The organism is Streptomyces sp. cf386, assembly GCF_900103585.1.
Taxonomy (GTDB): domain Bacteria; phylum Actinomycetota; class Actinomycetes; order Streptomycetales; family Streptomycetaceae; genus Streptomyces.
In genome coordinates this window covers 188,850-419,535 of sequence record NZ_FNHV01000008.1, presented here as the reverse complement: position 1 = coordinate 419,535, position 230,686 = coordinate 188,850, and the positions used below count along the sequence as shown (strand labels likewise).

Below are 230,686 nucleotides of genomic sequence, written 5' to 3'. Positions count from 1 at the left end.
TCCAAGCTGATCCCGGGGTCCATGCGGCGGCCCGATCACATGGACCCGCAGGGGCGGACCAAGCCGACCCGGATGATGGCCCGGCGGACGGACGGCACCGAGTTCCCGGTCGAGGTCACGTCCGCGAATCTCGAGAACGGACAACAGGCCTACGACGGCTACGGCTACACCGGTGACGAGCTGCTCATGCTCGTCGTGCGGGACCTCTCCGGGACCGTCGACACCGAGGCCGAGCTGGCGCGTTCGCAGCGGCAGACCGAGATGATCCTGCGGGCCGCGTCCGAGGGCGTGGTCGGGACCGACACCGACGGGCGGATCGTCCTCGTCAATCCGGCCGCCGCTCAGATACTGGGTTATCGGGCCAGTGATCTCGGCGGACGGGAGCTGCACACGCTCGTCCTGCACTCGCGTCCCGACGGGTCACCCTTCCCCTACGAGGAGTCCCCGCTCGCCGACACCCTGCGCTCCGGGCGCAAGCACCGGGTGCGGGGGCAGGTGCTGTGGTCCAAGGGCGGCGACAAGGTGTCCGTCGACCTGACGACCGCCCCCGTACGCGACGGCGAGCAGCTCGTCGGCGCCGTGATGACCTTCACCGACCGTCGGCCCTACGACACCCTCGCCGAGGAGAAGGACGCCGCCGAGCAGCAGCACGCGCAGGAGCTGGAGCGGCTCGCCGAGGAGCACGCCTCAGAACTGACCGCGCTGCGGCAGAAGCACGTGGCCGAGGTCGAGGAGCTGCAGGAAGGGCACCAGGAGGAGCTCGCCGCGGGTGAGGAGCGGTACGCCGCGCTCGGGGAGCGGGAGAAGGACCGGTACGAGGCGCTGGCGGGCCGGCACGAGCAGCTCCTGACACTGCTCGGGGGTTCGCTGCGCGGGCCGCTCGACGAGCTGCGCCGGGAGCTGGCCGCGCTCGCCGCGGACGACGCGGGGCAGCTGTGGCCCGAGGCCAACCAGGTGCTCCATCACCTGTCCGCCGGGTACTCGCGGATCACGACCCTGATCGACAACGTGCTCCAGTACCAGCGGCTCGACTCCGGTGGTGACGGGGTCTCCCGTACGAAGGTGATGCTCGACGCCGTCGTCGCCGCGGGTGTCGACGGGGCCGTCGAGCTCATCGGGCCCGGGCGCGTGCAGTTCGCCGTGCACGCGCCGCCCATCGAGGCCGAGGTCGACCCGCAGCGCCTGGCCACCGCGCTCGCGCATCTCGTCGCGGATGTCGCGGGGGTCGACGCGACCGGGAACTCGCCGGTGTCGGCGGGCGGTTACATGGACAACACCGTGGTCGTCGCGGCGGCGCAGCGCGGTGAGGTCGTACGGATCGAGGTGCGCGGGCCGTATGCCGGGGGAGACCCGGTGCACGAGCCGATCGTGCGCGGGATCGTGCGGGCTCACGGCGGGGTGCTGCAGACGCACGAGGTGCCGGGGATGAGCGGCAGTGCGTTCGTCCTGGAGGTGCCGATCGGGGGTGGGGCCGGGGCTGTTTCCGCCTCCCCCGTCGACTCCGTCGCGGCCGAGGCCGGTGACGGGGCCGAGGGTGCCCCCGTGGAGGGCGAGCAAGGTGGCGGGAGCGGGCGGCGGCGGGCCCGGCGGTCCTCCGTCGACGCCTTCCTGGAGAGCGACACGCCCGGTGCCGACGCCGAGAGCTCCGATGCCGAGGGCGCGGCGCCCACCGGACGGCGGCGCAGGCGTTCGGCCGCACCGGCGCTCCCCCAGGGTGCGGGAGACGGTGGCGACGAGGGCTCCGGCGGTACCGGACGGCGCCGCGGGCGACCGGCCGACGACGTCGGCGACGGTGTCTCCGAGGGTGCCGTGATGACGGCCGCCGAGCATGCGGCGGGCACCGCGGCCACCGGGAACGGCCTGGGCGGGACCGTACCGCCGCAGGGCGTACCCGCGCCCAGCGGGCGGCGTGCCCGGCGGGACGGCGGCGAGCAGCACGCTCTGCCGCCCGCGCTGCCTGCGGGCGGTGACGGCGGGCAGTCGCCCTCCGAGCCCGGTACGGCCGACTCGGGTGAGGGGACTCAGCCGACCGGGCGGCGTCGGCGTGCGCTGGCCGCGGCGTCGGAGCGGGCGGCCGGGCAGGCGCAGGAGGCGGGGCCGCGGAAGGTGTTCGCGCTGCCGCCCGCCGAGGCGGACCGGGGGCCCGCCGCCGGGGCAGAGGGGCAGGGCGGCGCTGAGCCGACTTCGGCTCCGGCTGCCGCGGCTGCGACGCCCGCAGGTGCGGCTGTGGCCGCGACGCCTGCGGATACGGCTGCGGGGCCTGCCGGTACGGCTGTGGCTCCGGCGTCGGTTCCGGGGCAGGGTCCGGCTCCCGTGCAGGCTCAGCAGGGGCAGGGCCGGGGCCAGGTTCCCGGGCCGGGCGTCCCCGGTGACGTACTTGTCGACGAGGGTCGGCACGACGCCGTGCCGCACGACCAGGCCGAGGACCACACCCCGCCGCAGCCGCATCCGACCAGCGCGCCGACCGGGCGTCGCCGACGGGCCGTGGGCCAGCCGGCGGAAGCGGCCGGGACGGCTGCGCCGGGTGCTCCGGCGCAGGCTGCCGTTGCTCAGGGTGCGCCCGGGCAGGCGGCTCCGGGGCAGCCGGTCCCCGTACAGCAGGGGCAGCCTCTCCCCACCGAGACACCCGGTCAGGGCATCCCCGCGCAGGGCACGCCGACTCCGCAGCCGTGGCCCGCTGCCGACGGCACCTCCGACGCCGGGACGGCCGTACCGACGCCGAACCCGAACACCCCCCAGCAGGCCCAGCCGCAGCCCGCCCCCGGTACCCCGGCCGCGGGCACGCCGCTGCCCCCCGAGGCCGCAGCGACGCCGGCCCAGCAGCGTGCGGCGCAGCCTCTTCCGGCCGAAGCCGCCGTTCCTGCCGCGCCGGGCGCTCCCGTGGACCCGAACTCCACGCAGGGTCGGGCGATCAGTGTGCGGACGTTGGGGCAGGGAGTGCCGTTCACCCGGCAGGCGGCGCAGGTGCAACAGCCCACGCAGGCCCCACAGTCGGCACAACCGGCTCAGCCGGCTCAGCCGTCCTCACCGGCACAACCGTCCCTGTCGTCCCAGTCGTCGGCCACGCCTCCCCCGCATCAGACCAACGGTGGCGGACGGCGCCGCAAGCTCGGTACACCGCCCGACCCCGCCGCGCGGGCGTCCGCCTCGACTGAGCAGACGGCGCGGCCGCATCCGCCGGCCGAGAAGCCGGTGCCCGCACAACCCGTGCCCGCGCAGCCGGTCCCCGGGCAGCCCTCGCTCGGCGGGCAGGCCCAGCCGTCGCAGGCGGGACAGACGCGGCTGGCGCCGATCACCGAGGGCGCCGGGCGGTCGTACGCCATAGGCGCGCCGGACGAGAACGCCGCCGAGGGTCCCGAGCCGCTGGACGGGCCGGGCGGCGCCATCGAGGTCGCCGACACCCCGCGCCCGCAGCCGATGGACGACGAGCTGCCGCCGGAGCCGCTCGACAACCCCCGGCGGCTGCTGGTGTGGCCTGCGCCGGACGTGACGACCCAGCAGGCGCTGAGCGATCGTGGCTACCGGCCGGTCATCGTGCACTCGCGCGAGGAGGTCGACGCGCAGATCGCGGCGTTCCCGGCCGCGCTGTTCGTCGACCCTCTGACCGGGCCGATCACACGGACCGCGCTGCAGTCGCTGCGGCAGGCCGCGGTCGCGGCCGAGGTGCCGGTGATGGTGACGGCGGGGCTCGGACAGGCCTCGCGGGAGGCGGCGTACGGTGCCGATCCCGCCGTACTGCTGAAGGCGCTCGCGCCTCGGGACACCGAGCAGCACCCGCCGCGCGTCCTGCTCATCGAGGAGCACGCGGAGATCGCGCTGGCGCTGACCGCGACGCTGGAGCGGCGCGGGATGCAGGTGGCGCGGGCCGCGAGTGACGCCGACGCGGTGGCGCTGGCGGGCGACTTCCGGCCGAACCTGGTCGTGATGGACCTGATGCAGGTGCACCGGCGCCGGGCCGGCATCGTGGACTGGCTGCGGGCGAACGGTCAGCTCAACCGCACCCCGCTCGTCGTCTACACCGCCGCCGTCGACCAGGCCGACCTGCCGCGGCTGGCCTCCGGCGAGACGGTCCTGTTCCTCGCGGAGCGGTCCACCAGCGCCGAGGTGCAGTCGCGGATCGTGGACCTGCTCTCGCGGATCGGGACCAACTGACGTACGTCCCTCATGACGTGCGCGGCGGCCGGGACGAGCTTGCCTCGTCCCGGCCGCCGCATATGCGTCGGAGCCGGCGCGTCAGAGCTGGGTGACGTCCAGGCCGCCCTCGGCGTACTGCCTGCGCAGCACCTTCTTGTCGAACTTGCCGACGCTCGTCTTCGGCACCGCCGCGATGACCGTCCAGCGCTCCGGGAGCTGCCACCTGGCGATCTTGCCCTCCTCGGCGAGGAAGGCGCGCAGGATCTCGAAGTCGGCGGTGGCGCCCTCCTTGAGGACGACCGTGGCCAGCGGGCGCTCGCCCCACTTGTCGTCGGGCACGGCGACCACGGCGGCCTCGGCGACGTCCGGGTGGGACATCAGCGCGTTCTCCAGATCGACCGAGGAGATCCACTCGCCGCCGGACTTGATGACGTCCTTGGCGCGGTCGGTGAGGGTGAGGAAGCCGTCGGGGGAGATGGTGCCGACGTCGCCGGTCTTCAGCCAGCCGTCCTCGCTGAACTTGTCGGCGGGGCGCAGGGGTTCGCTGTCGGGGCCGTTGTAGTAGGCGCCCGCGATCCAGGGGCCGCGGACCTCCAGCTCGCCGGCCGACTCGCCGTCCCAGGGGAGGCGTTCGCCGCCGGGGCCGGTGAGGCGGGCCTCGACGCTCGCCGGGAAGCGGCCCTGGGTCAGGCGGTACCCGAACTCCTCCTCCGTACCGACCGCGTGGGCCGGCGGGCGGGCGACCGTGCCGAGCGGCGATGTCTCCGTCATGCCCCAGGCGTGGCAGACCCGCATACCCAGCTTGTCGAAGGCCCGCATGAGGGAGGGCGGGCAGGCCGAGCCGCCGATGGTGACCTGGCCGAGGGTGGAGACGTCCCGCGGCTTGGCGGTGAGCTCGGCGAGCAGACCCTGCCAGATGGTGGGCACGGCGGCCGCGTGGGTCGGCTTCTCGCTCTCGATCATCTCGGCGAGGGGCGCGGGCTGGAGGAAGCGGTCCGGCATCAGCATGTTGACGCCGGTCATGAAGGTGGCGTGCGGCAGGCCCCAGGCGTTGACGTGGAACTGCGGGACCACGATCAGCGACGTGTCCTGGTCGGTCAGACCCATCGACTGCGTCATGTTGACCTGCATGGAGTGCAGATAGACGGAGCGGTGGGAGTAGACGACGCCCTTCGGGTCCCCGGTGGTGCCGGAGGTGTAGCACATGGCGGCGGCCTGGCGCTCGTCCAGCTCCGGCCAGTCGTACGTGATCGGCTTGCCGGCGATCAGGTCCTCGTACTCGTGCACCTGGGCGGAGGCGTCCGCGAGGAGGGAACGGTCACCCGGTCCGGACACGACCACGTGCTCGACCGTCTTGAGGTGCGGCAGCAGCGGGGCGAGCAGGGGGAGGAGCGAACCGTTGGCGATGACGACCCGGTCGGCCGCGTGGTTGACGATCCAGACCAACTGCTCGGCCGGAAGGCGCAGGTTGAGGGTGTGCAGCACCGCGCCCATGGAGGGGATCGCGAAGTAGGCCTCGACATGCTCGGCGTTGTTCCACATCAGGGTCGCGACCCGCTCGTCGTCGGCCACGCCCAGGTCCTCGCGCAGGGCGTGCGCCAGCTGCGCCGTACGCGCACCGACCTCGGCGAAGGAACGGCGGTGCGGCTCGGCTTCGCCGGTCCAGCTGGTGACCTGCGATGTTCCGTGGATCGTGGACCCGTGGGTCAGGATCCTGGAGATCAACAGCGGTACGTCCTGCATGGTGCTCAGCACGGCGTCCTCCCGGGGGCGACATTGCCTACGCGGTAGTAAGGGTTGCGGAGATTCTGCGCGCATACCGCGCGGTATGTCACTAGGGCCGGGCGATCGATCATGTCACGTTGCGTTCACAGAGCTCTGCCGCTAGGGCCTAGGTGTATTGATCACGAGCGTTGTTGACGCCGGCCGGGCTTGATCATGGCGAAGGCCTCCGTGTGTGGTGGAGGTGTCGAATCTTCACCGCACGGAGGCCTTCGTGTCCCACCGTAATGCCCGGCTGACCGTTCACGGCAGGCGACTGCTCATCGACCGTGTCCGCTCCGGCCGTCCCCTCGCGCACGTCGCCGCGGAAATGGGCATCTCCCGCCCCACCGCCCACAAGTGGATCCGACACTGGCGGTCCGAGGGCGAAAGCGGGCTCTTCGACCGCTCCAGCCGTCCACGCACGACACCCCACCGAACCACTGCGGCAACCGAAGCCCGCGTCTGCCGGCTGCCCCAGAGCCGCAAGCTCGGACCCGCACGCCTCGGCCCGATCCCCGGCCTGCCCACCTCGACCGTCCACCGCATCCTGGTCCGCCACGGCCTCAACCGCCTGGCCTTCCTGGACCGGCCCACCGGACAGCTCATCCGCCGCGACGAACGCGACCGGCCCGGCGAACTCATCCACGTCGACGTCAAGAAACCCGGCCGCATCCCCGACGGCGGCGGACACAAGGTCCTGGGCCGCCAAGCCGGCCGCGCCCGGCGCAGCAGCGTCGGCTTCGACTACGTCCACTCCGCCGTCGACGACCACAGCCGCCTGGCCTACAGCGAGATCCATGACGACGAGAAGACCGCCACCTGCGCAGCCTTCCTGCGCCGGGTCGCAGCCTTCTTCGCCGCCTGCGGCATCGACCGCCTCGAGCGAGTACTGACCGACAACGCCTGGCCCTATCGCAAGAGCTTCGCCTGGCAGCAGGCCATGGCCGACCTCAGCGCGACCGGCAAACCCACCCGCGCCCACCGGCCCCAGACCAACGGCAAGGTCGAACGCTTCAACCGCACCCTGCTCGACGAATGGACCTACCCACGGCCCTACACCACCAACGACGAGCGCACCGCAGCCCTGGCAGACTTCCTCCACACCTACAACCACCACCGCTGCCACACCGCACTCGACGGCCAGCCACCCATCAGCCGCACGAACAACCCTGCGGGTCAATACACCTAGGGCCTGTCCGGGGTAGGAGGACGGGGAGGGGAGGACGGAAGGGAGGGGTGGGAGGGGGACGGGAGAGAGGGACAGGAGGGAGCTGCGGGAGGGAGGGACGGGAGGGGAGACCTCACCGCCAACCGTGTGCCACCCCACCCATGTGCCACCCCTATCGCACCAACCCCAGCTCAGGATCCTCGCGCAGCTTCCCGAGCGCCCGTGACACCGCGGACTTCACCGTGCCCACGGAGACGTCGAGCACCTCGGCCGTCTGCACCTCGCTGAGGTCCTCGTAGTAGCGCAGGACGACCATCGCCCGCTGCCGCGCCGGCAGCCGCATGATCGCGCGCCACATGGCGTCGTGCAGCGCCTGCTGCTCCGCGGGGTCGTCGCCGCCCGGCATGGGCTCCGGCTCGGGCAGCTCGTCGCAGGCGAACTCGTCGACCTTGCGCTTGCGCCACTGCGACGTCCGCGTGTTCAGCAGCGCCCTGCGCACATAGCCGTCGAGCGCGCGATGGTCCTCGATGCGCTCCCAGGCCACGTATGTCTTGGTGAGCGCGGTCTGCAGCAGGTCCTCCGCGTCGCTCGGGTTCGCGGTCAGCGACCGGGCGGTACGCAGGAGCACCGGCTGACGAGCCCGCACGTACGACGTGAAGGAGGGGTACGTCGTCGCGTTCGGAAAGGTCTGCCTCGCTGATGTAGCGGCGTCGGAGGCGCTGGTGCAGACGGGTGTGGTCATGGCTCCACGCTATGAGCGACCCCCGCTTCAGCGGATCGGCCGCAGGTGCCGAAGCAGCGTCCGCCTCAGGTTGTAGGGGTGGGGCTGACTCCACCTACTGAAGGTGGACGAGTGGGGGACACATACTGCGGGATTACCCCTGGGGGTCATCCGTCGGCGGCCAGGACCAGCCCCGACGTCGGCACGCCCGTACCGGCCGTCACCAGGACCCGCCCCGCCCCGGGTATCTGGTTCACGGATGTCCCCCGCACCTGTCTCACCCCCTCCGCTATGCCGTTCATCCCATGCAGATACGCCTCCCCGAGCTGCCCCCCGTGGGTGTTGAGCGGCAGCCGCTCCTCGGCCACGAAGTCCCCGGCCTCCCCCTTTCCGCAGAACCCGAACTCCTCCAACTGCATCAGCACGAACGGCGTGAAGTGGTCGTACAGGATCCCCACGTCGATCTCCCCCGGCCCCAGCCCCGCCGTCCGCCACAGTTGCCGCGCCACCACGGCCATCTCCGGCAGGCCGGTGAGGTCGTCCCGGTAGAAGCTCGTCATCTGCTCCTGTCCCCGGCCGGCGCCCTGTGCCGCCGCCGCTATGACGGCCGACGGGTGGGGCAGATCTCGGGCCCGGTCGACGGACGTGACGACGAGCGCCTGGCCGCCGTCCGTCTCCTGACAGCAGTCCAGCAGCCGCAGCGGCTCGACGATCCAGCGCGAGGCCGCATGGTCGGCGAGGGTGATGGGTCTGCCGTGGAAGTACGCGGCCGGGTTGGTCGACGCGTACGTGCGGTCCATGACCGCCACATGCCCGAACACCTCCGGTGTCAGCCCGTAGGTGTGCAGATACCGCTGGGCCGCCATCGCCACCCAGGAGGCCGGCGTGAGCAATCCGAACGGCAGTGACCAGCCGAGCGCCACGCCCTCCGCCGACGGTTCCCGATGCTGCACGCCCGAGCCGAAGCGCCGCCCCGACCGCTCGTTGAACGCCCGGTAGCAGACCACCACCTCCGCGACCCCCGTCGCCACGGCGAGCGCCGCCTGCTGGACGGTCGCGCAGGCCGCGCCGCCGCCGTAGTGGACGCGGGAGAAGAAGGACAGCTCACCCATCCCACAGGCCTGGGCCACGGTGATCTCCGGGCTGGTGTCCATCGTGAACGTCACCATCCCGTCCACGTCCCCGGGCGTCAGCCCCGCGTCGTCCAGCGCCGCCCGCACCGCCTCCACGGCCAGCCGAAGCTCGCTGCGCCCCGAGTCCTTGGAGAACTCGGTGGCCCCGACACCGACGATCGCCGCCCGGCCGGAAAGGGCGTCCCTCGTGCGCGCACTCATGCGGCACCTCCCGAGGGGGCGGTGGCCGTCGGCACGGCCACCGTCACCGTGCCGGTCACATGTCTGCCGATGGCGTTCGCCCCGACGACCCGCACCGTCGTCGTGTCGCCGTCGAGTTCCTCGACCGTGCCCGTCAACACCATCGTGTCTCCCGGGTAGTTGGGTGCCCCGAGTCGTATGGCCACTCTGCGCAGGACGGCCGTCGGTCCGAAGTGGTCGGTGATGTAGCGGCCGACCAGGCCGTTCGTCGTCAGGATGTTCATGAAGATGTCGGGGGAGCCCTTCTCGCGAGCCAGCTCCGCGTCGTGGTGCACGTCCTGGTAGTCGCGTGAGGCGACGGCCCCGGCGACGATCAGTGTGCGGGTGATCGGGATCTCCAGGGGCGGCAGTTCGTCTCCGGCCTTCATACGCCTCTCCGTCGCTTCCGCACCGCCCGTCATGCTCCAGCCCTCTGGATCTCCTGAACCTGCTGGTTTTCCGGCGTCTCCTCAATGTCCCGGTACTTCTGCGTCTCCTGAATTTCCCGGTCCTCCTGAGCTAGCCAGACCGGCAGCACCAACTCCTCGCCGCAGTCCTGGAATTCGAGCCTCACCGGCAGCCCGATCCGCACCTTGTCGTACGGCACGCCCACCACGTTGCCGATCATCCGCACGCCCTCGGCCAGTTCGATCAGACCGACCGCGTAGGGCGGGTCGAAGGCCGGGAACGGCGGGTGGTGCATCACGACGTACGAATAGACCGTCCCCTCGCCGCCCGCCTCGACCGTGTCCCAGTCCAGCCCGCCGCAGGCGTTGCAGCCGGGCAGCCAGGGGTGGCGCAGGGTGCCGCAGCCGGTGCAGCGCTGGATGAGCAGGGTGCGGCTGCGGACGCCCTCCCAGAAGCCGACGTTGTCACGGTTGACGACGGGGCGGGGGCGTGGAGGTTTGTCACTCCGGCCTGGGCCCGGCTGACGTCTGGGCGCGTACTTGAGGATGCGGAAGCGGTGGGTGCCCGCGAGATCGGTGCCGACGCGGACGTCCATGCGGGTCGTGACGAAGTACCCCGTGCCGAGCTTCGTCGTCTTCCTCTCCGACACCGACTCGATCACCGAGTCGTAGGTGATTTCGTCCCCGGGCCGCAGGGGCCGTAGATACTCCTGCTCGCAGTCGGTGGCGACCACCGCGGAGTAGCCCGCCTCGTCGAGCAGGCCGAGCAGTTCGTCGTATGCGTGCGTACCTCTCGTATGGCCGGAGAGGCCGCTCATGGTCCATGCCTGGAGCATGGTGGGTGGTGCGATGGCGTCCGGTCCCGAATACGCCGGGTTGGTGTCGCCCATCGCCTCGCACCAGTGCCTGATCATGGGTGCGTTGACGGGGTCCTTGCCCATGCGGGCCACAGCGGCGCGCTGACCCTCGTAGACCTTCAACCGCGTCTCGAACTCGTCGCCCGCTTCCGCCTCTTGGCTCACCACCGGCTCGTAGCCCACCGTCGCCCCCTCGTCCTCATCGCCCCACGGCGCATCGCACTGACACTTCTGGTACACCGCGACCGCCGATCCGGTTCCCACCAGATTCCGGGAACTTCCACGAGGCCGAGGCCCCACGAAGATTTCTGACTGTCCGTCAGATACGAGGCACTGTCAAGACCACGCGAAAACGTCTGCGCGGCGGCACCGAAGTACCGCCGCGCAGACGCGTTACACCCCACAGAGCACACCCCACACAATCCGAGGGGGCCGATGCCTGAGCACAGGGGCACCGACCCCCTCAGCTCACCACCAGAGCGGCGTGAAGTTGACGGCCGCGTTGTCGTTGCCCTGGTTGATGGCCGTGAACGCGGAGCCGTTGACCTGGGCGGTGTTGCTCTGGTTCGAGGCGCCGGCGCCGGTCGCCTGCTGCTGGGTGGTGGACGAGGTGCCGTAGTTGTCGCCGCCGACCCCGCTGCCGAGGAGGCCCTGGACGGCGTTCGTGACGGCCGCACTGGATCCGTTGTCCGCGATGGCACCGTTGTCCGCCGCCGCGACGCCGGTGAACAGGGCGGCGGCGAGCGGGAGGGCGGAAACGGCTGCGATGACGCGGGCGGTACGGATGCTTGCCATGTTTGTTCCTCCAGAACAGGTGCGCCCAGGCTCCCCGCCGGACGCATTGGTGGTGCATGAAGTACTGCTCGTTCCAAGGCAGTTGGCCGACCGCCTCGGAGCCCTGCACGACGTCGCGAGATCAGAGTTGCCCACCGAATCCCCGGCGAACCACCCCGGAAGCCCCGATTCGCCCTCAAGCGTGATGACAAGTCGATAAACCCCTTTCGCCACTTCTGCCTCGCAGATCAGGGCAGTGGGGACAGCTCCACCCCAAACACCGCAAGAGGTGAAGCGTTCCTGCGCACATCCCGCCAATCTCCGCCGACCGGCGAGTCGTCCGGCAGGTCACCCCTAATCCCTCTTTCTTTTTTCGAACATTCGTACGAACATGGAGGCATGGCCACCACCGACCGGCAGGCCACGACGCTGGCCCTCGCACACGCCCTGTCAGCCGCCGAACGCGGACTGGCCGTCATCCCCCTGTCCCGGACGAAGCTCCCGGCCCTGCGCTCCCCGCACCGTGACGACCCCGACCCCGCCCGATGCCACGGCGAGTGCGGCCGCTTCGGGCACGGGGTCTACGACGCGTCCACCGACCCCACCCGTATCCGCGAACTCTTCGCGGCCGCCCCCTGGGCGACGGGCTACGGCATCGCCTGCGGTCTTCCGCCGCACCACCTGATCGGCATCGACCTCGACACCAAATCCGGTACGGACTCCTCGGCCGCCCTGCGCGAACTGGCGCTGCGCCACCTGTTCACGATTCCGCCCACCGTGGTCGTCCTGACCCCCAGCGGCGGACGCCACCTCTGGCTGACCGGCCCGGCCGACATCGTCGTCCCCAACTCGGCGAGCCGCCTCGCACCCGGCATCGACATCCGGGGCGCCGGTGGCTACCTCGTGGGCCCCGGCTCCCGTACCGGCCACGGCGTCTACAGCACCGCACCCGGCACCTCCCACATCGCCCCCGCGCGCTGCCCGCGCGCCCTGCTGCGCCTTCTGCTCCCGCCGCCCCGCACGCACCACTCCGCGCCCCCGTCGGCCGGTGGCCACGGCCAAGGGCTCGTCCAGTTCGTGCTCGGCGCGCACGAGGGCCAGCGCAACACCCGCCTGTTCTGGGCGGCCTGCCGCGCCTACGAGGACGGCATCGGCCCCGCCCTGGTCGACCCCCTCGTCGAGGCGGCCCTCAACACCGGCCTGACCGAACGGGAGGCCCGCGCGACGATCGCGTCGGCGGCACGCATGACGGGGCACCGACCCTGACGGGCGCCGGCGCCTGACCGGCGCTGAACAGGCCTTGAAATTCACGGGAGCCCGATGCACCACCGCCCTAGAGTGCCGACCATGTCGCTGACCCGCGTCGTCCTCACGTCCGGCCGCTCGCTCGACCTCTCCGAGCTGCGGTTCTCCTCGACGTACGGCGGAATGCTGGAGGGCTACCCGTGCAGGCCGGTCAACGACGTCAAGATCAAGGGCCTCGTCCGCGCGGCCGAGCAGGCGCGTCCTGCCACGCCGGTGCACCTCGTGCCGCCGCCGCGTGAGTATCCCGACCAGTACGCGGGCGGCTTCGGTCCGGTCGAGGTGCTGCCGCCGGTGGCCTGCGTCGGCGCCTTTCACTCCACGGCTCTGGACCGCGACCACGACCCGGTCCTCTATCGCTCCGCCCTCACGATCATCTGGTTCCAGCCCACCCCCTACGTGCCGTCCGGCTGTGACGCGGAGGAGGCGTTGCGGGAGGTTCCGTGGGAGGAGCTGGCGCGGGACTGCGAGGTGTAGCGGGGCGGGGGCGCCAGGGCCGACGCCGTAGCGCGGAAAATCGGCTTGTCCCGGAGGGGAGTCCCTGTGCCAGGGTCGGCCGATGAGTGTTTCCCGACGTGACCTGATGCGCTGGCAGTCCGATCTCACCTGGGCGTTGTTCGAGTACCACCTCGACCGGCTCCGGCCCGAGGACTTCCTGTGGGAGCCGGGGCCGCACTGCTGGACGGTGCACCAGGCCGCCGATGGCACCTGGGTTCCGGACTGGGCGGAGACCGAGCCGGACCCCGTCCCCGTGCCGACGATCGCCTGGGTGAGCTGGCACATCGGCTGGTGGTGGAGCGTGGCCACCGACCATCTGCGGGGCCGTCCGCCCCGGGAGCGGACCGACGTCACCTGGCCCGGCGACGGGACCGCGACCGTCGCCTGGCTGCGCGACCTGCGCACAGACTGGCTGGCGGCACTGGAGTACCTGGACGACAAGGACCTGGACGCCACGGCACCGTTCCCCTGGCCGAACGACCCCCAGTACACCGTCGCCCACATGATCGGCTGGGTGAACGCCGAGCTGATGAAGAACGCCGCGGAAATCGGGCAGTTGCGGCTGCTGCGGGCCCAGCGAACGGAAGCCTGATCAGGCACCGGGGCGCGCTGCGGCTCTCTGCGAGATGTCCCAGCCGACAGGAGGCGTCAAAATGGGCGTTATCTTCCGTTTGCATCGTCCGTTGCGCCGGATCGGAGAGTGCCATGAAGGACCTCAAGCTTGAGCAGAAGCGCTCCCTGTCACGCCTTGAGGCAGCGGATCAGCTCGAGGCGCTCGCGGCCGCACTGAGGAAGGGCGGGGAAGCCGAAGTAGAACTCGACCCCTGGAAGCTGAGCCTGCGGATTCCCTCCGACCTCCGCGGCGAGATCGAGGTCGAGGTCAGTGACGGAGAGATCGAGCTGGAGATCGAGTTCAAGTGGCCGACCTCATCCGCCGGCCGGACAGCGTCATCGCAGGCTACGACAGGCGCGAAGAAGGCGGCCGTGGGCGGGCGGAAGAGCGCGGCCGCCGGTCCCGGGCGAAGCGGCACCGGCGGAGGCAGGACCTCGAAGCGGGCCGGCGCGAAGAAGTCGTGAGCAGCGGGGTCCGACCGCGAGAAAGTCCGACCACGAGAAGGTCTGACCACGGGAAAGTCCGACCACGAGAAAAGGGTGCCCGGACATCCGGACACCCCTTCTCACCTTGCCTTATGTCACCTGACAAGCGGTGGGTGTGGGATTTGAACCCACGGTGACTCGCGCCACGACGGTTTTCAAGACCGTTCCCTTAGGCCGCTCGGGCAACCCACCTCGGCCCCGGCCCACCAGGGGCGGAGCGGGTACAGCGTACCGGCCTCGCGCGGTGGGCGGGGTTCATGGTCCAGATGGGGTCCGTCGACCCCGGTGGCTGTCAGGTGCCGTCGCCCACGCGGACGCCGTTGACGGCGGTGTCGAAGACCGGGCGGTACTCGTGCCATCGGGCGTCCGGCGCGGAGAGGTAGATCACGTACTGGGTGCCGTCGGCGCTCGCGAAGGCCAGCTCCGCGGCGCGGTACTTCCGTTGCCTGCCCTCGAAGGTGAACTCCCAGTACCCGGCGGGCCGTCCGCGGAAGGTCGTCTCGGCCATCCTCACCCGCTCGTAGCCGGCATTGTCGCGGGCGGTCTGTTCCTCTTCCGTCTCACGCCAGTGCTGGAGTGGATCGGTGCCGGCGAACTCGATGACGTTGACCCTCAGACCCACCAGTTCCGACGGGTCTATGTAGCCGACTTCGCCGCCGGGGAGCGCCTTGCGGGTCCAGCCGTCCGGCACGGGCACGGAGATGCCGCTGTCCGGCTTTTCGAGGTGGTATCCGGCGGGGACCGGCGGCACGGAGGAGCTGGAGCCTGGGCTGGTGCCCGTAGTGGGCGTGGTGCCCGTAGTGGGCGTTGTGGGTGAGGTCGGCGTGGACGCCTCGGAACCCGACGTCTGCTTGCCCGGGCCGTCGGCCCTGCCGTTGAGCCACCACACCGCGCCGGCCGCCAGACAGGCGGCGAGCGTCACGGCCAGGGCCGACAGCGCCACCGTACGGCGACGGCCGCGGTTGGCTCCGCCCTTGCTCACGGCGGGCGCGAGCTCGTCGGCGCGGTTCGGTCGCGTGGGCGGATCGAGGCTCTCGGTCCGTGTGCCGGTCACTTCGCCCAGGCGGCGTTCGACCTCGTGCACGTCCATGCGCTGATCGGGGTCCTTGACGAGCAGTCCGTCGATCACCGGGGTCAGCTCCCCCGCGCTGCGCGGGGGCTCGTACGGGTCCGCGGCGATGGCGTACGCGGTCTCGATCGCGGTGGTGCGGCGGAACGGGTCCTGCCCCTCGACCAGCTGGTACAGCGTCGCCCCGAGGGCCCACAGGTCGCTGGCGGGACCGGTCTCGGGACGCGCGCCCCGGAGCCGTTCGGGCGCGAGGTAGCCGATGGAGCCGATCAACTCGCCGGGCTTGGTCAGCGAGGACGTTCCCGACTCCATGGCGATCCCGAAGTCGGTGAGGATGATCCGCCCGTCGTTGCCGAGCAGCACGTTGGCGGGTTTGACGTCCCGGTGCTGTACTCCGGCGTCATGGGCGGCGCGCAGTGCGGCGGCCATGGCGAGGCCGATCCGGGCGGCCTCCTCGGGTGGCAGCGCGCCGCGCCGCTTCAGTACGTCGCTCAGGGTGACCGAGGGGACGTACTCCATGACGATGCACGGCAGGCCCTCGTCGTCGACCACGTCGTGCACGACGATCACGTTGGGGTGGGTGATCCGGGCGGCGCTGCGGGCTTCGCGGCGGGTGCGCTCGTAGAGGGTGCGGACCTCGTCGTCCTGCAGATGCGGTGGGATGTGCAGCTTCTTCACGGCGACATGGCGGCCGAGCATCTTGTCCTCGGCACGCCAGACGGTGCCCATGCCGCCGCTGCCCACCCGGTCCACCAGCAGGTACCGGCCGGCGACGAGCCGTCCAAGATCGGACACCGCGAGACCGTCCCCTTGTCTGCTTCCCATTCGCGGCTCTGCTTCCCGTTCGCGAAGAGTCGAGGTCGAGAGGGCACGATAGCCCATTCGAACGCGTGAACGCTGTCGCCGGTCGATCGGCAACTCCGGGCGTGCATCGCGCAGTCCACACCCCAGCGAAAGGGTGCCATCCGGTGGGGTGGACGCGGGTTCGTCGCGTCCCGGTTCCCCTCATTTCCAGAAAACAGGCACGTCGCTTACAGAGAACGGGCACGTCGCTTCCCGGAGAACAGGCACGCGCGCGTAGTCGGCTCGTGTCGGAGCCGGACCTACGCGCGCGTGGCCGTCGCGTCAGTGGGCGTCGCGTCAGCTGTCGCCCGTGCGGGAGCCCAAGGTGACTTCGACCGTACGGGACTTGCCGTCCCGCTCGTAGGTGATCGTGACCTTGTCGCCGGGCTCGTGCGTCCAGATCTCGCCGATCAGGGTCGGACCGGAGTCGATCACCGTGTCGTCGAGCTTGGTGATGACGTCGCCGGGCTTGAGGCCGGCCTTGTCGGCGGGGCCGCCCGCCTCGACCGCGTCCGCGCCGCTGGCGCCCTGTTCGGTGATCTTGGCGCCGTCGCCGGTGTCCTCCAGGGAGACGGAGGCGCCGATCTTGGCGTAGACCGGCTTGCCGGTCTTGATCAGCTGCTGGGCGACGTACTTGGCCTGGTTGATCGGGATGGCGAAGCCGAGGCCGATCGAGCCGGACTGGCTGGTCCCGCCCAGGCCGTTGGCGGCGGACTGGATCGCGGAGTTGATGCCGATGACGTTGCCCTGCGCGTCCAGCAGCGGGCCGCCGGAGTTGCCGGGGTTGATCGAGGCGTCCGTCTGCAGGGCGCTCATGTACGAGGCGTTGCTGCCGGTGCCGTCGCTGGAGGCCACCGGGCGGTTCTTGGCGCTGATGATGCCCGTGGTGACCGTGTTGGAGAGGCCGAAGGGAGCGCCGATCGCGATCGTGGAGTCGCCGACGGCCACCTTGTCGGAGTCGCCCAGCGTCAGCGGATTGAGGTCCGACGGGGCGTTCTTGAGCTTGATGACCGCCACGTCGTAGCCCTGCGCGTGGCCGACGACCTCCGCGTCGTACTTCTTGCCGTCCGGGAACGTCGCCGTCAGCTTGCCGCCGTCGACCGCGTCGGCCACCACATGGTTGTTGGTGAGGATGTGGCCCTCGGTGTCGAAGACGAAGCCGGTACCGGTTCCGCCCTCGCCCGCGCTGCTCTCGGCCTGGATGGTGACGGTGCTCGGCAGCGCCTTGGCCGCCACGCCCGCGACGGTGCCCGGGTCGCGCTTGACGGAGCCGCCGCTGTCGGGGGCGGAGACGGTCGTCGAGGAGGTGTTGTCGTCGTTCTTGGCCAGGGTGTAGCCGAGGCCGCCGCCCAGGCCGCCGGCGACCAGCGCGGCGATGAGGACCGCGGCGAGCAGACCGCCGCGCCCGCGGCCGGGCTTCGGCGCGGGCTGCTGGTACGTCGCACCCCAGCCGGCGCCGGCACCGCCCGCACCGGCACCACCTGCCGCGGCGCCGCTGTCGGCGTGCGACTGCTGTGTCGCGTACGGCTGAGCGGCGGGCTGCGGGGGCGGCCAGGAGGCGTCGGGAGCCGAGCCCTGGGCGACGGGCGGCTGGGCGCCGTTCGAGGTGACCGGGGCGGCGGGCGGCTGCGACCCGTTGGCGGCCTCCGGGGCGGCGGCGTACGGCTGCGTGCCGTCGGCGCTCGCCGGGGCACCGCTCGGCACCGGTGGCAGCGGGGCGGTCCGGGCGGTGTCGCCCTCGGGGGCCGGGTGCTCCTGGGAAGCCGGAGCAGCGGGAGCATCCACCGGCACGGGGGGTGCGGACGGGGCCGGGGGTACCGCGGCGCCCTCGTTCTCGGTGCTCACAGCTTCTCTCCTCGATCCACGGCTATTGTCTGGGGTCGCACTCGGTCACGCCCGTTCACGCTCGCCAGTGCTTTGTCGGCGGTCGGTGCGCTTCAGCTGTGCATGCCTTTATGTATGCCGTCAGCTTTTCCCACGGGCCGTCAGAGCACCATAAGCGGTCGCTGTGGGTCCACGGCCAACCCTTATATTGCCCATGTAGGACTAATAGGGCGCAATCCCTGCACCCTCACTCCTCCTCCGGTCGCACGCCCGCCCCGGCACGGTGGCACCATGACGCGGTGACCCACGCACGGCAGCACCAGACCCAAGTCGTCGCCCATCGCGGAGCCTCCGAAGACGCTCCCGAGCACACCCTGGCCGCGTACAAGAAGGCGATCGAGGACGGTGCGGACGCCCTCGAGTGCGATGTACGCCTCACCGCGGACGGTCATCTCGTCTGCGTGCACGACCGCCGCGTCAACCGGACGTCCAACGGCCGCGGCGCGGTCTCGGCCCTGGAGCTCGCCGAGCTCGCCGCCCTGGACTTCGGCTCCCGGAAGAACCGTGACTCGTGGAAGAACCGGGCCGAGGAGCCCGACTGGGAGTTCCGGCCGGAGGACCCCGAGGACACCTCCGTGCTCACCCTGGAGCGGCTGCTGGAGCTCGTCGCCGACGCCGGGCGGCGGGTGGAGATGGCGATCGAGACCAAGCATCCGACGCGGTGGGCGGGACAGGTCGAGGAGCGGCTGCTGCACCTGCTGAAGCGCTTCGGGCTGGACGCGCCCGTCACGCACGAGGAGTCCCCGGTGCGCGTCATGAGCTTCTCGGCGCGCTCGTTGCATCGCGTGCGCGCCGCCTCGCCGACCCTGCCGACGGTCTATCTGATGCAGTTCGTCTCACCCAGGCTGCGGGACGGCCGACTGCCGGCGGGCGTCCATATCGCCGGCCCCTCGATCCGCATCGTGCGCAATCACCCGGCGTATGTGGAGCGCCTGAAGCGGGCCGGCCACCAGGTGCACGTCTGGACCGTGAACGAACCCCAGGACGTCGACCTCTGCGTCGAGTTGGGCGTCGACGCCATCATCACCAACCGCCCGCGCGCGGTGCTGCACCAACTCGGCCGCTGACGCGCGTGTGACACACACACGCGCGCGTGCACAGAGCAAACCGCGCGCCCGGAAACCACTAAAACCTCATCAATCCCTGCACAACCTCTTGACCCCGGAGTCCCACCAGCCTCATCCTCCACTCTCGGCCACACCGACGAATTCCAGCCATGTCGACTACAGGGAGTGCTCCGGCGCGTTCGGTCCGTATTCGATCGTTGTGAATGCGTCACCGGACATTGATTGGCCGGTTTCCGGTACAGGCCAATGGGGCATCCACACCGTGGCGTGGGGCAAAGGAGGTCTCGGGGGTGGCGTTGGTGGTGGCACAGGAGGTGCCCACGTCGTCGAGCATGGCCGTACCCCATGGCCCTGCGGGCGTGGGTAAGGCAAGACACCGTATGCGCTCGCAGTTGCGTACGGGCGGGGTTGCGGAAACGGTCATCGACGACGCCGTACTGATTCTTTCCGAACTCTTGAGCAACGCGTGCAAACACGGCCGACCACTGGGCGACGCGCTGTCCGGGGACGGCGACGTCCGGGCCGCATGGCGCGTGGACACGAGCGGCAGACTCACGGTCGAGGTGACGGACGGCGGCGGGCCCACCCGCCCGGCTCCAGCCACGCCCTCGGTCACCGCACACGGCGGCCGCGGGCTGAACATCATCACCGCCCTGGCCGACGACTGGGGTGTACGGGACGACGCCCGCGGCGAGGTCACGGTCTGGGTCGTGGTCCACGACGACGTGCATGATCCGGATGCCGGGCACCGCCGCGACGACTTCGCTACGCGCGTCGCAGCCCCGTCCGTGGGCGCGATATCCGGCCTCGACTTCGCGGACGCCTTCGACGACCTGGACTGAGCGCACCGGTTGCGCGAAACGGCTCCCCGTCCGGCACACGACCCGGCGGGTTGTCCACAGGCTCCCGTCGGCCATGGCGTGAACGGCTAGGCTCGCGCCGTACCAGACGAGCCGTAACCGGGAGACACCCACGATGGCCAAGAAGCGACCTCAGACCAAGGCCAAGCGCCCGCAGATCGTCGACGGGGCCCGCGCCGTAGGCGCTGATGGACAGGTTCCGGTTGTCGGCGCACGCGAGCCCTGCCCCTGCGGCAGTGGCCGCCGCTACAAGGCCTGTCACGGCCGGGCCGCCGCCCACGCGGTGACCGAGCTGGTGCACCGCCCGTTCGAGGGGCTGCCGTCCGAGTGCGACTGGGTGGCCCTACGTGAACTGGTTCCGGCCGCCACCGTCGAGCTGCCCCTGAAGGGCGGCCTCCCCGAGGGCGTCCCGTCGGTCACCCTCGCCACCGTCCTGCCGATGGCCTGGCCGGCCCTGCGCCGTGACGACGGCTCGGTGCTGCTCGGCCTGCAGAACGACACGGCGTCGGGCGACATCAGCCGCGATCTCGCCGACACCCTCCAGCAGGCCCTCATCGCCCAGCCCGGCACGCCGATCCAGGGCCGCCGCGCCCCGGCCGACGGTCCGCGACTGCAGGATCTGCTCGACCCCGAAGGCGCGTTCGAGCCAGTTGTGCACTCGGGCTTCGAGTTCTGGGTCCCGGACGCGGAGAACGCCACTCCGGAGGTGTCCGCCTCCCTGGAGCGGGCCAACGCCGCGGCCATCCCGACCGTGAAGCTGACCGGCGTGGACGCCGCCTACTGGTGCGAGACGCCGGAGAAGAACCACCTGCGCTGGGTCATGCCGCACCCCGAGGAGCAGCTTCTGGACGCTCTCGCGCGGCTGCACGCGGCCGGGAGGTCGAGCCTCGGCGAGGGCACCCGGCTTGTCGGTTCCTTCCGCGCTCACGGCCTCACCGTGCCGGTCTGGGACCTGCCGAGCGAGATCGGCGCGGAGGACGTGGAGAAGCCGGCGGCCGAGTTCGCCGAGCGCCTCGCCGCGGCCCTGGCGACGGACGCTCCGCTCACCGCGGACGAGCGCCGCGCGCGTGGCGGCCTGACCAACCGGCAGGTCACGCTCAGCTGACACACAGGTTGGAGATCCGGTTCGGCTGAACGGCCGTTCAGCCGAACCGGCCCTCGCGGGAGGGGTGAATCCGATCACAACTCCCAAGCGGAGCAAGGGAATCCGTGACTTGAAAGCCCGGATCGAATTTGCGAACCGCCGATCTCTTGTTACCGTTCCATTAGCCCGGTTGCTGGTGCATCCCCCGTCGCCAGCAACCGGGTCTTTCCATGCGCGCGGTCATTGACAGAATGACGTCGCGTGTCAACGGCCCGTGGACGCCGTGGAATTGTCCGGTACGGAGTTGCTCGCGGCGCGCAGCAGCAGCGGCCCGTTCCCGGCCCGCCCAGCGAATTCCGCGACCGCCGTGTAGGCGTCCAGACTCCCCAGAGTGGGCCGCCGGGGCGTCTCGCACGTGCCCGGCTCGTCCTCGGCGCCCCCGGCGCAGCGCATCTGCACGGTGCGTCCACCGGGCCCCATGAGGCTCAGCACGGAGTCCAGCGCGCCGCCGGTCGCGTTGCGGAAGTACGTGCGCGCCCAGGTCTCCTCACCCTGCGTGAGGACACAGGTCTGCGCCTCGATGCCCTCCGGAGAGGTGAGCTCGGGGCCGCAGCGGGTGGCGGTGGCCAGGCCCAGGCCGAGCAGCAGCGGGGAGTCGTCGGGCTCGGCGGAGCGCCCTTTGGCGTCGGTGGCGGGCGAGGGACGTACCGAAGGGCGCTCGGACTTGCGTGACGTATGGCCGAGGGCGCGCTCCTCCTCGCCCACGGGTCCCGCGGAGGCGACGGCCAGCGGCAGCGCGACCGCGCCCACCACGACGCCGGTGAGGGCGAACAGACGGATCTTTCCTGAGCCGGGGCGGCGTGTCTCAGCGTGACGGGGCATACAGCGGAATGTAACGACCACGCGCGCGTGTCCCGTTCCGCGCGCGCCGGACACCCCTACAACTCGGGTGCGCTCACACCCGTACGAGTGAGGGCCTCGACCACGGCGTCCACCACGGCCTCCACATCGGGCACCCAAGGGGAGGCCGAGCCGGGCAGCGGGGCGCGCTGCCAGCTGATGGGGCCCTGGCCCGTCTCGGACGGGGGCAGGGCGAGATAGCCGCCCTCGCCGTGGAAGCGCAGGGAGCCCGGGACGAAGTCCTTGGCGTACAGCAGTTCGCCCAGCTGCTCCATGGAGTACGGCTTCACCAGGATCGCCCAGCGGGCGGGCGAGGCGACGACCGGGCCGAGGCGCATGCCCATGCGGTCGAGTGCGGTGAGGGCGTGCGCCGCCGGCAGGGCGGGGAGGCTGACCGCGCAGGGCGCCGTGCCGCCGGTGGCGAGGATGATCGGGGCCGCGGGCCGGTTGCCCCACCACCAGCGCACCATGCGCTCGTCGGTGGTCGCCGCGAGGAGGCCGGGGTCGAAGGGGTGGGCACCGGGCACCGTGCACTCGGGGTCCGGACAACCGCAGCGATCCCGCTTCTGCGGATCCGCCGCCACGCCCGGAAGTACGGGCCACTGCCATTGAGTCGCGAAGGTCAGGGCCGCGCTGATCACCTCAGGCCTCCCGTCGCCGCGCAGGAGCCTGCGTCGCTTTCCGAGGATCTCGCGCATGAGCGCTCGTTCCTTTCCGTTGCACCGCTGGCAACACCGTGGGCCACATCACACCATGTGTCGATCACTTCACTGTGCGTACCTAATGGCGCATCACACCCCTGCCCTGGGCAAGGGAAACCCCTATGGGTCGAGCGTTGGCTGCGTCCGCGGCAGCCCCGTCCATACTGCGTCTGGCAAAAGCATGGGCGTGGCGTGGGGTGGCGAAGTCTGGCGTTTTGCTGTCCCGCGTATTTCTCTTCGCCTCCGCCACGGGAGGATGGGGCACGGCCGTCGGTGGCTAAGACGCCCGGGTCCGTCACCAGGTTCCGGGTGGTTGTCAACCACCCCTGGCCTTCACCGAGTACGTACCCATCACGACCGCTGTGACGCTCTGTGGAGCGAAACCAGTCGACCGCAATACCCCCTTCCCTGCCACAGTTTTAAGCCAACTTTGCCTTTGTGCAAGAGATCTACGACGACTGCTCTGGTTGCCCACGGACACCAGGAATCCCAGCAGGACAATGCTGGACATCCCCTTACGAGTGCGTGTACATGTGGAGACACTGCTAGCGGCGCAGAATGACATGGGGGTTTGCGATGCTTTTGAGCAATACGCACCGGTCGGAAAGCCGGACGCCATGAACGCTCCCCACCCTCCGAAAGTGGCCGGAATCGATTCGACGGTTCCCTCGCCCGCACACACTGTCGCGCCCGCGCACGCGGCCTCGGGTGCCTCAGCGGTCCCGCCACCCAACCCACCAGGGTTGGTCCTCCAGGACCGTCTCGCCGGCTGGGTCTCGGACCTCACGACACTCCACGAACTCACCGAGCGCCTGGCCCGCACGGACACGCTCGCCGAGGCCATAGAGGAAATCCTGCGCGCCGGGTCCGCCCTCGTGGGCGCCCGGCGCGGTCTCGTCGTACTGGAACCGGCGGACGGGCTGGGCCCCGACACGACGATCGGGCTGGGCCTCGCCCGGGCCGACCTCGGACACATCGAGACCGTGCCGCGCAGCGTGATGTCGTACGGCAGGATCCTCGACGGCCTCCCGGGCGGCGACGGGGAGATCGCCGAGCCCGACCTGTTGGCCGAGGACCAGCTCGACCCCCGCCACCGCGAGGTGGCCGCACGCCTCGGCTACGCCGCCAGCTACGCCCTCCCCCTGTCCACCGACGCCGCCGGGCGCCTCGGCGCCGCCGTGTGGCTGTACGACGAGCCCGCCGAACCGGCCGAGCGCCAGCGTCACCTCGTCGGCCTGTACACCCGCTACGCCACCGAGCACCTGGCCCGGCTCCTCGAAGTCGAGCGCACGCGCGCGTGCATGCGGACGATGGCCGAGGAACTGCTCCCGTCCCGGCTGCCGCGCATGGCCGGCGTCCAGTTGGCAGCCCGGCACCGCACCGGCCCGCGCGGGGGCGGCGACTGGTACGACGCGCTGCCGCTGCCGGACGCCGCGCTCGGCCTTGCGGTCGGCTCGGTGACCGGGTCCGGGCCCAGCGCGGTCGCCGCGATGGGCCGGCTCAGGGCGAGCCTGCGGGCGTACGCCGTCATGGAGGGCGAGGACCCGGTCGCGGTCCTGTCCGACCTGGAACTGCTGCTCAGACTCACCGAGCCGGCCCGCTCCGCCACCGCCCTGTTCGCCTACTGCGAGCCCGCCCTGCGCAAGATCACGCTCGCCGGTGCCGGGCACACCCCGCCACTGCTGATCGGCGATCGGCGCACGGAGTTCGTGGAGACGTCCGTGTCCGCGCCGCTGGGCATGCTGGCCTGCTGGGAGGCGCCGAGCGTGGAGATGACGGCGGAAGCCGGAGAGACGGTTCTGCTGTACACCGACGGGCTGCTGCACCGCACCGGCGACCCCACCGACCGCGCCTTCGCCCGGCTGCACTCGGCTGCGGCCGGCGTGCCCAGGGCGATCCGGCACGACCCGGACGCCGTCGTCGACCACGTCCTGCGGACCGTGCTGCCGGACGGGCTCGACCTGGCGGACGACGAGGAGGACGTCGTCCTGCTGGCGGCCCGCTTCGAGTAGGTCGCTTCGCCGTTCGCTTCGACTGGTTCGCTTCGTGTAGCCGGCCGCCACGCGCGCGTAGTCGCCCATAACAGGCGAACAGTGAGGCACATAACAGCGGCCGTCGATTGCCGTGTAACAGGCCATTCGCCCCTGGGCCCCCTTCCGTACGACCGTACGATGGAGGGGGTCCAGTGCCGTATCGAGGAGGATGACCGTGGCCGACGAGCTCACCCCGGAGACCCCGGAGACTGAGTCTGAGGAGCCCATCAAGCAGCGCAAGAACGGCCTGTACCCGGGCGTGTCCGACGAGCTTGCCGAGAACATGCAGTCCGGCTGGGCCGACACGGAGCTGCGCGACCTCGCGCCGATTCCCCAGGCCGCCGAGACCGCCGCGCGGCGTGCCGCGCTGTCGGCGCGGTTCCCGGGTGAGCGGCTGGTGATCCCGGCGGGCAACCTGAAGACGCGGTCGAACGACACCGAGTACCCCTTCCGCGCCTCGGTCGAGTACGCGTACCTCACCGGCAACCAGACCGAGGACGGCGTGCTCGTCCTGGAGCCCGTCGACGGCGGTCACAAGGCGACGATCTACCTGCTGCCGCGCTCCGACCGCGAGAACGGCGAGTTCTGGCTCTCCGGCCAGGGCGAGCTGTGGGTCGGCCGCCGGCACTCGCTCACCGAGGCGGGGAAGCTGTACGGCATCCCCGCGTCCGACGTGCGCGAGCTGGCGGACAAGCTCCGGGAGGCGACGGGTCCGGTGCGGGTCGTACGGAGCTACGACGCCGGCATAGAGGCCGCACTGACCGACAAGGTCACCGCCGAGCGGGACGAGGAACTGCGGGTCTTCCTGTCGGAGGCGCGGCTGGTCAAGGACGCGTTCGAGATCGGCGAACTGCAGAAGGCCGTCGACTCGACCGTGCGCGGCTTCGAGGACGTGGTGAAGGTCCTCGACAAGGCCGAGGCGACTTCCGAGCGCTACATCGAGGGCACGTTCTTCCTCCGCGCGCGCGTGGAGGGCAACGACGTCGGCTACGGCTCCATCTGCGCGGCCGGTCCGCACGCCTGCACGCTGCACTGGGTGCGCAACGACGGGCCCGTGCGCTCCGGTGATCTGCTGCTCCTCGACGCGGGCGTCGAGACGCACACGTACTACACCGCCGACGTCACGCGCACGCTGCCGATCGACGGCCGGTACAGCGAGATCCAGAAGAAGATCTACGACGCCGTGTACGACGCCCAGGAGGCCGGTATCGCGGCCGTGAAGCCGGGTGCGAAGTACCGGGACTTCCATGACGCGGCGCAGCGTGTGCTGACCGAGCGGCTCGTCGAGTGGGGGCTTGTCGAGGGGCCGGTGGAGCGGGTCCTGGAGCTGGGCCTGCAGCGGCGGTGGACGCTGCACGGGACCGGGCACATGCTCGGCATGGACGTGCACGACTGTGCCGCCGCGCGGACCGAGACGTATGTCGAGGGTGTGCTGGAGCCCGGCATGGTGCTCACCGTCGAGCCGGGGCTGTACTTCCAGGCCGATGACCTGACCGTGCCGGAGGAGTACCGGGGCATCGGGGTGCGGATCGAGGACGACATCCTGGTGACCGAGGACGGCAACCGGAATCTCAGCGACGGGCTGCCTCGGCGGTCGGACGAGGTGGAGATCTGGATGGCCGGCCTGAAGGGCTGACGTCGGATCGAGGGATGGATGGCCGGGGCCCGGAGGGTGCCCGGCCATCGCCGTTCGTGAAGGCCCGACGGGCCGGCGGGTGTGGCGGGGCGGGTCAGGCGGCCCTCGCTCGTGTGCCGGCGGACTGGCTGACCGGCAGTGAGTCCAGGAAGAGCGCCCCCGCGAACAGCCCCGCGCTCCCCCGCGGGCTCCACGCGCGCGCGTGGAGGTCGGTGTCGAGGGCGGTCAGGGCCTGTGCGCCGGCCTCGGTGGCCGTGCCGCCCGCTTCCAGGACTCCGCGGGCACCCGCCTGGACGTGCCGCAGTCCGAGGGGGCCCGCGGCGTAGAGCAGTTCGGTGTCCTGGAGGGTGGCCATCACGGTGAGCAGGGCGTCCAGACGGGCCTGTTCCTCCGTGGCGCCGGCCGAGCGGGCTTCGGTGAGCGCGTCCAACGCCCGCCGTACGTGCGGGAATCCGGCCCGTGCCTCGCCCCGCGCCCCGGCGGCGCCGTACTTCGCGGACACCGAGGAGCCCCGGGAGGGCTTGCGCGGGGCACGCTTGTCGGTGTGCGCGGCGATGCGCTTGGCGGTCGCGGCGACGTCCCGCGCACCGGCCCGGGGGTCGAGCGCGGCCGCGGCTACCAGCAGGCCGAGCGCCCACAGCGCGCCCCGGTGACCGCCACCGGCGAGGTGCACGGAGTGTTCGGTGCACCTGCCGATCGCGCCGAGTTCCGTACGGAGCCCCGGCGTCGGCTCGCCCGTGCGCCGGGCGGCGGCGGCCATCGCCGCGAGGCCCGGCGCGAGCGACTTGGCCGACCAGCGCAGCATGCGGTGGTCCCGGCGGGTGACGCGGGCGCCGAGGTCACGCGGATCGGGCAGGCCCGGCTTGGGAGCCAGGGCCAACTGCCCGGTCAGCGCGGTCACGGCGGCCTGCGCGAGCGCCTCGTCCTCACGGCTGCTCATGGTCGTACCCCCTACGAGGAGGCCGCGGCCGACGGGGTGCCGCTGGGCGCGTCGCCGGGGGCGCCGCTCGGGGGCGTACCGCCCTCGCCGCCACCGCCGCCGCTACCCGCGCCGGTGTTCTCGGCGTCGGGGTCGACACCGATGGTGAGGAAGCCCTTGTAGCCCTTGGCGGGTTCCGTCTTGTGCACGGCCTTCAGGGTCAGCAGGCCGCTGGAGGCGCCACCGCCGTCGTACACCATGTCGTTGTCGAGGGTGGTGTAGCTGCCGGAGTGCTTCGAGTAGGGCTCCAGCGTGAAGATCTCCTCGGCGATGTCGTCGGCGAAGAACAGCTGGCCGGTGTAGTTGACCTTGCCGCCCTCGTAGGTGCCGTCCTCCTTCTGGCCGCCCGTGTGCACCTTGAGGTGGATGTGGCAGGTGCGCGGGGTGTACCAGCCCGGGAAGATCGTCTCGAACTTGACGACCCCATTGGCGTTGGCGATCTGGTAGCCGCGCAGGTAGGTGTTGTCGTTGGCGGTCGAGCCGTCCTCGCTCTCGGCGGGCGCGGAGCCGCCGGGGTTGGCCGTGGTGTAGCCGGAGTAGTAGCCCCAGGCGTCGCAGTGCCAGATTTCCACGGCGGCGCCCTTGACCGGGGTGCAGCCGTCGGTGGCGTCGACGACGGTGAGGCGCAGGGTGAGCGGGACACCGCTCTTGCCCTCGGTGATGTCCTTTCTCACCAGGGCGTTGTCGAGGTAGTAGGGGCCTTCGGTGACGCTCGACATCAGCGTCATGCAACCGGAGCTCTCCGAGGCGGTCGTGCTTGCCGTCGCCGCGGCCTCGGTCGTCGTCGTGCTGGTGTCGGCGAAGGCCGCCTGGTAGCCGGCGACGGCGAGCCCGCCCGCCGCGACCGTACCGCCGGTCACCACGATCGCGCGGCGCCGAGTGATCGACTTGTCCTTGTGATTTCCCGTCATGGCCAGGAAGTTAGGGACGCCACCCGTCAGAAGCTTGGGGTGGCGCTGTGCGGAGGCTGTGAGTGCTGAGGAAGCTGAAGTGGGTGGCTTCCGGGCCCCGATGCCTGGTCGGTGGCCTCTCTTCAGCGACGCGGCCGGCGCTACACCGCCATCAGCGGTGCGTCCTCCCGCCACTTCAGGATCTTGTCGAAGCTCACCACCGCCCCGCCCCACCCCGGCTTGTTGCCGATCTGGACGTGGTCGGCGAGTTCCTCGATGAGGCACAGGCCGCGGCCGTTCTCGGCGTCCGTGGAGGCCGGGCGGGGGGCGAGGGGTGCCATGAAGCCGGGGCCCGAGTCGGCCACTTCGATGTGGCACTTCTCGCCGTCCAGATAGGCCGTGACGCGGTACGCCTGGGGGGAACCGTCGGGCGCGCTGTCACCGCCGTGCTCCACGGCGTTCGCGCAGGCCTCGCTGAGGGCGACGGAGAGGTCGTACGAGACGTCCGGGTCGACGCCCGCGGTCTCCATGGTGCCGATCAGCAACCGCCGGGCGAGCGGCACGCTCGCAGCTTCCCGCCGCAGATGGAGTGACCACCAGATGCTCATGCTCCAGCCTCCTGGCCGCGGCTCGACATACCGTTACGTATTGCCGCGAGTGCGGGGGTGTAAGCACATCCTTGACGTGATGCCGCCCATATGGTCGATGCGCCCACGTTGGAATCGGTGTATGTAGGGTCGGCCCACACCAGAGGGTGATCTTCCGGTCGTACGATCCCTATCGCCCCGTACGTCCCGAACCGCTCGTACCTCATCTTGCGGACCTGCCGTATGGCGGTCATAAGGCCAGTGCGATGATGAGCCCGCCATGACTGCCCCCCACCCGCGCACAGTGCGCTCCGGAGGAGATCTCCGGATACTGCGGGCCGCGGTGTTCGCCGCGGTCTGCGTCGTGCTGGCCGGTGTCGGGCACGCGCTGGGTTCCTGCGCCACGATCCCGCTGTGGACGCTGGGCGCCGGGTTCCTCGGGGTACTCCTGGTCACGGTGCCGTTCGCGGGGCGACAGCGCTCGCTGCCCGGGATCGCGGCACTGCTCGCGGCCGGCCAGACCGCCCTGCACACCCTGTTCGGGCTCGGCCAACACGGCGCGGCCACCGGGGTCTCCAGCACTGCGGCCACCTCCGACGCCGCGCTCGTCGAGCAGGCCGCGCGACTCGTCTGCGGTACCGCCGCCGCAGCCATCAGCCCCGCCCAGGCCGAGAAACTCCTCACCGAGGCACGGCTCCACCCGGCCACGGGAACCCACACCTCGCACCCCGCGGCGGACGGCATCTCCGCTGCCACGGACGCCTCCGCATCACTCCTGCCGTCCCTGCCCATGGTGCTGGCCCACCTCCTCGCGGCACTCGTCGCGGGGTGGCTGCTGCGCCGCGGGGACCTGGCCCTGCTGCGCATCGCCGAGATGTCCGCCCTGTCGGCGCACTCGGTCACCGAAGGGGCGTTCGTACGATCCCTGCGCGGGGCGCTCGCGCTGGTGCGCGCCCTGCGTGCCGGGCTGCCCGGCGCTCCCGAGGCCGGCCCGCGCGTCCCGTGCGCCGAACACTCCGGCCCGCCCGAGCCCCGCACCCTCGCACTCCAGCACTCCGTGATCAGGCGCGGCCCGCCGACCGGCGACGCACTCGTCCTCGCCGCCTGACACGACGCGACCGCCACTCCACTGCAGACACGAACCGAAGTGGGCTGAGGGGCCGCCGTCGTGCGGCACGCGCGCGTACCCGGTTTCCGATCGGCCAACCTTCCCTCGCGGTGGGCCTGATCGGGCACCCCTGCGCCCGCGTACTCCTCTTCACCACCGGAATCCGAACCTCATTCACAGTGGAGTGCTCAGCATGAAGGCCTCTCGTATCGTCGCCACGGGCGCGCTCACCGGCACGGCCGTGCTCGCCCTGTCCGTCCCCGCCTTCGCCCACGTCAGCGTGCAGCCCGAGGGCACCGCGGCCAAGGGCGGCTATGCGGTCGTCGACTTCAAGGTGCCCAACGAGCGCGACGACGCCTCGACCACCAAGCTCGAAGTGAACTTCCCGACCGACCACCCGCTGGCCTCCGTGATGCCGGAAGCCGTTCCCGGCTGGACGGCCAAGGTCACCAAGTCCACGCTCGACAAGCCGCTGGAGATGCACGGCAAGAAGATCACGGAGGCCGTCACCAAGGTCACCTGGACCGCCGACGGCAAGGGCATCCAGCCCGGCTTCTTCCAGAAGTTCCCCGTCTCCGTCGGCACCCTGCCCGAGGACACCGACGAACTCGTCTTCAAGGCGATCCAGACCTACTCCAACAAGGAGGTCGTGCGCTGGATCGAGGTCCCACAGGAGGGCCAGGACGAGCCCGAGAACCCGGCGCCGGTCCTCGCACTGTCCGCCGCCGAGGACGGCCACCACGGCGCGTCCTCCTCCGACCAGGCCTCCGACTCCGACGACGCAGAGGCCGCCGCCGCGAAGACCGAGGCCGCCGAGCCCGCCGACAGCAGTGACACCACCGCCCGCGTCCTGGGCGTGGTCGGCATCGTCGTCGGCGCGCTCGGCGTGGCCTACGGCGTACTCGCCGGCCGTCGGCGCACCAACGCCTGACCAACCCGTACACCCACACCTAGGGACGCCCCCGTGTCCCGGCCCACTGGCTCCCGGCCGGGGCCGGGGGTCGTCCCCCGGGAGATTGCAGCAGCATGCGTAAGACACCACTCGCCGCGGCAGCCCTGCTCGCCGCCGCCACCCTGACCCTCTCCGCCTGCGGCAGCGGTGACGACAGCGCCGCACCCGTCACCGTGGTCTCCGAGGAGGCCGGCTCTGACAAGGCCGCCATCGTCCTCGACAAGCCGTTCGAGAAGCCGGACCTGGTCCTCACCGACACGAACGGCAAGAAGTACGACCTCCGCAAGGAGACCCAGGGCAAGCCGACGCTGATCTACTTCGGCTACACCAACTGCCCCGACGTCTGCCCGCTGACGATGAACAACCTCGCCGTCGCCAAGAAGCAGCTGCCCAAGGCCGAACAGGACGAGCTGCGCATCGTGTTCGTCACCACCGACCCGGAGCGCGACACCGCGTCCGCGCTCGGCAAGTGGCTCAAGGGCATCGACCCGCAGGTCGTCGGCCTGACCGGCAGCTTCGACACGATCCAGGCCGGCGCGCGCACCCTCGGCATCTCCATCGAGCCGCCGCACAAGGACAAGAACGGCAAGATGGTCTCCACCCACGGCACCCAGGTCGTCGCCTTCTCACCGAAGACCGACGCCGGATACGTCCTCTACACCGAGGACGCCACCGTCGACGAGTACACCAAGGACCTCCCCAAGCTCATCAAGGGAGCCAAGCCGTGAGGCGTCTCGTCGCGCCCGCCGCGGTACTGACCGGAGCGCTGGTCCTCGCAGGCTGCGGTTCCGAGGACTCCAAGGCCGAACTGTCCGTCAGCGGCGCCTACATCCCGCAGCCGGTCTCCGACTCCATGGCGGCCGGCTTCCTGACCGTCACCAACAAGGGCGGAACGAAGGACAAGTTGACCTCCGTCACCAGCGACGTCGGCGAGGTGACCGCCCACGAGACCGTCGGATCGTCGATGCAGGAGGTCAAGGACGTCGACGTCCCCGCACACGGTCAACTCGTGTTCAAGAGCGGCGGCAGCCATCTGATGTTCGAGAAGCTGAAGCGCAAGCCCGAGCAGGGCGAGAAGGTGACCGTGAAGCTCCACTTCGCCGAGTCCGGCACGGTCACCGTCGAGATGCCGGTGAAGTCCCCGACGTACAACCCGAAGACCGGACACTGAGGGAGAGATCGCCTTGACCCAGACCATCGCCCCCCGCGTCCGGCCCCGGATGCCGTCGCGAGTCCGGACCCTGGTGCTGCTGCTCCTGGCCGCCACCGGCCTGCTCCTCGCCGGTGCCGGGCCGGTCTCCGCACACGCAGCGGTGACCGGCAGCGCCCCCCAGCAGGGGGCGGTGGTGGACAAGGCGCCGACGCAGGTCTCCCTGACCTTCTCCGAGAAGGTCGCCCTGTCCGACGACTCCCTGCGTGTGCTCGACCCCAAGGGCAAACGCATCGACCAGGGCGACCCGGCCAACCTCAACGGCACGACATACGCCGTGAAACTCCACAGCGGCCTGCCCGACGGCACCTACACCGTCACCTACCAGGTGGTGTCCGAGGACAGCCATCCCGTCGCCGGCGCCTACACCTTCTCCATCGGCGCCCCCTCGCAGACCAGCGTCTCGGTCTCCGGGCCGGAGGCGGGCGGCGGAGTCGTCGGCTGGCTCTACGGGTTCGGGCGGTACGTCTCGTACGCCGGCTTCATCGTCATGGTCGGCGGCGCGGCCTTCGTGCTCGCCTGCTGGCAGCGCGGAACAGGCGTACGGGCGCTGCAGCGGCTCGTCGTCTCCGGCTGGCTGGCCCTGACCGCCGCCACCCTCGGCCTGCTGCTCCTGCGCGGCTCGTACACCAGCACCGGCAAGGTCGGCGACATCTTCGACCTGGACCTGCTCGGGCAGGTGCTCCAGACCAAGACCGGCGCGGCCCTGGTGTCCCGGCTGCTGCTGCTCGCCGCGGCCGCACTGTTCATCGCGGTGCTGTTCGGCGCGTACGAGAAGCGGGAGGACGAGGAGAAGCGGGACCTCACCTTCGGGCTCGCCGTCGGCGGAACCGTCGTGGCGGCAGGGCTCGCGGCGAGCTGGGCGATGTCCGAACACGCCTCGACCGGGCTCCAGGCCGGGATCGCCATGCCCGTCGACATCGTCCACCTGATGGCCGTCGCAGGCTGGCTCGGCGGGCTCACCGCACTGCTCGTGGCGCTGTACTGGGCGCCCACGGACACACCCGTCGAGGCGTCCGCCGTACGACGGTTCTCACGCGTGGCCTTCGGCAGCGTGCTGGCGCTGGTCGCGACCGGGATCTACCAGTCATGGCGACAGCTCGGGTCGTGGTCGGCGTTCACCGGCACGCGGTACGGGCAGTTGCTGCTGGTCAAGATCGGGCTCGTCGTGCTGCTCGTCGGGATCGCGTGGATCTCGCGGCGGTGGACGGGGCGGCTGGCGGACACGGTCGCGGGGAAGGCCCGGAAGGCGACGGAAGCCGTCGAGGGGGAGTCGGCCGACAGCAAGGCGGTCGAGGGCGAGGCCGTCGAGGGTGAGGTCGTTGAGGAAGAGGCCGTCGAGGGCGAAGCGGTCGACGGCGAGAAGGAGCACGCCACTGCCAAGGCCGGTACTTCCGCATCCACCTCCGCATCCGCCTCCACCTCGACCTCCGGCAAGAAGAGCGTCTCCGCCGCCGCATCCGAGAAGGGTGACTCCAAGCGCGCCGCCCAGCTCGCCCGGCAACGGGACGCGATCGACACGGCACGGCAGAAGCGGCAGCGGGACGCCGACCCGAACCGGTTCGGGCTGCGCCGCTCCGTGCTCGCCGAGGCAGGCGTCGCCGTCGTCCTGCTCGCCGTCACCACCATGCTGACGTCGACCGAACCGGGGCGTACGGAGGAAGAGGCCAAGGCGGCCACGTCGTCCGCCTCCACCGACACGTCGTCGTCCGGGGCGCTGACCCTGGACATGTCCTTCGACACCGGCGGCGAGGACGGCAAGGGCGTCGTACGGGTCGACCTCGATCCCGCGCGCGTGGGCGGCAACGAAATGCACGTCTACGTGCAGCGGCCCAACGGGCGTGCCTTCGACATCCCCGAGGTGAAGATCGCCTTCACCCTTGAGTCCCAGGACATCGGGCCGCTGCCCGTCGTCCCCGACCACATCTCCACCGGACACTGGTCGGCGAGCGGAGTGCAGATCCCCATGGCAGGCGAGTGGAAGATCTCCGTGACCGTGCGGACCTCCGACATCGACCAGGCCACCGTCTCCAAGAACGCGCAGATCGGCTGAACCTCACCATGGCTGACCAGTCCATCCCGGAGGCCCGCACTCCTGAGACGCCGCTCACCGGCGAGACGGCACTTAGTGGCGACGTTTCCGAAAGCGCCTCCCTGAAGGAGGGCATCTCGCGGCGACGGCTGCTCGGCACCGCCGGCGCCACCGGGCTGGTGCTCGGGGCGGCCGGCGGGGCCGTGGGATACGCCGCCCGGCCCGCCGAGGCCACGCCGCTCACCTCACTGGGCGCCGATCAGGTGATGTTTCACGGGAAACATCAGCCCGGCATCCTCCAGGGACTCCAGGCGCGCGGCCACGTCGTCGCCTTCGACCTGGCGGCAGGCGCGGGCCGCAAGGAGGCGGCAGCGTTGCTGCGCCGCTGGTCGGAGACGGCCCGGCGGCTGATGGCGGGCGAGGCGGCACAGCAGGACGACACGGATGTCGCCCGGGACGCGGGGCCGTCGTCGCTGACGATCACCTTCGGCTTCGGGTTCAGTTTCTTCACCCGGACCGGCCTGGAGAAGCAGCGCCCGATCGCCCTGGACCCGCTGCCCGACTTCTCCTCCGACCAGCTCGACAAGGCGCGCAGCAACGGCGACCTGTGGGTCCAGATCGGCGCCGACGACGCCCTGGTCGCCTTCCACGCCCTGCGCGCGATCCAGAAGGACGCGGGCCAGGCGGCCAAGGTCCGCTGGCAGATGAACGGCTTCAACCGGTCGCCGGGTGCCACCGCGCACCCGATGACCGCGCGCAACCTGATGGGCCAGATGGACGGCACGCGCAATCCGAAGCCGACGGAAGCCGACTTCGACCAGCGCATCTTCGTGCCCGAGTCCGGCTCGAAGGACCCGGCCTGGATGGCGAACGGCTCCTACGCCGTCGTACGCCGCATCCGCATGCTCCTCGACGACTGGGAGCAGCTCTCGGTCAAGGAGCAGGAGGACGTCATCGGACGCCGCAAGTCCGACGGGGCACCGCTGTCCGGGGGCGCCGAGACGGCCGAGATGGACCTGGAGAAGGTCGACAGGGCGGGGAACCTGATCGTCCCCCTCAACGCCCACTCACGCATCACCCGACCCGACCAGAACGGCGGCGCGGCGATGCTGCGGCGCCCCTTCTCTTACCACGACGGCATCGACGCCGACGGGGTGCCCGACGCGGGCCTGCTCTTCATCTGCTGGCAGGCCGACCCACTGCGCGGCTTCGTCACCGTCCAGCGCAAGCTCGACCGGGGCGACGCCCTGTCGAAGTACATCCGCCACGAGGCGAGCGGCCTGTTCGCGGTGCCGGGCGGGGCGACGGAGGGGGAGTACGTGGGGCAGGGGTTGCTGGAGGGGTGACGCCGGGGCCTGGGCCTGGGTACCCCTTGAGGGGCCGCCCGGTGAGATGTGTCCACCGCATTTCACAAGGCCCATTAGGGTGAGGTCATGCCAGCGAGCTATGCCTATCTCGGCCCCGAGGGCACCTTCACCGAGGCCGCCCTGCGCACGCTTCCCGAGGCCGCGACCCGGGAGCTGATCCCCTACGTGTCCGTGCAGTCCGCGCTCGACGCGGTCCGCGTCGGCGAGGCCGAGGCCGCGTTCGTACCGATCGAGAACTCCGTCGAGGGCGGTATCACGACCACGCTCGACGAGCTGGTCGCGGGCGCGCCGTTGATGATCTACCGCGAGGTGCTGCTGTCGATCACCTTCGCGCTGCTGGTCAGGCCGGGCACGAAGCTGTCGGACATCAAGACGGTCTCCGCCCACCCGGCCGCCCAGCCGCAGGTGCGCAACTGGCTCAGGGCCAACCTCCCCGACGCCCACTGGGAGTCGGCCGCCTCGAACGCGGACGCCGCCCGCCTGGTCCAGGAGGGCCAGTACGACGCGGCCTTCGCCGGCGAGTTCGCCGCCGCGCTGTACGGGCTTGAGGCCCTGGAGACCGGGATCCACGACGCGGAGAACGCCCAGACACGCTTCGTACTGGTGGGCCGGCCCGCGCGGCCCGCGGCACCGTCCGGCGCGGACAAGACGTCCATCGTGCTGTGGCAGCGCGACGACCATCCCGGCGGCCTGCGCGACCTCCTGGGCGAGTTCGCCACCCGCGGCATCAACCTGATGCTGCTGCAGTCCCGTCCGACCGGCGCCGGCATCGGCAACTACTGCTTCTGCATCGACGCCGAGGGGCACATCTCCGACCGCCGGGTGGCCGAGGCGATGATGGGGCTGAAGCGGATCTGCCTGGAGGTGCGGTTCCTGGGCTCGTATCCGCGCGCGGACATGAAGCCGGGGGATGTGCAGCCGCCGCGCCTCGGGACGTCGGACGAGGCGTTCGTGTCGGCGGCGGACTGGGTGGCCCGGTGCCAGGACGGGCGGTTCTGAACGGTTTTTGTGTCTGCCGGTTCGGACCGGCTTCGGACCGGCTTCGCCATGGGTTTCATGCCGGTACTACCAGCCGATTATCGTTATCCACAGGAGTTATCCACAGGACTCCAACTCGACCTGGGGACAAGTCGACACACAAGCATGACCCTGTCGACAAATCGCTCCTCAGGGCCCGTCGACGTCCACCATCGCGCAAGTCACCCTTCGTCCACTCTTTTCCTTTGGGCAATCCTTTGGGGCGACCGCTTTCCACTCGAAAGTGGGGATACGTAGGGTTTGCCCTGGGAATCCTCGGCTCGCCCGCCGCGTTACGGAGTGATCAATTCCGAAGTCCACAACCCATCCACACAGCCTGTGGATAACTCTTCCGAGGCTGGGGATTCCTGTGGACAACCGAGCCCCAAGTCCCGTTCTCCACAAGGGAATCGAGTCAACCGGCCGCCACGCCCCTGCCCCGTTCCAGGGAGTGAGACACTTTTTATTGACACGTCTCGCAATTGCCGCATAACGGAACGTAAGCCGCAGTTCGGAATAGTGAGTCGTGGCCTGTCACCCCACCCCGGTAGCCTTGGGCACGTGATTGACCTTCGCCTGCTCCGTGAGGACCCCGACCGAGTGCGCGCCTCGCAGCGCGCCCGTGGAGAGGACGTCGCGCTCGTCGACTCCCTCCTGTCTGCCGACGAGCGGCGCAGGTCGTCCGGCGTCCGCTTCGACGAGCTGCGTTCCGAGCAGAAGAGCCTCGGCAAGCTCATCCCCAAGGCCTCCGGCGACGAGAAGGCCGAGCTGCTGAAGAAGGCGAGCCAGCTGGCCGCCGACGTCAAGGCGGCCGACGCCGAGCAGAACGAGGCCGACGAGGAGACCAAGCGCCTCGCACTCCAGCTCGGCAACCTCGTGCACCCCGACGTCCCGGTCGGCGGCGAGGAGGACTTCGTCGTGCTGGAGACGCACGGCACCATCCGCGACTTCGGCGCCGAGGGCTTCGAGCCCAAGGACCACCTGGAGCTCGGCGAGGCGCTGGGCGCCATCGACGTCGAGCGCGGCGCCAAGGTGTCCGGCTCCCGCTTCTACTACCTCACCGGTGTGGGCGCCCTGCTGGAACTGGCGCTGGTCAACGCGGCGATCGCCCAGGCCTCCGAGGCCGGGTTCATCCCGATGCTCACCCCGGCGCTGGTCCGCCCGCGCGCCATGGAGGGCACGGGCTTCCTCGGCCAGGCTGCGGAGAACGTCTACCACCTGGAGAAGGACGACTACTACCTGGTCGGCACCTCTGAGGTCCCGCTCGCCGCGTACCACATGGACGAGATCCTCGACGCCGACAAGCTGCCGCTGCGCTACGCGGGCTTCTCGCCGTGCTTCCGTCGCGAGGCCGGCACGTACGGCAAGGACACGCGGGGCATCTTCCGCGTGCACCAGTTCGACAAGGTCGAGATGTTCTCGTACGTCGCCCCGGAGGACGCGGAGAACGAGCACAAGCGGCTCCTGGAGTGGGAGAAGCAGTGGCTGACCGGCCTTGAGCTGCCCTTCCAGGTCATCGACGTGGCCTCGGGCGACCTGGGCTCGTCCGCGTCCCGCAAGTTCGACTGCGAGGCGTGGATCCCGACCCAGGGCAAGTACCGCGAGCTGACCTCGGCCTCCAACTGCGACGGCTTCCAGGCGCGCCGACTGTCCGTCCGCATGCGCGACGGCAAGAAGGTGCAGCCGCTGGCGACGCTGAACGGCACGCTGTGCGCCGTACCGCGCACGATCGTGGCGATCCTGGAGAACCACCAGCAGGCCGACGGCTCCGTCCGGGTCCCTGAGGTGCTGCGCCCGTACCTGGGCGGCCGGGAGGTCCTGGAGCCGGTCGCCAAGTGAGTGCCGGTTTCCCGTACCAGCTGATCGCGACCGACCTCGACGGAACGCTTCTGCGCTCCGACGAGTCGGTCTCGCGCCGCACCCGTGACGCCCTCGCCGCGGCCACCGAGGCGGGTGCCGCGCACATCGTCGTCACGGGCCGCGGCGTCCCATGGACCCGGCCCATCCTCGACGACCTCGGCTACCAGGGCCTCGCCGTCTGCGGCCAGGGCGCACAGGTCTACGACGCCGGCGAGGACCGCCTGCTGACCTCGGTCACCCTGGACCGCCAACTGGCGGGCGTGGCCCTGGCCAAGATCGAGGCGGAGGTCGGCCCGCTGTTCCTGGCGGCGAGCCGCGACGGTCTGGACGGCGACGTCCTGGTGGGTCCCGGCTACGCGGTCACGGGCACCCTCCCGTCGATCCCGTTCACGGAGGTGTCCGATCTGTGGGCCGCCCCGCTGAACAAGATCTACATACAGCACCCGGAGCTGTCGGACGACGAGCTTGCCCAGGCCGCCCGCCAGGCCGCGGGCGGCTTCGTCACGGTGGCGATGGCGGGCGAGGGCATCGTGGAACTGCTGCCCCTGGGCCTTTCGAAGGCAACGGGACTGTCGCTGGCTGCCCGCCGCCTGGGCCTCAAGGCCGCCGACACGATCGCCTTCGGCGACATGCCGAACGACATCCCGATGTTCGCCTGGGCGGCACACGGGGTGGCCATGGCCAACGCCCACGAGGAACTCAAGGCGGTGGCGAACGAGGTGACGGCCTCCCATGAGGAGGACGGGATCGCGGTGGTGTTGGAGCGGATGCTCGGCTGACGTCGGTCATCCCGGCCCCGGGCGGGGCCGCCGTCGATCCGGCTCGGCCCCGGCTGACGGCTGACGGCTGACGGCTGACGGCTGACGGCTGACGGCTGACGGCTGACGGCTGACGGCTGACGGGCATGTGTAGCTGTCGGCCATCGTGTCCGCCATAGCCACGGGCAATCGTGCCCCGCAACCGCCGTGGGCAGTCGTTCCGCAAGGCGGAACGGGTGGGCACGGCCTGCAGCGCCGGTACCTTCTCAACGCACCCCAAGCCCTGCAATTCGGCCAAGCCCCAGTGGCAACGTCTCGCGGAGGATGCACGAATCGAACGTGCGCGGGCTTTTCAGGCCCGACCTTGGCTTAGCAAGCCAGTGCCTTACCACTCGGCCAATCCTCCGGGTGGGCGGCCCACGCGAGAGCGACATCGCGTGCTCGAAGCGGCCGCCCCGGGCAGCTCCGTGTGCGGAGCGGGGTCGACGGTGGGGTAACTACACCGGAACCCGCCGCGGACTGCCCTGTCGGGAGCTGAACGTACTGTCGTGCATGGACATCGCCCAACTCCTCTCCCAGAACGCGGCGCCGGCCTCAACCAGCGACTTCGACACAACCATGCTGCCTGTACGCCGAGTTGGGCGCCACCGATTAAAACGGCCGTACGGGGATCAACGCCGCCGCCACTTGCGCCGCCGCGCCTTGCTGAAGAACCAGCCGGCAGGCGGTTCGTCCGAGCGCCACGGCTGCGGCTCGGGCTCCTCCCGGCGCCAGCGCTCGGCGAGCATCCGGGCCCGGGCGGACGGCTCGGACGTCTCGGCGGACCGTACGAAGTCCTCGTCCAGGACGAGGTCGTCCCAATCGTCTGCCATCTCCGTTCCTCTCAGCCGAAGATCCGCTTTTGCCCAGTGTGCCCGGACAGAAGTGAAGTCCCCGTCAAGAGCCGGGCCCCGGCAGGGGCCCGGCTCTTCACTCCTCGCCCGTCTGCTCCCCGCCCGTCTACTCCTCGCCCGCCAGCGTCAGCGACCGCAGCTTCTGCCCTGCGTACCAGGTCGCGAGCACGGTGACCGCGGCCAGCAGCACCGTCGCCGTGGTCAGCCCGACGTCCGACGTCACCATGTCTCCGCCGGCGACCTTCTGTGCCACCGCCAGCGACCACTGCTGGACGCTCAGCGTGCGCGCACCCGGCACCAGGGAGCCGAACAGGGCCTCCCAGACGAGCGCGTAGACGAGCCCGAAGACCACCGCGTGCCGGGACACCGTGCCGAGGAGCAGGAAGAGCGCGGCGTAAGCGATGGAGGCGACGAGCGCGGCGACCGTGTAGGCGACGGCGATCTGTTGGCCGTTGCCGTTGAGGATGAATCCGGCGATGAAGGTGGGCAGTGCCGAGAACACCATCGTGACGGCGATCGCCACGATCAGCTTGGTGAAGATGATCGTGGGCCGTTTCACCGGCTTGGACAGCAGGTACACCACGGAGCCGTCGTCGATCTCCGGTCCGATCGCGCCCGTGCCGGCGATGACGCCGATGATCGGCACCATGGTGGCGAGTGCGAGCCCGCCGAGCAGGTCCGACGCGGTCTGGTCGTCGGCTCCGGCGAGGAGGCGGACCAGCACGGAGATGACGATGAGCAGGAGCGGCAACGCGCCCAGGATGAGGGCCCGGCGGCGGCCGAGCAGGGCTCGGTAGGTGAGCCGGGCGACTGTGGGGTCGTACATCTTGGGCCTCCTACGCCGCGACGAGATACGAGAAGACGGACTCGAGGGACTCGTCCGACGGCGAGACCGTGAGCAGGCGGATGCCGTGGTCGCGCGCCACCCTGGGCAGCAGGGCGGTGAAGCGGCCGAAGTCGACGGCCTGGATGTGCAACGCACCCTCGGCCAGGTCGACCTCGATGCCGGAGGTCGACGGATCGGCGATCAGCGCGGACGCGAGGGCGCGGTCGTCGCTGGAGCGCACCAGGTAGCGGTGTGGGCGGTCGGTCATCAGGCGGCGGATCTTGCGGAAGTCGCCGCTGGCCGCGTGCCGTCCGGCGACGACCACTTCGATGTGCCAGGCGAGTTGCTCGACCTCTTCGAGGATGTGGGACGAGAACAGCACTGTGCGTCCCTCGTCGCCCATGCGTCGCAGCAGGTCCATGAGCTGCATGCGCTGGCGCGGGTCCATGCCGTTGAAGGGCTCGTCCAGGAGGAGCAGCGAGGGGTTGTGGACCAGGGCGGATGCCATCTTCACGCGCTGGCGCATGCCCTTGGAGTACGTCGCGATCTTGCGGTCCTGCGCGTACTCCATCTCGACGGTGGCCAGGGCCTTTTGGGCGGCCTTGGCGCCCAGGCCGTGCAACTCGGCGTTGGCGACGACGAATTCGCGGCCGGTGAGGAAGTCGTACATCGCTTCGCGCTCGGGGACGATGCCGATGTGCTTGTAGATGGCCTCGTTGCGCCACACCTGCTGGCCGTCGAGGGTGACGGTGCCGGTGGAGGGGGCCAGGAAGCCGCCCATCATGTTGATGAGGGTGGACTTTCCGGCGCCGTTCGGGCCGAGGAGGCCGGTGACGCCGGGGCCGATGGTCATGGTGACGTCGTTGACGGCGACCACGTTGCCGAACCAGCGGGAGACGTGGTCGATGGTGAGCGTGGTCACAGTCCGACCTTTCGGTAGCGGCGCATGAGGAGGCCGTAGCTGGCGGCGATCAGGCCCAGGGTGACGAGGAGGTAGACGACGCCTTCGCCGTTGCTCGGGCCCACCCCGCCGGGGAACGCGGAGCTCGCGCCCAGGAAGGCGGACTGCACTCCGTCGATGAGCGTGATCGGCGAGAACAGGCCGATCCAGGCGATGGCGCCGCTGCTGCCGCCGCCGTCGAGGGACTGCGCGTCGGCAATGGCCTGGAGCGTGGACACGGCGCCGTAGGAGATGGTCAGGACGGCGATCACGGCGGCGATGCCGAAGCCGCGGCGCGGGGTGACCGACGCGATGACCAGGCCGATGCCTGCGAACAGCAGTGAGAGCAGTGCCACGGAGACGAGTCCCTGTGCGAATCCCTTGGTCTGGTCGGCGAAGTCGAGCTTGGCCAGCAGCGCGCCCACGTAGAGCACCAGGAGGGGAGTCGCCGTGAGGAGGAACAGCGCGGAGGCCAGCGCCGCGAACTTCGCCCGTACGTAGTCGGCGGTCTCGATGGGCCGCGAGAAGTACAGCGGGACGGTCTTGAAGCGCAGGTCGCGGGAGACGGACTGGGGCGCCTGGGAGGCGACGTAGAGGCTGATGACGGCCTGCATGACGATCGCGTAGCGCGTGTAGTCGACGGGCAGGTCGTTGGCCTTGGTGGCGACCGCGACGGCGACCATGATGGCCGCGGGCACGCACATCACCACGAACAGCAGCATCGGCAGCACCTTGGACTTCACCGAGCGGCCGAGGCCGTAGGCGCCGCGCAGGGACTGCGAGTAGAGCGAGCGGGTGGCGTAGGAGCGGCCGAGGCGGGGGCCGTCGTACGCGCGGTAGCCGATGTTGTGGATACGGGTCTGGTCACCCGAAGTCGTCGCTACGGGGTGCTCAACCGCCATGGCCGACCGCCTCCTTCCGCTGTGCGTCGGTGCTCTGTTCGCTGCCCTGCTCGGTGTCCGTGAAGACCTCGGAGATGTGGTGCCGGCGCTGTTCCATGCGCACCAGGCCGAGGCCGAGGTCGGCGACCACGTCCCGCACCAGGTCGTAGGTCTCGTCGCTCTGTGCGGTGAGCAACAGGATGTGTCCGGCGCCCGGGAGGCCGCCGCTGCCGTCGAGAACGTCCACCCCGCGCGCGTGGAGCGCCTCGCGCACCGCGCGGGTGCCGTCCGGGTGTGCGTCGGTGTCGGTGACCTCGATGGCGAGGGTCGTCGTGGTCTGGGTGAAATCGGTGGTGGAGCTGGAGCGCAGGAGCTTGCCGCCGTCGACCACGACGACGTGGTCGCAGGTGCGCTCCAGTTCGCCCAGGAGGTGCGAGGTGACCAGGACCGAGATGCCGAAGTCCGTGTAGATACGGCGGATGAGGCCGAGCATGTCGTCGCGGCCGACCGGGTCGAGGCCGTTGGTCGGCTCGTCGAGGAAGACCAGCTGCGGGTCGTGGACCAGGGCCTGCGCCAGCTTCACGCGCTGCTTCATGCCGGTCGAGTAGCCGCCGATGGGGCGGTAGCGCTCCTCGTACAGACCGACATGGCGCAGCGTGTCCGCTGTGCGCTCGCGCGCGGCGGTGGGCGGCAGGCCGGACATGCGGGCCATGTGCACGACGAACTCGGTGGCCGAGACGTCGGGCGGCAGGCAGTCGTGCTCCGGCATGTACCCCACCCGCTCGCGGATGGTGGCGCCCTTGGTGGCGACATCGAGTCCGAGCACTTCGGCTCGGCCCTCGGTGGCGGGGGACAGACCCAGCAGGATCTTGATCAGTGTGGACTTGCCGGCTCCATTGGCTCCGACGAGTCCGGTCACACCGGGCCCGACGTCCACGGAGAGCCGGTCAAGCGCGGTCACCCTGGGGAACCGCTTGCTCAGGCTTTCGGTCGCGATCACAGTCACGCTTCGAAGGTAGTGACGCGGACCACGCCGGTCGTCACCCCGTAGAGCTGTCTTGAGGTCAGACTCCAGATGTACGGGCACCTAGGGGTCACCCTGAGGTCGAACAACGCGGCCCTGGTTCTCCCCATCGGCGGGCCTGGCAGCGGGGTTTTCCACAGCCCTCGGCAGCCCTATTGACGCAGCCTCTAACAACTGTCACATTCGCCAGTGTCAAGTTACGGGCACGTACCGCAGTCAGCGTGGACAAAGTGGGGCGGTGGCATGACTACGGCGGTGACAGGCGAACTCCGTACGGAATCCGATGAATTGCACGGATTCAGACGGGTCCAGCGGCTGGCGTACGAGTGCGCGGAGGCCGTGGCGGCACAGCTGGAGCCGGGCATCACCGAGCGCGAGGCGGCGCGCATGCAGCGCGAGTGGCTGCGTGAGCGGGGGGTGCGGGACTGGTTCCATCTGCCCTTCGCCTGGTTCGGGGACCGCACGGCGTTCGTGAACTTCCGCATCCCCTTGCAGTTCTTCCCGACCAACCGCCGTCTGGAGCCCGGGATGCCGTTCATCCTGGACATGGCTCCCGTGTACGACGGCTACACGGCCGACATCGGCTACTCGGGCTCGCTCGGCATCAACCCGGTGCAGGACAAGCTGATGGCCGACCTGGAGGCGCACCGGGAGCTGATCCTGCGCGAGGTGCGCGAGCGACGGCCGCTGCGGGAGATCTACGAGGACGTGGACCGGCTCATGGTCCGCCAGGGCTACGCCAACCGGCACCGTGCCTATCCCTTCGGTGTGATCGCGCACAAGGTCGACCGGGTACGGCAACGCCGCTGGTCAGCGCATATCTTCGGGTTCGGCACCCAGTCCCTGAAGGGCCTGGCGGGCGACGCGTTGCACGGTCACCGCGAGGGCTGGTCCCCGCTGTGGTCGCCGTACCGCTTCTCGGACCATCCCCCGCAGCCGGGCCTGTGGGCGGTCGAACCGCATCTCGGGTTCCGGGGTACGGGCGCGAAGTTCGAGGAGATCCTCGTCGTGACCGACTCCGGGGATCCCGAGGAGAGCGCCTTCTGGCTGGACGACGATCTGCCGCATGTGCGGCGCTGGGCGGAGGAGAAGTGACGGTGCCGGTGACTCTTCAGGGCGCGCGTGAGCGCCGGGTGCGGACCGGCGGGGTCGAGCTGTGCGTCGCCGAGCTGGGCGACCCCGGGCAGCCGACGGTGATCCTCGTGCACGGCTACCCGGACAGCAAAGAGGTGTGGTCCCAGATCGCGCCACGGCTGGCCGACCGCTTCCATGTCGTGCTGTACGACGTCCGGGGGCACGGCCGGTCCAGCGCGCCGCAGCCGCTGCGGGGCGGGTTCACGCTGGAGAAGCTGACGGACGACTTCCTGGCCGTCGTGGACGCGGTCAGCCCGGGCAAGCCCGTCCATCTGGTGGGGCACGACTGGGGCTCGGTGCAGTCCTGGGAGTTCACCACCGTCGAGCGCACCGAGGGCCGGATCGCCTCGTTCACCTCGATGTCCGGTCCGTCCCTCGACCACTTCGGCCACTGGATCAACAGGCGCCTGAAGCGCCCCACCCCACGCCGGGTCGGTCAACTCCTCGGCCAGGGCGCCAAGTCCTGGTACGTCTACGCGCTGCACACGCCCGTGCTGCCCGAACTGGCCTGGCGCGGCCCCCTCGGCAAGACCTGGCCGCGCATCCTGGAACGCATGGAGAAGGTCCCCGGCGGCGGCTACCCGACGTCGTCGCTGCCGAGGGACGCGGCGCACGGGGCCTGGCTGTACCGCGACAACATCCGGGCCCGACTGCGCCGTCCGCGCGCGGACGCGTACGCACACGCGCCCGTGCAGCTCATCACGCCCCTCGGGGACGCGTTCTTGTCCGAGCGGCTCTACGACGAACTGGAGCAGTGGGTTCCGCAGCTGACCCGGCGCACGCTTCCCGCGAAGCACTGGATCCCCCGCAGTCGCCCCGACCAACTGGCGGCGTGGATCACGGAGTTCGTGACATCCGTGGAAGGCGGCCGTCCTGAAGGGGTGACGGCGACCGGCAAGTACGCCGATCGCTTCGGCGGTCAGCTCGTCCTCGTCACGGGCGCCGGCAGCGGCATCGGGCGGGCGACGGCGTACGCGTTCGCCGAGGCCGGCGCGCGCGTGGTCGCCGTCGACCGGGACGCCGAGACCGCGGCCCGCACCGCCGAGATGTCGCGTCTGATCGGCGCGCCCGAGGCCTGGGCGGAGACCGTCGACGTCTCCGACGAACAGGCCATGGAGAAGCTCGCCGAGAAGGTCGCCAGGGACTACGGCGTGGTGGACGTCCTGGTGAACAACGCCGGGATCGGCCTGTCCGGCTCCTTCTTCGACACCACACCGGAGGACTGGAAGAAGGTCCTCGACGTCAACCTCTGGGGCGTCATCCACGGCTGCCGCCTCTTCGGCCGGCAGATGGCCGAGCGCGGTCAGGGCGGCCACATCGTCAACACCGCGTCGGCTGCGGCGTACCAGCCCTCCAAGGCGCTGCCCGCCTATAGCACCTCCAAGGCCGCCGTGCTGATGCTCAGCGAATGCCTGCGGGCGGAGCTGGCCGGCCAGGGCATCGGCGTGACCGCGATATGCCCCGGCCTCGTCAACACCAACATCACCTCGACCGCGCACTTCGCCGGGGTCGACGCCGAAGAGGAGAAGCGGCGCCAGAAGAAGTCCGCGCGGCTGTACGGACTGCGGAACTACCCGCCGGAGAAGGTCGCCGACGCGATTCTGCGGGCGGTGGTGCGCGGTGAGGCCGTCGTTCCGGTGACGCCGGAGGCGCGCGGGTCGTATCTCATGTCCAGGTTCACGCCGAGGGCGTTGCGGGCGATCGCACGGCTGGAGCCACCGCTGTGATCGAAGGCGGCGGAGGGCACGAGGAGCGTGCGGCAGACACACAGCCACCGCCGTGGACGGCTTGCAACTGACGGCACTACAGCGGACGGAGGCGTCGAGCGTGGACCATGCCCACCGAATCGAGGACCTCGCGCACCTCAGCGGCGCCACCGTCCGCACCATCCGCGCCTACCAGGACCGCGGCCTGCTCCCCCGCCCCGAGCGCCGTGGGCGCGCCAACGTCTACTCGGACGCCCATCTCGTCCGCCTGCGCCAGATCGCCGACCTCCTCGACCGCGGCTACACCCTGGCCTCCATCAAGGAGTTGCTGGAGGCCTGGGACGCCGGTCGTGGCCTGGGCGGGGTGCTCGGTCTGGCCGCCGAGGTGGAGGGGCCGTGGACCGACGAGGAGGCGGTGCGGATCTCCCGCGCCGAGCTGGACGAGCGCTTCGGCGGCACCCCGGACGACGCGGCGGTGGCCGACGCCGTGGAGCTCGGCGTACTGGAACCGGTGCCGGGCGACCCGGATTCCTTCCTCGTGCCGAGCCCTCAAGAACTCGCCGTGGCCGTCGAGTTGCACGAAGCCGGGGTTCCGCTGTCCGCGATCTCCGATCACCTAAGGGAGTTGAGAGTCCAGGTCGAGCACATCGCCGCCCGTTTCCTGGAGTTCACCACCGAACACGTCTTCGCCCGCTATCTCGACGGACCACACCTCCCGACCGACGCGGAAGCGGCCGAAGCGGCCTCTCTCGTACGGCGGCTGCGTCCGCTCGCCCAGCACACGGTGGACGCGGAACTCGCGCGTGCGATGCGCCTGTTGGCGGTACGGCACCTACGTCAGCACCTCGGAGCGGACGAGGAGCCCGATCCTCGCAAAAGCACTCGAAACGTACCGATCTCCGTGGAGACAATGCAGGCCGTGGAGGGACTGGTTGGCCCGAAGCAGGCCGCGGAGTTCATCACACTGGCCACCGAACGGGAAGTGCGCGCACGCTCCTTGGACCTGCTTGCCGCAAATCACAGCTCATCAGCTGATCTTGACGAAACCCCTTGAAACGACGGCTCGTTGTCCACAGAATCGCCAATTCCCCTGTGGATAACAGCACTTGGTTGTGGATCAAACATCGAGGGCGAAATCATTCGCGTGATTCGTGTCGCCCCCGGCAGGCTGGTGGCATGGACGAAAGACGCACCGTGAAGGTGTCGAAGTACCTCTCCAAGCACCTGCGCCACCAGCCGGAGCGGATCGGGCTGATCCTCGACGAGGGCGGCTGGGTCGAGATCGACACGCTGATCGCCGCCGCGACCGCGCACGGATTCCGCTTCACCCGGGAAGAGCTGGACCACGTGGTCGCCGCCAACGACAAGAAGCGCTTCGCGATCGAGGGCACCCGCATCCGCGCCAGCCAGGGCCACAGCATCGACGTCGACCTCGGACTGCCCCCGGCGACACCGCCGCCGTACCTCTACCACGGCACCGTGGCCCGCAACCTGGACGCGATCCGCGAGGCGGGCCTCAGGCCCATGAACAGGCACGACGTGCACCTCTCGGCCGACCGCGAGACCGCGACCCGGGTCGGCGCCCGGCGGGGCCGCCCCGTGGTGCTCTCCGTGGACGCCGGCGCCATGCACCGAGACGGCCATGTCTTCCACGTCAGCGCGAACGGGGTGTGGCTGACGAAGGCCGTGCCGCCGGAGTACCTGCGCTTCCCCGAATCGCACTGATCACCGGCGAGGGCGTCGAGCGCCCCGATGGTCAGCCTCACTCCGTGGCCGAGCAGCCGCGTGCGGTGACCGTTTCACGTGAAACCCGTTCGGCCGCTTACGCTCAAAACATGAGTCTGCGCCTGAGCACCGTGATCCTCCCGTACCGCCACTGGTCCGAGGGAGGCCGTGAGCAATGGCAGCGCGCGGAGCAGCTCGGCTTCCACAGCGCGTACACCTACGACCACCTCTCCTGGCGCAGCTTCCGGGACGGCCCGTGGTTCGGTGCCGTGCCGACCCTGACCGCCGCCGCTGCGGTCACCGACAATCTGCGGCTGGGCACCCTGGTGACCTCGCCGAACTTCCGGCATCCCGTGCCCTACGCGAAGGAGCTGATCTCCCTCGACGACATCTCGGGCGGACGGATCACACTCGGCGTCGGCGCGGGCGGCACCGGCTTCGACGCCACCGCGCTCGGCCAGGAGCCCTGGACGCCGCGCGAGCGTGCCGACCGGTTCGCCGAGTTCGTCGCCCTGCTGGACCGGCTGCTGACCGAGGACACGGTGTCGTACGAGGGCGACTTCTACTCGGCGCACGAGGCGCGCAACATCCCGGGCTGTGTGCAGCGCCCCCGGCTGCCCTTCGCGGTCGCGGCGACCGGTCCGCGCGGGCTGCGGCTTGCAGCGCGGTACGGGCAGGCCTGGGTAACCACCGGCGACCCCAAGCTGTACGAGAACGGCACTCCTGAACAGTCGGTTCAAGCCATTCGTGGACAGGTCGAGAAGCTGGCCGACGCCTGCGCGGAAATCGGCCGGGACGCGGGCGAGCTCGACAAGATCCTGCTCACCGGATTCACCCCGGACCGCGGCCGTCCGCTGGAGTCCCTGAACGCGTTCGTGGACTTCGCGGGGCGCCATCAGGAACTGGGATTCACCGAGATCGTGATCCACTGGCCGATCCCCGACTCGGACTTCGCGGCCGACGAGAAGGTCTTCGAGCAGATCGCCATGGACGCGGCCGCGCAGCTGCGGTGAGGCGGCCAGGTGCAACGATGCAGGTGAGGCGAGTGTCGGCGGCGTTCTCAGGGGCGGTTTCTCCTCAGGTGCCGCCTCAGATGTGCGGACTGCCGCACGGCCGTGCAGGCATATGCGGGAGAATGCCCCGGTGACCTCAGCGACTCGACGGCCCCAGACCCCGGCCTCCCCCGAGCTCTCGACCGCCCTCGGGCAGGGCGGTACCCCCACCGTCCGCCCGCGGCTCATCGCCACCGACCTGGACGGCACCCTGCTGCGGGACGACAAGTCGGTCTCCCCCCGCACGGTCGCCGCGCTGGCCGCGGCCGAGGAGGCGGGCATCGAGGTGTTCTTCGTCACCGGCCGCCCGGCCCGCTGGATGGACGTCGTCAGTGACCATGTCCACGGTCACGGCCTGGCGATCTGCGGAAACGGCGCCGCGGTGGTCGACCTGCACGGCGGCCCCGGCACCCACCGGTTCGTGAAGGTGCGGGAGCTGGCGCGGGAGAACGCGCTGGACGCCGTACGGCTGCTGCGTGACGCGGCGCCCGGCACGGTGTACGCGGTGGAGCAGACGTACGGCTTCTACCAGGAGCCGGACTACCCCAAGCTGCACATGGAGATACCGGACGAGCTCGCGCCGGCCGAGGACCTCCTGGCACCGGACGCCCCCGGGGCCGGCGAGCCGGTGCTGAAGATCCTCGCCTACCACCCCACCCTCAACCCCGACGCCTTCCTCACCCTCGCCCGCCTCGCCATCGGCGACCGTGCCAACGTCACCCGCTCCAGCCCCAGCGCCCTGCTGGAGATCAGCGGCCCCGGCGTCTCCAAGGCCAGCACACTCGCGCTGTGCTGCGCCGAGCGCGGTATCTCGCACGAGGAGGTCGTCGCCTTCGGCGACATGCCGAACGACGTGGAGATGCTGACGTGGGCGGGCCAGTCGTACGCGATGGGCAACGCGCACCCGGACGTCATCGCCGCCGCGTCGGGGCGGACGGTCGCCAACAACGAGGACGGCGTGGCGGTCGTGATCGAACAGCTGCTGGCGGAGCGGCACTAGAGCCGGTCCAGCGGAGCAGGCCCCAGGCCTATCCGAGCCCCACTCCCCGCGCCGACAGCCACGGCACCGGATTCACCGCCGAGCCCATCTCCGCGGTGATCCGTACCTCGAAGTGCAGGTGCGGGCCGGTGGAGTTCCCGGTCGTGCCCGACTGGCCGATCCACTGCCCGGTGTCGACCCGCTCGCCCTGGTCGACGGTGACGGCGGCGAGATGGGCGTACTGCGTGTAGTAGCCGTCCGCGTGCCGCAGCACGATCGCCATGCCGAAGGCGCCTCCGCACGACACCCTGACCACGCGCCCGTCCCCGACCGCCCGCACCGGAGTGCCGATCGGCACCGCGAAGTCCTGCCCGGTGTGCAGGTGCGCCCACCGCACTCCGCCGTTGCCGAACGCCGCGGACAGCTCGTACGTCTCCACCGGCGCGACCCACTTGCTCGTGAAGTCCGTCTTCGGCTGGTCGAGCCGTACGGCACCACTGCAGGAGCCGGCGGCGACCGAAGCGTCGGCCTTCCCCTGCAACTGCCACCGCGCCTCTTCGAGCTTCTGCTCGATGCCCTTCTTCAGGTCGGCGAGTTCGGCGTTGCGCTTCTCCAGCTTCTGCCAGGCCGCGGCGGCCCTGGATTCGTCCTTGGCGAGCCGGGTCTCGGCGCGCCGGTTCTTCTCGATGGCATTGCTGACGACCATGTTCGTCTGGGAGAAGACGTGCTGACCGCGCATCAAGTCGTCCGGGTTCTTCGCGAGGATGATCTGCGCCGTGAGCGGCATCCCGCCGCCGCTGCGGTACTGGGCGCTTGCGATCCGGCCCAGGTCCTCGTGCAGAGCGCTGATCTCCCGCCGTTCGCGGTCGAGCAGCGACTCGATCCGCTGTGCCTTGGCCCGCTGCACCTCGGCCTTCTGCCGGCCCACCTCGTACCGCTGGGTCGCCTTGGCCGCGTCCGCGTACAGCCGCACCACCTGCGCGCTGAGCACCGAGTCGCCATCGGTCCCGGTGCCGTGGCCGCCCGCGGCGCCCTTCCCGTCGCCGGCGACGGCAGGCAGGGCGGCAAGTACGGCGAGCGCGCACAGCAGCGCCGGGACGAGCACGAGACGTCGGCGATATGAGCGCATGTCAGCGATCGTGGCCCGCGGACCGGGTCACGGTCCTGTTGAGGTCGTACGCCTGGGGGAATGTGTTGCTGCGGACGGGTCAGTACTGGTGTTGACGCGAGTAACGCCAGGGCTACGGCGTCCCCACCAGAAGATCCGCCTGTTCCTCCCGCGCCAGCATCCTCCGCAACGGCCCGTCCGCCGCGGCCAGCTCCGCGAACGTCCCCCGCTGCACCACATGCCCCTCGTCCAGGACGACCACCTCGTCCACGGCCTCCAGCCCGGCCAGTCGGTGGGTGATGAGCAGGGTCGTACGGCCCTCGGTGGCGGCCAGCAGGTCGGCGGTGAGGGCGTCCGCGGTGGGCAGGTCGAGGTGCTCGGCGGGCTCGTCGAGGACGAGGACGGGGAAGTCGGCGAGCAGCGCACGGGCCAGCGCGAGCCGCTGCCGCTGCCCGCCCGACAGCCGCGCCCCGTGCTCGCCCACGAGCGTGTCCAGGGCGTCGGGCAGACCGCCGGCCCAGTCGAGCAGCCGGGCACGCTTCAGGGCGTCGCGCAGCTCGTCCTCGGTGGCGTCCTTCCTGGCGAGGAGCAGGTTCTCGCGTACGGAGCTGTCGAAGAGGTGCGCGTCCTGTGCGCACAGCCCGACGAGCCGCCGTACGTCGTCGCCGTCCAGCGCGTTCGCGTCCACACCGCCCAGCGTGTACGAGCCCGCCTCCGCGTCGAGGAAGCGCAACAGCACCTGAGCCAGCGTGGTCTTGCCGGACCCGGACGGCCCGACGACGGCGATCCGGCGCCCCTCCTCCAGGGTCAGGTCGAGGCCGGCGAGGGCATCCCGGTCCTGCCCTGCGTGGCGGGCGGTCAGGCCCCTGAGGGCGACCGGGAAGGGCGACGTGGGCGCCTGCCAGGGCCGCTCCGGCTCCCGTACGGGCTCGGGCGCGTCCAGCACCTCGTGGACGCGCTCGGCGCTCTTGCGCACCCGCTGTCGGTACTGCACGGCGAGCGGCATCCCCAGGACGGCCTCGAAGGCCGCCAGCGGGGTGAGGACGACGACGGCCATCGTCACGCCGCCAAGCCGCCCGTCGGCGACCGCCTGAGCGCCCACGAGGGCGGTGGCGGCGACGGTGAGCCCGGAGATCAGCGCGGTGAGTCCGTCGCCGAGCGCGGTCGCGGTGGCGGCCCGCGAGGCGATCCGGGTGAGCGTCCCGTCGGCCCGCCGCACTTCGGCCGTACGGGCGGGCAGGGCGCCGGCGACGGTCAGCTCGGCGGTACCGGTGAGCAGGTCCGTCACGCGCGTCGCGAGGACTCCGCGGGCGGGCGCCAGCCTGCGCTCGGCACGGCGGGCCACGGCACCTGTGACCAGCGGGACTCCGGCCCCGGCCGCCAGCAGCCCGACGGCGAGCACGGCACCGGCCTCGGGCAGCAGCCAGGCCGTGAAGCCGACGGCACCCGCGGACACGACGGTCGCGGCAGCGGCGGGCAACAGCCACCGCAGCCAGTAGTCCTGCAGCGCGTCCACATCCGCGACGAGCCTCGACAGCAGATCGCCTCGCCGCGTGCGGCGCAGCCCGGCGGGTGCAAGCCGCTCCAGCCGCCGGTACACGGCGACACGGGTGTCGGCCAGCATCCGCAGCACGGCGTCGTGCGACACCAGCCGCTCGGCGTACCGGAACACGGCCCGCCCGATACCGAAGGCCCGGGTCGCCGTCACGGCCACCATCAGATACAGCACGGGCGGCTGCTGCGAGGCCCGCGAGATGAGCCACCCCGAGGTGGCCATGAGCCCGACGGCACTGCCGAGCGCGAGGCTCCCGAGCAGCAGCGCGAGGGCGAGACGGCCACGCCGGGGACCGGACATGGCGCGGACGCGGGCGAGGACACCCTGTGCGTCCGTCGTGAGCGACACGGCCTCGGCGTCGTCCGAGGCGGAACCACCGTGCGCGTCCTGCTCGATGGGACGGACAACGGACGCCCTGGGCGAGCCTTCCGCCGGCACGGTTCCCACGGCTTCCGCGAGCCGCACCACCCGGTCCGCCACCCCCAGCAACGCCGGCCGATGCACCACCAGCAGCACCGTCCGCCCCACCGCCAGCCTCCGCACGGCCTCCACGACCTCGGCCTCGGTGGCCCCGTCGAGTGCGGCCGTGGGCTCGTCGAGCAGCAGGACGGGCCGGTCCGCGAGGAACGCCCGGGCCAGCGCGAGCCGCTGCCGCTGCCCCGCCGACAGCCCGGCCCCGTCCTCGCCCAGCGCGGTGTCGATGCCCAGGGGCAGCGTGTCCACGAACTCCAGCGCCCCGGCGTCCCCCAGGGCCCGTCGCACGGCAGCGTCGTCGGCGTCGGGACGCGCCAGCCGTACGTTCTCGGCGATCGTCCCGGCGTACAGGTGCGGTCGCTGCGGCACCCAGGCGATCCGCGAGCGCCACTCCTCGAGATCGAGCTCGGCGAGATCGGCTCCCCCGGCCAGCACGCGCCCCTCGGTCGGCCGCACGAACCCCAACAGCACGTTCAGCAGCGTCGACTTGCCCGCTCCGCTCGGCCCGACGAGCGCAACCGTCTCCCCGGGTTCGACGGTGAAGGACGTGCCCGACACTGCGTCGGCGGACCGTCCGGGGTAGCGGACCGAGACTCCCTCGAACTCGAACGCCACCGATCCCGTCGGCACCGCTGCGGTACCCGCCGCCGGCACGGGAGTCTCCAGCACCTCGAAGATCTCCTCGGCCGCGGACAGCCCCTCGGCCGCCGCGTGGTACTGCGCGCCCACCTGACGCAGCGGCAGATAGGCCTCGGGCGCCAGCACGAGGATGACCAGGCCGTCGTACAGATGCATCTCGCCGTGGACGAGTCGCATGCCGATGGTCACGGCGACGAGGGCCACCGAGAGCGTCGAGAGCAGCTCCAGAGCGAAGGAGGAGATGAAGGCGATCCGCAGCGTCCGCATGGTCGCCCTGCGGTATTCGCCGGTGATCCGCCGGATCGACTCGGCCTGCGCCTTGGCCCGCCCGAACACCTTCAGGGTCGGCAGCCCCGCGACCACGTCCAGGAAGTGTCCGGACAGCCGGGACAGCAGCCGCCACTGACGGTCCATCCGGGACTGCGTGGCCCAGCCGATCAGCATCATGAAGATCGGGATGAGCGGCAGGGTGCCGACGATGATGGCCGCCGAGACCCAGTCCTCGGTCACGATCCGCGCCAGCACCGCCACCGGCACGACCACCGCGAGCCCCAACTGCGGCAGATAGCGCGAGAAGTAGTCGTCGAGAGCGTCAACTCCCCGCGTGGCCAGGGCGACCAGCGATCCGGTCCGCTGTCCGCTCAGCCAGCCGGGCCCCAGCTCGGCCGCACGCTCCAACAGCCGGCCCCGCAGCTCCGACTTCACGGCCGCACTGGCGCGGTGCGCGGCGAGTTCGGTGAGCCACGCGACCACTGCGCGACCGGCCGCGACAGCCACCAACAACAGCAGGGGAGTGCGCAGTTCAGCGGCGGACATCCCGTGCTGGAAGGCCCCCACCACCATCTCGGCGATGAGCATCGCCTGCGCGATGACCAGCCCGGCACCGACGGCACCCAGGCCGACGACCGCCATCAGGAAGAGGCGAGTGGCACGGGCGTATCGGAGAAGACGCGGATCGATCGGTTTCACGTGAAACAGGCCCTTCGGTCCAGGGCGGGGGGTTTCACGTGAAACATCGTGAACCACCCCGCCACAGCGGACTCAGTGCGCGGATCCCGCGGTGGCATCCGCAGCGATGTGCTGCGTGCCGATCCGCTTGCGGAACACCCAGTAGGTCCAGCCCTGGTAGAGCATGACGATCGGCGTGGCGATCACCGCGCACCACGTCATGATCTTCAGGGTGTAGGGGCTCGACGAGGCGTTGGTGACCGTGAGGCTCCACGCGTCATTGAGCGAGGACGGCATGACGTTCGGGAAGAGCGCCAGGAAGAGCATCGCCACGGCGGCCACGATGGTGACGCCGGAGAAGGCGAACGACCATCCCTCGCGCCCGGCCTGGTTCGCCACCAACGCCGCCACCAGCGCGACGACGGCCACCACGAGTGCGACCAGGCTCTGCCCGTCGCCGTTCTCGACCTGCGTCCAGAGCAGGAAGACCAGCGCCAGCACAGCAGTGGCGAGGCCGACCCACAGGGCCAGCTTCCGCGCCCGCTCCCGGATGTCCCCGACGGTCTTGAGAGCGGTGAACACCGCACCGTGGAAGGTGAACAGCGTCAGCGTCACCAGACCGCCGAGGAGCGCGTACGGGTTGAGCAGGTCCCACAAGTTGCCGACGTACTCGAAGTTCCGGTCGATCTTCACGCCCCGCACGATGTTGGCGAAGGCCACGCCCCACAGGAACGCCGGGAGCAGCGAGCACCAGAAGATCGCGTGCTCCCAGTTGCGCTGCCAGTTCTCCTCGGGCCGCTTCGCCCGGTACTCGAAGGCGACACCCCGGACGATCAGACAGACCAGGATGAGCAGCAGGGGCAGGTAGAAGCCGGAGAAGAGCGTGGCGTACCACTCGGGGAAGGCGGCGAAGGTCGCACCGCCGGCCGAGAGCAGCCACACCTCGTTGCCGTCCCAGACGGGGCCGATGGTGTTGATCAGCACCCGCTTCTCGGGCCGGTTACGGGCCAGCAGCTTGGTGAGCACGCCGACCCCGAAGTCGAAGCCCTCCAGGAAGAAGTAGCCGATCCACAGGACGGCGATCAGGACGAACCAGACGTCGTGAAGTTCCATGACTGTGCAGCTCCCTCGGCCTAGTACGAGAAGGCCATCGGCTTGTCGGCGTCACGGGAGTCGCCGCCGATCTTCGTGGGCGGGTTCAGGTCGGCTTCCGTCAGCTCGGGCGGGCCGGCCTTGACGTACTTCGCGAGGAGCTTGACCTCGACGACGGCGAGGATGGCGTAGAGCGTGGTGAAGACGATCATCGAGGTGAGGACCTCGCCCTGGGAGACACCGGGGGAGACCGCGTCCCGGGTCTGCAGGACGCCGTAGACGACCCACGGCTGACGGCCCATCTCGGTGAAGATCCAGCCCCAGGAATTGGCGATCAGCGGGAAGGCCAGGGTCCAGATGGCGATCCGCCAGTACCACTTGGTCAGCTTCGGGCCGAGCGCCTTCTTCGGGAGCAGCACCAGATGCGGCACCTCGTCGTCACCGACCCTCAGGTGCTGCGGGAGCATGAACTTCTTGCGGGTCAGCCAGAGTCCGATCAGGCCGATGGTGAACGACGCCATGCCGAAGCCGATCATCCAGCGGAAGCCCCAATAGGCGACGGGGATGTTGGGCCGGTAGTCGCCGGGACCGAACCTCTCCTGCTCGGCCTTGTTGACGTCGTTGATGCCGGGGACGTACGAGGTGAAGTCGTCCTTGGCCAGGAAGGACAGCAGGCCTGGGATCTCGATGGCGACCTTGTTGTGGCCCTTGTCGACGTCGCCGTAGGCGAAGACCGAGAAGGGCGCGGGCGCCTCGCCGTCCCACAGGGCCTCGGCGGCGGCCATCTTCATCGGCTGCTGCTCGTACATGATCTTGCCGAGGACATCACCGCTGATCGCGGTGAGCAGGCCGCCGATGGCGACGGTGACCAGGCCGAGCCGCAGCGAGGTCTTCATGTCGCGGATGTGCTTCTTGCGCAGCAGGTGGAAGGCGGAGATGCCGACCATGAACGCGCCACCGGTGAGGAAGGCCGCCGAGAGGGTGTGGAAGGCCTGGGCGAGAGCGGTGTTCTGGGTCAGCACGAGCCAGAAGTCGGTGAGTTCGGCCCGTCCCTTCGCCTCGTTGATCCGGTAGCCGACCGGGTGCTGCATCCACGAGTTGGCCGCCAGGATGAAGTACGCCGACAGGATCGTGCCGATGGAGACCATCCACATACAGGCCAGGTGGATCTTCTTCGGCAGCTTGTCCCAGCCGAAGATCCACAGCCCGATGAAGGTGGACTCGAAGAAGAAGGCGATCAGGGCCTCGAAGGCGAGCGGAGCGCCGAAGACGTCACCGACGAAGCGGGAGTAGTCGGACCAGTTCATGCCGAACTGGAACTCCTGCACGATGCCGGTGACCACACCCATCGCGATGTTGATCAGGAAGAGCTTGCCCCAGAACTTCGTCGCTCTGAGGTACTTCTCCTTCTCCGTGCGCACCCAGGCGGTCTGCAACCCGGCCGTCAGGGCGGCCAGCGAGATCGTCAGGGGGACGAACAGAAAGTGGTAGACGGTGGTGATACCGAACTGCCAGCGCGCCAGAGTCTCCGGCGCCAAAGCCAGGTCCACGTCGCCGCTCCTTACCTACGCTTGTGAAAGCGTTCACATTCACAAGCAATTATGCAGCACGCGGCATCCGGGTATCTACGGGGGGTCCCTTGTTCAGGTCAACCCCTTGGCGCGAACTTCAACATATTGTTGAATCTGCTGCATGCAGACACAGTCACCCGTACGGATACGGATCTCCTGGCCCGCGGGGAACCTCACCGCGGACCTCGACGACACCCCGACCACGCAGGCCCTCACCAAGGCACTGCCGCTCGTCTCCACCGCCCGTACATGGGGCGAGGAGGTCTACTTCGACACAGGCATCGCCGTTCCACGTGAAACCAACGCCCGGCAGGTCGTAGAGCCGGGCACGGTCGCCTTCTGGACGGACGGCGACGCCCTCGCCCTCCCCTACGGGCCCACGCCGATCTCGCGGGGCGACGAGTGCCGCCTCGCGAGCCCGTGCAACATCCTTGGGGCCATCGACGGCGACCCGCGCCTGCTGGCGACGGTCCGCGACGGCGACCCCGTGCGCGTGGAACTGGCCTGACGGGCGGAGCCCTACAGCTCCTTCTGGAACCCTTCCGCCACCTTCAGGAAGATGTCGTTCGCCTCGGCCTCCCCGACCGTCACCCGCACACCCTCGCCCGGGAACGGCCGGACCACCACGCCGTGCTGCTCACACGCCGCCGCGAAGTCGACCGTGCGCTCCCCCAGTCGCAGCCACACGAAGTTGGCCTGGGTCTCGGGCACCGTCCAGCCCTGGGCACGCAGCCCGTCGACCACGCGGCTGCGCTCACCCACCAACGAGCCGACCCGGCCAAGCAGTTCGTCCTCGGCACGCAGCGAGGTGACGGCCGCGTCCTGCGCGAGCTGGCTCACCCCGAAGGGCACGGCCGTCTTGCGCAGCGCCGCCGCGACCGGCTCGTGGGCGATCGCGAAGCCGACCCGGAGACCGGCGAGGCCGTACGCCTTGGAGAACGTCCGCAGCACGCAGACGTTCGGCCGCTCACGGTAGATCTCCACACCGTCCGGCACCTCGGGGTCGCGGATGAACTCGCGGTAGGCCTCGTCGAGCACCACCAGCACATCGCTGGGCACCCGGTCGAGGAACCGCTCCAGCTCGGCCCGCTTCACGACGGTGCCCGTCGGGTTGTTGGGGTTGCAGACGAAGATCAGCCTGGTCCGGTCGGTGATCGCCGCGGCCATCGCGTCCAGGTCGTGCACATCACCCGGCGTCAGCGGCACCTGCACCCCGGTGGCGCCGCTGATCTGCGTGATGATCGGGTACGCCTCGAAGGACCGCCAGGCGTAGATGACCTCGTCGCCGGGCCCGGAGGTGGACTGCAGCAGCTGCTGGGCGACGCCGACCGAGCCGGTGCCGGTGGCCACGTGGGAGGCCGGGACGCCGAAGCGGTCCGACAGCTCGTTCATCAGCGCCGTGCACATCATGTCCGGGTAGCGGTTGAAGGACGAGGCGGCGGCCGCCACGGACTCCATCACGCCGGGCAGCGGCGGATAGGGGTTCTCGTTGGAGGACAGCTTGTAGGCCACCGGGCCACCGGCGGCGGCAGGCTTGCCCGGCTTGTAGGTGGGGATACCCTCCAGCTCGGCGCGCAGCTTGGGGCTCGTCTCACTCACCGCAGTCCTCCTCGCGACCACCGGCGGCCCGTCATCACCGCCGGCTCCAATACTCCACACCTTATGAGGATTCGGCGCCGATGCGTACAGGTGAGACGTCCTCGACTGCGGACCCCTTCTGTCACACCTGCATCAGGGGCATCACCATACGAAGCTGTACGAATTGGGGGGCGCATCACACATATATCTATGCGCCGGTAGCTCACGCCGTGGCGCGCATCCCTCGTGAAGGTGAGTTGAGACCTCTTCGAAACATCGGGCACTTGGCAGGCCCATGCGTGCCGACAAGTCACGTCCTACTATTGGATCGTTCAACTCCCTTGGTTTCCAAGGGCTTTGGCGCCTATTGACCTTGCAGAAACGTACCTGTCAACGGGTGCATATGCGTCCGCACTACCCCACCGCATGAGCCCTACTATCGGCTCGCCATGACAGCAGCAGGGAAGCACCAGGTGAGCCGCGCGGAAACCTCACGCCGAGGCAGTCGGCCCGGGCGGGCGGGAATCAGAGACGTGGCCGCCGCTGCCGGGGTCTCCATCACAACCGTCTCCGACGCTCTCAACGGCAAGGGCAGGCTCCCGGACGCCACCCGACGCCATGTCCGCGAGGTCGCCGACCGACTGGGCTACCGGCCCTCGGCCGCCGCTCGCACGCTCCGTACCGGCAAGTCGGGCCTCATCGGCCTGACCGTGACGACATACGGGGATGAACCTTTCACCTTCACCGAGTTCGCGTACTTCGCCGAGATGGCCCGCGCGGCCACCTCGGCCGCGCTCGCCCGCGGCTACGCCCTCGTGATCCTCCCCGCGACCTCGCGCCACGACGTGTGGTCGAACGTCGCCCTGGACGGCACGGTCGTCATCGACCCGTCCGACCAGGACCCGGTCGTCAGCGAACTGGTCAGACAGGGGCTGCCGGTGGTCTCCGATGGCCGTCCGGCCGGCTCGCTCCCGGTCACCGCCTGGGTCGACAACGACCACGAGGCCGCCGTACTCGGCATCCTCGACCACCTGGCCGACGCCGGCGCCCGCCGGATCGGCCTGCTGACGGGCACCACGACGGACACGTACACCCATCTGTCGACCACCGCGTACCTGCGCTGGTGCGAGCGGGTCGGCCAGGACCCGGTGTACGAGGCCTACCCGGCACACGACCCGTGCGCCGGCGCCGTCGCCGCCGACCGACTGCTCGCCCGCCCCGACCGCCCCGACGCCGTCTACGGCCTGTTCGACCCGAACGGCACCGATCTGCTCGCCGCCGCCCGCCGCTACGGCCTGCGCGTACCGGACGACCTGCTTCTGGTGTGCTGCAGCGAGTCCACCGTGTACGCCAACACCGAGCCGCCCATCACCACGCTCTCCCTGAAGCCGCGCCGCATCGGCACGGCCGTGGTCCAGCTCCTCATCGACGCCATCGAGAGCGTGGACTCGAACCAGCCGGTCGAGCAGGTGATACCGACCGAGCTGATCGTGCGTACTTCGTCCCAGCGACGGCCCCCGCGCACGACGGTCAGCCCGCCTCGGTCGCCCGAGGAGCGGTAGCAGCAGGTCGCGAGGAGCAGTGGCAGCGGGTCGGGGGAAGTGGCAGACGCAGGTCGGGGGAGGGCCGGCCGCCGGTCCGAGTCCACTGGAAACGGGTCGAGGAGCGACGGGGAGCGAGGTCTTCGGACCGCCGAAGCCCTGCCCAATCGGGGCGAAAGCCGCAGGGAACAGGAGTCCTGCTCCGATTCACCACCCCTGGGTCATCACATGGCGCGATCGGCATTCCTATGATGGGCCCACGACACCCGCGGGCCGCTGCGACCAGGCAGTCCGATGCGGTGCAGCTGCGGCGCGATGGTGGAGGGGTCTGATGACTCAGGGGGCCGGTCAGGGACCCGAGGTGGAGCGGACGGCGACGTTGCGCGACTTCCGGGTGCCCGCTTACGTCCACGAGACCGGTCCGTACGACCACAGCACACACATGGGCGACGTCGTCCCCCTCGTCGACGAGGCCTATCCGGAGGGATACACGCCGACGCAGCGCGACCTGCCCGTGATCAACCGCGGTGACACGGTTCAGGTGCAGGTCGACCCCGCCGCCATGCCCGACCCCCAGTCGACGGCGAGCCCCGGTCCGCTGTTCGTCGTCGGTGACGTGCACGGCTATCTCGACGAGCTGGTGGCCGCGCTCCAGGAGCAGGGCCTCATCGACTCGGCGGGGAACTGGAGCGCGGGCACCGCCCGGCTGTGGTTCCTCGGCGACTTCACCGACCGCGGCCCGGACGGCATCGGCGTCATCGACCTCGTGATGCGGCTGTCCGCGGAGGCAGCCGCGGCCGGCGGCTACTGCAAGGCCCTGATGGGCAACCACGAGCTGCTGCTGATCGGCGCCAAGCGGTTCGGCGACACCCCCGTCAACTCCGGCGCGGGCACCGCCACCTTCCAAGCGGCCTGGCTGCTCAACGGCGGCCAGAAGACCGACATGGACCGTCTCCAGGACCACCATCTGCAGTGGATGGCGCGGCTGGACGCCATGGAGGAGGTCGACGGCCATCTGCTCGTGCACTCGGACACCACCGCCTATCTCGATTACGGCGACTCGATCGAGGCGGTCAACGACACCGTCCGCGAGACACTCACACGCAACGACGCCGACGAAGTCTGGGATCTCTTCCGCAAGTTCACCAAGCGCTTCTCCTTCCGCGACGAGGGCGGCGCCGACCATGTGCGCTCCCTGCTCGATACGTATGGCGGCACCCGCATCGTTCACGGCCACAGCCCGATTCCGTACCTGGTGGGCGAGGTCGGCTCCGAGGAGGGCGAGGACGACAGCGGGCCCCTGATCGAGGGACCGCACGTCTACGCCGAAGGCCTCGCGGTCGCGATGGACGGCGGCGTGACCATGGCCGGAAAGCTGCTGGTCCAGCAACTTCCCCTGGATATCTGACCGTTCACGGGGCAGACGTCGCCCCAGGGCGTAGTGACGGAAGACGGCGCAGGCCAGGGCCCAATTTTTGGAAACCCCCTGTCACCGTGTGCCGTCACCGCTCTACCATCGGCTTATCCGTAGCAGGCTCCCCTCCGTTTCTGCCCGACGGCTCGTTGCCATGCGAGCCCCAAGCCCTACGGAGCATCGGGGGATGCACATGAACAGCGTTCCGCAGCACCTGTACAGCGAGGACCGCCAGGATTACGAGCGGTTCCTCGACGAGGCGCTGCGCTCCGCACCACACCACCCGGACCTGACCGCTGTCGGACAGCGGCTCAACCCCGAACAGCTGCGCACCATGGCGCTCAACGCCACCGCACTCATCACGGCGGCCGCGGCGACCGAGTACCAGCACTACGTGAAGGTCCGCGAGGAACTGCGCCAGCCGGCGCCGTCCACCCCGTCGTCCGCCCGCGAGTCCGGCTCCACCGAGTCGGGCACGGGTGCGATGGGGCTCGCCACCACCATGGGAGAAGTCGCCGAGACCGCCGGTCCCGGTGTCATCGCCGTCCTCGCCGTCCTGGCACCCGTCCTCGCCGGCACCGCCGCGGCGATCTTCCTGCTCGTGGGCTACATCCTGAAGATGTTCGACCCCGAGCCGGCGTTCGCCACGACGATGCTCACCACCGGATGGGTGTTCGGCGCCGTGGCGGCGGCCGCGATCCTGGTCGCCGCCGTCGGCCTCCTGCTCACCGCCCTGCGCAACCGGCCCGCGTTCGCCAGCGGACCGTACGGCGAACTGAGCGAGGAGGTCACCCGGGCCAGGGAAGCCTGGCGCGAGGCCCTGCTGGAGCGCGGCATCCTGCCTTTCCTGCGAGAGGCACTCGCCGACCCCGGCACGGCATCGGCCCTGCACCGCATGCCGCCGTCGACACCCGCCGGCCGTATCCCCAACCTCGGCTACGGCCGCCCGGGTTTCAGCAGTCCCGGCGACGGCTCCTCCACGGGCCCGCGCCCGAGTTTCTCCAGCCCGGACTACACCAGCCCGGACTTCGGAGGGCCGGAACACCAGCCGGAGTAGTCCCTCGGCTTGCGCCCCCGCCGTAGGAGAGCCCCCGCCAGGGGACCCTCCTCCTCGACGGAGCCCCGAGGTGTCCTCCTCGGGGAGGCGCAAGCCGAACAGCCGGGCAGCACACCGGACACCCGGCCACGCGCCGGACACCGGGGCATGGCGCCCTGGGTCAGGACGTCGGCGTCAGTCCGCGATCGGCAGGTACACCCGGTTGCCCGCCGCCGCGAACTCCTTCGACTTCTGAGCCATGCCCTCCTCGATCTCCCCCTGGGAACCGCCGTGTTGGCGACGGATGTCCTGGGAGATCTTCATCGAGCAGAACTTCGGCCCGCACATGGAGCAGAAGTGGGCCGTCTTGGCGGGCTCGGCCGGAAGGGTCTCGTCGTGGAACTCCCGTGCCGTGTCCGGGTCCAGGGCGAGGTTGAACTGGTCCTCCCACCGGAACTCGAAGCGGGCGTCGGACAGCGCGTCGTCCCAGTCCTGCGCACCGGGGTGCCCCTTGGCGAGATCGGCTGCGTGGGCGGCGATCTTGTAGGTGATGACGCCGGTCTTGACGTCGTCACGGTTGGGCAGGCCCAGGTGCTCCTTGGGCGTGACGTAGCAGAGCATGGCCGTGCCCCACCAGGCGATCATCGCGGCACCGATGCCGGACGTGATGTGGTCGTACGCCGGAGCGACGTCCGTGGTCAACGGGCCGAGCGTATAGAACGGAGCTTCATCGCAGATCTCCTGCTGAAGGTCGATGTTCTCCTTGATCTTGTGCATCGGGACGTGTCCCGGGCCCTCGATCATGGTCTGTACGTTGAAACGCTTGGCGATCGTGTTGAGTTCCCCGAGCGTCCTCAACTCCGCGAACTGCGCGTCGTCGTTGGCGTCTGCGATCGAGCCGGGCCTGAGGCCGTCGCCCAGCGAGTACGTGACGTCGTACGCCGCGAGGATCTCGCAGAGTTCCTCGAAGTTCTCGTAGAGGAAGCTCTCCTTGTGGTGCGCCAGGCACCACGCGGCCATGATCGAGCCGCCGCGCGAGACGATGCCGGTCTTGCGGTTGGCGGTGAGCGGGACGTACGGCAGGCGCACGCCCGCGTGGACGGTCATGTAGTCCACGCCCTGCTCGGCCTGCTCGATGACCGTGTCCTTGTAGATCTCCCAGGTCAGCTCCTCGGCGCGGCCGTCGACCTTCTCCAGCGCCTGGTAGAGCGGCACCGTGCCGATCGGCACGGGGGAGTTGCGCAGCACCCATTCACGGGTGGTGTGGATGTTGCGGCCGGTCGACAGGTCCATGACCGTGTCGGCACCCCAACGGGTCGCCCAGGTCATCTTCTCGACCTCCTCCTCGATGGAGGAGGTGACCGCGGAGTTGCCGATGTTGGCGTTGACCTTCACCAGGAACCGCTTGCCGATGATCATCGGCTCGATCTCCGGGTGGTTGACGTTGACGGGCAGAACCGCCCGGCCCGCGGCGATCTCCTCGCGGACCACCTCGGGGGAAACGTTCTCCCGGATGGCCACGAACTCCATCTCGGGCGTGATCTCACCGCGGCGCGCGTAGGCGAGCTGCGTGACCGCCTTGCCGTCCCGGCCGCGACGGGGCTGGCGCGGCCGGCCGGGGAAGACCGCGTCGAGGTTGCGCAGACCACCACGCGGCGAGGTGTGCTTGATGCCGTCGTCCTCGGGACGGACGGGACGGCCCGCGTACTCCTCGGTGTCGCCGCGGGCGATGATCCAGTTCTCCCGTAGCGGGGGCAGCCCCCTGCGGACGTCGGTGTCGGCGAGTGGATCGGTGTACGGGCCCGAGGTGTCGTACAACGTGACCGCCTGCCCGTTGGTGAGGTGCACCTGGCGGACCGGCACCCGCAGATCGGGGCGTGAGCCCTCGACGTACGCCTTGTGCCAGCCGATGGACTTCCCGGCCTCCTCGGACTTCTCGTCCTGAACGGAGGCAGGCGTGCGCGCGTCCTTGATGGTCATGAGACCTACTCCCTACGCCGGCATTACCCGGTAACAGGTTCGGCGGTCGACGCAGCGGTTTCCGTCTGCCGACGTTTCGTGTGAAACATCACTCGCGATGGGTGATGTTTCATGTGAAACATCGCTGGGACGGAGGTCAGCGCCCTCTCAGCCCGGTGCTCCGAGCTCCCGCGTGTACAAAGGTGGCACCACGCTAGCGTCAATTCGGGCGCGGTGAACAGAGGGCCCCGGTCGTTCTTGCGATGATCGGGCGGTGACCACGACGCATGAACCGCCGTACCCACCGCCCGAGCGGCCCCATGGATCCGGTGCCGGAAACGGCTCCGCGCGGGGCAACGGCCGTAGCGACGGCCGGGGTTCGGGGGTTCCCGGGGCGAGATACGACGGCGGGTATGGCCGTGGGTCTGGAGGCGGGTCCAGAGGCGAGTCCGGAAACAGTGGTTACGACGATCACGCGGCTCAATCCGACGGCTGGCACGAACACGGTCCCCGGACCGGTGGGATGCAGGCGCTCGGGGACGAGTTCGGCGGCGGCGGTCGCGAGCGCGGATCAGGACCCAGTGGATCGCACGGGCATCGTCCCGGGTCCGGTGGCCCGCACGAGCACGGTTCCGGAGCAAGCGGCTCGCCGCGACAGGGGCTCGGCCCGGGTGACGGGCATGGATACGACTCCGGTGGCGGTGATGGGCACGGGCACGATTCCGGCGGCGGTCATGGGCACGGAACCGGATCCGGTGGCTGGCGTGGCGGCGATGACGGTGGTGGGTACGGGCACTCGCACAGTCACGCCCACGGTCCTGCGGCGCCGGTCTCCCGACACCTGCGCAAGGTCATCGCGGCGATCCTGATCCCGTTCGCCGCGGCAGTGGTGGTGGGGCTCGCGGTGCTGTGGCCGGGCGGTGCCCCGTCGCACGAGCGCACGGGCGTCGGCTTCGACCGGCAGACCCAGCAGGCCACGGTCACCAAGGTGATCGAAGTGAGCTGCAAGGACGTGGGCGCCTCAGGGGTGCCCCCGACCGGCGACACCTCCACCGCCGAGGGTTCCTCCGCCGTGCAGCAGGAGAACGGCACGTGCAAGAAGGCGACGATCCGCGTCGACACGGGCCAGGACAAGGGCCGTACGTTCACGGAGATCGTGCAGCCCGACCAGTCACGGCAGTTGCGCGAGGGCCAGGAGGTCGTGGTCGCCTATGAGCCCTCGGCGCCCAAGGACCTGCAGTACTCGGTCACCGATGTGAACCGCAAGCTGCCGATGACGGTGCTCGCCGGCATCTTCGCGCTCGCCGTCGTGGTGGTGGGCCGGATGCGCGGTGTCATGGCTCTGATCGCGCTGGCCGTCAGCTTCCTGGTACTGACCTCCTTCATCCTGCCCGCGATCCTGCAGGGCTCGAACCCGCTGGTCGTGGCGGTGGTCGGGGCGAGCGCCATCATGCTGATCGCCCTCTATACGTGCCACGGCCTGTCGGCACGTACGTCTGTGGCGGTACTCGGCACGCTGCTCTCGCTTCTGCTGATCGGCTTCCTGGGCTCGGGGTTCATCGACTGGGCCGCGCTCACCGGCAACACGGACGACAACACCGGCCTGATCCACGGGCTGTACCCGTCCATCGACATGAGCGGTCTGCTGCTCGCCGGCGTCATCATCGGTTCGCTCGGTGTCCTGGACGACGTGACGGTCACGCAGACGTCCGCCGTCTGGGAACTGCACGAGGCCAACCCGACGATGGGCTGGCGCGGGCTGTACCGCGCGGGCATCCGCATCGGCCGCGACCACATCGCGTCCGTCGTCAACACACTCGTCCTCGCCTACGCGGGTGCCGCGCTGCCACTGCTGCTGCTCTTCTCGATCGCGCAGAGCGGCGTCGGCACGGTCGCCAACAGTGAGCTGGTGGCGGAGGAGATCGTGCGCACGCTGGTGGGCTCCATCGGCCTGGTCGCCTCGGTGCCGGTCACCACGGCTCTCGCGGCCCTGGTGGTCTCGGCCGACCGGCCGGAGAAGGGGTCGGCGTCGACGGGTACCCAGCCGGTCCCGGCGGGCGCCGCACAGCCGACTGCTGGGCGCGGCGGGCGGGGGCGGCGGCGTAAGCGGTGAGGCGGCGGTGGAGGCAGTGAGAGGGCGGCGCAGGCGGGGAGGCGGGCGGTGGAAGCGGCGAGAGGGCGGCTCAAGCGCTGAGGCGGTTGCGTAAAGCACTGAAGCGGCCTGTGAAAACGCCGAGACGGCGGCGCAGGCGGTGAGACTCCGGCGGAAACGGTGAGGGATACGCCCGCCGATCCGACGCGCCCGACCTCGCCCATCCGGCGCAATACGGAGCCCGCCCGCCGAGGAAGCGCTCCCATGCACGCCGTTTGCACCCGGTGAAGCGTTACGCCACCCCCACCCTGGCTGCCGTAGCGCCTCAACCCGCGCTCTGCTCCTCGGCCAGGATGCGGTCCAGGGCCTCGTCGAGGTGGGCGTCGAAGTCGGCGAGCGCACCCTCCTGCCCGAGCGGCACCAGTTTGTCGGTGCGGTCGAGGAAGGCCACGAGCGGCGCCACCGAGGAGCGGAACAGCGCCTGGTCGGCGCCGACTTGAAGCCGGATCAGCACGTCGCCCAGCGTCTCGGAGCCGGCCGGCGAGACCCGTACGTCGCCCTCCCCGCACGGCCGGCCCACCCCGTCGACCAGCAGCTCGCGGCCGAATGCCCAGGTCACCGGGGCATCGCCGGGCAAGTGGAAGGTCAGCCGCACGGCATAGGGATCGCAGGTCTCGTAGCGCAGCTCCACCGGGATGCGGAAGGAGAGCTCCTCGGAGACGAGAAAGCTCATCATGACCTCTGCCTGCACGGACTCACGCATCGCCTACCCCGTCGTTTGCCGTCGACTGGCCGGGGAACGGACCCCGACACTGGTGGAATCTTGCTGAACGTACACGAGAGATCACAAGGAGTGAGTTTTCACATACTGATAGAGATCGAGAGTGACCCCAGGAGCCGCCCGACTTCGTCCTGCAACTGACGTGCCGCCGACAGCAGCCGGTCGGCCTGATGGACGGGCAGCGAAATGGCGATCGTCGCGGCTGTGCTGCCCACGGTGATCGGGATCGCCGCGCACACCGTGCCCAGCGCGTACTCCTGGCGCTCGGTCACCGGCTCCATCCGCCGGATCCGTTCGAGGCGGCGCAACAGGGTGCGGCTGTCACGCACCGTGTACGGGGTGATGGCCTGCACGGCATGGCGGTCGAGGTGGTCCCGGCGGGCGTCCTCGCCCAGCTGGGACAGCAGACACTGACCGATGGCGTGCGCATGGCCGGTCTCACGGAAGTCGGCCCATTCCTCGACCGCCGGATTGCCCGGGGTGTCGGAGACACCCATGACCTCGATCTCGCCGTCGCGGTACAGGGCGTAGTACACGGGAAGGCCGAGGGCGTCACGGCAGTGGGCGAGCGCGTCGGCCACCGTGCTGCGACGTTTCTGCTCGGCTCCGCTGCTGCTCAGCCGCACGGCGGCCTCGCCCAGGAAGAACAGTCCTCTGTCGCGGCGCAGATAGCCCTCGTGCACCAGGGTGCGCAGCAGGTGGTAGGCGGTGGGCAGTGCCAGGCCCGTCTCGCGGGCGAGTTGCTTGGCGGGAGCGCCGTACTCATGCCCGGCGACGCATTCCAGCAGGCGCATCGCACGTTGGACGGATCCGATGAGCGTCGCGGAGTGCGGCTGCTCCGGGGGTGTCGGGGACGCCTGCCGCGGCACCTGGGGTGCGGAGGAGTGGGGGCGTCCGACGGGTGCGTGGGGTTCTGAGGGTGCGGTGTCAACCGTGGCCAAGGGTCACTCCCTGAGCGCCGAGGGGGGAGCCCGTGCGGGGGAACACGGGAGGGGTGCACGCCGCTCGCGGGGGTGTCCCCGCGTCGATTTCCGGACTCTATTGGCCCGTCACCGCTCGCTGACGCCCTGCCCGGAAAACTTCCCTCGGCCGAGGGAACCGGTGATTCCTGTTACCGCCCACCGGTCCCCACAGTCCCCACGGCCCTCACCAGTCGCTGCGCGACGAGGAGCTCGATGTGAACTTCCGTACGACGTAGATCAGTCCACCGACCAGTGCCACGAAGACCAGCACCTTGAAGAGCAGTCCGATGACGAACCCGACGACGCTGGCTATCAGCCCGCCGAACACGACCAGAGCGATGACCGGCACCGCGATCCACTTCACCCACCACGGCAGTCCTGCGAAGATCTCACGCATCGCCCTCGTCCTTACCTCTCCGGCCCGTCACTGTGCCGGGTCCCGATCCTTCGAATCTGCTGATTCCCTGCACTCGATGCTAGGACGAGCAGGTGCCCCGGCGGGGGCCTCGCAGCCCTTGTCCTCCCCTGATCGATCCCCTAGGGAACCCCGAGACCGAAGGTCAGCTCTCGGGTGGAGAGAACACCACGAGCACCCTCAGGTCCTCGCTGATGTGGTGGAACTTGTGGGCGACCCCGGCCGGCACGTACACCACGCTGCCGCGCGCCACCTGCGTCGTCTCCATGCCGACGGTGATCTGGGCGCGGCCACTCACAACGAAGTAGACCTCGTCCTGATTGTGCGGTTTCTGTGGATCATGCTCACCGGCGTTGAGCGCGTACAGACCGACCGACATGTTGCGCTCCCGCAGAAACTGCAGGTAAGCGCCCTCGTTGGCGGCGCGCTCCGCCTCCAGTTCGTCCAGCCGGAATGCCTTCATCGCTGTCTTCCGCCCTTGTCCCAGTGCTCATGGCCGATCTCGTCTGCCACGATCAGACACATGAAGAATTTCGTAGTCAAGACGATCGCCAACGCGGGCGCCCTGGCGGTCGCCGTCTGGCTGCTCGACAAGATCACCCTCACCGGTGACAGCACGGGCAAGAAGGTCGGCACCCTGCTCCTCGTCGCGCTGCTCTTCGGCCTGGTGAACTTCCTGGTCAAGCCAATAGTCAAGCTTCTGAGTCTGCCGCTGCTCATCCTGACGCTCGGCCTGTTCACGCTGGTCGTCAACGCCCTGATGCTGCTGCTGACCTCGTGGCTCGCCGACACGTTCGATCTGAGCTTCCATGTCGAGGGCTTCTGGACCGCCATACTCGGTGGCCTGATCATCTCGATCGTCTCCTGGGCGCTCAACGTCGTCCTGCCCGACGGGGACTGAGCATCTGATGACCTACCGCGTCTGCTTCGTCTGCACCGGCAACATCTGTCGCTCGCCGATGGCCGAGTCCGTCTTCCGCGCCCGGGTGGCGGAGGCCGGGCTCGACGGCCAGGTCGAGATCGACAGCGCCGGCACCGGCGGCTGGCACGAGGGCGACCCCGCCGACCCGCGCACCGTCTCCGTCCTCGAGGAGCACGGCTACGACGGTGGCCACACGGCTAGGCAGTTCCAGTCGTCCTGGTTCGACCGACTCGACCTCGTCATCGCGCTCGACGTCGGGCACCTCAAGGCCCTGCGCCGCCTCGCGCCCTCGCCGGAGGACGCGGCGAAGGTGCGGCTGCTGCGTTCCTACGACGCCGCCGCGGGCGACGACCTGGACGTTCCGGACCCGTACTACGGCGGCCGGGACGGCTTCGAGGAGTGCCTCCAGATGGTGGAGGCGGCAAGTGCGGGCCTGCTCACGGCGGTCCGCGAGCAAGTGGAGGGACAGGCAGCATGAGTGACAGGCGGGCGCAGGGGCTGCCCTCCGGCGGCGGGGACGGTACGCGCGCGGTGCGGGCCGGGCTGCCCGAGCCGGTCAAGTACGAGCCCACTCTGCCGGGCCCGGTGTTCGCCGCCCACTACCACCTGCCGGGCGAGCCCACGGGGCCGTACACCTACGGGCGCGACGAGAACCCGACCTGGACCCACCTGGAGCGGGCCATCGGCGAGTTGGAGGCGCCGGCGGAGGACGGCGTCGAGACGCTGGTCTTCGCGTCGGGCATGGCCGCGACCTCGTCGGTGCTCTTCTCGCAGCTGCGCGCCGGGGACGCGGTCGTCCTGCCCAGCGACGGCTACCAGGCGCTGCCTCTGGTACGCGCGCAGTTGGAGGCGTACGGCATCGAGGTGCGCACGGCGCCGACCGGCGGGGACACCCAACTCGGCGTCCTGGACGGCGCGAAGCTGCTGTGGATCGAGACCCCGTCGAACCCCGGCCTCGACGTGTGCGACATCCGGCGGCTCGTCTCGGAGGCACACGCGCGTGGGGCGCTCGTCGCCGTCGATAACACGCTCGCCACGCCGCTCGGGCAGCGGCCACTGGAGCTCGGCGCCGACTTCTCCGTGGCCAGCGGCACCAAGCAGCTGACGGGACATGGCGACGTACTGCTGGGATACGTCGCCGGCCGCGACGCCGAGGCCATGGCCGCCGTACGGCGCTGGCGCAAGATCGCCGGGGCGATTCCGGGTCCCATGGAGGCCTGGCTGGCACACCGTTCCCTCGCCACGCTCCACCTGCGCGTAGAGCGGCAGAACGCCACTGCCCTGGCGGTCGCCGAGGCGCTGCGGGACTGGCCGGAGGAGCTCGGGGTGCGCTACCCGGGCCTGCCCGACGATCCCTCGCACCTGGTCGCCTCACGGCAGATGCGGCGCTATGGGTGCGTGGTGTCCTTCACGCTGCCCACGCGCGCGCGTGCCGAGCGTTTCCTGGACGCCCTGCGGCTCGTCGACGACGCGACCAGCTTCGGCGGCGTGCGGTCCACGGCCGAGCGACGCGGACGCTGGGGCGGCGACGCCGTACCGGAGGGCTTCATTCGTATGTCGGTCGGCGCAGAGGATCCCGAGGATCTGGTGGCGGATGTGCTGAGCGCACTGGACCAGTCAGCGCAGTGACCGGGGACTTACCCGCGTCCATAGGTGTCCGCATACGTAGAACGGGCGGTCCGAGCCTCCCCCCTCGTGGCTCGGACCGCCCTCGGTTCCGCGCGCGAAGAACCGCGCAAGCAAGGCTAGTTGACTCTCTGTCAGTGTCCAATCACAGTAGCGACAGCGACCTATCGACTTATTTATAGTTGGACTCTGCCTGCCCTGGGGGTGAGGAGAAGGGCGGGAAAGGGGAGGGTGTCGCATGGATCTGGCCTTGTTGCGCACCTTTGTGACCGTGCACCGGGCCGGTTCCTTCACCCGCGCTGCCGCGCTGCTCGGACTGTCGCAGCCGGCTGTGACCTCACAGATCCGCACCCTGGAACGGCAGTTGGGCCGCCCCCTCTTCCTGCGGCAGGCCCGCGGAGTGACGCCGACGACCATAGGCGACGAACTCGCCCACAAGGCCGCTCCGCATCTCGACGCCCTGGTGGAGATCGCCGAGACCGGTCTCGACGACGAGTCCTCGTTACGAACCCTGCATCTCGCCGGCCCTCCCGAGTTCACCGCCGAGCGGGCGCTGCCCGCGCTCACCGAGCTGACCGGCGAGGACAGTCAGGGATTCGCGCTGCGGGCGTCCTTCGGCAACGCCGAGGAGAGCCTGGAAGGGCTGGCCGCCGGACATCACGATCTGGCCATCAGTACGGCCCGTCCGCGCGGCGGTCTGCTCACCGCGACTCCGCTCTGCGACGAGGAGCACGTGCTCGTCGCCGCTCTCCGCTGGGTCGACCGAATCGGCGCGGGGCAGCTGCGCCACAAGGGAGCGCACGCGCTGGAGGACGTTCCGGTGGTGGAGGTGCACGAGTCCCTCCCGTTCGTCTCCCGTTACTGGGCTTCGGTCTTTGACTCCCGTCCCGCTGCCCCGGGCACCGTGATCGTCCCCGACCTGCGCGCGGTGCTCGCCTGCGCGGTCGCGGGGGCCGGGCTCGCGGTATTGCCCCGCTATCTGTGCGCGGCCGCACTGGAGCGCGGCGACGTCGTCGCCCTGCACGATCCGCCGGTGCCCCCGCTGCGGACGTACTTCCTGGTCGTCCGCACCGGCACGCTGGCGATGCCGCATATCGCGCGGGCTCACGAGTGGCTGCTGAGAGCGGCTTCCGACTGGGCCTGAGCTGCGGCTTCAGAGCGGTCTGAGCGACGGTTTCCGAGCTGGTGTGAGCGACGGCAGCCAAGAGGGCCTGAGCAGGCATACGGGGTCATCACCGGGTGAGCTCGACCCGTGACGTCTCGCGATGTTTCACGTGGAACCAGCCGGGCCACATTTCTCCCATGACCGTCCGACCCGTGGTCAAGCGCACCGCCCGCGCCGTTCTGCTGGACGGCGACGACCTGATCCTGATCAAGCGCACCAAGCCCGGTGTGGATCCCTACTGGCTCACTCCCGGTGGCGGGGTCGAGCCGACAGACACGACTGTCGTCGACGCCCTGCACCGCGAGGTGTACGAGGAGCTCGGCGCCAAGATCATCGATGTCGTGCCCTGCTTCGTCGACACCGTCGAGCACATCGGCGAGGACGGCGGCGCGACCGGTGTGAAGGTGCAGCACTTCTTCGTCTGCCGCCTGGAGTCGATGGACACGTCCTTGCGGCACGGGCCTGAGGTGGACGAGCCCATCGGCGAGTACGAGATCGTACGGGTGCCGTTCACCCGGGTCGGCATCGCCTCTGTCCATCTCGTACCGCTGTCGCTACGGCACTACCTGGACGGGAACATCGAGGGCGTCCGCGCGATGCACGCCCCCGACCTGGGCTGATGCGACCGAAGGTCAGTCCCCGATGACGACGAGCTCCTCCACCGAGTCATGCCGTATGCGCTCGGACGGGATGCCGACGTCTCTCAGCGCGTCCACACCGCTGCGGATCATGCCGGGCGGTCCGGAGACGTAGGCGTCGTACTCGGTCCAGGGCCCGTACTCCCGTATGGCGTCGGGAAGCTGGAGGAGCCCGTGCCGGTCCACCACCGGGCGGACCTCCAACCACGGGTGGGACTGCTTGAGCCGGAGCATCGTGTCGATGTCGTACAGGTCCTGATCGCTGCGGGCTCCGTAGAAGACCTCGACCGGTCGCCGTTCACCATGCTCGGCGACATCCTCGATCAGCGCCTTGATGGGCGCTATGCCGGTGCCTCCGCCCAGACAGAGCAGACCACTGGCCGTGGTGTGATCCACGGTCATCGAACCGGCCGGCGGGCCCAGCCGGATGATGTCCCCCGGCCGGGCACGGTGCACCAGCGCGTTGGAGACCCAGCCCGCGGGCACGGCCTTCACATGGAACGTCAGCAGCCCGTCGGAACGGGGCGCCGAGGCGAAGGAGTAGTGCCGCCAGATCCTCGGCCACCAGGGCGTCTCCAGGCTCGTGTACTGCCCGGCGAGGAAGGGATAGGGCTGGTCGGGACGGACGGTGACGACCGCGACGTCCGGGGTCCTGAGGTCGTGCGACACGACCTCCGCGTACCACCAGGCGGGGGCGCGTAGTTCGTCCGCCGCCGCGGCATCGATCATGACCTGCGAGATGGTCGTGTAGGCCCGCACCCAGGCGGCCTCCATCTCCCCGTCCCAGACGCCGCCGGCGTACTTGCTCAGCGCGCCGATGAGGCATTCGCCGACGGCCGGGTAGTGCTCGGCCCGGGTTCCGTACTTGCGGTGGCCGCGGCCGAGGTTCTGCAGGTACTCGACGAGAACGGGCTTGTTGTCGATGTGCTCGGCCGCCGTGAGGAGGGCCTTGAGCAGCCGGTCCCGCTGGGTGTCCATCGCGGCGGGGAACAGGGAGCGCAGATCGGGGTGGCGCACGAAGAGCAGCGCGTAGAAGTACGAGGTGACCTTGTCAGCGACCGGGCCGACCTCGGCCATCGTCCGGCGGATCAGGATGGCGTCCGGAGAGGCGGCTTGGGGCGGGGCGGGGCGCTGGGTCGGAACGTGCAGTTGGGGGGAGGGTGGGGAGGTGGGGGCGGGGCTCGATATCGCCGGGTGACCTGTGGGCGCTTGGGGGTGAGCAGGGGGCGCCTGGCCTCGGGTTTGGGCTCGGGTTTGGGCTTGGGGCGAGACGAACGCGGAGGCGGGCGGCTCTTGGGCCGGGGCCGGGGCAAAGGCAGGGGACTGACCTGGGGCCGGGGCGAAAGCTGAGGCCACTTGGCCTGTGGCCGAGGCCGGTGTGTACATCGGGCGCGATATGTGACTCGGGGTGGGCGTGGCTGGAGTCGGTGTCGCGGCCGGTGCGCCTTGTTCGGGGGCGAGGTGGGTGGCGGGGTCCTGTGTGCCGGGACCGAAGCCGACGTCGTCCGCGGGGGCCGGCTCCGCCGAGCCGTCCGTCGAGTCGGGCTGTGTGCCTTCCTGGGACGACGGGGCCGTGCCCGCGGCCGTCGCCGTCCTGCCGACCGGGCGCATCGCTGCCAGGCGGCGGCCGTCGGCCGTCTCCTGTTCGGTGCCCGGTGTAGCCGCCGGCTGCTTGCGCGGCGTGAACCAGCCGCCCCCGCCGCCGGAAGTGCCGTTGTCGGCCGACGTGGTGGTCGGAGCGTCCATGGTGTGCCTCGCCTCGAACATCTTTCGGTCGGTCTGCGCACTTCCTCAGTCGGAAGATGCCTGCTTCCCCCGTGACGGCTTGCTTTCCCCGTTCGTTGCCGTGACCAATGCGGCCACATTCAACCCGTATTCACACTCGGTACGGACAAGTAAGGCGAGAGTGTGACATTGGCCGCAGTACTCTCACCGCAGCATCCCACCGCGCGTGAGCAACCTGGCCGCATACCCGAGAATGCGGGTCTTCGATCTCTCCGTCCCGTTAAGCTGCGTTGCCTTGCGATCGGTCCGCGCCGGGGGTCTGCATCACAGCTCGGACACGAACCGGAGTCGACCCTACCGGCCGACGGCCCGATCACAAGTCCCCCCTTCGTCTCTCACGAATTGGGCGCGGCAGCGAACGAGCAATTCCTTCAATTACCGGCTGCCGCGTACCAATTCATAGGCTTCCCACAGATCCATCCCCATGTAAGAGTGGGTCGCGAGTCCGGCCAGATGGTGATCCGCGTTGACGGCGACGGAAACCGAGACCGCACCGAACAGGTCCTTGTCCGACAGTGAATCGCCATAGGCAACGCAGTCGGCCCGCGTCACCCCGAACTCCTCGCAGAGCCGGTCGGCGATACGCACCTTGGCCGCGGCACTGAGCACTCCCGCCGGGTCGACGGGCTCGGTGAACGGCACGGCGGGAAAGCGGGAACCGTACGCCGCATGCGCTCCCCAGGCCGTCAGCCGCTCCACGAAGAAGGAGGGCGAGAGGGACACAACGGCGCAGTAGTCGCCCTGTCCCCTGATCTCCGCCCAGACGTCACGGATCCGGGCCAGCCAAGGAGCACCCTCGAAGGCGACCCTCACATGGGTCTCGGTGAGATCCGCCCAGAGCGCATACACCCGCGTCGCGTACTCCGGCGGTCCGATCAGCCCCGCCGAGATCTCCCGGTCGAGCGCCACGGTCTCCGCTTCCAGCCCGAGTTGCCGTGAGATCTCCACCGGGGCGGTGGTTCCGTGCAGGAGCGTGCCATCGAGGTCGAAGAGGTGAAGTCTGGCCATGGGGCTTGAGGCTAATGGGACGGGCTGTCGCTCCCACGTCCCGGCGGACGCTCACCGAACGCCCTCTGATGGTCGCCCTTTGATGGACGCTCGCCGTTCGTCCATGTTTCACGTGAAACACCCGGCGTCAGCCGGCTCATTGTGCGGTGGTCCATGACATGGCCAAAAGCTCGTACGTCTCCCCGGAAACGGCTGGACGACCAGGGCAGTCGTCAGACAGCCTGACCTGCGTGCCGACTCCTTCCCTCGCCGCTCTGCCCATCCGCCGTCTGACGCCTCGCGACCTCACCGCCTGCGCCGACTTGTCCGAGGATCGGGGCTGGCCCCGTGAGGAACACAAGTGGGGGTTCCTCCTCACGGCCGGCAAGGGATATGGCATCGACGACCCCGACGGCGGTCTCGTCAGCGCCTGCGTGGTCACGGAGTACGGACCTCAGGGCCGACCCGATCTGGGAGCCATCGGCATGGTCCTGGTCGCCGAGCGGCATGCCCGACAGGGCATCGGACGCCGACTGATGCGTCACGTCATCTCCGCGATGGGCCCGACCCCACTGACACTGCACGCGACGCCGAACGGCCGACCCCTCTACGAGGAACTCGGCTTCAAGGCCACGGGTCGGGCGGAGATGCTGCGCGGCCACTTCCGCCCCGCCTCGTCGGCACCCGAGGTCGCCACGCGCGCGGCCACCGCCGAGGACCTGACCGCGATCGTGCGGCTCGACGAAGAGGTGTTCGGCCCCGACCGCACGCACATCATCACGCGGCTCCCCGCTTTCACCGACCAGCTGCGCGTCGCCGAGGCGAACGGCCGGATCGTCGGATACGCGGGCGCCTGGCCCAACATGGACACGCAGGTCGTGGGCCCGCTGATCGCCCACGACACGGAGACCGCGAAGGCACTCATCGCCTCCCTCGCCGCCCACACGGACCGCCCGTTGCGCACCGACATCGACGTCCGCCACGAGGAGCTGCTGACCTGGGCGAAGGAGCACGGTCTGGCATCCGTCGCCTTCAACTCGGTCATGACGCACGGCATCGCGGAACTGCCCGGCGACTGGACCAGGCGATTCGCTCCCCTGACGGTGGCGGCGGGCTGAAGCGAGCGGCTACGAGCCGAAGCAACCGAAGGAAGCGCCGGTCCTCATCAGGGACCGGCGCTTCGTCGTCGACACGGCGGTGCTGTCAGACGAGTGCCTCGATCGCGGCCGTCGCGAACTGGTGGTCCTGCTCGGGCGCGCCGCCGCCGACCCCGATCGCTCCGATCAGTCGGCCGTCTCGATGGATCGGCACACCGCCCGCGATGAAGAGCAGCGGCCGATCGAGAGCGGTGGGCAGGGTGTGGAAGAGGCCACCAGGCTGCACGGCGTCGACGAGATCGACGGTGGGGGCATCGAGCTGGAGTGCCGTGTAGGCCTTACGCGTGCTGGTCTCCCCGGAGATCAGCACGGCTCGGTCGTCCCGCCGGAAGGCGAGCAGCTGACCTCCGGCGTCCAGGATCGTGACGCTGACGGTCACCCCGGCGGCCTCGGCGGCCTGGTGTGCGGCGGCGACAAGGACGTCGGCGTCCTGGGTGGTCAAGGGGGCGATGGCGGTGGCGGTGCTCATGAGGGTTCTCCTTGCGGTGTGGTGCCGAGGTGGACAGTCACGGGGCCGTATGTGCGGCGGCGGCCCTGACGCCGCACACGGGTCGGATCAGTGGTGGGCGGTGGCTCGCTGGTCAGCGGGCGCGGTGCCCGTGACGACGGGGCTGGGGGCCGCTCCGTCGCGGCGCTCCAGTGCGGCCGAGAGGAAGGCGAGCAGCAGCGCGGCGGCGGCGAGGGCGGCGCCGACCCAGTTGGGGGACGTGTAGCCGAACCCGGCCCCGATGACGAGGCCGCCGAGCCAGGCGGACAGGGCGTTGCCGAGGTTGAAGGCGCCGATGTTCACGGCCGACGCCAGCGTCGGGGCGCCGTGCGCCTGGTCGAGGACGCGCTTCTGCAGCGGCGGCACGGTGGCGAAGCCCAGGGCACCGATCAGCGCGATCGTGATCGCCGCGAGGATCTTGTTCTGCGCGGTCAGCGTGAAGAGCGCGAGCACGAGGGCGAGGGCCCCCAGGGAGACGTACAGCATGGGCATCAGCGCGCGGTCGGCGTACTTGCCGCCGACCAGGTTGCCGCCGACCATGCCGAGCCCGAACAGGACCAGCAGCCAGGTGACCGAGCCGTCGGAGAAGCCGGCGACATGGGTCATCATCGGCGCGATGTAGGTGATGGCCGCGAAGACGCCGCCGAAGCCGAGCACCGTCATCGCCATGGCGAGCAGGACCTGGGCGTTCTTGAAGGCGGCCAGTTCGTGGCGCAAGCGTACGCCCTGCTGCTTGGGCATGTCCGGGACGAGCTTGGCCACGCCTGCCAGGCCGACGAAGCCGAGGGCGGCGACGATGCCGAAGGTGACGCGCCAGCCGACGGACTGCCCGACGAACGTGCCCAGCGGGACGCCGACGACATTGGCCACGGTCAGGCCGGTGAACATCATCGCGATGGCGCCGGCCTTCTTGTCCGGGGCGACCAGGTCGGCCGCCACGACCGAGCCGATGCCGAAGAAGGCACCATGGGCGAGCGAGGCGACGACACGGCCGATCAGCATGACGGCGAAGGCGGGAGCGACCGCTGACAGCAGGTTGCCGATGATGAACAGTCCCATCAGCAGCATCAGCATGCGCTTGCGGGAGACCTTGGTGCCGAGCACGGTCATCAGGGGAGCGCCGAGGACGACGCCGAGCGCGTAGCCGGTCACCAGGAACCCGGCGGTGGGGATGGAGACCCCGAAGTCGCCCGCGACCTCGGGCAGCAGCCCCATGATCACAAACTCGGTCGTTCCGATTCCGAAGGCCCCGATCGCGAGGGCCAGAAGCGCGAGAGGCATGAAGGGGTACACCTTCCCATACGATTGCAGGAGCGCTTTACACGTGATGACAATACTTGCACACGCGGCATACTTGCAAGCGCAGACTATTGCGACTCTGCTCTATCCTGGCTTCAGCCGCTCCGGGACGGAGGAAACGCCATGACAGCGACGGACCCCGCGCTCACCGCCCTCGCCCAGGGCTGGTGCGCCCTCTCCCTGCTGCACGGGAGGATCGAGGCGCACATCGAGCGCGCCCTGCAGGCCGGGCACGACCTCAGCGTGCGCGAGTACTCCCTGCTCGACGTCCTCAGCCGCCAGCACGACGGCGAAGGCGGCCACCTGCAGATGAAGCAGGTCGCCGACGCGGTCCTCCTCAGCCAGAGCGCCACCACCCGCCTCGTCACCCGCCTGGAAGACCGCGGCCTGCTCTCCCGCTACCTCTGCCCCACCGACCGCCGTGGCATCTACACCAACGTCACCGAAACAGGACTCAAGCTCCTCGAAGAGGCCCGCCCCACCAACGACACGGCTCTGCGTGAGGCCCTCGACCAAGCCGCGCAGAACCCTGAACTCGTTCCCCTGGTCCGGGTCGTGGAGACCCTCCGGGCACCCGCATAGGGTGCGAGCATGGGAGATCTTGAGATACGCCCGGCTGTCACCGATGACATCCCCGCGATCGTCGGCATGCTCGCGGACGATCCGCTGGGCGCCCAACGTGAGTCACTGGACGACCTGACCCCATACCGGGCCGCGTTCGAGCGACTCAGCAGCGACCCGAACCAGCACCTGGTCGTCGCCGTCCGCGAGGGCCGTGTCGTCGGCACGCTCCAGCTCACGGTCATCCCCGGGCTGTCGCGGCGCGGCTCGACCAGGTCGATCATCGAAGCCGTACGCATCCACGCCGACGAGCGCGGTAGCGGCCTGGGCACGCAGCTCATCGAGTGGGCGATCGATGAATCCCGGCGGCAGAACTGCCAGTTGGTGCAGCTGACCTCCGACAAGAGCCGTACGGACGCCCACCGCTTCTACGAGCGGCTCGGCTTCACGTCCTCGCACATGGGCTTCAAGATCCAGTTGTGAAACGGTGATGGGCCTGTTTCACGTGAAACAGGCCCATCACCAGACCGTCAGAACGATCCGCTGCCCCGCCACCCGTCGGGATCCACTCCTCCCGGCACAGCAGCCCCCTCGTCGTACGGCTGACGCGTGAAGACGAACGACCCGAGGTCCAGATGGTCCACGGCCCCGTCCGGGCGTCGTACGGCCTTCAGGAGCTCGCTGGCGTAGTAGCCCTCCAGCCCGGTCCATGTGCCGTCACCGTTGGCCCGGAAACGCGAGCGCCGCCCCTTGCCGGACAACGGCTCCAGCGAGACGAGCCCATCAGCCGTCAGCCGCAGAGCGAAGGGATGCGTTCCCCAGTACCACTGGCCCGCCAGCTCCAGGACCGCCGAGTCGACTTCGGGCATCGGACGCCAAGGATCGGGGATACGCGGCTCGGCCTCGGCGACGATACGGACGAGGTCGGCGGCGACGGTGAACAGCAGTGGGCCGGATGTGCAGTTGGCCAGGACGACGGCTGCGAGATCGTCCTCCACACTCACAGTGAGGCAGGCAAGGAAGCCCGGCAGGGATCCCGTATGTCCGACGAGGGTCCTGCCGTCCTGATGCCGGATCTCCAGTCCCAGGCAGTAGGCATAGCCGCTCGCCACATCCGCCGCCTCCGACGGAGCCGCCGGCGTCCTCATCTCCCGCAGCGACTCAACGCTCAGCACACGCTCGTCGCCCTTGGCCAGGAAGGCCGCGAACCGCGCCAAGTCACCAGTCGTCGACCACAGTTGACCGGCCGGCGCCATCCGTCCCAGGTCTTCGACAGGCTCGGCAAGCATCACATCGGCCCAGGGATGCACCGCCCAGCCTCCCGCGTGTGGCGCCTGCGGTCGCGTACTCGTGCGCTTCAGCCCCAGAGGTTCGAGCACTTCACGCCGGAGTACGTCCTCCCACGGGGCCCCGCGCAGCTTCTCGACCAGCGCGCCCAGCAGGGTGTAGCCGGGGTTCGAGTAGTGGAACCGGCGGCCCGACGGATGCAGGAAGGGCTGCTCGCCCAGCACGTCGGAGAGCTCGGGCCGCAGCGCTCCGGAGGTCCTCTCCCACCATGGTCCGGGCGACTCGGCCGCCAACCCACTGGCGTGCGCGAGCAGTTCGGCGATGGTCGCCTCCCCCGCGCCTGTGCCCGGCAGATGCTTCTCCAGCGGGTCACCGAGGTCGAGCAGGCCCTCGTCGCGCAGCCGCAGGACGAGAACGGCGGTGAAGGTCTTGGTGATGGAGCCGATCCGGTACTGAACGTTCTCGTCCGGCGCGTGCCCCTCCACCGACGTCCGCGAACCGTGCCACACGGTTCTGCCGTCCCGTACGACCGCGGCGACCAGCGAGGGCGCGCGGCCTTCGGCCTGGGCCATGGCGATGCGGTGCAGCAGTGCCCGGCGTGTGGCGGGGAGCAGCTCTTCCTGGGGTGTCGTCATGCCCCCAGTCCACCCCGGCGGCCTCTCGGGAGTCGAGCGCATATCCCCGGGGTGAGTCGGATCAGGTCTGCGCCATGTCCACGAACCGTGAGTAGTGGCCCTGGAAGGCGACCGTGATCGTCGCCGTCGGGCCGTTACGGTGCTTGCCCACGATGATGTCGGCCTCGCCCGCGCGGGGCGACTCCTTCTCGTAGGCGTCCTCGCGGTGCAGCAGGATCACCATGTCGGCGTCCTGCTCGATGGAGCCGGACTCACGGAGGTCGGACACCATCGGCTTCTTGTCCGTGCGCTGCTCAGGTCCACGGTTGAGCTGTGAGAGCGCGATCACCGGGACCTCCAGCTCCTTGGCCAGGAGCTTGAGGTTTCGGGACATGTCCGAGACCTCCTGCTGACGGCTCTCGGAACGCTTCGAACCACCGGCCTGCATCAGCTGCAGATAGTCGATGATCACGAGCTTGATGTCGTTGCGCTGCTTCAGCCGACGGCACTTCGCGCGGATCTCCATCATCGACAGGTTCGGCGAGTCGTCGATGTACAGCGGCGCGGCCGAGACCTCGGGCATTCGGCGGGCGAGGCGTGTCCAGTCCTCGTCCGTCATGGTGCCGGAGCGCATGTGGTGCAGGGCCACCCGCGCCTCGGCCGACAGCAGACGCATCGCGATCTCGTTGCGCCCCATTTCGAGGGAGAAGATGACGCTCGGCAAGTTGTGCTTGATCGACGCCGCCCTCGCGAAGTCCAGCGCGAGCGTGGACTTACCCATGGCGGGACGTGCCGCGATGACGATCATCTGCCCGGGGTGCAGACCGTTGGTGAGCGAGTCGAAGTCGGTGAACCCCGTGGGCACACCGGTCATCTCGCCGGTGCGCGAGCCGATCGCCTCGATCTCGTCGAGCGCACCCTCCATGATGTCGCCGAGCGGCAGATAGTCCTCACTGGTGCGCTGCTCGGTGACCGCGTAGATCTCGGCCTGGGCGCGGTTGACGATCTCGTCGACGTCGTCGTCGGCCGCGTATCCCATCTGCGTGATGCGGGTGCCGGCCTCGACCAGGCGGCGCAGCACAGCACGCTCATGGACGATCTCCGCGTAGTACTCGGCGTTCGCCGCCGTCGGCACCGTCTGGACGAGGGTGTGGAGATACGAGGCACCGCCGACCTTGTTGATCTCACCGCGCTTGGTGAGCTCGGCGGCGATGGTGATCGGGTCGGCCGGCTCCCCCTTGGCGTAGACATCGAGGATGGCCTGGAAGATCGTCTCGTGCGCCGGCTTGTAGAAGTCGTGGCCCTTGATGACCTCGACCACGTCGGCGATGGCGTCCTTGGACAGAAGCATGCCGCCGAGGACGGACTGCTCGGCGTCGAGATCCTGCGGTGGTACCCGCTCGAAGGCCGAGCCCCCGCCGTCCCACTCACCGTTCTCCCGGCCGCGGTCGTGCTGCTCATCACGTCCTCGGCCACCGTCACCGCGTCGGCGGGAAGCGGGCAGACGATCGCTGGGACCGCTGTCGGCCCACGGATCGTCCAAGGGCTCGGAAATGCTCACCCGAGCGACCTCCTCCCGTCCGCCGAGCGGACCTCGCCGTGCCTCTCTGTTCTACGGCACGCCACTGACAAATGAGAGGCCCAACTCCGGTTCTGGCACGTCGGTTTTCTGACGGTTCCAAGCCCGACGGACGGAGTGGGCGCCGGTCCACGTTAGGCCTGTGGGCACCGTCAGCCAATCTGGTTATCCACAGGCCATGTGGACGACGGCCCGGATGCTGTGGAGAACTCCACAAAACCTGTGCACGACACGGTGGACAGCCCTGTGAACAAGCGCGGTGCGATTCACAAGCACGTCCATTGACCTGCACCTTTACCGTCCACCGGCTGTGCAGAAGAAAAACTTCCCCAGTCGGACCAAGATCGCTTCGAACGGTGCGCGGAAGCACACACCATGAGACGCTCAGTAAGGGTCACTACATCATTGCATCTCTTACCTGTGGACGATTAGATTGGTGGTCATGACACAGGCTCCCGCGACCCCCAAGGCCGCCCGGCGACAGCACGACCGAGAGATCGTCGCCCTGGCCGTTCCGGCCTTCGGCGCACTTGTCGTCGAGCCCCTCTTCGTCATGGCCGACAGCGCGATCGTCGGCCATCTCGGCACCGCACAACTCGCCGGACTGGGGGTCGCCTCGGCCCTTCTCATGACGGCCGTGAGCGTCTTCGTCTTCCTCGCCTACGCCACCACAGCGGCTGTTGCCCGACGCGTCGGCGCCGGCGACCTCCCGTCCGCCATCCGCCAGGGTATGGACGGCATCTGGCTGGCGCTCCTCCTCGGCGCCGCGGTCATCGCGGTCGTTCTCCCCTCCGCACCGTTCCTGGTCGAACTCTTCGGCGCCTCGGACACCGCGGCCCCGTACGCGACCACCTATCTACGGATCTCGGCGCTCGGCATCCCTGCGATGCTCGTCGTGCTCGCCGCCACCGGCGTTCTGCGCGGCCTGCAGGACACCAAGACGCCTCTCTACGTCGCCGTCGCAGGCTTTGTGGCCAACGCCGCCCTCAACGTAGGTCTCGTCTACGGCGCCGACCTCGGCATCGCCGGTTCCGCCTGGGGCACCGTCATAGCCCAGTGCGGTATGGCTGGGGCCTACCTCGTGGTCGTCGTCCGAGGCGCCCGTGAACACGGCGCCTCCCTGCGCCCCGACGCGGCGGGGATAAGGGCCTCGGCACAAGCCGGAGTTCCCCTGCTGGTCCGCACCCTCTCGCTGCGGGCGATCCTGATGATTGCCACGGCTGTCGCGGCCCGCCTCGGGGACGCCGACATCGCGGCACACCAGATCATCCTGTCGCTCTGGAGCCTGCTCGCCTTCGCTCTGGACGCCATCGCCATCGCCGGGCAGGCCATCATCGGTCGGTATCTCGGTGCGAACGACACTGAGGGCGCCCGGGCCGCCTGCCGCCGCATGGTGGAGTGGGGCATCGCGGCCGGTGTCGTCCTCGGACTGCTTGTGGTGATCTCCCGCCCGGCCCTCCTGCCGCTGTTCACGAGCGACGCCTCGGTCAAGGACGCCGCATTGCCGGCCCTGGTGATCGTGGCGCTGTCCCAACCGATCTGCGGCGTCGTCTTCGTCCTGGACGGCGTCCTGATGGGAGCGGGCGACGGGCCGTATCTCGCCTGGGCCATGGTGCTCACCCTCGCGGTCTTCACTCCGGTCGCACTGCTCGTCCCCGTGCTCGGTGGTGGTCTCACGGCGATCTGGGGAGCGATGACGCTGATGATGGCGGTGCGCATGCTGACGCTCTGGCTACGCGCCCGTTCGGGCCGCTGGATCGTCACGGGAGCGACCCGCTGACCGTTTCACGTGAAGCAGCGTGTTTCACGTGAAACGAGGCTCGATCCGCTCCCACACTCAGAACCCACAGCACAAAACCCACGGCGAAAGGGCCGTACCCCAGCGGGTACGGCCCCTTCATTCAGCTGTTCAAGCCGAGCGCAGCGATCAGGCCGCGACGACCTCGATGTTGACCTTGGCGGCAACCTCGGGGTGCAGACGCACGGACGTCTCGTGGGCGCCCAGGGTCTTGATCGGCGAGCCGAGCTCGATGCGGCGCTTGTCGACCTCGGGACCACCGGCGGCCTTGATCGCGGAAGCGATGTCGGCCGGGGTGACGGAACCGAAGAGACGACCGGCGTCGCCGGAGCGAACGGCCAGACGGACCTTGACGGCCTCGAGCTGGCCCTTGACCTGGTTGGCCTGCTCGATGGTCTGGATCTCGTGGATCTTGCGAGCGCGACGGATCTGCTCGACGTCCTTCTCGCCACCCTTGGTCCAGCGGATAGCGAACTTCCGCGGGATCAGGTAGTTGCGAGCGTAGCCGTCCTTGACGTCAACGACTTCGCCCGCGGCGCCGAGGCCGGAGACCTCGTGGGTGAGGATGATCTTCATGTGTCGGTCACCCTTCCCTTATCGCGCGGTGGAGGTGTAGGGCAGCAGCGCCATCTCACGGCTGTTCTTGACGGCCGTGGCGACGTCACGCTGGTGCTGCGTGCAGTTGCCGGTCACGCGGCGGGCACGGATCTTGCCGCGGTCGGAAATGAACTTCCGCAGCATGTTCGTGTCCTTGTAGTCCACGTACGTGACCTTGTCCTTGCAGAAAGCGCAGACCTTCTTCTTAGGCTTGCGCACAGGCGGCTTCGCCATGGTGTTTCTCCTGTGTGATCAAGAAGTTTGGGTACGAACCCGCCCCTAGAAGGGGGGCTCGTCCGAGTAGCCGCCACCGCCACCGCCGCCGCCGGAGTTTCCACCCCAGCCGCCGCCACCGCCGCCGCCGCCCTGGTTGCCACCGGCGGGAGCGCCGGTCGCCCACGGGTCGTCGGCGGGAGCGCCGCCGCCCTGCTGACCGCCGCCGGAGTTTCCACCCCAGCCGCCGCCACCCTGGCCGCCACCGCCACCGCCGCTGTAACCGCCCTGGCCACCGCGGCCGGCGGTCTTGGTGACCTTGGCCGTGGCGTTGCGCAGGCTGGCGCCGACTTCCTCGACGTCCAGCTCGTAGACCGTGCGCTTGACACCCTCACGGTCCTCGTAGGACCGCTGCTTCAGCCGGCCCTGCACGATGACGCGCATGCCTCGCTGGAGCGACTCGGCGACGTTCTCCGCCGCCTGACGCCAGACCGAGCAGGTGAGGAAGAGGCTCTCGCCGTCCTTCCACTCGTTCGTCTGGCGGTCGAAGGTGCGGGGAGTGGACGCGACACGGAACTTCGCGACCGCCGCACCGGAGGGGGTGAAGCGCAGCTCGGGGTCGTCGACAAGATTGCCGACGACCGTGATGACGGTCTCGCCTGCCATGGGGAACCTCTCGGCGGGTTTGCTGCTCTGGCTGCTTGGTTGCTGCTACTCGAATCCCGAGATCAGCTGAGCGGGAGAGCTCAGTGGGTCTCGGGGCGGAGGACCTTGGTCCGGAGGACCGACTCGTTCAGGTTCATCTGGCGGTCGAGCTCCTTGACGACCGCAGGCTCGGCCTGCAGGTCGATGACCGAGTAGATGCCCTCGGGCTTCTTCTTGATCTCGTACGAGAGACGACGACGGCCCCAGGTGTCGACCTTCTCGACCTTGCCGTTGCCCTCACGGACGACGGAGAGGAAGTTCTCGATCAGGGGGGCGACAGCGCGCTCCTCCAGATCGGGGTCGAGGATGACCATCACCTCGTAGTGACGCATGTGGAACCCACCTCCTTTGGACTCAGCGGCCACGGTCGTTCCGTGGCAGGAGGGTCGTGATGCGTACGCAACGGTATCGGCCGCCACTGACAATCGGGGACCGGCCAGCGGTTTCCCCTGCGTGGACTGGGCGGACTCCCTGGCATGGCCTGGGCAGACACCGGTGCAGACGGTACAGAGTACCCGCACACGTGCTTCCGGTTGAAATCAGGCCGGGCAGCCCGTCAATCTGTACACATCGGGTGTGTATGGCGCTACGATGCGCCGCCTTCCGCAGGAGGTGCCCTATGGCACAGGCATTGCGACCCAACACCGTCGGAGGCCTTTTCGCCACGGACGGAAAGCCCCATCCCCTCCAGGGCACCTTGCTCGTGGTAACCCTGGTGCTCGGGATCACGTCGTTCGTCACAGCCCAGTTCTACAGCCTGCATCTGCTCAGCTCCTGGACGGGACTGGTGGGCATCCTCACCGGTGGCTACGGCCAGTGGATCTCGGAGACGACTCGTGAGCGCTTCGGCCTGATCGTGGGTCTCGGCGCCTCCGGAGTCGGCTTCTTCCTCGGCATGGCGCACGGCGGGCTCTTCGGCGGCTTCTGACGCGCCTGGGGCAACGCCCTCCTCGTACCGACCACGGAGACCGTCCTCCGAACACCGATAGAACACCCTCGAACGCCTCGGTGGCCCTCGAAGCCGGGGCGAAGCTTCGTACGCCCAGTCGAGGCGCTCCCCAGGCGCAGTAGGCTTCCGCGAGAGCCGGAGCCCCTGTACCCATGGGGACACACCAGCCCGAGGAGCGCCCCGAATGAGCCTGACCCTGAGGACGATCAGTCGCGAGCAGCATCTGGCATACATCCAGAGCCTGCCGGCGGCGAGCCACATGCAGGTTCCGGCCTGGGCCGATGTCAAGGCGGAGTGGCGGTCGGAGAGCCTCGGCTGGTTCGACAAGTCCGGTGAGCTGGTCGGCGCAGGTCTCGTCCTCTACCGGCAGCTGCCCAAGATCAAGCGCTATCTCGCCTACTTGCCCGAGGGCCCGGTCATCAACTGGTTCTCGCCAAATCTGAACGACTGGCTGGAACCGATGCTCGCGCATCTCAAGCACCAGGGCGCCTTCTCCGTGAAGATGGGTCCGCCGGTGATCATCCGCCGCTGGGAGGCCACGTCCATCAAGGCGGGTATCCAGAACCCGGACGTGAAGCGGCTGCGCGACATCGAGGCCGACTTCATCGAGCCGCGCGCCTTCGAGGTCGCCGACAAGCTCCGTCGTATGGGCTGGCAGCAGGGTGAGGACGGCGGGGCCGGCTTCGGCGACGTCCAGCCTCGATACGTCTACCAGGTGCCGCTGGCGAACCGCTCCCTGGAAGAGGTCCACAAGAACTTCAACCAGCTGTGGCGCCGCAACATCAAGAAGGCCGAGAAGGCCGGTGTCGAGGTCGTCCAGGGCGGCTACCAGGACCTCGAGGAATGGCAGCGGCTGTACGAGATCACCGCCGTACGCGACCACTTCCGGCCGCGCCCGCTGTCGTACTTCCAGCGCATGTGGACGGCCCTCAACACCGAGGACCCCAACCGCATGCGGCTGTACTTCGCCCGCCATGACGGTGTGAACCTGTCGGCGGCGACGATGCTGATCGTCGGCGGCCACGTCTGGTACTCCTACGGCGCCTCCGACAACATCGGCCGTGAGGTCCGGCCCTCGAACGCGATGCAGTGGCGCATGCTGCGCGACGCCTACGCGCTCGGCGCGACCGTCTACGACCTGCGCGGCATCTCCGACTCGCTGGACGAGACGGACCACCTCTTCGGCCTGATCCAGTTCAAGGTGGGCACAGGCGGCCAGGCCGCCGAGTACCTCGGCGAGTGGGACTTCCCGCTGAACAAGCTGCTCCACAAGGCGCTCGACATCTACATGTCGCGTCGCTGACCTCGCGTACCCAGCTTCGATACCGTCAATTGCTGCACCGTCGATAGCTTCCATATCTCTGATACACCGCAGCCACGAGAAAGGTTCCAGGTCCGGCCATGGCGCTCACGCTCTACGTCGACACCGCGCGCTGGCGGGCGCACCACAAGCACGTGCAGGAGCAGTTCCCGGGACTCGTCCCGGTCTGCAAGGGCAACGGCTACGGGTTCGGGCACGAGCGGCTGGCGGAGGAGGCCACACGGCTGGGCTCGGAGGTCCTCGCCGTCGGCACGACGTACGAAGCCGCGCGGATCAAGGACTGGTTCGGCGGTGACCTGCTGGTGCTGACGCCGTACCGGCGCGGCGAGGAGCCGGTGCCGCTGCCCGACCGCGTCATCCGCTCCGTGTCATCCGTGGACGGCGTGTACGGCCTCGTCGGCGCCCGCGTCGTCATCGAGGTGATGTCCTCGATGAAGCGGCACGGCGTGAGTGAGCGCGACCTGCCGCAGCTGCACGCCGCCATAGAGAACGTCCGGCTGGAGGGCTTCGCCATCCACCTGCCGCTGGACCGCACCGACGGTTCGGACGCCGTCGAGGAGGTCATCGGCTGGATGGACCGGCTGCGTGCGGCCCGGCTACCGCTGCACACGATGTTCGTCAGCCACCTCAAGGCCGAGGAACTCGCCCGCCTGCAACAGCAGTTCCCGCAGACCCGCTTCCGCGCCCGGATCGGCACGCGGCTGTGGCTGGGAGACCACGACGCCACCGAGTACCGCGGCGCGGTCCTGGACGTCACCCGCGTCTCCAAGGGCGACCGCTTCGGCTACCGGCAGCAGAAGGCGGCCTCCGACGGCTTCCTGGTGGTCGTGGCGGGCGGTACGTCGCACGGAGTGGGTCTGGAGGCTCCCAAGGCCCTGCACGGCGTCATGCCGCGCGCCAAGGGCGTCGCCCGGGCCGGCCTGGCCACGGTCAACCGGAACCTTTCTCCGTTCGTCTGGGGCGGCAAGCAGCGGTGGTTCGCCGAGCCGCCGCACATGCAGGTCTCCATCCTGTTCGTCCCCTCGGACGCTCCCGAGCCGAAGGTCGGCGACGAGCTGGTCGCCCATCTGCGGCACACCACCACGCAGTTCGACCGGATCGTCGACCGCTGAACGACGCCGCCCGCCCGGCAGCTGAACCACCGCTGCCGGCAACGCCGTAACAGGCAAAAGGCCGTACATGGACTCCTCCGTGTACGGCCTTTTACGTACTCTTCCTACGCCCTGTTCGCTCAGAGCGAACCGTCGGTCGCCTCCCGGCTGCCCCACTCCACAGGTTGCGCGTCGAAGTGGGCCGCGTGGCGCGGTGGATGGGCCGCGGGACCGAGCACGAAGACGTCCTCCGCCCGGTCGAGCACTCCGCCCGACGGATCGTCGTCGCCTGCCCTGCGTACCGGGTCCCGCTCCGGCATGAGGATGTCCCGTACGACGACGGCGCACAGGTAGAGCGTCCCGAGCAGGTGCAGACCGATCGCCCAGTGGTAGCCGTCGGGCGGCAGTCCCTTGTGGGCATCCCCGCTGGTCGTGTACGCGAGGTACAGCCAGATCCCCAGGAAGTACGCCACCTCGCATGCCTGCCAGATGAGGAAGTCCCGCCACCTCGGCCGGGCCAGCACGGCCAGGGGCACCAGCCACAGGACGTACTGCGGCGAGTAGACCTTGTTGGTGAGGATGAACGCCGCGACGATCAGGAAGGCCAGCTGGGCGAAGCGCGGACGTCGCGGCGCGGTGAGCGTGAGCGCGGCGATGCCGGCACAGCACAGCAGCATCAGCAGCGTGGCGAGCGTGTTGACGGTCTCGGTGCTCAGCGGGTCGGTGGAATTCTGAGCCATGATCAGCCAGAAGGAGCCGAAGTCGACGCCCCGTTCCTGGCTGAACCGGTAGAACTGCGACCACCCGTCCCACGCGAGGAGCATCACCGGAAGGTTTACGACCAGCCAGGCGAACACTGTGCCGACCAGCGCCTTCCCGAAGTCCCGCCACTTGCCCGCGCGCCAGCACAACACGAACAGCGGACCGAGCAGGAAGACGGGATAAAGCTTCGCCGCCGTGGCGAGCCCCAGCAGGATGCCGAAGGCGAGCGAACGGCCCCGAGACCACATCAGCATCGCCGCAGCCGTCAGGGCGACGGCCAGCAGGTCCCAGTTGATGGTCGCGGTCAGCGCGAAGGCAGGGGCCAGCGCGACCAACAGGCCGTCCCAGGGGCGCCGGGTCTGGGTGCGGGTCACGCAGACGGCGATGACGGCCGCGCACACCATCAGCATCCCGGCATTGACCATCCAGTACCACTGCTCCTGGTCCTGGATGCTGCCGCTGCCTGGAGTGAGCCAGGAGGCGACCTCCATGAACACACCGGTCAGCACCGGGTACTCGAGGTACTCCATGTCACCGGCGAGCTTGTCGAAGTACGGCACGAGCCCGTCGGCGAAGCCGCGTCCCTGGTAGAGATGCGGGATGTCCGAGTAGCAGGCATGCGTGTACTGCGAGCTGGCGCCGAAGAACCAGGCACCGTTGTAGCAGGGCGCCTTCTGGACCAGGCCGAGGGCGAACATGCCGATCGCCACGAGCGCGATGATCCGCACAGGAGTCCACCAGGACGTCCCGAGCAGGGCGCGCCGTCCGATGGGGCCACCGATCAGCTCACTCCCACTCGCGGCAACCTCATCTTCCTTGGTCGGCCGCACCGGGTCCTGCTCGCGCACGCTCGTGGGCGTCGTCTCTGCACTGGGCATGGGGCACATCCTGCCGTACGTCCCTGAGAGGTCCCCAAGTCTCCGGCAAACGAGGAAGGTCTGGCGGCCGCCTGTTTCACGTGAAACCGACGTTTCACGTGAAACAGGCCGGCGGCCGAGGCGTCCCCGGTGGACGAGAAAGGCCGGTGGCCGGCACCCACCAAGCGGGGTGCCGGCCACCGGCCTTCGTGCGACGGTGAGCCGTCGGTCAGCCTGACGGCCCGCCGAAGATGCCTCCGTTCCCGTTGCCATTGCCATTGCTGCTGCCGTCGGTCTCCGTCTCCGTCGGAGTCGGCGTCGACGTCACGCCCCCGTCAGTTCCGCCATTGTCCGAGCCGCCATTGCTGGTGCACTGGAAACCGAAGCAGGTCTCGGTCGGCGTGGGCGTCGGCGAGATCAGCGACTCACTGGGCGTCGGACTCGGAGTCGGGCTCGCGTCCTCGGTCTCAGTGGGCGTGGGAGTGGGCGTCGGAGTCGGGATCTCGTTGACGATCTCACCGATGGGCTCCGGCGTCGGGAACTCCTTCACCGGCTTGCCCTTCAGCGCCTGCTCCATGTAGTCATGCCAGATCTCGGCCGGGAACGAAGCACCGTGGATCTTCTCCTGGCCACCCGTTCCGAACATCTTCAGGAACTCACGGTTCTGGTTCTTCTCGTTGTCGTCCATCCGGAACATCGAGATCGCCGTCGACAGCTGCGGGGTGTAGCCAACGAACCAGGCGGACCGGTTGCCGTCGGTGGTACCGGTCTTACCGGCCACATCGCGGCCGGTCAGCTGGGCATTGGTACCCGTGCCCTTCTCGACCACGGTCTTCAGGACGTCCGTGACGTTGTCGGCGACCGGCGCGGTGAAGGCGTCCTTGGTCACGGTCTCGTGGGTGAAGACCTCGCCGTCCTTGCTCGTCACCTTCGTGACGGAGAAGGGAGCACGCTGCTTCCCGCTGGCCGCGAAGGTGGCGTATGCGCCCGCCATGCGGATGGCACTGGGTTGGGAGGTACCGATGGAGAAGGACGGGTAGTCGGCACCGGCCAGGCTGCTCTCCAGGACGCCGGAATCCACGGCCGCCTCCTTCACCTTGTCCAGCCCGACGTCCATGCCGAGCTGCACGAAGGCGGAGTTCACCGACTCCCGCATCGCCTCACGAAGGTCGATCTGGTAGTTCGGGGGAGTGCCGTACGACTGGTCACCGTCGTTGACCTGGTTCCACTCCTCCCCCTTCTCGTTCTGCCAGATGTCGCCCTTGTAGTCCTTGATCTTGAGCTTGTTCTTGCCGCTGAAGAAGCTCTTCGGAGAGACCTTGGTGCGCTCGTCCTGTGCCTGTTCCGCAGGGCCGTCTTCGTCCCGGACACCCCACTTCATCGCGGCAGCGAGCACGAACGGCTTGAACGTCGAACCGACCTGGGCACCGGTCACATCGCAGTTGTTGGTGAAGTGCTTGGTCGCGTCCGTGCCTCCGTAGCAGGCTCTGATCGCACCCGTAGAGGGGTCCACGGAGGCCCCGCCGAACTGGACGTGGGTGTCGGTCTTCGGTCGATCCTCGGGCTTGATGTTGGCCTTGTACACCTTCGTCACCGCGGACTGGAGCTGCTTGACCTGCTTCTTGTCGAAGGTCGTGTAGATCGAGAGACCACCCTCCCGCAGCTTCTGCTCGGTGATCCCGGTCGTGTCGCTGTTGTTGACCAGGTAGCTGTTCGCAAGATCGACGAGGTAACCGACCTGGCCGCTCAGCGCGGTGTTGAAGCGCGGGTTCTGCCACTCGGGCAGCTTGGTGTACTTGGCTCGCACATCCGCGCTCAGATGCCCGTACTCGACCATCTTGTCGAGGGTGTCCTGCATCTGGATCAGGGCCCGCTTCTGGTTCGCCTCAGGCGTGGCGGCCGAATCGACGGATACCGAACCTGCCGGGTCGTAGTACGTCGCGCCCTTCAGCATGGCCGCCAGGAAGGCACACTGCCCCTCGTTCAGGTCGATGGCGTCCTTGTTGAAGTACGCACGGGCGGCGGCCTGGATCCCATAGGCGTTGCGGCCGTAGTAGGCGGAGTTCAGGTAGCCCTCCATGATCTCGTCCTTCGACACCGTGGTGCCTACCTTGACCGAGATGAAGATCTCCTTGAACTTACGCGAGAGCGTCTGCGACTGGTCTCCGAGCCGCGCGTTCTTCACGTACTGCTGGGTGATGGTGGAGCCACCCTGCGTCTCGCCACCGGTGGCCATGTTGAACACGGCGCGGGCGATGCCCTTCGGGTCGATGCCGCTGTCCTCGTAGAAGGTCTTGTTCTCCTGCGAGATCACGGCGTACTGCATGGGCTTGGGGATCTGCGACAGGTTGATGATCTGCCGGTTCGTCTCACCGCCGGTGGAGACCATCTCGCTGTCGTCGGCCCAGTAGTAGACGTTGTTCTGCGCCTTGGCGGCCAGGTCGACCTTGGGGACGCCCACCATGGCGTACCCGATGCCGGCCACGGCCACCAGGCTGCCGAAGAAGGCCAGGAAGAGGCCCGACACGAGCTTCCACGACGGCAGCCAGCGCCCGACGCCGTACTTGCCCGCCCGCGGATAGTCGATGAACCGCTTCTTTCCAGGGGGAGCGGCCCGCCCGCGGCCCCGCCCGGGACCGTTCGCGCCACCCGGAGCGGCACGGCGGCCACCCCGGCCCGGTTCGGCCGCTCTGCGGCGGCTCCCACTTCTCTGGGCCGCGCGTCGTGCTTCGGCGCGGCTGCCGTATGGACGTTCCTCGCCTCCCGAACCGCTGGGTTCCGACCCGTACGAATCGGAAGGAGATCCGGTGGCGCCTCGCGGTGCCGCTCGGCGGCCGGATGACGAGCCGGACTGGCCGCGTCGGGCCGCGGCACGTCCGCCTCCCTGCGGCTGCGGCGGTTTGCGACGGTGCTCGCTCATCGAACGACTACTCCTCGGGCAGGCGCACGCCTGGGCGCCTGGCAACGGCGGCTGTTTTCCGGTCCCCCCGAAGTACGGATGCGGTCGGTTCCGCATTCACCCGTACTGCACCAAGGACGACGACGCCCTCAGGTGTCACTCGGTTCCCGGTGCTGTGCATGGCGCACAGACTACGCACCGTCAAAGCCCACCTAGCCCCGAACTTCACCCCAAATCAGGCAACTCGCTCCACATGAATCGTTGATGTGATCCCGTTCACCGTTCCCCCACTTGTCGTGCCCGGGAGGCCGTTCTATCGTCGTGATGTATCGAGTCGATACATCAGCGCGAGATATGACGAGGAGGCGAGGGGATGAGCCGACGGTCCGGGATCCTCGAGTTCGCCGTCCTCGGACTGCTCCGCGAGTCCCCGATGCACGGCTACGAGCTGCGCAAACGACTCAATACGTCGCTGGGCGTGTTCCGCGCGTTCAGCTACGGCACGCTCTACCCCTGCCTCAAGACGCTGGTCGCCAACGGCTGGTTGATCGAGGAACCGGGGAACACCCCCGAGGACGCGCTCGCCGCGCCACTCACCGGACGCCGCGCAAAGATCGTCTACCGATTGACCGCGGAAGGTAAGGAGCACTTCGAGGAACTGCTCTCGCAGACGGGGCCCGACGCGTACGAGGACGAGCACTTCGCTGCCCGATTTGCTTTCTTCGGTCGCACACCGCAGGACGTACGCATGCGCGTCCTGGAGGGCCGCCGCAGCCGGCTGGAGGAGCGTCTGGAGAAGATGCGCGCCTCCCTGGCCCGTACCCGAGAGCGCCTCGACGACTACACGCTTGAGCTCCAGCGCCACGGGATGGAGTCCGTGGAGCGCGAAGTGCGCTGGCTGAACGAGCTCATCGAGAGCGAGCGGGCCGGGCGGGACCTGAAGGGTTCCGCTTCCGGGGGGTCCGCTCAACAGGACACCACAAATGGAGCGCCGGGCGATCTGCCCCGTCCCGGGGACACCCCCAGGACGGATTCGCCCGGCGACACCGCCACGTGAGCGCCCAGTCAGGGCCTCACTCGTACACACAGGGAGCAACCGGAATGGGTTCGGTTCGCGTAGCCGTCGTCGGCGTGGGCAACTGCGCCGCGTCGCTGGTTCAGGGAGTCGAGTACTACAAGGACGCCGACCCGGCGTCGAAGGTCCCCGGCCTGATGCACGTGCAGTTCGGCGACTACCACGTCCGGGACGTCGAGTTCGTCGCCGCCTTCGACGTCGACGCGAAGAAGGTCGGCCTCGACCTGGCGGACGCCATCGGCGCCTCCGAGAACAACACCATCAAGATCTGCGACGTGCCCCGCAGCGGTGTGACCGTCCAGCGCGGCCACACCCTCGACGGCCTCGGCAAGTACTACCGCGAGACCATCGAGGAGTCCGCCGAGGCCCCGGTCGACGTCGTCCAGGTCCTCAAGGACAAGCAGGTCGACGTCCTCGTCTGCTACCTGCCCGTGGGCTCCGAGGACGCTGCGAAGTTCTACGCCCAGTGCGCCATCGACGCCAAGGTCGCCTTCGTCAACGCCCTGCCGGTCTTCATCGCCGGCACGAAGGAGTGGGCGGACAAGTTCACCGAGGCGGGCGTCCCGATCGTCGGCGACGACATCAAGTCCCAGGTCGGCGCCACCATCACGCACCGCGTCATGGCGAAGCTGTTCGAGGACCGCGGCGTCGTCCTGGACCGCACGATGCAGCTGAACGTCGGCGGCAACATGGACTTCAAGAACATGCTCGAGCGTGACCGTCTCGAGTCCAAGAAGATCTCCAAGACGCAGGCCGTCACCTCGCAGATCCCCGACCGTGAGCTCGGCGAGAAGAACGTCCACATCGGCCCGTCCGACTACGTCGCCTGGCTCGACGACCGCAAGTGGGCCTACGTCCGCCTCGAGGGCCGCGCGTTCGGTGACGTCCCACTGAACCTGGAGTACAAGCTCGAGGTCTGGGACTCCCCGAACTCCGCCGGCGTCATCATCGACGCCCTGCGCGCCGCGAAGATCGCCAAGGACCGCGGCATCGGCGGCCCGATCCTGTCGGCGTCGAGCTACTTCATGAAGTCCCCGCCGGTCCAGTACTTCGACGACGAGGCACGCACGAACGTCGAGAAGTTCATCAAGGGCGAAGTAGAGCGCTAGCGAGACCGGGCGCTGCGCGCTGAAGCACCGCAGCGCCGCACCAGAACGCTCCTGCCAGAGCTGCAGAGGGTCCCCGGGTTGTACCGCCCGGGGACCCTTCCCGTATGTGAGGCTGTGCCCCATGTCCGTCGTACGCGACCTTCGGGTCCTGCTGCGCTTCCGGGACTTCCGGCGCCTGCTCTCCGTACGCCTGCTCTCACAGGGCGCCGACGGCGTCTACCAGACCGCGCTCGCCACGTACGTCGTCTTCTCCCCGGAGAAACAGACCTCGGCCGCCGCGATCGCCTCCGCGATGGCGGTCCTGCTCCTGCCCTACTCCCTGGTGGGCCCGTTCTCCGGCGTCCTGCTGGACCGCTGGCGCCGCCGCCAGGTTCTTCTGTACGGCAGCCTGCTGCGCACGATTCTGGCCTCGGCCACGGCCGTCCTGATCATCACCGAGGTCCCGGACTGGCTCTTCTACGTCTCCGCGCTGTGCGTCACCGCCGTCAACCGCTTCGTCCTGTCCGGCCTGTCCGCCGCACTTCCGCGTGTGGTCGACGAAGAACGCCTCGTGATCGCCAACTCCCTGTCCCCGACCGCGGGAACACTCGCCGCGACCGTGGGCGCCGGTCTGGCCTTCGTCGTACGGCTAGTCGTCTGGGACTCCGATGCCGCCGTGGTGCTGCTCGGAGCCGCCCTGTACCTGTGCGCGGGACTGGCGTCACTGCGCATGTCACGGGAACTGCTGGGCCCTGACCGCGCGTGGACGCAACCACGCTTCAAGGCGGCCCTCTCCGGCACCCTGCACGACCTGGCGGCAGGCGTACGCCATCTCGCGACCCCGCCTCGCCGGGAGGCAGCCTGGGCACTACTCACGATGACCCTGATGCGCTTCTGCTACGGCGCCCTGCTCGTCATGCTGCTGATGCTGTGCCGATACGCCTTCGCGTCCAGCACCGATGACGGACTCGCCCTGCTGGGGCTTGCGTTGGTCATCTCGGGCGCGGGATTCTTCGCCGCCGCCGTGGCAACCCCCTGGTCGGCAGGACGACTTGGCCCGGGCCGCTGGATCGTGGTGTGCGCGGCGGCAGCGGCGGTCCTGGTCCCCGCGCTCGGCCTTCCGTTCGCCACAACTCCCATGCTGGTGGCGGCATTCGTCCTGGGACTGGCAACTCAGGGAGCGAAGATCGCCACGGACACGATCGTGCAGACCTCGGTCGAAGACGACTTCCGTGGCCGGATCTTCTCCGTCTACGACGTGCTGTTCAACGTCGCCTTCGTCGGCGCCGCCGGCGTGGCCGCCCTGATACTGCCGCCCGACGGTCGCTCCGCGCCCCTCCTGGTCACAGTCGCCGTTATCTACGCGGCAGTTGCTGTGGCTATGGCCCGCTTTGAACGCCGCTCCGTGTCACATCAATGACACAGAGTCCCCCTCGGTTGCAGGGGTGTCAGTGGTGGCCGATAACTTACGTGCGTCTTATGGCGCGCATTGTTCGCGTCAGGCACCCATGTTCTGCCACACACCCATGTTCTAGGGGGACCCCCAAGTGACAACTCCGCCGCCCCAAGGCAACCCGTACGCCCAGGGCCAGAACCCGTACGGCCAGGCTCAGCCGCCCTACGGCCAGCCTCAGGGCCAGGCCCCGTACCCGCCGCAGGGCGGCTACCCGCAGCAGCCGGGCCAGCCGGGCTTCCCCCCGCAGGGGGCGGCGCCGTATGCACCGGTTCCGCCGCAGCAGCCGCGCCGCAGGTTCAGCTTCAAGACGATCAAGAACGTCGCTGCCGTCGTGATCGTCAGCATCATGATCGTCGTCGGCTACATAATGAGCCAGGACGACGCCAAGAACGCCGCAGTGGGCGACTGCCTGAAGGCCCCGTCATCGTCGGCCTCGGACGACACCCTGGAGGTCGTGGACTGCTCCTCCTCCGAGGCCGAGATGAAGGTGCTCAAGAAGATCAAGGGTCACTACACGGAGATCACCGCCGAGGCCGAGTGCAGCAAGGTCGAGGGGTCCACGAGCTACTACACCGAGACCATGAAGACAGGCACCAGCGACGACGAGTTCCTGCTGTGCCTCAAGGACGCCTGATCCGACTCGGGTCGGGTCGTTGTTTCACGTGAAACATCGAAGAGCGGCGCCATGTTTCACGTGAAACATGGCGCCGCTCTTTCGTCTACCGACTGGGCTCAGCCCTCTGACTCCTGCGCCCACCACTCCTTGAGCGCGGACACCGCCTCACCGTGCTCCATCGGCCCGTTCTCCAGCCGCAGCTCCAGCATGTGCTTGTAAGCGCGCCCGATGACCGGCCCAGGGCCGACGCCGAGGATCTCCATGATCTGGTTGCCGTCGAGGTCGGGGCGGATGGCGTCCAGCTCCTCCCGCTCCTGAAGCTCGGTGATCCGCTCCTCCAGACCGTCGTAGGCACGGGACAGAGCCGCCGCCTTGCGCTTGTTCCGCGTCGTGCAGTCCGAGCGGGTCAGCTTGTGGAGGCGGTCCAGGAGCGGGCCCGCGTCACGGACATAGCGGCGGACTGCGGAGTCCGTCCACTCGCCGGTGCCGTAGCCATGGAAGCGCAGGTGGAGTTCGACCAGACGTGAGACGTCCTTCACCACCTCGTTGGGGTACTTGAGCGCCGTCATGCGCTTCTTCGTCATCTTCGCGCCGACCACCTCATGGTGATGGAACGAGACCCTGCCGTCCTTCTCGAAGCGACGCGTGCGCGGCTTGCCGATGTCGTGCAGCAGAGCGGCCAACCGGAGCGTCAGATCGGGTCCGCACTCCTCCAGAGCCATCGCCTGCTCCAGGACGATCAGCGTGTGCTCGTAGACATCCTTGTGCCGGTGGTGCTCGTCACTCTCCAGCCGCAGAGCCGGCAGCTCCGGCAGGACATGCCCGGCGAGCCCGGTGTCGACCAGCAGTGACAGGCCCTTTCGCGGGTGAGCGGAGAGAATCAGCTTGTTCAGCTCGTCCCGCACCCGCTCCGCCGAGACGATCTCGATACGCCCGGCCATGTCCTTCATCGCCGTCACGACCTCGGGAGCCACCTCGAAATCGAGCTGTGCCGCGAACCGCGCCGCCCGCATCATGCGCAGCGGGTCGTCCGAGAAGGACTCCTCGGGGGTGCCCGGAGTGCGCAGCACACACTCCGCGAGGTCCTCCAGGCCGCCGTGCGGATCGATGAACTCCTTCTCCGGCAGAGCGACGGCCATCGCGTTGACCGTGAAGTCACGCCGGACGAGGTCCTCCTCGATGGAGTCGCCGTACGACACTTCGGGCTTGCGAGAGGTGCGGTCGTAGGCCTCCGAACGGTAGGTCGTCACCTCGATCTGGTAGCCGTCCTTCTGCACCCCGACCGTGCCGAAGGCGATCCCGACCTCCCACACGGCGTTGGCCCACGGGCGCACGATCTTCAGTACGTCCTCGGGGCGGGCGTCGGTCGTGAAGTCCAGGTCGTTGCCGAGCCGGCCAAGCAGCGCATCCCGGACCGATCCACCGACCAGGGCGAGTGAGAACCCGGCATCCTGGAATCGGCGGGCGAGGTCGTCGGCGACAGGCGCTACCCGCAGCAGTTCGCTCACCGCGCGGTGCTGCACCTGACTCAGGACACTGGGCTTGTCTTCGTTGGCGTTCGGCACAACAGAAGAGGGTACGTGGCCCTGACGGCCCCGAGCTCCTCCATTAAACGTGCACACCGCGTGCACGGACACGTCTATCCATAGGGGCACAAGGACTGCTCTTGAGGCGCAGGCAAACGCTCCTCTTTATACCTGCACATAGGGGACAGTCTGACGGCACGGACCGATCTCGCGGAGCACTCCGCGGCACTTCCCCTCAGCGCGCATCGTTACCATGCGTGGACGCACATTCCGACGACCACTGACGACGACGAGGGACGGGCGAGCGCGTGGCCGAGGCGGCAGACTTCCAGGGGACGAGTCCCTCACCTGCCCGTCGGTGGCTACGGCGGACAGGAGCACTGTTCGCCGGAGCACCTCTGCTGGCCGGCCTGCTCCAGCTGCCCGTCGCCGCGCCCGCGGACGCCGCCGGGCAGGACTCCCTGAAGGCCGCCTCCGGCTCGGAGACAGTCGCTGTCGCCGTGGACTCGCTCACACCGACCGTGCCCGGTGAGGGCGACACCCTCACCGTGTCCGGCACGGTGACCAACAAGGGCAAGCAGGCGGTCACCGATGCGCAGGTGGACCTGCTCCTGGGGTCCGCCCTGAACACACGCTCCGCCATCGACACGGTCGCCGACCGCACCGATTACCAGCCGGGACTGGACGGGGCCCCGGTGGGCGGGAAGTACGTCAAGGAGTTCTCCAAGCTCACCCCGGGCGTAGCCCAGAGCTTCAGCATCTCCGTGCCGGTCGACAAGCTGGATCTCGGCGGGGACGGGGTCTACCAGTTCTCTGTCTCCCTGTCCGGTGAGACGTCCGCGCAGCCCTGGGAGCAGGTGCTCGGCATCGAGCGGACGTTCCTGCCGTGGCAGCCCGACGGGGCCGACAAGAAGACCCGGACGACGGTTCTGTGGCCGCTCGTCTCCACCGGACACATGACGGCGCAGACGGGGTCGAACGAGTCGCAGACGCCGGTCTTCCGCAACGACGACCTCGCCAAGGAGCTCTCCGCGGGCGGCCGACTGCAGCAGCTCGTGTCGCTGGGCAAGGAGCTCGACGTCACCTGGGTGATCGACCCCGACCTGCTGGCCTCCGTGGACGCGATGACGGAGAGCTATCGCGTCCAGGGCGAGGGCGACACGACCACGGCGGGCACCCATCAGGACGTCGCCAGTCAGTGGCTGGCGGAGTTGCAGGAAGCGGTCCTGGACAAGGAGGTCGTCGCCCTGCCCTTCGCCGACCCCGACCTCGCCTCCCTGGCGCACAACGGCACGAGCGTCACCGGCTCGCTGAGCCACCTCAAGGAGGCCACCGACGTCGCAGCCGACACCGTCGACTCGATCCTCCACGTGGAGCCGACCACCGACTTCGCCTGGCCCGTGAACGGCGCCGTCGACCCGTCCATCGTCAAGGTCGCCACCTCCGCCGGCGCGGACAAGGTGATCGCCCGCAGTGACAGCCTGGTGGAGACCGGCGGCCTGCCCTACACGCCCTCCGCGGCCCGCCCCATCGGCGGCGGTACGACGGCGGTGGTCGCGGACGCACGGATGTCGACGGCGTTCGAGGGGAACCTGACAAGGGCGTCGAGCTCGACGCTCGCCGTGCAGAGATTCCTCGCCCAGAGCCTGACCCTCAACCTCCAGACGGGCAAGCAGCGCAGCATCGTCGTCGCCCCGCAGCGGATGCCGACGGCGAGCCAGGCCCAGGCGATGGCCGAGGCGGTGACGGCGCTCCAGGGCGGCACATGGTCCCAGTCGCAGGAACTCGGGGCCGCTGCCGCGGCCAAGCCCGACGCGGCCGCCACCACCAGGGTGCCCGCAGCGTCCGCCTACCCCTCCTCCCTGCGCAAGCAGGAACTGCCGCGCGCGGCCTTCGAGCAGATCGAGACCACGCAGGACAAGCTCGACAACTTCAAGGTGATCCTCAGCAGGCAGTCCCGCGTGGTGACCCCCTTCGGGCGGGCCATGAACCGCGAGATGTCCACGTCATGGCGCGGCCGGTCCGCCGAGGCAGCCGACTACCGCAACGGCATCGAGGCGTACATCGACTCCCTGGCCGGCCAGGTCACGCTGATCAGAAAGTCCGAGACCAAGCTCTCCGGACGCAGCGCCATGATCCCCGTGACCGTGCAGAACAACCTGGTCCAGGGCGTCGATCACCTGGTGCTGCGGCTCACCTCGAAGAGCCCGCGGCGCCTGGAGATCAACGGCGACAGCTTCTCCGAACAGCGCGTCACGGTCTCCGGCGGGCACAGCCAGACGGTGAAGTTCACCACGTCGGCTCAGGCCAACGGCCAGGCCACGATGGTCGCCCAACTGTTCACGGAGGACGGCCAGCCGTACGGCGCACCGGTCACCTTCGATGTGAAGGTCACCGAGTTCACGGCCACCGTGATGCTGGTCATCGGCGGCGGCTTCCTCCTCCTCGTCCTCGCCGGATTCCGGATGTACACGCAGCGCAAGCGCGCGGCGGCCCGTGAGGCCGAGCAGGACGGCTCCCAGGAGGCGGACGAGACCGACGGCGACCCGGAGAACCCGGAAGGCCCCGAGGAACGTCTCACGCCCGAGGACCTCCTCAAGGAGGAGTCCGTCACGGGAACCCGGGCAGACGCGCCGGAGCAGCCGAGTGACCCGACACCGGACACCCCAGCGGAAAGCGCCGACCCGTCCGGCACGGGTGAGAGAGTGGACCGTTGAGCGATGTCGTGGCCGGTGGGCCCGGGACGATGAGGTGGGGTAACCATGAACGCGCCGTACGACGGTGACCGCGGCCAGGCCGCGGGCCCCCCGGGGCACCCCGAGGGCCCGCCGCCCGAGCCGGGCCAGGTACCGCCGCAGCACCCGGCGGACATGTACCTCCAGGACGCCTACGCCCAGGACCCCTACCAGGCCCAGGACCTCTCCGCCCAGGACCCTGTCGCCGAAGCGCTCTACGACCGTGCCGCCCACCCGCCGCCCCCGCCGGGCACCTACCAGTCGCCGCAGTCGCTCTACGCCCAGCCGCCCCAGTCCCCGTACGCCCCCGACCCGCATGTCTGGGCCCAGACGCCGGCCCCCGAGCCGGAGGGCCCGGCCCCGTACATGCCGTACGGCGACGACCACCGCACGACCCAGTACGTGGGCGTCGACGACCTCGTCACGCACTCCACCGAGGGGCCCCAGGAGCACGACGCCTTCGCTCATCTCTTCCGGGACCAGCAGCAGGGCGGCCACCCGCAGTACCAGCAACCCGCGGTTCCGGGACCTTCGCCGGAGCCCGCCGCCGTCGGCGCGTACCAGGGATCTGCCACACCGCCTGCCGCAGCCGAGCCCGCCGCGCCTGCTCCGGCGCCCGCGCCGGCTTCTGACGCGAAGAAGAGCGGGCGGGTCGGCGGTCTGCTGAAGTCGAGCGCGGTGATGGCGGCGGGCACGCTGGTCTCCCGGCTCACCGGCTTCGTCCGCTCCATGATGATCGTCTCGGCCCTGGGCCTCGGCCTGCTCGGCGACTCCTTCCAGGTCGCCTACACGCTGCCGACGATGATCTACATCCTGACCGTCGGCGGCGGCCTCAACTCCGTCTTCGTACCCCAGCTCGTGCGCGCCATGAAGGACGACGAGGACGGCGGCGAGGCATACGCGAACCGTCTGCTGACCCTGGTGATGGTGGCACTCGCCGCCCTCACCGCGCTCGCGATGGTCGGCGCGCCGTACCTGGTCCGCGCACTGTCCAACCCGGTGGCCGGCAACCCCGCGGCCAACGACGTGGCCGTCACCTTCACCCGCTACTTCCTGCCCTCGATCTTCTTCATGGGCGTCCATGTGGTGATGGGGCAGATCCTCAACGCCCGCGGCCGCTTCGGCGCGATGATGTGGACGCCCGTCCTGAACAACATCGTCATCATCGTGACGCTCGGGGCGTTCCTGTGGGTGTACGGCACCGCCGAGCACTCCGGCATGCAGGTCACGAACATCCCGCCGGAGGGCCAGCGGCTCCTCGGCGTCGGTGTTCTCCTCGGCCTGGTCGTCCAGGCCCTGGCGATGATCCCCTACCTGCGCGAGACCGGTTTCCGGCTGCGGCTGCGCTTCGACTGGAAGGGCCACGGCCTCGGTAAGGCCGCCATGCTGGCCAAGTGGACGATCCTGTTCGTCCTGGCCAACCAGGCGGGTGCGCTCGTGGTCACCCAGTTGTCCACGTCCGCCGGCATCGGCTCAGGCGTCGACGGCACCGGCTACGCCGCCTACGCCAACGCCCAGCTCATCTGGGGCCTCCCCCAGGCCATCATCACCGTCTCTCTGATGGCAGCCCTGCTGCCCCGCATCTCCCGCTCGGCCGCCGAGGACGACGCGGGCGCCGTACGCGACGACATCTCCCAGGGCCTGCGCACGACTGCGGTGGCGATCGTGCCGCTCGCCTTCGGTTTCGTAGCGCTGGGCATCCCCATGTGCACGCTGATGTTCGGCACCTCGGGCACGAGCGAGGCCACGAACATGGGCTTCATGCTGATGGCCTTCGGCCTCGGCCTGATCCCCTACTCGGTGCAGTACGTCGTGCTGCGCGCCTTCTACGCGTACGAGGACACCCGCACCCCCTTCTACAACACGGTCATCGTGGCCGCGGGCAATGCGGGCGCTTCGGTGCTCTGCTACCTGCTGCTCCCGGCCCGCTGGGCAGTGGTCGGCATGGCAGCCGCGTACGGTCTGGCCTACACGCTCGGCGTCGGCGTCGCCTGGAACCGGCTGCGCAAGAAGCTCGGCGGCGACCTGGACGGCACCCGGGTGATGCGGACCTACGCCAGACTCTGCATCGCGTCGGTGCCCGCGGTACTGCTGAGCGGTGCGGCCTGCTACGGGATCGCCCAGACCCTCGGTCAGGGCGTGTTCGGCTCCTTCGCCGCCCTGGTGGCCGGCGGAGCCGTGCTGTTCGGGGTCTTCTTCGTGGCCGCCCGCAGGATGCGCATCGAGGAACTGACCTCACTGGTCGGCATGGTCCGCGGGCGCCTGGGTCGCTGAGACCTGGGTACGCGCACAACCATCGTCCGCCACTGTGTGTCGTGCATAGCGGCAGACTGTGGGCACAATTGGTTTCGGCGTCGGACGGCGCGCACGGAGTCGGACGGCGCGCAATGGATGGGGAGGCAGGAACGACGGTGGCGGAACGGAGCACGGCTGCCGTCGACGTGGCAGACAACAGCGGCGACGAGCCGCTGACCGCACAAGCGGACCAGTCCACGGCCGACGGGGTGGCCAAGAATCGGGAGCGGGACACGGACACCGACGAGGCACAGGGGAGTGGCGGGACCGAGGGTCCCGGAAAGGCCTCACCACCCGAACTGCACAGCGGTCACAAACTCGCCAGACGCTACCGCCTCGAGGAGTGCGTCACCCGTCTGGACGGTTTCAGCAGCTGGCGTGCGGTCGACGAGAAACTCCGTCGCGCCGTCGGCGTCCACATCCTGCCCGCAGACCATGCACGGGCTCGTTCCGTCCTGGCCGCGGCCCGCTCCTCCGCACTGCTCGGCGACCCTCGCTTCGTCCAGGTCCTCGACGCCGTCGAGGAGAACGACCTGGTCTACGTCGTCCATGAGTGGCTGCCCGACGCCACCGAGCTGACCACGCTCCTCGCCTCCGGCCCGCTGGAGGTGTACGAGGCCTACCAGATGGTCACCCAGGTGTCCGCCGCCATGGCCGCGGCCCACCGCGAGGGCCTGGCCCATCTCCGTCTCAACCCGAACGCCGTGCTGCGCACCTCGTCGGGTCAGTGGCGCATCCGCGGCCTCGCGGTGAACGCAGCCCTGCGCGGCGTCAGCTCCGAGACCCCTCAGCGCACCGACACGGAGGCCATCGGCGCTCTGCTGTACTCAGCGCTCACCCAGCGGTGGCCGTACGAGAGCGACGCCTACGGCCTGTCCGGGCTGCCCAAGGACGTCGGTCTGATCGCCCCCGACCAGGTGCGCGCCGGCGTTCACCGCGGTCTGTCGGAACTCACCATGCGCGCGCTGGCCAACAACGGCGCGACCGCCTCCCGGCACGAGTCCGCTTGCACATCGCCGGAGGAGCTGGTGAAGGCGATCGGCGAGATGCCCCGCATCCGCCCGCCGGAGCCTTCGTTCACGGCGCCGCCGGACTATCAGCGCACGACGTACCAGCAGGGCACGTACGGCCGCCAGACGCAGCATCCTGGCGCCACGCAGCCGGTGCCGACCCCGCCGCCCCCGCTGCAGAGCCGCACCGGCAAGGCCCTGAAGTGGGCCGTGTCGGCTCTCCTGATCGCCGCCCTGGGCCTTGGCAGCTGGCAGTTGGCGGATGCGCTCATGGATCAGGGCAACAAGTCCGACGACACCAACCAGACGCAGACGACGGACGACGACAACGACAAGAACCCGACGAAGCCTGCCAGCCAGCCCATCGCCATCAGCGGCGCCCGAGACTTCGACCCGCTCGGCGACGGTACCGAGAAGTCCGACGACATAAGCAAGATCTATGACGGCTCGACGAGCACGTACTGGCAGACGGACTTCTACCTGAGCTCTGACTTCGGACGGTTGAAGTCCGGCGTCGGAGTCATCCTCGATCTCGGCAAGGTCCAGGAGGTCGGAAAGGTGACCGTCACCTTCGTGGGCGACACCTCCGTCGAACTGCGCACCGCCTCCGGTGACACGGGTACCGCACCGACATCCCTCGACAGCTACGCCATGGTGGCCAAGGGCTCCGGCACGAGCGTGACGCTCAAGCCCGGCGAGTCCCTCAAGGCCCGCTATCTTCTGGTCTGGCTGACCAATCTGCCGAAGCAGGTGGACGACGGGAAGTTCCGCGGCAGGATCGCGGACGTCAAGGTGAGCAGCTGAGACCGAGAGGGAGGGGGTCCGATGGCAGACGGCGGCGCATACCGTGACACAAGCGATCAGGACCTTCTCGCCCGTCATGTAGATGGTGACCCGGACGCCTTCGGTGAGCTCGTGCGGCGTCACCGCGACCGGCTCTGGGCGGTAGCGCTGCGGACGCTCGGCGACCGCGAGGAAGCCGCTGACGCGGTCCAGGACGCCCTCGTCTCCGCCTACCGGGCCGCCCACACCTTCCGGGGCCATTCGGCCGTCACGACGTGGCTGCACCGGATCACCGTGAACGCCTGTCTGGACCGCGCCCGCAAGGCGGCCTCCCGGAAGACCTCACCGGTCGACGACACCGAACGCCTCGAGCAGCTGCTGGAGCCGCACGAGTCCGCGTCGGCGCCTGCAGAGCGCAACGATCTGCACCGCCAGCTCCTGGAAGCGCTCGGCACGCTGCCGCCCGATCAGAAGGCGGCGCTCGTCCTGGTGGACATGCAGGGTTACCCCGTCGCCGAAGCGGCCCGCATCCTCGACGTGCCGACCGGCACCGTCAAGAGCCGATGCGCGCGCGGCAGAGCCAGACTCCAGCCCCTCCTCACCCATCTACGGCCGGAAAGTACCGGAGATGGCAAGGATTCAGGCGAGAGGCGGAACCGGACGCAGGGGACATCCGTCCCACCGGCAGCGGGCCCACGTGCCACGGGGCCACAAGCAAGGGATCCGCGGGATACCGGGCCGAGTGATTCAGCTGCAGTGAAGGGCGGAGGTGGGCGAGCGTGACATCCACGACGGACACGGCCGGGCACCCGGACGTCGCCGAGATCTCCGACCTCACCGAGGGCCTTCTCCCCCCGTCCAGGACCGCCGATCTACGACGGCATCTGGATGAGTGCGCGCTGTGCGCAGACGTCCACGCGTCGCTGGAGGAGATCCGAGGGCTGCTCGGGACACTGCCCGGCCCGACCCGCATGCCCACCGATGTCGCCGAACGCATCGACGCCGCCCTCGCAGCAGAGGCTCTACTGAGCGCCACAGCGCCCGGGGACGTCAGCCATCCCCAGATCGCCCTCGCTGCCCACTCGGCCTCCGATGCGGACGACGGCGCGCATGTTTCACGTGAAACATCGGCGGCAGGACGTCCGGCGGGCCATGCCCGCTCCTCGACCACCGGCCCCGGCCGCAAGGATCGCAAGAAGGCCGGGCGACGGAAGGTCGCCGTCCTGAGCGCCGCGTTCACAGCCGCCGCTCTGGGACTGGGTTCCGTGCTGCTGACCTCACTGATGGGCGGGTCCGGTCCGTCGGCCGACGGAGGAGGGACCACCGACACGTTCTCCGCGGCAAAGCTGGAGAACCAGGTCTCCGATCTCCTCGCCAAGAACGAAGGCTCTGTAGGTAGCTCCCGCAAGCCGGAACGCAGCTTGGGCGTGGCGGGCGAGCCCGAGACCGAAGGCCCCCGGGTCTTCCGCGAGGTCACGGTGCCCGACTGCATCCGCGAGGGCATCGGTCGCAACGACGTGGCCCTTGCCACCGAGGAAGGCGTCTACAAGGGCAAGGACGCTCTCCTTGTCGTGCTGCCCGACTCCTCTGATGTCAGTCGAGTCACCGCCTACGTCATGGACGCGACCTGTGTGAAGCATCCGTCATCCGCGACGGCCGAGGTCCTCCTGACGGACTCGTACGCTCGCCGCTGAGAGACCGAAGGCTCGTCCCCGTCCAAGGCGTCAACCCCCGCCGCGAGGCGCAACCGTGTGCCCGGACACAGTGGGAATGCGCGCCCCTTAGGATCCGTTGGGTGGGGTGAGAGTTCTGAAAGGGGCTCTCACCGGTCCGACGAGGTATTCCAGAGACGAGGAATCAAGCCGTGAGCGACGTCCGTAACGTGATCATCATCGGCTCCGGGCCCGCCGGCTATACGGCGGCGCTCTACACCGCGCGCGCGTCGCTGAAGCCGCTGGTCTTCGAGGGCGCCGTCACCGCCGGTGGTGCGCTCATGAACACCACCGAGGTGGAGAACTTCCCGGGCTTCCAGGACGGCATCATGGGCCCCGAGCTCATGGACAGCATGCGCGCCCAGGCCGAGCGTTTCGGAGCCGAGCTCGTCCCGGACGACATCGTGAACGTCGACCTCAGCGGTGAGATCAAGACCGTCACCGACACCGCGGGCACGGTTCACCGTGCGAAGGCTGTCATCGTCGCCACGGGCTCGCAGCACCGCAAGCTCGGCCTGCCGAACGAGGACGCCCTGTCCGGTCGTGGTGTCTCCTGGTGCGCCACCTGCGACGGCTTCTTCTTCAAGGACCAGGACATCGCCGTCATCGGCGGCGGTGACACCGCGATGGAAGAGGCAACCTTCCTCTCCCGCTTCGCCAAGTCCGTGACGATCGTCCACCGCCGTGACACCCTGCGCGCCTCGAAGGCGATGCAGGACCGCGCCTTCGCCGACCCGAAGATCAAGTTCGTCTGGGACAGCGAGGTCGCCGAGGTCCAGGGCGACCAGAAGCTCTCCGGCCTGAAGCTGCGCAACGTCAAGACCGGCGAGCTCTCGGACCTGGCGGTCACCGGCCTGTTCATCGCGATCGGCCACGACCCGCGCACCGAGCTGTTCAAGGGCCAGCTGGAGCTGGACGAGGAGGGCTACCTCAAGGTCGACGCCCCCTCCACGCGCACCAACCTGACCGGTGTCTTCGGCGCCGGCGATGTAGTGGACCACACCTACCGCCAGGCGATCACCGCAGCCGGCACCGGCTGCTCCTCCGCCCTCGACGCCGAGCGCTTCCTCGCCGCCCTCGCGGACGAGGAGAACGCCGAGCCCGAGAAGACCTCTGTCTGACCCCCTCACCCACTCCACGCACCAAAGTTAAGGAGCCAGCAGTGGCCGGCACCCTGAAGAACGTGACCGACGACTCCTTCGAACAGGACGTCCTCAAGAGCGACAAGCCCGTACTGGTGGACTTCTGGGCCGCCTGGTGCGGTCCGTGCCGCCAGATCGCGCCGTCCCTCGAGGCGATCGCCGCCGAACACGGCGACAAGATCGAGATCGTCAAGCTCAACATCGACGAGAACCCGGGTACGGCCGCCAAGTACGGCGTCATGTCCATCCCGACGCTGAACGTCTACCAGAACGGCGAAGTCGCCAAGACCATCGTCGGCGCCAAGCCGAAGGCCGCGATCCTCCGCGACCTCGAGGACTTCATCGCCGAGTGACGTTTCACGTGAAACACGAATGGGCCAACCCCAGCGGGTTGGCCCATTCGTTTTTGAGCGAGGCAGCCGGCCTTAGAGAGGCCGGAGGGCGGGCTCCTTCTGTACGGCCCCCAGCAGCCGGTCGATCGCCATCTCCACGTCTTCCTTCCAGGACAGCGTCGTCCGCAGCTCCAGCCGCATCCGCGGAGAGGTGGGGTGCGGGCGAACTGTCTTGAAGCCCACGGCCAGAAGATGGTCCGCAGGCAGAACGCACGCCGGCTCTTTCCAACGAGCGTCCCCGAAGGCCTCGATCGCCTTGAAGCCCCGCCGCAGCAGATCCTTGGCCACCGTCTGGACCATCACCCGGCCCAGTCCCTGTCCCTGGTAGCCGGGCATGATGAACGCGGTCATCAGCTGCACCGCGTCCGGTGAGACAGGGCTCGTGGGGAACGCCGTCGAGCGGGGCACATACGCCGGAGGCGCGTACAGCACAAAGCCCACCGGTACGTCGTCGACGTAGACCACCCGCCCGCACGAGCCCCAGTCCAGCAGGACGGCGGAGATCCAGCCTTCCTTCTCCAGGGAGGGTGTCCCCGCCTTTACCGCGGCTTCACCGCTGACCGGGTCCAACTCCCAGAAGACACACGTGCGGCAACGCTTGGGAAGGTCCTGAAGGTTGTCCAGCGTGAGCGGTACGAGCCGACGCCCCATGAAGGCTGTTCCTCGCTTCCTTCGCCCGCGGCGTCGCGAGCGGCTGTCAGGGCGTTGCGTTCCCTGAGCAGGCTGCCGACGAATCCGCCGACCGCGCCCAGCCCAAGACCCGCGCTCACCAGTCCGGTGCGGCTCACCGTTCGCATGGACCCCGCCTCCCCTAAGAGGTCTGCCAGGTGGATGCGCCATACCCGAACGCATCGTATCCACGATGCGATTCCATCGATACCAGCAGGAAAGCAAAGAGCGGGCCGTGTTCCGGTACACACCGGACACGGCCCACGCGGGTAGGTCGGGAAAGCAGGACCCGGCCTACGAGGTGTCAGTCCTCGGACTCCTCGTCATCTTCCAGAAGGCTCCTCTGGAGAGCCAGCTTCTCGCCCGGAGCGAAGGTGCTGAGGATCCGCTCAAGGTCCTCCGGGGAGGCGAACTCGACAGTGATCTTGCCCTTCTTCTGGCCCAGTTCGACCTTCACCCGCGTCTCGAAGCGATCCGAGAGCCGGGTCGCGAGATCGGACAGCGCCGGTGAGGGCACAGAGCCGGCCCGCGGCCCCCTGGAACGCTGAGCCTTCTGCGGGCGGGAGCCCATCAGCGTCACGATCTCCTCGACGGAGCGGACCGACAGTCCCTCGGCCACCACGCGGTAGGCCAGCCGCTCCTGCTCCTCCGGATCCTCGACGGAGAGGAGAGCCCGCGCATGCCCGGCGGAGAGGACTCCGGCGGCCACCCGGTTCTGGACCTTGGGCGAGAGCTTCAGCAGACGCAGGGTGTTGGAGACCTGCGGCCGGGACCGGCCGATACGGTCCGCCAACTGGTCGTGCGTGCAGTTGAAGTCCTTCAGCAACTGATCGTAGGCAGCCGCCTCTTCGATCGGGTTCAGCTGGGCGCGGTGCAGGTTCTCCAGGAGCGCGTCCAGGAGAAGCTTCTCGTCGTCCGTGGCCCGCACGATCGCCGGGATCGCGTCGAGGCCGGCCTCACGGCAGGCCCGCCAGCGCCGCTCGCCCATGATGAGTTCGTAGCGGGCGGGGCCGATCTGCCGTACGACGATCGGCTGGAGGAGTCCGACCTCCTGGATGGAGGTGACCAGTTCCTGCAGGGCGTCCTCGTCGAAGACCTCACGGGGCTGCCGCGGGTTCGGCGTGATGGCATCGAGGGGGATCTCCGCGAAGTGCGCGCCCATGGGAGCTGGAGCCGTCTCCGCGGTGCCGCCCAGCGACGGCTCCTCGGTTTCATGTGAAACATGAGGCAGCGTGGCCACCTTGGCCGCGGCCACCCCTCGCTCGGACAGCACCGGGACAACGGCCGGAGACGAGGAAGCGGCGCCTCCCACCGGGGCCGGGGCCACCGTCTTCTCCGTCGGTGCTGCAGGGATCAGTGCGCCGAGACCACGACCCAAACCCCTCCGTCGCTCGCTCACTGGATCCCCTCCACCATGCTCGGGTTGCTCTGAGCGCCGATATGGGCGTGCGTCGGGTCGTAACTGACACCGACACCCTTCAGCGCGATCTCTCGTGCCGCCTCAAGATAGGACAGCGCACCGCTCGAACCTGGATCGTATGTCAGCACCGTCTGTCCATAGCTCGGCGCCTCGGAGATACGCACCGAGCGGGGAATGCTCGTCCGCAGCACCTCGTCCCCGAAGTGGCTGCGCACCTCGTCCGCGACCTGGGACGCCAGCCGCGTTCGGCCGTCGTACATGGTGAGCAGGATCGTCGAGACATGCAGAGTGGGGTTGAGATGCCCCCGCACCAAGTCGACGTTGCGCAGCAGCTGCCCCAGGCCCTCCAGCGCGTAGTACTCGCACTGGATCGGGATCAGGACCTCCTGCCCGGCCACCAGCGCGTTGACCGTCAGCAGGCCGAGCGAAGGCGGGCAGTCGATGAGGATGTAGTCCAACGGCTGCTCATAAGCCTGGATCGCACGCTGAAGCCGGCTCTCGCGTGCCACCAGAGACACCAGCTCGATCTCCGCACCGGCGAGATCGATCGTGGCAGGGGCGCAGAAGAGGCCCTCGACATCAGGGACCGGCTGGACGACTTCCGCGAGCGGCTTGCTCTCGACCAACACGTCATAGATGGAAGGGACTTCCGCGTGATGGTCGATCCCCAGAGCCGTGGACGCGTTGCCCTGCGGGTCGAGATCGATGACCAGCACGCGGCCGCCATGGAGAGCGAGCGACGCGGCAAGATTGACGGTCGTCGTCGTCTTGCCCACGCCCCCCTTCTGGTTGGCGACCACCATGACACGGGTCTGCTCGGGCCGTGGCAGGCCCTCGCCGGCGCGGCCTAGAGCCTCCACCGCCAGTTGGGCAGCACGACCGATGGGAGTGTCGTCCATCGGGGGCGGTGTTTCACGTGAAACATCGTCCCCCATCGACTCGGTGCGGGGACCGGGGACCGGATCGGTCATCGGTCCCGCGATGTTGGCGTTGGACCGCAAGGATTCACTCTCCTCGACTACAGGCTCGCAATGAACAGAGCCTCCCATGTCTTCGGGGTGGTGAACCAGTGAGGCCTGTTGTTCTGTGGAGAAATCCACCTCTGTGGACAACTCCGTGCCCCTCAAGGGGGACGGAGTGTCATCAGGAGGATCCTCTCCGAGAGAACCAAGGGGTTGTCGGTCGCGAGGTTCGGCCGCAGCGCGGCCGCGGCTGATGATCCCGTGCAGCAGTGAGCGACGTTTCACGTGAAACACGATGCCAGCGTCATCCTGAAATACTTCACGACACTCCATCCTGGGTAGTTTTACGCCCTTTTACGGAGTACACCCTGAGCGCCAAACGGGGTCACCACCCCCTCCCGAGGGTCACATGTGAGACATCTGCCACAGCCCCCGCCTCCCCACAGGGGGGATGATGGTGATCATTCCGGCAGAATGACCCTCGCGCTATACAGCTCAAATGCACCTCAAGGTATTTAACGTGCAAATTTCGCCGACGAATCAACGAGGTATGGTGTGAAATGAAACGGGGGGCACCGGACGTCGACCAATCCGGCCCTATTTACGGGGTAGTACATTCGCACGCTTTCCGCTTCATTGAACATTGACCAAAAGCAAGACATTACGGGGAACACCATGAAGAGCAGGAACTTCGCACGCGCGGCTTCCATTTTCATCGGCGTCGGAATGCTGACCGTCACCACGCCGGCCTTCGCCGACCAGGACGTCAAGGCCATCTGGGGACACGGGTACCGCACCAGCAGTGACCATGGCGTTGCCGCCGTCAAGGACCTTGGCGACGACGGCAACGAGGTCTACGTGCAGTACACCCGCAGCGGCCATGGCGACAAGATCTTCACCCTGTGGAACAAGAAGGGTAAGGGCACCACGACGTACAGTGGTGACGGTGGCACTGTGACCATCAAGAAGGTCTGCCGGTCCATCTCCGCGGCTCCGGACTACTGCAAGAACCGGTAAATTCGGGGCCTGTTGATCAGGAGTCCGGAAACATAAAGGAGAGGTGCCCGCCCCAGGGAATAACTCCCGGGAAGGGCACCTCTTTTACGCAGAAGGCGATACGAGGCGCTTGGCTTCCGTCAGCGCCTGCGCCGTGTCCGGGTCGACCGGGCAGCCTTCGCACGCTTCGCTGCGAAGCGCACACCTCCCGGGCTCTCCCCGACTTCCACGCGGACGACGGTGGACATCGGATCCACTACTCCCTCGCCCACATGCAGGATGGACGTCTCCACAGCGCCGAGCCTGCTCAGCGCCGTGGCGGCGCTCTTGAGCTCCTCTTCAGCGGCGTCACCCTTGAGGGCGAGCATCTCGCCGTACGGTCGCAGTAGAGGGATTCCCCAGGTGGCCAGTCGGTCCAGCGGCGCCACGGCTCGGGCGGTGACAACGTGCACCGGCGTCAGCTTCCCCATGACCTCCTCGGCACGGCCGCGCACCACCGTCACGTGATCGAGGCCCAACAGTTCCACCACCTCGGTCAGGAAGTTGGTGCGCCGTAGCAGTGGCTCAAGCAGCGTGATCTTCAGGTCCTCCCGGACAAGGGCCAGAGGAATGCCAGGCAGGCCGGCGCCCGAGCCCACATCGCACACGGTCACCCCCTCCGGCACGACCTCGGAGAGCACCGCACAGTTCAGCAGGTGCCGCTCCCACAGGCGGGGCACCTCACGCGGGCCGATCAGCCCGCGCTGCACACCCGCCTCAGCGAGCAGTTCGGCGTAGCGGACCGCATCAGCGTAGCGATCGCCGAACACCTCACGTGCCTGCTCGGGCACAGGGGGAAGCTCCGCTGCCTCCGTCACGGGGACCGTCCTTCCGTACCGCGCCGACGCCTTGGGCGCCGACCACCAGAACCAACAGAACTAACAGGCTGACAAAGTTCGGCCCCGCCTGCGGACAGACGGGGCCGGAGGAAACGTACGGGCCGATCAGGCGGGAAGCACAACGACGAACCGCTGCGGCTCCTCGCCTTCGGACTCACTACGCAGACCCGCCGTCTTCACCGCGTCGTGCACAACCTTGCGCTCGAACGGCGTCATCGGCTTCAGCTTCACGGGCTCACCGGTGTTCTTCACCTCAGCGGCGGCCTTGGCGCCCAGCTCGGAGAGCTCGGCACGCTTCTGGGCCCGGTAGCCCGCGATGTCCAGCATCAGGCGACTGCGATCCCCGGTCTCCCGGTGCACGGCCAGGCGCGTGAGCTCCTGCAGCGCCTCCAGCACCTCGCCGTCACGCCCGACCAGCTTCTGCAGGTCTCGGCTCCCCGAGTCGCTGATGATCGAGACAGCGGCGCGGTCAGCCTCGACGTCCATGTCGATGTCGCCGTCGAGATCGGCGATGTCGAGCAGACCCTCAAGGTAGTCCGCCGCGATCTCGCCCTCCTGCTCCAGGCGGGAGAGGGTGTCTACACCCTCGGCAGCGGCGGAGGTGGTGCCTTCCGTCACGGGATGGACTCCTTCTTACTTCTTGGACGGGGACTTGGGGCGCTGCGGACCGCCCTTGCGCTGCCCGGACTGGGCCTTGCTGCGGGTACCGCTGCCAGGCTTCTGCGCGGCCTTCTTGGCAGCGTCCGGCTTGGCGTCCTCGGGCTCGTCGTCGGACTTCTTGAGCGAGGTCGGCTCATCGCCCTGCTTCGCACCGCCGGACTGACGCTGGGACTTGCTCTGCCGCTTCGGCTGCTGGCGCTTGGGGGCACCCGCGGCGGTCGGCGTACCGTCCTCGGCCAGAGTGGCGACAGCGCCCTCGCTCTTGATCACAGTGCCGTCGGCCTGCGCCGCGAGACCCGACTTGGTCAGGCCGTTGATGAACTTGCGCTCGTACTCGTTACGGTCACGGCCCTTGGCCACGATCGCCTTGACGATGGCCTTCTCACCGCGGCCACGCGTCTTGCCGTGGTTCGTGACGTGCTTGTGCAGGCGCTCCAGGTACGCGGCCTGGGCCTTGGAACCCGGAGTCGGGTTGTTGCGGATGACGTACATCTGCTGGCCCATGGTCCACACGTTGGTGGTCAGCCAGTAGACGAGGACACCGACCGGGAAGTTGATACCGAAAACGGCGAACATGACCGGGAAGATGTACATCAGCATCTTCTGCTGCTGCATGAACGGCGTCTTCACCGTGGTGTCGACGTTCTTCGTCATCAGCTGACGCTGCGTGTAGAACTGCGACGCCGACATCAGGACGATCATGACCGCGGTGACGATGCGGACAGTGATCAGCGAGGCATTGAGCGCGGCGACGTCAGAAGCGCTGTCAGTGAACTTCGCGGCCAGCGGAGCCCCGAAGATGTGCGCTTCCTGCGCACTCTTCAGCAGACTCTCGTTGATCACCCCGATGGTCTCGTTGTTCGCGATGCTGTTGAGCACGTGGTACAGGGCGAAGAAGAACGGCGACTGCGCCAGGATGGGAAGGCACGAGGAGAGCGGGTTGGTGCCCGTCTCCTTGTACAGCTTCATCATCTCTTCGGACTGGCGCTGCTTGTCGTTCTTGTAGCGCTCCTGGATCTTCTTCATCTCGGGCTGCAGCGTTTGCATGGCCCGGGTCGCCTTGATCTGCTTCACGAAGAGCGGGATCAGGCAGATACGGATCAGAATCACCAGGGACACGATGGACAGGCCCCAGGCCCACCCGGTGTTATCGCCGAAGATGGCGCCGTACACCGAGTGGAACTGGACGATGACCCAGGAAACGGGTGTCGTGATGAAGCTGAAGAGGCTGGCAATCGTGTCCACTAATCATGCTCCTTGGACATGGGACGGGGTCTCTGCGGCCGGGCTCGAAGGAACATTCCCTTCGATGGCCGTTTCGGCGGCGGAGGGCCCGCCCTTCCGTGCACGCCACGCATTGCGCAGCATCTCGTGCCAGCGCGGACGCTTGCGCGGCGGGACATGGTCCACACCACCCAGCGACCACGGGTTGCACCGCAGGATGCGCCAGGCGGTGAGCGCCGTGCCCTTGATCGCACCGTGCCGGTCGATGGCCGTATACCCATAGTGGGAGCACGACGGGTAGTACTTGCACACCGGCCCGAGCAGCGGACTGATCGTCCACTGGTACAGCTTGATCAGGGCCAGCAGTGGGTACTTCATCGCGCGCCCCCTCCCAGCAGCCGCTGCAGAGCGGCATCCAGGTCTCGGGCCAGCTGTGCATGGTCGGCGTCACCCGCACCGGGCAGCGCTCGTACGACTACCAGGCTACCGGGGGGCAGCAGGTCCACTCGGTCGCGCATCAGATGGCGAAGCCTGCGCTTCACCTTGTTCCGCACGACCGCACCGCCCACAGCCTTGCTCACGACGAAACCCGCACGCGTCGGGGGAGCGCTCTCCCCAGGCGCGTGCGGGTCCGTGGCACCGCTACGAAGATGGACGACGAGGGACGGGCGACCGGCCCGGCGCCCTCGTCGTACTGCGGTCGCGAAGTCTTCGCGCCGCCTCAGCCGATGCTCGGTAGGCAGCACGACGTCATGACCTGATCAGGATCAGGCGGACAGGCTGGCGCGACCCTTGCTACGGCGGTTCGCGAGAATCGCGCGACCGGCACGCGTACGCATCCGCAGGCGGAAGCCGTGGGTCTTCGCGCGACGACGGTTGTTCGGCTGGAAGGTGCGCTTGCTCACTCGGGGGCTCCAGAGATAAATCGGGGTTTGCGGGTGCCGTCCTGGCTGTCACCGTGCGCCCACGAGTAGCTCGCGTTACGCCCGTGTGCACCGCTTACCGATCACCTTGACGCGATCTGTGCCCATCGGAGGCAGGCGGCAGCAGCCATCGACAACTCGACCTGGTTACGGTACGCGCGGCTACGCCATCCGGTCAAACCAGAGGTCACGGGGAGACACTATCCACAGCCTGGGGACAACAACTTGAACCGCACCCGCCGCCCTGACTACCGTGGCTGAACTCCGATTCGTTCCCTTGTCCCCCTGATTCTGGCTCCACCCGATCTGAATCCCGAACCGTCCCACAATCACACGTTCGTGGGACCCGTGAGAGAGCGTGCCCTGTGGCTGACGTACCTGCCGATCTTGCCGCAGTGTGGCCACGAGTACTGGAGCAGCTTCTCGGTGAGGGCCGCGCACAGGGGGTCGAGGTCAAGGACGAACACTGGATCCGGCGCTGCCAGCCCCTCGCGCTGGTCGCCGACACCGCCCTGCTCGCCGTACCGAACGAATTCGCGAAGGGCGTACTTGAGGGCCGACTGGCCCCCATCGTCAGCGAGACCCTCAGCCGCGAGTGCGGCCGCCCGATCCGCATTGCGATCACCGTCGACGACTCCGCCGGCGAACCCCCGGCCCCACCGCTGCCCCCCGCCCCACCCCAGCCCCGCTACGAGGAGCCCGAACTCCCCTCGTACGAGGGCTACGGCCGCCACCGCGCCGACGACCGCCACACCGGCGCCCCCGCCGACCCGCTGCCCACCGCACGCCCCGCCTACCCGAGCGAGTACCAGCGCCCCGAGCCCGCACCCGGCAGCTGGCCGCGCCCGACACAGGACGAATACAGCTGGCAGCAGCAGCGACTCGGCTTCCCCGAGCGGGACCCGTACGCCTCGCCCTCGCAGGAGCCCTACCCACAGGACTCCTACGGCGCGCCCACCCAGGACTATCGCCCGCAGCCGATGGAGCGGTCGTCGTACGACGGACACCGCCCCGACTACGAGCAGCAGCGGCCGGACTACGACCAGCCGCGCTCCGACTACGACCGCCCCCGCCCCGACTACGACCGCGACGCCCGCCGCGACCATTCCGAGCCGCCCACCGGCTCCGGTCATGTGCACCGCGGCGGCCCCGTCGGCGGGAACCTGCCGACCACCGGCGCCCCCGGCCCGCTGGCCGCACAGCCCGCCCCGGCGTCCGGCCCCGGCGAACCGACCGCGCGACTGAACCCGAAGTACCTCTTCGACACGTTCGTCATCGGCGCCTCCAACCGCTTCGCGCACGCGGCCGCGGTCGCCGTCGCCGAGGCACCGGCGAAGGCCTACAACCCCCTCTTCATCTATGGGGAGTCCGGCCTCGGCAAGACGCACCTGCTGCACGCCATCGGGCACTACGCGCGCAGCCTCTACCCGGGCACGCGCGTGCGCTACGTGAGCTCCGAGGAGTTCACCAACGAATTCATCAACTCCATCCGCGACGGCAAGGGCGACAGCTTCCGCAAGCGCTACCGCGAGATGGACATCCTGCTCGTCGACGACATCCAGTTCCTCGCGGACAAGGAGTCGACGCAGGAGGAGTTCTTCCACACCTTCAACACGCTCCACAACGCCAACAAGCAGATCGTGCTCTCCAGCGACCGGCCGCCCAAGCAGCTGGTCACACTGGAGGACCGGCTGCGGAACCGTTTCGAGTGGGGCCTGATCACCGACGTCCAGCCGCCCGAGCTGGAGACGCGTATCGCGATCCTGCGCAAAAAAGCGGTCCAGGAGCAGCTCAACGCCCCGCCAGAGGTACTGGAGTTCATCGCCTCCCGCATCTCGCGCAACATCCGCGAGCTGGAGGGCGCGCTGATCCGGGTGACGGCGTTCGCGTCGCTCAACCGGCAACCGGTCGACCTGGGCCTCACGGAGATCGTCCTCAAGGACCTGATCCCCGGCGGGGACGACGCGACGCCGGAGATCACCTCGACGGCCATCATGAGCGCCACGGCCGACTACTTCGGCCTCACGGTCGAGGACCTGTGCGGCAGCTCCCGCGGCCGTCAGCTGGTCACGGCCCGCCAGATCGCCATGTACCTCTGCCGTGAGCTGACGGATCTCTCGCTGCCGAAGATCGGCGCGCTGTTCGGCGGCCGCGACCACACCACCGTGATGCACGCCGACCGCAAGATCCGCAATCTGATGGCCGAGCGACGCTCCATCTACAACCAGGTCACCGAGCTCACCAACCGCATCAAGAACGGCTGACGGAGCCGGCCGAGACGGCCTGAAGAGCCCGTCGTACGACCCCAAGGGCGCCCCCGGAGCAGATTCCGGGGGCGCCCTTCGTCATGTCGCGGACGTCGGCTGTTCGATTACCTGCCGGGTTACGGCCACTCTCCACAGATTCGGTGAGTTTTTCCCGTCCACACCCTGGGGACTGGGAAGTTGTCCAGACTGTGTCCACAGGGACTCCTGTTGAAAGACCATCAGACCAGGTCACCTGGGTGTGGATTCGTGGACAAACGATCTCCACAGACTGTGGACAGAGCGGAGATCCACAGGCTGTGCATGAAGTTGTCCACGGGCAACCCACAGGCTGGGGCCGGTTGTCCCCAGCGATCCCCAGCTTCTCCACACCGCTGTCCACTGTTCGGCAACACGACGCGCCTCCTCACCGAGTCGAGTGAAAGGCGTCACACAAGGATGCCGGGTTGGGCTGTGGGAAAGGTGGGTAAAGCTGGGGACGGCGCTGGGGAGAAGTCGCCTCAGGCTGTGCATGGGGTGTGCAGAACTTTCCGTTCTCCACAGAGATGCCTAGTTGTCCACCGCCGCCGCCCACAGGCCCCGTGGACAAAATCTCCGCTCTGACCTGGGAAAACGGGGTTATCCACGGTATCCACAGCCCCTACTACTACTCCCAACTAGAGAGAGCTGGGAATCCGTTTCGAAGGGGGTCCTGTGCACAACTCGCTGTCCGGCTCCCGGCTGCCCCTCGTCACGACTTGACCCCGAGAGGCACCTACTGTCAGTGGGGTGCGTCAGACTGTTCCCCGGTGTCCTTCCCCTCACAGGGGCCGACGACACCGAGACAGACGACGAAGCCAGGCAGGCCGAAGAAGCGCCGGCAACAGCAGGAGGCGGCAACAGTGAAGATCCGGGTGGAACGCGACGTACTCGCGGAGGCAGTGGCCTGGGCGGCGCGCAGCCTCCCGGCCCGTCCGCCGGCGCCTGTCCTCGCCGGCCTCCTCCTCAAGGCCGAGGACGGCCAGCTGAGCCTGTCCAGCTTCGACTACGAGGTCTCCGCGCGGGTGTCGGTGGAGACGGAGGTCGACGAGGAGGGCACGGTCCTGGTCTCCGGCCGTCTGCTCGCCGACATCTGCCGCGCTCTCCCCAACCGTCCGGTGGAGATCTCCACAGACGGTGTACGGGCGACCGTGGTCTGCGGCTCCTCGCGATTCACACTCCACACCCTGCCTGTGGAGGAGTACCCGGCGCTGCCGCAGATGCCGACGGCGACCGGCACCGTCCCCGGCGAGGTCTTCGCCTCCGCGGCCGCCCAGGTGGCCATCGCCGCCGGCCGCGACGACACGCTGCCCGTCCTCACCGGTGTGCGCATCGAGATCGAGGGCGACACCGTCACGCTGGCTTCCACCGACCGCTACCGCTTCGCGGTCCGGGAGTTCCTGTGGAAGCCGGAGAACCCGGAGGCGTCCGCGGTCGCCCTGGTGCCCGCGAAGACGCTCCTGGACACCGCCAAGGCGCTCACGAGCGGCGACAGCGTCATCCTGGCGCTGTCCGGCTCGGGCGCCGGTGAGGGCTTGATCGGTTTCGAGGGCGCCGGTCGTCGGACGACGACCCGTCTCCTGGAGGGTGACCTTCCCAAGTACCGCTCGCTGTTCCCGACGGAGTTCAACAGCGTCGCGGTGATCGAGACCGCCCCCTTCGTGGAGGCCGTCAAGCGCGTGGCCCTGGTAGCCGAGCGCAACACCCCGGTGCGGCTCAGCTTCGAGCAGGGCGTGCTCATCCTGGAGGCCGGTTCCAGCGACGACGCACAGGCTGTGGAAAGGGTCGACGCCCAGCTGGAGGGCGACGACGTGTCGATCGCCTTCAACCCGACCTTCCTGCTGGACGGCCTGAGCGCCATCGACTCCCCGGTGGCCCAGCTGTCGTTCACGACGTCCACGAAGCCTGCGCTGTTGAGCGGCAAGCCGGCGTTGGACGCGGAGGCGGACGAGGCCTACAAGTACCTGATCATGCCGGTGCGCCTCAGCGGCTGAGCGGCTGCAGTTGTCCACAGGCCGTGGAGAGATTGCTCCCGGCCTGTGGGGAAACCCGCAGGTGAGGGCGTACGAATGAGCGCGTATGCCCACAGCTGTGCGTGAGCGTTCGGGTTTAGGCTCGTACGTGGGTACGAAAGTGCCACAGACGCCACAGCAACCTAAGGAACACAACTGATGGAGCTCGGTCTCGTCGGCCTCGGCAAGATGGGCGGCAACATGCGCGAGCGGATCCGCCGCGCGGGCCACACCGTCGTCGGATACGACCGCAACCCCGACCTCGCGGATGTCCACAGCCTGGAAGAGCTTGTGGGCAAGCTTTCGGGCCCGCGCGTCGTCTGGGTCATGGTCCCGGCGGGTGCGCCGACCCAGTCGACCATCGACGAGCTGGCCGAGCTGCTGGAGCCCGGTGACGTCGTCGTGGACGGCGGCAACTCGCGCTGGACGGACGACGAGAAGCACGCCGAGGAGCTGGCGGCCAAGGGCATCGGCTTCGTCGACTGCGGTGTCTCCGGCGGTGTCTGGGGCCTGGAGAACGGCTACGCGCTGATGTACGGCGGCGATGCAGAGAACGTCGCCAAGGCGCAGCCGATCTTCGACGCCCTGAAGCCGAAGGGCGACTTCGGCGCGGTGCACGCGGGCAAGGTGGGCGCGGGGCACTTCGCGAAGATGGTCCACAACGGCATCGAGTACGCGATGATGCAGGCCTATGCCGAGGGCTGGGAGCTGCTGGAGAAGGTCGACTCCGTGACCGACGTCCGGGAGGTCTTCCGTTCCTGGCAGGAGGGCACGGTCATCCGTTCCTGGCTGCTGGACCTGGCGGTGAACGCCCTCGACCAGGACGAGCACCTGGACAGGCTGAAGGGTTTTGCACAGGACTCCGGCGAGGGACGCTGGACTGTGGAAGCCGCCATAGACAACGCGGTGCCGCTGCCGGCGATCACCGCGTCGCTGTTCGCGCGGTTCTCCTCCCGCCAGGAGGACTCTCCGCAGATGAAGATGATCGCGGCGTTGCGGAACCAGTTCGGCGGCCACGCGGTCGAGAAGAACTGACCGTCGGGGAAGTAGCGACGGTCGAGGCCGAGCAGAAGTAGTCCACACCCTGGGGATGGCACCCTGGCACCCTCGGGAGTGCCCCGGTTGTCCACAACTGGGGAAAGTCGAAGCACACGTTGGGGGAGGTCGGCGAACGACCATGCACGTCACGCATCTGTCGCTGGCCGACTTCCGCTCGTACGCCCGGGTCGAAGTTCCACTGGACCCGGGCGTCACCGCTTTCGTGGGCCCCAACGGCCAGGGCAAGACGAACCTCGTCGAGGCCGTCGGCTATCTCGCCACGCTCGGCAGCCATCGTGTCGCCTCCGACGCTCCCCTGGTGCGCATGGGCGCCGAGCGGGCGGTCATCCGGGCGCAGGTGCGGCAGGGCGAGCGGCAGCAGCTGATCGAGCTGGAGCTGAATCCCGGCAAGTCCAACCGGGCTCGTATCAACAGGTCCTCGCAGGTCAGACCGCGGGACATTCTCGGCATCGTCCGTACGGTGCTGTTCGCGCCCGAGGATCTTGCGCTGGTCAAGGGCGACCCGGGCGAGCGGCGCCGTTTCCTCGACGAGTTGATCACCGCGCGCTCTCCGCGCATGGCGGGCGTCCGTTCCGATTACGAGCGGGTTCTCAAGCAGCGCAACACCCTGCTCAAGACGGCCGCGCTGGCCCGGCGGCACGGCGGTCGCACGATGGACCTGTCCACGCTCGACGTCTGGGACCAGCATCTCGCGCGCGCGGGCGCCGAGTTGCTCGCCCAGCGTCTCGACCTGATCGCGGCGATCCAGCCGCTGGCCGACAAGGCGTACGAGCAGCTGGCTCCTGGCGGCGGTCCCGTGGCCCTGGAGTACAAGCCGTCGGCTCCCGGTGAGGCGCACACCCGTGAGGATCTCTTCGAGCAGCTGATGGCGGCGCTCGCGGAGGCGCGCAAGCAGGAGATCGAGCGTGGTGTCACTCTCGTAGGCCCTCATCGGGACGATTTGCTTTTCAAACTCGGTCAGTTGCCCGCCAAGGGGTACGCGTCCCACGGTGAGTCGTGGTCCTACGCGCTGGCGCTGCGGCTGGCGTCGTACGACCTGCTGCGGGCGGAGGGCAATGAGCCGGTGCTGGTTCTCGACGATGTCTTCGCCGAGCTGGATGCCCGTCGTCGCGAGCGTCTGGCCGAGCTGGTCGCGCCCGGCGAGCAGGTCCTGGTGACGGCCGCGGTCGACGACGACGTACCGCATGTGCTGACGGGGGCGCGGTACACGGTGTCCGAGGGGGCGGTGGAGCGCGTATGAGCGAGAACCCGTCCGAGGACGTGCCCAAGAAGGCTCCCGAACCGACCGGCGTGGACCTCGCGCGCGTGGCGCTGCGGGCGGCCAAGGAGCAGGCACGCGCGCGTGGGGACGCGGCGCGGCAGAAGAAGCAGGCGCGGCGCGGGGGGCTGCGCTCCGGCGCGCGGGCGGACGGCCGTGATCCGATGGCGCTCGGGTCCGCCATCAACCGTTTGATCACTGAGCGGGGTTGGGAGACGCCGGCCGCGGTGGGCGGTGTGATGGGGCGCTGGCCGCAGATCGTCGGTGACGATGTCGCCAAGCACTGTGTGCCGGAGAAGTACGACGAGGAGGAGCGGATCCTGGTCGTGCGGTGCGACTCGACGGCGTGGGCGACGAATCTGCGGCTGTTGGCGCCGACGCTGGTCGCCCGGCTCAACGAGGACCTGGGCCATGGTGCGGTGCGGCAGATCAGGGTGAACGGCCCTGGTGGCCCCGCCCGCCGTTACGGTCCCCTGCGTGCGCCCGGCAGCACGGGTCCCGGCGACACCTACGGGTGACCGGCCGGGCACCGGGTGAGCGGACCTGGTGACGTGCGGTGAACGGCCCTTGCCGAGTCGCCGTCACGGCAGTCCCCGCGGCCCCGTCCGCCACAGGTGACCGACATCACATCAATAGTCGCCGGGGGTCACGATGCACCGTCGGCGGCTTCCTCGTCGTACCGCCGTATCCGGTTGCGAATCGTGACCTGACTCCGAAGTAGCCAAGGGTTGACGGCTCGAAGCGCTGAGTGGCGCTGTGAGCCTCTTGGAGCCCCCATCCGTATATCGGGAGTCGGAAGAGCCGGGTTCAGGGCGGCACATGCGGACTCAGGTACCGGCAAACCCCCATCACTGTCGGCGCTACCGGTAGACTGGAGGCCAATCCCGCCCCAAACGTGGGGACCGCCGGGAGAAGCTGAGCAACGCTGATCAAGGCTTACCAACGCAACATGCCGCAGCCGCTCCGGCAACCCGCCGACGAGCCTGGCTCGTGCTGTGCCAGAAAGGGCGCTTCGTGGCCGATTCCGGCAACCCCAACGAGAACATCCCGTCCACCGACGCCGGCGCCGACGGCGCGGTGACCTCGTCGAACGGCGAGGTCACCGCCTCGTACGACGCCAGCGCCATCACCGTCCTCGAGGGTCTGGACGCGGTTCGCAAGCGACCCGGTATGTACATCGGCTCGACCGGCGAGCGCGGACTGCACCACCTTGTGCAGGAGGTCGTCGACAACTCCGTCGACGAGGCGCTGGCCGGGCACGCGGACACGATCGACGTGACGATCCTCGCCGACGGCGGTGTAAGGGTCGTGGATAACGGCCGTGGCATCCCGGTGGGCATCGTGCCGTCCGAGGGCAAGCCGGCCGTCGAGGTCGTGCTGACCGTGCTGCACGCGGGCGGCAAGTTCGGCGGCGGCGGCTACGCGGTCTCCGGTGGTCTGCACGGCGTGGGTGTCTCCGTCGTGAACGCCCTGTCGACCAAGGTGTCCGTCGAGATCAAGACCGACGGCTACCGCTGGACCCAGGACTACAAGTTGGGCGTCCCGACGGCCCCGCTTGCCCAGCACGAGGCCACGGACGAGCACGGCACCACGGTCACCTTCTGGGCCGACCCGGACATCTTCGAGACCACCGACTACTCCTTCGAGACGCTGTCGCGGCGCTTCCAGGAGATGGCGTTCCTCAACAAGGGTCTGCGGATCAACCTCACCGACGAGCGCGAGTCGGCGAAGGCCACGGCCGGCGCGGACGAGGCGGGCGAGGACGAGAAGCACGAGGTCAAGCACGTTTCGTACCACTACGAGGGCGGCATCGTCGACTTCGTGAAGTACCTCAACTCCCGCAAGGGAGAAGTGGTGCACCCCACCGTGATCGACCTGGAGGCGGAGGACAAGGACAAGAACCTGTCCCTCGAGGTCGCCATGCAGTGGAACGGCGGCTACACCGAGGGTGTGTACTCCTTCGCCAACATCATCCACACCCACGAGGGCGGTACGCACGAAGAGGGCTTCCGTGCCGCGCTGACCTCGCTGATCAACAAGTACGCGCGCGACAAGAAGCAGCTGCGCGAGAAGGACGACAACCTCACGGGTGACGACATCCGCGAGGGTCTGACCGCGATCATCTCGGTGAAGCTGAGCGAGCCGCAGTTCGAGGGCCAGACCAAGACCAAGCTGGGCAACACCGAGGTGAAGACCTTCGTCCAGAAGGTCGTCTACGAGCACCTGGCCGACTGGCTGGACCGTAACCCGAACGAGGCGGCGGACATCGTCCGCAAGGGCATCCAGGCCGCCACCGCGCGCGTGGCGGCCCGCAAGGCCCGTGACCTGACGCGTCGTAAGGGCCTGCTGGAGACGGCGTCCCTGCCGGGCAAGCTCTCCGACTGCCAGTCGAACGACCCCACCAAGTGCGAGATCTTCATCGTCGAGGGTGACTCCGCCGGCGGCTCGGCCAAGTCCGGCCGCAACCCCGAGTACCAGGCGATCCTCCCGATCCGAGGCAAGATCCTCAACGTCGAGAAGGCGCGGATCGACAAGATCCTGCAGAACCAGGAGATCCAGGCGCTGATCTCGGCCTTCGGCACCGGAGTCCACGAGGACTTCGACATCGAGAAGCTGCGCTATCACAAGATCATCCTGATGGCGGACGCCGACGTCGACGGCCAGCACATCAACACCCTGCTGCTGACCTTCCTGTTCCGCTTCATGCGGCCGCTGGTCGAGGCCGGGCACGTGTTCCTGTCCCGTCCCCCGCTCTACAAAATCAAGTGGGGCCGGGACGAGGTCGAGTACGCGTACTCCGACCGTGAGCGCGACGCGCTGCTGGAAATGGGCCGTCAGCGCGGCAAGCGTGTCCGCGAGGACTCGATCCAGCGCTTCAAGGGTCTCGGCGAGATGAACGCCGAGGAGCTGCGCATCACGACCATGGACCAGGAGCACCGCGTCCTCGGCCAGGTCACCCTCGACGACGCCGCCCAGGCCGACGACCTGTTCTCGGTCCTCATGGGCGAGGACGTCGAGGCACGCCGCCAGTTCATCCAGCGCAACGCCAAGGACGTCCGCTTCCTCGACATCTGAGTCGGTCTCAGCTGACCGCACCAGGAAGGACTTTCACCAGCAATGACCGACGAGAACACTCCCGTCACGCCTGACGAGGGACAGACCCTGCGTGTCGAGCCCGTGGGGCTCGAGACGGAGATGCAGCGCTCCTACCTCGACTACGCGATGTCCGTCATCGTCTCGCGTGCCCTGCCGGACGTCCGTGACGGCCTCAAGCCCGTCCACCGCCGCGTCCTGTACGCCATGTACGACGGCGGCTACCGCCCCGAGCGCGGCTTCTACAAGTGCGCGCGCGTGGTCGGCGACGTCATGGGTAACTACCACCCCCACGGCGACTCCTCGATCTACGACGCCCTAGTGCGCCTCGCCCAGCCGTGGTCGATGCGGATGCCGCTGGTGGACTCCAACGGCAACTTCGGCTCTCCGGGCAACGACCCGGCGGCGGCCATGCGCTACACCGAGTGCAAGATGGCGCCGCTGTCGATGGAGATGGTCCGTGACATCGACGAGGAGACCGTCGACTTCACGGACAACTACGACGGCCGCTCCCAGGAGCCGACCGTCCTGCCCGCCCGCTTCCCGAACCTGCTGATCAACGGCTCGGCCGGTATCGCGGTCGGTATGGCGACCAACATCCCGCCGCACAACCTGCGCGAGGTCGCGGCCGGCGCCCAGTGGTACCTGGAGAACCCGGAGGCCTCGCACGAGGAGCTCCTGGACGCCCTCATCGAGCGCATCAAGGGCCCCGACTTCCCGACCGGCGCCCTCGTCGTCGGCCGTAAGGGCATCGAAGAGGCGTACCGCACCGGCCGCGGCTCCATCACCATGCGCGCGGTCGTCGAGGTCGAGGAGATCCAGAACCGCCAGTGCCTGGTGGTCACGGAACTGCCGTACCAGACCAACCCCGACAACCTCGCGCAGAAGATCGCCGACCTGGTGAAGGACGGCAAGATCGGCGGCATCGCGGACGTCCGTGACGAGACGTCGTCCCGTACCGGTCAGCGCCTGGTCATCGTGCTGAAGCGCGACGCGGTCGCCAAGGTCGTCCTGAACAACCTGTACAAGCACACGGACCTGCAGTCGAACTTCGGCGCCAACATGCTGGCGCTCGTCGACGGCGTCCCGCGCACCCTCTCCCTCGACGCGTTCATCCGCCACTGGGTGACGCACCAGATCGAGGTCATCGTCCGCCGTACGCGCTTCCGGCTGCGCAAGGCCGAGGAGCGGGCGCACATCCTGCGCGGCCTCCTCAAGGCCCTGGACGCCATCGACGAGGTCATCGCCCTCATCCGGGCCAGTGACACGGTCGAGATCGCGCGTACGGGCCTGATGGAGCTCCTGGAGATCGACGAGATCCAGGCCAACGCCATCCTTGAGATGCAGCTGCGGCGACTCGCCGCCCTGGAGCGCCAGAAGATCATCCAGGAGCACGACGAACTCCAGGCGAAGATCACCGAGTACCAGGAGATCCTGGCCTCACCGGTCCGCCAGCGCGGCATCGTCAGCGCGGAGCTCGCCGCGATCGTCGAGAAGTACGGCGACGACCGCAAGACCATGCTGGTGCCCTACGACGGTGACATGTCCATCGAGGACCTGATCGCCGAGGAGGACATCGTCGTCACGGTCTCGCGCAGCGGCTACGTCAAGCGCACCAAGACCGTCGACTACCGCGCGCAGAAGCGCGGCGGCAAGGGCGTACGCGGCACGAAGCTCAAGGAAGACGACATCGTCGACCACTTCTTCGTCTCCACGACGCACCACTGGCTGCTGTTCTTCACCAACAAGGGCCGTGTGTACCGGGCGAAGGCGTACGAGCTTCCGGACGCCGGCCGTGACGCGCGTGGACAGCACGTGGCGAACCTGCTGGCCTTCCAGCCGGACGAGGCGATCGCCGAGATCCTCGCGATCCGCGACTACGAGGCGGTGCCGTACCTGGTGCTCGCCACGAAGGCCGGACTTGTGAAGAAGACGCCGCTGAAGGATTACGATTCGCCCCGCTCCGGCGGCGTGATCGCGATCAACTTGCGTGAGCGCGAGGACGGTTCCGACGACGAACTGATCGGCGCCGAACTCGTCTCGGCCGATGACGATCTGCTTCTGATCAGCAAAAAGGCACAGTCGATCAGGTTCACGGCCACGGACGAGTCGCTGCGCCCCATGGGCCGTGCCACGTCCGGTGTCAAGGGCATGAGCTTCCGCGAGGGAGACGAGCTGCTCTCGATGAATGTTGTTCGAACCGGTACGTTCGTGTTCACTGCCACCGACGGCGGGTACGCGAAGCGGACTCCCGTCGACGAGTACCGCGTCCAGGGTCGCGGTGGCCTCGGTATCAAGGCCGCCAAGATCGTGGAGGACCGAGGATCGCTCGTCGGTGCGCTGGTGGTCGAGGAGACCGACGAGATCCTCGCCATCACGCTGGGCGGTGGCGTGATTCGTACGCGAGTCAACGAGGTCAGGGAGACGGGCCGTGACACCATGGGCGTCCAACTGATCAACCTGGGCAAGCGCGATGCCGTGGTCGGCATCGCACGTAACGCCGAGGCGGGACGCGAGGCGGAGGAGGTCGACGGTGACGTGGCCGTCGACGAGATCGCCGAAGGTGCCGCCACGACCATCGGCACGGACGAGGGTGACGCACCCTCGGCCGAGTAGCACGAGGAGAGAGTCATCGTGAGCGGAGCCACGGGCGCCGGATCGTCCGGTACCTCGACCGGTTCTACGGCCGGTAAGGACACGGACGGCGGCGGCCGTGGCTCCGCCGCGCGTACGCCCGACACGCACACCACCCAGCTGAAGGCGATCAAGCCGTCCGCGAAGAACTCGCCCTCGCCCGAGGCACCTGGATCCCAGGGGGGACCCGTGACGGACACCCGAGGCCCGCAGGCCCAGCACTACGCGGCCGGCCAGGCCGCGGGCGCCCAGCCGCAGCCTCAGCCCGCGCCCACGGGGGCGCAGCAGGCGGCCCACGCGCCGTCCGCGTCGCCGCTGCCCGGGGAACGGCAGCCGCAGCAGCCCGCAGGGCCCTACCACCCGCCGCAGGCCTACCAGACGGACGCTCCGGCCGCCGGGGTGCGCCGGCCGCGCACGGGGGCCCGGACGGCGCCCCGCACCCGCAAGGCGCGCCTGCGCGTGGCCAAGGCCGACCCGTGGTCGGTGATGAAGGTCAGCTTCCTGCTCTCCATCGCGCTGGGCATCTGCACGATCGTCGCGGCCGCGGTGCTGTGGATGGTCATGGACGCGATGGGCGTCTTCTCGACGGTCGGCGGCACGATCTCCGAGGCGACCGGCTCGAACGAGTCGAACGGCTTCGACCTGCAGTCCTTCCTGTCGCTGCCGCACGTCCTGATGTTCACTTCGATCATCGCGGTCATCGACGTCGTCCTCGCGACGGCGCTGGCGACGCTCGGCGCGTTCATCTACAACCTCTCCGCGGGCTTCGTGGGCGGCGTCGAGCTGACGCTCGCGGAGGACGAGTGACCTGCTCCTAAACCGCGGCTGACGGTCCCCCGACAACCGATTTTGGGACTGCCCCAGTCGTGCGCTAATCTTCAGGAGTCAGCGCGCGGGATACACCGCAAAGCGCGGCGGGGCTATAGCTCAGTTGGTTAGAGCGCATCCCTGATAAGGATGAGGCCACAGGTTCAAATCCTGTTAGCCCCACCAGCCAGAAGACCCCCAGTCCACACGGGCCGGGGGTCTTCTGCATGCCCGGTTGTCAGTGCCGGATGAGAGCCTGGCGGCATGATCGTCGAACGGGCATACGCGCATGTCGCCGCGGGCGAGCTGGAGGAAGGCAGCCAGTGGCCGTGGTCGGTGCCGTGCGTGCGGCAGCTGCTGGAAGACGGCCTGAGGTTCACCGCGCCGGTCACGTTCTTGGTGGGGGAGAACGGTTCGGGCAAGTCGACGCTGGTCGAGGCGCTGGCGGAGGGGTTCGGGCTGGACTCCTGGGGCGGATCCGCGGGCTACAAGTACGCGAGTTGGCGCGAGCCTTCGGCGCTGGGCGGGCGGATACGCTTCGAGGCGACCATGGCCGGCCGCCGTATGTTGCAGGGGCCTCGCACGCGCCGCAGAGGCTTCTTCCTGCGGGCGGAGACCGCGCTGGACGCGCTGGGCCGGGAGCAGCAGACGGGAAGGCTGTCCGGGGCCGTGGACGAGATGAGCCACGGCGAGGGCTTTCTGATGGCCTTCCGCGAACGGTTCCGCGAGCCGGGGCTGTACGTCCTGGACGAGCCCGAGGCCGCGCTGTCCTTCGCTTCCTGTCTTCAACTCGTCGGGCTGCTGCATGAACTGGGGCGTTCCGGCGCGCAGATCATCTGCGCCACACACTCACCCGTGCTGACGGCGCTGCCCGGCGCCGAGGTCATCGAGGTGGGCGACCACGGAATGCGTCCCGCCGACTGGCGGGATCTGCAGCTCGTCGACCACTGGCGGCGTTACCTCAACGACCCGTGGGCCTATCTCCGGCACATCGTCGAAGGGGGATGAGGTTTCGCCGTAGGGGCGTCGTCACGAGCGTTGTCATGAGATTTACGTCATCAGGGGTGCTGTTCAGCGGTAGGGCATGAGGGTGCTGCTCAGCGGTACGGCATAAAGGGGCTGCTCAGCGGTGCTGCACGGCAGCTGCGCTTGAGCGGTGCTGGGTACGCAAGCTCGCTGTGGCTGTGCTGTCTGGGGAAAGGGCCGGTGCGCTTCGGCACCAGGGGTGACGGCTCGGGGCGAGCCGTCGGTTCAGCGTTGGTGCGGGACCAGTGGTCGGTCCGGGGCGGCGACGGAGTCGCATCCGCTGGTGGCCGAGGTGGTCGTGGCCGCTTCTGTTTCCGTGAGCGGGCGGTGCCGGCAGCTGGGGGTTCTGCCGTGGGCCTCGGCTCGGATGCGCTGCTTCATCGTGGGAGGCAGCGATCTGGCGTAGGACCAGGCCCACTGGGGCATCGCCGGGACTGCCAACTGCATCGTGTTGCGGTCGCCGTCGTCGCTGTCGCTTCTGCGCGCCGTCTCGGTGTGCGGTACGGCTGCGGCGGCGGAGGTCGTGACGAATCCGAGCGCCGTGAACAGCGCGAGGAAGGCGGTGACGATGCTGGTCCACAGGTTCATGACCTTGTTCCTGGCCATGGCCCCTCACTTTCGGGTTGGGCGATTTGCGTACTTTCCTCATGATGTGTATGGGGGCCGAGAAGTCATGGACCGACGCCCGTGGCGCGTCGATCTTCAGATGAACACCACACGGATGGGCGTATGAGACCTGGAAAGTCCGAGAAAGTGCGGTAGGCGGGAGGAAGGGGGTGAAAGTCGCTGTCTGTCGAGGTGTGATCACCCTCCGATCGGAGCGGCGCAATCCGCTTCTACTGCGCTGTTCCGAACGGCAGTTGAGCCCCGACGCAGGTCACCGATCGATATCGATCGGTGTGTATAGTCGGGCGCCAGAGGTCCCCTACGTCAAGGAAAGACGAGGTCGCGCGGTGAAGAAGCTTCTCCTGGTCGCACTGGCCGCCATCGGCGGGCTCCTCGTGTACCGCCAGATCCAGGCGGATCGCGCCGAGCAGGATCTGTGGACGGAGGCGACTGACTCCGTGCCCACGGGTTCGTGAGCCATCACAGCGGAATCTGAAGCAGACCCCGGCCGTCATCGCGGTCGGGGTTTTGTGTGTTCGGGGGGCGTGCGGTGTCTGAGCTCGCAGGCGCGCGGTTGCGTGGAGGGGCGCCGAGAGGCTGACGCGTGTCGCGGCCTTGTCGTGGAGCGCCGTCGGATCGAGTTGCGGGAGCGTCCCAGGTGCCTTAGAGCCGGGCGTTTCGGACGGCCGTACGGATTGCGTGGGTGACGTGCGGCCGGGCTGGGCAGGATGGGCGACGTCCATGGTCCGGTGACGACAGGAGTGGCGCGTGATGGGGCGGCGGCGTGCGGCGGGGTGGCGCCGCGAGAGGGTGCGGCGTGGCCATCCCTCGCGTTCGGCTTGGGCACGCGCGCGTGCTGCCTTCATAGCGGTGGCGCTGCTGCTCTGTACGACGGCTGCTCTGCCGGCCCGGACCGCACTCGCGGCCGGACCGCCCAGCCCATACGCCTTCTCACCGGAGGCCCGGCCCGTCACGGGCTCGGCGAGCACCACCAACGCCCCGCGCCTCACGCCCGGCGCGACCTACAAGAGCTCCCTGCCGAGCAGCGGAGAGATCCACTACAGCCTCGACCTCGACGCCACCTCCGACGTCTACGTCTCCGTCACCGCGATCCCCACCCCCGGCAGCACCGTGACCGCGGGCGACGGCATCAAGGTGTCCGTCGAGGACGCCGCGGACGGCCGTTCCTGCTCCACCGAAACCAAGAGGCTCGGCGTCTCCCACAGTGCACGTCCGATCGCGGCGTGGGGCGCGCGCGAGGTCACCGCACATCTGACTCGCTGCAACAAGGCGGGCATCTACCACGTGATCGTCGAGCGCGTCCGTCCGGCGGATTCCACCCCGGACACCTGGGACCTGGAGCTCTTCGCGACCTCGGAGCCGCGCCTGGAGCAGGCCCGCGCCACGAGCGCCCCCGAAGCCTGGAACTCCGCCTCACCGGCCCCCCTCACCGACGACGACGTCCGCCGCGACGGAGGCTCCGGATTCGCCTCGGCGGCATCCATCGGCCAGGGCGTCTGGAGCTCCGACATCGAGCCCGGCCGAACGTTCTTCTACAAGGTGCCCCTCGACTGGGGCCGACAGGTGTACGCAACCGCCGAAATGAGCGGCGCGAGCAGCAGCAACGGTTACACGGGCGGCGCCCTCAACCTTGCGCTCTACAACCCCGCACGCGGCCTCGTCGACGACACGAGCGCCAACTACAACGGCAGACGGACGGCCGCCGAACTCGACCCCCTTCCCCCGGTCGCGTACGAGAACCGGTACGCCGTCTCCGACCGGTTCAGCGGCATGCGGTTTGCGGGGGCCTACTACCTCGTGGTGCATCTCGCCGCCGAGGTGGCCGAGGGGTACGGCGACGGGCCGTTCGAGCTGACGTTGCGCGTGCGGGTGGGGGGCGAGGAGGCGGCCGGCCCCGGCTATGCGGGGGAGTCCCGGCCGGGGGGTGTCTTCGAGGTTACGGAGGGCGATCGGGATGCGGCCGAGGCCGCGGCTGCGGCTGGAGACGGGGGCGGGGACGGCGGTGACGCCGCGATGACCGTGCTCGCGGTGAGTGGGATCGGAGCGGGGACTGTGGTGCTGGTGGTGCTGGGGGTGTGGGCGGTGGTGGCTCGGCGGAGGGTCGGGGTCTCATAGGGCGGGCGGTTGTTGGCTCGGTGGAGGGGCGCGGTCTCGTGGGGCGGGCCGTGGTGGCGCGGCGGAGGGCCGAGCTTGGTAGAGCGGGCGGTGGTGGCCCTGGCGGCTCGCCGGGCCTGGGAGGGCTGGAGAGGGCCTGCTCGGGGCCCGGCTCAGGTGCTCTCCGTTTCCGGGACTGGGAGACACACGGCTCACGGAATCGCGGGGCAGGCTCGCGGGCTCGCGGGCCCATGAGTCGCGGGTTCCGGGGGCGTGGGGCCCTTGATCTGCGGCCTCGTGCTCGCGGGCTCGTGACTTCGGGGGCGGGTTCAGTCGGTTGCACGGCTACGGCTTCGCGCGCGCCGGAATTCGCGCCCACTGGAGCTCGGAGGCTCGTGGGCATTGAGCCCGGCGAGCCCAGCAGAGCCGGGCTCGGGCTTTCGGCGCCTCAGCGACCTCAGATGTGGGCCAGCGCCCAGAACCCCACGGCATAGCAGGCCAGCGCCAGCAGCAGGAGCGGGACTGCCACCTTGGCGGGCGGGCCGGGGCGGCGTGTGAGGCCTTGGGGGGCGCGCCGGGCGGCGCGATGGCTGCCGCGGCGGTGTGGCTGCGGAATTGAGGGTGCCGAGGGTGGAACCTGCGGGCTCTGAGCGGTGTACGAAGCAGTAGAGGCATCGACGAGATGCGCCGGCGTCGGCGTCGGAGTCGAGGGCTGAGCCGGGTACTGCGGTGCGTGCCGAGGAGGGGAGGAAAGGACGTGCGTGGTGTCGTAGGGGGAGCTGTGAGCGGAGTGGTGCTGGGCGTCCTGGTGTACCTGAGCTTGGGCCTGACCTCGCTCTTGGGCCTGGCCCGTCTGCCTCGGCCTGTGTGCTTGCGGGTGGGGTGGTGCCTGCACCGGCTGGGGCTGTGGCAGGAGCGTTTGACTCAGCGAGGAGGAGCCGGTGGCCTGGGGCGGTGGCAGATGGAAGCTGCCGGTGTCCGACATGCTGACGGGCGCGCTGCCGTCGCCGGACTGCGAGAGGACGGACGGCTCCTGGACGCCGGGCGGTTGGAGCCCCGGCTGAGGCGGGTGCGCGGCGCGCCCGGACTGGGACGCCGTGACGTCACCCACCGGGAGGGGCCCGGCCACGCCCTGGCGCGGATCGCTCGGTGCGGTGCCGGCGGGCCCGGTATCCGTCGGCCCGGAGCCGGAGCCGGAGCCGGCCCATCCGTCCGCCCGCCCGGAACTGGCCCCCCTCGACACGGAGCCAGAGGCGCTCGACACGGACCCGGTGATATCCGTCCCCACCGAGCCCGCCCCGAACTGCCGCGAGCTACTCCTGCCCCCTTCGACCCCCGGAGCCGGCTTGAGCGGCCCGTCCGACGCGTACCCCGCTGGCAGCGGCCCGAGTTGGTCGAAGATCTCGATCAGCTCGTCGTCGGGGCCGGGTTCCGGCAGCAGCTCGATGGCAGAGGCGAGAGCCTTGCGCGCACCCGTGGCCGTTCGGAACCGCGCATGCGGATCCGGCTGCAGCAGCGAGGCCACGACCTGCCACAGCGGCTCGGGAATTCCCTTGGGCGCACCGGGAGTTCCGTGCTCGGCGAAGTACTGGATGAGCGCCTTGGCATCAGGCTTGGCACCCTCCAGCAGATACAGCGCGACCAGCCCTACGGCGAACAGGTCGGCCGGGAAGTCAGGTTCCGCGCCCATGAGTTGCTCGGGTGCGAGATAACCGGGCGTTCCCACCACGAGGTTGGTCTCGGTCAGGCGGGGCTCGCCCAGCCGCATGGCGATACCGAAATCGGACAGGCGCAGCCGCGGGCGGGCAGTGCCGGTGGCCTCGAGGAGCAGGTTGGCAGGCTTGATGTCGCGGTGGACGACACCCTCCGCGTGCACCGCGGCCAACCCCGCGAGGAGCTGGTCGAGGAGCGTGCAGACGAACGAGGGCGGCAAGGGGCCGTAGTCCCCGATGAGATGGACCAGCGAACCACCGGCCACCAGATCCATGGTGAACAGGACCTTGTCGTCGTCGGCGGCCCAGCTGGCGGGCGCCAGCACATGGGGGTGATCGATCCGGAGGGCTTGTTCGCGGACGAACCGCAGCAGCGAGTGCGCGTCGCTCTGCTGCAGCACCTTGGCGGCCACATACCGGCGGCGGCGGTGGTCCCAGGCACGCCAGACGGCGCCGACACCTCCGCGTCCGATCGGGTCGACCAGTTCGTACCGGCCTGCGAAGACCTCACCCATGGCTGTGCGTCGCTCCTCCCCCTTCGGCTACCCCCTTGCTTCCCCCTCGATGAGCGATACGACTCCCCCTCGCCGACCTCCTCCGCCCGGACGGACTCCCTCTCGGGACTCCACATTGCCGGGCTCCCCCGCAACCGGCTCCTCGACCCGACCCTCCTCGCCGAGCTACACGCCCCCATCGTGCAGCTCACCGCGAACGCGTCGGCCAGACCGCCCGTGTGACCTCGCCCCTGAACCGCACGACCCCCTCGTGCCGCTCAGGACGCAGGCCGTCGGCCCGGCTGCCGAACCCCCTTCGGCGACCGGGCCTCGGGGTCAGTTCTGGTGGGACTGGTAGTGCGTGACCGCGTCGGAGGTGCGGCCGGCGCCGTACACCCGGAGGAACTCTGCCAGTTCCGGGTGGCTGGGGGCGAGGGTGTCCGCGGCCTCGATGATGTCTCCCGCGGCCGCCACCGAGCGCAGCAGCGACTGGATCTCGCGGACCACCCGCTTGACCGTCGGCGCCCCCGAACTGCTCGTCGTCTGCGTCGTGTTGCTGAGCACCGAGCCCCCCTGCGACTTCTTGATCTCTTCCATGCGCTCCGTGGCCTCGGCCGCGCTCACGCTGCCGTCCGCGACCTGCGCGGCCAGGTCCTGCAGCAGCTGCACCCGCTGGACCACGGCGGGATTGCCGATCTTCGCCCGCTGGCCGCTCATCAGCTGCGACAGCATCGGTGCGGACAGTCCCAGTACACCCGCGAGACGAGCCTGGTTAAGACCAAGATCGTCGATGAGCTTACGGAAGAGCGCCCCCAGCGGCTCCCCGTACCAGTTCCGCTGCAGTTCCCGCGCTCTTGCGGTGGCTTCCTGCTGTGCGGCGTCCATTGCGTCTCCCCATCGCTTCCCCAAGAACCGTGGTTCGCTGTAGCGAACCACGCCGAGCATCTTACGGAGAGTGGTCGTTCATCGGGACCCCCAATCTTTTTGCGAGATACGGGGGGCGACCCGGTACTCTGGTCTGCGGCGCCCGCCGGAGTGTGGTTCTTCCGGCTGGATGCTTCCCTTCCGGGGCCTTAGCTCAGTTGGTAGAGCGCTGTCTTTGCATGGCAGATGTCAGGGGTTCGACTCCCCTAGGCTCCACACCTCGGACCGGCCAGACGCCCTCGCGGCCTCTGGCCGGTTTCTGCGTTCCTTGGACCTCAGCTGCGGACCTCGCGCCGTGGACCTCGACGGCCCGCCTCGGTGACGTGCATCACGCGACGGGAAGTGGCGCCGTTGCAGATATTTGCGCAAACAGGTGGGGTCGGTGAAGTCCGCAAGGTGGTTGTGCAGGTGGTCGACGCGGCTCCTGAGGGCGAGCTGCGACATGGAAGCCTTGTGTGAGCTGGTGCGAACGCGATTCGGTAATCAGAAAGGCGCGCATCGTTAAGGAAACCTGTGCGGGACTCGCACACATGGTCCGTTGCAAACGTCATCGTGAACGGGAAGCGTGAACACGCGCCTCCCCGAGGTCACCGGGAGCGCCGGCAGGCCTCGGTCGACATTCAGAAATCGGGCAACTGCCGCTGCGTCAGCTGGGCATGGCCCTCCTGCACTTCGTACTCGGCCACAGCGCGGTCGATGTTCCACGTGAAACATCGCCGTGGGGCGGGAGACCCTCAAGTCTCCCGCCCCACGGCGGAGTTCACCAAGCCGGCCGGAGCCGGCCTCACATCACCGGCCCTCGTCGCGCCGGGCCGCCTCTTCCTCGGCCTCCTTCGCCTGCACCTCGGGATCGAGGACGGACTGGCCGCTGCCGTCCACCGAAGCGAGACGGTTCGACTCAGGCACCTCGGTAGCGGCAGGAGGCTCGACCAGCCAGTCCGGATTGGCCTGCTTGTCCCACCACTTCCAGGCGGCGAAGGCAGCGCCCGCGATGGCACCGCACACCGCCAGCACCTTCGCGGCACGACCTGCTTTGGCACGCCTCGCGTGCTTACGGGCCAGCTTCTGGATCTCCTGCGGCGAAACCTGACCGCGCAGCGCAGCCAACGCGGCAGCACCACGCGCAGCGGCCTCGTCCCTGGCGGGCCCCGCCGCAGCCACCGCCTGCTCGATCCTCGGCCGGGAATAGTCGGCGGCCTGCCGGGCAGCCTTGCGCGTACGGACGGCGGCCTCATGAGCGGCGTGGTCGACCTTCGGCGGCACATGCGAACGGGCCTGCTCCAGACGCGGCGCCACATGTGCGCCGTACTGCAGAAGAGCTTGCGCGCGGGCCTGCTCGGTGGCCTGCGACATCACGGGCGCGAGCCGTACGCGTGCCTCGTGCGCATAGTGCGCGGCCCTGTCCTTGGCGGTGTCGGCGTAGGGCGCCACCACTTCCGCGGCGTGCAGCACGCTGTCCTTCGCCGAGCCGGTCGCGGCGCGCACGCTGTCAATGCGGGTCACGGGATCCTCCTCCTCGGTGGCGTACGGTTTTCGACTTTCCACCCTTTTACGGATCATGCCTGCCAGAGCGATCCGCGGCATGTGAGGGCGGGCATATGGGTGCCGATGGACTTGATCAAGTGCAATAGCGGATCAATGCGGGTCAACACGGGCTTGTCGTCGACAATGCCACGGTTCGCCGCTTCGCGCCCCCGCCACGGGCCTTCTCGCCCGGTTTTCTGCAAGCGATCGCCACGGTTGCGCCCCGGTGAACGGGTGCCGGGCGACGGAAGCCGCCGTCCATGCGAGGATCAGGGGGTCACAGGAAGACAACGGAAGGCAGATCGTGGCCGAGCAGCTCTACGCCACCCTGAAGACCAACCACGGCGACATCGAGGTCCGGCTCCTCCCGAACCACGCGCCGATCACGGTCAAGAACTTCGTCGAACTCGCCAAGGGCGAGCGTGAGTGGACGAACCCCGCAACCGGAGAGAAGTCCACGGCCAAGCTCTACGACGGCACGGTCTTCCACCGGGTCATCAGCGGCTTCATGATCCAGGGCGGTGACCCGCTGGGCAACGGCACCGGCGGTCCCGGGTACCAGTTCCAGGACGAGTTCCACCCGGACCTCTCCTTCGACAAGCCGTACCTGTTCGCCATGGCCAACGCCGGACCGGGCACCAACGGCTCCCAGTTCTTCATCACGGTCTCCCCGACCACCTGGCTGAACCGCAAGCACACCATCTTCGGCGAGGTCACCGACGCCGCCAGCCAGAAGGTCATCGACGCCATCGCGACGATCCAGACCAACCCCCGCACCGACCGACCGCTCAACGACGTCGTCATCGAGTCGGTCGTCGTCGAGACCCGCGAAGGCTGAGTCCGACACCTCCCACAGGGAACCAAACGCCCCGCTCGTCCGTAAGGAAGAGCGGGGCGACGCATGCCCACATGCATCGCGCACGACGACCTAGGGGACCTCATGGACCAGCCGGCCGGCAGCTCACAGGACGCCCGGAGCCTGCCCGTCTGCTACCGACACCCGGACCGCGAGACCGGCATCAGCTGCACCCGCTGCGAACGCCCGATCTGCCCTGAGTGCATGGTCAGCGCCTCCGTCGGCTTCCAATGCCCCAACTGCGTACGCGACGGCTCCGGCACCGGACACGCCCCCGACGCCGCCCGCCCCCGCACCATCGCCGGCGGCACCATCACCGCCGACCCCCGCCTGCTCACCAAGATCCTCATCGGGATCAACCTGGCGATCTTCATCGCCGTCCAGACCAGCGAGACGCTCCTGGACCACCTCTACCTCCTCGGCGCCTGGCCGCCCGCCCCCTTCAACCCCACCGAAGGCGTCGCCGGAGGCGAGTGGTACCGCCTCGTCACCTCGATGTTCACCCACGAGGCCCCCTGGCACATCGCCTTCAACATGCTCAGCCTGTGGTGGCTCGGCGGCCCCCTCGAAGCCGCCCTCGGCCGCGCCCGCTACCTCACGCTCTACCTTCTCTCCGGCCTCGCCGGCAGCGCACTGGCCTACCTGCTGGCCGCCCCGAACACCGCCACACTCGGCGCCTCCGGTGCCATCTTCGGCCTCTTCGGCGCCACCGCGGTCCTCATGCGCCGCCTCAACTACGACATGCGGCCGATCATCGCGCTGCTGGTGATCAACCTCATCTTCACCTTCAGCCCGGGATTCAACATCTCCTGGCAGGCCCACATCGGCGGCCTCGTCGCCGGCGTCGTCATCGGCTACGCCATGGTCCACGCCCCGCGTCAGCGACGCGCCCTCGTCCAGTACGGCACCTGCGCACTGGTCCTGGCCGTGATCGTCCTGACGACCGTGCTCAGGACGCTGCAGCTCACCTGAGCCAGGCCTTTATCCACGTGAGCGGCGCTGTTGTCCACAGTGTGTGGCGGATCTTGTGCACGCCGTGCGGGAACAACTGTGCCCCCTGCCATCGACCCGTATTTCCGCAGGTCAGGCAGGGGGCGAACAATTCTTCGGCCGACTGCGGCTGTCCAGTAGTTCCGTCACACCGGCGTCAACACTCGATGGGTTATCCACAGATCGTCGTTCTTACGGCCTTCTTTTCAACACTGTGGACAACGGCTGTGGATAACTCGTCGGATAGTCCTGGGTAGAGCTCTGTTCACCGCGAGGTGGCCGCGGCTTCGACCGCTACTTCCACTGCGTGGAGACGCCGAATCCGGCGGCGATGAAGCCGAAGCCCACCACGATGTTCCAGTTGCCGAGGGCGTCGATGGGCAGCGAACCGTCGGTCACGTAGAAAACGACGATCCATGCCAGGCCGATGACGAACATGGCCAGCATCACGGGCGCGACCCAGGAGCGGCTGTTCAGCTTGATGGAGGTCGCCTGCTTCGACGGCGGCGGCGTGTAGTCGGCCTTCTTGCGGATACGTGACTTCGGCACGAGGGTCTCTCCTGTCGATGCGCTGCGTGGCCGCGCAGGGAACTTTGGCTGGCTCCGGGGCAGCGTACAAGGGGACTCTGATTGCTCCCCCGGGCGTCCGTTAGCGTAGTGCTTCCGCGGCGCCGAAGGAGATAAGGGTACGTTGAGCAATTCTGCCGACTCCCCCGGGACGGAATCCAGTCCTGTCCGTGGCCGCTTCCGGCCGGTGCGGGTGCTCACCGCGGCCGTCTTCGCTCTCGCGGGGCTGATTTTCTTCACGAGTTTCAACACGGCCAAGGGCACCAATATCCGCACGGACGCCTCGTTGCTGAAGCTCTCGGACCTCATCCAGGAGCGCAGCCACGCGAACGGGCGGCTCAATGAGTCCAACGCCGCTCTGCGGGACGACGTGGAGGCGCTGGCGGAGCGGGACGACGGCAGCACGAAGGCCGAGGACGACAAGCTGGCGGCGCTGGAGCGGGGCGCGGGTACGCAGAAGGTGACGGGCGAGGCGGTCACGGTCACGCTCAACGACGCGCCGCCGGATGCCACTGCCAAGCTGCCCGGGTATCCGGAGCCGCAGCCCGACTACCTGGTCATTCACCAGCAGGATCTGCAGGCTGTGGTGAACGCGCTGTGGCAGGGCGGTGCCAAGGGCATCAAGGTCATGGACCAGCGGTTGATCTCCACCAGTGCGGTGCGGTGCGTGGGCAACACGCTGATTCTGCAGGGTCGGGTCTATTCGCCGCCGTACAAGATCACGGCGGTCGGTGATCCGGAGAAGTTGCAGCAGGCGCTGACGGCGTCGCCGGCGATCCAGAACTACATGGTGTACGTCAATGTCTACGGCCTCGGCTGGAAAGTCACCGAGGACGGGACGGTGACTCTGCCGGGTTACTCGGGCACAGTGGATCTGCAGTACGCCAAGCCCGTGGAGTGAGCCCTCTCTGGAGTGGCCGGTGCGTGTCGTCGTCAGGACCGTCAGCGAACTGTGCATCACCGTCGGCACCGTGATCGTCCTTTTCGTCGTCTATGTCCTGTTCTGGACCGGCGTGAAGGCCGACAACGTCATGGGCGACCAGATCGATCGGCTGGAGGAGCAGTGGGCGCGGGGGGCGGTGCGGTCGACCGCTGCGGCGCCCGACGGTTCGGCGAGTCCGGGCGCGACCACGGGTCCGTCGAAGCCGGCCCCGTACACCGAGGACGAGCCCTTCGCGATCATGTACATCCCGCGTCTTGGTTTCACGTGGAACAAGCCGGTGCTCGAAGGCACCGCCACCGGGACCCTCAAGAAGGGCCTCGGCCATTACGGGAGCACCGCTCAGCTTGGGCAGAAGGGCAACTTCTCGGTGGCCGGTCACCGGCGGACGTATGGCGATCCCTTCAAGGACTTCCCGAAGCTGCGCCCGGGCGATGCCGTGGTCCTGACCGACGGGACTACCTGGTTCACGTATCGGATCGACAAAGGCCCCTACAAAACCCTGCCCACTGACATTGAGGTGATCGGCCCTGTGCCCCGTAAGTCGGGGTACACGCGTGAGGGCCGTTATCTGACCCTGACCACGTGTGATCCGGAGTGGGGACACAGTCACCGGCTGATCGTGTGGGCCCATCTGGACTCCACGCAGCCTGTGGAGGCCGGGAAACCGGAAGCGTTGCGCCGTTAGTCTGTTGGCTGTACGGCGTGAGTCTGGTGCCGTGGTGCGACGGAAGGGACGGCATGTACGGCTGGATCTGGCGGCATCTGCCGGGGAACGTGTGGGTGAGGGCGCTGCTCTCGCTCGCTCTGGTCGTGGCCGTGGTCTACGTCCTGTTCAACTACGTCTTCCCGTGGGCCGAACCGCTTCTGCCCTTCAACGATGTGACGGTGGACAACCAGTGAGCGCGCGCATTCTGGTCGTGGACAACTACGACAGCTTCGTCTTCAACCTGGTGCAGTACCTGTACCAGCTGGGCGCCGAGTGCGAGGTGCTGCGCAACGACGAGGTGTCGACGGCGCACGCCCAGGACGGCTTCGACGGTGTGCTGCTGTCGCCGGGTCCGGGGACGCCGGAGGAGGCGGGGGTCTGCATCGAGATGGTGCGCCACTGTGCCTCGACCGGGGTGCCGGTGTTCGGTGTCTGTCTCGGTATGCAGTCGATGCAGGTGGCGTACGGCGGTGTCGTGGACCGTGCGCCGGAGCTGCTGCACGGCAAGACCTCGCTGGTCGAGCACGAGGGCAAGGGCGTTTTCGCGGGCCTGCCGACGCCGTTCACGGCGACCCGCTATCACTCCCTCGCCGCCGAGCCGGAGACGGTGCCGGCCGAGCTGGAGGTGACCGCGCGCACGCACGACGGCATCATCATGGGCCTGCGGCACCGTGAACTTCCGGTCGAGGGCGTGCAGTTCCACCCCGAGTCGGTGCTGACCGAGCACGGTCATCGGATGCTCGCCAACTGGCTGGTGGAGTGCGGCGACCAGGGTGCGGTGGCGAGGTCGACGGGGCTCGCCCCGGTGGTGGGCAGGGCCACGGCGTGACCGCGCTGCGCCCCGAGCGCGAGTCCGGCGCCGCATACGGGGAGTCCTTCTCGGACTCCTTCGGTGACGCCGGCGACCAGGGCACCTCGTACGGGCAGCAGCCGTACGAGGGGTCCGGTGCGCTCGGGGAGTGGTACGGCGGGGAGGACCACGTCGCTCAGGGGCAGGGTGCGCAGGGATACGGCGCCGAGGGGCGTGGTGCCGACGGCTACGGCAGCGAGCGCTACGGCTCTGAGGGCTACGGGACCGACGGCCAGGGCGGCGAGGATTTCGCCCGAGAGGATTACGGTCGCGAGGGTTACGACCGCGAGGATTACGACCACGTGGGTTACGGCACTGGTGGCCTCGGTGCGGAGAGGGTCGCTGCGGCCGAAGAGCCGTACGCGGAGCCGTACCTACCGCCGCCGGACGACGAGACCGTGGCGCTGCGGATACCGGATCCGTCCGCGGGCGAGTCCATATCGGCTTCTGCCGCCTCTTCCGTCACTTCGGCCACCGGAACCCCAACGGGTGGCCGCGCGGCCCGCAGAAAGGCCGCCAAGCGGCGTCATGGGCGTCATGGAGGCTCACGTCAGGCGTCGGAGGCCGCTGAGAGCGGTTCCGAGGCCTCGGGGGCTCCTCTCTCCCGTGTGGAGGCGCGCAGGCAGGCCCGGGCGCGCAGGCCCAGTCCGGGTGTGCTCGCCAGTCGGGCGATCGGTGAGGTGTTCATCACCACCGGTGTGCTGATGCTGCTGTTCGTGAGCTACCAGCTGTGGTGGACGAACGTCCGGGCGCATGCGCAGGCGGACAAGGAGGCGAGCAGCCTCCAGGACGACTGGGCCAGCGGCAAACGGGCGCCGGGAAGCTTCGAGCCTGGGCAGGGCTTCGCCATCCTGCACATCCCGAAGCTGGACGTCGTCGTGCCGATCGCCGAGGGCGTCAGCAACAAGCAGGTGCTCGACCGGGGCATGGTCGGTCACTACGGCGAGGGCAAGCTGAAGACGGCGATGCCGGAGGACAAGGCCGGCAACTTCGGGCTGGCCGGCCATCGCAACACCCACGGTGAACCGTTCCGGTACATCAACCGGCTCGCCCAGGGCGACGCGATCGTCGTCGAGACGCAGGACAAGTACTACGTGTACAAGATGGCGTCGATCCTGCCGGTGACGTCGCCGAGCAATGTGAGCGTGCTGGACCCGGTTCCGCGGGACGCGGGTTTCACCAAGCAGGGCCGCTACATCACACTCACCACGTGCACGCCGGAGTTCACCAGCAAGTACCGGTTGATCGTCTGGGGCAAGATGGTCGAGGAACGGCCGCGCAGCAAGGGCAAGCCGGATGCGCTCGTCAGTTAAGGGCAGATGAACGTGGCAGCGACCACCGACGACACCGAGCACGCTGAGCGCACCGCCGCGCCCGGGTCCCCGCGCAGGCCACGCCGCCGCATGGGCCGGATCGCGATGGCGGTCAGCGTCTTCGGCGAACTCCTCATCACGGCGGGCCTGGTGCTCGGCCTGTTCGTCGTCTACTCCCTGTGGTGGACGAACGTCGTCGCCGACCGGGAGGCGAGCAAACAGGCCGACAAGGTCCGCGACATCTGGGCCCACCAGGACGACGACTCCGACCGTCCCGCCGAGTTCGACTCCAAGAACGGCATCGGCTTCCTGCATGTGCCCTCGATGAGCGGTGACGACATCCTGGTCGAGAAGGGCACGACGTCGAAGATCCTCAACGACGGCGTCGCCGGCTACTACACCGACCCGGTCAAGGCGACCCTGCCGACGTCGGGCAAGAAGGGCAACTTCTCCGTCGCCGCGCATCGGGACGGTCATGGCGCCGAGTTCCACAACATCCACAAGATCAAGAAGGGCGACCCGATCGTCTTCGAGACGAAGGACAAGTGGTACGTCTACAAGGTCTACGGCGTCCTTCCCGAGACCTCGAAGTACAACGTCAAGGTCCTCTCCGCGATCCCGAAGGAGTCGGGCAAGACGAAGGCGGGGCACTACATCACGCTGACTACCTGCACGCCGATTTACACGAGCCGGTATCGGTACATCGTGTGGGGGGAGTTGGAGCGGGTGGAGAAGGTGGATGAGGAGCGGACTCCGCCGGAGGAACTGCGCTGACAGGCCCTCTTGAAGGGGGTCTGTCACTTAGCATGACGGAGGCCCGAAGCCGCAACTTCCTTTTGCGGCTTCGGGCCCCTTGCCTGTGGTGCTAGCGCAGTGCCTTGAGCCGCACTCCGGCGCTCCACGCTTCCAGTTCGTCGCGGTTGACGGTGATGACGCCGGTCAGGTCGGCGATCGCCTGCGCTTCGTGGCTGAAGTTGCACGTGGCGACGAACAGGGCGACGTCGACCTGGTCGAGGGCTCGGGCGGCGCCGGCGAACTTCTGCATGTCCGCACTGGGGACCGTGCTGCGGCCGGCCCGGTTCTTGCACTGGACGGCCACCCTGCGGCCGTCGGCCGTGCGTCCGGTGACGTCGATGCCCCGGTCGCTTCGGGCCTGTCGTACGGACTACGTCCGTGCAGCCGTCCCGGCGCAGTAGGTCGGCGACGTGGCGCTCGAAGGCCTGCCACGTCATGGCCGCGATGGAGGCCCTGACCTTGTCGGTCGGCACTTCTCCTTCCCGGGTGCTGATGCGCCGGTGGTGCCAGCACAGCTTGCGTTCGACGTTCTCGATGTCCTCGCGGAGTTCGATGAGTTCGTGGCGGTGTTCGCCGGCGGTGGCGATCAGGGCGTTGAACATGGGGACGACGGTCTTGCCGAGGATGTGGGTGATGCGCCGGTCGATGTGGTCGTCGAGCGTGCTGACCTCTGTGGGGGCGGGCGGGTTTTCCACAGGCTGTGTGCGCGCCAGGTACTCCATGTCGAGGAGGTACACACGCGCCTGACGTGCGACTTCGCTGTCTCGGAGGAGCATGGCGATGTTGAGGACGGCTCGGCGGGAGAACAGCGCTAGGGATCGTGTGCGTGACTGGATGCCACTGAGTTGCTTGAAGTCACTCAGTTCAGGGCCTGTCAGAACTCGATACCCGTTCGACTCCAGCTCAGCTCGATGGTCGTGCACGAGGGCTCGGATGGCCTCCACAGTGACGCCGAAGTACGCCGCCACCATCGCCGTAGTCACATGCATCCCGTCCGGCAGCAACGACAGCGCCTTCACCCGGTCAAGCACGTCGGTTCGTTCCAGCACGCTGTCGCGCAGGGTCTTCGACTCCAGTAGCGCCGATTCGTTGATCACGTTCTGGCCGTCACTCGTGGTGTGGCCGTATGGCCGGGGCGGAGTTCTGAGTCCCCGCCCCAACCGATCAACGAGTCATGAAAAAAGAAGACACGATCGATGAAGGAATGAATGTCCGATAGCTGTGCGCGGTCACGGCAGCCGGACATGACTGAGCCCCGGCGCCCTGTTCCGGGCGCCGGGGCTCAGTCATGTGCGTGCGGTGTCAGTCCTCCGTGCGGGCCGAACTTCCGGTGATTCCGCCGAAGACCTGGCCTCCGTTGTCGCCGCCACCGTTGTTGCCGCCCTGGTCGACGGCGACCAGGTTGACTGCGGTGCCCTGGGCGACCGCGGTGTTCGGCTGGGGGTCCTGGGCGAGGACGATGGCGTTGTCGTCCTGGGAGCCCTGGATGTTGCCCACCGTCAGCCCGGCGCCCTCGATGGCCTTCCTGGCGTCCTTCAGGGACAGCTGGGTCACGCCCGGCACCGCCACCTGCTGCTGCTCGGCCGCCTTGCCGATCTGGATGTTCACCGAGGAGTTCTTGTCGACCGAGGTACCGATCTGCGGGTCGGTCCCGATGACCTTGCCGACCTGGTTCGGGTCCTGGGTCTCCACCTCGGTGCAGTTGCCGCTCAGGTTGTTCGCCGTCATCTGGGCCTTGGCCTCGTCACAGGTCTTGCCGAGGACGTCCGGGACGACGGACTTCTCCGCCTCCTTGGCGACGGTGAGGGTGATCGTGGAGCCCTTCTCCTGCTCGGTGCCCCCCTCGGGGTCCTGGTTGATGACCACGCCCGGGGTCCGGTCGGACTCCTCGGTCTTCTGCTCGACGTTGAAGCCCTTGTCCTCGAGGTCGGACTTGGCCTCGTCGTATTGCACGCCTTCCACGTCCGGCACGGTGACCTTCGGGGCACCGGTCGACACCACGACGTTGACGGTGGAGCCCTTCTTGACCTTCTCCCCGAACGCCGGGTCCTGCGAGCAGATCTTGCCTGTGCTCTGGTCTTCGCAGGGCTTCTTCGTCGGGTTCAGCGTGAGGTCGCTGTTGGACGCCTGTTTCTCGGCCTGGCTCAGCGTCTGGCCCCTGAAGTTCGGCACCGGCACCGTGTCATTGGCCACGCCGTCGCCGTCGAACACCCACTTGCCGATCAGCACGGCGCCCACGAGGACCAGCACCGCGGCGAGGACCAGCAGGATCGTCGAGGTGTTGGACTTCTTCTGGCGACGCCGGTCCACGCGGTCGTCGTAGCCGTAGCCGCCGTCGTCCGGGTTCATGGGCGGCAGCATCGACGTGGCGCCGGCGTCCGTGGCGCGCAGGGCCGTGGTCGGCTGGTCGTCGGGGTAGCCGCCGTAGCCCACCGAGCCCATGGCGGCGGTGGCGGCGACGGGCTGGCCGTCGAGGCAGGCCTCGATGTCGGCGCGCATTTCGTCGGCCGACTGGTAGCGGTAGTTCGGGTCCTTGACCAGTGCCTTCAGGACGATGGCGTCCATTTCCGGCGTGATCTCGGGGTCGAAGACCGACGGTGCCTGTGCCTCTTCGCGTACGTGCTGGTAGGCGACGGCCACGGGGGAGTCGCCCACGAACGGCGGGCGGACGGTCAGCAGCTCGTAGAGGAGGCAGCCGGTCGAGTACAGGTCGGAGCGGTTGTCGACCTGCTCGCCCTTCGCCTGCTCCGGTGAGAGGTACTGGGCGGTGCCGATGACCGCGGAGGTCTGCGTCATCGTCATGCCGGAGTCGCCCATCGCGCGGGCGATGCCGAAGTCCATGACCTTGACCTGGCCGTTGCGGGTCAGCATGACGTTGGCCGGCTTGATGTCGCGGTGGACGATGCCGTTGCGGTGCGAGTACTCCAGGGCCTGGAGGATGCCGATGGTCATCTCCATGGAGCGCTCCGGCAGCAGCTTGCGGCCGGAGTGGAGCAGCTCACGGAGCGTCGAGCCGTCCACGTACTCCATGACGATGTACGGGATCGACACGTTGTCGATGTAGTCCTCGCCCGTGTCGTAGACCGCGACGATCGCGGGATGGTTGAGCGAGGCGGCCGACTGGGCCTCCCGGCGGAACCGGGCCTGGAAGGACGGGTCGCGCGCGAGGTCCGCGCGCAGCGTCTTCACCGCTACGGTGCGGCCGAGGCGGGTGTCATGCGCGAGGTAGACCTCCGCCATGCCACCACGACCGAGCACCTGGCCCAGTTCGTACCGGCCGCCGAGGCGACGCGGCTCTTCCATAGCTACCTACCAGCCCTCTCCGTCGGTCCCGACCTCACCCTTGTGGGTGCGTCGGTGTGCCGTCCGGGCATACCGTACCCGGCTCATCTTGTGTGACCTGGCCAAGCCCGTAACCCGATACAGGACCGGTATCGCAACGTGCACCGATGTGAAGGGGACGTGAGCGGGGTCACTTCTTGCTGTTGATGACCGCCTCCATGACGCTCTTGGCGATGGGGGCCGCGAGACCGCCACCGGAGATGTCGTCGCGGATCGCCTTCTCGTCCTCGATGACGACGGCGACGGCGACCGGCGAGCTGCCGTCCTCGGCCTTGGCGTAGGAGATGAACCACGCGTAGGGGTTCTCGCTGTTGTCCACGCCGTGCTGGGCGGTACCGGTCTTGCCGCCCACCTTGACGCCTTCGATCTGTGCGTTCTTGCCGGTGCCGTCCTCGACGACGGTCTCCATCATCGACTGCAGGATCTGCGCGTTCTCCGCGGACAGCGGCTTGCTCAGTTCCTCGGGGTCGGTCTTCTCGAGCGGGTCGAGGTTGTGCGTCTGGACCTCGTCGACCATGTACGGCTTCATCAGCGTGCCGTCGTTGGCGACGGCCGAGGCGACCATGGCCATCTGCAGCGGGGTGGCGGCGGTGTTGAACTGGCCGATGGAGGACAGCGCGGTCTGCGAGGGGTTCATGTCGTCGGAGAAGACCGACGCGCTGGTGCGGATCGGCGTGAACTGCTCCTCGGTGAAGCCGAACTTCTTGGCTTCTTCCAGCATCTTCTCGTTGCCGAGGTCGGAGCCGACCTTGCCGAAGACGGTGTTGCAGGACCACTGCAGCGCGACCCGCAGGGTGGCGTTCTTGCAGGGGATGGTGCCTTCGTTCTTCAGCACGGTCGTGGTGCCCGGCATGGTCCACGGCAGCGGCGTCTTGGTCTTCTGGTCCGCCTCCGTGTAGAGGCCGTTCTCCAGGGCCGCGGCCGCGGTGACGACCTTGAAGGTCGAGCCGGGCGGGTAGACCTCGCGCAGGGCCCGGTTGAGCATCGGGTCGTCGGGGTTGACCTTCTTCTGGAGCTTCGCCCAGGCCTCTTCGTCGGACTTGCTGCCGCCGGCGATCGTCGAGGGGTCGTACGAGGGGAAGGAGGCCAGCGCCAGGATCTTGCCGGTGGTGGGCTCGATGGCGGCGACGGCGCCCTTGCCGCCCTGCTTCTTCAGGCCGTCGTAGGCGGCCTTCTGGGCGGCGGCGTTGAGGGTGGTGACGACGTTGCCGCCCTCCTTGTCCTTGCCCGTGATCATGTCGAGGGTGTTGCGGAAGAAGAGCCGGTCGTCGGTGCCGCTGAGGATGCCGTCGTTGATGGATTCCAGCTGGTTGGCGCCGTAGGCCTGCGAGACGAAGCCGGTGACGGGCGCCCACATCGCGCCGTTCTTGTACGTGCGCTTGAACTTGAAGTCGCCGGAGGTGGTCTCCGTGTGCCCGGTGATCGGGTTGCCGCCGACGATGATGTCGCCGCGGGGTGTGGCGTAGCGGGCGATGAGGACGCGGCGGTTCTTGGGGTCGTCCTTGAGGCTGTCGGCCTTGACGTACTGGAGCCAGTTGTCCCGGATGAGCAGGGTGAGGACGAGGAGGCCGCAGAAGATGGCGATCCGGCGCAGGGGCTTGTTCATGAGGGTCGGACCACCTGCGTCATCTCGGCGTCGGGGCTGGGTGCGGGTGCGGGTGCCGGACGGCGTGCGGTGTCGCTGATGCGCATCAGGATGCCGATGAGGGCCCAGTTGGCGAGCACGGAGGAACCGCCGTAGGCCAGGAACGGCATGGTCATACCCGTCAGCGGGATGAGGCCCATGACACCGCCGGCCACGACGAAGACCTGGAGGGCGAAGGCGCCGGACAGGCCGACGGCGAGCATCTTGCCGAACGGGTCGCGTGCGGCGAGTGCGGTGCGCACGCCGCGTTCCACGATGAGGGCGTACAGCAGCAGGAGCGCCATGACGCCGGCCAGGCCGAGCTCCTCGCCGAACGTGGCGAGGATGAAGTCGGAGTTGGCGGCGAACCGGATGAGCTCGGAGTGGCCCTGGCCCCAGCCGGTGCCGAGGGTGCCGCCGGAGCCGAACGCCCACAGGGCCTGCATGGCCTGCTCGGAGTGACCGACGACGCCTGCCTGGCTCAGTGTGTACTCGCGCATGGGGTCGAGCCAGGCGTCGACGCGCTGCTGGATGTGGGACTCGAAGGACGCCACGCCGACGGCGCCGACCGCGGACATCAGCAGACCGAAGACGATCCAGCTGGTCCGCTCGGTGGCGACGTACAGCATGATGACGAACATTCCGAAGAACAGCAGCGAGGTGCCGAGGTCGGTCTCGAAGACGAGGATGAGGATCGACAGGGCCCAGACGACGAGGATCGGGCCGAGGTCGCGGCCGCGCGGCAGGTAGAGGCCCAGGAAGCGGCGGCTGGCAAGGGCCAGGGCGTCGCGCTTGACCATCAGGTAGCCGGCGAAGAAGACCGCGAGGACGATCTTGGCGAACTCACCGGGCTGGACGGAGCCGAGGCCGGGGACGCGGATCCAGATCTTGGCGCCGAAGACATCGGCTCCGAGTCCGGGCACCAGTGGCAGCAGGAGCAGCACCAGAGCGACGAACATTGAGATGTACGTGTAGCGCTGCAGGACGCGGTGGTCCTTGAGGAAGATCAGTACGACGACGAACAGCGCGATGCCGAGCGCGGTGTACAGCAGTTGTCGGGGCGCGGCCGTGATGTACGTGGGCAGTGACTGCAGCAGTTTCGACTGGTCGAGCCGCCAGATGGCGACCAGCCCGAGTCCGTTCAGCAGCGTGGCCAGCGGCAGCAGCAGTGGGTCGGCGTACGGCGCGAATTTCCGTACGACGAGGTGGCCGATGCCGGCGAGGAGGCCGAGGCCTATGCCGTAGCTCAGGAGGCCGGCCGGCACCTTGTCGTTGATCGCCAGGCCCACGTTGGCGTAGGCGAACACCGGGATGACCACGGCGAACACCAGCAGCGCGAGTTCGGTGTTGCGCCGGCTCGGCGCGCCGATCGCGCCGATCGTGGACGTGTGGTGCGTCGGCGAGTTGGTAGTACTGCTCATGGTGTGACGGGGCCTCTCACGGCTTGCCTACTGCGTACCGCAGTTCGTGACGACCTTCTGCTCTTCCTCCGAGAGTGTGGGGCCGGGGCTTGGCGTCGCAGTCGGGGTCGGGGAGGTGGAGGAGGACGGGGGCGGGGTCTTGGTGGAGGCCGAGGGATTCGGCGTCGGTGTCGCCTTGGACGTAAGGGAGGTACGGCTGGTTCCCGTGGTGCCTCCGGCCTCGCCTTCGCCGGTCCCGGAGTTCTTCTCGCTCTCGGTGGCCTGCTGATCGGAGCGCTTCTTGCACGCGGAGGCCTGCACGGCGAGCTCGTCGATCTTCTTCTGGGCGTCCTTCAGACCGCCCTCCGCGATGGTCTCCGAGATCGACTTCTGCCAGACCGGCGGCAGGTACTTGAGTTCGATCTCGGGGTGGTCCTTCTCCACCTCGGACAGCGACACCCAGGCCAGGTCCTGGCTGATGCCGCGGTAGAGGGCGACGTGGTCGCCGTTGGCGCCGACGTAGTACTGGGTCTGCGTCCAGCGCCAGCCGCCGTACAGGCCACCGCCGATCACGGCGAGCGCGAGGGCGATGTAGAAGGATCTCTTCAGCCACTTGCGGCCCGTGCGGGGCTTGACGAAGTCGTCGTCGGTGTAGTCGCCGAAGCTGCCCGCGGGGATGTAGCCGGTGGTGTCGCCGGAGCCGGGCGGGCCGAACTCGCCGCCTCCGCCGCCCTGCCCGGGCACCTGGCGGCCGAGCCCGGAGGCGCGTCCGGCGGGGGTCTGCATGATGCCGTTGTCGTGCAGATGGTGCTGCTGGTTCTCGGCGACCGCGCCGACGACGACCGGGGTGTCGGACAGCTGCCCGGCGAGGGTGTCGCCGGTGTCCAGGTCGAGGACGTCGGCGATGATCACGGTGATGTTGTCGGGGCCGCCGCCGCGCAGCGCGAGCTGGATGAGTTCCTGGACGGTCTCCTGGGGGCCCTGGTAGCTGGCGAGGGTGTCCTCCAGGGTCTGGTGGGACACCACCCCGGACAGGCCGTCGGAGCAGATCAGGTACCGGTCACCGGCGCGGACCTCGCGGATGGACAGGTCGGGATCGACATGGTCGCCGCTGCCCAGCGCGCGCATCAGCAGGGAGCGCTGCGGGTGGGTGGTGGCTTCCTCTTCGGTGATCCGGCCCTCGTCGACGAGGCGCTGCACCCAGGTGTGGTCCTGGGTGATCTGGGTGAGGACGCCGTCGCGCAGCAGGTAGGCGCGGGAGTCGCCGACGTGGACGAGGCCGAGGCGCTGGCCGGTCCACAGCAGGGCGGTGAGCGTGGTGCCCATGCCCTCCAGCTGGGGGTCCTCCTCGACCATCGCGCGCAGCTGGTCGTTGGCGCGCTGGACGGCCGTACCGAGGGAGGTGAGGACGTCGGAGCCGGGGATGTCGTCGTCGAGGGCGACGATGGTGGAGATCGCCTCGGAGGAGGCGACTTCGCCCGCGGCCGCGCCGCCCATGCCGTCGGCGATGGCGAGCAGGCGGGGTCCGGCGTATCCGGAGTCCTCGTTGCCCTCCCGGATCATGCCTTTGTGCGATCCGGCGGCGAAGCGCAGTGACAGACTCATGCGCACCTCGCCCGTCGGCTCCGGGTACATCCGCACGGTGCCCACCCTCCGGTCGGGAGCGCGCCGGGGCCCGTGGTGTGGGCCGCCGCTGCGTGCTCGCTCCGCTCGCGCTCATTCATGACGTAGGACTACTTCCGCAGCTCGATGACGGTCTTGCCGATGCGGATCGGCGCGCCCAGCGGAATCGGTGTGGGGGTCGTCAGCCGCGTTCGGTCGAGATACGTGCCGTTGGTGGAACCCAGGTCCTCGACGATCCACTGGCCGTCGCGGTCCGGGTAGATCCTGGCATGCCGGCTGGAGGCGTAGTCGTCGTCCAGCACGATTGTGCTGTCGTGCGCCCGGCCCAGGGTGATGGTCTGGCCCTGGAGGGCGACGGTGGTGCCGGTGAGGGTGCCCTCGGACACGACCAGCTTGGTGGGGGCGTTACGACGCTGCCGTCCGCCGCTCTGCTGGGCGCGCTGCGGCGGCGGTGCCGCCTGTCGGGCGGCCTGCTGCTGGCGTCCGGCTTCTCGCCTGGACCCGCGCTGGGTGACGCGCGTGCCGAACAGGTCGCTGCGGATGACCTGTACGGCCACGATCACGAACAGCCACAGGACGGCCAGGAAACCCAGCCGCATGACCGTCAGGGTCAGCTCTGACATTGCCCCCGCTTCACCCTTCGGCTTGCCGGTAAATGATGGTGCTGCTGCCCACGACGATCCGCGAGCCGTCGCGGAGCGTAGCGCGGGTGGTGTGCTGCCCGTCCACCACGATGCCGTTGGTGGACCCGAGATCCTGGATCGTCGAGGGCGTTCCGGTCCGGATCTCGCAGTGCCGGCGGGAGACGCCGGGGTCGTCGATCCGCACGTCGGCCTCGGTGCTGCGGCCCAGCACGAGCGTCGCGCGGGAGATCTGATGGCGGGTGCCGTTGATCTCGATCCAGTAGCGGGTGCGGCCGCCTGCCGCGGGTGCGGCGGGAGGACGCTGGCCGCCCGCGGGCTGCGGGTAGCCGTAGCCGCCGGGGCGGCCGCCTGGGGGCGGCGCGGCCGGCATGGGCGGGGCGCTCGCGGGTGGGGCGGCCGGCGGGTAGCCGTAGCCGCCCGGTGCCCCGCCGGGCCGCCCGGCAGGGGCGGCGGGTGCGGGACCCTGCGGGCCCTGCTGGTCTGTGGAGCCGGCGAGGGTGCGGCTGCGTACGCGGTACAGGCCGGTGTCGAGGTCGTCGGCCTTCTCCAGGTTGACCTTGATCGGGCCCATGAAGGTGTAGCGCTGCTGCTTGGCGTAGTCGCGGACCATGCCGGCGAGCTCGTCGCCGAGCTGGCCGGAGTAGGGGCTCAGCCGCTCGTGGTCCGGTGTGCTCAGTTCCACGATGAAGTCATTGGGGACGACCGTGCGGTCGCGGTTCCAGATCGTGGCGTTGTTGTCGCACTCGCGCTGGAGTGCTCCCGCGATCTCCACGGGCTGGACCTCGGACTTGAACACCTTGGCGAAGGTGCCGTTGACCAGACCTTCGAGACGCTGCTCGAACTTCTTCAGGACTCCCATGAGGCACCTCCTTCGTCGTTGCCTTCGTCCTGTGTCCCGCGGGGCGGGCACTGCCTTACCTGGTACTGCTTACTGATCGTATCCACGCGCCGGTGAATCGGCTGGTTCCCCCTGTCGGCCCGGTCGACGGGTGTCGACGCCCTCGAAGTTCCCTTCGGAGCTCCCCTTCGAACTCCTTACGGACACAGTCTTGCCATGGATCGTAGAGGCGGCCGCAAACCAGTGTCCCGCACCTGACTGTGGAGCCGGACCGGCTCCTGGGGAGATGGGTGGTACCGGTACGAGGTTGATACGTGAACAGGTACTCGTTGATACGGAGCGGAGGGCGCCGCGGTTTGCCCGGTGCCCGGGGGTGGTCGCCGACTGTGCTGGTGGGCGGCCGCAGGGCGGCTGCCCAGGGATAAGGGATGTGAACCCACCCTGGCCGCCGTGCTAATGTTCTGGATGTCGGAAGGCGCCGCACCGCAAGGGAAGAGCCCGAAGACACACCCAATGCGCGGGTGGCGGAATAGGCAGACGCGCTGGATTCAGGTTCCAGTGCCCGCAAGGGCGTGGGGGTTCAACTCCCCCCTCGCGCACTCTCGAAGAGGCGGCATCGTAGACACGATGCCGCCTCTTCTGTTGTGTTCGGCTGTGGTGTTCTGTTGTGTTCGACACATGTGGTCGGTACGGCGTCCTGTGTGGCCGTGACCTGTGATGAAGCTCTCAGGTCACGGCCAGGGTTCAGCCGGCCGCGATGACCGTGGCGAGGGTCACGGCGGCGGGCAGGGCCTGGGCGAAGAGGATGCGGCGGTTGGCGGTGGCCGCGCCGTAGACGCCCGCGACGACGATGCAGGACAGGAAGAAGATCTGGACCCGGTAGCCGGTCGGGTCGTCGGCGATCAGGCCCCAGACCAGGCCCGCGGCCAGGAAGCCGTTGTAGAGACCCTGGTTGGCCGCCAGCGTCGCGGTGGAGCGGGCCAGCTCGGCGTCGAAGCCGGAGAAGCTGCGGCCCGGGCCGCGCTGCCACAGGAACATCTCCAGAACCAGGATGTAGACGTGCAGCAGCGCCATGAGGGCGACGAGGACGACGGAGATCAGATGCATGCGGTGATTGTGCCGGTGCCGTGTCCGTGGTCGGTCAACCGGTCGGTGTTCGCGGGTGTTCACCGGGGTTCGCCGGGGTGCCCGGTGGTCGTCGGTCTTTCGGCTGAGCCGCTGGTTCCGGGGGCCGTGAACGGTGGCCGTTCGGCCGAGGTGGCCGATGTGGTTCCGGCGCGAGATTGGAGCTCCCCTTCCCCAGGAGCCCACCGATGCCACCCGAGTCAGTCACCTTCGTCGCCGGAGTCCGCCCCGGCGGCTCCGTCCTCGCCCCTGCCCGACAGGGGCCTTCCCAGGCCGGCCGTGCGTCGTCCGGCAAGGGCCCTCGTGTGCGTCGCGACGTGCTGTTCTGGCTCGGGTGCGCGGGCTTCGCGCTGGCGCTGGCCGTGGTCACGTCGCTCACCCCGCACCGGATCTGGGGGGCCTGCGCGGCCGTCGGGTACGCCGTCGCGGCGGAGCTCGCCCGTCGCTCGCCGCGCCCCTGGAGCCGGCGCGGTGCAATCGCCGCGCTGCTCGGTTCCGTCGTGGTCCCGCTGGCACTGATGGTCGCGGTGGGTGCCGGGCAGTCCGAGGTGCACGTCGTCGAGCACTCCGGCGGACTGCTGCTGGACTCCGGGAGCCCCTACCTGCCGCACCCGTCCGACGTCGACGACTACAACCCTTACCTGCCCGGCATGGCGCTCTTCGGGATACCCCACGCGCTGTTCGGCGGCACGCCGCTCGCGGACGCCCGGGTGTGGTTCTGCGCGGCGTTCCTGGCGTGCATGGCGGTCGCGGCGCGAGGGACGGGCCGTAACTCCTCTCGGCGGGGCGGGACTTCGGGGGCAAGGTCGGCAGACGGGGTTCTGGGCGTGGGTCCGGCGCACAGGGCGTCGAGTGCGGACGCCGTGCTGTTTCTCGCGGCCTTCCCGGCCGTCGCGCTGCCGCTGGCCGTCGGCGGGGTCGACCTGCCGGTGATCGGGCTGATGTGCCTGGGGCTGGCGCTGGCCGGCCGGGGCGGGTCCGGTACGGCGGCCGGGCTCGCGATGGGGGCGGCGGCCGCGTTGAAGTGGACCGCCTGGCCGCTGCTGCCGGTGGGGCTGGTGCTGCTCGCGATGACGGCGGGGCGGCGGGCGGCCGTACGGGCCGGGATCGTCGCCGTGCTGGTGGCCGCGCTGGCCGTGGTGCCGGTGGCCCTGACGGACCCGCACGCCTTCGTCGAGCATGTGGTGCTCTTCCCGCTCGGCGAGGGCGGGGTGCGCTCTCCTGCGGCCAGCCCCTTGCCGGGATACCTGCTGGCCACGTACGTCCCCGGCGGCTCCGTCCTCGCCATGGCCGCCCTCGCGGCAGCCGCGGCCGGCGTGGCGGTGTCATTGGCGGTACGTCCGCCCCGGACGGTCGTCGCGGCGGCGGACCGGCTGGCGATCGGGTTGGGCCTGGCGATGTGCCTGATACCGGCGACGCGGTTCGGCTACCTGGTCTATCCGCTGGTCCTGGCGGTGTGGTTCCGCCGCACAGAGCTGGTTGCGGCTGCCCGGCGAGTGGGGCGGTCGGCGCGGGGTGAGCGGTCGGCGAAGGGCGAGGAGCGCGTGAAGAGCGAGCGGCGGGTCGGGGATGAGCGGCGAGTGGAGGACGGGCGTGGGTGAGGGGCGGGGCGTGCGTCCCTGGGGAGGGGCGGAGCGCCGAGGAACGTATGTGGCGCGGGTCACCGTGCTCGCGGTGGTCGGGCTGGTTGTGGCGCTGTGTCTGCCGTCGGTGGGGAAGCAGGGGGCGGGGGATCCGACGGGGGCGTCGACGGGTGTGCCGGTGCGGGGAGTCGAAGACAGCCGGTGAGGCGTGGTGGCCGGCTTCGACTCCCCGGCACGCGCGCGTGCGGCCGTCGAACGCCGCCACGTCGTGAGCCCGAGCTGTGCCGGGCGCGAGCCTGGGCTACGCCACGAGCCGCTGCGCCACCTGCTTCGCCTTCGTCGCGGCCTCTTCGAGGGCGCGTTCGCGGGAGGCCTCGAAGAGGGGGACCAGGTCGGCCATGTCCGGGTTGACCGGGGCCATGGTCAGCTCCGGGACGATGAACTGGAGGTCGGCGCCGAGGAAGTCGGTGAGGATCGCCGACAGGTAGTTCTGCACGTACTCGTAGCCCTCACGCGGCGTGCCCGGTCCGTATGCGCCGCCCCGGCTGGCGACCACGGTGACCGGGGTGCCCTTGACCGACTGGGCGTTGCCCGCCGTACGGCCCATCAGGACCACGTTGTCCAACCAGGCCTTCAGCGTCGACGGGATCGTCAGGTTGTACATCGGGGCGCCGATCAGCACGGCGTCCGCGCGCTCCAGCTCCTCGATCAGCTTCAGCCGCTCCGCGAAGGCGGCGGCCTGCTCGGGGCTGTGCGTGGCCGGATCGGAGAAGCCGGCGGTGTGGGAGTGGGCCGTGATGTGCGGCACCGGGTTCGTGGCGAGGTCGCGGTGGATCACCGTGCCCTCGGGGTGCTGTTCCTGCCAGGTGCGCCGGAAGGCGTCCGTGACGGCGCGGGAGGAGGAGGCGTCGGCCGGGAAGACCGAGGAGTCGATGTGCAGGAGCGTGGCCATGGGGGTCTCCAGAGGGGACGGGCACGGAAAGGCGCACGTGCCGAGGGTCGGGTGCCCCTAGCGAGGGGGCTGAGAATTCGTACTCGACTATGGATAACACAGTCACTTACTTTTTTTCATCCCCGTACGGCAGGGCAGTACGCTGGAGGCATGGCGGCGGGTGAGCAGAGTCACGACGTAGCGGCGTGCAAGAAGGTCGACGAGGGCATCAACCGCGTCTTCCAGTTGCTCGGAAAGCGCTGGACCGGCCCGATCGTGTCCGTCCTGACCGCCGGGCCCGCGTACTTCGTCGCCCTGCGCCGGGCCGTCCCCGGCATCAGCGAGCGCATGCTCTCCGACCGGCTCACCGAGCTGGCGGCCGCGGGACTCGTGGTGCGCGAGGTGTTCGAGGGGCCGCCGCTTCGGGTCGTGTACCGGCTGACGGAGGCGGGGGCCGCGCTGGAGCCCGCGCTCGCCGAACTCGGGGGATGGGCGAAGAGGTATCTGCCGGACGGGGAGCGGGCGGAGGGCTGCTGAGGCGGCACGACAGGGGCTGCGGTTGCTTCGGCACCGGGCTGCCCGGGTTGCTGAGGCAGTGGGCCGGGTTGCTGGGGCAGCAGGGCGTGGGCTGCTGAGGCGGCACGACAGGGGTTGCTGAGACCGGCGTTCCGCCGTGCGGGTTTTCCACATGCGTGGAGTTGTCCACAGGGTCTGACGACTTTCGGCCACCGGTTGTAACGTCGGCACGAGTTGATGTTCGTGCGTGAGCGGGGGAGGCGGTCGTATGGCCGAGGTCGGTGCTGGGGCTGCGGCGGGTGCGGCGGGTGGTGCCGAGGCCGCGGTGGAGGCTGCTGCGGTGACGTCCGAGGCGCCGTCGAAGTCCGTGGCGCGGCGGCTGCCCCGGGTGGGCGGTTTCGCCGAGTGGCCCGGCGGCGGGTCTCCCAAGGAAGAGGGCAAGGCGCTGCGCAGCCGGGTGCCGCGCGCCGAGCACGCGAGTCTCGACATAGACGCCGGCCGCCCCGACGCGGTGGCCGCCGTGGAGGAGTCCAACCTGGGACGCCTTCCCGAGCTCACGCCGATAAGGGTCGGGCGGATGGCGGCGACGCCCTTCGCGTTCCTGCGCGGCTCGGCGGGGCTCATGGCGTACGACCTCGCCCGCACCCCCATGACCCGGATCCGCGCCCAGATCTGCGGCGACGCGCACGCGGGGAACTTCGGGCTGTACGCGGACGCGCGCGGCGGGCTGGTCATCGATCTGAACGACTTCGACGAGACGCTGTACGGCCCCTGGGAGTGGGACCTCAAGCGGCTCGCCGCCTCGCTCGTGCTCGCGGGCCGCGAGGCCGGTGCGGGAGAGGACGCCTGCCGTAAGGCGGCCAACGACACGGTCGGTGCCTACCGGCGCACCATGCGGCTGCTGGCCAAGCTCCCGGTGCTGGACGCGTGGAACGCGATCGCGGACGAGGAGCTCGTCTCCCACACCGACGCCCATGACCTGCTCGGCACGCTGGAGCGGGTCGCGGAGAAGGCGCGGGCCAACACCAGCGGGCGTTTCGCCGCGAAGTCGACCGAGACAACCGAGGACGGCGGCCGTCGCTTCGTCGACGCACCGCCGGTACTGCGTCGGGTCCCGGACGCGGAGGCGGCCGTCGTGGCGGCGTCGCTGGAGAGCTACGTCACCTCGCTGTCCGAGGACCGCCACCCCCTCCTCTCCCGCCACGCGGTGCACGACGTGGCGTTCCGCGTGGTGGGCACAGGCAGCGTGGGCACTCGCTCGTACGTCGTCCTGCTCCTGGACCACCGGGGCGAGTCGCTGGTCCTCCAGGTGAAGGAGGCCCGCTCCTCGGCCCTCGTCCCGCACCTGGTGACCGCCGGCTTCGAGGTGCCGGAGGTGGACCACGAGGGGCGGCGCGTGGTGATCGGCCAGAAGCGAATGCAGGTGGTCAGCGACATACTGCTGGGCTGGACGACGGTCGACGGGCTCCCCTTCCAGGTCCGCCAGTTCCGCAACCGCAAGGGCAGCGTCGACCCGGCCGAGCTGGCCACCGACCAGATAGACGACTACGCCCGCATGACCGGCGCCCTCCTGGCGCGCGCCCACTCCCACAGCGTCGACCCCCGCCTGATCTCCGGCTACTGCGGCAAGAACGAGGAACTGGACGAGGCGATCGCCGACTTCGCCGTCGCCTACGCCGACCGCACGGAGGCGGATCACGCGGCACTGGTGTCGGCGGTTCGGGCCGGGCGGATCGCGGCGGAGGTGGGAGTGTGAGGGGCGGTTTGCTCTCGGCGAGGGGTCGGTGAAGTACCTCGACCTCGGCGGCGGGTTCGGTGACCGCGAGCCCGGTGACCGCGAGCCCGGTGGGCTGACCGGGGTTGTCGACCCGGCCGGAGTGCACGGAGGGCCGGGCGGGGTGTGGCCTACGCTGGTCGGGTGACGACGCCGGAAGCTGAGCAGTCCCAGGTCGAGCCCGTTGGTGCGGGGACGCGGGGCGGTGCCGAAGTGCCCGCCGATGGAGCTGAGCAGGGTGGTGAGGCGCAGGTGACGGCCGAGGACGGGGCCGGTCGGCCCGAGGAGCGGCTGGAGCGGGCCGTGCGGGCCGCCGAGCAGGCGTTGATCGAGTACGAGATCGCGGTGGAGACCTTCCGCGTCGAGGTGGAGAACTTCTCCCGGTTGCACCACCAGAAGCTCGGCCCGATGTACGCCCGCCTCGACGAGCTGGACGCCTGCATCGCCGAGGCCACGGCCGCCCGCACCGGCGACCCCGAGGACATCCGCAAGGCCGACGAGGCACGCGCGCGCGTGCTGCCGATGCCCGGCGTCGAGGAGCTGTTCCACGGCTGGATGGACGGCAGCGGACTGTTCCCGGAGGCCGAGGCGATGCTCACGGAGCAGCCGGTACGGCCGCCGCAGCGGGTGCGCCCCAGCGACGAGGCCCGCAAGCTCTACCGCGAGCTGGCCCGCAAGGCCCACCCCGACCTCGCCCAGGAAGATGCCGAGCGTGCCCGGCGCGAGGAGTTCATCACCCGCGTCAACGCGGCCTACGCCCGAGGCGACGAGGCGCTTCTGCGGGAGCTGGCCGAGGAGTGGGCCGCGGGCCCCGCGCCCAAGGAGCAGGGCCCGACCCCTGCCGAGGAGCTCTACGCCCGTCTCGAATGGCTGGCCCAGCGCAAGGAGATGCTCGCCCTGGTCGCGAAGGAGCTGGAGGAGAGCGCGATCGGCGCGATGCTCCGCCTCGCCCCGGACGAGCCGGACCGCCTCCTCGAAGAGATCGCCGAACAGCTCCTGGCCCAGGTCGCGGAGCGGGAGGCGGAGCTGGCGGCCTTGCTCGGCTAGAGGGACTGGGGCAACCCAGGGGCCTCCCTCTGAGGACCCCTCAACGAACCCGCACCCGTCAGGTAGCGTCGGAGTCATGCATTTCGGATCTGGCGTGCCCACGGTCGAGGTCGCGGGCCTCAAGGACGAGGACTTCCTGCTGGACGTCCGCGAGGACGACGAGTGGCAGGCGGGGCATGCCGAAGGCGCCCTGCACATCCCCATCAGCGAGTTCGTGGCCCGCTACGGCGAGCTGACCGAGGCCGCCCCGCAGGACGGCCGCGTGCATGTCATCTGTCGCTCCGGTGGGCGTTCCGCCCAGGTCGCGATGTACCTCGTCCAGCAGGGCATCGACGCCGTGAACGTCGACGGTGGCATGCAGGTGTGGGCAGCCGAGGGACGTCCCGTCGTGACGGACGAGGGCAAGCAGGGGTTCGTGCTCTGACCGACCTGCGCGTCCGCCGTGGAGCTATCCCAGCGGATGCGCCGCCAGCAGCTCCCCCAGCGCCTCCTCGTGTGCCGCCGCCGGGCCGAGCGCCAGCTCCAGGTGCTTGGCCCAGGCGTGGTACCGGTGCAGCGGATAGTCGACGTCGGCGCCGAAGCCGCCGTGCAGATGCTGGGCAGTCTGCACGATCCGCCGTACGCCGTCCGAGGCCCAGATCTTGGCCACGGCCACGTCCCCGGAGGCGGGCAGGGCTCCCGGTGCCCCCGAGGCGATCCGCCACGCGGCCTGCCACAGCGTGGCCTCCATCGCGCGCAGGTCGATGTAGCGGTCGGCGGACTGCACGGCGACCGCCTGGAACGTGGCGATCGGATGCCCGAACTGCTCCCGCTTGCTCGCGTAGTCGGAGGTCATCCCCAGCACCCGCTCACCCAGCCCGAGCGCCAGCGCACACGTCCCGGTGGTCAGCAGCTCCCGTAGCCACTCCCACGCCCCCTCGGTGTCGATGACATCGCGGGCCGCCGTCCGCACCGACTCCAGCCGCAGCTCCCCCAGCCGCTCCCCGCTGGTCGAGAACTGCTCGGCGAGCGAGAGCCCCTCCGCATCGCGCGGCACCAGCGCGAGGACGGTCCGGTCGGTGGCCGTACGGGCCGGCACGACGACGAGATCGGCGTCGTATGCCCAGGGCACCGCGGTCTGGACGCCGTCCAGCACCCACCCGGGGCCGTCCTGCCGAGCGGTCACCGCGAGCTCGGCCGGGTCGTGGCCGGTGCGGCCGTGCGCGGCGACCGTCAGCACGACCTCCCCGCGCCCCGCCTGGGCGAGGAGCTCGGCCTTCAGCTCGGGGCCGCCGTACGCCTGGACGGCCGCCACTGCCGCGCTGCTCTCCAGCAGCGGCACCCGGGCCAGCACCTTCGCCGACTCGCGCAGCACCAGGCACAGTGCGATGGCGTCGAGGCCGGCCCCGCCGTACTCCTCCGCGAGCTGCAGGCTCAGCAGGTCCGCGTCCGCGAGGCGGCGCCACAGGGGGCGGTCGAATTCGTCGGCGACGGCGCCCGGGGTGAGCGCGGGCGAGGGCACCGCGTCCGGCGCGACCCCGGCGAACACCCCGCGCGCCGCCTCGGCCGCCGCCTGCTGCTCCTCGGTGAAGGTGAAGTCCACGGTCCCTGCCCTCCGACACACACGGCGATCTGACGGAGCGTCAAGATAGAACAGGTTCTAGAAGAAGGGAATGCTCCTCGTAGGGCCGTGTGTGAGGGTCTCGTAGGACCCCCGTGGGATCCCCCGGTACCCCCGTATGGTGTGGACGACGGCAGTCCGCCAGGGGCTGTGCCCGGCGGGTGGGCCTGAGTACCGTTCCCGTGCGAGCGCCTAGGGACCACGGACCGGAATCGGGGAACGAAACGGAATGGCAGACGCGCAGGACGCAGGCTCGGCCGCCCGGCACGGGCCGGACGAGAAGCCGGGGGACGCCCCGCCCGCCGTCGTGCCCTCGCCCGTCGCCGTGGCTCCGCCCAGCCGTCCCGCTGCACCTGCTGCCCCCGTTCCGGTGCGGTCCCCCGAACCGCGAACCGGCGTGGCCGCCCTCTCCTTGCGCTACCAGATCGGCGCCGCCCTCGCCCTGGCGGTCGTGGCGATCGCCGTCTGTGTGCACATCGGCATGGTCTTTCTGCACGTCGCGCCGCCGAACACGGTCACCAAGCAGCACGGCAAGGCGATCGACGACTGGATATACCCGGAGTTCGAACAGAACTGGAAGCTGTTCGCCCCCAACCCGCTGCAGCAGAACATCGCGGTGCAGGTCCGGGCCGAGATCGACACGGCCGACGGCGACGTCCGCACCACCGGCTGGTACGACCTGTCCGCCCAGGACGGCCGGGCCATCGACGGCAATCTGCTGCCCAGCCACACCCAGCAGAACGAGCTGCGCCGGGCCTGGGACTTCTTCGTCGCCACGCATGACGCCCAGAACCGGCCCGTGGGCCTGCGCGGCGCCCTGTCCGAGACGTATCTGCGGCACATAGTGCAGCGGCGCCTCGACCACACGAACGCGGCCGGTGAGGGCGGCACCGTCGAACGCGTCCAGGTCCGCTCCCGCACCACCAATGTGCGCCCGCCGAAGTGGAGCGACGAGCAGGTCTCCGACAAGGCGACCTACCGCGTGCTGCCGTGGTGGTGGATTCCGCAGGGCGGCGACGACGCCGGCTCGGGAGGCGCCCGGTGAACCGCTTCTCGCTCGCGATCTCCTCCGGCATCGCCCGCGTCACCGAGTCCGCCCTCGGCCCGTACCAGACGGCCGTGATCCGCATCGGCTTCACCGCGACCTGGCTGCTGTTCCTGCTGCGCGAGTTCCCCCACCGCCAGGAGATGTACGGCCCCGAAGGCCCCTGGGAGTTCGGCCTCGCCCAGCAGTTGATCAAGACGAACGGCGCCTTCACCGCCCTGATCTGGACCAATGGTCAGCTCTGGTTCGAGGCCGTCTACGCCTTCGCCGCCTTGACCAGCGTGCTGCTGCTGCTCGGCTGGCGGACCCGCACGATGTCCGTGCTGTTCATGGTCGGTGTGCTTTCGCTGCAGAACCGCTCCGTCTTCATGGGCGACGGCGGCGACAACGTGCTGCACCTGATGTGCGTCTACCTCGTGTTCACGCGCTGCGGTCAGGTCTGGTCGCTGGACGAGCGCCGTGCCCGGCGCGACCGCGAGGCACGCGCGCGTGGAGAGCTGGTCGGGCCGGACCGGGTCGGTCCGGCTCTGTGGGCGGTGCTCGGGTTCGCGCTGGTCGCGGTGACCGCGGCCGGCCGCCTCGACGGCGATCCGACCGTGCCGGTGATCCTGTGGGGTGTCTGGCTGGCCCTGGCCGTGTGGTGGGTCGTGGGCCGTCGTGCGCGGACCGCCCAGCCCCGCGTCCTGCTCGACGTCGTCGGCAACATCGTGCACAACGGCGCCCTGCTGGTGATCATGGCCGAGGCGTGTCTGATCTACGCCACCGCGGGCTGGTACAAGATCCAGGGCTCCCGCTGGCAGGACGGCACCGCTGTCTACTACCCGCTGCACCTCGACTACTTCTCGCCCTGGCCGGCCCTCGCCGACCTGCTGTCGTCCAGCGGCACGATGGTGATGCTCATCACCTACGGCACGGTGATCGTGCAGGTCGCCTTCCCGTTCACGCTGTTCAACCGGCGGGTCAAGAACGTCCTCCTCGCGGCGATGATCACCGAGCACGCCGTGATCGCGGTGGTCCTCGGGCTTCCGTTCTTCTCGCTGGCGATGATCGCGGCGGACGCGGTCTTCCTGCCGACGCCGTTCCTGCGCCGCCTGGGCGACTGGGCGGCACGCGCGCGTGGACGTCTGTCAGGTCGGGTCCGGCGCTGCGACGACCGTACGGATCTTCCCGAGCCGCGCACCCCGGAGAACCCCGAGCACGCGCACGTAGGCTTCACGGCATGACCGTGCCCTCCTGGAACCGGCTTGCCGAGACGTCCGTCCTGCTCGACGGCTTCCACGCCCTCAAGCACGCCGTGCGCTTCGGAGCCGAGGTCCCGGTGGCGGTAGCCGTGGACCGGGAAGCCGCGCTGGCCCTCGCCGAGGAGCTGGCTCCGGACGTCCGCGACTCTCTGGACGCGCTCCTGAGGGAGGTCCCGGAGGCGACGTACACGTCGCTCGTGCCGCGCCCGCATCCGACCGCTGTGGCGGCTCTGGCGGTACGTCCGTCCCGCGCGGCCAACCTGGAGAAGCTGGCGCACACTCCCCGCACCGCCCCGGTCGTCGTCCTCGACAACCCCCGCAACCTCGGCAACGCGGGCGCCGTGATCCGGCTGGCCGCCGGTTTCGGCGCGACCGGCGTGGTCACCACCGGCACGCTCGATCCCTGGCACCCCACGGTCGTACGCGGCGGAGCGGGTCTGCACTTCGCGACCGCGGTGGAGCGCCTGGCGGTGGACGAGCTTCCGCCGGGCCCGCTGTTCGCCCTCGACCCGGAGGGCGACGACATCCGGGGCGGCAAACTCCCGGACGACGCCGTCCTCGCCTTCGGATCCGAGCGCAGCGGCCTGTCGGCCGAACTGCGCGCGCGTGCCGACCACTTGGTGTCCCTGCCGATGCGCCCCCAGGTCTCCAGCTACAACTTGGCGACGAGCGTGGCGATGACGCTGTACCACTGGAGTCTCACCGGGGGCGCTTTCCTGGCTCAGTCCTCCTGATTCAGGGCTCAGGCCTCCCGACGCACCTCGACGACCCGGAACCGGTTGGCGACGAACGCCCCGTCGCACAGCGCCGAGTTGGCCGCCGGGTTGCCACCCGAGCCGTGGAAGTCGGAGAACGCCGCCGTCTGGTTCACATACACCCCACCCGTGAGGTTGAGCGACAACTGGGCGGCCTCCTCCAGGCAGACCTCCTGAATCGCGCCCTCGACCTCCTCGTCGGTGGTGTACGCGCCGACGGTCATCGCACCCTTCTCGCGGATCGTCCTGCGCAGCAACTCCACCGCGTCCCCGGCCGAGTCGACCGCGACGGCGAACGAGACCGGCCCGAAGCACTCGCTCATGTACGCGGCCTCGTCATCCGGCTTGGCCCCGTCGAGCTTGACGATCACAGGCGTGCGCACGACCGCGTCCGGGAACTCGGGGTTCGTGATCTCACGGGAGGCGAGGGCGACTTCCCCGAGGCCGGCGGCAGCCTCCAGGCGGGCCTTCACGTCCGGGTTGACGATCGCGCCGAGCAGCGCGTTCGCGCGGGCGTCGTCGCCGAGCAGGCCGTCGACCGCGCGCGCGAGGTCGGCGACGACCTCGTCGAAGGTCCGCGGGCCCTCCTCCGTGCGGATGCCGTCGCGGGGGATGAGCAGGTTCTGCGGGGTGGTGCACATCTGGCCGCTGTACAGGGACAGCGAGAAGGCCAGGTTGGACAGCATCCCCTTGTAGGTGTCGGTGGAGTCGACGATCACCGTGTTGACGCCGGCCTTCTCCGTATAGACCTGCGCCTGGCGGGCGTTGGCCTCCAGCCAGTCGCCGAACACGGTCGAGCCGGTGTAGTCGATGATCCGGACCTCGGGGCGGGTGGCCAGGGTCTTCGCGATGCCCTCGCCGGGCCGCTCGGCGGCCAGCGCGACCAGATTGGGGTCGAAGCCCGCCTCGGCGAGCACCTGCCGCGCGACCTGCACGGTGAGCGCGAGCGGGAGCACCGCGCGCGGGTGGGGCTTGACGAGGACCGCGTTGCCGGTGGCCAGGGAGGCGAACAGGCCCGGGTAGCCGTTCCAGGTCGGGAAGGTGTTGCAGCCGATGACCAGGGCGATCCCGCGCGGGACCGGTGTGAACTGCTTGGTCAGGGCGAGCGGGTCGCGCTTGCCCTGCGGCTTGGTCCACTCCGCCGTGTCGGGGGTGCGGACCTGCTCGACGTACGCGTACGCCACCGCCTCCAGGCCGCGGTCCTGCGCGTGCGGGCCGCCCGCCTGGAACGCCATCATGAAGGCCTGGCCGGAGGTGTGCATGACCGCGTGCGCGAACTCGTGCGTCCGGTCGCTGATCCGCTTGAGGATCTCCAGACAGACCACCGCGCGCATCTCCGCGCCCGCGTCCCGCCACGCCCGCTGACCGGACTTCATGGCCGGCAGCAGCGCGTCGATATCCGCGTGCGGGTACTCGACGCCGAGCTCGATGCCGTACGGCGAGGATTCGCCGCCCACCCAGTCGTCGGTGCCGGGCTGGCCGAGGTCGAGGCGGTCGCCCAGGAGGGCGTCGAATGCGGCCTTGCCCGCCGCCGCGTCCAGGCTGCCGTTCTCGCCGTAGGCCTTGGGGTGCTCGGGGTGCGGAGACCAGTACGCGCGCGTGCGGATCGCTTCCAGCGCCTGGTCGAGGGTGGGCCGGTGCTTGGCGATCAGCTCGTGGGCGGTCAGTTCGGCGGCCATGCGAGACCAACTCCTCGTTTCCAGAGCTCACCGTCGAGCTCATGACCTGGGCAGAAACATGGGCAGGAACAGCCAGACAGAGTTAGAGTAACCGAACGATCGGTCGGGACAAGGGGGTCCGCCGCATCTGTGGAAAACCCCGTGCGGGAGGATCGCGCACATGACAGCACTCGACCTCAGCAGCCCCGTGGCCGTCGTCGGCACCGGCACCATGGGCCAGGGCATCGCCCAGGTCGCCTTGGTCGCGGGCCATCCCGTACGGCTGTACGACGCCCTGCCCGGACGGGCCCAGGAGGCGGCCGACGCGATCGGTGCGCGGCTCGACCGGCTCGTCGAGAAGGACCGCCTCGCCGGGGCCGACCGCGACGCGGCCCGCGCGCGGCTGCTGCCCGCCGAGTCGCTCGCCGACCTCGCGGACTGCGCCCTGGTCGTGGAGGCCGCCCTGGAGCGCCTCGACGTCAAGCAGGAGCTGTTCCGGGAGCTGGAGGGCATCGTCGGCGAGGACTGTCTGCTCGCCACCAACACCTCGTCCCTGTCGGTGACCGCGATCGGCGGCGCCCTCGCCAACCCGGGCCGCTTCGTGGGCCTGCACTTCTTCAACCCCGCGCCGCTGCTGCCGTTGGTCGAGGTCGTCTCCGGGTTCGCCACCGACGTCACGTCGGCCACGCGCGCGTACGAGACGGCACGCGCCTGGGGCAAGACGCCGGTCGCCTGCGCCGACACCCCCGGCTTCATCGTCAACCGCATCGCCCGGCCCTTCTACGCCGAAGCTTTCGCGGTCTACGAGGCACAAGGAGCCGACCCGGCCACCATCGACGCCGTCCTGCGCGAGTGCGGCGGCTTCAGGATGGGCGCGTTCGAGCTCACCGACCTCATCGGGCAGGACGTCAACGAGTCCGTCACGCGCTCCGTGTGGCAGTCCTTCTTCCAGGACGTGCGCTTCACGCCCTCGCTCGCCCAGCGGCGCCTGGTCGAGTCGGGCCGGCTCGGCCGCAAGAGCGGGCACGGCTGGTTCGACTACTCCGAGGACGCCGAGCGCGACGAGCCGCACACCGCGGAGGAGCGGCCGCAGCCCGCCTACGTCGTCGCCGAGGGCGACCTGGGCCCGGCGTCCGAACTGCTCACGCTGATCCGCGAGGCGGGCATCGCCGTGCGCGAGGAGGACGAGGACCACGGCACCCGCATGGTGCTGCCGAGCGGCGGCCAGCTCGCCCTCGCCGACGGCCAGACCTCGGTGGAGTTCCGGGACGTCGTCTACTTCGACCTCGCCCTCGACTACCGCCGGGCGACCCGGATCGCCCTGTCCGCCTCCCAGGACACCTCGCCGCGTACCCTCGCCGAGGCCATCGGCCTCTTCCAGGCGCTCGGCAAGGACGTCAGTGTCATCGGCGACGTCCCCGGCATGATCGTCGCCCGTACGGTCGCCCGGATCGTCGACCTGGCGCACGACGCCGTCGCCAAGGGCGTGGCCACCGTGGAGGACATCGACACCGCGATGCGGCTCGGGGTGAACTACCCCCTGGGCCCCTTCGAATGGAGCCGCAGGCTGGGCCGCAACTGGGCGTACGCCCTCCTCGACGACCTGCACCTGCGCGACCCCTCCGGGCGCTACGCGCCGTCCCTCGCCCTGTACCGCCACGCGTACGCCTCCGACAAGCGGGAGGGCAGCACCTCATGACCACAGCCAAGCGCGACACGTACACCCCGGAGACGCTGCTCTCCGTCGCCGTGCAGGTCTTCAACGACCGCGGCTACGACGGCACCTCCATGGAGCACCTCTCCAAGGCGGCCGGCATCTCCAAGTCGTCGATCTACCACCACGTCACGGGCAAGGAGGAGCTGCTGCGCCGCGCCGTCAGCCGGGCGCTCGACGGGCTCTTCGGGATCCTCGACGAGGAGCACGCGCGCGTGGGGCACGCCGCGGACCGGCTGGAGTACGTCGTACGGCGCATGGTCGAGGTGCTCATAGCCGACCTGCCCTATGTGACGCTGCTGCTGCGTGTACGCGGCAACACGGACACCGAGCGGTGGGCCCTGGAACGCCGCCGTGACTTCGACCACCAGGTCGCAGCCCTCCTGAAGGCGGCCGCCGCCGACGGGGAGGTCCGCGCCGACGTGGAGGTACGGCTGGCGACCCGGCTCGTCTTCGGGATGATCAACTCGATCGTGGAGTGGTACCGCCCGGACGGCCGAGGCATGAACGAGCGCGAGGTCGCGGACACGGTGGTGCGGCTGGTGTTCGGGGGGCTGCGACAGGAGGGGTGACCGCTCCTCCCGCGACGGAGCCCTGGCTACGAGCCCGGGCCGAAGCGGAACTCAGCCCTGCGGCTCCAGGTCCTCCTCCTCGAAGACCAGCAGGGTGCGCGTGCTGAGGACCTCGGGGATCGCCTGGAGGCGGGTGAGGACCAGTTCGCGCAGGGCGCGGTTGTCGGGGGTGTGCACCAGGAGCAGGACATCGAAGTCGCCGCCCACCAGGGCGATGTGGGAGGCGCCGGGCAGCTGTCGGAGGTGCTCGCGGACCGTGCGCCAGGTGTTCTGGACGATCTTCAGGGTGATGTAGGCCGAGGTGCTGTGGCCCGCGCGTTCGTGGTTGACGCGGGCGCCGAAACCGCGGATGACGCCGTCCTCGACGAGGCGGTTGATGCGGGCGTAGGCGTTGGCGCGCGAGACATGGACCCGTTCGGCGACCGACCTTATCGACGCGCGGCCGTCCGCCTGGAGCATCTGGAGGATGTCCTGATCGATGGCGTCGAGCGGACGCGGCGGCGGCAGGGGGCTGCTGCCGTCCGGGCTTTCGGCCATTTGTTCAGGCGCCATGTCCCCCCACCTTCCCGCCGTGGACGTACTGCGTTCATTGGAGGCTGTGGAGAACCGTTTGTCCACAGCCTGAGGGGGCCTGTAGCCAAAATGTGCCGACGACCGAACAATCGGTAGGTGAGGCGCATCACCGACGCTGCGCCTCCCGTAGCCGCTCCCACGAGGAGGTGCCGTCATGACGGTCATGGAGCAGCGGGGCGCGTATCGGCCATCGCCGCCGCCCGCCTGGCAGCCCCGCATGGACCCCGCGCCGCTGCTGCCCGACGCCGAGCCCTACCGCGTCCTCGGCACCGAGGTGGCCGCCAAGGTCGACGCGGACCTGCTGCGCCGGCTCTACGCGGAGCTGGTGCGCGGACGCCGGTACAACACCCAGGCGACCGCGCTCACCAAGCAGGGCCGACTCGCCGTCTATCCGTCCAGCACCGGCCAGGAGGCCTGCGAGGTCGCCGCAGCGGTGGCCCTTGAGGAGCGCGACTGGCTCTTCCCGAGCTACCGCGACACCCTCGCCGCCGTCGCACGCGGCGTGGACCCCGTCGAGGCGCTGACCCTGCTGCGCGGCGACTGGCACACCGGCTACGACCCCTACGAGCACCGCGTGGCCCCCCTGTGCACGCCGCTCGCCACCCAGCTCCCGCACGCCGTGGGCCTCGCGCACGCCGCCCGCCTCAAGGGTGACGACGTGGTCGCGCTGGCCATGGTCGGCGACGGCGGCTCCAGCGAGGGCGACTTCCACGAGGCGCTGAACTTCGCCGCCGTATGGCAGGCGCCGGTCGTCTTCCTGGTCCAGAACAACGGCTTCGCGATCTCCGTCCCGCTCGCCAAGCAGACCGCGGCCCCGTCGCTGGCCCACAAGGCCGTCGGCTACGGCATGCCCGGCCGCCTGGTCGACGGCAACGACGCGGCCGCCGTGCACGAGGTGCTGAGCGACGCTGTACGGAACGCGCGGGCGGGCGGCGGCCCCACGCTGATCGAGGCGATCACCTACCGCATCGACGCCCACACCAACGCCGACGACGCGACCCGCTACCGCGGCGACTCCGAGGTCGAGACCTGGCGCGGGCACGACCCGATCGCGCTCCTGGAGCACGAGCTGACCGAGCGCGGCCTCCTCGACGAGGCCGGCAAGCAGGCCGCGCGGGACGCCGCCGAGGCGATGGCCGCCGACCTGCGCGCACGCATGAACCAGGATCCGGTGCTCGACCCGATGGACCTGTTCACGCACGTGTACGCCGAGCCCACCCCGCAACTGCGCGAACAGCGCGCCCAGTTGCAGGCCGAGCTCGACGCCGAGTCGGAAGGCCCGCACCGATGACCACCGTCGCCGTCAAACCGGCCACCATGGCGCAGGCCCTCACGCGCGCGATGCGCGACGCCATGGCCGACGACCCCACCGTGCACGTCATGGGCGAGGACGTCGGAACCCTCGGCGGTGTCTTCCGGGTCACCGACGGGCTCGCCAAGGAGTTCGGCGAGGACCGCTGCACGGACACCCCACTGGCCGAGGCGGGGATCCTGGGCACGGCGGTGGGCATGGCCATGTACGGCCTGCGCCCGGTCGTGGAGATGCAGTTCGACGCGTTCGCCTATCCGGCGTTCGAGCAGCTCATCTCGCACGTCGCACGCATGCGCAACCGCACCCGCGGCAAGATGCCGCTCCCGATCACCATCCGCGTGCCCTACGGCGGCGGCATCGGCGGCGTCGAGCACCACAGTGACTCCTCCGAGGCGTACTACATGGCGACTCCGGGGCTCCATGTCGTCACGCCCGCGACCGTCGCCGACGCCTACGGCCTGCTGCGCGCCGCCATCGCCTCCGACGACCCGGTCGTCTTCCTGGAGCCGAAGCGCCTGTACTGGTCGAAGGACTCCTGGAACCCCGATCATCCGACGGACGTTGAACCGATTGGCCGCGCGGTGGTGCGGCGCTCCGGCCGGAGCGCCACGCTCATCACGTACGGACCGTCCGTGCCCGTCTGCCTCGAAGCCGCCGAGGCGGCGCGGGAGGAGGGCTGGGACCTGGAGGTCGTCGACCTGCGCTCGCTGGTGCCGTTCGACGACGAGACGGTCTCCGCCTCCGTACGGCGGACCGGACGGGCGGTCGTCGTGCACGAGTCGGGCGGGTTCGGCGGACCGGGAGGGGAGATCGCGGCCCGGGTCACGGAGCGCTGCTTCCACCACCTGGAAGCGCCGGTGCTGCGCGTGGCCGGGTTCGACCTTCCCTACCCGCCGCCCATGCTGGAGCGTCACCACCTGCCCGGCGTGGACCGGATCCTGGACGCTGTGGGGCGTCTGCAATGGGAGGCCGAGAGCTGATGGCACACGCTTCTGACATGCACAGTCTTGAGTTCAAGCTCCCCGACCTCGGGGAGGGGCTCACCGGGGCGGAGATTGTGCGCTGGCTCGTCGAGGTCGGAGACCTCGTCACCGTCGACCAGCCGGTCGTCGAGGTCGAGACGGCCAAGGCGATGGTCGACATCCCCTGCCCCTACGGCGGCGTGGTCACGGCCCGCTTCGGCGAGGAGGGCACGGAACTGCCCGTCGGGGCACCGCTGTTGACGGTGGCGGTGGGGGCGCCCGCTTCCGGTGTTCCGGCCGAGGAGCCGGGCAAGGGCTCGGACGAGGGCTCGGGCAACGTCCTCGTGGGATACGGCACCGGTGCGCCCCCGGAGCGGCGCAGGCGCGTACGGCCGGCCGTGCCGACGACCTCGACGGGGCAGCCGTCGGCCGGGGCGGCGAACGGCACCGCCGCGCGTGGGGCCACGCCGGCCGTCGAGCCCGCCACCACGGGCGTGGCGCGGCCCGTCGGCACAGGTGCCGCGGCGGGGCACGGCGCCGTCGGTCACCGTCCCGTCGGCCACGGCCGCGATGCCGCACCGGCCGAAGACGAGACCCGTAGCGACGGCCCTGTGCCCGTGATCTCCCCCCTCGTCCGCCGCCTCGCCCGGGAGCACGGCCTGGACTTGAGGGAGCTGCACGGCTCCGGACCGGACGGGCTGATCCTGCGGGCCGACGTCGAGTACGCGCTGCGTGCCGCCGAGGCGCAGGGACGACCGGCACAGCCGTCGGCCGAGCCGCACCCGCCCATGACCCCGATGACTCCGACGACCCCGGCCACCTCCGCGCCCGTCCCGGCCGCGCAGGCCCCCATCCGCTCCTCCGCCCCGCTCGGCGGCATCCGAACCCCCCTGAAGGGCATCCGCGGCGCCGTCGCCGACAAGCTCTCCCGCAGCCGGCGGGAGATCCCGGACGCGACCTGCTGGGTGGACGCCGACGCGACGGAGCTCATGCGGGCACGGACCGCGATGAACGCCGCCGGCGGGCCGAAGATCTCCCTCCTCGCCCTGCTGGCCCGCATCTGCACCGCCGCCCTGGCCCGGTTCCCCGAGCTCAACTCCACGGTCGACATGGAGGCCAGGGAGATCGTCCAGCTCGACCATGTACACCTCGGATTCGCCGCACAGACCGAGCGGGGCCTGGTCGTCCCGGTCGTGCGGGACGCGCACGCGCGCGACGCGGAGTCGCTGACCGCGGAGTTCGCCCGGCTGACCGAGGCGGCCCGCACGGGCACCCTCACACCCGCGGAACTCACCGGCGGCACCTTCACGTTGAACAACTACGGCGTGTTCGGCGTCGACGGCTCCACGCCGATCATCAACCACCCCGAGGCCGCGATGCTCGGCGTCGGCCGCATCATCCCCAAGCCCTGGGTGCATGAGGGCGAGCTGGCGGTGCGGCAGGTCGTCGAGCTCTCGCTCACCTTCGACCACCGGGTCTGTGACGGCGGCATCGCGGGAGGCTTCCTGCGGTATGTGGCGGACTGCGTGGAACAGCCGGCGGTGCTGCTGCGCACGCTGTGACGGACGGAGCCGCCCGCGGGACCACTGCCTCCCTCGCGTTCCGCGGGCCCGCCGTCTCCCTTGCGTTCCCCTGGCTTGCTGCCTCCCCAGCGTTCCCTGTGATCGTGGAGGCACGCATACTCGGGGGGTGACCGCGTACGAACCGCCGAGCGCGCAAGGCGCCGCCGATGCCGGAAGCGGCGACGTGTACGACGCCGTCGTGCTCGCCGGCGGTGCCGCACGGCGGCTCGGCGGGGCGGACAAGCCCGGGGTGCGGGTCGGCGCGCGGGCGTTGCTCGACCGGGTGCTGGCCGCCTGCGCCGACGCGCGCACCACCGTCGTCGTCGCCGATCCCCGACCGACCGCGCGTCCCGTGACCTGGGCGCGCGAGGACCCGCCCGGCGGCGGCCCGCTGGCCGCCCTCGACGCCGGGCTGCGGCACACCACGGCGGAGCGGGTCGTCGTCCTCTCGGCCGATCTGCCGTTCCTCGACGAGGGCACGGTCCGGCGGCTGTTGGCCACCCTGGGCACCAGCGGCGCCGACGGCGCGCTGCTCACCGACGCCGACGGCCGCGACCAGCCACTTGTCGCCGCGTACCGCGGGTCCGCGCTGCGCCGCGAACTGGCGTCACTTGCCGATGCCGACGGTCGTGTCACCGGCCTCCCCCTGCGCCGGCTGACCGGCGCGCTCGACCTCACCCGCGTCCAGGACCCCGTCGCGTCCTTCGACTGCGACACCTGGGACGACATCGCCACCGCCAGGGCACGCATCAGGGAGCATGGGCACGTGCTGGATGAATGGATTTCCGCAGTCAAGGACGAACTGGGCCTCGACCTCGACGTCGACACCAAGCTGCTGCTGGACCTCGCCCGCGACGCCGCCCACGGCGTGGCGCGGCCCGCGGCCCCGCTGACCACCTTCCTCGTCGGATACGCGGCAGCGCAGGCCAAGGGTGGTGAGGGCGGCCCCGAAGCCGTCGCCGAGGCATCCCGCAAGGCCGCCGCCCTCGCCCTCCGCTGGGCCGAGGAGGCCGCCGCCAAGCCCGACGCGGCCCCCGACGCCACCCCCGACACCCGCCCGGACGCCGGATGACCGCCCGCGGCATCAAGGCGGACGAGGACGCCGAGGACTTCGACGTCGATGAGGTGCTCGCACTCGTGAAGGAACGCAACGGCAACGGCCACCCCACCCCCGGCGACCACGTGCCCGCCCCCACCCCGGACCGCCACCACAAGGCCACCCCCTGGCCCGACGCCCGCGAGATCGCCGCCCGCGCAGCCCGCACCGCCACCCGGGCCGCCCGCCGCGCTCCCGTCTCCCTCCCCCTCGACGCCGCCCTCGGCCTCACCCTGGCCGCCCCCCTCACCGCCCTCACCGACCTGCCCTCCTTCGACACCTCGGCGATGGACGGCTGGGCGGTCGCGGGCCCAGGCCCCTGGGACGTACGGGACGAGGGTGTCCTGGCCGGGCATGCCGAGCCCGAGCGGCTCACCGACGGCGAGGCCGTCCCCATCGCGACCGGCGCGCGCATCCCCCCGGACACCTCCGCCGTCCTGCGCAGCGAGCACGGCCGCATGGACAGCAAGGACCGGCTGCACGGCACCCGGGAGATCGAGCCCGGCCAGGACATCCGCCCACGTGGCCAGGAGTGCCGTAACGGCGACCACCTGCTCGCGGTCGGTACCCTCGTGACCCCGGCCGTGCTCGGGCTGGCCGCGGCGGCCGGATACGACACCCTCACCGCCGTACCCCGCCCCCGCGTCGAAGTCCTCGTCCTCGGCGACGAGTTGCTCACCGAGGGGCTCCCGCACGACGGGCTGATCCGTGACGCCCTCGGCCCGATGCTGCCGCCCTGGCTGCGCGCACTCGGCGCCGAGGTCACCGCCCTGCGCCGGCTCGGCGACGACGCCAAGGCCCTGCACAAGGCGCTCACCAAGTCCGACGCCGACCTCATCGTCACCACCGGCGGCACCGCGGCGGGCCCCGTCGACCATGTCCACCCCACCCTGGAACGCATCAGTGCCGAACTCCTGGTGGACGGCGTCAAGGTGCGGCCCGGCCACCCCATGCTGCTGGCGCGCATCAAGGAGGACCAGCACCTCGTCGGTCTGCCCGGCAACCCCCTCGCCGCCGTCTCCGGCCTGCTCACCCTCGCTGAACCCCTGCTGCGCACCCTCGCTGCCCGACCGGCCCCGGAGGCGTACACGCTGCCCCTGAGCGAGGCGGCGCACGGGCATCCGTACGACACCCGGCTCATCCCCGTCGTGCTGCGCGGCGACCATGCCGCGCCGTTGCACTACCAGGGCCCGGCCATGCTGCGGGGCATGGCGGCGGCGGACGCGGTCGCCGTCGTACCGCCGGGCGGTGCCCGTGCAGGTCAGGAGACGGAACTGCTCGATCTGCCCTGGGCCAGCGCCGGTATCGAGGTGTGTTTCACGTGAAACTTCCGGGCCAGGACGCGATCGCCCGTGGGGCGGACGAGAGGGTCGCGACCTATCGGATCAAACTCCCGAAGAAGATCGTGGAGCATCCGTTCCGGCAGGTCGCCAAGCGGGTCCTGCTGGCCCTGTCGCTGCTCGTGGCGGCCGCTTTGATCGTCTACGCCGACCATGACGGCTACAACGACAACTCCGACGGTGCCGTCGACCTCCTCGACGCCTTCTACTACGCGACCGTCAGCCTCTCCACCACCGGATACGGCGACATCACCCCGGTCAGTGATGCCGCCCGGCTCACCAATATCTTCGTCATCACGCCCATGCGCGTGCTGTTCCTGATCATCCTGGTCGGCACCACGCTGGAGGTCCTCACCGAGCGGACCCGAGAGGAATGGCGTCTGACCCGCTGGAGGTCCACCTTGCGTGACCACACCGTCGTCGTCGGCTTCGGCACTAAGGGGCGGTCGGCGATCCAGACCGTCTGTGCGACGGGCCTGCGGAAGGACCAGGTCATCGTCGTCGACCCGAGTTCCAAGGTGATCGAGGCGGCGGTCGCGGACGGATACGCCGGGGTCACGGGGGACGCGACGCGCAGCGAGGTGCTGAAGCGGGCCGAGGTGGAGAAGGCGCGGAAGATCATCATCGCGACCCAGCGTGATGACACCGCCGTCCTGGTCACGCTGACGGCCCGGCAGCTCAATCGCGGCGCGAAGATCGTGGCCGCGGTGCGTGAGGAGGAGAACGCGCCGCTGCTGAAACAGTCCGGCGCCGACGCGGTCATCACCAGCGCCAGCGCGGCCGGCCGACTGCTCGGCCTCTCCGTGCTCAGCCCCGCGGCCGGCATGGTCCTGGAGGACCTGATCCAGCAGGGCAGCGGGCTCGACATCGTCGAACGGCCGGTCGTCAAGGCCGAGGTGGGCAAGAGCCCCCGGCAGACCGACGACCTGGTGGTGAGCGTCGTACGCGGGCACCGCGTGCTCGGATACGACGATCAGGCCGTCGGGACACTGCAGTTGACGGACCGGCTGATCACGATCGTACGGGCGACGCCGAGCGCCCAGGTCGCCCCGGACACCCGGCGTCTGCCTCAGGGCTGAAGCCCCGGTCGGCTACTTGCGGTTGTACAGCCGCATCGTGATCGGCCCGAAGACCAGCACGAACAGCCCGGCCCAGCCCAGCGACCAGGCGATCTCGTCGGCCGGCCAGTCGCCCGCCATCAACCCGCGCACGGCCGAGGACAGATGGGTGATAGGGCTGTTGTTGACGAAGGCCTGGAGCCAGCCCGGCATGGTGCTCGGGTCGACGAAGACGTTGGACAGGAAGGTGAGCGGGAAGATCACCATCATGCTGACGCCCATCACCGACTTCTCGGAGCGCAGCATCAGCCCGAACATCGTCCAGATCCACGAGAACGCGAACGAGAAGACGACCAGCAGCGTGATCCCGGCGAGCACGCCGACGACGCCGCCGTCCGCGCGGTAGCCCAGGATGATGCCGACGGTGAGCATCACGATCGAGGCGATGGTGTAGCGCAGGGCGTCGCCCAGCAGATAGCCGACCATGGTCGACGGCCGCCAGATGGGCAGTGACCGGAAGCGGTCGAAGACACCCTTCTCGATGTCGGTGTTCACCGAGACGCCGGTGTACATCGTGATCATCACGACCGACATCACCAGGATGCCCGGCAGCAGGAACTGGATGTACTCCTTCGGAGACCCGGCCAGGGCGCCCCCGAACAGGTACGTGTACATCAGCACCATCATGATCGGGAACGCGGTGACGTCGAAGAGCTGCTCCGGCACATGCTTGATCTTCAGGATCGCCCGCCATCCGAAGGTCATGGAGGCCGACCAGGCGCTGGGTCGCGGCGGTCGCTCCCCGGCGACCAGCAGTGCGGCGAGCGACTCGGCGCTGATCGGGGCGAGTTCCTTGTTCTCGGTGGTCGTCGCGGTGCTCATGCCGGCACCTCGTCCTTCCTGTCGTCGGCGTCGTCGGCTTCGCCGGTGCCGTGTCCGGTGAGGGCGAGGAACACCTCGTCCAGGCTGGGCTGGCCCAGCGAGAAGTTGTCGACGGTGACACCGGCGCGGGCGAGTTCGTTCAGCGCGCGGGCGGCCTGCTCGGCCGCGGTGTCGTTGCTCGCCGCCGCACTCAGCCGGGCGGTCAGCGCCACCGGGTCGGGCTCCGGCTGCACATGCGCGTCGAGAGCGCGGACCAACAGCTCCGCCGCGAGGTCCCGCTGTGCCGGATCACGCAACCGCAGATGTACGGAACCGGCGCCGACGGACGCCTTGAGCTCGCCCTTGGTCCCCTCGGCGATGACCCTGCCGTGGTCGATGACGGCGATACGGGACGCCAGCTGGTCGGCCTCGTCCAGGTACTGCGTGGTCAGCATCACGGTGGTGCCCTGGGCGACGACCGCGCGGATGATCTCCCACACCTGGTTGCGGCTGCGCGGGTCGAGACCGGTCGTCGGCTCGTCGAGGAAGAGCAGGTCGGGGGTGTTGAGGATGGACGCGGCGATGTCGATACGGCGCCGCATGCCGCCGGAGTAGTGCTTGACCTGCTTCCCGGCCGCCTCGGTCAGTCCGAAGGCCTCCAGGAGCTGCGCGGAACGCTCCCGCGCGGCCTGCTTGCCGTGCCCGAGGAGCCGGCCCAGCAGGACCAGGTTCTCGGTGCCGGTGAGGTCCTCGTCGACGGAGGCGTACTGGCCGGTGAGACTCACACGGCCGCGCACCTCGTCGGCTTCACGCACGACGTCGTGGCCGAAGACATGGGCCTCACCGCCGTCGGGTCGTAGGAGGGTGGCGAGCATCTTCACCGTGGTCGTCTTGCCGGCGCCGTTCGGGCCGAGGACGCCGTAGACCGTGCCGGCCGGAACCGCGAGGTCCACGCCGTCGACGGCCCGTGTCTCACCGAACGTCTTCACCAGGCCGGCGGTCTCGATCGCGAGACCGGACGTCGTCTGCGTGCTCATGCTTTCGGGGTCCTTCCGGGTGGTCCTTCCGCGTTCTTGGGCTACGCATGGGGAGACTTTTACGGTCGCGCAAACTCATCGGCGGCGCACAGGGAATTTCGAAGAGACCCGTCCAAGGTCCGAGGGGGATGGGGCCGGGGACGGAGGCGCCGGCCCTGACAGGACCACGAATGCGGCTACGGACGGCTCTTGTGTGGGGTACGCGGGCCGGTGAGCGAGGGCCGAGGAGTAGCGTCCGTGCCATGCATGCGATCACGATTCCCGAACCTGGTGGGCCCGAGGCGCTGGTGTGGGACGAGGTCCCCGATCCCGTGCCCGGTGAGGGCGAGGTGCTGGTCGAGGTGGTGGCCGGGGCCGTCAACCGAGCCGACATCCTGCAACGACAGGGCTTCTACAACCCGCCGCCCGGCGCCTCCCCCTATCCCGGCCTGGAGTGCTCCGGCCGGATCGCCGAGGTCGGCCCGGGCGTCTCCGGCTGGGCCGTCGGCGACGAGGTGTGCGCACTGCTCGCGGGCGGCGGCTACGCCGAGAAGGTCGCCGTCCCCGCCGGCCAGCTGCTCCCCGTGCCCAAGGGCGTGAGCCTCACGCAGGCCGCCGCCCTGCCCGAGGTGGTCTGCACCGTCTGGTCCAACGTCTTCATGGTCGCCCACCTCCGCCCCGGCGAGACCCTGCTCGTGCACGGCGGCTCCAGCGGCATCGGCACCATGGCCATCCAACTTGCCAAGGCCGTCGGCGCGAAGGTCGCCGTCACCGCGGGCAGCAAGGAGAAGCTGGACCGGTGCGCCGAGCTGGGCGCCGACATCCTGATCAACTACCGGGAACAGGACTTCGTCGCCGAGGTCAAGAAGGCCACCGACGGGGCCGGCGCCGACGTCATCCTCGACAACATGGGCGCCAAATACCTCGACCGCAACGTCCAGACCCTCGCCGTCAACGGCCGTCTCGCGATCATCGGCATGCAGGGCGGCGTCAAGGGCGAACTCAACATCGGCGCACTCCTGGCCAAGCGAGCCGCCGTCAGCGCGACCTCGCTGCGCGCCCGCCCGGTCACCGAGAAGGCGGCGATCGTGGCGGCCGTACGCGAACATGTGTGGCCGCTGCTGGATGCCGGCCATGTGCGTCCCGTGGTCGACCGCGAACTCCCGATGAACGAAGCGGCCGAGGCGCATCGGGTGGTGGAGGAGAGCGGGCATGTGGGGAAGGTGCTGCTCGTTGTGGCGTAGGGCTGCTTGAGCGGGAGCGGTTGCTGGGGCGAGCGTCGGTGGGTGGGGCGGGAGTCTCTGGGCCTGGGTGCTGCGTTGCCGTGCGCCCTGGAGCGTGGCCGGGCGGGGTGACGGGGTGCCTCGCCCGGGGCGGCCGCAAGCGTCGGCACCGGTGGCGGAGGTGGACGTCGGCGGGCGGGGAGGAGCTCGGCAGGCGGAGGCTATGGGGCGCCTCGACTTGCTCGCCCACGAAGAGCCGTTCCCGCAGTCGGCTCCTCCGGAGGACCTCCGCCCCTCTAGCCGCGCCGTAGCCGGAGGCCGACGAAGGCGAGGCCCAGACCGAGTCCGATGAGTACCAGCCCGCTGCCGAGCGGCAGGATCTGCATCACGGGTTCGACGGGGCCCTCGGCATGCGCGACGGGGTGCGTCGGCGGGGCGGAGGGCTCTGCGGAGGCTTCCCGGGCGAGGTCGTCGGCGGCATCCGCGCTCTCGGGCGCACTCCCGCCGTCGTCCTCGCCCTCCGCTTCCGCCTCCGGCAACGTCGAGCCGTCGCGCTCCTCGTCGCCCGTGTCGTCGCCCACGCCGCTGTCCGGCTCGTCCCGCGTCGCTTCCTCGTCCTCCAGCGGCCCCTTCTCCCGCCCCGGCCGCTGCCGCCCCTCGCCCGCCCGGCTCCCGGCCCGGGACGGCCCGTCGGAGGGCGCGGGCGGGGAGGTGACGGGTCCGTGAGCGGGGGAGGCGGACGATGCCCTCGACTCCCTGGCCGCCCTGGGCTCCTTGGACTTGCCGGACCCCCTCGATGCCTTGGACTCTCCGGATTTCCGGGGCTCCCTGGACTCCTGGGGCTCCTGGGGCTCCTGGGCCTCTCTGGACTCCCGGGGCTCCTTGGATTCCTTGGACTCTCCAGGCGTTGCGGAGAGGCCGGAGGCAGCCTTGGACTCATCCGCATGGCTGGAGGAAGGCCGGGGCTCGGCTGCGGAGCCGGAGGACTCCCCTGAGGGTTCCCCGAAGGAATTCCCCGGCGAACCTGTGGGCGCGGAGGGAGCCCAGGACCCGGCCGTGGAGCTGGAGGGAGTCCAGAGCACACCCGCTCCACCCGCACCACCCGCACTACGGGCACCGCGTGGACCCTCATGCCCGTACGACATCCCAGCTCCCGACAGCCCCACAGCCATCCCCACCACCAGCACAACCACGACTCTCTGCGCCCGCAGAGCCACCGGACCCTGCACCGCCGACCAGGTCCGCACCGCCCGCAGAACCGACCGCACCCCGATCCCGTCCACGCCCTCCGACGGCGAGAACCCGGCGGCCCCGCACCCAGCCCCCGGCAAGGCCGCGATCGCACCACCCGGAACAAGCTGCACCGCCCCGACAGCAGGCGCGGAGGTGGCCCGCAACATCCGCTGCTCTACGGCACCCGCACCCGCAGTCCGAGCCTCAGCTGCACCCGCACCCGCCGGCCCGCACCAGCCCCCCACACCCCCGGAGGCAGCCCGCACCCGTCCCGGTCCCCGTCCCCGTCGCTTCCCCACCACGGCCAGCCATGGAGTCATAGGAACAATCCTCACCGCACCCACCACACCCGGCATTCCGGACTCCGCCACCCGACCGAATCCGGCGCACAATCCGGGTATGTCGATACGACACGGACTGCTGGCGCTCCTGGAACCCGGCGCCCGCTACGGCGCGCGGCTGCGCACCGAATTCCTGGCGCGCACGGGCGGGACCTGGCCGCTGAACATCGGCCAGGTCTATACGACCCTCGGCCGGCTGGAGCGGGACGGCCTGGTCGTCCAGGACGGTGTGGACCGGGCCGGGCGGGTGCTGTACGCGCTGACGGAGGCGGGCCGTGTCGAGCTGCGGGCCTGGTTCACGCGGCCCGTGCAGCGGGTGAGCCCGCCCCGCGACGAGCTGGCGATCAAGCTGGTGATGGCGGTGGGGGCGCCCGGCGTCGACGTACGCACAGTCGTGGGGACGCAGCGCAGACATGTGACCGAGGCCCTGCACGGCTACGTACGGCAGCGGGCCGAGGCGCTGGCGCGGGCGCACGAGCACCCGGACGAGCTGGCCCGGCTGCTCGTGCTGGAGCAGCTCGTCTTCCACGCCGAGGCGGAAAGCCGCTGGCTCGACATCTGCGAGGCGCGTCTCGTGCGACTCATCCGAGCCGGAGACGCCGAAGAGTGACGGAAAGTCCCGCACCGTAAACGGTGGATCTCTCCCCATGGGGGGCACCACGATGATGAGCTGTACGGGTGCGAGAGAATGGCGGCATGGAGATGCCGAGGAACGAAAGGTCGCCCGAGACCCCCCAGATCCTGGTCGTGGGTCAGGACGGGATGGCGCTCACCGGCGGCAACGGAGACGAGGACTCCCGCGAGATCCCCGTGACGGAGCAGGTCGAGCAGCCGGCGAAGGTCATGCGCATCGGAAGCATGATCAAGCAGCTGCTCGAAGAAGTGCGCGTGGCTCCGCTGGACGAGGCGAGCCGGGTCCGGCTGAAGGAGATCCACGCCAGTTCGGTGAAGGAGCTGGAGGACGGTCTGGCGCCGGAGCTTGTCGAGGAGCTGGAGCGGCTCTCCCTGCCGTTCACGGACGAAGCGACCCCGAGTGACGCGGAACTGCGGATCGCGCAGGCCCAGTTGGTCGGCTGGCTGGAGGGCCTCTTCCACGGCATCCAGACCACGCTGTTCGCCCAGCAGATGGCGGCCCGCGCCCAGTTGGAGCAGATGCGTCGCGCCCTCCCGCCGGGCGTCGGCGGCCACGAGGACGGCGAGCCGGGCCAGGGCGGCCGAGTGGGTGGGCCGTACCTGTAACCACCCCCTCTGACAGGAGAAGGGCCCGGCAGCCGATGCTGCCGGGCCCTTTCAGCCAGCGGACTCATCCCGTGGACGTCATGACGTCCGCGGAAGACCCGTCGAGACCCCGATCGTGAAGACCGGCGGGTTGTCCGGGTCGAACTCCTTGTAGGACTTGGGCGTTTGCTCCATGACGGTGTTGTGGCCGAACAGGTTCTCGTTCACGTCGACCGTCTTGTAGTCCCAGCCCGCGGCGTCCAGGCACTTCTTGACCGACGGCCAGGACTTGAACAGGAAGCTCGGCGCCCGCACGTAGCCGGTGTCGTCGTAGGTCTTCAACGGGTCGGTGCACGCAGTCGTCTCGACCGTGCTCGTGGCGTCCCCTTCCCGGTATCCCGGTGCGTTCGTCCCCGTGCCCGTCGGGCTCGGGGACGGGCTGTAGCTGTAGGTGTAGTCGCTCGTCGGCAGGCTGTACGGATCGTCGTCGTCGCTGCCGCCGTCGTTCAGCGTCGTCGCCAGGATGAGGCTGACCACCGCCACGACGGACACGACGATCGAGACGATGATCGTCGACCGGTTCTTGCCGCCGCCCGAAGGACGCTGCGGCTGGGGCGGCATGCCGTACGGCGGCGGGGCAGGGATGCCCGGCGGCGGGGTCGGGATGCCCGGCTGCGGGGAGTACGCGGCCGGCGGGGGCGTCCCATGACCGGGCTGCTGCGGATAGCCGTACGCCGCGGGCATCGCCGGCGGCGGGGTGCTGTACGGGTTCGGGGGCGGGGTCTGCTGATACGGCGTCTGGACGGGGGCCGCCGGTGGGGGCGTCTGGGCGGGGCCCGGCGGCGGGGGCGTCTGGACGACCGGCGGGAACACCGCGGCGCCGACGCCCTGCCCGCTCTGCGTCTGCGCGCCCGGCACGATGCTCGGCGGCGTGGCCTGGAAGGACGCGGCCACGCGCAGGGTCTCGTCGCGCATGGACTCGGCGCTCGGGAAGCGTTCGTTCGGATTCTTCTTCAGCGCGCGGGCGACCAGCGCGTCGACGGCCGGCGGCAGGGCGCGGTTGATCGAGGAGGGTGCCACCGGCTCCTCCTGCACATGCGCGTACGCGATCGCCAGCGGCGAGTCCGCGTCGAACGGCAGCTGCCCGGTGACCAGTTGGAACAGCATGATGCCGACCGAGTACAGGTCGGAGCGGGCGTCCACGGCCCGGCCCAGCGCCTGCTCCGGCGAGAGGTACTGCGGGGTGCCGACCACCATTCCGGTCTGCGTCATCGAGGTCACACCGGACTGCATGGCGCGCGCGATGCCGAAGTCCATGACCTTGACCACGCCGCGCTTGTTCACCATCACGTTGCCCGGCTTGATGTCCCGGTGGACCAGCCCCATCTCGTGGCTGATCTCCAGCGCCGCGAGCACATCCGCGATGATCTTCAGCGCCTTGTCCGCGGGCACCGCGCCGAACTGCCGTATGTCCTCGTCGAAGACCGAGCTGAGCGGTCGGCCCTCGATGTACTCCATGACGATGTACGGCGTCGGCATGCCGTCGCCCGCGGCGGAGCCGCTGTCGGACAGCGTGTCCTCGCCGGTGTCGAAGACGGAGACGATGTTGGTGTGCGTGAGCTTCGCCACGGCCTGGGCCTCGCGGCGGAAGCGCTCGCGGAACGCCTGCTCGCGGCCGAGCTCGGTGTGCAGCGTCTTGACCGCCACCTGCCGGTCGAGCACGGTGTCGTATGCGAGGTGCACCGAGGCCATGCCGCCCTGGCCGAGCAGGTCGCGCAGCTGATAGCGGCCGCCGGCCAGCGACCGCCCCGCGGTCCCGCCCTGTGCGCCGTCCTGGCTCATGTTCTGCTTCCCCCGTAGCCTCTTGGGCGCCTGCGTTGCCGTGGATCGGTTGAGTGGATCCGTTGATCCGCGTGGTCCGAGTGATCCAATGTGCTATTCCCGGCCAAGTCTGCCCCAAGGCACTGACAGGTCAAGCGAGGTGCCCGTTCCGTGACCGTACGCGAAAGAAGAGTCTCGGAAGCGTTACAGGGGCAGTACGGCCGGTACACAGAATTTGCACGCGGGGACGGGGTACCGGTTTGATGGCCGGTCCGTCTCCTTCCGGTTTGGGGCGACCGTCTCGGACCGACGGCTTGCGCGGAGCCTGTAGCGTGGCCGACGGAGACCGTAACAACACCGCGCGCACCGCGGGCAGAAACGACGGCGAGGACCGATGGCACAGCAGCAGCGCGCTCAGGGCCCGTCCGACCCCGAGGCGGCTGGCGGCGGTATGTCAGACGCGCCGGAGATGTGGGGTAACGGCGGACTTGTCGGGGACGGCCGTTATCGGCTGACCCGCAGACTCGGCCGGGGCGGCATGGCCGAGGTGTTCGCCGCCGAGGACGTGCGCCTCGGGCGCACCGTGGCGGTCAAGCTGCTGCGCTCCGATCTCGCCGAGGACCCGGTCTCCAAGGCCCGCTTCACGCGCGAGGCCCAGTCGGTGGCCGGCCTCAACCACCATGCGATCGTCGCCGTGTACGACTCCGGCGAGGATTTCGTGAACGGCCATGCGGTGCCGTACATCGTGATGGAGATCGTCGAGGGCCGTACGATCCGCGACCTCCTCATCAACGCCGAGGCGCCCGGGCCCGAGCAGGCCCTCATCATCGTCTCCGGCGTCCTGGAGGCCCTCGCCTACTCGCACCAGCACGGCATCGTGCACCGCGACATCAAGCCGGCCAACGTCATCATCACCCACAACGGCGCCGTGAAGGTGATGGACTTCGGCATCGCCCGCGCGCTGCACGGCGCTCAGTCGACGATGACGCAGACCGGCATGGTCATGGGCACCCCGCAGTACCTCTCGCCGGAGCAGGCGCTCGGCAAGGCGGTCGACCACCGCTCCGACCTGTACGCGACGGGCTGCCTCCTCTACGAACTCCTCGCGCTGCGGCCGCCGTTCACCGGCGAGACCCCGCTGTCGGTGGTCTACCAGCACGTCCAGGACATCCCGACCCCGCCGTCCGAGGTCTCCGACGCGACGCCGCCGGAGCTCGACGGCCTGGTCATGCGCTCGCTCGCCAAGGAGCCGGACGACCGGTTCCAGACGGCCGAGGAGATGCGCGGCCTCGTCCAGTACGGCCTGCAGATGCTGTACGACCAGGGCGGCCACACCGGCACCTGGAACACCGGCCCGGTGACGATGCACGAGGGTCGGCACACCCCGGCCGCGGGCTTCGCGAACACGACGGTCATGGGGCACCCCGGAGACTCCGGCTCCGGTACGACGCAGATCCCGCAGCCGATCCTGCCCTCCGGGTACGGCGGCGGGGACGACGGCGGTTTCGAAGGGCACGGCAACCGGGGCAGTGGCCGCGGCAAGCTGTGGATCCTCGCCGTCCTCGCGGTGATCGCCATCGCCGCGGGTGTCGCGCTGGCGCTGAACAACGGCGGCGGGGGCGGTGGCAAGGACACCAAGGAGACGCCGACCACCTCGCAGACCACCGACGAGAGCAAGGACAGCGAGACGCCGAGCGACGAGCCGACCGAGGAGCCGACCGACGAGGTCACCGACGACGGCACCGGTACGGGCACCGACCCGACCTACGAGCCGACGGAGGATCCGACGTACTCGCCGACGGAGGAGCCCACGACGGAGCCGACCGAGGAGCCGACCACGGCGGAGCCGACGGAGGAGCCCACCGAGGAGCCCACGGAGGAGCCGACCGAGGAGCCCACGGAGGAGCCGACCGAGGAGCCGACCCTGCCGACGGGTGGCGCCGGAGGCGGTGTCTGACCGGCCTGAGGGCACGGTCCGTCCAACGGAACAGAGACACCACACGCGCGCGTGCGGCCCGGAAACGGGCTCCACGCGCGCGTGTCGTTTACGACAGATGGCTGGATCATTCTGCGGGCATAACCCGACTTGTCCGCCTTCGCGTACGAGATCAGCGTCACACGACTTCAGTGACCTCGCCCTCGGCGACTCTTCCCGTGACCTGGGTCACCGATATAACGTGCCGTTGTTCCGGCCCCCTGCAAGGCTGTGACCAGGACTTGTTCCGGACTTTCGCGATTTACTTGGATATCCAAGCAAAATCGCAGGTCAGGAGGGGTTTCACAGAAATGTGGAGCACTGGGTAACGTGCCTATTGCAGGGCGCTCGCCGGGGCACCTGTCACGCCTGCCCCCATCGGGCCGCACCCCACCCCGTGCGTCCGAGGGCCGCAGGTGAGCCGCACTGGCACCCGGCGAACCCGGGTAGCCGGACCGACGGAGGAGCACACGTGACCGTGGAGAGCACTGCCGCGCGGAAACCGCGACGCAGCGCCGGTACCAAGAGCACGGCCGGCAAGAGCACGACCACAAGGACATCGGCGAGCAAGGACCCCGAGCTGGTCCAGTTGCTCACCCCCGAGGGCAAGCGCGTCAAGAACGCCGAGTACGACAAGTACGTCGCCGGCATCACCCCCGAAGAGCTCCGCGGCCTCTACCGCGACATGGTGCTCACCCGCCGCTTCGACGCCGAGGCCACCTCCCTGCAGCGCCAGGGCGAGCTGGGCCTGTGGGCGTCGCTGCTGGGCCAGGAGGCCGCCCAGATCGGCTCCGGCCGGGCCACCCGCGAGGACGACTACGTCTTCCCGACCTACCGCGAGCACGGCGTCGCCTGGTGTCGCGGGGTCGACCCGACCAACCTGCTCGGCATGTTCCGCGGCGTGAACAACGGCGGCTGGGATCCCAACAGCAACAACTTCCAGCTCTACACGATCGTCATCGGCTCCCAGACGCTGCACGCCACGGGCTACGCGATGGGCATCTCCAAGGACGGCGCCGACAGCGCCGTCATCGCGTACTTCGGCGACGGCGCCTCCAGCCAGGGCGATGTCGCGGAATCGTTCACCTTCTCCGCGGTCTACAACGCCCCCGTGGTGTTCTTCTGCCAGAACAACCAGTGGGCGATCTCCGAGCCGACCGAGAAGCAGACCCGCGTGCCGCTCTACCAGCGCGCCCAGGGCTTCGGCTTCCCCGGCGTCCGCGTCGACGGCAATGACGTCCTGGCCTGCCTGGCCGTGACCAAGTGGGCGCTGGAGCGCGCCCGCGGCGGCGAGGGACCGACGCTGGTCGAGGCGTACACGTACCGCATGGGCGCCCACACCACCTCCGACGACCCGACGAAGTACCGGGCCGACGAGGAGCGCGAGGCCTGGGAGGCGAAGGACCCGATCCTGCGCGTTCGCCGGTACCTCGAGGCCTCAAACCACGCGGACGAGGGATTCTTCGCGGAACTGGAGGCCGAGAGCGAGGCGTTGGGCAAACGAGTGCGCGAGGCGGTCCGTGCCATGCCGGACCCGGACCACTTCGCCATCTTCGAGAACGTGTACGCGGACGGGCATGCGCTCGTCGACGAGGAGCGCGCCCAGTTCGCCGCCTACCAGGCGTCGTTCGCGGACGTAGAGGGGGCCTGACATGGCAGCGGACAAGATGGCTCTGGCCAAGGCGATCAACGAGTCGCTGCGCCGCGCCCTGGACACGGACCCCAAGGTCCTCATCATGGGCGAGGACGTCGGCAAGCTCGGCGGCGTCTTCCGCGTGACGGACGGCCTGCAGAAGGACTTCGGCGAGAGCCGGGTCATCGACACCCCGCTGGCCGAGTCGGGCATCGTGGGCACGGCGATCGGCCTGGCCCTGCGCGGCTACCGGCCCGTGGTGGAGATTCAGTTCGACGGCTTCGTCTTCCCGGCGTACGACCAGATCGTCACGCAGCTCGCGAAGATGCACGCGCGCTCGCTGGGCAAGGTCAAGCTGCCGGTCGTCGTGCGCATCCCCTACGGCGGCGGCATCGGCGCGGTCGAGCACCACTCCGAGTCGCCGGAAGCCCTCTTCGCGCACGTGGCGGGCCTGAAGATCGTGTCGCCGTCCAACGCGTCGGACGCCTACTGGATGATGCAGCAGGCCATCCAGAGCGACGACCCGGTGATCTTCTTCGAGCCCAAGCGCCGCTACTGGGACAAGGGCGAGGTCAACACCGAGGCGATCCCCGGCCCGCTGCACAAGGCGAAGGTCGTCCGCGAGGGCACCGACCTCACCCTGGCCGCGTACGGCCCGATGGTGAAGCTCTGCCAGGAGGTCGCCGACGCGGCAGCCGAGGAGGGCCGGAACCTGGAGGTCCTGGACCTGCGCTCGGTGTCCCCGCTGGACTTCGACTCCATCCAGACCTCCGTCGAGAAGACCCGCCGTCTGGTGGTGGTCCACGAGGCCCCGGTGTTCTTCGGCTCGGGCGCGGAGATCGCCGCCCGGATCACGGAGCGCTGCTTCTACCACCTGGAGGCCCCGGTGCTGCGGGTCGGCGGCTATCACGCCCCGTATCCGCCGGCGCGTCTGGAGGAGGAGTACCTGCCGGGCCTGGACCGGGTGCTCGACGCCGTCGACCGTGCCCTGGCGTACTGAGGAGAGGGTCGTGACGACGATGACTGAAGCGTCCGTGCGTGAGTTCAAGATGCCCGACGTGGGCGAGGGACTCACCGAGGCCGAGATCCTCAAGTGGTACGTCCAGCCGGGCGACACGGTCACCGACGGCCAGGTGGTGTGCGAGGTCGAGACGGCCAAGGCGGCCGTGGAACTGCCCATCCCGTACGACGGGGTGGTCCGTGAGCTGCACTTCCCCGAGGGCACGACGGTGGACGTCGGTACGGCGATCATCGCGGTGGACCTCGGGGGCGGGACGGCGGCTGCCGTTCCGGCGCCGGCCGCGCAGCCGGAGGCAGCACAGCAGGCCGTGCAGGAGGCCGGGAACGAGGAGCCCAAGGCGGCCGGCTCCGGCCGTCAGCCGGTGCTGGTCGGCTACGGCGTGGCCGCGTCCTCGACGAAGCGCCGCCCGCGCAAGGGTGCCGACGTCGCACGCCAGGAGCCCGTGGCGGCGGCGCAGGCCCTGCAGTCCGAGCTGAACGGGCTGAACGGACATGGTGCCGCCCAGGCGCTGCAGCCGCCCCGCCCGCTGGCGAAGCCGCCGGTGCGCAAGCTGGCGAAGGACCTGGGCGTCGACCTGGCCACGGTGACGCCCACCGGCCCCGACGGCATCATCACCCGCGAGGACGTGCACGCGGCGGTGGCCCCGGCCGCCGAGCCGGTGCCCCAGGCCGCCCCGGTCGCCGTTTCCGCCCCGGCCCCGGCGCCGGTCGTCGGGTACGACACGGCCCGGGAGACCCGTATCCCCGTCAAGGGCGTCCGCAAGGCCACGGCGGCGGCGATGGTCGGCTCGGCGTTCACGGCGCCGCATGTCACGGAGTTCGTGACGGTGGACGTGACCCGCACGATGAAGCTGGTCGAGGAGCTCAAGGAGGACAAGGAGTTCGCGGGCCTGCGCGTGAACCCCCTGCTGCTGATCTCCAAGGCCCTCCTGGTCGCGATCAAGCGCAACCCGGACGTCAACGCGTCCTGGGACGAGGCGGCCCAGGAGATCGTGCAGAAGCACTACGTCAACCTGGGCATCGCGGCGGCGACCCCGCGCGGTCTGATCGTCCCGAACATCAAGGACGCCCACACCAGGACGCTCCCGCAACTGGCCGAGGCGCTCGGCGAGTTGGTGTCGACGGCGCGGGAGGGCAAGACCACCCCCGCCGCGATGCAGGGCGGTACGGTCACCATCACCAACGTCGGCGTCTTCGGCGTCGACACCGGCACCCCGATCCTCAACCCCGGCGAGTCCGCGATCCTCGCGGTCGGCGCGATCAAGCTCCAGCCGTGGGTCCACAAGGGCAAGGTGAAGCCGCGCCAGGTCACGACCCTGGCACTCAGCTTCGACCACCGGCTGGTGGACGGCGAGCTGGGCTCCAAGGTCCTGGCGGACGTGGCGGCGATCCTGGAGCAGCCGAAGCGGCTGATCACCTGGGCGTGAGACACGGGCGATAGGCGACAGGCGAAAGGGGCGGCCACTCTGGAGTGGCCGCCCCTTTGCCGTGTGACTGCGGGCGTCAGCTGATCTTGGCGTAGCCGTAGTTGATGAGCTTCTTCACGTCCGTCGTGCGGCTGGCCTCATCGGGGGCGGTGAGGACGGTGCCCATCACCGACTCGCCGTTGAGCGTGGCCGCGAAGACGAGGCAGTACTTGGCCTCGGTGCCGGAGCCGGTCTTGATGCCGAGCGTGCCGTTCCAGCCGAGCAGCGTGTTGGTGTTGTTCCACGGCTGCATCGTCCGGGTGGAGCCAGTGCTTGTGATCGTCTTCGCCGTGTACGACTTGGTCTTCACGACGGTCTTGAACGTCGTGCTCTTCATGGCGCTGCGGGCGAGCTTCGTCAGGTCGCGCGGCGTCGAGTAGTTGGAGCCCTTGCTGATGCCGTCGAACGAGTCGAAGTGCGTGTTCGTCATGCCCAGGCTCTTGGCCATGGTGTTCATCTTGCCGATGAACGACTTCACGCGCGCGTTCACCGTCGTGCCAGAACCGTACTTGTCGGCGAGGGCCATCGCGGCCTCGCAGCCCGACTTGAGCATCATCCCGTACAGCAGCTGGCGGACGGTGACCTTGTCGCCGACGATCAGCCTGGCCGACGACGCGTTGTTGGCGACTATGTAGTCGCTGTACGCCTTCTTGATCGTGACCTTGGCGTCCAGGTTCAGGTTCGACTGCGACAGCACGACCTTCGCGGTCATGACCTTCGTGGTGGAGGCGGTGAGCCTCTTCGTGTCAGCGGCCTTGGCGAACAGGGTCGTGCCGGTCGCGCTGTTCATCAGGTACCCGCCCTTGGCGGTGATGGTGGGCGCCGTCACGGCCTGCGCGGGTGCCGCGGTGAGGGCTCCGGTGGCGAGCACTGCGCCGGTCGTCACGGCGACGGCTGCGGCTCTGCGGAAGCGGAGGCCCTTGGTGGCGGTTATCAACTGAAATACCCCGATTGTGTCGAATGCCCCTGAGTGCGGCCAAGTTGGAGGGGGAAGACAGGCGAGCCGCACGTGTGTGACACGTAAGTAGCACAGAAGGTTGTGTGGTTGTTGAGGTGGGTTGCCATTTGCGGGTACGAGTCGGGCACGCGTCCGCATGATGGACCAATACCGCCATGCGTACGTGTTGTATCTATGCTGTGCGCATGCCTACCGCCCCGCCCGCCCCACTGAAGCAGCCCCCCGCCGCCGACCGCGTCTACACCCACGTCAAACAGGGCGTCCTGGATCGCCGTTACGAGGGCGGGACGCTGCTCACCGAGGGCGAGCTCGCCGAGGCCGTAGGGGTCTCGCGCACACCGGTGCGGGAAGCGCTGCTGCGGCTGGAGGTCGAGGGGCTGATCAAGCTCTACCCGAAGAAGGGCGCACTGGTCCTGCCGGTCTCCGCACAGGAGATCAAGGACGTAGTGGAGACGCGGATCCTCGTCGAGGAGCACGCGGCGCGCAAGGCCGTACCGGCACCGCCCGGCCTCATCGAGCGCCTGGAGGAACTGCTCACCCAGCAGAAGGCACAGGCCGCCGCCGGTGACCTCGCCGGAGCCGCCGTCACCGACCGGTGCTTCCACGCGGAGATCGTCCGCAGCGGCGGCAACGAGATCCTCTCGCGGCTGTACGACCAACTGCGCGACCGGCAACTGCGCATGGGCGTCGCCGTGCTGCACTCCCACCCCGACCGGATCGCCAAGACCCTCGCCGAGCACGAGGAGATCCTTCAGGCCCTGCGCTCCGGGGACGCCGAGGCGGCCGTCGGGCTGGTCCACCGGCACATCGACTGGTTCTCGCACCTCGCACGGGGTGAAGAGCGTTGAGGTCCACCGCACTCCCCGGCGATCCTCCGGGCGGCCGCCGCGCCGTCGCCGTCTGGGGCATAGGCGTCTCGGTCTACTTCGTCGCCGTCATCTTCCGTACGTCGCTGGGGGTCGCCGGCCTCGACGCCGCCGACCGCTTCGACGTGAACGCCTCGGCCCTGTCCACGTTCTCGATCCTCCAACTGCTCGTGTACGCGGGCATGCAGATACCCGTCGGCCTGCTCGTCGACCGGCTCGGCACCAAGAAGGTGCTGACCCTGGGCGTGGTGCTGTTCACGGCGGGCCAACTCGGCTTCGCCTTCTCGCCGTCGTACGGCATGGCGCTCGCCTCGCGCGCGCTGCTCGGCTGCGGTGACGCGATGACCTTCATCAGCGTGCTGCGGCTCGGCACCCGCTGGTTCCCGGCCCGGCGCGGTCCGCTGATCGCCCAGCTCGCGGGGCTCGTGGGCATGGCCGGCAACCTCGTCTCCACGCTGCTGCTCGCACGGCTGCTGCACGGGGTCGGCTGGACGGCGGCGTTCGCGGGCAGCGCGGGCGCGGGAGTCGTCGTACTCGTCCTGCTGCTCCTGTTCCTGAAGGACCACCCCGAGGGACATGAACCGGAGCCGCTTCCGCACTTGGGCGCGGCCTATGTACGACGCCAGATCGCCGCGTCCTGGCGGGAGCCGGGCACCCGGCTGGGCCTGTGGGTGCACTTCACGACGCAGTTCCCGGCGATGGTGTTCCTGCTGCTGTGGGGGATGCCGTTCCTGGTGGAGGCGCAGGGGTTGTCCCGGGCGACCGCCGGTGAACTGCTCACCCTCGTCGTCCTGTCGAACATGGTGGTCGGTCTGGTCTACGGCCAGGTCGTCGCCCGGCACCACGAGGCGCGGCTGCCGCTGGCGCTCGGGACCGTCGGGGCGACGGCGGTGGTGTGGGCGACGACGCTGGCCTGGCCCGGTGAGGCGGCGCCGATGTGGCTGCTGCTCGTGCTGTGCACGGTGCTCGGGGCGTGCGGGCCGGCCTCGATGCTCGGGTTCGACTTCGCACGGCCGGCGAATCCGCCGGAGCGTCAGGGGACGGCGTCCGGGATCACCAACATGGGTGGTTTCGTCGCCTCGATGACGACGCTGTTCGCGATCGGTGTGCTGCTGGACGCGACGGGGGGCGACTACGCCGTCGCCTTTTCGGTGGTGTTCGTGCTCCAGGCGCTGGGAGTCAGTCAGATCCTGCGGCTGCGGAAGCGGGCGGCGCGCCGGGAGCGGGAACGGCTGGTCGCCAGCAGGGTGGAGACCGTGCACGTTCCCGCGTGAGCCCCGGCGCGTGAGTCGGCGTGGGTCAGAGGGCCGGGACGAGGGTGAGGTAGGCGAGCCCCAGCAGACCTCGGTAGCTCATCCACTGGGCGCGGTGGCGGTCGAGGCGTTCGCGGGTCTCGGCCGCGAGGGGGTGGTCAGGGTGATCGGCCAGCCATATTTCCTGGTCCGCCTGGTACGCCGACTCGAACTCCTCCCATTCGTCGAGGGTTGCCGTCTCGGTCCACTCCGGGCGGAAGCCGGTGGCGACGGCGAGGTCGAGCAGGGTGGCGAGGTCGTGGTGGTCGGTGGCGGAGGCGCCCGGCCACATGCCCTTGAGTTCGGCGGAGGTCGGGGTGCGCTGCCAGAAGCCCTCGCCGAGGAGGACTCGGCCGCCGTCGGTGACCAGGCGGCGTAGTTCGCGGAGCGCCTCGGTGGTGTGGTGGGGCGCGTCGGCCGTGCTCAGGGCCTGGCTCGCGCCCACGCACAGGACCAGGTCGGCGGGGCCGCGTGTCGTGCCGGTCGCGGATTCCTCGATGAACTCGGCCCGTTGGGTCAGGCCTCTGGTCTCGGCGTTGTGGCGGGCGCGGGTCAGGTCGTCGGTGTTGAGGTCGATGCCGACGCCGGTCGCCTCGGGGGCGGCGGTCAGGATGCGGAGCATCAGCTCGCCCCAGCCGCAGCCGATGTCGAGGACGGTGGTGGGGTTCGTGCGGGTGAGGCGGTCGACGAGGGTGTTTGCCCGGGTCTCGGACAGGGGGCCGTGGAAGGTCAGGCGGGTGAGGCGTGGGGGGTGGCTGGTGTCGGTGCGCTCGGTGTCTGTCACGGCGGGACGTTAGCCGTAGGTGGGGATCGGGGGACAGCGGTTTTCTCGCCCCCGCCGCCCCTACCCGTCCCATCCTGAAGGGGCTCCGCCCCTTCGACCCCGCTGGGGCTGCCGCCCCAGACCCCGCTCCGGCCCTGAAGGGGCCTTGTCCTCAAACGCCGGACAGGCTGAATACGCGGGCCGGCGTCCAAAGTCAAAGCAGGACGGCTGAAGTCGCGTCGCTACGGCGTCACCGTGAAGTTGCGCAGGATCGCTGCCGTCAGGTCCGTGTCGCCCTCCGCCTTTATCCGGTCCGCAGCCGCCTCCGGCGTGACGCGGCCGCAGGCCAGGCGGACGTAGGTTTCCCAGTCGAGGGTGAGGGTGGCGGCGGGGCCGAGGGCGGGGGCCGTTTCCAGGGTGCCGCGGCCCTGGATGTCGATGCGGATCGTGCGGAGGAACTCGATCGGGCCGTGGACGTCGAAGACGATCGCCGAGCTGCGCGGGGCGTCGGCCTTGGTGGCGACGATCTCGGGGAGTTTGCCGAGCAGGACGTCGCGGGCGACGTGGGCGCCGGGGGAGTCGAGGTTGCCGGGGCGGCCGAGGGCGGTGCGCAGGTCCTGTTCGTGCGCCCACACGTCGAAGGCGTGGTTGCGCATCGACTCTTCGAGCGTCAGCTCCGCGCCGAGCTGGCCGCGCACCTTGGTGCCGGGGTCGCGGGACTCGTTCCGCAGCTGGCGGTTGCGGCGGATGATCGTGTACTCCAGCTCGGACGTCATCTCCGGCGCCGTGTGATGGCGGCGGACGTCGACCTGCATCTCCATGTAGCGCTGTTGGTCGTTGGTGACGTGGAAGAGGTCGCGCGGGAGCGTGTGGATGGGGCGGGGGTCGCCGAGCATCTCGCAGTCCAGGCCGATGACATGGGAGACCACATCGCGCACCGACCAGCCGGGGCACGGAGTGCGCCGGTTCCACTCGCCCTCCACGAGCGGCGTCACCAGCTCGGATATCGCTTCGATGGAGTGGGTCCAGGCGTCGGCGTAGGGCTGGAGGGTGGGATGCAGACTCACGGAACGGGACCCCTCGGCGGTTGGTGCGTCGGTACGCGGGCAAGTTGTGGCGTCGGTGCCAGTGGGCGGCTGCTGTCGGCGGGTGTCTTGGAACGCTAAGTTACGCTGCTGTGAGGCACCCCGGCAGTGCTTTCGTGTGACGATCGTAGGCCTGTGTGGAAGCCCGTGTGGACCGCTCGAATGCCAGGACGGTGGTAGTGTGCGCGCCTCTCTGCTCCAGATCGACGTAAATGACGGCGAATCGGTCGAATCGCGTCGGTCGAGGGTTGCCTCGCTCGTGCGGGAACAGGCCGGCGCCGCCGACCTCGTCGTCCTTCCCGAGCTGTGGACCACCGGGGCGTTCGCCTACGAGGAGTTCGCCGGCGAGGCCGAGCCGCTTGAAGGGCCGACGCACGAGGCGATGGCGAAGGCCGCGAGCGACGCGGGCGTGTGGCTGCACGCGGGCTCGATCCCCGAGCGCGATCCGGAGGGACCGCTCTACAACACCTCTCTCGTCTTCTCCCCCTCCGGAGATCTGGTCGCCGCGTACCGGAAGATCCATCGGTTCGGCTTCGACAAGGGCGAGGCCGTGCTGATGGGCGCGGGCGAGGAGCTGGTGACGGCCCGTCTGCCCGAGACGACGATCGGCGTGGCCACCTGCTACGACCTCCGTTTCCCCGAACTCTTCCGCGGCCTCGTCGACGCCGGCGCCGAGACCCTGGTCATTCCGGCGGGCTGGCCGGAGCGCCGCCGGGCGCACTGGACGCTGCTGGCTCAGGCGCGGGCGGTGGAGAACCAGGCGTTCGTGCTCGCCTGTGGAACGGCCGGGACGCACGCGGGAGTTCCGCAGGCCGGTCACTCGATCGTGGTCGATCCGTGGGGCGAGGTGCTGGCCCAGGCCGGTGCGGGGGAGCAGGTCCTCACCGTGGACTTCGACCCGGCGAAGGTGGCGACGACCCGGGAGCAGTTCCCGGCGCTGAAGGACCGGATGCTGGGGCTGACGGCACCGCGCCGCTGACGGTCCCCCGCAGTCTTTCCTCGCTCAGTCCTCCCCGCGCTCAGTCCTCCCCTCGCTCCTTCTCCGCCAGGTGGATCACACACACCGCCACCGCGATCAGCAGCGCCGGATCCGCGTCGTCCCGTACGACGTCCACGCCGTACGTCTCCCGGACGTGCAGCCACCGCCTGGAGATGACGGCCAGCAGTTCGCCGTCGTACTCCACGGCGAACTCCCGGTCGAGGATCTTGCCGCTCACGTCGAGTTCCGTGCTGCCGTCCGCCAGGGACACCCGGTAGTGGTTGCGCAGCAGGGACAGTCGCTTGCGGCGGATCTTCGCGAGCGGCTCGCCGCCCCGCTCGATCACCATCGTGTCGCGCAGCGCGAGCATCTTCTGGTGGATGTCGATGAGGACGTGCCCCTGGGTGTCCTTCAGCTCGAAGGTGTCCCGCAGCCGCATCGCCTTGCCGTCGACGAGGAACACCTTGTTGCCCCGGTCGTCCTCGATCCAGTAGTCGTCACCGAAGCCGAGGAGCCGGTCGCGTACGAGGAATCTCATGACACGAGGGGTTCCCCGCCGCCCGGTCCGAAACGCCGTCTGTAGGCCGACGGGCTGAGCCCGGTGTCGCGCCGCACGCGCGCGCGTAGGTTCGCCGCCGTGCCGAGTCCACTCCTCGCCGCCACCACGTCCAGCCGTTCCTCCCCGCGCTCGATCAGCCGGCACGCGAGCGCCACCCGCTCCCCTGTCAGCCAGGCCAGTGGCGTCGTCCCCAGCTGTGCCCGGAAGCGCCGGTGCAGAGTCGCCGGCGACACCGCCGCCCGTGTCGCGAGGTCCGCCACCGTGAGGGGCTCCCCCAGCCGTTCCTGCGCCCAGGCCAGCAGCGGGGCCAGCGACTCGTCGGGCACGTCCGGCACCGGCCGCTCCACGAACTGCTTCTGCCCGCCGTCCCGGTGCGCGGCGAACACCAGCCGTCGGGAGACCCCGTTGGCGACTTCGGCGCCGTGGTCACGCCGTACGACATGCAGGCACAGGTCAAGCGCGGCGGCGCTGCCCGCGGCGGTCAGGATGTCGCCCTCGTCGACGAAGAGGACGTCAGGTTCCAGCAGCACCTTCGGATGCAGCTCCCGGAAGGTGTCGGCCCAGCGCCAGTGCGTGGTGGCCCGGCGCCCGTCGAGCAGCCCGGCCTCGGCGAGCGCGAAGCTTCCGGTGCACAGGCTCACCACACGGGCCCCGCGCGCGTGGGTGCGCCGGATGGCGTCGAGCACGGCGGCGCCGCGCGGCACGACGTTGTCCGGGCGGCCGGGCACGACGAGGGTGTCCGCCGTGTCGACGGCCTCCAGTCCGGGCACGCCCGTCAGCGTGAAGAAGCCGTGGTTCATCCGGACCTCGGGCGTGGGCGTGCACAGCGTGACGTCGTACAGCGGCCCGGGGAGACCGAGTTCCGGCCGGGGCAGGCCGAACAGCTCGGTGGCGACGCCGACCTCGAACGGGTTCGTGCCCTCGTCGACGATCACGACGACGCGGTGCGCCGGCGGCTGAGAGAATCCTTGCGCCATATGCGATTCCTAGCACTCGTGCGAGGCCGGGGCCACCCGCACGATGAGCACATGGAACCCATCTCGCTGGAAAAGGCCCTCGCCTCCTTCACGGACCTGTGGAGCCCGCGCATCGTGACCGCCGTCAACGACTACGACGTCCGCGTGGCCAAGGTCGAGGGCGAGCACGTCTGGCACGTCCACGACCACACCGACGAGTTCTTCCTGGTCCTGGACGGCGAACTGCACATCTCCCTGCGGGAGGCCGTGGGCGAGCGCACGGTCGTCCTGCCCAAGGGCTCCGTCTTCACGGTCCCCCGCGGCACCGAGCACAAGCCGTACGCCCCGGCCCCGGCCGCCATCCTCGTCCTCGAACCCACCGGCACCCTCACCGTCGGCGACCGCCACGACGAGGTGCCGGCCCATGTGGACGCCACGACGGGGCATGCCCTGACCTGACTGTCAGTGGCCGGTGGCACGCTTGAGCCATGACCGACTCATCCCCGGCCCCGACGCCCCGTCGTGTCCGCGTCCGCGCCCCCGAGCTGATCGGCAAGGGCGGCTGGCTGAACACGGGCGACCGCTCGTACACCCTCGCCGACCTGCGCGGACGCATCGTCATCCTGGACTTCTGGACGTTCTGCTGCATCAACTGCCTGCATGTCCTGGACGAGCTCAGGGAGCTGGAGGAGAAGCACCGGGACACGGTGGTCGTCATCGGGGTGCACTCGCCGAAGTTCGTGCACGAGGCGGAGCACGGGGCGGTCGTCGACGCCGTGGAGCGGTACGGCGTCGAGCATTCCGTCCTCGACGACCCCGAGCTCGCCACCTGGAAGCAGTACGCGGTGCGGGCCTGGCCGACGCTCGTCGTGATCGACCCGGAGGGGTACGTCGTCGCGCAGCACGCCGGTGAGGGTCATGTGCACGCCATCGAGCGCCTGGTGACGGAGCTGGAGGCCGAGCACACGGCCAAGGGCACCCTGCGGCGGGGCGACGGGCCGTATGTGGCGCCCGAGCCGGAGCCGACGGTGCTGCGCTTCCCGGGCAAGGCCCTGCTTCTGCCGTCGGGGAACTTCCTGGTCAGCGACACCACCCGGCATCAGCTGGTGGAGCTGGCGGCGGACGGGGAGACCGTCGTACGGCGGATCGGCTCCGGCACGCGCGCGTTCACCGATGGCACGGCGGCGGACTCGGCGGCATTCGACGAACCGGCCCTCGGTGAACCGGCCGTCGGTGAACCGGCCGTCGGTGAACCGGCCGTCGGTGAACCGGCCGTCGGTGAACCGGCCCTCAACGAACCGGCCCTCAACGAACCGGCCTTCAACGAACCCCAGGGCCTCGCCCTCCTCGACGACACCACGGTCGTAGTCGCCGACACGGTCAACCACGCCCTGCGCCGCCTCGACCTCGCGACCGGCGAGGTCACCACCCTCGCGGGCACCGGCAAGCAGTGGTGGCAGGGTGCGCCCACGTCCGGTCCCGCGCGCGAGGTGGACCTGTCGTCACCGTGGGACGTGGCGGTCTTCGGCGGGCGGGTGTGGATCGCCATGGCCGGCGTCCACCAGCTGTGGACGTACGACCCGGCGAAGGGCACGGTCGAGGTGGCCGCGGGCACGACCAACGAGGGCCTGGTCGACGGCCCGGGTGCGGAGGCCTGGTTCGCCCAGCCGTCGGGCCTCGCCGTCTCCCCCGACGGCGACCGCCTCTGGCTCGCCGACTCCGAGACCAGCGCCCTGCGCTGGGTGGACCGCGAGGGCGTCGTCCACACCGCCGTCGGCACCGGCCTCTTCGACTTCGGCCACCGCGACGGTGCCGCCGAACAGGCGCTGTTGCAGCACCCGTTGGGCGTCACGGCACTCCCCGACGGCTCGGTCGCCGTAAGCGACACCTACAACCACGCCCTGCGCCGCTACGACCCCGCGACCGGCGAGGTCACCACCTTGGCCACGGACCTGCGGGAGCCGTCGGACGCGGTGCTGGTCGGGGACGACATCGTGGTCGTGGAGTCGGCGAGACACCGGCTGACGCGGCTGTGCCTGCCGGAAGAGGCCGTACGCGTCGAGGCGGTCACCCACCGCACGCAACGCGCCGCCACCGAAGTCGCCCCCGGCAAGCTCCAGTTGGACGTGATCTTCCAGGCCCCTCAGGGGCAGAAGCTCGACACCCGGTACGGCCCGTCGACCCGCCTGCTGGTCTCCTCGACACCGCCCGAGCTGCTGCGCACGGGTGAGGGTGCGGGCACCGATCTCTCCCGCACCCTCGAACTCGACCCCTCCGTGCCGGGGGGCGTTCTGCACGTCTCCGCGATGGCGGCGTCCTGCGACGACGACCCTGCTGGGGGCACCTCCCGGTCGAAGACTGGGGGAGAGTACCCCGCCTGCCATGTCCACCAGCAGGACTGGGGCGTACCGGTCCGCCTGACCACGACGGGCACCGACCGCCTGCCGCTGGTGCTCGCGGGAATGGACGACGCGGCCGGCGCTCAGGCGCCGTAACCGTCGCTGTAGCCGTCCCGCCGGTGGTGGTGCTCGTCCTGGACGACCTGCGTCGAGGGCGGTATCACCACCCGCTTGCGCCGGGCGATGCTGCTGAACGTCGTGGTGCCGATCAGCCCCACGATGATCAGAATGACGCCGACCAGGTCGAGGTTGACCCCCTCCATCTCCCAGTCGGTCGCGAATGTGAGGATGGCTCCCGCGGCGATGAGGATGATGCACCCGCCGAGGCCCATAGTGTCGCCTCCCTGTCCGGTGGTTCCGGTCGAGGGCGGGTACCCCACGCGGCCGGAACTACCCCTCCAGGAACGCCACCAGCGAGTTCGCCAGCAGATGCGGGTCGTCCGCCCCGCACAACTCCCGCGCACTGTGCATCGACAGGATCGCCACGCCGATGTCGATGGTGCGGATGCCGTGCCGGGCCGCGGTGATCGGGCCGATGGTGGTGCCGCAGGGCATGGCGTTGTTGGAGACGAAGGACTGGAAGGGGACGTCCGCCTGCTCGCAGGCGGCCGCCCACACCGCGCGGCCCGAACCGTCGGTCGCGTAGCGGTTGTTGACGTTGACCTTGAGGATCGGCCCGCCGTTGACGCGCGGGTGATGCGTCGGGTCGTGGCGCTCCGCGTAGTTGGGGTGGACGGCGTGGCCCGTGTCGGAGGAGAGACAGACCGTGCCCGCGAAGGCGCGTGCCCGGTCCTCGTACGATCCTCCGCGCGCGAACACCGAGCGCTCCAGGACGCTGCCCAGCAGCGGCCCGTCCGCGCCGGTGTCGCTCTGCGAGCCGTTCTCCTCGTGGTCGAAGGCGGCCAGCACCGGGATGGAGGGCAGGGCGCCCGAGGTCGCCGCCGCGGTCAGCGCCGCCGTGCCCGAGTGCACCGAGAGCAGGTTGTCCATACGCGGGCCGGCGACCAGCTCCTTGTCCCGGCCCAGGTAGGCCGGCGGCTCCACGGAGTGCGTCATCAGGTCCCAGCCGGTGACCTCGCCCGCCGCGATCCCGGCCGTCTCCTCCAGGAAGGCGATGAGGTCGCCGTCGCGCACGTCGTTGCCGAGGCCCCAGACGGGCTGAAGATGCCGCTGCTTGTCGAGCTTGAGCCCCTCCGCCGACACCGAGCGGTCCAGGTGGATGGCGAGTTGGGGGACGCGCAGCAGCGGACGGTCCACGTTCACCAGCCGCGAGGAACCGTCCCGCAGCGTCAGCCGGCCCGCCAGGCCCAGGTCGCGGTCGAGCCAGGAGTTGAGCAACGGTCCGCCGTAGATCTCCACGGCCACCTGCCGCCAGCCGTGCGCCCCGCTGTCGGGGAGCGGCTTGACGCGCAGGTTGGGGGAGTCCGTGTGTGCGCCCACGATCCGGAACGGCGTGTGGGGCGCCGCGCCCTCGGGGACGTACCAGGCCACGATCGCGCCACCGCGCAGCACGTACTTGCCGCCGCTCGACCCGTCCCAGGCGTCCGTCTCCGCGACCTGCCTGAAGCCGGCCTTTTCCAGCCGTTCGGCGGTGTTCGCCACGGCGTGGTACGGCGACGGGCTCGCCGCCAGGAAGGACATGAGGTCGTCGGTGTGGCCGCGGTCGAAGCGGGGGGGTTCGCTCATGGGGTTCACCTTAACGACGTACGAGGGCCCGCTCCCGGTGAAGGGGAGCGGGCCCTCGTAAGGGCGATGTGGATTGTCCGTGAGTGACTGGAACGGCTGGCTGAAACTGAGCGGCCGGACCGAGTGGTTGGACCGAGTGGTTGGACCGAGTGGTTGGACCTATTGGACCTAGGGATTGGACCTAGCGGTCGGACCCGTCGGTCAGAACGCCGCCTCGTCCAGCTCCATCAGGTCCAGGTCGACGCCCTCGGCGAGCTTGCGCGCACCGGTGACGCCCGGCAGGACGTTGGCCGCGAAGAACCTCGCCGCCGCGATCTTGCCCTGGTAGAACGCCTTGTCCTTGGCGGAGGCGGTCTCCAGCTTCTCGGCCGCGATCGCGGCGCCCTTGAGCAGCAGGTAGCCGACCACGACGTCGCCGGAGGCCAGCAGCAGGCGGGTGGTGTTGAGGCCCACCTTGTAGATGTTCTTGACGTCCTGCTCGGTGGCCGCGAGGTCGGTCAGCATCAGGCCGACGATCGCCTCCAGCTCCACGGCGGCCTTCGCGAGGTGCTCGCGGGCGCCGGCCAGCTCCTCGCCGCCGGTGCCGAGCGCCAGGAACTTCTTGATGTCCTCGGCGAGGGCGTTCAGGGCCGAGCCCTGGTTGCGGACGATCTTCCGGAAGAAGAAGTCCTGGCCCTGGATCGCCGTGGTGCCCTCGTACAGGGTGTCGATCTTGGCGTCCCGGATGTACTGCTCGATCGGGTACTCCTGCAGGAAGCCGGAGCCGCCGAAGATCTGCAGCGACTGGGCGAGCTGCTCGTAGCCCTTCTCGGAGCCGTAGCCCTTCACGATCGGCAGCAGCAGGTCGTTGAGCGCGTGCTCGGCCTTGGCGTCCTCGCCGGCGGCCTCCTTGACGGCGATCGCGTCCTGGATGGAGGCGGTGTAGAGGACCAGGGCGCGCATGCCCTCGGCGTACGCCTTCTGCGTCATCAGCGAGCGGCGCACGTCCGGGTGGTGCGTGATGGTGACCTTGGGCGCGGCCTTGTCCATGAAGTCCGCCAGGTCCTGGCCCTGGACGCGCTCCTTGGCGTACTCGAGGGCGTTCAGGTAGCCGGTCGACAGCGTGGAGATCGCCTTCGTGCCGACCATCATGCGGGCGAACTCGATGATGCGGAACATCTGGCGGATGCCGTCGTGCTTGTCGCCGATCAGCCAGCCCTTGGCCGGGTGCCGGTCGCCGAAGGTCATCTCGCAGGTGTTGGAGGCCTTGAGGCCCATCTTGTGCTCGACGTTCGTCGCGTAGGCGCCGTTGCGCTCGCCCAGCTCGCCGGTCTCGAAGTCGAAGAGGTACTTCGGGACGAGGAAGAGGGACAGGCCCTTGGTGCCCGGACCGGCACCCTCGGGACGCGCGAGCACGTAGTGGAGGATGTTCTCCTCCATGTCGTGCTCACCGGACGTGATGAAGCGCTTCACGCCCTCGATGTGCCAGGAGCCGTCCTCCTGCTGGATCGCCTTGGTGCGGCCGGCACCGACGTCGGACCCCGCGTCCGGCTCGGTGAGCACCATGGTGGAGCCCCAGGTCCGCTCGACGGCGATCTGGGCGATCTTCTTCTGGACGTCGTTGCCCTCGTCGTAGAGGATGCCGGCGAACGCCGGGCCGGAGGAGTACATCCACACGGCCGGGTTCGAGCCGAGGATCAGCTCCGCGTACGACCAGATCAGGGACGGCGGAGCAGTCGTGCCGCCGATCCCCTCGGGGACACCGAGCCGCCAGTACTCGGAGTCCATGAAGGCTTTGTAGCTCTTCTTGAAGGACGCGGGGACCGGCGCGGTGTTGGTCTCCGGGTCGAAGACCGGCGGGTTGCGGTCGGCGTCCGCGAAGGACTCGGCCAGCTCGTTCTCCGCGAGCCGGGTCAGCTCCTCGAGGATGCTCTTCGCGGTCTCGACGTCCATCTCCTCGAACGGACCCGTGCCGTACAGCTTGTCGCGGCCGAGTACCTCGAAGAGGTTGAACTCGATGTCGCGGAGATTCGACTTGTAGTGCCCCATGGTGACGGCTCCGTAGAGGGATCGGCGAGGCACTGGGATCCTCGCGGCTAGTTCACGTACCAACAAGTAGCTACGATGATGCTACCCGTCAGTAATAAGACGCAACCCCGATCCGGTCATCTGTGACAGGTCACACCGGAACCGTCAGCGTGGCCGTGTATCCCTGCTCGACACTCCCCTCCAGCGTCGCCATCTGCTGGTCGTAGCCGTCGCTGAAGATGTTGTCCGTCTCCAGCGAGAGCCGGCCGAGGTTCTGCACGCTCCGGCTGTAACCGTCCGTGGCGTAGACCGTGTCGCAGACGTCTTTCGGTAGCGCGAGCTGGGAGGTGTTCGTGATGGAGGTCGCCGCCGTGGCGTCGTCAAGGCTGCCGTAGACCTCGAAGTGGATGTGCGGCCAGCGGCCCGTGTAGCAGGCCGGGAAGACGCTCTTGAAGGTGACCTGGCCCTGGTCGTCGGTCTCCTGGACGCCGCGCAGGTAGTTCTCGTCGGTGACGCCCTCGGAGTACAGGGAGTAGTTGCCCTCCCGGTCGCAGTGCCAGAGGTAGACGGCGGCGCCCTCCTTCGGCGTCCCGCAGCCCGAGGAGGCGTCGACGACGGTGAGGGTGATCGTCAGCGGCACGCCGTCGGCGGTGCCGCCAGCCGAGTCGCCGAAGCTCTTGGTGATGTCGCTGCGGACGACACCGCTCTCCTTCAGCACGTTCACGCCGTTCGAGCCGTCGCCCGGGTAGGGCCCGGCGGTCTCGTTCGGGATGGTCGCGCACTCGGCGGACGAGGAGGAGCCGCCGGAGGACGCGGTGGAGGAGGACGAGGCGGACGCCGAGGTGTCGTCGTCCGTGCTGCAGCCCACCAGCGGGACCAGGCTCGCGCCCGCCATCAGCCGGATCATGCGGCGGCGGGCGAGGACGGGAAGGTCGTAGGAGAGACCTCTGTCGTGCTCGTGGTCCTCGTCGTCGTGGTGTCGGTGCATGGCTGTCCCCTTGCCGGTGCGGTGCCCTTTGCGGGCACTTCTGTCGATACGGCAGACGCTAGGAGCGGCGGCTGTGGGAAACCAGCGCGTGGACTGTCGACGTGCTGTCAAGTCGCTGTCGGTTTCCCAGGGCCCCGTACCGACCCGTCTTAGCGCCGCTCTCGGTACGCTTGCGCCCATGTACGGCTACGACCAGAACGTCGGTGCTCAGCAGGGCTACGTCCCGCCGCAGCAGCCCATGTCCGGCGGCGTGGGCGGATACGGCCAGCAGCCACCGCTCTACCCCGAGCCGTCCCCGCCCTCACTCGCGGACGCGGTGCGGGCCTTCACCACCGGGCAGATGTCCGCCGAGGACTTCCAGCAGGTCTTCGCGACGTCGAAGGTCTACTGCCCGCGCGGTGACAACCCCGGCTTCCTCGCCCTGCACAACACCCAGCAGCCGGTGATCCCGATGTTCACCTCGCTGAAGGAGCTGCGGCGGTACGCGGGCAAGGAGTCCAAGTACTTCGTCATCACCGGCTCCGAGGTGATCGACCTGCTGCCGACCGGGTACGGCTTCGTCCTCGACATGGAGGGCGAGCACCGCATGGTCTTCGACGCGAAGGCCGTGGAGCAGATGGTCGAGTTCGCGATGCGGCGGATGTACGGCTAGACCGGCCACCGCACCTGCTACTTCTCCAGCCGCAGCGCCAGTCCGTCGAGGACGATCTCCAGGGCCGCGGCGAATTTTCCGTCCCGCAGGGCCACCGGGTCGGCTGTGACTGTCTCCACCTCTGAGTAGCCCCGGGCCAGATGCTCGTGGTCGGCGACCGCCTGCTGGGCCGCCGGCAGCAGCCGTGCGATGAAGTCGGCCTCCGTCTCGCCGGAGCGGGCGACCGTGATGAGCCAGGCGCCCTCGGTGGTGCTCATCCCGATGACGTACGACAGGACGGCGTCGATCGCCCCGCTGGGGTCCGGGAACCCGGCTGCCGTGAACAGGGCGGCCAGGCGCTCCGAGTACGACATGAGGTTGGGGCCGAGGTAGGCGAGGCCCGCCTGGCCGAGGACCGAGGACAGCCACGGGTGCCGTAGGGCCGTCGTACGGAAGGAGTGCGCGGCCTCTGCGACGGCCGCGCGCCAGTCGGGGCTGTCCGCCGGCGGTACGTGGATCTCGGCGGCGACCTCGTCGACGGCCAGCTCCATCAGCTCGTCCTTGGTGGCGACGTGCCGGTAGAGGGAGGCGGCGCCGGCGTTCAGGCGGGTGGCGAGCTTGCGCATGCTCAGCGCCTCGACGCCCTCGGCGTCCAGCATGACGATCGCCTCGCGCACGATCGTGGCCCGGCTGAGCGCGGGCTGGTCGGCCTCGCGCTGGGGGCGGGCCCAGACGGAGGGGATGGGGCTCTGCTTCGTCGGCTTGGCGGCCATCGGGGCTCCTTCGGGTCCCTGCGTACATCGTTCGCATCGAGCGTACAGGAATCGAGGGTTGCGAACACTGTTCCGATGTGCGTACAGTGTTCGCAACGAAGGAACGGTGTTCACAAACCGGGAGGGGAAGTCGTCATGGGCGTCAAGGGAACGCGTGATCCACGTCGCTGGTGGATCCTGATCGTGCTCTGCCTGAGCACGCTGGTGCTGGTCGTCGACAGCATGGCGCTGACCGTCGCGGTGCCCGTGATGACCGGGGAGATCGGGGCGAGCGCCCAGGAGACCCAGTGGATCCTGGACTCCTACATCCTGGTCTTCGCCGGCCTGCTGCTCACCTCCGGCAGCCTGGGCGACCGGTTCGGACGCCGCAAGGTGATGCTGATCGGGCTCCTGCTCTTCGGGGCGGCCTCACTGGCCGCGACCTGGTGCACGAACCCCGGTGAGGTGATCGCCGTCCGTGTTGCGATGGGTGTCGGCGGGGCCCTGATCATGCCGTCCACCCTCTCGATCCTCATCACCGTCTTCGACGAGGAGGAGCGCGGCAAGGCGATGGCGGCCTGGAGCTCGGTGTCGATGCTCGGCCTGGTCGGCAGCCCCGTGCTGGGCGGTGTCCTGATCGAGCACTTCTCCTGGCAGTCGATCTTCTTCATCAACGTACCGATCGTGGTGCTCGCGATCGTCGCCGGTCTGACGCTGATGCCGGAGTCCAAGGCGCCCTGGCAGAAGGCCGACCCGCTGGGCGCGGTGCTCTCGGCGGCCGGGATGACGGCTCTGGTCTGGTGGATCATCGAGCTCCCGCAGCACGGCGCGCTGGGAGGCCGCTCCACGGTCACGCTGGTGGTGGCGCTCGCCTCCCTGGTCGGCTTCGTGATCTGGGAGAACCTCACCAAGTCCCCGATGGTCCCGCTGGTCCTGTTCAAGCACCGCAACTTCAGCGGGGGTTCGCTCTCCCTGGCCCTGGTCCAGATCGGCAACGGCGGTCTGCTGCTGGTCCTCACCCAGTACCTGCAGTTCGTGCTCGGCTACTCCCCGATCAAGGCGGGGCTCGCCTTCCTGCCGCTGGCGATCACGGCCCTGATCGGCAACGGCGTGGGCGTCAAGCTCGCCGCGAAGTACGGCAACAGGTGGGTGATCCTCGCGGGGATGCTGGTGATGGTGGCCTGCTTCGCCCTGATGAGCACGGTCTCGGCGGACTCGGGCTTCACGGTCCCGGCGGTGGCGCTCGGTCTGCTCGGGCTCGGCGCGGGTCTCGCGATGCCGGCCGCGGTCGGCGCGCTGATGGGCACCATCCCCGAGGACAAGGCGGGCGTCGGCTCGGCCCTGAACGACACCATCCAGCAGGCCGGCACCGCGCTGGGCATCGCGATCCTGGGCTCGCTGCTGTCGAGCGGCTTCGCGGACCGGATGCCGCAGGGCGTGCCGGACGAGGCGAAGCACTCGATCGCCGGGGCGGTCGCCGCTGGTGACGCCGGTCTGATCGCGGCGGCCCGCGAGGCCTTCACCGCCTCGATGTCCACCACCTTCATGGTCAGCGCGATCGGGGTCGCGGTGGCGGCGCTGCTGGCGACGCTGGTGATGCGGGACGACCGGCGGGTGCCGAACGAGGCCGCTGACGCCCCTGAGCAGCAGCACGAACTGGTCGTGTGACCCCGCTGTCCGGCTCTTCCTGACACACTGAGCCGCCGCACAAGCACCGGGTCCTCGTGACGAAGGCCGGCGCCCGTCCAGGGTGTCGGCCTTCGGCCGTGCCCGGAGGGAATGCCTTCCGGGTTTTTCCCGTTAGAGGTGGCAAGAAGTTCAACGCTCAACTAAACTGGCCGCACAAGGAGGTACCGACATGCCTGCAGTGACCGTCGAGAACCCGCTGACGCTGCCCCGCGTCGCCGCACCCGCGGAGGCCGTTGCCCGTCCCGTGCTCGCCGTCACGACCGCGCCGAGCGGTTTCGAGGGTGAGGGCTTCCCGGTGCGCCGGGCGTTCGCCGGGATCAACTACAAGTACCTCGACCCGTTCATCATGATGGACCAGATGGGCGAGGTGGAGTACGCGCCGGGCGAGCCCAAGGGCACCCCCTGGCACCCGCACCGCGGCTTCGAGACCGTCACCTACATCATCGACGGGATCTTCGACCACCAGGACAGCCAGGGCGGCGGTGGCACCATCACCAACGGTGACACCCAGTGGATGACGGCCGGCTCGGGCCTCCTCCACATCGAGGCGCCGCCGGAGTCCCTCGTCATGTCCGGCGGTCTCTTCCACGGCCTGCAGCTGTGGGTGAACCTCCCGGCCAAGGACAAGATGATGGCGCCGCGCTACCAGGACATCCGCGGCGGCAACGTCCAGCTGCTCACCTCCCCCGACGGCGGCGCCCTCCTGCGTGTCATCGCGGGCGAGCTGGACGGCCACCAGGGCCCCGGTATCACGCACACCCCGATCACGATGATCCACGCGACCCTCGCGCCGGGCGCGGAGATCACGCTGCCGTGGCGCGAGGACTTCAACGGCCTCGCGTACGTCCTCGCCGGCCGGGGCGCGGTGGGCGCGGAGCGCCGTCCGATCCAGCTCGGCCAGACCGCGGTGTTCGGCGACGGCGGCTCGCTGACGGTCCGCGCGGACGAGAAGCAGGACTCGCATACGCCGGACCTGGAGGTCGTCCTCCTCGGCGGACAGCCCATCCGTGAGCCCATGGCCCACTACGGTCCCTTCGTGATGAACACGCGGGAAGAACTCCAGCAGGCCTTCGACGACTTCCAGAAGGGCCGACTGGGGACGATCCCCGCGGTGCACGGCATGACCGGGAGCGGGCCGACCGAGGCCTGACCTCCGCCCTACGACAAGGCCCGAAGCCGCACCCTCATGGTGCGGCTTCGGGCCTTTCGTCACCCCTCACCCACCCGGTCCGCCCGTCACCCACCCGCTCCGCCCCTCACCCGCCCGGTCCGCCCGCACACGACAAGCCCGCCGCGCGCATGATCCGCTGGAAGCGTGCCGGCCTCCACCCCCTCCACCCCGCTGCTCCCCGACCCCGTCCGGCGGTTCGCCGCCTGGTGTGTCGTCGTGCTGCTGGTCGCCGGGGTCGTCTACGTCGGGATCCGGCTGGTCGTGGAGTTCCGTACGGCCGTCGTGCCCGTGCTGCTTGCGCTGCTCGGGGCGGCGTTGCTCGGGCCGTTGCACCGGCGGCTGGTGAAGGCCAAGGTCAATCGGTCCCTCGCCGCCGGGCTCACCTGCGTCGCCGTCGTGGCCGTCGTCGGCGGGGCCGTGTACATCGTCGTCGCCGCGATCGTCGAGACCGGCGACCAGATCGTCGCCTCGCTCAAGCAGGCGGGCCAGGATCTCGCCGACCACTTCGGGGCCGCCGGGACCTCGCTGGACGACCTCGCGTCCAACTCCCGGGAACTGCTCACCAAGTTCGGCGGGACGGCCGCCTCCGGTGTCATCAGCGGGGTGAGCGTCGTCGGCGAGACCATCGCCATCGCCGTGCTCGCGCTGCTGCTCGTCTTCTTCTTCCTGCGGGACTCCGACCGGGCCGCCGGTGGCCTGCGGGCCGTCGTGCCGGGGCAGAGCGGGGACGTCGTGGAGGCCATGGCCCGGCGTGCCTTCCAGGCGGTGGAGGGGTTCATGCGGGGGACCACCTTCATCGCCTTCATCGACGCCGTCTGCATCACCGTCGGGCTGCTCGTGCTCGATGTGCCGGGTGCGGTCGGGCTCGGCGCGCTCGTCTTCGTCGGGGCCTACATCCCCTATCTCGGCGCCGTCATCTCGGGGACCGTGGCCGTCCTGGTCGCGCTCGCCGACCGGGGGTTCGTCATCGCGCTGTGGGTGCTGGCCATCGTGCTCGCCGTGCAGATCCTGGAAGGGCATGTGCTGACGCCCATGATCCAGAGTCGGACCGTGCAGATGCACCCGGCCGTCGTCATGGTGACGATCACCGCGGGGGCCTCCGTGGCCGGCATCCTCGGCATGCTGCTCGCCGTACCGCTCACCGCCGCCGCCACCGGCGTCGTCCATGAACTGCGGGAGCTCTACGGAAGCTCGGAGCCCCCCGAACCACCGGCACCGTCCGCGCCGTTGGACTCGTAGAGCTCGAACCACGTGCTCTTGCCCTCGCCCCGCGGATCCACGCCCCACGCCTCGGCGAGCAGCTCGATCAGCACCAACCCCCGCCCGGACGACGCCAGTTCGCCGGGGCTGCGCCTGTGCGGCAGGTCGTCGCTGGTGTCCGTGACCTCGACGCGTAGTCGGCGGCCGCCCGGCTCGCCCCGCACCTCGGCGAGCAGCAGGGCGTCGGCGTCGGTGTGGACGAGGACGTTGGTGAGCGTCTCGGACAGGAGCAGGACCGCCGAGTCGACCTGGTCCTCGGAGGCCCAGTCGTGCAGCAGCTCCCGTAGCTGCTGGCGGGCCACCGCGACCCGCTGCGGCTCGGCCTGTGCGACCGACAGCATGGTGCGCCGGATCGTCGGCGGGGCGACGAGGGTGTCGCCGCAGCCACAGCCGTCCCCCCGCCGGCGCAGCAGCAGGACCGCTATGTCGTCCTCGCGCCGGTCGGCCAGCGGGCCGGTGGTGTGGTGGGAGGACGGGCCGTGGACGGCCTGGACGAGGCCGTCGGCGAGGGCCTCCAGGTCGCCGTCGTGCTCCTCCAGGATCGTGCGGATGCGCTTCCAGCCGGTCTCCAGGTCGTGGCCGCCGGTCTCGATCAGGCCGTCCGTGCAGATCAGCATGGTCTCGCCGGGTTCCAGGGTGATCCGGGTCGTCGGGTAGTCGGCGTCCGGGTCGATGCCCAGCGGGAGACCGCCGGCCGTCGGGCGGGCGATCACCGTGCCGTCGCTCATGCGGATCGCCGGGTCCGGGTGCCCGGCGCGGGCGATGTCCAGCAGTCCGGTCGTGGGGTCGACCTCGACGTACAGGCAGGTCGCGAAGCGCAGCTCGGAGGGGTCCTCGTCGAGGGAGCCGAACGTCATCCCGTGCAGGAAGCGCGAGGCGCGGGAGAGTACGGCGTCGGGGCGGTGGCCCTCGGAGGCGTAGGCGCGCAGGGCGATCCGGAGCTGGCCCATCAGGCCCGCCGCCCGCACGTCATGGCCCTGGACGTCGCCGATGACGAGGGCGAAGCGGCCGCTCGGCAGCGGAATCATGTCGTACCAGTCGCCGCCGACCTGGAGGCCGCCGCCGGTCGGGACATAGCGGGCGGCGACGCTCATGCCCGGTATCTCGGGGCCCAGCTGGGGCAGCATCGAGCGCTGGAGACCGTCCGTCAGCTCCCGAGCGGACTCGGCGGCCTCGGCGCGGGACAGGGCCTGGGCGAGCATGCGCGCCACCGTCGTCAGCACCGACCGCTCGTCGGGCGTGAAGGCGACCGGATAGGTGAACGCAGCCATCCAGGCACCCATCGTGCGACCGGCGACGGTCAGTGGCAGGAACGCCCAGGACTGGCGGTTGAAGTGCGCGGCGAGCGGCCAGGTGACCGGGTAGCGGTCCTTGTACTGGTCGGGTGAGGAGAGGTAGACGGCACGGCCGGTGCGGACGACCTCGGCGGCCGGGTAGTCCGTCTCCAGGGACATGTGTGTGAACGGGCCCTCGTCGCCGGGCTCGTGCCCGTGATGGCCGATGATCGTCAGACGGTCGCCCGTGACGCCGAACACCGCGAGCCCGTCCGGCGAGAACCCAGGCATCGACAGCCCTGCCGCGACCCGCAGCACCTCCGCCGTGGAGCGCGCCTCGGCCAGCGCCCGGCCCGCGTCCAGCAGGAACGCCTCCCGCGAGCGCCGCCAGTCACCGGTGACCGCCGTACGCTCCGCCGACGTCCCCGGCGTCGGTTCGGTGACCTCCTGGAGGGAGCCGGTGACCTCGTACGACCGCTTCTCGCGATCGAAGGAGGCATGGAAGCGGCTGCGGCCCAGCCGGACCACCCGGCCCAGCTCGTCCATGATCCGCACCCGCACCTCGCCGAGCGTGCCCTCGGCGACGGCGAGCTGGATCACTCCGCTGATCTCGTTCCAGTCGACGGGATGCAGCCGGGCGCGCACCTGGGCCTGGCTGAGAGTGGCCCGCTCGGCGGGCAGCCCGAGCAGCCGTGCCGCCTCCGCGTCGACCGTGACCAGTCCCGTGGCGGTGTTCCAGTGCCACAGTCCGGTCGCGAGGGCGGCGAGAACCTCCCCCACGGCGGGCAGGGGCTCACCAGTGCGCATTGCCCCACTCTAAGAAGAGGTGATCGCACACTGCCACCGAAGCTGTACGGGGCATCTGGTCGGGAGGGGGCGGGGGAGGGTCATGGGCGCGCAGTAATGGTGGGGAGCCGATCTTGGGGTCCCCGGTAGGCTTGGGTGAGGTTTCACGGAAAGTTTCACGTGAAACAGGCCCCCCGATCCGCGAAGACTGGATGAACGACGATGCATCGGTACAGGTCCCACACCTGCGGCGAGCTCCGCTCCTCTGACGTCGGCACCGACGTCCGGCTGAGTGGCTGGCTGCACAATCGGCGCGACCTGGGCGGCATCCTCTTCATCGATCTGCGCGATCACTACGGCATCACGCAGCTCGTGGCCCGCCCCGGCACCCCCGCGTACGAGGCCCTGGACAAGCTGTCCAAGGAGTCCACGGTCCGGATCGACGGCAAGGTCGTCTCCCGCGGCGCCGAGAACATCAACTCCGAGCTGCCCACCGGCGAGATCGAGGTCGAGGTCGGCGAGGTCGAGCTGCTCGGCGCCGCCGCCCCGCTGCCGTTCACGATCAACACCGAGGACGGGGTCAACGAGGAGCGGCGCCTGGAGTACCGCTTCCTGGACCTGCGCCGCGAGCGCATGCACCGCAACATCCTGCTGCGTACGTCGGTCATCTCGGCGATCCGGCACAAGATGACGGCGCTGGGCTTCAACGAGATGGCGACGCCGATCCTGTCGGCGACCTCCCCCGAGGGCGCCCGCGACTTCGTCGTCCCGTCCCGTCTGAACCCGGGCAAGTTCTACGCCCTTCCGCAGGCGCCGCAGCAGTTCAAGCAGCTGCTGATGATCTCCGGCTTCGACCGCTACTTCCAGATCGCGCCCTGCTTCCGCGACGAGGACGCGCGTGCGGACCGCTCGCCGGGCGAGTTCTACCAGCTCGACGTCGAGATGAGCTTCGTCGAGCAGGAGGACGTCTTCCAGCCGATCGAGCAGCTCATGACGGAGCTGTTCGAGGAGTTCGGCGGCGGCCGTCACGTCACCTCCCCCTTCCCCCGGATCCCGTTCCGCGAGGCGATGCTGAAGTACGGCTCCGACAAGCCGGACCTGCGCGCCCAGCTGGAACTCGTCGACATCACCGACGTGTTCGAGGGCTCGGAGTTCAAGGCCTTCGCCGGCAAGCACGTGCGCGCGCTGGCCGTGCCGGACGTCTCCGCCCAGCCCCGCAAGTTCTTCGACCAGCTCGGTGACTTCGCGGTCTCGCAGGGCGCCAAGGGCCTGGCCTGGGTGCGTGTGGCCGAGGACGGCTCGCTGTCCGGCCCGATCGCCAAGTTCCTCACCGAGGAGAACGTCGCCGAGCTGACCAAGCGCCTGTCGCTGGCCGCCGGTCACGCCGTGTTCTTCGGCGCGGGCGAGTTCGACGAGGTCTCGAAGATCATGGGCGCGGTGCGGGTCGAGGCCGCCAAGCGTGCCGGGCACTTCGAGGAGGGCGTCTTCCGGTTCTGCTGGATCGTCGACTTCCCGATGTACGAGAAGGACGAGGACACCGGCGCGATCGACTTCTCGCACAACCCGTTCTCCATGCCGCAGGGCGGTCTTGAGGCCCTGCAGACCCAGGACCCGCTGGACATCCTGGGCTGGCAGTACGACATCGTCTGCAACGGCGTCGAGCTGTCCTCCGGCGCGATCCGGAACCACGAGCCGGAGATCATGCTGAAGGCCTTCGAGATCGCGGGCTACGACCGCGAGACCGTCGAGGAGAAGTTCGCCGGCATGCTGCGCGCGTTCCGCTTCGGCGCCCCGCCGCACGGCGGCATCGCGCCCGGCGTCGACCGCATCGTCATGCTGCTCGCGGACGAGCCGAACATCCGCGAGACCATCGCCTTCCCGCTCAACGGCAACGCCCAGGACCTGATGATGGGCGCGCCGACGGAGCTGGAGGAGGCGCGGCTGAAGGAGCTGCACCTGTCGGTGCGCAAGCCGCAGCCGAAGTAGGCGGCGGAGCCGCAGCCGAGGTAAGCGGCTCGAAGTAGACGGCTGAGAAAGGGCCCGGAACCGATCACGGTTCCGGGCCCTTTCAGCTAGTCCGGAGCGAAGGGCGCGACCCCGAAGGCATCGGCGACCTCCACGGGTGCCGAGGCGTGCTACAAGCTCACCTCGGAGACCACCGAGGGCCCCTACTACATCGACGCGGACAAGCTCCGCCAGGACATCACCGAGGACAAGGAGGGCATCCCGCTCACCCTCCGCATCAAGGTGATCGACTCCGAGACCTGCAAGCCGGTCTCCAACGCGGCCGTGGACATCTGGCACTGCGACGCGCTGGGCCTGTACTCGGGCTACGAGAGCTTCTCGGGCGGCGGGGGCGGCACCCCGCCCACGGACGCCCCCTCGGGCACCCCCACCGATGTGCCGTCCGGCACCCCGACCGGTGAGCCGCCGTCGGGTGGCGGTGGCGGCGGGCACGAGGAGCCCACCAGCGACACCCGCTATCTGCGCGGCACCTGGCGGACGGACCGCAAGGGCTTCGTCACCTTCAAGACCATCTTCCCGGGCTGGTACCAGGGCCGCTGCGTCCACATCCACACCAAGGTGCATGTGAGCGGCGAGTGGACGGACGCCGGGTACGAGGGCGGCACCACCTGCCACACCGGCCAGTTCTTCTTCGACGAGGAGACGGTGCTGCTCTCCGCCGAGGTGGAGCCGTACTCGACGTCCACGACCGAGCGCACGACGCTGGACGAGGACACGATCTACGACCAGAGCGGGACGACCGGCGGTCTGCTGAAGCTCAAGTACAAGAAGAACGACATCGCCAAGGGCGTCCTCGCGACCATCACGGTCGGCGTCGACCCGGAGGCGACGAACACCGGCACGGACGACTCGGTCCAGCCGGGGGCTTCGGCTTCGGCGAGCTGACGGACGTAGGGACGTAGGGACACGCGGGGCGGATGTGTGTGGGTCACATCCGCCCCGCGTTCATGTGGATGGGCATCTACGTAGCCTGATTACCCCGGACGGTTCGCGATGGCCCTCACCGGGTACGCCATCACTTTCTGGTTGCCGAGCCGGGTCGACGACATCGGCGGGCTGTCGCCTTAATGGGGTGGGTGACTTCAACTCACCGTCTAAGCAAGGGACTTGTAGCCACTCCACCCGCTCGCGATCTTCACCCGCGAGCCGAACGACCCCTTCCCGTCCCCGCTGTTGCGCCACGCGTTGCCGCTGGTGTCGCGGGAGACGAGGTCCGGGCGGCCGTCGTCGGTGATGTCGCCGATGCCGACGACGGCGTTGTACGAGCCGCCCCAGTTGGTGAACAGCTTCGTGCGGGCGGCGAAGGTGCCGTCGCCCTTGCCGTTGTAGCGCCAGAGGGTGTTCGCGGTGTCCTGGGCGAGGAGGTCGGGGCGGCCGTCGCCGGTGATGTCGCCGACGCCGACGATCTTCTTGTAGCCCTTCCAGTTGTCGTAGAGCTTCACGCGGGCGGCGAGCTTGCCGTCGCTGGTGCCCTTGTAGAGGTAGACCGTGCCGGTGGAGGAGTTGCGCGCGATCAGGTCCGGGCGGCCGTCGCCGCTCACGTCGCCGGGCGAGGTGAGCGCGTTGTACTGCGTCCAGCCGCTGGTCGCGAGCGTGGTGTACGACGTCGACGGCTTGACCGCCGCGCCGCAGCCCGGCTTGTACAGGCGCAGGGCGCCGCTGCTGTAGCGCACCAGGACGTCGTTGCAGCGGTCTCCGCTCAGGTCGCCGAAGGGGATGGCCGTGATGCTCGTCGGCCAGCCGGTGCCCGTGTACTTGTCGCCGAACTTGCCCGTCCCGGTGCCGGAGTGCCAGGTCAGGCCGCCGGAGGAGTTGAGAGTGAGCAGGTCGCCGCGCCCGTCGGGGCCGTCGGCGTTGACGAAGTCGTGCCGGACCGCCGCTCCGCGCTGGAGGAAGACCTTGCCGCTGGTGACCGTGTTCGCCGCGGCGATGCCGAGACCGGTCGCCTTCAGGGTCCAGGTGAGGTGGCCGTTGGGGAAGTAACCCCCGCTCGCCGTCCTGCCGTTCCAGTTCACGCTCACCCGGTCCGGGGTCGTGCCGCCGGTGAGCGTGCGGGTGACCTTGCCGTTCGCGCCGTCCTGGACCGAGGTGAAGGTGAGCGACCAGGAAGTGACCGGGCGGGACAGCACCCACTGGCCCTCGAAGGGCATGCCCGTGTCCACGTAGCTGCCGACCGACGTCTCGAAGGCCGTCACGGCGGACGGGGCGATGCCCGTGGTGGTGACGTGCGTGCGCTCGTAGTCGTCGAACCAGGCGACCAGACCGGTGTACTCGTCGACCGTCCAGCGGTAACGGCGGTCCACGGTCAGGCCCTTGTCGGCCAGGCCGGAGGCGATGGTGCGGGTGGTGCCGGTGGCCGCCTCGGTGAGGACCAGGGTGGAGGTGGTGTGGTCGTGGCGGACGGTGAAGCCGTCGCCGAGGAGCACGTCACCGGGGGTGACCGCGGTCGACGTACCCGCCTTCGTGTCGTACACGCCCGCCGAGTCCGTCCCGCATGCCCAGTACACCCAGCGGCCCGCCGCCTGGAGTTCGCTCGGCGAGCAGGCCAGGCCCGGGACGGTCACCGTGGCGAGCGTCCTCGCCAGCGGGATGCTGTACGAGGTGAGCTTGCCGACGGTGGTGGTGGCGCTCCAGAGGGTGGAGCCGTTCAGGGCCGCGGCGCGCACGGACCGCTTCAGCTTCTCGCCCTGGCCGAACTCGCCGACGTACTGCACCGGGCTGGTGCCGCCGGAGTTGAAGACGGCGTAGTCGTCGGAGACGTCGACGATACGGCCGCCCTGACCGCCGAAGTCCAGGTAGTGGCCGCCGATTTCCTTCAGCCGGTCGTCGCCGATGCCCTCGCCCTCGTCGGTGCCGCCGTTCGCGTCGAGGTAGACGTCCTCGGCGTCGATGTTCCCCCACAGGGCCGAGCACGTGGTGCCCTCGTACGGGCAGAGTGCGGCGTAGATCGAGCCGCTCGCCGTGGCCTCGGACGCGGTCAGCGTGGCGGAGCCGTCGGTGGTCAGGGTGCGCACCGACGTGGTGTCCGCGGTCGCGTTCGGGTCGTCCTCGGCGACGCGCAGGCTGCCGCGGCTGAGCGCGATGCCCGTCTTGGCGTTCTCCACCGCCGGGGCCTGCTGGACCTTCTCGACCTTCAGCGTGCCGTCCTCGGCCTGGCTCACCCGCTGCACCCACCAGTCGGTGGCGTCGGTGCCGCCCGTGACCAGCGCGCTTGAGTCACCGCTCGCCAGCGTGTACTCGCCGGCACTGGACAGCAGGGTCTGCTGCACCGAGGGGTCGTCGACGTCGACCGCGAGCAGCTTGGAGCCGAGCGAGCTGGAGGACAGCGGCAGCAGCAGCCAGTCGCCGACCAGGACCGGGTCGCCGTCGAGCGCGCCCGGGTGCGTGGGCAGCGTGACGACCTGCTCGGCGGCGGTGAGGTCGGTGCGGGACTTCAGGTGCAGCTCGGCGGTGCCTTCCTGGTACCAGCCGATGCGGTCCTCGCTCATCACGTAGTGCGAGGCGTAGGTGGCGTCGGCGAACACGTTGGTGTTCACGGCCGAGGCGACGTCGATGTAGCCGATCCTGCCGGTGTCGACCGACCAGAGTACGCCCGAGGAGTCCGCGGCGAGGACGTCGTCGCTCCCCACGGCCGTCGGATCACCGGTCACCTTGCGGGCCTGCCACTCGCCGTCGACCTTGTCGATCAGGGAGTAGGTGGTGACGACCGTGTCCCCGGCCAGGGCCCGGTAGTAGCCGTGCGTGGTGGAGCCGGGCCAGCTCAGGTTCCTGGCCGTGCCTGTGGCCGGGTCCCAGAGGGCGACGGTCGAGGACGTCACCGACGACGACGGCAGGGCGACCAGGTCGCCGTCCGACCCGTACCAGGCCGGACGGCACTCGGAGTCGATGTAGTAGCAGGTCGAGGACGGGGCGTAGACGCTCCCGTCGGCCTTCTCGACGGTGACCGTCTTTCCGGTCGCGTAGTCGGTCCACAGCATTCCGGTCCTGCCGGTCTGCCGGTGCAGGAATCCGGTGTCTCCCCCGACGTACGCGCGGTCGGTTCGCGGTGTGGTGGTGCTGGGGTCGACCAGCGTGATCGCGGTGGTCGAGGCTTCGGCCGCTTCCGCGGAGCCGCCGCTCTCCGACAGGACGACGACGGACGTGGTCGCGACGGCGACCGCGAGCGAGGAGACGACGGCGGCCAGACCGCCCCGTCTCAGGGCGTGTCTGCCCACGTGATGTTCCCTCCCCAACGAGGGCCCCCGCCCTCGCACAAGTGGCCGGATCCTATCTCAGGGCACTGTCAGTCGTCCGCCGGCGGCTCGAACGCCTGCTCCTCAAGCAGCCGTTCGGCGATGTCGTCGGCCCAGGCGCGGACCCACCGCCGGACGAGCGGGACGGACTCCTCGGCGAGGCCGTGAGCGACGAGCTCCCGGTCGTCCAGCAGCTCGGTCGCCTCCAGCCGGGACTGGAGGTCCGCCGGGTCGAACTCGTCCCAGGTGTGGCGGCGGCCCAGTTCCTCCAGGTCGGGGAAGCTCCAGTGGGCCGCGGCGGTGTGGACGTCGATCAGGTCGCGGACGGCGCCCCGGTCGGTGAGGGCGCGGACCTTCGTGCCGATGAGGTCGTCGAGGGAGAGGGCCGGGCCCAGGTCGGTGGTGACCGGCGGGCGCCAGAAGGCCTCCTTGAGGAGGTCGACCGTACGCTCCTCACCCGTGCCGGGGTCCGTGACGAGCAGGCGGGCGGAGAGCGGGTCGGTCTCCAAGGGGCGTACCTGCCAGCCGCGTTCGGCCAGGCCGGATCGGACCGTGGCCGCCATCTCGCCCATGGGCTCGGGGCTTTCGGTCGCCACTTCCAGCGGCCCTTCCGACGGCCCTTCCACCTGTCTCTCCGCCGCCTCCCGCCCTGCCCGCGAGGTCAGGCCATGCGCCCGCACCGCGACGTCGCCCGCCAGAACCAGCGGGTAGGGGGCACCGACGGTGAGGACGTCGGGCAGGAGGGCGCGGTGCGGGGGCGGCTGCATGGTGGCCCGATTATCGCGTTCGCCACCGGACCGGCTTGCCGCTGACATGCCGCCGCACAGGTGCTCGTCTCGGGGAGCGGTCAACCCGGCACCGGATGGAGCGGTCAACCCGGCACCGAGTGGCGGATCGTTGCTTCATCCACGCGCGGGTGACGGAGGGCGAGTTCGCGGGAGGAAAGCCGTAATGATCGCTCTGTCCAACCGGACGATTCACTTCCTTTCTGACAAGGAGATGTTCGCCATGCGGCGCACCGCCACCGTCCTGCTCGGAACCCTCGCCCTCGCCGGCGCCATGGCCCCGGCCGCCAACGCGATTCCGGACCCGGTCGCGACCGTCACGTGCATCGCCGAGACCCCGGCCGGTGTCACGGAGCTCGTCGACCCCGCCGCACTCCTCGACCCGGCCGCCCTGGTGGACCCGGCCGGCGCCCCGGGCGTCAGCTGCCTGGCCCCCTGAGCGGGACGTTCGCTCGTAGAACGACGTGTGCGGCCGCCCTCCCCGACAGGAGGGCGGCCGCACACGTGTGAACGGGCTACTTCGCCACGAACTGCGTCAGGATCGCCTGCACCTCGTAGATGTCGACGCCCTTGGTGAACGTCTTCTGGACCGGGGTCGCCGAACCCGAGAGCCAGATCTTCAGCTCGGCGTCCAGGTCGAAGGTGCCGGCGGTCTCCACCGCGAAGTGCGTGATGCTGCGGTAGGGGATGGAGTGGTACTCCACCTTCTTGCCGGTGATGCCCTGCTTGTCGACCAGGATCAGACGGCGGTCGGTGAACAGGATGGTGTCGCGTATCAGCAGGTACGCGGCGTGCACCTGCTCACCGTGGCCCAGCAGACGGGCGTAGTCCTGCTGTGCCTGCCCCTGGTCGATGGTGTGCGCGTTCCCGAACAGTGCCATGAATGGATCCCCCCACTTAATGGCGTCTCAAAAGCTTGCGTGATCTTCGCAATGTATAGCGCCTCGGGGGTGTTCCGGCATAGGGGCGTAAACGATCAGGTGTCGTACGTACCGTCCCAGGGCGCCCCGAACCCCAGGAGGTCGGGGTACAACTCCGCCCACGGCTCGCCCTCGTCCTCTCCCGTCAGCAGGCCGAACAGCACGCCGTCCACGGTGAGTTGGAAGGGACGTATCGCGATGTCCGTGTACGTCCGCCGGGGGAGGCTGCGCAGCATCGTCGCCAGGTGGGCGCGGGCGCGGGCGAGAACGGACTCCGGTCCGTGCGGGGCGCGCTGCTGCTCGGCCCAGGTGCCGGCACACCAGATCTCCGAGTCGCGGTACCTGCCGTCGGCGTCGAAGGTGTGCAGCACCGAATAGAGGCGTTTGTGGTCCTCCCAGCCGGTGTCGAGCTCGAACCCTTTGGGGAAGGCGTACGTGACCGATCCGATGAACTGCCCGTCCGCGTACTGGCCGATCGCCTCGGTACGGCCGTGCGGCTCGTAGGCGATCGGGATGACCTCTGGGACTGCCATGGCGGAAACCTTACGGTCGTCGCGGGGGGCATGGTGGGGGTGGGGTGCGATCGTTGCCAAGCGGAAGGGCAACATCCGCGTGATGTCCCCGAGTTGACCACGGCTCGGCCAAAAGATTCACGGCAACCTTTCAGATCTTCGCGACCACACAGGGATCGGAAGCCCGCTCACGCGGGCCCGCTCGCGGGTCGGTTCGCCGGCGCGCGGGCCTCACCGAAGCACCTAAGGACTCATTCGTGGCATCCCCTTCTCACCGCCGTTCGCTTCGCACGCGCCGCACCGTCGTCGTCACCGCCGCCGTCGCGGTCGCCGGAATCGGTGCCGGTGTCTTCGTGATGAACGCGAACGCCGGCGCGGTCGACCTGTACCACCAGGCGCTGCCCGTCAAGGACGGCTGGGCGGCCGCAGGATCCGGTACGACGGGCGGCTCGAAGGCCGACTCCGCGCACACGTACACCGTGAGCACCCGCGCCCAGCTCGTGAAGGCACTGGGGTCCGTCTCCGACACCACACCCCGGATCATCAGGATCAAGGGCACCATCGACGCCAACACCAGCGACGCCGGCAAGAAGCTGAGCTGCGCCGACTACGCCTCCGGCACCGGCTACTCGCTCTCCGCCTACCTCAAGGCGTTCGACCCGGCGACGTACGGCAACAAGGCGCCGTCCGGTGCCCAGGAGAGCGCCCGCAAGGCCGCGGCGGACAAGCAGAAGAAGAACATCGTCTTCCGGGTGCCGGCCAACACCACCCTCGTCGGCGTCCCGGGGACCAACGCGGGCATCAAGGGCGGCAGCCTTCAGGTGCAGAACGTCAAGAACGTCATCGTCCGCAACCTCACCTTCGCCGACACCCAGGACTGCTTCCCGCAGTGGGACCCGACCGACGGCTCGTCCGGTGAGTGGAACTCGAACTACGACTCCGTGACCCTGCGCGGCGCGACCAACGTCTGGGCGGACCACAACACGTTCACCGACGCGCCGACCTTCGACAAGTCCGAGGCGTCCTACTTCGGCCGCAAGTACCAGGTCCACGACGGCGCCCTCGATATCACCAACGGCTCCGACCTGGTCACCGTCGAGCGCAACGTATTCACCAACCACGACAAGACGATGCTGATCGGCAGCAGCGACACCGACAGCACCGGCAAGCTGCGGGTCACGATCCACCACAACGTGTGGAAGGGGATCGTGCAGCGGGCGCCCCTCGCCCGCATCGGCCAGATCCACCTCTACAACAACCTCTACGACACGACCACCCTCAACGGCTACGCCCCGAAGTACAGCATCGACTCCCGCGCCAAGGCCCAGGTCGTCGCCGAGCACAACGCCTGGAAGCTGCCGTCCGGCGCCAAGCCCGCGGGGCTGCTCAGCGGCGACGGCACCGGCTCCGTCGCCGGCAGCGGCAACCTCGTCAACGGCACGGCGACCGACATCGTGGCCGCGTACAACGCCGCGCACTCGAAGAAGATCAAGACGACGGTGAACTGGAAGCCGGCACTGACGGCGGGCCTGCAGACCTCGGCGAAGAACCTGGTGACGGAGCTGGCGGGCACGACCGGCGCCGGGGTGCTGTCCTGACACCCGGGTGACGTACGGCTGAGGAACTTCCCCCGGATCCCCCGGATCGCTGTCACACTTCCGCGGCGCCCGGCGTCAGTGCGATACCTACTGCTTCTGACCAGGGGAGTTCCTCATGCAGACCGCCTACGTCGTCGTCACCCTCGTCGCCGCCCTCATGGCCGGATTCTCCGGCGCCGTCCTGCTCCTGCGCGCCCAGTGGATCGTTCAGGCGCTCACCGACTACGGAGTACCCCGGTCGTGGTGGACCTGGCTCGGGCTGGCCAAGGCCGCAGGAGCCGTGGGTCTGGTGGCCGGGCTGTTCGTGCCGGCGATCGGGGTGCTGGCCGGGGCCGGGCTGGTGCTGTACTTCCTCGGGGCCGCCGTGACCGTGGCGCGGGCCCGGTGGTACTCGCACATTCCGTTCCCGTTGGTGTACGCCGCTCCGGTCGTCGGTGCCCTGGCGCTGGCGTACGCGAGCTGACCGGTGCAGGGGGCTTCCCTACACCGTCGGCTTCTCCTCCAGGCGCGGGAAGAGCACCGCGCCCTTGGTGACCGTCGTACCGGCCGGAAGCCTCCCCCAGTCGGCCGTCTCCTGGATCCTCTGGTCCGGGAGGCGGCCCAGGGAGGCCTCCGCGCCCAGGGAGCCCCAGAGCTGCTGGGAGGTCTCCGGCATGATCGGGGCGAGGAGGACGGTGATGGCCCGGAGGGACTCCGCCGCTGTGTAGAGGATGGTGGCGAGGCGGGCCTCGGCCTCGGGTGAATCCTCCTTGGCGACCTTCCACGGCTCCTGCTCCGTGAGGTAGCCGTTGACCTGCTTGACGAAGTCGAAGACGGCCAGGATGCCGCCCTGGAAGTCCAGCTCGTCGCCGATCCGGCGGTCCGCCTCCGCGACGGTCCTGGCGAGGCCTTCCCGGACGGCCCGCTCGGCCTCGCCCGCCGCGGTCGCCTCCGGCAGTGTGCCGCCGCAGTACCTGCCGATCATCACGGTGACGCGGGAGGCGAGGTTGCCGTAGTCGTTCGCCAGCTCGCTGGTGTAGCGGGCGGTGAAGTCCTCCCAGGAGAACGAGCCGTCCTGGCCGAAGGCGATCGCGCGCAGGAAGTACCAGCGGTACGCGTCCACGCCGAAGTGCGCGGTCAGGTCCTGCGGCCTGATGCCGGTCAGGTTGGACTTCGACATCTTCTCGCCGCCGACCATCAGCCAGCCGTTGGCGGCGATCCTTCCCGGCAGTGGCAGGCCGTTCGCCATCAGCATCGCCGGCCAGATGATCGCGTGGAAGCGCAGGATGTCCTTGCCGACGAGGTGGACGTCGGCCGGGAAGGTCGACTCGAACTTCTCCGGGTTCTCGTTGTAGCCGACGGCCGTGGCGTAGTTGAGGAGGGCGTCCGCCCAGACGTAGATGACGTGGTCGTCGTCCCAGGGGATCTTGACGCCCCAGTCGAACGTCGAGCGGGAGACGGAGAGGTCCTGAAGGCCGCCGCGGACGAAGTTGACCACCTCGTTGCGGGCCGACTCCGGCTGGACGAAGCGCGGGTTGGCCTCGTAGTGGGCGAGGAGGCGCTCACCGTACTCGCTCAGCTTGAAGAAGTAGTTCTCCTCCTTGAGGAGGTCCACCGGGCGCTTGTGGATCGCGCACAGGAGGGTGCCGTCCGCCGCCTCGATCAGCTCGCCGGGGAGCTTGTACTCCTCGCAGGCGACGCAGTACGGGCCCTCGTAACTCCCTTTGCGGATCCGGCCGTTGTCGTACAGATCCTGGAAGAACTCCCGCACCCGGTCCGTGTGCCGCTGCTGCGTCGTACGGATGAAGTCGTCGTGGGAGATGCCGAGGTGCTGCCAGAGCGGCTTCCAGGACTCCTCGGCCAGCCGGTCGGCCCAGACCTGCGGCGGCACGCCGTTCGCCTCGGCCGTCCGCAGGATCTTCTCGCCATGCTCGTCGGTCCCGGTGAGGAACCAGACGTCCTCGCCCCTCTGCCGGTGCCAGCGGGCGAGGACATCGGCCGCCACCGTGGTGTAGGCGTGGCCGAGGTGCGGGGCGTCGTTGACGTAGTAGATGGGGGTCGTGACGTAGTACGTCATGACCCCCACTCCATCACACTCCTGTGACGGCCCTCACCTGCGTTACGCCGCCTCGCCGCCGAAGCGCTCCTTGTACGTCTCCAGGTCCTCGTCCGTGAGCTTGGCGAAGAGGACCGGCGGGACGGTGAAGGGGGTGCCGGCGGGGACGGCGGTCAGGGACTTCGCCTCGTCCGGGCTCACCCAGGTCGCGGTGTCGGCCTTCAGGGCGAAGGCCTCGCGCATCGTCTTCGCCGTCGACGGGATGAACGGTTCCGAGACCACCGCGTAGAGGTGGATCAGGTTCATCGCGGTACGGAGGGTGAGCGCGGCGCCGTCCTTGTCGGTCTTGATCTCCAGCCAGGGGGCCTTCTCCTCCAGGTAGGAGTTGCCCGCCGACCAGAGCGCACGCAGGGCCGCGGCGGCCTTGCGGAACTGGAGGGCCTCCATGTGCTCCTCGTACTCGGCGAGGAGGCGGGCGATCTCCTCGCCCAGCTTCGCCTCCGCCTCGCCGGGCTCGCCGCCCGCGGGGACGTCGTCACCGAAGCGCTTCCTGGAGAAGGACAGGACGCGGTTGACGAAGTTGCCGAGGGTGTCGGCGAGGTCCTTGTTCACCGTGGCCGTGAAGTGCTCCCAGGTGAAGGACGAGTCGTCCGACTCCGGGGCGTTGGCGATCAGGAAGTAGCGCCAGTAGTCGGCGGGGAGGATCTCCAGGGCCTGGTCGGTGAAGACGCCGCGCTTCTGGGAGGTGGAGAACTTTCCGCCGTAGTACGTCAGCCAGTTGAAGGCCTTGACGAAGTCGACCTTCTTCCACGGCTCGCGGATGCCGAGCTCGGTGGCCGGGAACATCACCGTGTGGAAGGGGACGTTGTCCTTCGCCATGAACTCGGTGTAGCGGACGTCGTTGTCGACGTCGTACCACCACGACTTCCAGTCACGCGTCGACGGGTCGAGGTCCGACCACTCCTTCGTCGCGCCGATGTACTCGATCGGGGCGTCGAACCAGACGTAGAAGACCTTGCCCTCCGCCGCCAGCTCCGGCCAGGTGTCCGCCGGGACCGGGACGCCCCAGTCCAGGTCACGGGTGATCGCGCGGTCGTGCAGGCCCTCGGTCAGCCACTTGTGGGCGATCGAGGAGGCCAGGTGCGGCCAGACGCCGTCGTGGCGGGCGACCCACTCCATGACCTCGCTCTGCAGCTTGGACTGGAGGAGGAAGAGGTGCTTGGTCTCGCGGACCTCCAGGTCCGTGGAGCCGGAGATCGCGGAGCGGGGGTCGATCAGGTCGGTGGGGTCCAGTACGCGGGTGCAGTTCTCGCACTGGTCGCCGCGGGCCTTGTCGTAGCCGCAGTGGGGGCAGGTGCCCTCGACGTAGCGGTCCGGGAGGAAGCGGCCGTCGGTGGGGCTGTACACCTGGCGGATGGCGCGCTCTTCGATGAAGCCGTTCTCGTGCAGCTTGCGGGCGAAGTGCTGGGTGATCTCGACGTTCTGCGGGGAGGAACTCCGGCCGAAGTAGTCGAAGGCCAGCGCAAAGCCGTCGTACACCGCCTTCTGCGCGTCGTGCGCCTGGGCGCAGAAGTCCGCCACCGGGAGGCCCTGCTCCTTCGCGGCCAGCTCGGCCGGGGTGCCGTGCTCGTCCGTGGCGCAGATGTAGAGGACGTCGTGGCCGCGCTGGCGGAGGTACCGGGAGTACACGTCCGCCGGGAGCATGGACCCCACCATGTTGCCCAGGTGCTTGATTCCGTTGATGTACGGAAGGGCGCTGGTGATGAGGTGTCGAGCCATCGCGGGGTTGCTCCCAGGTCGGGTCGGTCCGGTTGGTTTTCTTGGTGCTTTGCGAACCTTGAAATCGTAGCCGACATGGGTGGGCCGCCCGCTTCCCGTTTTGAGGGGTGGGAAGGGGCGGCCCGGGTGTGATCTTCGTGGGGTGGTGCGGGGCTTTCGGGGTTACGGGCGCCAGGCCGCCAGGATGCCCTCGTAGATCTCCGCGTCCGTGAGCTCCTTCGGGGACTCGCCGGCCAGGAAGTGGGACGTGTTGGCCAGCTTCAGCTTGCGGAGGTAGTCGAAGGCCTTGTTCTCCGGGTCACCGAAGGCGACGAAGGAGAAGAAGACGTTGGGGTGCTTCTTCGCCGCGTCGGTCAGGGCCTGGGTGGCGGGGGTCTTCGCGTCCGGTGCGCCGTCGGTCTGGAAGACGACCAGGGCGGGGGTGCCGGGGGCTTCCTTGCCGTGGTGTGCGAGGACGTCCTCCACGGCGGCGTGGTAGCTGGTACGGCCCATGCGGCCGAGGCCCGCGTGCAGGTCGTCGATCTTGTTCTCGTGGTCGGGGAGGGTGAGCTCGCCGGTGCCGTCGACCTCCGTGGAGAAGAAGGTGACGTGGACCTTGGTGTTCTCGGGGTCCAGGTGGGTGGCGAGGGCGAGGGTCTGCTCGGCGAGGGCCTGGGCGGAGCCGTCCTTGTAGTACGGGCGCATGCTCGCGGAGCGGTCGAGGACGAGGTAGATCTTGGCGTGGGTGGTGGTGAGGTTGTGCTGGGTGAGGACGGTTCGGGCGGCCTTGTAGGCGGTGAGGAGGCCCGCGGGGAGGTTGGGGGTGGGGGTGTCCTCGGCTTCGCCTTCGGGCTCCGTGTTCCCACCCGCACCACCCGTGCCGGTTTCGTCGTCGGCTGCGAGGGGCCCCTGCGGGGCTTCCTCGCCGTCGGCGGCTGCGGGCTCGTCGTGCTGCTCGGGGGCGGTCTCCTCGACGACCGGCTCCGGCTCGGGCTCTGCGGCAACCGAAGTCTCCGCAGCCGGCTCTTCTACGACGGGCTCCTCGGCGACCGGCGTCTCCGCGACGGGTTCCTCAGCAGCCGGCTCCTCGGAAACCGGCGTCTCCGCAACCGGCTCCTCCACCACAGGCTCCTCAGGAGCTGGCGTCTCCGCGACGGGCTCCTCAGCAACCGGAGTCTCCGCAGCTGGCTCCTCGACAACGGGCTCCTCGGCGACCGGCGTCTCAGCGACGGGCTCCTCTGCAGCCGGCTCCTCGGAAACCGACGTCTCCGCAACCGGCTCCTCCACCACAGGCTCCTCAGGAGCTGGCGTCTC

General features: G+C 69.4%; 202 protein-coding genes, 5 tRNA genes, 1 pseudogene and 1 riboswitch (1 of these 209 running past the window's edge). Of the genes and pseudogenes, 117 read left to right on the top strand and 91 right to left on the bottom strand.

Going from position 1 to position 230,686, the window contains the following annotated elements:
* Window positions 1–4,152 carry the 3' portion of a hybrid sensor histidine kinase/response regulator gene (locus tag BLU79_RS23045; RefSeq protein ID WP_093907736.1) on the top strand. 189 nt of this gene lie to the left of the window's left edge, so only the last 4,152 of its 4,341 coding nucleotides appear in the window; the start codon falls outside the window, past its left edge; the stop codon is at window positions 4,150–4,152.
* Window positions 4,153–4,233: 81 nt separating this feature from the next.
* Here BLU79_RS23045 and BLU79_RS23040 read toward each other — a convergent pair whose 3' ends face one another.
* Entirely contained in the window at window positions 4,234–5,889 is a 1,656-nt protein-coding gene (locus BLU79_RS23040; RefSeq protein ID WP_177001140.1) for a long-chain fatty acid--CoA ligase, read from the bottom strand.
* 241 nt (window positions 5,890–6,130) lie between these two features.
* On the opposite strand from BLU79_RS23040, the gene BLU79_RS23035 reads away from it, so the two are divergent.
* Entirely contained in the window at window positions 6,131–7,087 is a 957-nt protein-coding gene (locus BLU79_RS23035) for an IS481 family transposase (protein ID WP_093907790.1), read from the top strand.
* A gap of 151 nt (window positions 7,088–7,238) precedes the next feature.
* On the opposite strand, the gene BLU79_RS23030 is transcribed toward BLU79_RS23035, so the two are convergent.
* The 5 genes from BLU79_RS23030 to BLU79_RS23010 form a co-directional block, all read right to left on the bottom strand.
* Entirely contained in the window at window positions 7,239–7,808 is a 570-nt protein-coding gene (locus BLU79_RS23030; protein ID WP_093907735.1) for a SigE family RNA polymerase sigma factor, read from the bottom strand.
* 146 nt (window positions 7,809–7,954) lie between these two features.
* On the bottom strand, window positions 7,955–9,121 hold the full coding sequence (locus BLU79_RS23025) for a lipid-transfer protein (protein ID WP_093907734.1): 1,167 nt from the start codon (window positions 9,119–9,121) through the stop codon (window positions 7,955–7,957).
* Window positions 9,118–9,528, bottom strand: a complete 411-nt coding sequence (locus BLU79_RS23020; RefSeq protein ID WP_093907733.1) for a MaoC family dehydratase — start codon at window positions 9,526–9,528, stop codon at window positions 9,118–9,120. Before BLU79_RS23020 ends, BLU79_RS23025 begins: the two co-directional genes overlap by 4 nt.
* A 29-nt stretch (window positions 9,529–9,557) precedes the next feature.
* On the bottom strand, window positions 9,558–10,568 hold the full coding sequence (locus BLU79_RS23015) for a bifunctional MaoC family dehydratase N-terminal/OB-fold nucleic acid binding domain-containing protein (protein ID WP_256333434.1): 1,011 nt from the start codon (window positions 10,566–10,568) through the stop codon (window positions 9,558–9,560).
* A gap of 303 nt (window positions 10,569–10,871) precedes the next feature.
* Window positions 10,872–11,198, bottom strand: coding sequence for a hypothetical protein (locus tag BLU79_RS23010; protein ID WP_093907732.1), 327 nt, complete (start codon window positions 11,196–11,198; stop codon window positions 10,872–10,874).
* Window positions 11,199–11,576: 378 nt separating this feature from the next.
* Between BLU79_RS23010 and BLU79_RS23005 the strand changes: the two genes are divergently transcribed.
* From BLU79_RS23005 to BLU79_RS22990, 4 genes are all read left to right on the top strand, one after another.
* Window positions 11,577–12,443, top strand: coding sequence for a bifunctional DNA primase/polymerase (locus BLU79_RS23005; RefSeq protein ID WP_093907731.1), 867 nt, complete (start codon window positions 11,577–11,579; stop codon window positions 12,441–12,443).
* Window positions 12,444–12,524: 81 nt separating this feature from the next.
* Window positions 12,525–12,956: a hypothetical protein gene (locus tag BLU79_RS23000; RefSeq protein WP_093907730.1), complete on the top strand. Its 432-nt coding sequence runs from the start codon at window positions 12,525–12,527 to the stop codon at window positions 12,954–12,956.
* Window positions 12,957–13,038: 82 nt separating this feature from the next.
* Window positions 13,039–13,569 (top strand): DinB family protein, encoded by a 531-nt coding sequence (locus tag BLU79_RS22995; RefSeq protein ID WP_093907729.1) that lies wholly within the window; start codon window positions 13,039–13,041, stop codon window positions 13,567–13,569.
* A gap of 113 nt (window positions 13,570–13,682) precedes the next feature.
* Window positions 13,683–14,054 (top strand): amphi-Trp domain-containing protein, encoded by a 372-nt coding sequence (locus BLU79_RS22990; RefSeq protein ID WP_093907728.1) that lies wholly within the window; start codon window positions 13,683–13,685, stop codon window positions 14,052–14,054.
* A gap of 128 nt (window positions 14,055–14,182) precedes the next feature.
* On the opposite strand, the gene BLU79_RS22985 is transcribed toward BLU79_RS22990, so the two are convergent.
* The 3 genes from BLU79_RS22985 to BLU79_RS22975 form a co-directional block, all read right to left on the bottom strand.
* A tRNA-Ser gene (locus BLU79_RS22985) sits at window positions 14,183–14,267 on the bottom strand.
* Window positions 14,268–14,367: 100 nt separating this feature from the next.
* Entirely contained in the window at window positions 14,368–15,939 is a 1,572-nt protein-coding gene (locus BLU79_RS22980; RefSeq protein WP_093907727.1) for a serine/threonine-protein kinase, read from the bottom strand.
* A gap of 345 nt (window positions 15,940–16,284) precedes the next feature.
* Window positions 16,285–17,832 carry a S1C family serine protease gene (locus tag BLU79_RS22975; protein ID WP_093907726.1) on the bottom strand — a complete coding sequence of 516 codons (1,548 nt, stop codon included), beginning with the start codon at window positions 17,830–17,832 and terminating at the stop codon, window positions 16,285–16,287.
* Between the two features lie 278 nt (window positions 17,833–18,110).
* On the opposite strand from BLU79_RS22975, the gene BLU79_RS22970 reads away from it, so the two are divergent.
* From BLU79_RS22970 to BLU79_RS22960, 3 genes are all read left to right on the top strand, one after another.
* Complete coding sequence (locus BLU79_RS22970; RefSeq protein WP_093907725.1) at window positions 18,111–18,938, top strand: glycerophosphodiester phosphodiesterase; 828 nt, start codon at window positions 18,111–18,113, stop codon at window positions 18,936–18,938.
* Window positions 18,939–19,141: 203 nt separating this feature from the next.
* Window positions 19,142–19,780 carry an ATP-binding protein gene (locus BLU79_RS22965; RefSeq protein ID WP_093907724.1) on the top strand — a complete coding sequence of 213 codons (639 nt, stop codon included), beginning with the start codon at window positions 19,142–19,144 and terminating at the stop codon, window positions 19,778–19,780.
* A 133-nt stretch (window positions 19,781–19,913) separates the two neighbouring features.
* Window positions 19,914–20,903, top strand: coding sequence for a DUF5926 family protein (locus BLU79_RS22960; protein WP_093907723.1), 990 nt, complete (start codon window positions 19,914–19,916; stop codon window positions 20,901–20,903).
* Between the two features lie 243 nt (window positions 20,904–21,146).
* Here BLU79_RS22960 and BLU79_RS22955 read toward each other — a convergent pair whose 3' ends face one another.
* Entirely contained in the window at window positions 21,147–21,764 is a 618-nt protein-coding gene (locus BLU79_RS22955) for a hypothetical protein (protein ID WP_093907722.1), read from the bottom strand.
* Between the two features lie 56 nt (window positions 21,765–21,820).
* Complete coding sequence (locus BLU79_RS22950; RefSeq protein WP_093907721.1) at window positions 21,821–22,480, bottom strand: bifunctional DNA primase/polymerase; 660 nt, start codon at window positions 22,478–22,480, stop codon at window positions 21,821–21,823.
* Between the two features lie 503 nt (window positions 22,481–22,983).
* On the opposite strand from BLU79_RS22950, the gene BLU79_RS22945 reads away from it, so the two are divergent.
* Both BLU79_RS22945 and BLU79_RS22940 read left to right on the top strand, forming a co-directional pair.
* Window positions 22,984–24,495 (top strand): PP2C family protein-serine/threonine phosphatase, encoded by a 1,512-nt coding sequence (locus BLU79_RS22945; RefSeq protein ID WP_177001139.1) that lies wholly within the window; start codon window positions 22,984–22,986, stop codon window positions 24,493–24,495.
* A gap of 190 nt (window positions 24,496–24,685) precedes the next feature.
* Window positions 24,686–26,152 (top strand): aminopeptidase P family protein, encoded by a 1,467-nt coding sequence (locus BLU79_RS22940; protein ID WP_093907719.1) that lies wholly within the window; start codon window positions 24,686–24,688, stop codon window positions 26,150–26,152.
* 94 nt (window positions 26,153–26,246) lie between these two features.
* Here the strand turns inward: BLU79_RS22940 and BLU79_RS22935 are convergent, their stop codons facing one another.
* The 3 genes from BLU79_RS22935 to BLU79_RS22925 all read right to left on the bottom strand — a co-directional run bounded on the left by BLU79_RS22935 (window position 26,247) and on the right by BLU79_RS22925 (window position 28,629).
* Window positions 26,247–27,092, bottom strand: a complete 846-nt coding sequence (locus BLU79_RS22935) for a triphosphoribosyl-dephospho-CoA synthase (protein WP_093907718.1) — start codon at window positions 27,090–27,092, stop codon at window positions 26,247–26,249.
* A gap of 11 nt (window positions 27,093–27,103) precedes the next feature.
* Window positions 27,104–28,042, bottom strand: a complete 939-nt coding sequence (locus BLU79_RS22930) for an intradiol ring-cleavage dioxygenase (RefSeq protein WP_177001138.1) — start codon at window positions 28,040–28,042, stop codon at window positions 27,104–27,106.
* A 140-nt stretch (window positions 28,043–28,182) separates the two neighbouring features.
* Window positions 28,183–28,629, bottom strand: coding sequence for an ATP-binding protein (locus BLU79_RS22925; RefSeq protein WP_093907717.1), 447 nt, complete (start codon window positions 28,627–28,629; stop codon window positions 28,183–28,185).
* Window positions 28,630–28,888: 259 nt separating this feature from the next.
* On the opposite strand from BLU79_RS22925, the gene BLU79_RS22920 reads away from it, so the two are divergent.
* The 9 genes from BLU79_RS22920 (at window position 28,889) to BLU79_RS22880 (ending at window position 38,933) form a co-directional block, all read left to right on the top strand.
* Window positions 28,889–29,716 carry a hypothetical protein gene (locus BLU79_RS22920; protein ID WP_093907716.1) on the top strand — a complete coding sequence of 276 codons (828 nt, stop codon included), beginning with the start codon at window positions 28,889–28,891 and terminating at the stop codon, window positions 29,714–29,716.
* A 193-nt stretch (window positions 29,717–29,909) separates the two neighbouring features.
* Window positions 29,910–30,647, top strand: coding sequence for a YcnI family copper-binding membrane protein (locus BLU79_RS22915; protein ID WP_093907715.1), 738 nt, complete (start codon window positions 29,910–29,912; stop codon window positions 30,645–30,647).
* A gap of 95 nt (window positions 30,648–30,742) precedes the next feature.
* The gene (locus tag BLU79_RS22910) at window positions 30,743–31,396 is read left to right on the top strand and encodes an SCO family protein (protein ID WP_093907714.1); all 654 of its coding nucleotides are present in this window, start codon (window positions 30,743–30,745) and stop codon (window positions 31,394–31,396) included.
* Window positions 31,393–31,839, top strand: coding sequence for a copper chaperone PCu(A)C (locus BLU79_RS22905; RefSeq protein ID WP_093907713.1), 447 nt, complete (start codon window positions 31,393–31,395; stop codon window positions 31,837–31,839). Before BLU79_RS22910 ends, BLU79_RS22905 begins: the two co-directional genes overlap by 4 nt.
* Window positions 31,840–31,852: 13 nt before the next feature.
* A complete protein-coding gene (locus BLU79_RS22900; RefSeq protein WP_371131910.1) occupies window positions 31,853–33,931 on the top strand; it encodes a copper resistance CopC/CopD family protein in 2,079 nt (692 codons plus the stop codon).
* An 8-nt stretch (window positions 33,932–33,939) separates the two neighbouring features.
* A complete protein-coding gene (gene efeB / locus BLU79_RS22895; RefSeq protein ID WP_093907712.1) occupies window positions 33,940–35,256 on the top strand; it encodes an iron uptake transporter deferrochelatase/peroxidase subunit in 1,317 nt (438 codons plus the stop codon).
* 87 nt (window positions 35,257–35,343) lie between these two features.
* On the top strand, window positions 35,344–36,276 hold the full coding sequence (pheA, locus tag BLU79_RS22890; protein WP_093907711.1) for a prephenate dehydratase: 933 nt from the start codon (window positions 35,344–35,346) through the stop codon (window positions 36,274–36,276).
* A 579-nt stretch (window positions 36,277–36,855) separates the two neighbouring features.
* The gene (gene serS / locus BLU79_RS22885) at window positions 36,856–38,133 is read left to right on the top strand and encodes a serine--tRNA ligase (RefSeq protein ID WP_093907710.1); all 1,278 of its coding nucleotides are present in this window, start codon (window positions 36,856–36,858) and stop codon (window positions 38,131–38,133) included.
* On the top strand, window positions 38,130–38,933 hold the full coding sequence (locus BLU79_RS22880) for an HAD family hydrolase (RefSeq protein ID WP_093907709.1): 804 nt from the start codon (window positions 38,130–38,132) through the stop codon (window positions 38,931–38,933). The genes serS and BLU79_RS22880 overlap by 4 nt, the downstream gene beginning before the upstream one ends.
* 297 nt (window positions 38,934–39,230) lie before the next feature.
* Here the strand turns inward: BLU79_RS22880 and BLU79_RS22875 are convergent.
* From BLU79_RS22875 to BLU79_RS22850, 6 genes are all read right to left on the bottom strand, one after another.
* A tRNA-Ser gene (locus BLU79_RS22875) sits at window positions 39,231–39,318 on the bottom strand.
* Between the two features lie 265 nt (window positions 39,319–39,583).
* A complete protein-coding gene (locus BLU79_RS22870; protein WP_093907708.1) occupies window positions 39,584–39,784 on the bottom strand; it encodes an SGM_3592 family protein in 201 nt (66 codons plus the stop codon).
* Window positions 39,785–39,911: 127 nt separating this feature from the next.
* On the bottom strand, window positions 39,912–40,631 hold the full coding sequence (locus tag BLU79_RS22865) for an ABC transporter permease subunit (protein WP_093907707.1): 720 nt from the start codon (window positions 40,629–40,631) through the stop codon (window positions 39,912–39,914).
* 10 nt (window positions 40,632–40,641) lie between these two features.
* A complete protein-coding gene (locus tag BLU79_RS22860; RefSeq protein ID WP_093907706.1) occupies window positions 40,642–41,553 on the bottom strand; it encodes an ABC transporter ATP-binding protein in 912 nt (303 codons plus the stop codon).
* Complete coding sequence (locus BLU79_RS22855) at window positions 41,550–42,473, bottom strand: hypothetical protein (protein ID WP_093907705.1); 924 nt, start codon at window positions 42,471–42,473, stop codon at window positions 41,550–41,552. The genes BLU79_RS22860 and BLU79_RS22855 overlap by 4 nt, the downstream gene beginning before the upstream one ends.
* Window positions 42,463–43,452 carry an ABC transporter ATP-binding protein gene (locus BLU79_RS22850; protein WP_093907704.1) on the bottom strand — a complete coding sequence of 330 codons (990 nt, stop codon included), beginning with the start codon at window positions 43,450–43,452 and terminating at the stop codon, window positions 42,463–42,465. Before BLU79_RS22850 ends, BLU79_RS22855 begins: the two co-directional genes overlap by 11 nt.
* A 267-nt stretch (window positions 43,453–43,719) precedes the next feature.
* Between BLU79_RS22850 and BLU79_RS22845 the strand changes: the two genes are divergently transcribed.
* The 6 genes from BLU79_RS22845 (at window position 43,720) to BLU79_RS22820 (ending at window position 50,093) form a co-directional block, all read left to right on the top strand.
* On the top strand, window positions 43,720–44,571 hold the full coding sequence (locus tag BLU79_RS22845) for a M24 family metallopeptidase (protein ID WP_093907703.1): 852 nt from the start codon (window positions 43,720–43,722) through the stop codon (window positions 44,569–44,571).
* An 8-nt stretch (window positions 44,572–44,579) separates the two neighbouring features.
* Window positions 44,580–46,337 carry an SDR family oxidoreductase gene (locus BLU79_RS22840; RefSeq protein ID WP_093907786.1) on the top strand — a complete coding sequence of 586 codons (1,758 nt, stop codon included), beginning with the start codon at window positions 44,580–44,582 and terminating at the stop codon, window positions 46,335–46,337.
* 100 nt (window positions 46,338–46,437) lie between these two features.
* Entirely contained in the window at window positions 46,438–47,370 is a 933-nt protein-coding gene (locus tag BLU79_RS22835) for a MerR family transcriptional regulator (RefSeq protein ID WP_093907702.1), read from the top strand.
* 122 nt (window positions 47,371–47,492) lie between these two features.
* The gene (locus BLU79_RS22830) at window positions 47,493–48,041 is read left to right on the top strand and encodes an RNA 2'-phosphotransferase (RefSeq protein WP_093907701.1); all 549 of its coding nucleotides are present in this window, start codon (window positions 47,493–47,495) and stop codon (window positions 48,039–48,041) included.
* A 110-nt stretch (window positions 48,042–48,151) separates the two neighbouring features.
* Window positions 48,152–49,054, top strand: a complete 903-nt coding sequence (locus BLU79_RS22825; RefSeq protein WP_093907700.1) for an LLM class flavin-dependent oxidoreductase — start codon at window positions 48,152–48,154, stop codon at window positions 49,052–49,054.
* 112 nt (window positions 49,055–49,166) lie between these two features.
* Window positions 49,167–50,093, top strand: coding sequence for an HAD hydrolase family protein (locus tag BLU79_RS22820; RefSeq protein ID WP_177001137.1), 927 nt, complete (start codon window positions 49,167–49,169; stop codon window positions 50,091–50,093).
* A 28-nt stretch (window positions 50,094–50,121) separates the two neighbouring features.
* On the opposite strand, the gene BLU79_RS22815 is transcribed toward BLU79_RS22820, so the two are convergent.
* The 4 genes from BLU79_RS22815 to BLU79_RS22800 all read right to left on the bottom strand — a co-directional run bounded on the left by BLU79_RS22815 (window position 50,122) and on the right by BLU79_RS22800 (window position 57,438).
* A complete protein-coding gene (locus tag BLU79_RS22815) occupies window positions 50,122–51,201 on the bottom strand; it encodes a M23 family metallopeptidase (RefSeq protein WP_093907698.1) in 1,080 nt (359 codons plus the stop codon).
* Between the two features lie 112 nt (window positions 51,202–51,313).
* Window positions 51,314–54,817, bottom strand: coding sequence for a thiol reductant ABC exporter subunit CydD (gene cydD, locus BLU79_RS22810; RefSeq protein WP_093907697.1), 3,504 nt, complete (start codon window positions 54,815–54,817; stop codon window positions 51,314–51,316).
* A gap of 72 nt (window positions 54,818–54,889) precedes the next feature.
* Complete coding sequence (gene cydB, locus BLU79_RS22805; RefSeq protein ID WP_093907696.1) at window positions 54,890–55,909, bottom strand: cytochrome d ubiquinol oxidase subunit II; 1,020 nt, start codon at window positions 55,907–55,909, stop codon at window positions 54,890–54,892.
* A 20-nt stretch (window positions 55,910–55,929) separates the two neighbouring features.
* Window positions 55,930–57,438, bottom strand: a complete 1,509-nt coding sequence (locus tag BLU79_RS22800; protein ID WP_093907695.1) for a cytochrome ubiquinol oxidase subunit I — start codon at window positions 57,436–57,438, stop codon at window positions 55,930–55,932.
* Between the two features lie 142 nt (window positions 57,439–57,580).
* Here BLU79_RS22800 and BLU79_RS22795 point away from each other — a divergent pair, with 142 nt between their 5' ends.
* Window positions 57,581–57,967, top strand: a complete 387-nt coding sequence (locus BLU79_RS22795) for a cyclophilin-like fold protein (protein WP_093907694.1) — start codon at window positions 57,581–57,583, stop codon at window positions 57,965–57,967.
* An 11-nt stretch (window positions 57,968–57,978) separates the two neighbouring features.
* Here the strand turns inward: BLU79_RS22795 and hisC are convergent, their stop codons facing one another.
* The gene (hisC, locus tag BLU79_RS22790) at window positions 57,979–59,058 is read right to left on the bottom strand and encodes a histidinol-phosphate transaminase (RefSeq protein WP_093907693.1); all 1,080 of its coding nucleotides are present in this window, start codon (window positions 59,056–59,058) and stop codon (window positions 57,979–57,981) included.
* Between the two features lie 428 nt (window positions 59,059–59,486).
* Between hisC and BLU79_RS22785 the strand changes: the two genes are divergently transcribed.
* From BLU79_RS22785 to BLU79_RS22775, 3 genes are all read left to right on the top strand, one after another.
* Complete coding sequence (locus BLU79_RS22785; protein WP_093907692.1) at window positions 59,487–60,599, top strand: LacI family DNA-binding transcriptional regulator; 1,113 nt, start codon at window positions 59,487–59,489, stop codon at window positions 60,597–60,599.
* A gap of 310 nt (window positions 60,600–60,909) precedes the next feature.
* Window positions 60,910–61,986, top strand: coding sequence for a metallophosphoesterase (locus BLU79_RS22780; protein ID WP_093907691.1), 1,077 nt, complete (start codon window positions 60,910–60,912; stop codon window positions 61,984–61,986).
* Window positions 61,987–62,179: 193 nt separating this feature from the next.
* The gene (locus BLU79_RS22775; protein WP_093907690.1) at window positions 62,180–63,049 is read left to right on the top strand and encodes a hypothetical protein; all 870 of its coding nucleotides are present in this window, start codon (window positions 62,180–62,182) and stop codon (window positions 63,047–63,049) included.
* A gap of 174 nt (window positions 63,050–63,223) precedes the next feature.
* Here BLU79_RS22775 and thiC read toward each other — a convergent pair whose 3' ends face one another.
* The gene (gene thiC / locus BLU79_RS22770; protein WP_093907689.1) at window positions 63,224–65,008 is read right to left on the bottom strand and encodes a phosphomethylpyrimidine synthase ThiC; all 1,785 of its coding nucleotides are present in this window, start codon (window positions 65,006–65,008) and stop codon (window positions 63,224–63,226) included.
* Window positions 65,001–65,190: riboswitch (TPP riboswitch) on the bottom strand. (Overlaps the previous gene by 8 nt.)
* A 320-nt stretch (window positions 65,191–65,510) precedes the next feature.
* On the opposite strand from thiC, the gene BLU79_RS22765 reads away from it, so the two are divergent.
* The gene (locus tag BLU79_RS22765; RefSeq protein ID WP_093907688.1) at window positions 65,511–67,100 is read left to right on the top strand and encodes a YibE/F family protein; all 1,590 of its coding nucleotides are present in this window, start codon (window positions 65,511–65,513) and stop codon (window positions 67,098–67,100) included.
* Window positions 67,101–67,404: 304 nt separating this feature from the next.
* Here the strand turns inward: BLU79_RS22765 and BLU79_RS22760 are convergent, their stop codons facing one another.
* The 4 genes from BLU79_RS22760 to BLU79_RS22745 all read right to left on the bottom strand — a co-directional run bounded on the left by BLU79_RS22760 (window position 67,405) and on the right by BLU79_RS22745 (window position 69,700).
* Window positions 67,405–67,842 (bottom strand): SsgA family sporulation/cell division regulator, encoded by a 438-nt coding sequence (locus BLU79_RS22760; protein ID WP_062707976.1) that lies wholly within the window; start codon window positions 67,840–67,842, stop codon window positions 67,405–67,407.
* A 98-nt stretch (window positions 67,843–67,940) separates the two neighbouring features.
* On the bottom strand, window positions 67,941–68,801 hold the full coding sequence (locus tag BLU79_RS22755) for an IclR family transcriptional regulator (protein ID WP_177001136.1): 861 nt from the start codon (window positions 68,799–68,801) through the stop codon (window positions 67,941–67,943).
* 205 nt (window positions 68,802–69,006) lie between these two features.
* Window positions 69,007–69,219, bottom strand: a complete 213-nt coding sequence (locus BLU79_RS22750) for a DUF5326 family protein (RefSeq protein ID WP_030048440.1) — start codon at window positions 69,217–69,219, stop codon at window positions 69,007–69,009.
* 163 nt (window positions 69,220–69,382) lie between these two features.
* Window positions 69,383–69,700 (bottom strand): cupin domain-containing protein, encoded by a 318-nt coding sequence (locus tag BLU79_RS22745; RefSeq protein WP_019755167.1) that lies wholly within the window; start codon window positions 69,698–69,700, stop codon window positions 69,383–69,385.
* 60 nt (window positions 69,701–69,760) lie between these two features.
* Here BLU79_RS22745 and BLU79_RS22740 point away from each other — a divergent pair, with 60 nt between their 5' ends.
* From BLU79_RS22740 to BLU79_RS22720, 5 genes are all read left to right on the top strand, one after another.
* Window positions 69,761–70,138, top strand: a complete 378-nt coding sequence (locus BLU79_RS22740) for a phage holin family protein (RefSeq protein ID WP_093907686.1) — start codon at window positions 69,761–69,763, stop codon at window positions 70,136–70,138.
* 7 nt (window positions 70,139–70,145) lie between these two features.
* Window positions 70,146–70,637 carry a low molecular weight protein-tyrosine-phosphatase gene (locus tag BLU79_RS22735; RefSeq protein WP_093907685.1) on the top strand — a complete coding sequence of 164 codons (492 nt, stop codon included), beginning with the start codon at window positions 70,146–70,148 and terminating at the stop codon, window positions 70,635–70,637.
* A complete protein-coding gene (locus BLU79_RS22730; protein WP_093907684.1) occupies window positions 70,634–71,788 on the top strand; it encodes a cystathionine gamma-lyase in 1,155 nt (384 codons plus the stop codon). Before BLU79_RS22735 ends, BLU79_RS22730 begins: the two co-directional genes overlap by 4 nt.
* A 235-nt stretch (window positions 71,789–72,023) precedes the next feature.
* The gene (locus tag BLU79_RS22725; RefSeq protein WP_093907683.1) at window positions 72,024–72,929 is read left to right on the top strand and encodes a LysR family transcriptional regulator; all 906 of its coding nucleotides are present in this window, start codon (window positions 72,024–72,026) and stop codon (window positions 72,927–72,929) included.
* Window positions 72,930–73,087: 158 nt separating this feature from the next.
* A complete protein-coding gene (locus tag BLU79_RS22720) occupies window positions 73,088–73,570 on the top strand; it encodes an NUDIX domain-containing protein (protein WP_093907682.1) in 483 nt (160 codons plus the stop codon).
* Between the two features lie 12 nt (window positions 73,571–73,582).
* Here BLU79_RS22720 and BLU79_RS22715 read toward each other — a convergent pair whose 3' ends face one another.
* Together BLU79_RS22715 and BLU79_RS22710 are read right to left on the bottom strand one after the other, a co-directional pair.
* Window positions 73,583–75,355 carry a globin domain-containing protein gene (locus BLU79_RS22715; RefSeq protein WP_093907681.1) on the bottom strand — a complete coding sequence of 591 codons (1,773 nt, stop codon included), beginning with the start codon at window positions 75,353–75,355 and terminating at the stop codon, window positions 73,583–73,585.
* 393 nt (window positions 75,356–75,748) lie between these two features.
* Window positions 75,749–76,381, bottom strand: a complete 633-nt coding sequence (locus tag BLU79_RS22710) for an HAD family hydrolase (RefSeq protein WP_093907680.1) — start codon at window positions 76,379–76,381, stop codon at window positions 75,749–75,751.
* Between the two features lie 230 nt (window positions 76,382–76,611).
* Between BLU79_RS22710 and BLU79_RS22705 the strand changes: the two genes are divergently transcribed.
* On the top strand, window positions 76,612–77,478 hold the full coding sequence (locus BLU79_RS22705) for a GNAT family N-acetyltransferase (protein WP_093907679.1): 867 nt from the start codon (window positions 76,612–76,614) through the stop codon (window positions 77,476–77,478).
* An 85-nt stretch (window positions 77,479–77,563) separates the two neighbouring features.
* Here the strand turns inward: BLU79_RS22705 and BLU79_RS22700 are convergent, their stop codons facing one another.
* Window positions 77,564–77,986, bottom strand: coding sequence for a GlcG/HbpS family heme-binding protein (locus tag BLU79_RS22700; RefSeq protein ID WP_093907678.1), 423 nt, complete (start codon window positions 77,984–77,986; stop codon window positions 77,564–77,566).
* Window positions 77,987–78,073: 87 nt separating this feature from the next.
* Window positions 78,074–79,285 (bottom strand): MFS transporter, encoded by a 1,212-nt coding sequence (locus tag BLU79_RS22695; RefSeq protein ID WP_093907677.1) that lies wholly within the window; start codon window positions 79,283–79,285, stop codon window positions 78,074–78,076.
* A 141-nt stretch (window positions 79,286–79,426) separates the two neighbouring features.
* On the opposite strand from BLU79_RS22695, the gene BLU79_RS22690 reads away from it, so the two are divergent.
* Together BLU79_RS22690 and BLU79_RS22685 are read left to right on the top strand one after the other, a co-directional pair.
* Window positions 79,427–79,885 (top strand): MarR family winged helix-turn-helix transcriptional regulator, encoded by a 459-nt coding sequence (locus tag BLU79_RS22690; protein ID WP_093907676.1) that lies wholly within the window; start codon window positions 79,427–79,429, stop codon window positions 79,883–79,885.
* Between the two features lie 9 nt (window positions 79,886–79,894).
* Window positions 79,895–80,347, top strand: coding sequence for a GNAT family N-acetyltransferase (locus BLU79_RS22685; protein WP_093907675.1), 453 nt, complete (start codon window positions 79,895–79,897; stop codon window positions 80,345–80,347).
* Between the two features lie 47 nt (window positions 80,348–80,394).
* Here the strand turns inward: BLU79_RS22685 and BLU79_RS22680 are convergent, their stop codons facing one another.
* Together BLU79_RS22680 and dnaB are read right to left on the bottom strand one after the other, a co-directional pair.
* A complete protein-coding gene (locus tag BLU79_RS22680; RefSeq protein WP_093907674.1) occupies window positions 80,395–81,786 on the bottom strand; it encodes a serine hydrolase domain-containing protein in 1,392 nt (463 codons plus the stop codon).
* 61 nt (window positions 81,787–81,847) lie between these two features.
* Complete coding sequence (gene dnaB / locus BLU79_RS22675; RefSeq protein ID WP_093907673.1) at window positions 81,848–83,326, bottom strand: replicative DNA helicase; 1,479 nt, start codon at window positions 83,324–83,326, stop codon at window positions 81,848–81,850.
* A 460-nt stretch (window positions 83,327–83,786) separates the two neighbouring features.
* Here dnaB and BLU79_RS22670 point away from each other — a divergent pair, with 460 nt between their 5' ends.
* Entirely contained in the window at window positions 83,787–85,124 is a 1,338-nt protein-coding gene (locus BLU79_RS22670; RefSeq protein ID WP_093907785.1) for an MATE family efflux transporter, read from the top strand.
* A 147-nt stretch (window positions 85,125–85,271) separates the two neighbouring features.
* Here BLU79_RS22670 and rplI read toward each other — a convergent pair whose 3' ends face one another.
* From rplI to rpsF, 4 genes are all read right to left on the bottom strand, one after another.
* Window positions 85,272–85,718 (bottom strand): 50S ribosomal protein L9, encoded by a 447-nt coding sequence (gene rplI, locus BLU79_RS22665; RefSeq protein ID WP_093907672.1) that lies wholly within the window; start codon window positions 85,716–85,718, stop codon window positions 85,272–85,274.
* A gap of 18 nt (window positions 85,719–85,736) precedes the next feature.
* On the bottom strand, window positions 85,737–85,973 hold the full coding sequence (gene rpsR / locus BLU79_RS22660) for a 30S ribosomal protein S18 (RefSeq protein ID WP_003949403.1): 237 nt from the start codon (window positions 85,971–85,973) through the stop codon (window positions 85,737–85,739).
* Window positions 85,974–86,018: 45 nt separating this feature from the next.
* Window positions 86,019–86,618, bottom strand: a complete 600-nt coding sequence (locus BLU79_RS22655; protein WP_093907671.1) for a single-stranded DNA-binding protein — start codon at window positions 86,616–86,618, stop codon at window positions 86,019–86,021.
* A gap of 80 nt (window positions 86,619–86,698) precedes the next feature.
* Entirely contained in the window at window positions 86,699–86,989 is a 291-nt protein-coding gene (gene rpsF / locus BLU79_RS22650) for a 30S ribosomal protein S6 (protein WP_005482942.1), read from the bottom strand.
* Between the two features lie 287 nt (window positions 86,990–87,276).
* On the opposite strand from rpsF, the gene BLU79_RS22645 reads away from it, so the two are divergent.
* The 3 genes from BLU79_RS22645 (at window position 87,277) to BLU79_RS22635 (ending at window position 90,039) form a co-directional block, all read left to right on the top strand.
* The gene (locus BLU79_RS22645) at window positions 87,277–87,585 is read left to right on the top strand and encodes a hypothetical protein (protein WP_093907670.1); all 309 of its coding nucleotides are present in this window, start codon (window positions 87,277–87,279) and stop codon (window positions 87,583–87,585) included.
* Between the two features lie 205 nt (window positions 87,586–87,790).
* Entirely contained in the window at window positions 87,791–88,909 is a 1,119-nt protein-coding gene (gene femX, locus BLU79_RS22640) for a peptidoglycan bridge formation glycyltransferase FemX (protein WP_093907669.1), read from the top strand.
* A gap of 98 nt (window positions 88,910–89,007) precedes the next feature.
* Window positions 89,008–90,039: an alanine racemase gene (locus BLU79_RS22635; RefSeq protein ID WP_093907668.1), complete on the top strand. Its 1,032-nt coding sequence runs from the start codon at window positions 89,008–89,010 to the stop codon at window positions 90,037–90,039.
* 119 nt (window positions 90,040–90,158) lie between these two features.
* Here the strand turns inward: BLU79_RS22635 and BLU79_RS22630 are convergent, their stop codons facing one another.
* Together BLU79_RS22630 and BLU79_RS22625 are read right to left on the bottom strand one after the other, a co-directional pair.
* Window positions 90,159–91,658 (bottom strand): glycosyltransferase family 87 protein, encoded by a 1,500-nt coding sequence (locus BLU79_RS22630; protein ID WP_177001134.1) that lies wholly within the window; start codon window positions 91,656–91,658, stop codon window positions 90,159–90,161.
* 208 nt (window positions 91,659–91,866) lie between these two features.
* Window positions 91,867–94,557 (bottom strand): transglycosylase domain-containing protein, encoded by a 2,691-nt coding sequence (locus BLU79_RS22625; RefSeq protein WP_093907666.1) that lies wholly within the window; start codon window positions 94,555–94,557, stop codon window positions 91,867–91,869.
* A 352-nt stretch (window positions 94,558–94,909) separates the two neighbouring features.
* Between BLU79_RS22625 and BLU79_RS22620 the strand changes: the two genes are divergently transcribed.
* From BLU79_RS22620 to BLU79_RS22605, 4 genes are all read left to right on the top strand, one after another.
* Entirely contained in the window at window positions 94,910–95,593 is a 684-nt protein-coding gene (locus tag BLU79_RS22620; protein ID WP_093907665.1) for a PadR family transcriptional regulator, read from the top strand.
* 44 nt (window positions 95,594–95,637) lie between these two features.
* Window positions 95,638–96,720, top strand: coding sequence for an inositol-3-phosphate synthase (locus BLU79_RS22615; protein ID WP_093907664.1), 1,083 nt, complete (start codon window positions 95,638–95,640; stop codon window positions 96,718–96,720).
* Window positions 96,721–96,841: 121 nt separating this feature from the next.
* On the top strand, window positions 96,842–98,119 hold the full coding sequence (locus BLU79_RS22610; RefSeq protein WP_093907663.1) for an MFS transporter: 1,278 nt from the start codon (window positions 96,842–96,844) through the stop codon (window positions 98,117–98,119).
* A gap of 127 nt (window positions 98,120–98,246) precedes the next feature.
* A complete protein-coding gene (locus BLU79_RS22605) occupies window positions 98,247–98,789 on the top strand; it encodes an LppU/SCO3897 family protein (RefSeq protein WP_093907662.1) in 543 nt (180 codons plus the stop codon).
* Between the two features lie 98 nt (window positions 98,790–98,887).
* On the opposite strand, the gene BLU79_RS22600 is transcribed toward BLU79_RS22605, so the two are convergent.
* Window positions 98,888–100,336: a CCA tRNA nucleotidyltransferase gene (locus BLU79_RS22600; RefSeq protein WP_093907661.1), complete on the bottom strand. Its 1,449-nt coding sequence runs from the start codon at window positions 100,334–100,336 to the stop codon at window positions 98,888–98,890.
* Between the two features lie 269 nt (window positions 100,337–100,605).
* Between BLU79_RS22600 and BLU79_RS22595 the strand changes: the two genes are divergently transcribed.
* The 7 genes from BLU79_RS22595 (at window position 100,606) to trxA (ending at window position 110,327) form a co-directional block, all read left to right on the top strand.
* Entirely contained in the window at window positions 100,606–103,014 is a 2,409-nt protein-coding gene (locus tag BLU79_RS22595) for a DUF6049 family protein (RefSeq protein ID WP_093907660.1), read from the top strand.
* Window positions 103,015–103,059: 45 nt separating this feature from the next.
* Complete coding sequence (gene murJ, locus BLU79_RS22590) at window positions 103,060–105,306, top strand: murein biosynthesis integral membrane protein MurJ (RefSeq protein WP_093907659.1); 2,247 nt, start codon at window positions 103,060–103,062, stop codon at window positions 105,304–105,306.
* Between the two features lie 137 nt (window positions 105,307–105,443).
* Window positions 105,444–107,141, top strand: coding sequence for a protein kinase family protein (locus BLU79_RS22585; protein WP_093907658.1), 1,698 nt, complete (start codon window positions 105,444–105,446; stop codon window positions 107,139–107,141).
* A 21-nt stretch (window positions 107,142–107,162) separates the two neighbouring features.
* Complete coding sequence (gene sigM / locus BLU79_RS22580; RefSeq protein WP_093907657.1) at window positions 107,163–107,903, top strand: RNA polymerase sigma factor SigM; 741 nt, start codon at window positions 107,163–107,165, stop codon at window positions 107,901–107,903.
* Complete coding sequence (locus BLU79_RS22575; RefSeq protein WP_093907656.1) at window positions 107,900–108,814, top strand: hypothetical protein; 915 nt, start codon at window positions 107,900–107,902, stop codon at window positions 108,812–108,814. The genes sigM and BLU79_RS22575 overlap by 4 nt, the downstream gene beginning before the upstream one ends.
* A 170-nt stretch (window positions 108,815–108,984) precedes the next feature.
* Window positions 108,985–109,953 (top strand): thioredoxin-disulfide reductase, encoded by a 969-nt coding sequence (gene trxB, locus BLU79_RS22570; protein ID WP_093907655.1) that lies wholly within the window; start codon window positions 108,985–108,987, stop codon window positions 109,951–109,953.
* Window positions 109,954–109,994: 41 nt separating this feature from the next.
* Window positions 109,995–110,327 carry a thioredoxin gene (trxA, locus tag BLU79_RS22565; RefSeq protein ID WP_093907654.1) on the top strand — a complete coding sequence of 111 codons (333 nt, stop codon included), beginning with the start codon at window positions 109,995–109,997 and terminating at the stop codon, window positions 110,325–110,327.
* Window positions 110,328–110,399: 72 nt separating this feature from the next.
* On the opposite strand, the gene BLU79_RS22560 is transcribed toward trxA, so the two are convergent.
* The 3 genes from BLU79_RS22560 to BLU79_RS22550 all read right to left on the bottom strand — a co-directional run bounded on the left by BLU79_RS22560 (window position 110,400) and on the right by BLU79_RS22550 (window position 113,504).
* On the bottom strand, window positions 110,400–111,017 hold the full coding sequence (locus BLU79_RS22560) for a GNAT family N-acetyltransferase (protein WP_093907653.1): 618 nt from the start codon (window positions 111,015–111,017) through the stop codon (window positions 110,400–110,402).
* Window positions 111,018–111,339: 322 nt separating this feature from the next.
* Window positions 111,340–112,434 carry a ParB/RepB/Spo0J family partition protein gene (locus BLU79_RS22555; protein WP_093907652.1) on the bottom strand — a complete coding sequence of 365 codons (1,095 nt, stop codon included), beginning with the start codon at window positions 112,432–112,434 and terminating at the stop codon, window positions 111,340–111,342.
* A complete protein-coding gene (locus tag BLU79_RS22550) occupies window positions 112,431–113,504 on the bottom strand; it encodes a ParA family protein (protein WP_093907784.1) in 1,074 nt (357 codons plus the stop codon). Before BLU79_RS22550 ends, BLU79_RS22555 begins: the two co-directional genes overlap by 4 nt.
* 588 nt (window positions 113,505–114,092) lie before the next feature.
* Here BLU79_RS22550 and BLU79_RS22545 point away from each other — a divergent pair.
* Window positions 114,093–114,434 (top strand): hypothetical protein, encoded by a 342-nt coding sequence (locus BLU79_RS22545; protein ID WP_093907651.1) that lies wholly within the window; start codon window positions 114,093–114,095, stop codon window positions 114,432–114,434.
* A 119-nt stretch (window positions 114,435–114,553) separates the two neighbouring features.
* On the opposite strand, the gene rsmG is transcribed toward BLU79_RS22545, so the two are convergent.
* From rsmG to rpmH, 6 genes are all read right to left on the bottom strand, one after another.
* Window positions 114,554–115,270: a 16S rRNA (guanine(527)-N(7))-methyltransferase RsmG gene (rsmG, locus tag BLU79_RS22540; protein WP_093907650.1), complete on the bottom strand. Its 717-nt coding sequence runs from the start codon at window positions 115,268–115,270 to the stop codon at window positions 114,554–114,556.
* A gap of 126 nt (window positions 115,271–115,396) precedes the next feature.
* The gene (locus BLU79_RS22535; RefSeq protein WP_093907649.1) at window positions 115,397–115,909 is read right to left on the bottom strand and encodes a Jag family protein; all 513 of its coding nucleotides are present in this window, start codon (window positions 115,907–115,909) and stop codon (window positions 115,397–115,399) included.
* A 15-nt stretch (window positions 115,910–115,924) separates the two neighbouring features.
* Window positions 115,925–117,196 (bottom strand): membrane protein insertase YidC, encoded by a 1,272-nt coding sequence (gene yidC / locus BLU79_RS22530; RefSeq protein WP_093907648.1) that lies wholly within the window; start codon window positions 117,194–117,196, stop codon window positions 115,925–115,927.
* A 3-nt stretch (window positions 117,197–117,199) separates the two neighbouring features.
* Entirely contained in the window at window positions 117,200–117,553 is a 354-nt protein-coding gene (gene yidD / locus BLU79_RS22525; RefSeq protein WP_093907647.1) for a membrane protein insertion efficiency factor YidD, read from the bottom strand.
* A complete protein-coding gene (gene rnpA / locus BLU79_RS22520; RefSeq protein ID WP_093907646.1) occupies window positions 117,550–117,921 on the bottom strand; it encodes a ribonuclease P protein component in 372 nt (123 codons plus the stop codon). The genes yidD and rnpA overlap by 4 nt, the downstream gene beginning before the upstream one ends.
* A gap of 21 nt (window positions 117,922–117,942) precedes the next feature.
* Window positions 117,943–118,080: a 50S ribosomal protein L34 gene (rpmH, locus tag BLU79_RS22515; RefSeq protein ID WP_005482975.1), complete on the bottom strand. Its 138-nt coding sequence runs from the start codon at window positions 118,078–118,080 to the stop codon at window positions 117,943–117,945.
* A 383-nt stretch (window positions 118,081–118,463) separates the two neighbouring features.
* Between rpmH and dnaA the strand changes: the two genes are divergently transcribed.
* The 10 genes from dnaA to BLU79_RS22460 all read left to right on the top strand — a co-directional run bounded on the left by dnaA (window position 118,464) and on the right by BLU79_RS22460 (window position 132,251).
* Window positions 118,464–120,362 (top strand): chromosomal replication initiator protein DnaA, encoded by a 1,899-nt coding sequence (dnaA, locus tag BLU79_RS22510; protein WP_093907645.1) that lies wholly within the window; start codon window positions 118,464–118,466, stop codon window positions 120,360–120,362.
* A gap of 881 nt (window positions 120,363–121,243) precedes the next feature.
* Window positions 121,244–122,374 (top strand): DNA polymerase III subunit beta, encoded by a 1,131-nt coding sequence (dnaN, locus tag BLU79_RS22500; protein ID WP_093907643.1) that lies wholly within the window; start codon window positions 121,244–121,246, stop codon window positions 122,372–122,374.
* Between the two features lie 177 nt (window positions 122,375–122,551).
* Complete coding sequence (gnd, locus tag BLU79_RS22495) at window positions 122,552–123,427, top strand: phosphogluconate dehydrogenase (NAD(+)-dependent, decarboxylating) (protein ID WP_093907642.1); 876 nt, start codon at window positions 122,552–122,554, stop codon at window positions 123,425–123,427.
* Between the two features lie 142 nt (window positions 123,428–123,569).
* Entirely contained in the window at window positions 123,570–124,691 is a 1,122-nt protein-coding gene (gene recF / locus BLU79_RS22490; RefSeq protein WP_093907641.1) for a DNA replication/repair protein RecF, read from the top strand.
* Complete coding sequence (locus BLU79_RS22485) at window positions 124,688–125,227, top strand: DciA family protein (RefSeq protein WP_093907640.1); 540 nt, start codon at window positions 124,688–124,690, stop codon at window positions 125,225–125,227. Before recF ends, BLU79_RS22485 begins: the two co-directional genes overlap by 4 nt.
* Before the next feature lie 496 nt (window positions 125,228–125,723).
* Window positions 125,724–127,784 carry a DNA topoisomerase (ATP-hydrolyzing) subunit B gene (gene gyrB, locus BLU79_RS22480; protein ID WP_177001133.1) on the top strand — a complete coding sequence of 687 codons (2,061 nt, stop codon included), beginning with the start codon at window positions 125,724–125,726 and terminating at the stop codon, window positions 127,782–127,784.
* A gap of 42 nt (window positions 127,785–127,826) precedes the next feature.
* Complete coding sequence (gene gyrA / locus BLU79_RS22475) at window positions 127,827–130,418, top strand: DNA gyrase subunit A (protein ID WP_093907638.1); 2,592 nt, start codon at window positions 127,827–127,829, stop codon at window positions 130,416–130,418.
* An 18-nt stretch (window positions 130,419–130,436) separates the two neighbouring features.
* Complete coding sequence (locus BLU79_RS22470) at window positions 130,437–131,243, top strand: DUF3566 domain-containing protein (protein ID WP_093907637.1); 807 nt, start codon at window positions 130,437–130,439, stop codon at window positions 131,241–131,243.
* Between the two features lie 109 nt (window positions 131,244–131,352).
* Window positions 131,353–131,429: transfer RNA gene (locus tag BLU79_RS22465), tRNA-Ile, on the top strand.
* Between the two features lie 78 nt (window positions 131,430–131,507).
* Window positions 131,508–132,251 carry an AAA family ATPase gene (locus BLU79_RS22460; RefSeq protein ID WP_093907636.1) on the top strand — a complete coding sequence of 248 codons (744 nt, stop codon included), beginning with the start codon at window positions 131,508–131,510 and terminating at the stop codon, window positions 132,249–132,251.
* A 243-nt stretch (window positions 132,252–132,494) separates the two neighbouring features.
* On the opposite strand, the gene BLU79_RS22455 is transcribed toward BLU79_RS22460, so the two are convergent.
* Complete coding sequence (locus BLU79_RS22455) at window positions 132,495–132,875, bottom strand: DUF6344 domain-containing protein (RefSeq protein WP_093907635.1); 381 nt, start codon at window positions 132,873–132,875, stop codon at window positions 132,495–132,497.
* 347 nt (window positions 132,876–133,222) lie between these two features.
* Here BLU79_RS22455 and BLU79_RS48615 point away from each other — a divergent pair, with 347 nt between their 5' ends.
* A complete protein-coding gene (locus BLU79_RS48615; protein ID WP_003999697.1) occupies window positions 133,223–133,351 on the top strand; it encodes a DLW-39 family protein in 129 nt (42 codons plus the stop codon).
* Between the two features lie 394 nt (window positions 133,352–133,745).
* A complete protein-coding gene (locus tag BLU79_RS22445) occupies window positions 133,746–135,011 on the top strand; it encodes a hypothetical protein (protein ID WP_256333426.1) in 1,266 nt (421 codons plus the stop codon).
* Between the two features lie 436 nt (window positions 135,012–135,447).
* Here BLU79_RS22445 and BLU79_RS22440 read toward each other — a convergent pair whose 3' ends face one another.
* Window positions 135,448–137,217, bottom strand: coding sequence for a protein kinase domain-containing protein (locus BLU79_RS22440; RefSeq protein WP_093907632.1), 1,770 nt, complete (start codon window positions 137,215–137,217; stop codon window positions 135,448–135,450).
* Window positions 137,218–137,532: 315 nt separating this feature from the next.
* The gene (locus BLU79_RS22435) at window positions 137,533–138,081 is read right to left on the bottom strand and encodes a helix-turn-helix domain-containing protein (RefSeq protein WP_093907631.1); all 549 of its coding nucleotides are present in this window, start codon (window positions 138,079–138,081) and stop codon (window positions 137,533–137,535) included.
* 182 nt (window positions 138,082–138,263) lie between these two features.
* Here BLU79_RS22435 and BLU79_RS22430 point away from each other — a divergent pair.
* Window positions 138,264–138,336 (top strand) — tRNA-Ala (locus BLU79_RS22430).
* Between the two features lie 573 nt (window positions 138,337–138,909).
* Here BLU79_RS22430 and BLU79_RS22425 read toward each other — a convergent pair.
* The gene (locus tag BLU79_RS22425) at window positions 138,910–139,623 is read right to left on the bottom strand and encodes a DUF5324 family protein (protein WP_093907630.1); all 714 of its coding nucleotides are present in this window, start codon (window positions 139,621–139,623) and stop codon (window positions 138,910–138,912) included.
* Window positions 139,624–139,948: 325 nt separating this feature from the next.
* Here BLU79_RS22425 and BLU79_RS22420 point away from each other — a divergent pair, with 325 nt between their 5' ends.
* Together BLU79_RS22420 and BLU79_RS22415 are read left to right on the top strand one after the other, a co-directional pair.
* The gene (locus BLU79_RS22420) at window positions 139,949–140,482 is read left to right on the top strand and encodes a peptidylprolyl isomerase (protein ID WP_093907629.1); all 534 of its coding nucleotides are present in this window, start codon (window positions 139,949–139,951) and stop codon (window positions 140,480–140,482) included.
* Window positions 140,483–140,584: 102 nt separating this feature from the next.
* Complete coding sequence (locus BLU79_RS22415) at window positions 140,585–141,472, top strand: rhomboid family intramembrane serine protease (protein WP_093907783.1); 888 nt, start codon at window positions 140,585–140,587, stop codon at window positions 141,470–141,472.
* 312 nt (window positions 141,473–141,784) lie between these two features.
* Here the strand turns inward: BLU79_RS22415 and crgA are convergent, their stop codons facing one another.
* On the bottom strand, window positions 141,785–142,039 hold the full coding sequence (gene crgA, locus BLU79_RS22410; protein WP_093907628.1) for a cell division protein CrgA: 255 nt from the start codon (window positions 142,037–142,039) through the stop codon (window positions 141,785–141,787).
* A gap of 142 nt (window positions 142,040–142,181) precedes the next feature.
* Here crgA and BLU79_RS22405 point away from each other — a divergent pair, with 142 nt between their 5' ends.
* From BLU79_RS22405 to BLU79_RS22380, 6 genes are read left to right on the top strand one after another with little or no spacing between them, the layout of a single operon-like run.
* The gene (locus tag BLU79_RS22405; RefSeq protein WP_093907627.1) at window positions 142,182–142,958 is read left to right on the top strand and encodes a DUF881 domain-containing protein; all 777 of its coding nucleotides are present in this window, start codon (window positions 142,182–142,184) and stop codon (window positions 142,956–142,958) included.
* Between the two features lie 19 nt (window positions 142,959–142,977).
* Window positions 142,978–143,685, top strand: coding sequence for a class E sortase (locus BLU79_RS22400; protein ID WP_093907626.1), 708 nt, complete (start codon window positions 142,978–142,980; stop codon window positions 143,683–143,685).
* Between the two features lie 17 nt (window positions 143,686–143,702).
* Complete coding sequence (locus BLU79_RS22395; RefSeq protein ID WP_177001111.1) at window positions 143,703–143,900, top strand: hypothetical protein; 198 nt, start codon at window positions 143,703–143,705, stop codon at window positions 143,898–143,900.
* Window positions 143,897–144,535, top strand: coding sequence for an aminodeoxychorismate/anthranilate synthase component II (locus BLU79_RS22390; RefSeq protein ID WP_093907624.1), 639 nt, complete (start codon window positions 143,897–143,899; stop codon window positions 144,533–144,535). Before BLU79_RS22395 ends, BLU79_RS22390 begins: the two co-directional genes overlap by 4 nt.
* Window positions 144,532–145,869, top strand: coding sequence for a class E sortase (locus tag BLU79_RS22385; RefSeq protein WP_256333425.1), 1,338 nt, complete (start codon window positions 144,532–144,534; stop codon window positions 145,867–145,869). The genes BLU79_RS22390 and BLU79_RS22385 overlap by 4 nt, the downstream gene beginning before the upstream one ends.
* A gap of 6 nt (window positions 145,870–145,875) precedes the next feature.
* Window positions 145,876–146,643 carry a class E sortase gene (locus BLU79_RS22380; protein ID WP_371131909.1) on the top strand — a complete coding sequence of 256 codons (768 nt, stop codon included), beginning with the start codon at window positions 145,876–145,878 and terminating at the stop codon, window positions 146,641–146,643.
* A gap of 91 nt (window positions 146,644–146,734) precedes the next feature.
* On the opposite strand, the gene BLU79_RS49195 is transcribed toward BLU79_RS22380, so the two are convergent.
* Window positions 146,735–146,968, bottom strand: a complete 234-nt coding sequence (locus tag BLU79_RS49195) for a restriction endonuclease (RefSeq protein ID WP_256333424.1) — start codon at window positions 146,966–146,968, stop codon at window positions 146,735–146,737.
* A gap of 106 nt (window positions 146,969–147,074) precedes the next feature.
* Here BLU79_RS49195 and BLU79_RS49190 point away from each other — a divergent pair, with 106 nt between their 5' ends.
* Window positions 147,075–147,479, top strand: a complete 405-nt coding sequence (locus BLU79_RS49190; protein ID WP_256333423.1) for a hypothetical protein — start codon at window positions 147,075–147,077, stop codon at window positions 147,477–147,479.
* 487 nt (window positions 147,480–147,966) lie between these two features.
* Here BLU79_RS49190 and pknB read toward each other — a convergent pair whose 3' ends face one another.
* The 6 genes from pknB to BLU79_RS22340 all read right to left on the bottom strand — a co-directional run bounded on the left by pknB (window position 147,967) and on the right by BLU79_RS22340 (window position 156,156).
* On the bottom strand, window positions 147,967–149,967 hold the full coding sequence (pknB, locus tag BLU79_RS22370) for a Stk1 family PASTA domain-containing Ser/Thr kinase (protein WP_093907623.1): 2,001 nt from the start codon (window positions 149,965–149,967) through the stop codon (window positions 147,967–147,969).
* A 169-nt stretch (window positions 149,968–150,136) separates the two neighbouring features.
* Window positions 150,137–151,612, bottom strand: a complete 1,476-nt coding sequence (locus tag BLU79_RS22360) for a peptidoglycan D,D-transpeptidase FtsI family protein (RefSeq protein WP_093907622.1) — start codon at window positions 151,610–151,612, stop codon at window positions 150,137–150,139.
* Window positions 151,609–153,051: an FtsW/RodA/SpoVE family cell cycle protein gene (locus tag BLU79_RS22355; RefSeq protein ID WP_093907621.1), complete on the bottom strand. Its 1,443-nt coding sequence runs from the start codon at window positions 153,049–153,051 to the stop codon at window positions 151,609–151,611. Before BLU79_RS22355 ends, BLU79_RS22360 begins: the two co-directional genes overlap by 4 nt.
* A gap of 27 nt (window positions 153,052–153,078) precedes the next feature.
* Entirely contained in the window at window positions 153,079–154,665 is a 1,587-nt protein-coding gene (locus tag BLU79_RS22350) for a Stp1/IreP family PP2C-type Ser/Thr phosphatase (protein WP_093907780.1), read from the bottom strand.
* 98 nt (window positions 154,666–154,763) lie between these two features.
* Window positions 154,764–155,276, bottom strand: coding sequence for an FHA domain-containing protein FhaB/FipA (locus BLU79_RS22345; RefSeq protein WP_093907620.1), 513 nt, complete (start codon window positions 155,274–155,276; stop codon window positions 154,764–154,766).
* Between the two features lie 10 nt (window positions 155,277–155,286).
* Window positions 155,287–156,156 (bottom strand): FhaA domain-containing protein, encoded by an 870-nt coding sequence (locus BLU79_RS22340; protein ID WP_093907619.1) that lies wholly within the window; start codon window positions 156,154–156,156, stop codon window positions 155,287–155,289.
* 494 nt (window positions 156,157–156,650) lie between these two features.
* Between BLU79_RS22340 and BLU79_RS22335 the strand changes: the two genes are divergently transcribed.
* A tRNA-Leu gene (locus BLU79_RS22335) sits at window positions 156,651–156,734 on the top strand.
* Between the two features lie 145 nt (window positions 156,735–156,879).
* On the opposite strand, the gene BLU79_RS22330 is transcribed toward BLU79_RS22335, so the two are convergent.
* On the bottom strand, window positions 156,880–157,242 hold the full coding sequence (locus tag BLU79_RS22330; protein WP_093907618.1) for a DUF1304 domain-containing protein: 363 nt from the start codon (window positions 157,240–157,242) through the stop codon (window positions 156,880–156,882).
* A 206-nt stretch (window positions 157,243–157,448) separates the two neighbouring features.
* Between BLU79_RS22330 and BLU79_RS22325 the strand changes: the two genes are divergently transcribed.
* Together BLU79_RS22325 and BLU79_RS48330 are read left to right on the top strand one after the other, a co-directional pair.
* A complete protein-coding gene (locus BLU79_RS22325; protein WP_093907617.1) occupies window positions 157,449–158,861 on the top strand; it encodes a glycosyltransferase 87 family protein in 1,413 nt (470 codons plus the stop codon).
* A gap of 49 nt (window positions 158,862–158,910) precedes the next feature.
* The gene (locus tag BLU79_RS48330) at window positions 158,911–159,048 is read left to right on the top strand and encodes a hypothetical protein (RefSeq protein ID WP_177001132.1); all 138 of its coding nucleotides are present in this window, start codon (window positions 158,911–158,913) and stop codon (window positions 159,046–159,048) included.
* 96 nt (window positions 159,049–159,144) lie between these two features.
* On the opposite strand, the gene BLU79_RS22320 is transcribed toward BLU79_RS48330, so the two are convergent.
* Window positions 159,145–159,795, bottom strand: coding sequence for an FMN-dependent NADH-azoreductase (locus BLU79_RS22320; protein ID WP_093907616.1), 651 nt, complete (start codon window positions 159,793–159,795; stop codon window positions 159,145–159,147).
* A 150-nt stretch (window positions 159,796–159,945) separates the two neighbouring features.
* On the opposite strand from BLU79_RS22320, the gene BLU79_RS22315 reads away from it, so the two are divergent.
* The 5 genes from BLU79_RS22315 to BLU79_RS22300 all read left to right on the top strand — a co-directional run bounded on the left by BLU79_RS22315 (window position 159,946) and on the right by BLU79_RS22300 (window position 163,535).
* Window positions 159,946–160,311: a winged helix-turn-helix transcriptional regulator gene (locus BLU79_RS22315; protein ID WP_093907615.1), complete on the top strand. Its 366-nt coding sequence runs from the start codon at window positions 159,946–159,948 to the stop codon at window positions 160,309–160,311.
* 247 nt (window positions 160,312–160,558) lie between these two features.
* Window positions 160,559–162,046, top strand: coding sequence for a DUF2252 domain-containing protein (locus BLU79_RS22310; RefSeq protein WP_093907614.1), 1,488 nt, complete (start codon window positions 160,559–160,561; stop codon window positions 162,044–162,046).
* A 28-nt stretch (window positions 162,047–162,074) separates the two neighbouring features.
* Window positions 162,075–162,212 (top strand): hypothetical protein, encoded by a 138-nt coding sequence (locus BLU79_RS48325; protein ID WP_177001131.1) that lies wholly within the window; start codon window positions 162,075–162,077, stop codon window positions 162,210–162,212.
* Entirely contained in the window at window positions 162,209–163,111 is a 903-nt protein-coding gene (locus BLU79_RS22305; protein ID WP_371131908.1) for a J domain-containing protein, read from the top strand. Before BLU79_RS48325 ends, BLU79_RS22305 begins: the two co-directional genes overlap by 4 nt.
* A 94-nt stretch (window positions 163,112–163,205) precedes the next feature.
* Window positions 163,206–163,535 carry a rhodanese-like domain-containing protein gene (locus tag BLU79_RS22300; RefSeq protein WP_093907612.1) on the top strand — a complete coding sequence of 110 codons (330 nt, stop codon included), beginning with the start codon at window positions 163,206–163,208 and terminating at the stop codon, window positions 163,533–163,535.
* 24 nt (window positions 163,536–163,559) lie between these two features.
* Here the strand turns inward: BLU79_RS22300 and BLU79_RS22295 are convergent, their stop codons facing one another.
* Window positions 163,560–164,693 (bottom strand): acyl-CoA dehydrogenase family protein, encoded by a 1,134-nt coding sequence (locus BLU79_RS22295; RefSeq protein ID WP_093907611.1) that lies wholly within the window; start codon window positions 164,691–164,693, stop codon window positions 163,560–163,562.
* 247 nt (window positions 164,694–164,940) lie between these two features.
* On the opposite strand from BLU79_RS22295, the gene BLU79_RS22290 reads away from it, so the two are divergent.
* The 3 genes from BLU79_RS22290 to BLU79_RS22280 are packed head-to-tail and all read left to right on the top strand — an operon-like array spanning window position 164,941 to window position 167,731.
* Entirely contained in the window at window positions 164,941–165,756 is an 816-nt protein-coding gene (locus tag BLU79_RS22290) for a DUF5819 family protein (RefSeq protein ID WP_093907610.1), read from the top strand.
* Window positions 165,753–166,979 (top strand): HTTM domain-containing protein, encoded by a 1,227-nt coding sequence (locus tag BLU79_RS22285; RefSeq protein ID WP_093907609.1) that lies wholly within the window; start codon window positions 165,753–165,755, stop codon window positions 166,977–166,979. Before BLU79_RS22290 ends, BLU79_RS22285 begins: the two co-directional genes overlap by 4 nt.
* Window positions 166,976–167,731, top strand: coding sequence for a TrmH family RNA methyltransferase (locus BLU79_RS22280; RefSeq protein WP_093907608.1), 756 nt, complete (start codon window positions 166,976–166,978; stop codon window positions 167,729–167,731). Before BLU79_RS22285 ends, BLU79_RS22280 begins: the two co-directional genes overlap by 4 nt.
* An 8-nt stretch (window positions 167,732–167,739) precedes the next feature.
* Here the strand turns inward: BLU79_RS22280 and paaN are convergent, their stop codons facing one another.
* Window positions 167,740–169,431 (bottom strand): phenylacetic acid degradation protein PaaN, encoded by a 1,692-nt coding sequence (gene paaN, locus BLU79_RS22275; protein WP_093907607.1) that lies wholly within the window; start codon window positions 169,429–169,431, stop codon window positions 167,740–167,742.
* Window positions 169,432–169,591: 160 nt separating this feature from the next.
* On the opposite strand from paaN, the gene BLU79_RS22270 reads away from it, so the two are divergent.
* Together BLU79_RS22270 and BLU79_RS22265 are read left to right on the top strand one after the other, a co-directional pair.
* Complete coding sequence (locus BLU79_RS22270; RefSeq protein WP_093907606.1) at window positions 169,592–171,109, top strand: 3-hydroxyacyl-CoA dehydrogenase; 1,518 nt, start codon at window positions 169,592–169,594, stop codon at window positions 171,107–171,109.
* Window positions 171,106–171,696 (top strand): TetR/AcrR family transcriptional regulator, encoded by a 591-nt coding sequence (locus tag BLU79_RS22265; RefSeq protein ID WP_093907605.1) that lies wholly within the window; start codon window positions 171,106–171,108, stop codon window positions 171,694–171,696. Before BLU79_RS22270 ends, BLU79_RS22265 begins: the two co-directional genes overlap by 4 nt.
* Window positions 171,697–171,747: 51 nt before the next feature.
* Here BLU79_RS22265 and BLU79_RS22260 read toward each other — a convergent pair whose 3' ends face one another.
* Window positions 171,748–172,233, bottom strand: coding sequence for an Lrp/AsnC family transcriptional regulator (locus tag BLU79_RS22260; RefSeq protein ID WP_093907604.1), 486 nt, complete (start codon window positions 172,231–172,233; stop codon window positions 171,748–171,750).
* A gap of 190 nt (window positions 172,234–172,423) precedes the next feature.
* On the opposite strand from BLU79_RS22260, the gene pdhA (BLU79_RS22255) reads away from it, so the two are divergent.
* The 6 genes from pdhA (BLU79_RS22255) (at window position 172,424) to BLU79_RS22230 (ending at window position 179,620) form a co-directional block, all read left to right on the top strand.
* Window positions 172,424–173,560, top strand: a complete 1,137-nt coding sequence (pdhA, locus tag BLU79_RS22255) for a pyruvate dehydrogenase (acetyl-transferring) E1 component subunit alpha (RefSeq protein ID WP_093907603.1) — start codon at window positions 172,424–172,426, stop codon at window positions 173,558–173,560.
* The gene (locus BLU79_RS22250; RefSeq protein WP_093907602.1) at window positions 173,557–174,561 is read left to right on the top strand and encodes an alpha-ketoacid dehydrogenase subunit beta; all 1,005 of its coding nucleotides are present in this window, start codon (window positions 173,557–173,559) and stop codon (window positions 174,559–174,561) included. The genes pdhA (BLU79_RS22255) and BLU79_RS22250 overlap by 4 nt, the downstream gene beginning before the upstream one ends.
* Entirely contained in the window at window positions 174,561–176,105 is a 1,545-nt protein-coding gene (locus BLU79_RS22245; RefSeq protein WP_093907601.1) for a dihydrolipoamide acetyltransferase family protein, read from the top strand. Before BLU79_RS22250 ends, BLU79_RS22245 begins: the two co-directional genes overlap by 1 nt.
* Before the next feature lie 127 nt (window positions 176,106–176,232).
* A complete protein-coding gene (locus BLU79_RS22240) occupies window positions 176,233–177,177 on the top strand; it encodes an NTP transferase domain-containing protein (protein WP_093907600.1) in 945 nt (314 codons plus the stop codon).
* A complete protein-coding gene (locus tag BLU79_RS22235; protein WP_093907599.1) occupies window positions 177,174–178,526 on the top strand; it encodes a molybdopterin molybdotransferase MoeA in 1,353 nt (450 codons plus the stop codon). The genes BLU79_RS22240 and BLU79_RS22235 overlap by 4 nt, the downstream gene beginning before the upstream one ends.
* Window positions 178,523–179,620, top strand: coding sequence for a potassium channel family protein (locus tag BLU79_RS22230; RefSeq protein WP_093907598.1), 1,098 nt, complete (start codon window positions 178,523–178,525; stop codon window positions 179,618–179,620). Before BLU79_RS22235 ends, BLU79_RS22230 begins: the two co-directional genes overlap by 4 nt.
* Before the next feature lie 12 nt (window positions 179,621–179,632).
* Here the strand turns inward: BLU79_RS22230 and BLU79_RS22225 are convergent, their stop codons facing one another.
* On the bottom strand, window positions 179,633–180,481 hold the full coding sequence (locus BLU79_RS22225; protein WP_093907597.1) for an ABC transporter permease: 849 nt from the start codon (window positions 180,479–180,481) through the stop codon (window positions 179,633–179,635).
* Window positions 180,478–181,497, bottom strand: a complete 1,020-nt coding sequence (locus tag BLU79_RS22220; protein WP_093907596.1) for an ATP-binding cassette domain-containing protein — start codon at window positions 181,495–181,497, stop codon at window positions 180,478–180,480. The genes BLU79_RS22225 and BLU79_RS22220 overlap by 4 nt, the downstream gene beginning before the upstream one ends.
* A gap of 242 nt (window positions 181,498–181,739) precedes the next feature.
* Here BLU79_RS22220 and BLU79_RS22215 point away from each other — a divergent pair, with 242 nt between their 5' ends.
* Window positions 181,740–182,720, top strand: a complete 981-nt coding sequence (locus BLU79_RS22215; protein ID WP_093907595.1) for an NAD(P)H-quinone oxidoreductase — start codon at window positions 181,740–181,742, stop codon at window positions 182,718–182,720.
* A gap of 275 nt (window positions 182,721–182,995) precedes the next feature.
* Here BLU79_RS22215 and BLU79_RS48320 read toward each other — a convergent pair whose 3' ends face one another.
* Window positions 182,996–183,781, bottom strand: a complete 786-nt coding sequence (locus BLU79_RS48320; protein WP_177001130.1) for a hypothetical protein — start codon at window positions 183,779–183,781, stop codon at window positions 182,996–182,998.
* Between the two features lie 550 nt (window positions 183,782–184,331).
* On the opposite strand from BLU79_RS48320, the gene BLU79_RS22200 reads away from it, so the two are divergent.
* Both BLU79_RS22200 and BLU79_RS22195 read left to right on the top strand, forming a co-directional pair.
* Complete coding sequence (locus BLU79_RS22200) at window positions 184,332–184,883, top strand: PadR family transcriptional regulator (protein ID WP_093907592.1); 552 nt, start codon at window positions 184,332–184,334, stop codon at window positions 184,881–184,883.
* Between the two features lie 86 nt (window positions 184,884–184,969).
* Complete coding sequence (locus BLU79_RS22195) at window positions 184,970–185,512, top strand: bacterial proteasome activator family protein (RefSeq protein ID WP_093907591.1); 543 nt, start codon at window positions 184,970–184,972, stop codon at window positions 185,510–185,512.
* A gap of 78 nt (window positions 185,513–185,590) precedes the next feature.
* Here BLU79_RS22195 and BLU79_RS22190 read toward each other — a convergent pair whose 3' ends face one another.
* On the bottom strand, window positions 185,591–187,333 hold the full coding sequence (locus BLU79_RS22190; RefSeq protein ID WP_093907590.1) for a protein kinase domain-containing protein: 1,743 nt from the start codon (window positions 187,331–187,333) through the stop codon (window positions 185,591–185,593).
* 373 nt (window positions 187,334–187,706) lie between these two features.
* Here BLU79_RS22190 and BLU79_RS22185 point away from each other — a divergent pair, with 373 nt between their 5' ends.
* The 4 genes from BLU79_RS22185 (at window position 187,707) to BLU79_RS22170 (ending at window position 193,367) form a co-directional block, all read left to right on the top strand.
* A complete protein-coding gene (locus BLU79_RS22185; RefSeq protein WP_177001129.1) occupies window positions 187,707–189,269 on the top strand; it encodes a protein kinase domain-containing protein in 1,563 nt (520 codons plus the stop codon).
* Between the two features lie 490 nt (window positions 189,270–189,759).
* Window positions 189,760–190,938 (top strand): pyruvate dehydrogenase (acetyl-transferring) E1 component subunit alpha, encoded by a 1,179-nt coding sequence (pdhA, locus tag BLU79_RS22180; RefSeq protein ID WP_093907589.1) that lies wholly within the window; start codon window positions 189,760–189,762, stop codon window positions 190,936–190,938.
* Window position 190,939: 1 nt separating this feature from the next.
* A complete protein-coding gene (locus BLU79_RS22175) occupies window positions 190,940–191,920 on the top strand; it encodes an alpha-ketoacid dehydrogenase subunit beta (RefSeq protein WP_093907588.1) in 981 nt (326 codons plus the stop codon).
* Window positions 191,921–191,930: 10 nt separating this feature from the next.
* Complete coding sequence (locus BLU79_RS22170; protein WP_093907587.1) at window positions 191,931–193,367, top strand: dihydrolipoamide acetyltransferase family protein; 1,437 nt, start codon at window positions 191,931–191,933, stop codon at window positions 193,365–193,367.
* A 76-nt stretch (window positions 193,368–193,443) separates the two neighbouring features.
* Here the strand turns inward: BLU79_RS22170 and BLU79_RS22165 are convergent, their stop codons facing one another.
* A complete protein-coding gene (locus BLU79_RS22165) occupies window positions 193,444–194,343 on the bottom strand; it encodes a D-alanyl-D-alanine carboxypeptidase family protein (protein ID WP_093907586.1) in 900 nt (299 codons plus the stop codon).
* 206 nt (window positions 194,344–194,549) lie between these two features.
* Here BLU79_RS22165 and BLU79_RS22160 point away from each other — a divergent pair, with 206 nt between their 5' ends.
* The gene (locus tag BLU79_RS22160; protein ID WP_093907779.1) at window positions 194,550–195,212 is read left to right on the top strand and encodes a GntR family transcriptional regulator; all 663 of its coding nucleotides are present in this window, start codon (window positions 194,550–194,552) and stop codon (window positions 195,210–195,212) included.
* Complete coding sequence (locus tag BLU79_RS22155; RefSeq protein WP_093907585.1) at window positions 195,209–196,504, top strand: MFS transporter; 1,296 nt, start codon at window positions 195,209–195,211, stop codon at window positions 196,502–196,504. Before BLU79_RS22160 ends, BLU79_RS22155 begins: the two co-directional genes overlap by 4 nt.
* 25 nt (window positions 196,505–196,529) lie before the next feature.
* Here BLU79_RS22155 and BLU79_RS22150 read toward each other — a convergent pair whose 3' ends face one another.
* Both BLU79_RS22150 and BLU79_RS22145 read right to left on the bottom strand, forming a co-directional pair.
* Entirely contained in the window at window positions 196,530–197,306 is a 777-nt protein-coding gene (locus tag BLU79_RS22150; protein WP_093907584.1) for an SAM-dependent methyltransferase, read from the bottom strand.
* Between the two features lie 221 nt (window positions 197,307–197,527).
* Window positions 197,528–198,352 (bottom strand): maleylpyruvate isomerase family mycothiol-dependent enzyme, encoded by an 825-nt coding sequence (locus tag BLU79_RS22145; protein WP_093907583.1) that lies wholly within the window; start codon window positions 198,350–198,352, stop codon window positions 197,528–197,530.
* 199 nt (window positions 198,353–198,551) lie between these two features.
* Here BLU79_RS22145 and BLU79_RS22140 point away from each other — a divergent pair, with 199 nt between their 5' ends.
* Window positions 198,552–199,349 carry a carbon-nitrogen family hydrolase gene (locus BLU79_RS22140; protein WP_093907582.1) on the top strand — a complete coding sequence of 266 codons (798 nt, stop codon included), beginning with the start codon at window positions 198,552–198,554 and terminating at the stop codon, window positions 199,347–199,349.
* Between the two features lie 40 nt (window positions 199,350–199,389).
* Here BLU79_RS22140 and BLU79_RS22135 read toward each other — a convergent pair whose 3' ends face one another.
* Both BLU79_RS22135 and BLU79_RS22130 read right to left on the bottom strand, forming a co-directional pair.
* Entirely contained in the window at window positions 199,390–199,887 is a 498-nt protein-coding gene (locus tag BLU79_RS22135) for an LURP-one-related/scramblase family protein (RefSeq protein ID WP_093907581.1), read from the bottom strand.
* A complete protein-coding gene (locus BLU79_RS22130; RefSeq protein ID WP_093907580.1) occupies window positions 199,884–200,885 on the bottom strand; it encodes a helix-turn-helix domain-containing protein in 1,002 nt (333 codons plus the stop codon). The genes BLU79_RS22135 and BLU79_RS22130 overlap by 4 nt, the downstream gene beginning before the upstream one ends.
* 51 nt (window positions 200,886–200,936) lie before the next feature.
* Here BLU79_RS22130 and BLU79_RS22125 point away from each other — a divergent pair, with 51 nt between their 5' ends.
* Both BLU79_RS22125 and BLU79_RS22120 read left to right on the top strand, forming a co-directional pair.
* On the top strand, window positions 200,937–201,323 hold the full coding sequence (locus tag BLU79_RS22125) for a cupin domain-containing protein (RefSeq protein WP_093907579.1): 387 nt from the start codon (window positions 200,937–200,939) through the stop codon (window positions 201,321–201,323).
* A 29-nt stretch (window positions 201,324–201,352) separates the two neighbouring features.
* Window positions 201,353–203,359: an NHL domain-containing thioredoxin family protein gene (locus BLU79_RS22120; protein WP_256333421.1), complete on the top strand. Its 2,007-nt coding sequence runs from the start codon at window positions 201,353–201,355 to the stop codon at window positions 203,357–203,359.
* On the opposite strand, the gene BLU79_RS22115 is transcribed toward BLU79_RS22120, so the two are convergent.
* The 4 genes from BLU79_RS22115 to BLU79_RS22100 form a co-directional block, all read right to left on the bottom strand.
* Entirely contained in the window at window positions 203,347–203,595 is a 249-nt protein-coding gene (locus tag BLU79_RS22115; RefSeq protein WP_093907578.1) for a DUF6458 family protein, read from the bottom strand. The two genes, BLU79_RS22120 and BLU79_RS22115, sit on opposite strands and share 13 nt — an antisense overlap.
* A gap of 58 nt (window positions 203,596–203,653) precedes the next feature.
* A complete protein-coding gene (locus tag BLU79_RS22110; protein WP_093907577.1) occupies window positions 203,654–204,949 on the bottom strand; it encodes a M18 family aminopeptidase in 1,296 nt (431 codons plus the stop codon).
* 201 nt (window positions 204,950–205,150) lie between these two features.
* Window positions 205,151–206,977: an acyl-CoA dehydrogenase gene (locus tag BLU79_RS22105; protein WP_093907576.1), complete on the bottom strand. Its 1,827-nt coding sequence runs from the start codon at window positions 206,975–206,977 to the stop codon at window positions 205,151–205,153.
* A gap of 130 nt (window positions 206,978–207,107) precedes the next feature.
* A complete protein-coding gene (locus BLU79_RS22100; protein WP_093907575.1) occupies window positions 207,108–207,944 on the bottom strand; it encodes an intradiol ring-cleavage dioxygenase in 837 nt (278 codons plus the stop codon).
* Window positions 207,945–208,122: 178 nt separating this feature from the next.
* Between BLU79_RS22100 and BLU79_RS22095 the strand changes: the two genes are divergently transcribed.
* Entirely contained in the window at window positions 208,123–208,596 is a 474-nt protein-coding gene (locus BLU79_RS22095; RefSeq protein ID WP_093907574.1) for an SseB family protein, read from the top strand.
* A 17-nt stretch (window positions 208,597–208,613) separates the two neighbouring features.
* Here the strand turns inward: BLU79_RS22095 and BLU79_RS22090 are convergent, their stop codons facing one another.
* Window positions 208,614–209,348: a TetR/AcrR family transcriptional regulator C-terminal domain-containing protein gene (locus tag BLU79_RS22090; RefSeq protein WP_093907573.1), complete on the bottom strand. Its 735-nt coding sequence runs from the start codon at window positions 209,346–209,348 to the stop codon at window positions 208,614–208,616.
* A gap of 135 nt (window positions 209,349–209,483) precedes the next feature.
* Here BLU79_RS22090 and BLU79_RS22085 point away from each other — a divergent pair, with 135 nt between their 5' ends.
* From BLU79_RS22085 to BLU79_RS22075, 3 genes are all read left to right on the top strand, one after another.
* Window positions 209,484–210,995, top strand: coding sequence for an MFS transporter (locus BLU79_RS22085; protein WP_093907572.1), 1,512 nt, complete (start codon window positions 209,484–209,486; stop codon window positions 210,993–210,995).
* A gap of 190 nt (window positions 210,996–211,185) precedes the next feature.
* The gene (locus BLU79_RS22080) at window positions 211,186–212,166 is read left to right on the top strand and encodes a pirin family protein (RefSeq protein WP_093907571.1); all 981 of its coding nucleotides are present in this window, start codon (window positions 211,186–211,188) and stop codon (window positions 212,164–212,166) included.
* A gap of 165 nt (window positions 212,167–212,331) precedes the next feature.
* Window positions 212,332–213,426, top strand: a complete 1,095-nt coding sequence (locus BLU79_RS22075; RefSeq protein WP_177001127.1) for an AI-2E family transporter — start codon at window positions 212,332–212,334, stop codon at window positions 213,424–213,426.
* Here the strand turns inward: BLU79_RS22075 and BLU79_RS22070 are convergent.
* Window positions 213,369–215,528 carry a SpoIIE family protein phosphatase gene (locus BLU79_RS22070; protein ID WP_093907570.1) on the bottom strand — a complete coding sequence of 720 codons (2,160 nt, stop codon included), beginning with the start codon at window positions 215,526–215,528 and terminating at the stop codon, window positions 213,369–213,371. The two genes, BLU79_RS22075 and BLU79_RS22070, sit on opposite strands and share 58 nt — an antisense overlap.
* A gap of 201 nt (window positions 215,529–215,729) precedes the next feature.
* On the opposite strand from BLU79_RS22070, the gene aspS reads away from it, so the two are divergent.
* Together aspS and BLU79_RS22060 are read left to right on the top strand one after the other, a co-directional pair.
* Window positions 215,730–217,493, top strand: coding sequence for an aspartate--tRNA ligase (aspS, locus tag BLU79_RS22065; protein WP_093907569.1), 1,764 nt, complete (start codon window positions 215,730–215,732; stop codon window positions 217,491–217,493).
* A gap of 132 nt (window positions 217,494–217,625) precedes the next feature.
* A pseudogene (locus tag BLU79_RS22060) lies at window positions 217,626–218,417 on the top strand (intradiol ring-cleavage dioxygenase); the annotation flags it as partial.
* Window positions 218,418–218,626: 209 nt separating this feature from the next.
* On the opposite strand, the gene BLU79_RS22055 reads toward BLU79_RS22060, so the two are convergent.
* Window positions 218,627–221,746 (bottom strand): FG-GAP repeat domain-containing protein, encoded by a 3,120-nt coding sequence (locus tag BLU79_RS22055; protein ID WP_093907567.1) that lies wholly within the window; start codon window positions 221,744–221,746, stop codon window positions 218,627–218,629.
* Between the two features lie 68 nt (window positions 221,747–221,814).
* Window positions 221,815–222,531: a nucleotidyl transferase AbiEii/AbiGii toxin family protein gene (locus tag BLU79_RS22050; protein ID WP_093907566.1), complete on the bottom strand. Its 717-nt coding sequence runs from the start codon at window positions 222,529–222,531 to the stop codon at window positions 221,815–221,817.
* A gap of 184 nt (window positions 222,532–222,715) precedes the next feature.
* Here BLU79_RS22050 and BLU79_RS22045 point away from each other — a divergent pair, with 184 nt between their 5' ends.
* A complete protein-coding gene (locus tag BLU79_RS22045) occupies window positions 222,716–222,988 on the top strand; it encodes a hypothetical protein (RefSeq protein ID WP_256333420.1) in 273 nt (90 codons plus the stop codon).
* Between the two features lie 76 nt (window positions 222,989–223,064).
* On the opposite strand, the gene BLU79_RS22040 is transcribed toward BLU79_RS22045, so the two are convergent.
* Window positions 223,065–223,430, bottom strand: coding sequence for a PH domain-containing protein (locus BLU79_RS22040; protein ID WP_093907565.1), 366 nt, complete (start codon window positions 223,428–223,430; stop codon window positions 223,065–223,067).
* Window positions 223,431–223,525: 95 nt separating this feature from the next.
* Window positions 223,526–224,002, bottom strand: coding sequence for a hypothetical protein (locus BLU79_RS22035; protein WP_093907564.1), 477 nt, complete (start codon window positions 224,000–224,002; stop codon window positions 223,526–223,528).
* Between the two features lie 236 nt (window positions 224,003–224,238).
* On the opposite strand from BLU79_RS22035, the gene BLU79_RS22030 reads away from it, so the two are divergent.
* The gene (locus BLU79_RS22030) at window positions 224,239–225,579 is read left to right on the top strand and encodes a pectate lyase family protein (RefSeq protein WP_093907563.1); all 1,341 of its coding nucleotides are present in this window, start codon (window positions 224,239–224,241) and stop codon (window positions 225,577–225,579) included.
* A gap of 115 nt (window positions 225,580–225,694) precedes the next feature.
* Complete coding sequence (locus BLU79_RS22025) at window positions 225,695–226,042, top strand: DoxX family protein (RefSeq protein ID WP_093907562.1); 348 nt, start codon at window positions 225,695–225,697, stop codon at window positions 226,040–226,042.
* A gap of 18 nt (window positions 226,043–226,060) precedes the next feature.
* Here BLU79_RS22025 and metG (BLU79_RS22020) read toward each other — a convergent pair whose 3' ends face one another.
* The 3 genes from metG (BLU79_RS22020) to BLU79_RS49180 form a co-directional block, all read right to left on the bottom strand.
* Complete coding sequence (gene metG / locus BLU79_RS22020; RefSeq protein WP_093907561.1) at window positions 226,061–227,635, bottom strand: methionine--tRNA ligase; 1,575 nt, start codon at window positions 227,633–227,635, stop codon at window positions 226,061–226,063.
* A gap of 42 nt (window positions 227,636–227,677) precedes the next feature.
* A complete protein-coding gene (gene metG, locus BLU79_RS22015; RefSeq protein WP_093907560.1) occupies window positions 227,678–229,393 on the bottom strand; it encodes a methionine--tRNA ligase in 1,716 nt (571 codons plus the stop codon).
* Between the two features lie 162 nt (window positions 229,394–229,555).
* Window positions 229,556–230,686, bottom strand: a 1,131-nt coding sequence (locus BLU79_RS49180) for a VWA domain-containing protein (protein ID WP_256333419.1), incomplete at its 5' end; no start/stop codon positions are given.

Coding starts and splice junctions, on each gene's coding strand:
- BLU79_RS22125 (WP_093907579.1), top strand. CDS start 200,937: ATGGAACCCATCTCGCTGGAAAAGGCCCTCGCCTCCTTCACGGACCTG.
- BLU79_RS22625 (WP_093907666.1), bottom strand. CDS start 94,557: ATGAGCGAGCACCGTCGCAAACCGCCGCAGCCGCAGGGAGGCGGACGT.
- BLU79_RS22350 (WP_093907780.1), bottom strand. CDS start 154,665: ATGTACCCGGAGCCGACGGGCGAGGTGCGCATGAGTCTGTCACTGCGC.
- BLU79_RS22345 (WP_093907620.1), bottom strand. CDS start 155,276: ATGTCAGAGCTGACCCTGACGGTCATGCGGCTGGGTTTCCTGGCCGTC.
- BLU79_RS22785 (WP_093907692.1), top strand. CDS start 59,487: ATGACAGCAGCAGGGAAGCACCAGGTGAGCCGCGCGGAAACCTCACGC.
- BLU79_RS22920 (WP_093907716.1), top strand. CDS start 28,889: ATGACTGCCCCCCACCCGCGCACAGTGCGCTCCGGAGGAGATCTCCGG.
- BLU79_RS22825 (WP_093907700.1), top strand. CDS start 48,152: ATGAGTCTGCGCCTGAGCACCGTGATCCTCCCGTACCGCCACTGGTCC.
- pheA (WP_093907711.1), top strand. CDS start 35,344: ATGCCAGCGAGCTATGCCTATCTCGGCCCCGAGGGCACCTTCACCGAG.
- BLU79_RS22195 (WP_093907591.1), top strand. CDS start 184,970: ATGGAGATGCCGAGGAACGAAAGGTCGCCCGAGACCCCCCAGATCCTG.
- BLU79_RS22815 (WP_093907698.1), bottom strand. CDS start 51,201: ATGCGCTCATATCGCCGACGTCTCGTGCTCGTCCCGGCGCTGCTGTGC.
- BLU79_RS23005 (WP_093907731.1), top strand. CDS start 11,577: ATGGCCACCACCGACCGGCAGGCCACGACGCTGGCCCTCGCACACGCC.
- BLU79_RS22960 (WP_093907723.1), top strand. CDS start 19,914: ATGGCCAAGAAGCGACCTCAGACCAAGGCCAAGCGCCCGCAGATCGTC.
- BLU79_RS22040 (WP_093907565.1), bottom strand. CDS start 223,430: ATGGCACTGTTCGGGAACGCGCACACCATCGACCAGGGGCAGGCACAG.
- BLU79_RS22225 (WP_093907597.1), bottom strand. CDS start 180,481: ATGAGCACCGCGACGACCACCGAGAACAAGGAACTCGCCCCGATCAGC.
- BLU79_RS22265 (WP_093907605.1), top strand. CDS start 171,106: ATGACCACAGCCAAGCGCGACACGTACACCCCGGAGACGCTGCTCTCC.
- BLU79_RS22740 (WP_093907686.1), top strand. CDS start 69,761: ATGAAGAATTTCGTAGTCAAGACGATCGCCAACGCGGGCGCCCTGGCG.
- BLU79_RS22095 (WP_093907574.1), top strand. CDS start 208,123: ATGTACGGCTACGACCAGAACGTCGGTGCTCAGCAGGGCTACGTCCCG.
- BLU79_RS22990 (WP_093907728.1), top strand. CDS start 13,683: ATGAAGGACCTCAAGCTTGAGCAGAAGCGCTCCCTGTCACGCCTTGAG.
- BLU79_RS22135 (WP_093907581.1), bottom strand. CDS start 199,887: ATGAGATTCCTCGTACGCGACCGGCTCCTCGGCTTCGGTGACGACTAC.
- BLU79_RS22710 (WP_093907680.1), bottom strand. CDS start 76,381: ATGGCCAGACTTCACCTCTTCGACCTCGATGGCACGCTCCTGCACGGA.
- BLU79_RS22220 (WP_093907596.1), bottom strand. CDS start 181,497: ATGAGCACGCAGACGACGTCCGGTCTCGCGATCGAGACCGCCGGCCTG.
- yidD (WP_093907647.1), bottom strand. CDS start 117,553: ATGAAGTACCCACTGCTGGCCCTGATCAAGCTGTACCAGTGGACGATC.
- BLU79_RS22700 (WP_093907678.1), bottom strand. CDS start 77,986: ATGAGCACCGCCACCGCCATCGCCCCCTTGACCACCCAGGACGCCGAC.
- BLU79_RS22955 (WP_093907722.1), bottom strand. CDS start 21,764: ATGCCCCGTCACGCTGAGACACGCCGCCCCGGCTCAGGAAAGATCCGT.
- BLU79_RS22105 (WP_093907576.1), bottom strand. CDS start 206,977: ATGGGGCACTACAAGTCGAATCTCCGCGACATCGAGTTCAACCTCTTC.
- BLU79_RS22730 (WP_093907684.1), top strand. CDS start 70,634: ATGAGTGACAGGCGGGCGCAGGGGCTGCCCTCCGGCGGCGGGGACGGT.
- BLU79_RS22310 (WP_093907614.1), top strand. CDS start 160,559: ATGGCCGAGGTCGGTGCTGGGGCTGCGGCGGGTGCGGCGGGTGGTGCC.
- BLU79_RS22035 (WP_093907564.1), bottom strand. CDS start 224,002: ATGGCAGTCCCAGAGGTCATCCCGATCGCCTACGAGCCGCACGGCCGT.
- BLU79_RS22235 (WP_093907599.1), top strand. CDS start 177,174: ATGACCGCCCGCGGCATCAAGGCGGACGAGGACGCCGAGGACTTCGAC.
- BLU79_RS22090 (WP_093907573.1), bottom strand. CDS start 209,348: ATGGCCGCCAAGCCGACGAAGCAGAGCCCCATCCCCTCCGTCTGGGCC.
- BLU79_RS22340 (WP_093907619.1), bottom strand. CDS start 156,156: ATGGGAGTCCTGAAGAAGTTCGAGCAGCGTCTCGAAGGTCTGGTCAAC.
- BLU79_RS22620 (WP_093907665.1), top strand. CDS start 94,910: ATGAGCCGACGGTCCGGGATCCTCGAGTTCGCCGTCCTCGGACTGCTC.
- BLU79_RS22870 (WP_093907708.1), bottom strand. CDS start 39,784: ATGGCAGACGATTGGGACGACCTCGTCCTGGACGAGGACTTCGTACGG.
- BLU79_RS22995 (WP_093907729.1), top strand. CDS start 13,039: ATGAGTGTTTCCCGACGTGACCTGATGCGCTGGCAGTCCGATCTCACC.
- BLU79_RS22795 (WP_093907694.1), top strand. CDS start 57,581: ATGCAGACACAGTCACCCGTACGGATACGGATCTCCTGGCCCGCGGGG.
- BLU79_RS22670 (WP_093907785.1), top strand. CDS start 83,787: ATGACACAGGCTCCCGCGACCCCCAAGGCCGCCCGGCGACAGCACGAC.
- BLU79_RS22560 (WP_093907653.1), bottom strand. CDS start 111,017: ATGGGGCGTCGGCTCGTACCGCTCACGCTGGACAACCTTCAGGACCTT.
- BLU79_RS22735 (WP_093907685.1), top strand. CDS start 70,146: ATGACCTACCGCGTCTGCTTCGTCTGCACCGGCAACATCTGTCGCTCG.
- pknB (WP_093907623.1), bottom strand. CDS start 149,967: ATGGAAGAGCCGCGTCGCCTCGGCGGCCGGTACGAACTGGGCCAGGTG.
- BLU79_RS22245 (WP_093907601.1), top strand. CDS start 174,561: ATGGCACACGCTTCTGACATGCACAGTCTTGAGTTCAAGCTCCCCGAC.
- BLU79_RS23000 (WP_093907730.1), top strand. CDS start 12,525: ATGTCGCTGACCCGCGTCGTCCTCACGTCCGGCCGCTCGCTCGACCTC.
- gnd (WP_093907642.1), top strand. CDS start 122,552: ATGGAGCTCGGTCTCGTCGGCCTCGGCAAGATGGGCGGCAACATGCGC.
- metG (WP_093907560.1), bottom strand. CDS start 229,393: ATGGCTCGACACCTCATCACCAGCGCCCTTCCGTACATCAACGGAATC.
- BLU79_RS22765 (WP_093907688.1), top strand. CDS start 65,511: ATGCAGGCGCTCGGGGACGAGTTCGGCGGCGGCGGTCGCGAGCGCGGA.
- rplI (WP_093907672.1), bottom strand. CDS start 85,718: ATGAAGATCATCCTCACCCACGAGGTCTCCGGCCTCGGCGCCGCGGGC.
- BLU79_RS22945 (WP_177001139.1), top strand. CDS start 22,984: ATGCTGGACATCCCCTTACGAGTGCGTGTACATGTGGAGACACTGCTA.
- BLU79_RS22855 (WP_093907705.1), bottom strand. CDS start 42,473: ATGGCGGTTGAGCACCCCGTAGCGACGACTTCGGGTGACCAGACCCGT.
- cydB (WP_093907696.1), bottom strand. CDS start 55,909: ATGGAACTTCACGACGTCTGGTTCGTCCTGATCGCCGTCCTGTGGATC.
- BLU79_RS22070 (WP_093907570.1), bottom strand. CDS start 215,528: ATGCGCACTGGTGAGCCCCTGCCCGCCGTGGGGGAGGTTCTCGCCGCC.
- BLU79_RS22725 (WP_093907683.1), top strand. CDS start 72,024: ATGGATCTGGCCTTGTTGCGCACCTTTGTGACCGTGCACCGGGCCGGT.
- BLU79_RS22750 (WP_030048440.1), bottom strand. CDS start 69,219: ATGCGTGAGATCTTCGCAGGACTGCCGTGGTGGGTGAAGTGGATCGCG.
- BLU79_RS22110 (WP_093907577.1), bottom strand. CDS start 204,949: ATGAGCGAACCCCCCCGCTTCGACCGCGGCCACACCGACGACCTCATG.
- BLU79_RS22695 (WP_093907677.1), bottom strand. CDS start 79,285: ATGCCTCTCGCGCTTCTGGCCCTCGCGATCGGGGCCTTCGGAATCGGA.
- BLU79_RS22120 (WP_256333421.1), top strand. CDS start 201,353: ATGACCGACTCATCCCCGGCCCCGACGCCCCGTCGTGTCCGCGTCCGC.
- paaN (WP_093907607.1), bottom strand. CDS start 169,431: ATGGCCGCCGAACTGACCGCCCACGAGCTGATCGCCAAGCACCGGCCC.
- BLU79_RS22635 (WP_093907668.1), top strand. CDS start 89,008: ATGGCGCTCACGCTCTACGTCGACACCGCGCGCTGGCGGGCGCACCAC.
- recF (WP_093907641.1), top strand. CDS start 123,570: ATGCACGTCACGCATCTGTCGCTGGCCGACTTCCGCTCGTACGCCCGG.
- BLU79_RS22615 (WP_093907664.1), top strand. CDS start 95,638: ATGGGTTCGGTTCGCGTAGCCGTCGTCGGCGTGGGCAACTGCGCCGCG.
- BLU79_RS22940 (WP_093907719.1), top strand. CDS start 24,686: ATGACCGTGGCCGACGAGCTCACCCCGGAGACCCCGGAGACTGAGTCT.
- BLU79_RS22100 (WP_093907575.1), bottom strand. CDS start 207,944: ATGCACCGACACCACGACGACGAGGACCACGAGCACGACAGAGGTCTC.
- BLU79_RS22865 (WP_093907707.1), bottom strand. CDS start 40,631: ATGTACGACCCCACAGTCGCCCGGCTCACCTACCGAGCCCTGCTCGGC.
- BLU79_RS22190 (WP_093907590.1), bottom strand. CDS start 187,333: ATGAGCCAGGACGGCGCACAGGGCGGGACCGCGGGGCGGTCGCTGGCC.
- BLU79_RS22315 (WP_093907615.1), top strand. CDS start 159,946: ATGGCGGCGGGTGAGCAGAGTCACGACGTAGCGGCGTGCAAGAAGGTC.
- BLU79_RS22260 (WP_093907604.1), bottom strand. CDS start 172,233: ATGGCCGAAAGCCCGGACGGCAGCAGCCCCCTGCCGCCGCCGCGTCCG.
- BLU79_RS22160 (WP_093907779.1), top strand. CDS start 194,550: ATGCCTACCGCCCCGCCCGCCCCACTGAAGCAGCCCCCCGCCGCCGAC.
- BLU79_RS22355 (WP_093907621.1), bottom strand. CDS start 153,051: ATGAGCAGTACTACCAACTCGCCGACGCACCACACGTCCACGATCGGC.
- BLU79_RS22715 (WP_093907681.1), bottom strand. CDS start 75,355: ATGTTCGAGGCGAGGCACACCATGGACGCTCCGACCACCACGTCGGCC.
- BLU79_RS22655 (WP_093907671.1), bottom strand. CDS start 86,618: ATGGCAGGCGAGACCGTCATCACGGTCGTCGGCAATCTTGTCGACGAC.
- BLU79_RS22780 (WP_093907691.1), top strand. CDS start 60,910: ATGACTCAGGGGGCCGGTCAGGGACCCGAGGTGGAGCGGACGGCGACG.
- BLU79_RS22745 (WP_019755167.1), bottom strand. CDS start 69,700: ATGAAGGCATTCCGGCTGGACGAACTGGAGGCGGAGCGCGCCGCCAAC.
- BLU79_RS22965 (WP_093907724.1), top strand. CDS start 19,142: ATGCGTCACCGGACATTGATTGGCCGGTTTCCGGTACAGGCCAATGGG.
- BLU79_RS22185 (WP_177001129.1), top strand. CDS start 187,707: ATGGCACAGCAGCAGCGCGCTCAGGGCCCGTCCGACCCCGAGGCGGCT.
- BLU79_RS22200 (WP_093907592.1), top strand. CDS start 184,332: ATGTCGATACGACACGGACTGCTGGCGCTCCTGGAACCCGGCGCCCGC.
- BLU79_RS22910 (WP_093907714.1), top strand. CDS start 30,743: ATGCGTAAGACACCACTCGCCGCGGCAGCCCTGCTCGCCGCCGCCACC.
- BLU79_RS22485 (WP_093907640.1), top strand. CDS start 124,688: ATGAGCGAGAACCCGTCCGAGGACGTGCCCAAGAAGGCTCCCGAACCG.
- BLU79_RS22775 (WP_093907690.1), top strand. CDS start 62,180: ATGCACATGAACAGCGTTCCGCAGCACCTGTACAGCGAGGACCGCCAG.
- BLU79_RS22270 (WP_093907606.1), top strand. CDS start 169,592: ATGACAGCACTCGACCTCAGCAGCCCCGTGGCCGTCGTCGGCACCGGC.
- BLU79_RS22950 (WP_093907721.1), bottom strand. CDS start 22,480: ATGCGCGAGATCCTCGGAAAGCGACGCAGGCTCCTGCGCGGCGACGGG.
- BLU79_RS22925 (WP_093907717.1), bottom strand. CDS start 28,629: ATGAGCATCTGGTGGTCACTCCATCTGCGGCGGGAAGCTGCGAGCGTG.
- BLU79_RS22720 (WP_093907682.1), top strand. CDS start 73,088: ATGACCGTCCGACCCGTGGTCAAGCGCACCGCCCGCGCCGTTCTGCTG.
- BLU79_RS22760 (WP_062707976.1), bottom strand. CDS start 67,842: ATGCGTGAGTCCGTGCAGGCAGAGGTCATGATGAGCTTTCTCGTCTCC.
- femX (WP_093907669.1), top strand. CDS start 87,791: ATGAGCCTGACCCTGAGGACGATCAGTCGCGAGCAGCATCTGGCATAC.
- pdhA (WP_093907603.1), top strand. CDS start 172,424: ATGACGGTCATGGAGCAGCGGGGCGCGTATCGGCCATCGCCGCCGCCC.
- BLU79_RS22130 (WP_093907580.1), bottom strand. CDS start 200,885: ATGGCGCAAGGATTCTCTCAGCCGCCGGCGCACCGCGTCGTCGTGATC.
- BLU79_RS22250 (WP_093907602.1), top strand. CDS start 173,557: ATGACCACCGTCGCCGTCAAACCGGCCACCATGGCGCAGGCCCTCACG.
- sigM (WP_093907657.1), top strand. CDS start 107,163: ATGGCAGACGGCGGCGCATACCGTGACACAAGCGATCAGGACCTTCTC.
- BLU79_RS22685 (WP_093907675.1), top strand. CDS start 79,895: ATGGGAGATCTTGAGATACGCCCGGCTGTCACCGATGACATCCCCGCG.
- BLU79_RS22680 (WP_093907674.1), bottom strand. CDS start 81,786: ATGACGACACCCCAGGAAGAGCTGCTCCCCGCCACACGCCGGGCACTG.
- BLU79_RS22455 (WP_093907635.1), bottom strand. CDS start 132,875: ATGGCCAGGAACAAGGTCATGAACCTGTGGACCAGCATCGTCACCGCC.
- BLU79_RS22050 (WP_093907566.1), bottom strand. CDS start 222,531: ATGCAGCCGCCCCCGCACCGCGCCCTCCTGCCCGACGTCCTCACCGTC.
- BLU79_RS22460 (WP_093907636.1), top strand. CDS start 131,508: ATGATCGTCGAACGGGCATACGCGCATGTCGCCGCGGGCGAGCTGGAG.
- BLU79_RS22545 (WP_093907651.1), top strand. CDS start 114,093: ATGAAGAGCAGGAACTTCGCACGCGCGGCTTCCATTTTCATCGGCGTC.
- BLU79_RS22325 (WP_093907617.1), top strand. CDS start 157,449: ATGCCACCCGAGTCAGTCACCTTCGTCGCCGGAGTCCGCCCCGGCGGC.
- BLU79_RS22290 (WP_093907610.1), top strand. CDS start 164,941: ATGGCAGACGCGCAGGACGCAGGCTCGGCCGCCCGGCACGGGCCGGAC.
- BLU79_RS22115 (WP_093907578.1), bottom strand. CDS start 203,595: ATGGGCCTCGGCGGGTGCATCATCCTCATCGCCGCGGGAGCCATCCTC.
- BLU79_RS22360 (WP_093907622.1), bottom strand. CDS start 151,612: ATGAACAAGCCCCTGCGCCGGATCGCCATCTTCTGCGGCCTCCTCGTC.
- BLU79_RS22690 (WP_093907676.1), top strand. CDS start 79,427: ATGACAGCGACGGACCCCGCGCTCACCGCCCTCGCCCAGGGCTGGTGC.
- BLU79_RS23030 (WP_093907735.1), bottom strand. CDS start 7,808: ATGACCACACCCGTCTGCACCAGCGCCTCCGACGCCGCTACATCAGCG.
- BLU79_RS22440 (WP_093907632.1), bottom strand. CDS start 137,217: ATGGGTGAGGTCTTCGCAGGCCGGTACGAACTGGTCGACCCGATCGGA.
- BLU79_RS22085 (WP_093907572.1), top strand. CDS start 209,484: ATGGGCGTCAAGGGAACGCGTGATCCACGTCGCTGGTGGATCCTGATC.
- BLU79_RS22915 (WP_093907715.1), top strand. CDS start 29,910: ATGAAGGCCTCTCGTATCGTCGCCACGGGCGCGCTCACCGGCACGGCC.
- BLU79_RS22080 (WP_093907571.1), top strand. CDS start 211,186: ATGCCTGCAGTGACCGTCGAGAACCCGCTGACGCTGCCCCGCGTCGCC.
- BLU79_RS22280 (WP_093907608.1), top strand. CDS start 166,976: ATGACCGTGCCCTCCTGGAACCGGCTTGCCGAGACGTCCGTCCTGCTC.
- BLU79_RS22935 (WP_093907718.1), bottom strand. CDS start 27,092: ATGAGCAGCCGTGAGGACGAGGCGCTCGCGCAGGCCGCCGTGACCGCG.
- rpsF (WP_005482942.1), bottom strand. CDS start 86,989: ATGCGTCACTACGAGGTGATGGTCATCCTCGACCCCGATCTGGAGGAG.
- BLU79_RS22380 (WP_371131909.1), top strand. CDS start 145,876: ATGAACGTGGCAGCGACCACCGACGACACCGAGCACGCTGAGCGCACC.
- aspS (WP_093907569.1), top strand. CDS start 215,730: ATGCATCGGTACAGGTCCCACACCTGCGGCGAGCTCCGCTCCTCTGAC.
- BLU79_RS22415 (WP_093907783.1), top strand. CDS start 140,585: ATGGACCAGCCGGCCGGCAGCTCACAGGACGCCCGGAGCCTGCCCGTC.
- BLU79_RS22330 (WP_093907618.1), bottom strand. CDS start 157,242: ATGCATCTGATCTCCGTCGTCCTCGTCGCCCTCATGGCGCTGCTGCAC.
- BLU79_RS22320 (WP_093907616.1), bottom strand. CDS start 159,795: ATGGCCACGCTCCTGCACATCGACTCCTCGGTCTTCCCGGCCGACGCC.
- thiC (WP_093907689.1), bottom strand. CDS start 65,008: ATGACCATCAAGGACGCGCGCACGCCTGCCTCCGTTCAGGACGAGAAG.
- BLU79_RS22215 (WP_093907595.1), top strand. CDS start 181,740: ATGCATGCGATCACGATTCCCGAACCTGGTGGGCCCGAGGCGCTGGTG.
- BLU79_RS23025 (WP_093907734.1), bottom strand. CDS start 9,121: ATGAGTGCGCGCACGAGGGACGCCCTTTCCGGCCGGGCGGCGATCGTC.
- BLU79_RS23010 (WP_093907732.1), bottom strand. CDS start 11,198: ATGGCAAGCATCCGTACCGCCCGCGTCATCGCAGCCGTTTCCGCCCTC.
- BLU79_RS22930 (WP_177001138.1), bottom strand. CDS start 28,042: ATGACGGGAAATCACAAGGACAAGTCGATCACTCGGCGCCGCGCGATC.
- BLU79_RS22845 (WP_093907703.1), top strand. CDS start 43,720: ATGACTACGGCGGTGACAGGCGAACTCCGTACGGAATCCGATGAATTG.
- BLU79_RS23020 (WP_093907733.1), bottom strand. CDS start 9,528: ATGAAGGCCGGAGACGAACTGCCGCCCCTGGAGATCCCGATCACCCGC.
- BLU79_RS22645 (WP_093907670.1), top strand. CDS start 87,277: ATGGCACAGGCATTGCGACCCAACACCGTCGGAGGCCTTTTCGCCACG.
- murJ (WP_093907659.1), top strand. CDS start 103,060: ATGAACGCGCCGTACGACGGTGACCGCGGCCAGGCCGCGGGCCCCCCG.
- metG (WP_093907561.1), bottom strand. CDS start 227,635: ATGACGTACTACGTCACGACCCCCATCTACTACGTCAACGACGCCCCG.
- BLU79_RS22830 (WP_093907701.1), top strand. CDS start 47,493: ATGGACGAAAGACGCACCGTGAAGGTGTCGAAGTACCTCTCCAAGCAC.
- BLU79_RS22820 (WP_177001137.1), top strand. CDS start 49,167: ATGCGGGAGAATGCCCCGGTGACCTCAGCGACTCGACGGCCCCAGACC.
- BLU79_RS22435 (WP_093907631.1), bottom strand. CDS start 138,081: ATGGACGCCGCACAGCAGGAAGCCACCGCAAGAGCGCGGGAACTGCAG.
- efeB (WP_093907712.1), top strand. CDS start 33,940: ATGGCTGACCAGTCCATCCCGGAGGCCCGCACTCCTGAGACGCCGCTC.
- rpsR (WP_003949403.1), bottom strand. CDS start 85,973: ATGGCGAAGCCGCCTGTGCGCAAGCCTAAGAAGAAGGTCTGCGCTTTC.
- BLU79_RS22550 (WP_093907784.1), bottom strand. CDS start 113,504: ATGGGAGGCTCTGTTCATTGCGAGCCTGTAGTCGAGGAGAGTGAATCC.
- BLU79_RS22025 (WP_093907562.1), top strand. CDS start 225,695: ATGCAGACCGCCTACGTCGTCGTCACCCTCGTCGCCGCCCTCATGGCC.
- gyrA (WP_093907638.1), top strand. CDS start 127,827: ATGACCGACGAGAACACTCCCGTCACGCCTGACGAGGGACAGACCCTG.
- BLU79_RS22630 (WP_177001134.1), bottom strand. CDS start 91,658: ATGCCCAGTGCAGAGACGACGCCCACGAGCGTGCGCGAGCAGGACCCG.
- BLU79_RS22610 (WP_093907663.1), top strand. CDS start 96,842: ATGTCCGTCGTACGCGACCTTCGGGTCCTGCTGCGCTTCCGGGACTTC.
- BLU79_RS22175 (WP_093907588.1), top strand. CDS start 190,940: ATGGCAGCGGACAAGATGGCTCTGGCCAAGGCGATCAACGAGTCGCTG.
- BLU79_RS22045 (WP_256333420.1), top strand. CDS start 222,716: ATGATCGCTCTGTCCAACCGGACGATTCACTTCCTTTCTGACAAGGAG.